Origin of the sequence: Acinetobacter sp. Marseille-Q1618 (assembly GCF_902809855.1) — a bacterium.
Lineage (GTDB): Bacteria > Pseudomonadota > Gammaproteobacteria > Pseudomonadales > Moraxellaceae > Acinetobacter.
Window position 1 is genome coordinate 1,268,774 of sequence record NZ_CADDWJ010000001.1, and the last position, 230,686, is coordinate 1,499,459.

Genomic DNA, 230,686 nt, shown 5'->3' on the forward strand with positions numbered 1-230,686 from the left:
TTTTTTGTATATGCTGTATTTGTTTCTGCTGCATTCTGCATTTGGGAATTAATCGACCATAAAACGCGTAAATCTGCAAAAGCCGCAGCATCAGCTGAATAGAAGATGGATGCACAGCATCCATCTTTAAAGGCAAAAGAATAATTCTAAATAAAATACAAACCTATAAATCAATAAAAATTAATCATCACACCTAAAACCAAAATACCAGTCGCAACAATCTCTCCAATCACTAAGAGTAACATCGCAACCGACATCATCCAACTTGGTAAATGCCATTTACCTAATTGATGAGGCTGTTTAAATTGATTGCTTGTGTCTTGTAACATCCCATGTAAAACATAACTTGCAATAGCAAAACTAAAAAAGACCAAATTGATTACAATACACATCAGATTTAAACTTTCTGACCATGCAGAAAAATAAGCCAATACCGCCAAAATCAAAGTAGCAGGCGCATAAAGCAAACTACTTCTGTGTGCTATATCTACATAATAATGCGCCCGTGAATGTGTCGAATTACGAATTTGTGCGTATTTCCAAACACCTGTTAGCATCCCCACCCACAAATATAAACCACTGAAAATAATTGCTATTTTTACTGAATCAAACAACTGTAAATTTTCCATATCCATTTTAATGTCCTTAAAGCACACTTGTAGTTTAGCTTTGTTTAATATTATTTCCTGACTTTGTAGTCATATTTTCAACAAGTTTCTTTTTGGAACTTGTGTATGGTATAAAACATATCAACAAAAACTCTTTGCTCACTATGTCAAATCCAGAAAAATTAAATATCACCTGTAAAGATGGCTACTCACTCAGTGCCACTTTTTATGACAGTTTACAGGCTAACTCAAACCTGCCTATTTTGATCAGCCCTGCCACAGGAATTACACAAGGATTTTATCGTGCCTTTGCAGAATGGTTAAGTGAACAAGGCTATCAAGTAATGGTGTTTGATTATCGTGGTATAGGGGCGTCATTACATGGACCATTAAAACAATCAAATGCCAGTATTCAGGATTGGGGACAGCTCGATATTCCAGCTGCGATCGATGCCCTTTTACTGAAAACAGGAAAAAAACAAGTGATATTGCTTGGACATAGTGCTGGTGGACAACTTCTCGGCATTACCCCAAATTATAAAAAAGTTGCGAAAGTCATCGCAGTTTCAGGCTCAACTGGTCATGTAAAAGGCTTAAAAGGTCGTACCAGACAACTTGCGCCCGTCATGTTTCATCTGGTTTTCCCAATCTCAAGCCTATTCAAAGGTTATGGTGCAACCAAAATGTTAGGTATGGGGGAAAATCTACCTAAAAATGTTGCAAAACAATGGGCACAATTTTGTAGTCACCCTGGTTATGTTGAAAATGCAATTGGTAAAACCATTTTTGAAGACTTCCATCATGAGATTAGCTCACCAATTACTGTGTTTTGGTCATCTGATGATGAGATTGCCACAGAAGCCAATGTAAAAGACTTAATTCGACTATATCCAAATGCAACCACAAAGATGCATGAACTTGTTCCACAAGATTTAGGACATAAGCACATTGGGCATATGTTAATGTTTAAAAAATCACATCAAAATATTTGGCCAATTATTGCCAAAGAGCTAGAAGTTTAAAATTAGAAAATATTTGAATATTTTTAAAGTTTATACACTTAGGGTCATAATCCGCTCTAAGTGTTTTTTTATATGGGTAGATTCAATAAAAATGCCTCAAATGTTGAGGCATTTTTTATTCTTAGATTTAAGCGGTTAGATCGATGAATAGGTAATTTTCACAGTTTTAATGCGATTCTCATCCATTTCTATCACTTCGAAATGTACGCCCTCTTCTTCAATTTGCGTTCCAACTTTGACATCGGATTGTGCTTTGTCAAAAATTAAACCTGCAACACTGAAATAACCAGAGTCTTCTTGTACCAAGTCAACAGTTTCTAATTCCAACTCAAGCTGATACAAATCAAGCATACCTGAAGCATTCCAAGTATTATCATCGATTTTCACCAGTTCAAGCTGTTCATCCGCATCTGGAAATTCACCAGCAATTGCTTCAAACACATCCAAAGGTGAGATTAAACCTTGAATATTACCAAACTCATTAGTAACTAAAACCAGCGAGCCTTTTGATGTACGCAATGTATGAATCGCATCAATGACTTTCATTTTTTCAAAAATAAAAATCGGGCGTTGACGTTTAATTAAGGCTTGTAATTGTTCAGGATCATCCAAAGCATCAATTAACTCTTTAGCACGAACAATTGTGACAACTTTATCTAATTGTCCTCGACATACAGGGAATAAACTATGTGGTACTGAAAGAATTTGCTCACGAATGCTCTCTGCATCATCATCCAAGTTGACCCAAGAAATTTGATTTCGAGGCGTCATGATCGAAGCAACACTACGCTCAGCCAAGGTTAAAACACCGCCCACCATGTAGCGCTCTTCATCCACAAAGGTTTTTTGCGCTTCTACACTTTCTGCAGACTCTAAGACATTGGCATCTAATTTACTGCCCATCAATTTTAAAATCGAGTCAGCAGTACGGTGACGTAATGGAATTTTAGCCTGATGTTTTTCTGCATTACGATTACTGAATTGGTTAAATGCTTCAATTAAGATCGCAACACCAATACCTGAATAAATATAACCTTTCGGAATATGGAAACCAAAACCTTCCGCAATTAAGCTAATACCGATTAATAATAAGAAGCTTAAACACAGAATTACGACCGTTGGATGTCGATTTACAAATGCGGTTAATGGCTTAGAAGCTAACAACATCACAGCCATCGCCACAATCATTGCAGCCATCATGACATAGATATTATCCACCATACCAATGGCTGTAATCACTGAGTCTAATGAAAATACTGCATCCAAAATTACGATTTGAAGAACAACAGCACTAAAACTTGCATATACAACATTACTAGTCACTTGAACTTCTGGCTTACCTTCCAGTTTTTCATGTAATTCTGTGACCGCCTTATACACAAGGAATAAACCACCGAATAACAAAATCAGGTCACGTCCAGAAAAGGTTTTCTCAAAAACGGTAATCAAAGGTTCGGTGAGTGTGACTAACCAAGAAATCGCAAACAACAGCCCCAAACGCATAATTAAGGCAAGAGAAAGACCTAAAACGCGTGCTTTATCTCGTTGTTCAGGAGGAAGTTTTTCTGCCAAAATAGCAATAAAGACAAGGTTATCAATACCAAGTACAATTTCTAATACAATAAGAGTAAGTAAACCTACCCAAATACCAGGGTCTAATAAAAATTCCATTATTAGATCTCCTGCTCATTTTTATAATAAACAACAGACAACTTAAACTTTAACAACCTACACGGCGACGGATCCATGAATAAGACCTTTTCAACTAAATTGCTTTTAATTATGCACAATTTGAATATTTTGTAATTATTTTTTTTAATATTTTACAAATAAATATAAAAATTGAGTGATTCATTCACCATACGTTTATAAGATTTTATAATTTATTCATTTTAAATAAATTATATTTAGTTCTATACTTTATTTACAATTAAGATTTTGTTTTTATTAAACTAAGCATTAAATTTATTTTAATTGAATTTTACATTATGACATTTTCGACATATTTTTTTCCTGACTGCGCCAAATCTAAAACATACAACAATTCATAAAATATTATGTAAATATGATTCATATTGAATTGGCTAAATACAATTGAGTAAAGTAAATTATCATCCAGTTGAATAGTTTAACTCACGGCACATCAGTATAACGATTGATATGCTACTAACTAAATTTTGTGGATGTTTAAAACAATGCGTTTTTATACAGGAAGGAATTATCCATTTTATCCTGTCGATACTGGATCATTTACTAAATCATAGTTAGATTCTGTGTCAAATAAGCTATTTTGCAATGAGCATCATTATCAGCATCTGATGAAATGTGTCATTACAAAAACAGTCCTTTTTCTTTATAAACAAGAAATGCGACTTCGTTTTGACGAAGTTAAGAGATAGAATTAAATTGTTAAGAAATTCTTCACAATTGCTTCTTTTTTAGCTCAATCTCTTTATTTTTATATTGATTTAGGCGCTGTATTTACAATACTATTACAATTGTTATTACATTTGGCTAATAATTAGAAAAAAACAAGGAATCTTTTGATGACCAAGAAATATTCAAAATTTTTACCAACAACCGATAATTTTAATCTGGAAGATTTTCCTTATTATTGGATTACGCAGGTTCATTCTCAATATGTACTGAATGTCGATCATGCTTTAAAAAAATATGGGGTAGATAATTCACGCCGCCGCTTATTGTTAGCGCTTGAGTCAAAACCAGATGCGAGTGTGTCAGACCTCTCTGATATGATTGTCTCAAAAATGTCCACCACCACCAAAATCGTCTATCGTTTAAAAGATGAAGGTTTAGTCGATACTTATTCTTGCAGTCAGGATGCACGTATTACACGTGTTAATTTATCTGATGCAGGCAAGCAAATGATCGTTAAAATTAATGACTTAATGAGTGTTGTTTTAGAGCAATCTTTTGAAGGCTTAACACCTCTTCAAATCGAAAAAATGATGGAAAGTTTGAAACATATTTTCAAAAATTTATCTCGCTGATTTACTCTTCATCAAACATACTTAACTGTAAAGAGTTTTTTGCTTGACGCTGCTGGGGACAGTAAAAGCACTCAAACTCTTCTACAGGAAAGCCTTGAATAAATTGAGAAATATCTGAATTTTTCCAACTCAACCATTGCATAATGTGTTGTTGTGGAATCACAATAATCGAACGTTTGACATTACCCGGCTCATGAAATTCTTTCATCATTGCATGATCTAGCGCATCCATAGTTAACATACAGGCTGAACGAACGACCTCTTCGTTGATCTTGGTAATCTCATACAATGCCGCAATAAAAAAAGCCTGTCCATCTTTACGCTTAACACCCCAACGCTGTGCCTGAGCATTGATGTATTTGGCTTCGTAAAACTCAGTCACGGGAATCAACCCAAACTTATGTTTTAATAGCGCATCTTTAAAACTGGCTTTTTCAATTAGCGTTTCATTTCTTGCATTATAAGTATGTTTAGCAATCTCTCGACTTTCTGCCCATTTGGGAATTAAACCAAAATTAACTAACCGCCATTCTAGCCCTTGATTTGACTGAAATAGTAAAGGGGTTTGAAAATTAGGATAAATTTCATCTTGATAGGCAAATGGAATCGCAGGCAAATTTAAATCGGCAATTTGCGCTACAGTTGCTGGCTTATAATTTGCACACATAATCTATATCAAAAACATGGTAGATAAGACTTCATTTCAACAGATTATATGTGCTTTGCACAGCGTGTTTTTATCGCTTTATTTAAACTAAGCACCACAACGTGAACATTCATTTACGTTATTTCATCCATCAATGATCCCTTGTTCACGGAATTTTTCTAGCTGTTCTTTAGAATAAAATTCTTGCAAAACCTGCGCTGTATGCTCACCCAATTGGGGTGGTGCATGATGATATTCGACAGGTGTGCCTGACATTTTGATCGGTGAAGCAATCATTTTGAAGTTTGGATTAAATGCATGCGGCAAATTGACCACCATTTCTCGATGTTGGATTTGGGGCTCTTGCAAAGCATCTTCGATGGAATTAATCACGCCCACTGGTACTTTAACTGCATGGATTGCATCCACCCAATATTTAGCATTTTCTGTTAAAAAATAATGAGATAATATTTCAATTAACTCGACCCGATGTTTAACTCGATCTTGATTACGAATGTAATTAGGATTTTCCAACAATTCAGGTTTACCAATCGCAATACACAGTTCTTTAAACTGTTTATCGTTTCCACAAGCAATAATAAATTCTTTATCTTTCGCTTTAAAAGTTTGATATGGGACAATATTTGGATGACTATTGCCCATTCTTACAGGTGAAACGCCTGTCGTTAAATAGTTCATGCCCTGATTGGCTAAGGCTGCAACTTGCACATCGAGTAATGACATATCGATGTGTTGCCCTAGACCTGTGTGCTGTCTTGCGATTAATGCAGCTTGAATGGCAATGGTTGAATATAAGCCAGTTTGAATATCCACCACTGCAACACCAACCTTTTGTGAACTTGCGCCTAATTCACCTTGTTTTTCACCCGTGATACTCATTAAGCCAGACATTCCTTGGATAATAAAATCATAACCTGGCTCTTCTGCACGTGGCCCGTCTTGTCCAAACCCTGTGATAGAGCAATAAACTAATTTGGGATTAATCGCCTTCAAACTTTCATAATCTAAACCATATTTTGCCAAAGAACCTGCTTTAAAGTTCTCAATGACCACATCGGCAGTTTTAGCAATCTCTTGGATAATTTGCTGACCTTCTACAGAGGCAATATCAACTGCAACAGAAAATTTATTACGATTGGCACATTGAAAATAGCCTGATTCTTTAGTGGCTTGCCCATCTTGATTCAGCATCCAAGGCGGCCCCCACATACGAGTGTCATCACCAACTTTTGGTCGCTCAATCTTAATGACTTCAGCACCTAAGTCTGCCAGAATCTGTCCACACCAAGGTCCTGCTAAAACGCGACTTAAATCTAAAACACGAATCCCTTGTAATGCACCCATTTGTATGTCCTCTTGAACAAGCGCCATGAACGACGCTTGTTTTTTATTTTTAAGATGTTGCTTGATTAGATTTTTTGTTTAGTGTTGCTGAATCTTTGCTGACGGTATCATTTTCTACAGTTTCTACAGTTTCTGCCTGTTCAGCAGTGACTAGACTGGATTGTTGTGGATCATATTGACGCTCACGAATAAACAAGCCCGGAATCACCCCAGCGATAAAATAAGCCGCACCCATAACAATAAATGCCATTGTGAATGAACCACCTGCAGCAATCATCCCAATCGTTGCAGGCGCAATTGCTGCCCCTAAACGTCCCATATTATAAGCACCACCAATCGCTGTACCCCGTACATCAGTTGAGAAAGATTCCGCCATATAGGTTGCGTTCACACCATACGGAATACCGTATAAGAATCCAAAAGTAACCAATAAATAGGCTATATTTTCTGGTGTATTAAAGAAAATAATCACAGGCAAAAATGCTGCTGTTGCCACCGTACCAAAGACAAATGTTACCTTACGCCCCAGTTTATCTGCTGCATAGCCTGCTAAAATCTTGCCTAAAATCATTGCGGTGTAAGCACCGACCATATAGCCTGTCAATGATTTGAAATTCATATTCAATTCAGTTTCAAGATAAGTTGGCATCCAGTTATTAACACCATAATAGCCAAACTGTAGAAATGCCGCTGTTGTCATCCAGAACAAAAACATTTTGCGATGTTGCATATTGCCAAAAATACGCTTGTAAATACTTTCACTTTTCACAGGTGTAGTTTTTACATGTACTGTATTTTCAGGTTGATGATGAATACCTTGTGCAAGTTTAATTTTGGCTTCTTGCCATGCTGCTGGTTCAGGTACAAAACGCATGAAAATCAGCGCAAAAGCAGCAGGAATAATGGTCACATAAAACAACATACGCCAACCATGCTCAGGAATGATTGCGCCTGCCATCAAGGTCGCCACGATATAACCGACAGTTTGCCCTGTTTGTAATGTTCCTAAAACTGTGGTGCGATACTTAGTTGGTACATATTCAGCCATTAAAGTATTACATGCCATATAGAGCGAACCTAAACCAAACGCCCCGATAAAACGTAATACCATGAATTGTTCATAGCTCTGTGTCATGCCTAAAATACAGGTCATAATCGAGAAGAACACCACAGACCATGCAATGGTGCGCACTCGACCAAACTTGTCACATGCCCAACCACCTGATATTCCACCTAAAGCCATACCTGCAAGTGAGGCACTCCCCAACATACCTGCTTGAAATGTCGTCAAACCAAACTCAGCTTTTAAACTGGTTAAGCTAAACGACAACAGCATGATATCCACACCATCGATTACCAAAGATACAAAGGCAAAAATAAATGCAAGCTTCCATGTGCCTTTATGGATTTTGTGGGTTGTGCCGACATTCGATGGCAATTTATAACTGAGTGTATTTGACCCAGTATTTACATCCTTATTCATTTGTTTACCTCATTTTCCCAAATGAGTCATCGCTATTCTGTTTCCTACATTCACCTAGATTCTTTTATTGTTATTTCATGCTTTTGAAATTAGGCTTAGCCATGTATAGCGTTGCAAGAATATTTCACGATGAATCCTTATTCCTGTTTGATATTGACCTTTTTTAGGCAAAACTGTCCTCAGGATGCTCAATAATGAACATCCTCAGAAATTTAAAAGATTGATTTAAATTGATTTAGTTACAAAATGCAGCTATGCCTGTTTGCGCACGTCCTAAAATCAAGGCATGTACATCATGTGTCCCTTCATAGGTATTTACCACTTCAAGGTTAACTAAATGGCGTGCTACACCAAACTCATCACTGATACCATTTCCGCCCATCATGTCACGTGCAACACGTGCAATATCAAGCGCTTTACCACAGTTATTACGTTTAATGAGTGAAGTCCCTTCAACTGAAGCAATGCCTTCGTCTTTCATTCGTCCAAAACGCAAAGCGATTTGTAGTCCGAGAGCGATTTCAGTTTGCATGTCTGCCAGTTTCTTTTGGATTAATTGATTGGCAGCCAGTGGACGACCAAACTGTTTACGATCCATCGTATATTGATGTGCCGTGTGCCAACAAAACTCAGCAGCTCCCATCGCCCCCCAAGCAATACCATAACGTGCGCTATTCAAACACGTGAATGGGCCACGTAAACCACGAATTTCAGGAAAAGCATTCTCTTCAGGTACAAAAACATTGTCCATCACAATTTCACCTGTGATCGAAGCACGCAAACCAACTTTACCGTGAATCGCAGGTGCTGAAAGCCCTTCCCAGCCTTTTTCTAAAATAAAACCACGAATATCACCGACATTCCCCTCTGGCGAAACTTCTTTTGCCCACACCACAAAAACATCTGCTATCGGACTGTTGGTAATCCACATTTTTGCGCCCGTTAAGCGATAACCACCTTCGACTTTTTTGGCACGGCTGATCATGCTACCAGGGTCAGAACCGTGATCAGGCTCAGTCAAACCGAAACAGCCAATGTATTCGCCAGAAGCGAGTTTTGGTAAGTATTTTTGTTTTTGCTCTTCTGAACCAAATTCATTGATCGGTACCATCACCAAAGAACTTTGCACACTTGCCATTGAACGATAGCCTGAATCTACACGTTCGATTTCACGTGCAATCAAACCATAGCTCACATAATTTAAGCCTGCACCGCCGTATTGTTCAGGAATCGTTGGCCCTAACAAACCTAACTCACCCATTTCACGGAAAATAGAAACATCCGTCGTTTCATGGCGAAATTGCTCAAGCACACGTGGCATTAATTTATCTTGTGAATAGGCATAAGCAGCATCACGAATCATGCGCTCTTCTTCAGTCAATTGTTGTTCGATTAGAAACGGATCTTGCCAGTTAAATCGAGCATGTGATTTTTTTGTTGAATTTACCATTTGATTCATTGCATCCTCTGCACATTATTTGTTTTGCTTGTGTTCGATGCTATGTCCAATCGTGATTTCTTTCAAACGATTAATTTGCACTCAGATATTCCATTTACGCATAACTTATGTTTTTATACTGTGAGAATAAAGGTTTATTTTGCTTAAATTTACGATGATTTTAAATCTATTGTACTTTTAAAATATCTTAAAATAATCAAAATAATATAATTTATTCAATAGGTTGCTATTCAACTAAGTCATACAAGGACAGGTTATGCGTAGAATGATTCCATCCCTCCAAGCATTATTATGTTTTGAATCAGCTGCAAAACATAATAGTTATACGCATGCTGCACAGGAGTTACATCTCACACAAAGTGCTGTTTCTAGACAAATTCAACATTTAGAAGATTTTTTAGGTTTACAACTGTTTAACCGAACTCGTCATGGCGTAGCCTTAACTTATGCAGGTGAGCAATATTATAAAAATATCAAATTACATTTATTGGGCATTGAGCAAAGTACACTTGATTTAATTTCACATAAAGGCTTAGGTGGAACGCTGAAACTTGGTGTAGTCCCCACTTTTGCAACTCGTTGGTTATTGCCACGTTTATATAAATTTAATGAAATTCATCCTGAAATTACCATTCATTTAGAAACCAGTACCAAACCTTTTTTATTTAGTGAACATATTTTCGATGCAGCCATTTATACAGGAACTGCGGAGCAAGTTGAAAATTGGCCTGATACCAAAGCACATTATTTAATGAAAGAAGAAGTTGTGCCTGTGTGTGCCCCAAGTTTAATTTATAAATATTTTCCTGAATATCAGACAAAAACAAAGCTATCAAATCTTTCTCTCAACGCTGAACAAATTGCACGTTTACCGCTACTACAACAAACCACACGCCCAAATATCTGGAAAGAATGGTTTGATGTGTCCGCTTATGATCATCCACATGCACGACATGGACAACGTCATGAATTATTTTCTATGTTGGCTGTGGCAGCGACACATGGTATGGGAGTCGCACTCATTCCCCAAACGCTTTTAGAAAAAGAGTTAAGTTCAGGTGAATTGATTATCGCCTCACAAATTAAGTTAAAGGGGATTCGTTCTTATTATTTTGTCTATTCAGAACGTCAGCAGAGTCCATTGATCGCAAAATTTGTAGAATGGTTAATACAAGAAGCAGCGCAATCACAATCTAAATAATATTTAGGTGAGAGTATGGAGAATATTTATCTTACAATTCAAATTAAGAACAATTAGCGAAAATTTATGATGAAGGAATTGGAGTTCCTAAAGACCCTGCAAAAGCAGAATATTGGAGAAATCTATTACATCTGAATCAAGAAATGAACCCAGAATAAATAGATTTTCTTTCACGATTTCATTTAACGTAGCATCATTCAATCGCAACAAAATATTTGATAGATCTTTTAAAAATCTAGCTATTTTGTTGCATATTTCAACTGATTTAAATGTTAAATCACAGCATTTGGGCTAAAGCCAATATAACGGTACAAGCCTTCCACCCCTAAATCCATTTTATACATTTGATATTCTTTAAAGGCTGCTTGAGAAATTTCATCAAAGATATGAATACCTTGCTCATCATTCGCATGGATTTCGTCAACGCTGCGTGGCATACTTTGCTCAAAAGCATCTGAAATAAATTCAAAGCCTAAATCCATTGCGATAAACAAAGTATGTTCACACGGTTGGATATATTGTTCTTGTGACCAATCTAAAACAGTGTGGTGACAATAAGGACATGTTACATTTTGCTCAGTATTGTTAATTTCAATCAGTTGAAAAGCCATCTTTTTAAGCACAAAATAAAAGCTTAGTTTAAACGAGTTCTTAGATTTATCGAATATCTCGTGAGTTGATTTTTTAGATTTTAAAACTTTAAACAAGGATTCTATGTCAACCATTGAAAAAGCCATCGCCTTAGCTGCTAAAAAACATGCAGGACAACTTGATAAAGCGAATCAGCCTTATATTTTCCATCCGTTGCGCTTGATGTTAAAAGTGAACACACCCGAGCAACAAATCGTTGCTGTTTTACATGACATTTTAGAAGATACCGATACCACCATTGTTGATCTTATCTCTTTAGGATTTAGTCAAACGATTGTAGATGCAATTGTGTCATTAACTAAAAAATCAGGAGAATCTCGCATCGATGCAGCCCATCGTGCTGTACAAAATCCGATTGCCCGTGTAGTAAAACTCGCTGATGTAGCTGACAATATGGATTTAACTCGGATTGTAAATCCAACACAGAAAGACTTACAACGCTTAGAAGAATATCAAAAGGTTCGTGATATATTACTGTCCTAAGTCTTGTAGTCAGTAACGTTTTGTTCAGCGATTTGTGAAATATAATGCTTGAATTTCACAAAAGACCTTATCGCACTGAACATTTTATTGATTGACAAGAATCAAGCCCATACTTTTAAAATATATAATTTTCGCAATTTTGGAATGCTAAATGCTCACTGATTTAGATGATTTTTACTGTTTTGCATTGGTGGTTGAACATGGTGGATTTAGTGCGGCAGAACGTGCAACAGATATTCCAAAATCAAAACTCAGTCGTCGAGTTTATAACTTAGAAGAAAATTTAGGTGTACGTTTAATCCAACGCAGTTCTAGACAATTTGCCGTTACTGAAATCGGCATGAATATTTATCGCTATGCGCAAGTCATGATGAACGCAGCACAATCTGCACATGATTTGGTCGATCATTTGAGTGAACAGCCACGAGGCTTGATTAAAGTAAGTGTTCCTGTTTCGATTGCACAAAATGAAATTGCGCGTATTTTACCGCAATTTTTAAAAGATTATCCTGAGATTAAAGTTCAACTGCTCGTCAGTAATCGTCGAGTTGACATTGTGAATGAAGGTATTGATCTGGCTTTACGTGTGCGTGACAACTTAGACGATGATCCAAATCTTGTATTACGCAAGTTTGAACAAATTCAACAACATCTATTTGCAAGCCAAGCTTATTTAAATGAATTTGGCACTTTAAAAAAACCTGAGGACTTATCTGAACATCGTATTTTAAGTATGGTAGATGAACACGTTGACCAGCAAATTATCTTGCATGATGAAGAGGGTCATCAAAAGAAAGTTAAAGTAAATCCTATTCTTATGGGTTCAGATTTGCTGATGCTTGCCAAACTCGCCAGCCAAAATTGTGGTGTGGTGCTTCTGCCTGATTCTGTGGTCGAAGACTATGTCGCAACTGGACAATTGGTTCGCGTGCTTCCGAACTGGAAAGTTCCTCAAGGTGTTTTCCATGCCGTTTACCCTTCTCGTCGTGGTTTATTACCTGCAGTACGGGTCTTTATCGATTATTTGGTTGAACATTTAACAAAAAGGTAGCTTTTCATAGCGACAAACTCAGTTAATTGCAGCTAATTTGACTAATCTTTGTTAACATTCTAGCTGCTTTAAACTTGTATCTTTGATATTCATATGACTTCAACTTATCAGCTTCAGCTCGATGCCAAAATTGAGCGTATTCACAATCAATTTAGTAAATTCAATCCACCAGAATTAGAGGTTTTTGCATCACCTGAACAAAACTTCCGTATGCGTGCAGAATTTCGAATTTGGCATACTGAAGATGATATGTTCTATGCCATGTTTGAACGTGATGCTGATCAGCAAAAAACTGTGGTACGCATTGATGAATTCCCGATTGCTGATCAAAGTATTAACACGTTAATGCCTATTTTATTGGCTGAGTTAAAAAGTCATGACATCCTGTCTAAGCGATTATTTGAGGTACATTTTCTAGCAACCTTAAAAGGTGAAATGCTAGTATCTTTGATTTATCGGGCACCGCTGAGCGAAGAATGGGAAACCTTAGCCAAACAACTTGCAGAAAAACTGAATATCAAAATTATCGGGCGTAGTCGTGGTCAAAAAATTGTCTTAAGTGATGAATTTGTGGTTGAAGAACTACAAGTTCTTGAGCGTAAATTTAAATACAAACAAATTGAAAGCAGCTTTACCCAACCCAATGCTCAAGTCTGTCAAAAAATGTTGCAGTGGGCATGTGATGCAGCAGAAAAGTCTGAAAAAGACTTGCTAGAACTTTACTGTGGAAATGGTAACTTTACACTACCGCTTTCTTTACATTTTCGCCGTGTACTTGCAACTGAGCTTGCCAAATCTTCTGTGTATGCAGCGCAATGGAATATTGAGCAAAATCAAATAGACAATATCCAAGTTGCACGTTTGTCTGCTGAGGAGTTTACCCAAGCCTATCAAGGTGAGCGTGAATTCCGCCGTTTACAAGAGGCAAATATTGATATCTCAAGTTATGATTTTGATACAGTTTTTGTTGACCCACCACGTGCGGGGATCGACATGGACACCTTAAAATTATTACAAGGTTTTCAGCGTATTCTTTATATTTCATGTAATCCAGACACATTATTTGAAAACTTAGAAGTATTAACTCAAACTCATAAAATTCAAAAACTTGCGTTATTTGATCAATTTCCATATACCCATCATGTAGAATCTGGCGTACTCTTGGAAAAGATTTAAACAATTTATTTCAAACATATTTAGGTTACTGAAAAGTAGCCTATTTTTTGAATAATGAAATTTAGATGGATTATCAATTGCTTATTGAAAGAAAAATATAAAGCTGTCATATTTCCGTTAAACTTATACTTTATAATCGTTAAAATTATGGTGATTTTCCGCTGACTAGACCTTCGCATAGCTTGTATTTTATTTAAAACACTCTATATTTCAAACTATGTTAGGTTGCATTAGAAGGCTCTATGAGTTTTTGGCAAAAGCTGTTTAATACAGATGCACAGCAAAATGAACATAAGAATCAGATTGCTTGCGTGGAAAATGATTGCTCTTGTAAATCCAATGATCAACTTCTCCTTGCTTTATCTAAAGCAAAAGATGAAGACACAATCCTTGGCATTAAGAAAGTTCTCATATCTCGAGGCTTTAGTCGTAAAGAGCTAAATGAACTTCAGCATTCACCGATTCAATAGGGATCGGTGGTACAAAAAGGCATTCAACTGAATGCCTTTTTTAATATCTTTTATTTAAATACTTTGATGAAATATGCAAAACATAAAAAAGCCCAATAACAACATTGAGCTTTTAAAATATTATTTAAATAATATTTCGAATTAAACTGCTGAACGCTCAGTAATCGGTACAACTTTACGCAGTTCAGGACCTGTATAATCCGCACTTGGACGAATAATACGGTTGTCTGCACGTTGTTCCATCACATGCGCTGCCCAGCCTGTAACACGACTCATGACAAAGATTGGTGTAAACAATTTGGTTGCAATACCCATGAAGTGATATGCAGATGCATGGAAGAAGTCTGCGTTACAGAACAATTTCTTCTCACGCCACATCACTTCTTCACAGCGTACTGATACTGGATAAAGTACCGTATCACCGACATCTTTCGCTAATTTCTCAGACCAGATTTTAATGATGCCATTACGTGGGTCATTGTCTTTGTAGATCGCATGACCAAAGCCCATGATCTTTTCTTTACGTTCAAGCTTACCCAACATTTCACGTTCAGCTTCTTCTGGCGATGTCCAGTTTTCAATCATTTCCATTGCCGCTTCATTTGCACCGCCATGGAGTGGACCACGAAGTGAACCAATTGCACCTGTAATACATGAATGCATGTCTGACAATGTCGATGCACATACACGCGCAGTGAACGTAGAGGCATTGAACTCATGCTCTGCATAAAGAATTAAGGAAACATTCATCACTTGTTCATGCAACTCATTTGGTTTTTCACCACGAAGAAGATGCAGGAATTGTGCACCAATTGAATCATCATCGGTATTTTCTTCGATACGTACGCCATCATGACTGAAACGGTACCAGTAGCAAATAATCGCAGGTAAAGTCGCCAAAATACGATCTGCAACATCTTGTTGTTCTGCGAATGATTTTTCTGTTTCAAGGTTACCGAGCATGGATACGCCTGTACGCATCACATCCATTGGGTGTGAGTCAGCAGGAATACGCTCAAGTACTTCTTTCAAAGCTTGGGGTAATTGGCGTAAAGATTTTAATTTTGCTTTATATGCAGCAAGTTGTTCAGTGGTTGGCAATTCACCGAAGAAGATCAAATAAGCCACTTCTTCAAATTGGCAATTTTCTGCCAAGTCTTGTACATCATAACCACGATAGGTTAAGCCTGCACCGCTTTTACCTACGGTTGATAATGCAGTTTTCCCTGCAACTTGTCCACGCAATCCTGCGCCAGTCAGTACTTTACCTTCAGCCATTTTTATTTTCCTTCAGTGAATAGTTTGTCTAATGTATTTTCAAAAGTATGATAATCAAGGAATTCGTAGAGTTCTTTGCGTTGTTGCATCGTGTCAAGTACATTCACTTGTGTGCCATTTTCACGAATTGAACGGAACACTTCCAGTGCCGCTTTTTGCATCGCACGTGTTGCTGACAATGGATAGAGCACCATTGAAATACCTTGCTCACCCAACTCTTGCGTTGTGTAATATGGGGTATCACCAAATTCAGTGATATTTGCCAACACTGGCACACCCACTGCATCGCAAACAGTTTTATACATAGTAATGTCTGTCATGGCTTCAGCGAAAATAGCATCAGCACCTGCTTCAACACAGGCACAAGCACGGTCGATCACGGCTTGCAAGCCTTCTTTTTGTAGTGCGTCAGTACGCGCCATCACTACAAAATTTGAATCGGTTTTGGCATCTACTGCGGCTTTAATCCGATCCACCATTTCTTGTTGCGACACGATTTCTTTGTTTGGACGGTGTCCACAACGTTTTTGTGCCACTTGGTCTTCGATATGCACTGCGGCTGCACCTGCGGCAATCATTTGTTTGATGGTACGCGCAATGTTAAATGCACCGCCCCAACCTGTATCAATGTCTACCAGTAACGGTGTATCTACACGTTCTGTAATACGACGCACATCTTCTAAAACGTTATCTAAGCTGGTCATACCCAAGTCAGGTAAACCATAAGAGTAGTTTGCAACACCTGCACCCGAAAGATAAATCGCTTTATAACCGACTTGTTTCGCCATCATCGCTGCATAAGCGTTGACTGTACCGATGATTTGTAATGGTTTTTCCACTTCCAGTGCTTGTCTAAATCTTAAGCCTGCAGACGTTTCTTGTGTCATATTCCTTTCCACAGTGGTCTATATATTTATCGAGATTTGAGTATAGCCATAAAAAGTGTCTTCGCCATGACTTTTTAGGCTAAAAGCTCTAAAACTTTAGTCAAATAAAAACTGAATTAACATTCATTATTTTAATTATAGTATTTCTTTTCAAAATAATACATTCATTTATCAACAGAAATTTCTTGACTTCTTTGTTATAATCCTTACAAAGGCTAGGTATTTTTGAATTATTGGTTTTATGCAAAAAAAAATCGCAGAAATTGAAACAGTAAGTTGCGGCGAGCAACCGCAAACGCGTCGTGGGCAAGAACGGCGTTTAGCACTGTTACTGAGTGCGAATGAATTATTTTTAGAACATGGTTATGATGCGGTGTCTTTAGATGATATTGTAAATCATGCAGGCGGCTCAAAAGCCTCTATTTATAAATACTTTGGCAATAAAGAAGGCTTATTTACGGCTATTTTTGATTATCGTCGCAGTTTATTTTTTAAAGATATTTGTTCTTGCTATAATCCTGAAAAAGACCATTTGCGTCATTATCTAAATCAAACCTTAACTAACTTTTATTTCCATCTCAAAGCCCCAGAGAATATTTCTTTTATTCGTTTAATTATTGAACAAACTCAAAAAAATCCTGAATTGGCTTTATATATTCATGAGAAAGGCGCTCATTTTATTCAAATTACCATCGCAAAAGCGTTAGAGTGTGCGCACCAACAAGGTTTATTAGACTGCCCTAATCCGCTTAGCTCTGCCATGATGTATTTCGGTATTTTAAGAGATTATGAATGGCGCATTATTATGGGGCTGGAAATCGCCCAACCTGAACAAGAAGTAATCAAACACATTGAATATTGTGTAGATCACTTTCTAAAAGGTCATCAAAAAGTCTAGTTTTTTTGCATTTGAACATTGTTATAGTATATTAGAAGATTCTTTTTCGTTTTTTTAATCAACCAACAATGAATTGTTGGTCAATCGCTATTTGTGTTTTGGCTAAGCAATTATTGTGGAGTAACCATGACTCTACGACATTTTCTAACATTACGTGACCTATCCACTGCTGAATTGAATCGCATTATTGACCGTGCGCAGGAATTGAAGCGAAAACAGCATAACAATGAAACTTTCCAACCTTTTGTTGGCAAGGTCATGGGCATGATTTTTGAAAAGTCGAGTACCCGTACTCGTGTTTCTTTTGAAGCAGGTATGAGCCAGTTTGGTGGTAGTGCAATTTTCTTATCTTCTCGTGACACACAATTAGGTCGTGGCGAGCCGATTGAAGATTCTGCACGTGTGATTTCAAGTATGTTAGATATCGTGATGATTCGTACTTTTGGTCATGATATTGTTGAACGTTTTGCTGAATATTCTAAAGTGCCTGTGATCAACGCATTGACAGATGATCATCATCCTTGCCAACTTTTAGCGGATATACAAACTTTTGTTGAACATCGTGGTTCTATCGAAGGTAAAACGGTTGCTTGGATTGGTGATGGCAACAATATGTGTAATTCCTATATTGAAGCTGCGCATATGTGGGGCTTTAAATTAAAAATTGCCTCTCCTAAAGGTTATGAACCAAAACCAGAATTTCTATCTGAATTTGGACACTGTGTTGATTTAGTTGATTCTGCTGAAGATGCTGCGGTGAATGCTGACCTGATCGTAACTGATGTTTGGGCAAGTATGGGGCAAGAAGAAGAGCAAAAAATCCGTGAAAAAGCCTTTGCTGATTATCAAGTGAATGAAAAATTAATGGATTTGGCACATCCTGATTGTTTATTTATGCATTGCTTACCTGCCCATCGTGGTGAGGAAATTTCTGAAAATATGCTTGACCATAAAAACGCTGTGGTTTGGGATGAAGCAGAAAACCGTTTACATGCGCAAAAAGCTTTGGTTGAATTTTTACTCAATGAAAATTTAAAGAAAGCATAAATATTTGAAATATTCAAAAAGGCTTTGTAGATCAAAGCCTTTTTTATTTTTAATACTGCCCATACTCAATTAAATTGTCTATTTAACATAGCATAAGACATAATTCGCCAATTTCTCAAAAATATGCTGTAGGCATCGTTCAGTTTATAATGCTGATACATGATAAAGCATGTAAAAAACCGAGCTAAGAGCTTAACTCGGTTTTAAATAAAACGAACATTCATACATTCTCGAAAGAAATAATGTTAAACCGTTTTTTGCGTACTTGCTTCCAACATTTTTTTGTCTAATTCTTCTGGGTGATTTAAAGCATGATGTAATTTATTTTCATCCAAATGCCCTACCCATTTTGCAACTACAATCGTTGCCAAAGAGTTGCCCACAAGGTTGGTTAAAGCACGTGCTTCAGACATAAACCGGTCAATACCTAGAATTAATGCCAAACCTGCAACAGGAATATGCCCGACTGCCGACAATGTTGCCGCCATAACAATGAAACCTGAACCCGTTACGCCGGCTGCACCTTTAGATGAAATTAATAACACTACCAATAAAGTAATTTGGTGTGATACATCTAACTGTGTATTGGTCGCTTGTGCGATGAAAATTGCCGCCATGGTCAAATAAATCGAAGTACCATCTAAGTTAAATGAATAACCTGTAGGAATCACCAAACCAACTACTGACTTTTCACAACCTGCGATTTCAAGCTTTTTCAACATTCTCGGTAATACAGACTCAGAAGAAGAAGTACCGAGGACAATCAACAACTCTTCACGAATCATACGAATAATTTTTAAAATGCTAAAACCACAAATACGACTGATGGTACCTAACACAATAAAAATAAATAATAAACACGTGATATAGAAACAAATAATCAATTGTGCAAGTTGCGCTAAACTGCCAATACCATATTTACCAATCGTAAATGCCATCGCACCAAATGCACCGATTGGCGCAAGTTTCATGATCATATTTACAATATTAAAGAAAACTTGTGCAACTTGATCAATCAACTTCAAGACAGGTTTTCCAACATCACCCAATTTGTGCAATGCAAAACCAAATAAAATCGCAAACAGTAAAACTTGTAAAATTTCACCTTCGGCAAAAGCACCGATGACTGTATTTGGGATAATATTCATCAAAAAGTCGATGGTCGACTGTGATGCCCCAGACTCAACATATTTAGAAATACCAGAGGTATCAAGCGATGCAGGATCAATATTCATTCCTACACCAGGTTTTGCAATATTGATGACCAATAAACCAATCAATAACGCAATGGTGGATACAATTTCAAAATAAAGTAAAGCAATACCACCTGTCTTACCGACAGATTTCATACTTTCCATACCTGCAATCCCACTGACCACAGTACAGAAAATAACAGGTGCAATAATCATCTTAATCAGACGAATAAATGCGTCACCTAGTGGTTTTAATTGTTCCCCAATACCAGGAATGTGCTTTTCAACACCATTGACCAATTGCGTAGTACTTGGGAAAAAATGTCCCACCAACACACCTGCAATAATGGCAACAATCACTTGAAAATAAAGTGATTTATACAGAGGTTTCTTAGCCATAATGATAACTTCTTTCGATATTTCCGATTACAGAAATATTTTATTTGTTGTGCCTCTTTTTACAGAAACACAGCCGAAAAATTCTCATACCACAGCAAAACACTAATTTTTAAATATAAAAATCCCCCAGAAAATGGCATTTTCCAGAAAAATTATTTCATTAAAAATTTTTATTGGTCTTGATTAAGACTTAAAAGCGATGAGAGATACACTTTTAAATCCCATGAGAATAGGAGATAAATAAATTAAACATGCTCATTCTAGTCAAAAAATTGCTCTGGGACTTGCCCAAAATGTAATTTCTGTTTAATTATTCTACAAAATCGCATTAGACCTTAGTCTTATACCAATATCTTTACAGCCTTTCTTGGATTTTTATGTCATAGTCTCATAAAGTAATTTTAATATTTCTTTTAGCCACTTATGATCACAAAACGCAATCAATATCAGGACTTTGAACACCCTTTTGCTCAATATATTCGTATTATAGGCAAAGGCAAAAATGGCGCACGCTCACTAACTTTTAATGAAGCCTACAATGCTTTTAGCATGATTTTAAAAAACGAAGTTTTAGATGTACAACTCGGTGCATTTTTAATGTTGCTGCGTGTGAAAGAAGAGTCAGTAGATGAATTAGTAGGCTTTGTCCAAGCGACCAAAGACCAATTGAACTTTAAACCTTTATACGTTGATTTGGACTGGTCATCTTATGCCGGTAAACGTAAACATTTTCCTTGGTTTTTATTGTCTGCTTTAACTTTGGCGCATCATGGCTATAAAGTTGTCATGCATGGTGCTGCTGGACATACCATCAATCGTGTCTATACAGAACAAGTTTTACAATACTTAGGCTATTCGATTTGCCAAAATGAAAATGATGTCGCTGAACAGTTAGAAAAACATAATTTTGCCTATTTACCATTACATGTGATTTCGCCAATTTTAAGTGATTTAATTGGTTTAAGAAATATTATGGGTTTACGCTCTCCAATCCATACTTTGGCACGCTTAATCAATCCTTTTAATGCCAAAGCAACCATGCAAGCAATTTTTCATCCTGCTTATCGTAGTTCACACCAACAGGCTGCATTTAAACTTGGTTATCAAAATAGTGCAGTGATCAAAGGTGAAGGTGGTGAATTTGAACGCAATCCTGATGCCAAGACCTTAATTTGTGGGATTAAAAATGGTGAATTGTATGAGCATGAATTACCAAAACTCACCGATAACCGTAGTCCTGCTGAAGAAGAATTGGATTTAGAAATTTTTAAAGCCGTGTGGTTAGGTCAGCGAAACCATGAATATGGTGAAATGGCTGTGATCGAAACTATGGGAATTGCACTTTATACTATGGGGGGAGTCAGTGATTTTACAGAAGCCATGTGCAAAGCCCAAGAATTATGGAAGAGTCGTTTTTAAGCAGTAATTTAACTTAAATAAAAAAGGACGAATACCTCGTCCTTCTTCTCATTTATACAAAACGAATCGGTTTAAACTCAGGCTCAGGCACATGAGAATCACACTCTTCCCCTTCTTCTTTATGCCCTTTGTCAATATAGCCAGAACGTTCTTTTTCATCTAAATTTTGATGTTCCCATGCAATCACAGCCTGCATACAAATTTCACGCTGCTCTTTGGTCAGAACAACACCATTGGGCCATTTGCCAATTTCAACGGCAGTTTTCAAACGTGCTACGACATCTGCGTCAAGCATAGAAAGCATTTGTTCAATATTCATGATTAATCCTGCTGTTGCAATGAATCAAAATCTTGGTTCCAACCGAGTTTAGTACGACAAGCCATATAAAAGTCATAACCCGGCGGATGTATAAGCGTTAATTTAAATGGATGTTTACGAATATGCAAACAATCACCCACATTTAATGAAACACTACTTTGTCCATCTGCGCTGACCATTGGCAAAACGCGATTTTCACGAATTTCTATTTTGATTTCACTTTGTCCACCCACCACGATTGGACGAGAAGATAAAGTATGCGGATGCATGGGAACAAGTGCGATCGCATCCATACTTGGATGTAAAATTGGACCACCACCTGACAGCGCATATGCGGTTGAACCTGTAGGCGTTGACACAATCAAACCATCACTGTGTTGGCGATAAACATATTGCCCATCAATTTTTAAATCAAAGTCGATCATATGGACAGATTTACCCGAATGCAAAACCACATCATTCAGCGCAATCGCCTCATAAATGATTTGTTTTTGACTGCGAATTTCCATTTCCAATAAAAAACGGCGGTCGATCTGGAACTCACCTTTTAAAACTTGATCTAATTTAAAAATGACTTCAGTAGGTTTAATATCCGTTAAAAAGCCTAGACGCCCACGGTTCACTCCAAGTACAGGCGTGCTGTATTTCACCAAAGCACGTGCAGCATGCAGCAGCGAACCATCACCACCGACCACAATCACCAAGTCCACCACTTCACCGAGCAAATGTCGGCTTACGGTTTGTGTATTGCGATAAGGCACGAGTTCGGCTGTTTCAGAGTCAAAAACTGGATGTAAACCTAAACCCAGCAAATGATCATGGATGAGACATAATGTGTCTACCACAGATGATTTATCTGGGCGACCAATCAGACCAATATTTCTAAATGCTTTTGACGAGATATGTGTTGGGTTCATCAATTTCCTTTTTGACAATCTGTTGAAAATACATTGACATAAAACAGCAGCGTATCTATGCCTAATTTTCTTTAGATCGTATTGTAATTCTAAACTACACAATGAATTATACATATTAAAGATCATGGCTTAAACTTTTATTGCAAGCACAGATTTATTTTTGATTTTTCGGCGAGTATTTTTATCTTGTGTTGTTTACTTTACTTCTATCAAATAAAACTTAATGACTTGATTCAATCCATTTTTCATTCATAAAAAGGCGATAAGCCCTGAAAATTTTGCTTAAATTGAGGGTTTTAGGTTTTATTGTCTTGTTTTATAGGTAAATTGCTTAATTTCACAGTTTAATTATTGCAAATTCCTGAAAAGCTTCGCATGATTAACAAAATTTCTCAGGTTTTTTGCATATTTTTATGAAGTCAGAACGTGGAATAGGCATCATTGCACTCATTTTCTGTGTGCTCATTATTGCTGCATTTTTAGCATTTAGTATTTATTTGGTGCGATTAGACACTATTATTCGAGATAAGTTTGAAGGAAACCGTTGGGATATTCCTGCAAAAGTTTTCGCACGCCCATTAGAACTTTATGCAAATGCACCTGTTGCTGCCAATGATTTTGAACAAGAATTAAAATTATTAGGTTATAGCAAAAAAGACAGCTATGACAAATCAGGCAGTTATGTGGTTCAAAATAATAGTTATTATGTCCATACACGTGGATTTGACTATGGTGATAGTGTAGACCCTGAGCAAATTTTACAAGTTTCATTTAATGAAAATACAGTTGCAGATATCAAAGCCACCAAGCCTTCAAGCACAGGAATCGCTCGTTTAGAGCCGATGTTGGTTGGTGGAATTTTCCCGCAACATAATGAAGACCGTGTACTGATCAAACTCAACAAAGTACCGAAGACTTTGATTGAAGCCTTAGTCGCAACTGAAGATCGTAATTTTTATCATCATCATGGGGTCTCATTTCGTGGTACAGCACGTGCGATCGTCAGTAATGTCACTGGAGGCAAACGTCAAGGTGGGTCTACGCTGACCCAACAATTGGTTAAAAACTTTTATCTTTCCCCTGAAAGAACGTTAAAACGTAAAGTGAATGAAGCCTTTATGTCCTTACTTCTTGAGTTTCATTATGACAAAGATGAGATTTTAGAGGCTTATTTAAATGAAGTGAACTTAGGTCAAAATGGCAATTATTCTATCAATGGTTACGGCTTAGCTTCACAGTTTTATTTTGGTTTACCTTTACGTGAACTCAATATTGCACAACAAGCTTATTTGGTCGGTTTGGTACAAGGTCCAACCTTATACAATCCGTGGAAAAATCCAGAAGGTGCGAAAAAACGTCGTAATATCGTCCTGAATAACATGCTGGTGATGGGTTATTTAACCCAAGAAGAATACGAGCGTGAGTCTGCTCGACCACTGAATGTAGTGAAAAAACCGACCACTGGACCTTCAAAATTTCCTGACTTTTTAGACATTGTGCGTCGTCAATTGAAAAAAGAATATCAAGAATCTGATTTAACCAATCAAGGTTTGCGTATTTTTACAACGCTTGATCCAATTTCACAAACCAAAGTACAAAATAGCTTCCGTGAAACAGTAAGTCGTTTGGCTCGCTCGAATCCTTCACGCTTAAAAGACTTACAAGGTGCTGTACTGATTACTCAACCTGAAAATGGTGAACTGATTGCAGCAGTAGGTTCAACACAAGACTTTACTGGCTTTAACCGTACCATTGATGCAAAACGTCAAGTCGGCTCTTTGCTAAAACCCGTTATTTATCTCAGTGCGCTTGAATCTGGTCGTTATACTTGGGCTAGCCAAATTGAAGATGGTCCAATCAGTATCCCCGTCGACGGCAATAAATCTTGGACACCAAAAAACTATAGTGGCGGTGGTCATGGTTATGTGCCAATGGTTCAGGCACTTGCAAATTCTTACAACTTATCAGCAGTACGCTTAGGACAAGAGTTTGGTTTATCCACATTTAAAAACCAACTGACCAAATTTGGTGTGGAGTCCAATATTCCTAACTATCCATCTATTTTCCTCGGTGCTGTTGATATGTCACCGATGGAAGTGATGAGCATCTATGGCAACTTTGCCACAGGTGGCTTTAAATACCCAGTCAAAGCCATTCGCTCTGTGGTGGATTCAAATGGACGCTTATTAGAACGTTATAATTTAAATGTACAGCAAACCATTGACCCTTCTGCTGCTTATATTTTGAATTATGGTTTACAGCAAGTCATGTCTTCTGGTACAGGTCGTTCAGCTTATGCTAGCCTTTCACCTGAACTGAAACTTGCAGGTAAATCTGGCACAACCAATGACACACGTGACTCATGGTTTGCTGGCTACTCAGGCAATCATTTGGCTGTGGTTTGGTTAGGATTAGATGATAATAAGATTACAGGCTTAACAGGATCATCAGGTGCATTGCCTGTGTGGACCAATGTTATGAAACAATTACGTCAGAAACCTGTCAATCTGCGTCAAACTGACAATGTACAATGGCAATGGATTGACAGTGACAGCGGTCAACTTTCAGCACAAGGTTGTGATCAGAGTTTCTACATTCCGTTACTGCGTAACTCGGTGCCACGCCAAGCAACTGCATGTGGCATGCCACATTATCAGGTTGAGCCGACTTACATTCCTGATACGGAAAATAACCCACCAACGGATAACTCCAACGATAGTATTGAAAACTATATTCGTGAAAGTGAAAGCAACATGGATCAAGATTTAAATAATCAAGGACGTGTGATTTCAAGTGGTAGTTATCAAAATTAAGAGTGGTTGTTATGCAAATAAAATATTTAGGTGTTGCTGTGCTTTTTGTGGGATTGGCAGCTTGTCAATCTTCTCCAGTACAAACAGGTTCAGGTAAAAAGCCTGAACCAGCGCCCACGCAAAAACCTAAAGTCGAAACACCTGATGGCGTAAAAATTATTCCTTATGAACGCCCTGAAATTAAACGTCAACCGATGCAAGTGATTGTGCCTGAGCAAAAAGTACAAGCTCAAAAGTTTGATGATGGACATGATATTCCTGCATTTAATCAGTTAATTAAAAAAACTGAAACTGCATTTCGTCAAAGCAAATGGAATGAAGCAGAAAATTATGCACTACAAGCACAACGTTTAGCTCCTCAATCTGCTGAAACTTATTTATGGTTAGCGCTGATTGCCAATCATAAAAATCAAGCAAAAAATGCGGAGTCTTTAGCAAGACGTGGTTTAAGTTTTGCACAAAATAATGCGATGCGTAAGCAATTATGGTCAGCGATTTTAAAGTCAGCTCAACAGCAACAAAATGCGAAAACCATTGCCGAAGCACAAGCAAAGATCAAGGCACTTTAAGCCTTGATCTTTGCTTTAAATTGATCTAATTTTTTAACTAGAACTATTATTTTAAGCTGCCTATACGGCAGTGAACAAGCTGTATTGACTGCTTTGATGACTGTGCAATTTCTAAGCTGCCTATACGGCAGTGAACTGGCTTTATTTAAAGAATTACACTACATTACTTTTCTAAGCTGCCTATACGGCAGTGAACTCTAATTTATCCTCAAATCATAGAAGAAGTTTTTTCTAAGCTGCCTATACGGCAGTGAACATTACGCTAAAAGTTATACTCTATTTTCATTCAATTTCTATATAGTTTTTCAATATTTTCATTTAAAAAAAAATCTGCTGTGATTTAAGGCTACATTTATTATCATTTATAAAAATCCAATTTAGCTCTTTGGCATAGCGGCATCCTTGCCACTACCGATGAGTTTTATAAATCATTTATCAAAATGCACTGATACCAGCTACACCATAAGCATGATGCTGTTGTGCTTTCGCTAAATCCTCTGGCTTTAAACCACCCAAAGCAAAGACTGGAATTGCTGATTGTTTCGCCAAATTTTCAAAAACATCCCAACCAAGCGTCTTTGTATCAGGATGAGTTTGTGTTGCTAAAACTGGGCTTAAAAACACGGCCTCAAATCCTAATTTCTGAGCTCTATCTAATGACACCAAATCATGACATGCAGCAATACAACGTACATTAATATTTAAATCCTGTGGCTGCGCTTGCATCACTTGTGATTGTTTGAAATGTACGGTGAAAATTTGACTTTGAAGTGACTGTGGTAATTTTTTCCAAATGTTAATATTCACAATTAAACGCTTTAACACTGCTTGATCTAATTGCATCAAATATTGGATATCATTATGCTCTACAGCATCAACTCGCCAATACATCAGACAATTTGTATTTAGCTCTTCGATCTTAGATAAATGCTCAGAAATTTTAATAAAATGTTGCCAAGATAGACGCTGTAGAATTGAATGATTGGCTTTTGGAAAATTCAGTTCAAGCAGTTGATCGCGTATATACCACGTCCAAGGTTTTTGAATCTCATCCAAATAGGCAGTTTCAACTTTTGCATGAAATAAATGTAGATTCACAAGAATATCTTCATATTCATGTGAGATTACATCAAAGACATGCCAGTCTTGGATACCGATTCCGACCTCTTCAAATACTTCTCTACGACATGCCTGCTCAGGCGTTTCGTCTTGTTCGACCTTACCACCAGGAAATTCATATTTATTGCCTTGATGTTTCTCAGCATTTCTCCAACCCACCAGTACTTTTGATTGATGAAATAACAAAGCAATTGCTACATTTACAACAGGTTTAGTCATGACTTTTCCAGCGTGTATTTTACAAAATGTAAGTGAATAGATTTTTTTTGCAAATAACAATAATTATCGTTGACAGCCTTATTCGATAATGATTATCATTTAAATCACTAAATGACGTCCCACACGGAGTAATAACAATGAACGCACCTTTTAGCTTATTTACACGTAATAACGAATCTACCCACACTTTACCTATGCTACATTCCAACAATCTTTTCGCTTTAGGACGTGAAATCCGCATCATGCATGCAGGCGAAGAATACCGTTTACGCTTAACGCGCAACAACCGTCTTATTTTAACCAAATAAGTATAAAAATAATTTTATAAAACAAGAATTGTGGGAATAAGCAGTATGAATCAGCGCATACTGCTTTTTAGTTAAAAATATATTCAAGATCGTCTGATGATTTTCAAGAATACATCAAATTTTATACTCATAGTGTTTTATCAAACAATATATAAATGCAGTAATCATTGTTCTCTAAAAGTTCACCATATCTCAAGGCAACTCTTCACTTAATTTTTCTTCAACATTTTTGCAATTTACCACACTATTAGAGCTAATATATTGCTTGCCAAGCCAAACCAAATGTTGGTCTTTTGCATGTGGATTGACATAACCATATTCAACGAGTACTGAGGTTAATACATTCCAAAGTTTTTGATGCTGCTGATATTCAAATGTTGACATGTTGATAGGTTTTGCACGATTCACATATTCAGTATATTTATTAGTTAACATACAATTACTTAAATTTTGTGCTACATCCTGCACCAGTAAAGAGGTCACGATATGGTCGGAATGATCTTTTGGATTAATATATGAATTATCCTCTGCAATATTAAAGGTAATTTCTTTTTTACCTGCTTCAAATTGAACAATAGCGGATAATGTATTTACCAACTCCTGTTTATTATAAGCATTTTTTCCATCTACACTGGTTATCTTATGAATCTTACCTTGATATAATTTTTCTAAACTTTGAAATTGTGTAGTAGAAAAACCATTTCCATTCATGTTTCCATCAGGTAATAAAAAATTATAGAACACTACATTGTCACCAAATTGCTTGCGTTGCAATGTATGTTGATTAATTTTAACCTGTGTTTCTACGATGTTGTTTTTATAATTATTCCAATAATGAATAGATTTTTCATGTGCTAAAAATCGCGCTTCCCAAAATGTTTTTTTCATAGGAGAACTATTTGGAAAACTTAATGCCTCTCCCCCATCTCCTGCCGTTGTTAGAATAAAGACATTTTTACTGTTATGTTGCACATAAAATTGTGCATTTTTCGCCATAAACAATTGAATATCATCAGGATGTGCTGCAATAAAAAATTGGACTGTTTTATTTGCTTTAGGCGCCACCTGAGGTTTTAGTGGAGGGGGATTATCATGCTCAGAAGATGAACCACCACCACAAGCAACTAATCCCAAACAGCTAGCAATGATTGAAAGTCGAATAAAATTGAGCATACGATAAGACTTATTGTTTAAACCGTGTCTGATCATACATTTTTTATCTTATGTGGTCTACCTCCAAACACTGACCTAAAACAAGTGAAAATTTGTATATTTCTTATATGGTTTCAATTAATTTACGTTTTAAAGTAACTTGCTATTCACCAACATTTTATGTTTTCGTATTATCAAAATCATAAAATTCTGATAAGAATAAAAATATTTATAAACTAATTCAACGGCACGACTCGCAACACCTCTTCCAAAGTTGTTACCCCTTGCAGCACTTTACGTGCTCCCGCAATACGAAGTGGATCAATACCCTCTTTCTTGGCCTGCTCACGCAACTCATCCAATGTTGCATTGGCTGAAATTTTTTGTTTGGTTTCAAGAGTGATTGGCATGAATTCATAAATACCCACACGTCCTTGATAACCTGTATGACGACATTCTTCACAACCTACAGCTTTAAACACAAAGTCAGGCATTTGTATTTGATAACCAAACGTTAAATGTTTCCATTCTTGGTCATTAATGAAAGTTTCTTGTTTACAATGTGGGCATAATTGTCGTACTAAACGTTGTGCCAAAACTCCCAAAATAGTGGCAGCCGTTAAAAATGGCTGTACACCTAAATCGTGTAAACGGGTTAAACTTGAAGGTGCATCATTGGTATGCAGTGTAGAAAGAACTAAATGCCCCGTGAGAGCCGCTTGGATTGCCATATTGGCAGTATCTGAATCTCGAATTTCCCCAACCATGATAATATCAGGGTCTTGACGCATCAATGCACGAATCCCATCGGCAAAGCCAAGCTCAATGCCATGGTTAACCTGCATTTGGTTAAAACTCGGTTCTAACATCTCAATTGGATCTTCAATAGTACAGACATTGACTTGCTCAGTTGCCAACTGTTTTAAAGAAGAATATAAAGTAGTGGTTTTACCCGAACCTGTTGGACCAGTCACCAAAATAATGCCATGACTATGTTGGGTAATGGCTTGCCAATCTTCCAATAATTTTCCATCAAAACCGAGTTGTTTAAAACTGCGCACCAATACTTCAGGATCAAATATACGCATCACCAGCTTTTCACCAAAGGCAGTTGGCAAAGTTGCTAAACGCAACTCCGTTTCCTGCCCTTTGGGTGTACGTGTCTTTAAACGCCCATCTTGTGGTTTACGTTTTTCCGCAACATTCATACGTCCTAAAATTTTAATGCGAGAAATCACCGCAGTTAAGGTGTTGGCAGGCATATTATAAATGGTATGCAATACCCCATCGATACGAAAACGAATTTTCCCATTCTCTTTACGTGGTTCGAGGTGAATATCACTGGCACGTTGTTCAAATGCAAATTGTAAAACCCAATCCACCAATTTAACAATATGTTGGTCATTTGCATCAGGATTTTGGGTATCACCTAATTGCAATAAAGCTTCCACACCTTTGTTTTCTTTTTGATGTGCGCCTGCTTTTTGGGATGAAATGACTGCACGGCTAACTTGATAATATTCCACCAGGTAGCGTTGTAATTGCTCAGGATTTAATAAAACTCTTTGAATTTTTTTAGGCTTTAAACTGCTTTCAAGATTGTGTACCCAATCCCGGATAAAAGGCTGATCTGTTCCAATTAATACTTGATCTTGTTGAATTTCGACTGCCAAAATCCGATTGCGTAATGCAAACTCTTGTGACATGACACCCGTCAAGCTAGAAACATCTGCTTTTAAGGGGTCAATGGTATATACCGCCAAATCTGTTTTATCTGCCAACCATTGGCATAAGACATTTAAAGTTAAGCGTTTTTGTGGCTCTCTTTGATCGGGCAGATTAAAGTTGGCAATCCATTGTAATGGATGCCATTTTAATTGATCCCGTTGGCGATGTGTGGTTTGTACCAACACTTTGTCCCGCTCTGTAATGCGTTGATCTTTTAATAGTTGCTCTAAACACCACGTGGTATCAATTTCAAAATTAAATTGCATTATTGTTTCCCCAATATTACAAACACTATAACAAATAATGCTTGGTGATGAGGTGTATCTATTTATTTTTTTAAGTGAATCCGCTTATTTATAAAATCTCCATATAGCATTTGCCTTTTAAACATTTTTATAGCCTGAAACTAAGCTCTTTTAATTCCCTACTTTTACCTATAACAAATATATCATTCTCAAACTGTATACTTGAAACTTAGATTCATTTTCAAAAAATCTGTCAGATGTTTTGAATATTTCATATATTCAAAGTTTTGTTTACAGTCAGAAAGAATATAGCTGTAATATTTATTCTGAATACCTATCAAACCTTATTCGATACGAAAGCCAAGGACTTGAGCTACCATTCATGCGCAAATTTACATACAATAAAATAAGATGCAGCTATGGAAGCCATAAAAATGTCTTTTAAAATTCATGTGATCGATGTTAAAAATCCACTACAAAACTATATTTGGCTACTCGAACATACACAAACTCATGATGTGGTTGCCATAGATCCAACTGAAGCGCATTTAGTTCTCGATTATTGTCAAGAAAATCAACTCAATCTCTATCAAATATGGCTGACACATTGGCATAAAGATCATGTAGAGGGTGTCCCAGCATTGATTGCTGAAAAGAATATTCCTGTTTATGGGCCTCGAGATGAATTAAGTCATTTGCCTTTTATCACTCACCCGCTACAGCATGACGATAACTTTGAATTCCATCACTTGAATATTGAAATTATTGCTGTGCCTGGGCATACTCTTGGACATATTGTTTATTTTATAGATGAATTAGATTGCGTTTTCTGTGGAGATACTTTATTTGCAATGGGCTGTGGTCGTATGTTTGAGGGAACACCTGAACAGTTTTATCACTCATTAAATCGCTTAGCAGCTTTGCCACCACGTACCGAAGTGTATTGCACGCATGAATATACCCTTTCAAATGCTGAATTTGCACTACACATTGAGCCTAATAATTTGGCTTTACAACAACGTGTTGAAAAAGTTCGTCAACTACGTGCTCAAGGCCAAATCACTTTACCAAGCACAATTGAACTAGAACTTGAAACAAACCCCTTTTTACGTGTCGATAGTGTTGAAGAGTTTGCTCGAATTCGTGCAATGAAGGATAACTTTTAATTTGCTACGAAATCTCACTTAAATCGATATAAGTTATTATTTAGAATGCTCAAAATTAAATGAGAAATATATATGACTAAAAACTTGTATTCTCCAATAGAGTAGTCTAGAAAAGCAGATGAACTTTAGGATCACACTGATTTTTTAAAAGTATCAAATTTTTTTCATCTGCAACTTTCAAAATTAAAAAATTATGTAATCTGATATATTTTCTTACAGATTCAACAAAAAATCCCTGAGAAAAAGAGTTTATCAAATTATTTCAATTTTGGATAAAATGATTACTCTTAAAATTTAACAACATTAAATATATCAATATCTTAAAAACATGATCAATAATTTTAAAAACAAAAAGTATTGCTCAAGCATAAAAATTTGACTTTAAAAATTGATCAAAAATTGCTATAAAAAATTTATTTCGTTTATTTCCCCTTTAAAAGTTTATAGCGCATCCCTATTAATTTTTATAGACAGGAATTAAGGAGAACCTTCCATGAAAAAGGTAGTTAAAGCTAAAAATCTTATCGCGTTTCGTATTTGGTTAGAAAAACTTGGATATTCAGTCAAGAATTTAGCTGATGGAAAAGGTTTCACTTTTAGTTTCAAAAAAGAATATGGCTTAGTCACCTGTGATCTTGCTGGAAATAATTTAGCATTTCAACTCGGCGAAGAATTTGAAGATCATTTAAAAGCTTAAAATTTAAAATATTTTTATCGCTTAAAATAAAAAGGCATCTCTTGGAGATGCCTAAAATTTTTGCATTTTTTATTTTACATGGACATAAAAAAAGCAAGGTCAATCTACCTTGCTCTTTTGAATATGGTGGGGACGGAGAGACTCGAACTCTCACACCTTGCGGCGCTGGAACCTAAATCCAGTGCGTCTACCAATTTCGCCACGTCCCCGTATTGATCACTCGTGATCTAATGAGTATAAAAAATTAAGTTTTAAAACTTAAACTTTCATCTCATAGCAAACTTTGTGAAACGAATTTTAGTCGCTATCAATAGCTTATGCAATGTATTTTTTAGATAATCTGCTTGGAATTTAAACGAATATCATAAAATATAGCATGAGTGTTTTAAAATTAAACAGCTCTAAATCAGATCACCATTTATTCACGCTAAACTTCGGTTAAAACATGTTAGATAAGTAATGCTGATCAGTTAAGAATTTTTTAATCCTCCCCTTGCGGAACATGCTCCTCACCTTTTCAAAGGAAGGATAAGTAGCACTGCTACGCAAGATTACTAAAAATTACTTTAATTACTTGAAGTTCCCATCTTTTTCAAAGAGGGGTTAGAGGAGATTTTTAGAAATCTATCCAATAAATTTGCTTAACTGACTGACATTATGATGTTAGATAAGGCTTTTTTATATGTCCTATTACAAACTTGAAACTCATCGTTTACGCTTAAGACAATGGCAAGGTTCAGATTTGATAGCATTTGCAGCACTCAATGCTGATCCTGAAGTAATGCAGTATTTTCCAAAATGTCTAAACAGTGATGAAAGTGAGCTATTGGCGACGCGCTTTCATCATTTGATTCACAAACATCAATGGGGATTTTGGGCTGTCGAATTAAAAGAGAATCAAAAATTTATTGGTTTTGTCGGTTTACATGCTCAGCCCGAACAATTCACATTTTCACCGTGTGTTGAAATTGGTTGGCGCTTAGCAAAACAGTATTGGCATTACGGCTATGCAACCGAAGCTGCTCAGGCTTGTTTAGCATTTGCTTTTGAAGTGTTAAAATTAGATGCTGTGGTTGCATTTACAGCTTATCCAAACCTTGCCTCTGCCAAAGTCATGCAACGTTTAGGCATGACTTATTTATATGATTTTAATCACCCTCGTTTAAGGCAAGATCACCTATTATCACGTCATGTCTTATATCAAATTAAGCACAGTGAATTTTTAGCACAAGCGCATACAAGACATTTTTACAGCTATTCATGCATTTCAGATGATTAGTTCAAAGGACTGCTTTGACTCTCAAGAAAATCACGATGAATATGGCTTAAATCAATAAGATCTTGTTTTTCAAGTTCTAGAATCTTCCAAATTTCAATAAAATCCTCTTTTAAATCGACATGACTTGAAGCCACTTTAGCCACTTGCCATTGTTGATCTGAAATCCACAAATATACTTGTTGAGTTTCAGTATTGATCGCTTGAACTTTACCCTCAGCATTGATGCCTAATACCTTGCCTTGTTTCGGTAAAGTTGCTTCAATTTTAGGAAGACTCAATTCAACAAAGTGTTTAACTTGACGCAATCCATAACCACGAAAAATTTCTTTTTGCGCTTCAGTCAATTGTTGATATTTTTGCTCAAGCTCAGGAATCATTTTATTACCCAGTACACGTTAAATATATTCATCAAAAATAATAAAATTAAAGTAATCCAATAAATTACTTTATTTCGTCTAAAACATATACAGTAGAGTGCTTTGAAAAACAATTATCCTTTTGGCTTTTTTTATGAAGAAAAGATACTAAGAATATTCAAAAATATCCTGAGTACCTCATTTTTATCATTATTTTAAATTACATTCACCCAGTGATAAATACTCTGAGCCGCTTGCCATTTCAACTGTACATTTGACTTGTACCATCTGTCCCTCTTTTAACTGACTAAATTTTGCAGCAGCACGATCAGCAGGAGTTGCTCGTGTTAAGGCAGTTTCAGGATCATTTGGACTAGCAAATTCAACCAAAACTCCACCTTCCATATTCTCATCAAGTGCAGCAACGACTGCTTTAAAATCAACTTCATTGTTATATTCAGGCAATTCCATTGAAGAATAATCCGCCTCAACATAGCGCTGATATAGTTCATCTAATTGTACAGTCTGTGCAAAACTAATACTGGATTGTAAAAGTAAGGCTGATAAAGCAATTTTTTTCATCATTTTTAGATATTCGCATTATTTAAGAATCATGAAATATAAAGTGCGATAATACTCTAAACAATGTCATTTTATGCTTTTGTTATTATATGCAAAGCTACTTTTTCACTGCGCGAGGATGAGCTTGATCATATACTTGTGCTAAACGATCAAAATCAATATGCGTATAAATTTGTGTCGTAGTTAAATTACTATGCCCAAGCATTTCTTGTACTGCTCGCAAATCACCACTGTTTGAAAGCATATGACTTGCAAAGCAATGTCTTAACAAATGCGGATGTAAGTCCACATTTACCCCTGCCCTTTGCGCTTGATATTTCACTCTATTTTCTATTTGACGGGGTGTAATTGCATTACCTTTTTGAGTAATAAAAACAGATGATTCAGGCTTAAATTCACCTTGCCAAATGCGATATATTTTCAACCAATTAATCAAACTCTGTTTGGCTTTACTCCCAAAAGGGACAATTCGGGTTTTATTCCCTTTACCTGTAATACGTAATAATTGCCGATTAAAATCAATATCTTGAATCCTTAATCCTTGCACTTCCGCTAGACGTAAACCACTCGAATATAACAGTTCTAAAATAGCTTTATCGCGTAACCATAGCTGTTTTTCTAAGGGTTTTTCTGGCGCAGCCTGATCCATAATTTGATTGACCGTTTCAATATCAATCATGCCAGGCAAAGGACGTGGTTGCCTTTTTAATTGCAAATCATCCGCAGGATTCATTTCCAGATAATGCCCTTGCTTTGCCCATTTCATGAACTGACGAATCGAGGTGAGATGACGTTGTAAACTACTTGAAGTTAATTGATCTTTTTCAACTTTATAAGCAAGATATTCTCTTAAATCTGAAGCTTCAATTTGCTTTAATTCTATTTGTCTTGTATAGCAAAAGTCGATAAAACCTGAAACATCACGAAAATAAGCATCTAAGGTGTGTTCAGATTGATTTTGGATTTGACGATCTTTTATCCACATAGAAAGCAGTTGCATTGCCCCATATTGCATAAATGATCTCACCAAATAAAAACTTAAACTAGTTTAGCAAAAATTCTTACTTTCATCAGACTATTTATTCACACCTTATTATTTATGATTTTAATACAGTATCTTAACTAATAATTGCTATAAGGTTAATTATACATGATCTGTTTTTGCAATGACTTCAAATCTACCTTGAGGCGTTTTAACCAAGACTATCCCCTCAGCACTGATATAAAACTCTTTTGGATAATCAAAGTCCAAAGCCAGTTCAGGATTGCGTAATGCCACAAACTGAGCTTGCTTATACCCTTCAACAGTTCGACCTATGTCTAAATAAGTGACTTCAGAAAAGTTAAGTTTGAAACCTTTCTCATGGTTCTTTGGATCAATCCAAGGAAAAAATCCTGTGTGCTTTTTACGTTGTGCCATCTCTTAATCATCAATTCTTTTATCTAAAACGATCATATATCTAAAACGATCATACAAAAAGACCCGCAAAAAGCGGGTCTTTTTCAGTGTAATTTTTCTAAGAATTACAAGCTGTAATACATATCAAATTCAACTGGGTGCGTTGTTGTATTTAAACGACGAACTTCTTCAGTTTTAAGCTCGATATACGCATCAAGCATATCTTTGGTGAATACGCCACCTTTTAATAAGTAGTCGTGATCCGCAGCAAGTGCCTCAAGTGCCATATCTAAGCTATGCGCAACAGTTGGGATTTTAGCTTCTTCTTCAGGAGGAAGATCATACAAGTTTTTATCAGCAGCATCACCTGGATGAATTTTGTTTTGAATACCATCAAGACCTGCCATCAACAATGCAGCAAAACCTAAGTATGGGTTCATCATTGGATCAGGGAAACGTGCTTCGATACGTTTACCTTTAGGGCTAGACACGTATGGAATACGGATAGACGCTGAACGGTTACGTGCTGAGTAAGCAAGCATAATCGGTGCTTCAAAATGTGGTACCAAACGTTTATACGAGTTCGTAGATGGGTTTGTAATCGCATTCAATGAACGTGCATGTTTGATGATACCGCCAATGAAATACAATGCCATTTCTGACAAACCTGCATACTCATCACCAGCGAACAAGTTTTTGCCATCTTTAGAGATAGACATATGTACGTGCATACCAGAACCATTATCACCAACCATTGGTTTAGGCATAAAAGTCGCAGTTTTAGCAAATTGGTGAGCAACGTTCCAAACCGCATATTTGAACTGTTGAACTTCATCTGCTTTACGCACTAAGGTATTGAAACTTACACCAATTTCTAATTGGCAAGATGCAACCTCATGGTGATGTACTTCTACACGACCTGGTCCCATGATGTCTTCAATACGTGCACACATTTCAGCGCGCATATCTTGTGAAGAGTCAACTGGTGGTACTGGGAAATAACCACCTTTCACACGTGGACGGTGACCTGAGTTACCCGCTTCGTAGTCTTTACCTGTAGACCAAGCAGCTTCTTCAGCGATCAAAGTATGACGAGCGCCAGACATATCAATGTCCCATTTCACTTCATCAAATACAAAGAATTCTGGTTCTGGGCCAAAGAATGCAGTATCACCAATGCCTGTAGATTTTAAATATTCTTCAGCACGACGAGCAATAGAGCGTGGGTCACGTTCATAACCTTGACCTGTAGATGGCTCAATCACATCACAAGTCACAACAACAGTCGCTTCAGCAAAGAATGGATCAATAAAAGCTGAATTAGCATCTGGGCGAAGAATCATATCTGATGCTTCAATGCCTTTCCAACCAGCAATAGAAGAACCATCAAACATTTTACCGTCTTCAAAAGTATCTTCATCAATACTGTCAGCAGGATATGTTACGTGTTGTTCTTTACCCTTGGTATCAGTAAAGCGAAAATCGACCCATTTTGCGCCACTTTCTTGGATGAGTTGTAGGACCTTGTTCGCCATGCTCATTTTGCTCCGATGATTTTTTGTTGCACATTTTATAGTGCGTGTTAGTAGTTGGTGTTTATGTAGCAATTACCGTACCAACTTCAAGAATATTTGCTAAAAGATTGAATTCCCTATTAGAAAATATACTTTAATTTGTTTAGACCCGCTCTATTATACAAGCCACATTTATAAATGCACCATCTTCATACACACTTCTTTGTTTTAAATATTTATTCAATCTATTGATTGCACTATTATTGTGCGATTATTTATAAATGTATTATCTTGGTGCTAATTTTGTTTTACTGCTAAACAATTCGATTTAAATTTTAACCATCTTGGATATTAATATTTTAGTTTAAATTAATTTTCCATATTGTTTTTATTGATAATTTATTGAATAAAAGTAAAACCTAACAGCGTGATTAAGTTTTACCTTCATGTCTTCAAAGTTTATGACATTTCTATTTCAGCACGCGCAATTAATGCTTCAACTACCAATAACACATCGTCTTTTTTACGTGCATCTACCACAAAAATAGGTAAATCATAGTTTTCCATGTCACTGAAATCTCGATATGTTTTTAAAAGACTTTCTGGATTTTCATCCACATGGGTAATACCAACAATAATATTATCCACATGTGCTTTAAATGATTCTAAATAAAATTTTAAATCGTCTAAGGCATTTTTACGAGAATGATCAATCAGTACAATCGCTCCAATTGCACCTTTACAGATCACTGACCAAATAAAGTCAAAGCGATCTTGCCCTGGTGTACCATACAAACCGACCACAACACCGTCTTCAAGTTTAATTTCACCATAGTCAATACCAACTGTTGTTAATGCTTTGGTATGTGCATCTTGATCTGTATTTAACGCTTCCGTTGAAAGTACTGAAACCTCAGAAAGTGATTTTATGGCTTCTGTCTTACCAGCCCCCATTGTGCCACCAAATACAATTTTGTATTTCTGTAAGATCAATTTTTTCTCCCTTGCCCATATGCATGGACGATAAACCACTTTTTATTTATTGAATTCAATTTTAAATCTTGAAGCAAAACTTAATTATCTATTTTACAAACCAAGTTTACGTCTTAATTTACCAAAGAAACCTTTAAGTACACTTTCAGTTTTTTCAGATTTTACAATTAATTTTGCATCTGCTTCATTAATTTCTTGTACGGCGTCCATTAAAACCGCCACTGAAATAAAATGCTGAATTACGGATTGCTTAATTTCTAGTTTCTTCTCAACCTGACTAATACTGGCACCCTTTTCAAAACAAGCAGCAATTTTAAAAACATTTTGTCGATCATAAGCAGATTGTGGCTGTGGCCAAAATTTTAACTTATAAAATGTATTGCTATTTTGTTCTTTCAATAATTGTGGCGAATACCAAAGTAAATTCCATAGCCAAATTTTAAGGTCTTGTCCTTGAATAGAATCCACACTTTGCACTTTTTGCATAGTTGCGTAAGTATAATTCAATGAGCTATCTGTACTATTTGCTCGACGCTCTGGATCAACCCACACTTGTTCCTTTCGAATATTGATTAAAGCAATATTCCCCTGTTGATCAAAAACCTGAATATTACTGTTTCTTGGATCGAATAATTCTTTTACAAGTTTATTTATATCGGTAGTTTGCGTCGACTTTGTAGTTTGAGCCTCATAATTTGATCGTTTAAGTGGCGTCCCCATATACCGTGCTTTAAACCAATTACGAATCTCATCGGTAGCAGAAAATGGCAAATACAATGCATCATTTTCAATAGAACCCGCTTTATCTTGTTTATTGACCAAACGTAAATAAGCAATTTTTTGATTACCTACCAAGTTTTGAATAGTAGGTGAACCAAAAAACATATCATTAACCAATAGAATATCTAATTGGGGATCTGCAATATTAACCCAATTAATTTGAATAGATGTATCGTATAGCGCCTGAATTTTTTGTTTTAGGCTTTCTAATACGTTTAAACTCAATCCAAAGATGGCTATTTTTACTTGTTCACTCACAAAATTCTCCCCCGAATATATGTGACAATTTTATCATTTTTAAAACAAAAGGCAAAACAATTAACAAATTTCAAACCCCCTAATATGCTAGTTTTTTTAAGATGAATATCAATAAATTAGCCTCATCCCTAAGTTTTTTAGACACAGTAGTCACAAAACTTGCATACTAAATACATATTTACATAATTTTAGACCACTGACTATCAAATTTTAGACTATTTTTAAACCAGTAAAATTTAAAAAAGATATTTAAAATTCATAAAATTATTATTTATAAATTTATACATTTGTATTTTAAACTTTAGTACTAATTAATTAGATTCCATATTGTTTTTTATTTAACACCATTAAATGCATTATTAAATTTAATTAAAAAATTATTATATTTCATTCGATTTATATCATTTTATAGCGAATATAAACAGATATATACATCAAATTAATTCTATTTAGTTTATTGATATATTTAATAAAAAAACTCACTTAGTAAGCTTAAAAATAGTTAAACAGTGAACAAACTTTTTTGCTATGATGAGCCTCTGCTTGTGAGTTGTAGCCATTATACGGGTGTTTTTAGGAAAATTACCGTTCCACGACTCAATAAGTGTTTTCGGACAATAAGCATATTTAATGCATAGATTTTAATAGGTTAAGCTTATGCTTCTGATGATCGACAATTATGACAGCTTTACTTACAACATCGTCCAATATTTTGGCGAGTTAAACCAAGAAGTGAAAGTCGTCCGTAACGATGCCGTGACATTAGAGGATATTGAGCGATGGCAACCAAAGTATTTAGTCATTGGGCCTGGACCTTGTTCTCCATCTGAAGCAGGTATTTCTATTGCTACCATTCAGCATTTTGCAGGGAAAATACCATTGCTTGGGGTGTGTTTAGGACATCAATCCATTGGTCAGGCATTTGGTGGGGATATTATTCGTGCTAAAACCGTAATGCATGGCCGTTTATCGGACATGTACCATAGTGATACGGGTATTTTTAGTCATCTTCCATCGCCTTTTTCAGCAACGCGCTATCATTCTTTAGTGATTGATCAAGCAACTTTGCCTGAATGCTTGGATGTGACCTGTTGGACCAATCAAGCGGATGGTTCAATTGAAGAGATTATGGGCGTGAAACATAAGACACTTGCTGTAGAAGGCGTGCAGTTCCACCCTGAATCGATCTTGAGTCAACATGGTCACCAAATCTTTAAAAACTTTTTAGAAATTTATGCGTAGTCAAAATGAATATTCAACAAGCTTTAAATAACATCACAAAAAATATCGAACTCACTCAACCGCAAATGGAACAAGTGATGCGTACCATCATGAATGGTGAAGCCACAGATGCCCAAATTGGTGCATTTATGATGGGGCTTCGCCTAAAAGGTGAAAGTATTGATGAAATCACGGCTGCTGCACGGGTGATGCGTGAGTTAGCCATTAAAATTGATGTCAGCGATTTACCTCATTTGGTCGATATTGTCGGTACCGGTGGTGATGGTCAAAATCTATTTAATGTCTCCACTGCTTCAAGTTTTGTGATTGCTGCTGCGGGTGCAACCATTGCTAAACATGGTGGTCGTGGCGTGTCATCTAAATCTGGTTCATCTGATCTGCTTGAACAGGCAGGCATTCACCTCGACTTAAACATGCAACAAACTGAACGTTGTATTCGAGAAATGGGCGTTGGTTTCCTATTTGCACCCAATCACCATAAAGCCATGAAATATGCTGCTGCGCCACGGAAAGAGTTAGGTTTCCGTAGTATTTTTAATTTACTTGGCCCGCTTACGAATCCGGCTGGAGTAAAACGTTTTGTGATTGGAGTATTTTCTACAGAATTATGTCGCCCGATGGCAGAAGTACTCAAACAACTCGGTGCTGAGCATGTCTTAGTGGTGCATTCTAAAGATGGCTTAGACGAAATCAGTCTTGCATCATCAACCTATGTTGCTGAACTCAAAGACGGTGAAATCACTGAATGGGAAATTCAACCTGAAGAAGTAGATATCGAATCACAAACTTTAACAGGTCTTTCTGTTGATAGTGCTGCTGAAAGTTTAGCTTTAATAAAAGATGCCTTAGGCAAAAATAAATCTGCCAAAGGTGAAAAAGCAGCAAGTATGATTGCACTCAATGCTGGTGCAGGGATCTATGTTTCTGGTTTAACCAAAACCTATAAACAAGGTGTGGCTTTGGCACATGACATTATCTATGGTGGTCAAGCTTTAGAAAAAATGGGTGTCTTATCCGAGTTTACCAAAACTTTGAAAGCATACGAAATATAAGAATGAGAGGAAATGAGCATGGTTGATATTGCCAACACCATTTTAGGTAAAATTGTTGATCATAAACACCAAGAATTTGCTACTCGTTTAAAGCAACGCAGTTTAAAAGATGTGGAAGAACTTGCACAGGCGGCAACACCTGTACGTGGTTTTGCGCAATCTTTGCAAAGTAAGCGCCCTGCTGTAATTGCTGAAATTAAAAAAGCATCTCCATCGAAAGGTGTGATTCGTGAAAACTTTAATCCTGCTGAAATCGCTGAACAATATGAACAAGCAGGTGCTGCATGTTTATCGGTTTTGACGGATATTGATTTTTTCCAAGGTGCAGATGAGAACATTCAGATTGCACGTCGTCATTGCAAGCTTCCTGCGCTACGTAAAGACTTTTTAATTGATCCATATGGCGTGATCGAAGCACGTGCTTTACATGCAGATTGTATTTTATTGATTGTGGCATGTTTGTCAGATCAGCAACTTGAAGAAATGTCAAAAACTGCTTTTGAGCAAAATTTAGATGTTTTGGTTGAGGTACATGATGAAGATGAGTTGGATCGTGCTTTAAAATTGTCTGATCGTTGTTTGTTAGGCGTAAATAATCGTAATTTAAAAACCTTTGATGTGGATTTAGATACTTCATTCCGTTTGAAAAAATTACTCGATCCATCACGTTTACTAATTACTGAAAGTGGTATTGCAACGCCGGATGATGTTCGCAAAATGCAAGAGCATGATATTCATGCCTTCTTGGTCGGTGAGAGCTTTATGAAACAACCTCGCCCTGATCATGCATTTACTGAATTGTTTGGTGTGCCTGAGCAAGTTTAATTTCATTTATGATACTTAAGCCCGATCTATGGATTGGGCTTGTTTAAAAAATGCATTCATATTGAGTTTACTTCACAACACATTTTTGGATGAAATATTAAAATAAGTACAAATTAGATGTGATCAGCATGAATGAAATTGAAAAAATTTTATTAAGATGTCAATTAACATTGGGTTTGAAAACTACTGATGATATTGAACAATGGGCTATTAACACCTTGTCAAAAGATGAATCTAACCAGCTTGCTTTAGACTTATGTTTTCTTGCTAATTCAGAACAAATATTACATTATTTTCATGTATTGCATAAAAACTACGATATAGACGAAAATCTTAAAAAAATTATTATTTATAATGAGCTAAATACATATACTACACAACTTATTCAACACAATCAGGCACAGCAATACACATGGGATGCAGCCCAAAAAATCTTTGATCTAGCGAACTTCATTGAAGATGATGACTTGTATGATTTTGTGAACCACTACGATGATGAGTTTCATCTTGCACAGCAAGGTATCTCATTATTAGCATCTGATGAAATATTTCCAATTTTTATTAAAGAACTCAAAAAATGGTTAGATGCTAAACTTTTAAATAATACTATTTAAAAGTATTTAATCTTAGTTCTCCGCCACATTTAAAAGCTTAAGAGATAGCATGAACCCAATTCAGTTCAATTTTCATTAATTTCAGACTATAATTATCAGCAAATCCCTTATTAATCCTGTTTTTTAGCAATTATGAGTAAATCTGATTCTTCATTTTCAAAATCTCAACTTGATTTATTAAAGCAGTTCAAAAAACAAATTTCTCAACATCAACCTACAAAAGCGGCAGCCCAACCTGAGCCTAAGAAAAACTCTAATCTCCCTTCAGAAGATTTAGATGATGTTGATTTATTTAAAAAAGCCTTACAAGGGGTTAAAAAGATCGACAATGGCAATATTGCCAAAATCGAGTCTAGCTCTATTCGCAAAAAGCCTGATGCGAAAACCTTAGCCAAACGTGCTGCCGCAGAAGGTGCTTTTAAAGTAGAAAACACTGAACTTTCAGATACCCAAGCGATACTTAACCCTGTAGCAAGTCAAGCCAAATTAAGCTATCGCATAGCGACATTACAACACAAAGTATTTGAAGAGTTAAAAGCAGGCAATCTACGTTGGTATGAAGCGGTAGATCTGCATGGTTGTACTGTAGAAGAAGCACGCACAGCAGTATTACAAATCATCCAAATTGCCAAAGATGAAAACCAAAATGTCATCAAAATCGTTCATGGTAAAGGTCCAGAAGCCATTTTAAAAACATACGTGAATAGTTGGCTACGTCAACATCGTGATGTTTTGGCTTTTGTCAGTGCGCCAGAAAGTCAAGGCGGTACTGGTGCGGTTTTAGTCCTCCTAAAACGTGCTGAGAAAAATCCCAAATTTTCAAAATAATTGGTTTATGTTGTAGTAGGAAATATTTGCTATTTTTCTGTTACAATGCCCACCTTGTTCAATCAGTGTAAGTGAACACGTTCTATGTCTATGCAGCAATCATACGCTAATATTTTAACCGCCGTTGGCGAGGACTTAAGTCGTCCTGGTCTTAAAGATACACCTATGCGTGCTGCTAAAGCCTTTTCGTATTTAACTTCTGGATATAGCAAAAGCTTAGCAGAAGTCACGAACAATGCAGTTTTCCCATCAGATAATGATGAAATGGTGTTAGTGAAAAATATCGAATTTTATTCACTTTGCGAACATCATTTATTGCCTTTTTATGGACGTGTGCATATTGCTTATCTTCCTTCAGGCAATGTCTTAGGTTTGTCGAAATTTGCCCGAATTACTGAAATGTTTGCACGCCGTTTGCAAATTCAAGAGCAACTGACCAAGCAAATTGCTGATGCAGTAGCTGAAGTCACCCAAGCTCGTGGTGTTGCAGTTGTCATTGATTCTGCACACATGTGTATGATGATGCGTGGTGTTAGTAAACAAGAGTCTACAACTCGTACAGTTTCTTTTGTGGGGGATTTTAAAACCGATAAAGAAGCACGCCGTGAGTTCTTATTAGCAGTCCCTGAAGCACATTAATTTTATCAGCCTCAATTCAATTGGGGCTTTTTTATAGACAGAGCTTACACGATCATGACATCTCTTTATATTGCAGGACAAGGCTTAGCACAGCGTGAAACAGAAGTAGATTACCCGAAGCCTGAACGCTTAGTAAAAGGTAATCCAAAACGTCTTACCCAAAGTTTGTATGAACATCCCAACATGAACTGTGGCATTTGGCAATGTGAAGTCGGGGCTTGGAATATTGTATTTGCGGACAATAAACAAGAATTTTTTAATATTATTGAAGGCGTTGTTCGCATTCATCATGCAGAAAACGATTCATTTATCGAAGTTAAAGCGGGTGAAGCTGGCGTGATTCCACCCTCCTTTAGAGGAACTTTTGAGGTGGTTGAAGCGGTTAAAAAATATTTTGTGGTGGTAGAAGTCTAATTTTTAATACTGAAATAGAAACTCTTTTATTTAATTGTCTTTATTTCAACGTATAAACTTTGAAATACCACTCTATTTCTGACTTAACTTAGGTCTAATCAAATAATCATTCTGAAATATTACTTCTTTAAAACACAAAAAATTGAGCCATATTTAGCATAAGGCTCAATTTAATTCAGTAAATCATTTAAAATTTAGATCAATTCAAAAATAAAAGTTTTAAATTTCAAACTCTAAACAACTAGCAATACCCATCTAAACGGGTCAAAGGCAATTTTTGCCCAATCGCCTTTTCGATTTCAGGTAAATAAAAGGCATCATCTTCTGACAAGAAACTAATACTCACACCTTGAGTACCTGCGCGCCCTGTACGACCAATACGATGTACATAATCATCCGACTGTTCAGGTAAGGTATAGTTAATCACATGCGATACACCATCCACATGGATGCCACGACCTGCAACATCGGTTGCAATCATAATGTTATGTTGACCATTTTTAAATTGATCTAACATTTTTAAACGTTTGTCTTGTGCGATTTCACCCGATAACATCACTACTTTATAATGATCACGTTTTAAATGATCATAGAGCTTACGCACCTGATCACGACGATTAGCAAAAATCATCACTTTCTCAATCGGCTCATCATTTAAAATTTCGCGTAATAATTTATATTTATCCCGATTTTCAACCACATAAACACGTTGTTCTACATCGGCATTAGTTTTCTTTTCTGGCTCAATTTCAACAGTTACAGGTTCATACAGCCATTGTTGAGCCAAATTCAACACATCATAACTAAAAGTTGCAGAGAACAATAAAGTCTGACGTTGCTCTTTACGTGGTGAATAACGCACAATACGTTTCACGGATGGAATAAAGCCCATGTCCAACAAGCGGTCTGCTTCGTCAATGACTAAAAATTCAATCTGGTCTAACCAAACTTCTTTTTGCTCAGTAAAATCAATCAAGCGACCAGGTGTTGCCACTAAAATATCGACGACATTTTGATCTAGTTGCTTTTTCTGTTTATCAAAATCCACACCACCGACTAAAGTTAAAACATTCAAACCTGAAAATTTAACCAATTCACGCGCATCATTTTCAATCTGAATCGCAAGTTCACGTGTTGGTGCTAAAATTAAAGCACGTGGTTCACCACGAAAACGCTTTTCTTTAATAGGATTATTGAGCAAGTCATTAATAATACTGACTAAAAATGCAGCAGTCTTGCCTGTGCCTGTTTGCGCACGCCCAATGGCATCATGTCCAGCCAACGTATATTTCAATACTTTTTGTTGAATTGGGGTCATTTCTTTAAACCCTAAAGCATCAATTGCTTGCTTCAGTTGCGGATGTAAATTTAGGGTTTCGAAACCTGATGACATATATACGTGCTCTAACTATTAACGACTAAAATACAGCTATTATAAACAAAGACGACAAATAAACAAAAACGCCCCAATTCATTAAAATTGGAGCGTCACTTAAGTCTATAAACTTAAGAATTAGTCTAAAGGCTGAACTTCTTCAGCTTGAAAACCTTTTTGACCTTGAACAACGCTGAATTCAACACGTTGACCGTCACGTAGTGAACGGTGACCGTCGCCTTGAATTGCACGGAAATGAACGAATACATCGTCACCACCAGCACGTTGGATAAAGCCAAAACCTTTAGTATCATTGAACCATTTAACAACGCCTTGTTCACGAGCTGTCATAAGTTAATCCTCAGTTATTTAGAAAAAAGGACCACCCGGTGTTGCAAACAGCAGAGCAAACAAAGTTTAAAATATTTTTTTATTTCAAAGTTTGTAATCATTCTGTAAGACTATTAACAAAATCCCGGTTACATCCACTTGTAATAAAGGAGATTTTGTAGTTTTCACTACCCCATCTCTTAAAGTACGCAACGAGCTTAACATGGGTGAATCACAATTAATAGAATTTTTTTAGATAATTATGAGATAATTATTTCCACTTTTTTAAGTTTGAATGATCAATCTAAGTCAAAAGTGTTTTTTATACGTCTAAATAAATTAAAGCTTTGGGCTTGATGGTTTTCTTTGTTAAACTTAATTATTGTTTCTATATGAATGTTATTACTGAAAAAATGTCTGAAAATTTTGATTCAAGTTTGATCTGTATTGATGCAATAGGCAAACCTTGTCCTATGCCGCTCTTATTGCTCAAAAAACAACTTAAAAAGTTACAAATTAATCAGGACATTTTGTTAAAAGCGTCAGATCCACATAGTGAGATTGATATTTTACGTTATTGTGAGTTGCATCAGTTGCACTGCGAAATGACTCAAATCTCAACACATGAGTTGCATTTTTTAATTAAAACTTAAGTTTCTTGATTTTTAATTCATAAAGATTCAGTATTTTGCGTTAATACTTGTATAATCGAATAAAAGTTTACATTTCTATACCCAATTTTCCTTAATTATAAATGCAAAAGCAATTAAGATGAAAGTCATGGTATTACCACTATTATCCTATAAGGAGAACTCATGAGTGACAGCAGCAATCAATTGATGCCCCTGTCCTTATCTGCGCCAGGTGTAAATCTGGGTGCTTATATCAGCACTGTTAACCAAATTCCTATTTTGACAGCTGAACAAGAAAAAGAGTTGGCTGAGCGTTATTTTTACGATCAAGATTTAGATGCAGCCAAAATGTTAGTGATGTCACACTTACGTTTTGTCGTTCATATTGCCCGTAGTTATGCAGGTTATGGCTTACCTCAAGGCGACCTTATTCAAGAAGGCAACTTGGGTTTAATGAAAGCTGTTAAACGTTTTGACCCAAATATGGGCGTGCGTTTAGTGTCTTTTGCAGTACATTGGATTAAAGCCGAAATTCATGAATACGTGATTCGTAACTGGCGTATTGTGAAAATCGCAACCACTAAAGCACAACGTAAACTATTTTTTAATTTACGTAGTTTAAAAAAATCAAGCAAAAAACTGACTTTAGAAGAAGCAAAATCGATTGCCAATGACTTAAATGTGACGCCTGAACAAGTCTTGGAAATGGAAGGTCGCTTGACGGCTTATGATGCTGCTTTTGAAGCACAAGGCGATGACGATGATGAAGGTTCAACGCATGTTGCACCTGCATTGTATCTTGAAGATAATCGTTATGATCCTGCTCGTTTGGTTGAAGAAGAAGATTACGAAGATCAAAGTACTTCAGCATTACATGATGCAATGGAACAACTGGATGATCGTTCTCGTAACATCTTACAACGCCGTTGGTTAGATGATGATAAATCTACCTTGCATGAGTTGGCTGCTGAATATAACGTGTCTGCGGAGCGTATTCGTCAGTTAGAGAAAAATGCGATGGAGAAAATTAAAGTCGCAATGTCATCAAATTAATTCTGTTTAAAATACAAAGGGCGATATGCCCTTTTATTTTGTTTAATTTTTATACTATTAGCAAACCATGAAGAGTATTTAAACCGCAATCCGATTTACAAATTATGTTAAGGTAATGTGCAAATTATTTGAGATGAGCTAGATTATGTGGATCGCAATCTCGGCACTGAATCTTGCTATTGCAGTCATGTTAGGAGCATTTGGCGCACATGGCTTAAAAGCACGTGCAAATGTAGAACAATTGGCTTGGTGGCAAACAGCAACTGACTATTTTTTCTATCATGCTTTAGGCTTACTTGCACTTGCGATACTCAGCAAAGTGATTCCTGCCCTACCGATAAAAACCAGTTTTATTCTTATTCAGATTGGGATTTTGTTCTTCTGTGGTTCACTCTATATCATGGCATTGGGCTTACCTCGAATCTTAGGTGCCATCACACCGATTGGTGGCGCACTGATGATCGCAGGTTGGTTAGTTTTGGCGTGGAATGCAGCCAAACATGCAAATTAAACACATCTCTTTGAAATAAAATAGATATGGATTTATCATGCAAATATTTTTAAATGGCGAAGCTCAGCATACTGCTTGTGAAAACCTATTGCAGCTAATTCAAGAACTTGAACTTGAAGGCAAACGTTTTGCGGTAGAAAAAAATGAAATGATTGTTTCCAAAAGTAAACTTGAGCAAACCCCGATCGCGGATCAAGATCGAATTGAAATTATTCAAGCTGTCGGTGGCGGCTAATTCGGAGCATACCCATGCAAGACTCTCCCCTTATTATCGGTTCTCGTACATTTAGTTCTCGCCTTTTGGTCGGAACAGGGAAATATAAAGATTTAAATGAAACAGATTTAGCTATTCAAGCCAGCGGCGCAGAAATCGTGACTGTGGCGATTCGCCGTGTCAATATCGGTCAAAATCCTGACCAACCCAATTTATTGTCAGTCATTCCACCTGAAAAATACACTATTTTGCCCAATACCGCAGGGTGTTTTGATGCCAATAGCGCTGTGCGTACCTGTATGTTGGCACGTGAGCTTCTAGATGGTCACAATTTAGTTAAACTCGAAGTTTTGGGTGATGAAAAGACACTTTATCCAAATGTCACTGCAACTTTAGATGCAGCAAGAACGCTCATTGACGATGGCTTTGAAGTGATGGTTTATACATCTGATGATCCAATCGTGGCGCAAGAACTTGAAAGTATGGGCTGCGTTGCTATTATGCCTTTAGGGAGTTTGATTGGTTCTGGTTTGGGAATTTTAAACCCGCACACAATTTCCATCATTAAAGAAAATGCTAAAGTTCCTGTATTGGTGGATGCAGGTGTAGGCACTGCCAGTGATGCAGCGATTGCAATGGAGTTGGGTTGTGATGGTGTACTGATGAATACTGCAATTGCCGCAGCACAACACCCTATTTTAATGGCATCTGCCATGAAAAAAGCTGTTGAAGCGGGTCGTGAAGCTTATCTTGCGGGTCGTATGCCACGTAAACGCATGGCAAATGCGAGTTCACCTGAAACAGGTTATTTCTTTAAGTGATGTGTTGATTTAATTTTGAAAAATGTATGAGGATTCTTCGGAATCCTTTTTTATGAGCTAAAATAATTAGATAAAAAATCAAGGTATAACAATATGAAAATCATTCCTTATTTTATTCTTATCTCATACTCCAGCTTGAGCTATGCAGATCAAGTCAATACACAATTACATAAAAATATTGCAGCTTTCATTCCACAACATTGGGAAATCATTTCTCAAGCACAAGGTGACTTAAACCAAGATGGTCAGACAGATACAGCAATCATCATTCAACCTAAAAACTTAAATAACCATGAACGAAAATTACTTATTTTCTTTAAATACAATAACTCATTGCAACAAAAAATAGTAAAGCCCATCCCTGATTGGTCATATCGAGATGAAGAAAACTGTATGGATGATGCGCTCTCAGGAGGTGGTGTTGAGATTAAACATGGCATTTTAGACCTTAGCTTTCATGATATGAACACTTGCTCTAACTGGTATGGACAAGCATGGACTTATCGTTTTAAATGGCAAAACTCCCAATTTAAACTCACAGGCTTTGAATATTGGTTTGTTAATAAAACAGATGGAAAAGCGACACGTCATAGTGGAAACTTTTTAACTCAAAAAATCAAAACCACGCTTTATAATGAATTTGATGATACCATTAAACCTAAAATTTCTTGGAAAAAATTAAGCCCAATTTCCCCGAATACTTTAGACAAAATTCAACTTGAACCAAGTGAAAACTTTTTAAAACAACTCATCAAATAAAAACAGCCTATGATTTATAGGCTGTTTATGTTCATACCATGATGTATTAAGGAATCAAACCTTCATCACGCATTGCAATTTGCACAGATTGACGCTCTGCAACCAAGTTGCGTAGCGCAACAATATTGGTAAATGGGGTTAAATCATGTCCAATCACATTTGACCAATTTGTTAATACAAATAAATAGGCGTCTGCAGGACCGAAACGATCATTCACAAGATAATCGTATTCCGACTCGCCCAAATAATCATCAATATATTGCAGCATCTTATCAATAGTTGCATAACCACGTTCTTTTTCTTCTTCAGAAACTTGTGGATTGAAAAATACAGCATATTCATCATGCAATTCAGAATTTAAATAGCCTAACCATTCCAAAACTTTTGCACGCCCTAAGCCCGATGGTGGGATTAAATCTTGTTTTGGATCGTGTTGAGCAATAAACGGAAGAACAGCAACGTTCTCAGTCAAAATTAAACCTGGATTAATCTCTAATGCTGGCACATAACCTTTAGGATTAATTTCATAATAATCTGCACCCTTTTCTGTTTGGTGCGTTTTTAAATCAACACGTTCTAAATCAAAATCTACATTAATTTCGTTCAATAAAATATGGGCTGCTAAAGAGCAAGCACCTGGAGAATAATACAACTTCATATCTAATCCTTGTTATATGGCTGTTTCAGTTTTAAAGGGCTTACCAAACAATTTCAAGTTTTAAAACGTGAAAATTGCAAATAAGCGTAAATTTTATAAATTCGGCTACACTTTGAATATTCAGTAAAATGAAGTTTTTTTCAAGTCAAAGTTTAGCGTATTCGACTAAACGCTGTTTTAACATACGTTTCTTTAAGCTTGATGAAATAGTTTAAATATGAATTATTAAAAAAGTTGAATGTTATTGTAAAACGCTAAATTAGCAAAGGCTCTAGACTAGAAAGTTTAGTCTCTATTTTATCCGATTTAATATTCTCAAAAATTAAATCCATTGAAAATCAATCACTTTTTTATTTTTATTACATAAAAAACGGCACTCAAAAGTACCGTTTTGGTTTTGCACATTTAAGTTAACATGGACATTTCTTTAAACCGCCTTTTGCCGATGGATAGCGAGCATCTACACAATAGCGATAAAAAGTTTTTGCATCCATTGCTTCTAAATCAGGATGATGTTTTTGCATATGTTCCAAATAATTTTGGTAATCAGGAACACCCACCATTAAACGAAAACTCTGCTGTAAACGCGTCCATAAAGTTGCGATTCGTGACCAATTCTTCGGATTAAAAATAATATCCTTTTGCGACATAATGGTCATCTTAATGATTTTATAAATCACCGTCTTACCACTTTTAGCAAATTTAAGATTCATGAGGCTCACCTCTCAAGCATTAATGTTTAGCGGAAGTGACCACTGTTTCTTCAGGGTCTGCATATACTGCAGGCGCTTCATTTACCGTTGGTGTAGGACTTGCCAATGCACGACGAATCACACCAATTGCAGCAAAAATCATAATCACAGCCACGATCATAAAGAACGCACAAAGTACCGCATTAATTTGATTGGATAATACAATTGTGTGCATTTCCTCAAGTGTTTTTGCAGGTTTTAAAATCTCACCTTTGGCAATCGCATCAGAGAATTTATTGGCTTGTGCCAAGAAACCAATTTTTGGATTTTCATGGAAGATTTTTTGCCAACCGGCTGTCATACAGGTAATGATCAAGAAAATAGTCGGGAGAATGGTCACCCACACATATTTTTCCTTCTTCATCTTAAAGAGAATCACTGTACCAAGGGTTAATGCCATTGCCGCAAGCATTTGGTTACCAATACCAAATAAAGGCCATAAACTATTAATCCCACCAAGCGGATCGACTACGCCTTGATAAACGAAGAAACCCCAACCTGCCACTGCAACTGCTGTTCCAAGCATATTCCCAACAAAATTATGTGAGTTTTTAAGTGCAGGTACCACAATACCGACCGTATCTTGCACCATAAAACGACATGCACGCGTACCTGCATCAACTGCGGTTAAAATGAATAATGCTTCAAATAAAATGGCAAAGTGATACCAAAATGCCATCATTGAACGGTTATTGAAAATTTCCGTGATGATATGCGCCATACCAATGGCAAAGGTTGGTGCACCACCAGTACGAGATAAAATTGTACTTTCACCGACCTCTTTAGCAAGTAAGCTTAAAGCTTCAGGAGTAACCACAAAACCTAAATTACGCACAGCCTCTGCTGCACTTTCAACCGTAGTACCAAGTATCGCAGCAGGTGCATTGATTGCAAAATACACACCCGGTTCTAGTACAGTTGCGCAGATCATTGCCATAATCGCAACAAAGGACTCCATCAACATCCCACCATAACCAATGACACGAATATTGACTTCGTTGTCGACTAGTTTTGGCGTAGTTCCTGAAGAAACCAATGCATGGAAACCTGAAATTGCACCACACGCAATGGTAATAAATAGAAATGGGAACATTGAACCTGCAAAGACTGGACCTGTTCCATCTACAAAATGAGTAACCGATGGCATTTTTAACATCGGCATAGCGACCATAATGCCGATTGCCAAGCCTGCAATAACACCAATTTTTAAGAAAGTTGATAAATAATCACGTGGTGCTAACAATAACCATACAGGTAAAACTGAAGCTACAAATCCATAAATGATCAATGCCCAAGTCAGTTGAGTCCCTGTTAATGTAAAAAATGGTCCCCAATATGGATGTGCAGCAACATCACCCCCATAAATAATTGCAGCCATCATCAGCACAAAACCGATAATAGAAACTTCTGCAATTTTCCCAGGGCGGATATAGCGCATATAAATGCCCATAAACAAGGCAATCGGGATCGTTGCCGCAATACTAAATACACCCCATGGGCTGTTAGTCAATGCTTTTACTACCACCAATGCCAACACGGCAAGGATGATAATCATCACCCCCAATGCACCGAGCATGACGATGACACCCGCAAATGAGCCGAGTTCTTGTTTTGCCATTTCACCCAATGATCGACCATCTCTTCGGGTTGAAATAAATAAAACCAAGAAATCTTGCACTGCACCTGCCAGCACAACACCCACCAAAAGCCAAATTGTTCCAGGTAAATAGCCCATTTGTGCTGCGAGAATCGGACCAACCAACGGTCCTGCACCTGCGATTGCAGCAAAATGATGTCCAAACAATACATATTTATTGGTCGGAACATAATCCAAACCATCAGCCAAACGATATGCTGGGGTTAAGCGTCTGGGATTAAGTTCAAAGACTTTATTGGCAATAAATAGACTATAAAATCGATAAGCAATGCTATACACACAGATGGCGGCTAAAACCAACCAAACTGCATTAACATGTTCTCCCCGACTGACAGCTAAAATTCCAAATGATATTGCGCCTATAATCGCAACGATGACCCAAATCAATTTTGATAAGGGGCTTGATTTTTTCTGAATATTTTCCATGCATACCTCACATCTTGATTACAAAAGCAATTCCCTTGTTTTTATTAACGTAATGCAGTTCCGTGTGATCCTTTTCTTTGGCTACCCTACTCCTTGAGTCCTTATTTTCATGTACGACTTTGGCATAAAATTGGTTGGAATATATCCATTTCGTATGACCAAGTTATGACGTATATTTTCGAGTGTACCGACTTGCGGATTTGCTGTGTAAATAATTTTTCCTCAATTTTGTTAAAATCTCATCTCCCTTTAAACTATGCAAATAAAAAAGGGATGATTTTCATCACCCCTTTTTGGTCATAATCTATGATTTAAAGATTATGCACGCTCTAAATAATCGCCAGTACGGGTATCTACACGAACGCTTTCATCTTGTTGTACGAATAATGGAACACGTACTACAGCACCTGTTTCAAGTTTCGCAGGTTTACCGCCACCACCAGAAGTATCACCACGTACACCTGGATCAGTTTCAACAACTTTTAATACCACAAAGTTTGGTGCGTTTACAGTTAGAGGCACACCATTAAACAACATGATGGTACATTTTTCATTTGAATCATCTTTTAACCATTTTGCAGCATCGCCCATTGCAGTTTTATCTGCTGCGATTTGCTCAAATGATACAGGATCCATGAAGTTCCACATTTCACCATCGTTGTATAGATAGTCCATTTCAACTTCAACAATATCAGCCGCTTCTAAAGAATCGCCAGATTTGAAAGTTTTTTCTAAAACTTTACCAGAACGAAGGTTACGCAATTTTACACGGTTAAACGCTTGACCTTTACCTGGTTTAACGTATTCATTTTCCATGATTGAACATGGGTTGCCATCAAGCATAACTTTTAAGCCTTGCTTAAAGTCATTTGTAGAATAATAGGCCATGAAAGGCTCACTCCAAACTTAAATCTTTAATCTATTAATGCAGTCTAGCCACACTAGAACACATACAACAACGAAAATAAGTGCCAAACAAAAGTTAACATTGTCATTTTAGAATATTCTAAATGAGCATGTACTGATGAAGCAATGTAAAATTCTTCAGCAATCCAGCAAAACTGACTGATCATCACGCATACAGACAAAACAAATGTAGTTTATCCTTGCGCTAGATCAAGGTAAGATCAGCAGTTATCCAATGTAAGATTTTCAATGACACTTTAAATCGTTAAGTTTTACATCATTTTCAGGGTCTAAATACAGTTTTAGCTTTTCAGCTGTGGTCAACCCTAAACTCTCTCAATTAGTACGTGGCATGATAAACTATTTATATCAAGAGCAAAACTGGCAAACTCAACTCAGTCAACTGATTACTGACCCACATGAGTTGCTTGATATTTTACAACTTTCACCTGAACAATTGTTATCTGGGGCAATTTTAGCCAGTGCAGAGTTTAAATTGCGTGTGCCACGTGCGTTTGTTGCAAAAATGCAAAAAGGTAATCCTTTTGATCCTTTGTTGTTACAGGTATTGCCTCATCATTTGGAACTTGAAGAGCATGCGGGCTTTGTGACTGATCCTTTAGGTGAAGAAGCTGCTAACCAACTTGCGGGTGTTTTACATAAATACAAATCACGTTTTTTACTGACCTTGACAGGCGCATGTGCGGTTCATTGTCGTTATTGTTTCCGCCGTCATTTCCCTTATCAAGACAATTTGCCAAAAAATGAAGATTGGCTCCCTATTAAAAACTATTTATTACAACACCCTGAAATCAATGAAGTGATTTTAAGTGGTGGTGATCCACTGACTTTGTCCAATCGTAAATTGGCAGTATGGATTGAACGGCTGGAATCGTTAAAGCAAATTAAAATTCTGAGAATTCATTCACGTGTTCCAATTGTTATCCCTGAAAGAATCGATGAAGAGCTGATTTATTTATTGAAAAACAGCCGGCTACGTGTCATTCTAGTGGTACATGCAAATCATGCTGCAGAGCTTGATGATTCAACCTGTACAAAGCTTTCAGCTCTAATTCAAGCGCAAATTTTAGTGTTAAACCAATCGGTTTTACTTAAAGGTGTGAATGATTCTGCTGAAATTTTGGTTGAGTTGAGTCAACGTTTGTTTGAAGCAGGGATAATGCCTTATTATTTGCATGTGTTAGATAAAGTTAAAGGGGCTCATCACTTTGATTTATCAGCAAATGTTATTGATCAAATTTATACAGATCTCCTTGCCAATCTTCCGGGCTATTTAGTCCCAAAGTTAGTTAGAGAGATTGCGGGAGAAAAAAATAAAACACCGCTGTATGGGGCTGTAACTTTTTAAAATTCTTTAAATGAGTTTAATATAAGTATGATAAATAAGAAAATTTCTAATATTTTCCACGCTTCGACGGTTTTAAATCGTGAACAGTTGAGTTTTTCTACTGCTTCGGTTGAGGCTTTACATCAATGGGTATCTAGCTTATCCATTATGAAGCTTGGGGATACCTCTGAAGCATTATTAAATGCGATGTATGAAATTGCAGCGTTAAATTGCAGTGAAACACTACGCTTTGATTTAATTCAGGTTTTACATCCAAGTATTGAAAACGTACTGATCGGTTTAGAAAAATATTTTCTAGATCAAGGCTTATCACACTCTGATCGCAACGAACATATTATTGAACTTACCACTTTGATGCGCGCATATTTTGCCAAAACTTATATAGACATTGCGCAACGTAGTTCTCAACAGTTGACTCAGCAAAAGTATGCAATTTTAAAATTTGCTCAGAATCGTAGCTTCAAAACTGCAAGAATTTTATCGAGTTATTATGCCTTACAACAGTTAGGTTTATTGTTAACCCAACAACAAATGCTGTATAGCCAAGCACTTCCCCACCAATGGCAAAATATTCACCGCTTATATGAGTTAGCTTCAAAAAACGATGAGTTATTGATTAATATTAATCAACTACAAGGAACGCATTTTGCTGTTCAAAATATTCAACAAGCCTATGCACAAGTTTTGTTATTGGATATTTTTAATACACATCAAATTCGCCCGAATGAAATTCAAGCACTATATCAATGTAGTTTAGATTGGGCAAAACTTGCACAAATCTTACCAAGAGAAAGCTCACTTTCTCGCTATATCGTAGATACCAGCAAAGATCACGCACCCATTTATAATCGTAAGCATCATGAAGATTTTAAGCCAAACGTGTTTGTCTCGACACAACAGTTGCTTGAACATATCAATGACACCATTCAAAATGAATCGGCTTATTTATCGAGTAATGAAAAAGATCATCTGTCTTCGGCTTTAAAATTTCATGTACAAAATGTGTTAGGAACTCATTCTGAACGTCAATATGAACGTTATGAATATTCAGCTCAAATACAAATTTGCTTTACCTTGCAAACAGCACATTTCTATTTATCACATGCCAAAAACTTTGAGGAAACTTTGCAAATCAATCAAAACTTTGGTTTTAGATCTGAAACAAATGTGCAAAGCAGCATCGCCAACAGTAGTCATGACGCAACTCAAACTCAAAAAATCAAACAAATTGATCGTGAAATAAAACAAATCTATCAAACACAAGTTTTAGATATTAGTATCAACGGTTATCGTATGGCCTGGTCAGGCGAAGCGCCGAAAAATCTACGCACAGGTGAACTGATTTTGGTCAGTGAAACTTTACAAAACAAATGGAAATGTGCGGTGATTCGTTGGATTAAACAGGCTGTTAATAAAAGCTATGAAGTCGGAATTGAAATTTTATCGCAAGATATTTATCCATGTGCAATCAAAGTGCCATCTGAGATCAGTAGTTTTAGTTATCAACCTTGTTTGTTGGTACAAACTGAACAAGATGAACAAAGTAAATTGTCTTTAATTTTACCTAATCTTCCAAACTTTAAAGAACAACAAGCGTTGTATTTACGCTTTAATAACCAAGAAATTAAGGTCTATTTGTTAAAATCGCTTTTTATTTCTCAAAGTTTTGTACAATTTGATTTTGAATTGCTTAATGATGAGGAACAATTGTTGATAGACCAATTCATTCAACAACAATTAAATGATTTAAATCATCATGACTTATGGGACACTTTAAAGTGAGAAATTTATTATTATCCAAGAAGTTAAAACTCTCTGAAACACGAGTATTGATTATTGATGATAATCAAATTCGATATAATACACTTATGGAGTTATTTCAAAGTAATGACCATTTAGCACAGGGTTTATTGCTTGATGATTTAAAAAGTTTTGAGAAACAATTAAATACTTCGTGGGATTTGATTATTTTTGGTCGTGCTTACGACTTAAAAATGGAACAAGCTGTCACTTTAATTCAGGCCTCCGAACAAGTAAATATTCCTGTCATTTTAATTCGCCCAACAGAATATAAACCTGAACAATATGAATATTTTATTCATAAAGGTATTTACGACATTATTGACTTAAAAGAGCCTGAGCGTTGTTATATCAGTTTGGTCCGTGCTTTGTCATATAGTCGTACGCTACAGTCAAAACAGCGTTTATTACAAGATTTAGAAAGTGCTAAAACTCAAGCACAAAGCTTAGTCGAAGAACAACATAAAGCCAGTGCATTTATTGAAGAAGGCATTCACACTCAAGCCAATCCTGAATATTTACAACTCTTTGGACTAAGTAGTGAAGACGATATTATTGGCTTGCCTGTTTTAGATATTTTACAGCCTGAAGACCTGAACGACTTTAAAAATCGTTTCAAGAAAATTTCACAAGGACAATTTGATTATGGTCGTTTTGACATTAAAACACGTAATCAAAATGCTCAAAGCAAAAATCCTTTAAGAATTGAATTCTTACCAGGCTTAGAAGAAGATTCTTTACATCTTACTATTGAAGTTGCTTCAACAAAGGCGAAAGTCATTAGTCATGATACATCAGTGTCAGGTTCAAGCCCTTCTACAACGTCTGTAGTCTTTGCACAAATTAACCGTGCCATGATTAACCAGCCAGCCAAAGCCAATGCTTTGATTGTATTTAGCTTAGCACAATGTCCAAATGAAGTTTTAGAGCTGTCATGGCAAGACCTTTTAAAATATTTTGAAGGTATTCAGTCATTTATCAAAGAACAGACCAATCAAAATGTATTGAACATTGATACGGGCGTATATGGAATTTTATTACAAGCAGGTTCTGAATCACTGCTAGACTCCCGTATTTCTAATTTAAATGTTTTACAAAAACCTCAATTACTTGAAATTAACCAAAAAACTTATAGTTTTCATTTAAAAATTGGATCTGCATCTATACAAACTGAGCGTTTTAATGAAGCCCATTTCTCAGAATTAGTGGTTCAAGCCTATAATTCTCGCTTGTCATCCCAGCAATCTGAATCAGATTTGCAAATGAGTGCATCATTACAAGAAACACAAATTGAATTAGCGCCGATTCAACTCGAAGACGAGGCAACGCCAATTGCACTGGAGCTAGATACTACACCAGAGCAATCAACGCCTACTGTCATTATCCCAAATGTTGAAGCACCTACGCCTGTACAAAACATACAATTAACTGATTCCCCAATTTTACGTCAAATTACTGAAAAATTAGAACAAGGGGAAATTCGGATTAAGTATCAGCAGCTTTATGATAAACAAGATACGAATCTCTACACTTATGAAGTGACCAGTGGTTTTATTTATGAAAATCAATGGAAGAAAATCAGTAACTTGGTTGAATTAGATGATGACATTGAACTATCAATCAAATTAGACCGTTGGATTTTGGTTGAAGCTTGTAAGCAACTGCATAATTTTATTCATCAATATCCTGCTGCAAAAATTATTGTTAACTTAAATCGTCATGTTTTATTCCATGACAAACAATTCCCTGAACTCATTTCTAAATTGATTACGATTGTGGGAAGCCGAGCGACACATCCAATTATTTTACAATTTGATGAAGAAGACATTGCCAAAAATATTGTTGAAGCACAAAAACATATTGCGATCTTACGTGAATATGGCGCTGATATTGCAATCCGTCGTTTTGGCTCAACCATTTCCAGCGAGGCGATCTTACAGCAAAGTGATATTACTCATCTGACTTTGGATGAAAAATATACGCAAATGTTAGCCAAAGATACCACTTTGCAAAGCTTACAAGAGATGATCCAAAAATATATGGAAATCAAACCTGTAGAGTTTTTATTAATCCAACTCGATGATATGAGTGCTTTTGCAAATGCATGGAATGTTGATGCACGTTTCTTACAAGGAGATTATTTCCAAAAGAAACTTGATCAATTAACAGATGTCCAAGATCAATAATTTGTAATAAAAGGCTGATTTAAATCAGCCTTTCATTTACTTTCACTTTTTATCTAAACATAAAAAAAACGGGCAAATGCCCGTTTTTTTGGTTTTGCTGTATTAACCACGTTTGATAGAACGTGACATACCTGCAAAACGTTGTTTGAACTTGTCGATACGACCGCCAGTATCTACATTTTTTTGCTTACCAGTGTAGAAAGGGTGGCAAGCTGAACATACGTCTAGATAAATTGTTTCTTTACCTAAAGCAGAACGTGTTTCGATCACGTTACCACATGAACAAGTCGCAACTAATTTTTCGTATTTTGGGTGAATATCGGCACGCATGGTCGATTCTCCTAAGTTAAGAAAGGTTTTGCTGTCATCGCAATTAACCACTCTCAGTTTTAAACGCTGAGGCAAGGTTGAGTTTTTAAAACTCAACAGGTTAACACCATAACAGACCATTTCTTTTGGCCCACCGAGACTATAAGTGTCAGAGCTAAGCACAACAAGTGGGCAATATTATACGGCAGTTTTTATAAATATGCGAATAAAATTACCAACCTGTTTCTTGTTCTGTGGAAGATGTATTTCGCTTAGACCAATAATTGGCAATGATTCCACAAACCATCAGTTGAATTTGATGAAAAATCATAATTGGTAAAACAATCATTCCAATAGGTTGTCCGATAAATAAAATCTGCGCCATCGGGACACCACTTGCCAGCGTTTTCTTAGAACCGCAGAAAAAAATCGCAATTTGGTCTGGCTTATTAAAACCCAACCACTTTGGAATATATAAGGCCAACAGCATAATAATGGTTAAAAACACCGAACACGCCAATGTTAAATAAAATAGTGTCATCCAACTGACCTGATGCCACAAGCCAGCCACCACTGCCCCACTAAATGCGCCATAAACCACCATCAAAATCGTACCTTGGTCAAATGTTTTGACAATACTGGGTACTTTTTTCATCCATGGAAACACATAAGGACGTAATAATTGCCCTGCAATAAATGGCACTAAAAGCAATAAGGTAATTTCAATAATTGAAGAAGTTGGATCATAGTCATGTTTAGATTGACCAAAAATAAACAAACTCACCAAAATCGGGGTAATAAACATTCCGATCAAATTAGAAAATGATGCACTACACACGGCTGCCGCGACATTTCCCTTAGCAACAGAAGTAAAAGCAATCGATGACTGTACTGTAGATGGCAAAAAGCACATAAACAAAAATCCCCAGTATAACTCTTGCCCAAGTACAGGGAGTAATACAGGCTTAGCCAAAAGCCCCAGAATAGGAAATACCGCAAAGGTAAATGCAAAAACTACGGCATGCAGTTTCCAGTGTAAAATTCCCTCAATTATCGCCTGCCGTGAAAGTTTCGCACCATGCAAGAAAAAAAGTATCGCAATCGCAATTGTGGTGATTTTCCCAAAAATATCGGCAGTGACACCATGCACAGGTAGCAAACTTGCCAAAACAACCATCACAATCAGTAAAATAGTGAAACGGTCTAAAGCCAATATTTTTAGTATATTCATCTGATACATCCTGTATTTTTAGTGAAATTTAAGCTGATAAAAAAGCTCAGCATGATAAATTTACTTAAAGGTAAATTTTGATCTTACTGAGCTTTTCCAATAAAACGAACATTTCCTTGAAAATGTTCACTATTTCATTTGGCTATACCATCAACAAAACTTAATTATTTCGTGCATTTGCGTCTTGTTGAATCAATTCAATTTTATAACCATCTGGGTCTTCCACAAAAGCAATCACAGTTACACCGCCTTTCATTGGGCCTGCTTCACGCACAACATTTCCACCACGAGCTTTGATTTCTTCACATGCTTTATAAGCATCGTCCACAGCAATCGCAATATGTCCATAAGCATTGCCCAATTCATAACTTGATGTATCCCAATTATGGGTAAGTTCTAATACGGTATGATTTGCTTCATCACCATAGCCCACAAAAGCCAAAGTGAAACGACCTTCTTCATAGTCACGTTTACGAAGTAAAGTCATTCCAAGTACTTCAGTATAGAATTTTAATGACTGTTCTAAATTGCCTACACGTAACATAGTATGCAGCATGCGCATATAATTCACCTTTTAGTTTTGAGAAGAATTTTGATGCTCTCGTAGCAATTTTGCGACCCAAACCACCAAAATCAAAATAGGAATACCAATAAATGTGGTCATCAAAAAGAATTTCGGATAACCAATATTGCTCACTATGGTACCTGAATATCCCCCTAAAATCTTAGGAGTAAGCGTCATCAAAGAACTAAAGATTGCATATTGAACAGCCGTAAAAGAGACACTGGTTAAACTTGATAAAAATGCAATAAATGCTGCACCTGCCAAACCTGAAGCCATATTATCGACAATGATCGCAAAATATAACCAAGCTGAACTATAGGGCTCAATCAACTTACCTTTAATTTCAACTGTAGCCTCTTGGTCATTTGCTTTAACCACTTGGATCGGTTCGACATCTACTGCTAAAGTATTTTTGCTGTCTGCTATTTGATAGTTTGTTTGCGCAATTAAAGTTTGACTGGCTTGCTTAAAGTTGACTGTTGCAGTGATATTTTTAGTCGCTGAGTCTTGCAATGCTTGCGCATCAATTGAGCCTGTAAATAACCCATCTTTGTCTAGTTTTGCAGGGAATTCTTTACCCTCTAATTTTAAACTAATCGGTTGCTCTGTTTTTAATTCAGCTTCATTGACACCGATCAGTTGTCCTTTTACCACCACATTTTGTTTTAACTCAGCTTTAGACAATGTGTTATCACTACTGATCGGTAACAGTTGAATTTGTGCTGTGCCATTATCTTGTAAATAAGGCATCGTCACATTAACACGTTCTGATTGGTCTTGATATTGTGAACTAATTTTTAAATCCTGAGCTGTTGCCAAAGCTTGGCTAGGCACTTGAACTTTCCAGTAACCCACTTCATCAGGCGTCGCTTGAAACTGTTGCTGACCAACTTGTACAGTCACTTGATCCATCGGTTTGCCTGATTTCACTAAACCAATAAAAATCAAATTGGTTGAGCTGGCTAAAACAGCACCAACAAACATCAACTTCATAATGTTCATGCGCTGTGCAAGTAAACCACCCAAAAAGCCACCGACTAGGCTAAAAATCACCCCATAAATTTTAACTGCTTCAGCAATTTGCTCTTTGGTAAAATTTAGGTCTTGGTAATAGACATTAGAAATAACACCCGCAATAATGTCAGAAATGCGATAAAAACCAATCAGTAGCAATAAAACCAGTGCAAGTTTAACGCCATAGCGTTTAAAGAAATCTGCGATTGGATTCACCCAAGTTTCATACGCCATTTGTTTATTGACAGCGCCCATTTGGATCAGTGTATAAGCAGCAAAAACCGCAACTGCACCCGACCCAATAAAACGGATTGCTTCCACACAAAATAATAAAAAGCTGTCTTTAATGGTGAATTGTTCAATTAAAGCAGATGTAAGCCAACCTGATAAAATGTAACTGGCTACAAAACTACTCACAGCAACAAAAAACACTGCAACCAAACGAAAATAGTCTGTACGCTGATAATGTTTATCTACACGATTAACCTGTGGCTCTCGAATGCTCAATGTGGTCACGATCCCGACACACATCACCGCAGCCATAGCTAAATAGGTATATTTCCATGCCTCATAAATATAATTGCCTTTGGCTGTACCGAGTTTAGCTGCTAAAAATAATGCCCCTGCCCCTGCAATGATCATCCCAATGCGATAACCCGCATTATAAGTAGATGCCAAAACTGTTTGCATTTCTGTTTCAGCCAACTCAATACGATAGGCATCAATCACAATATCTTGTGTTGCAGCAGAAAACCCTAGTAGGACTGCGCCTGCTGCCATTTGATATAAATAACTTTGCCCGAGTGCAGGATCTGAAAAAGCCATGATACAAATGGCACAGATGATCAAGATTTGTGCCATTAACAACCAAGCACGTCTACGCCCTAATTTTTTGGTCAGTACAGGCAGTGGAATCTCATCGATTAAAGGTGCCCAAACAAATTTAAATGAATAGCCAAGTGCTGCCCAACTAAAAAATGTCACCGCACTTTTATCAATGCCTGCTTCACCTAGCCACAAAGATAAGCTTGAAAAGATCAGTAGAATCGGAATCCCTGCTGAAAAACCAAGGAATAACATGATCAAAGCACGACGATCTAAAAATGCTTGGAAAGCAGATTTCCAGCCTGTTTTTTGCTCAGGCAATTGAGCTGAGTTTTGCGTAGACATTCGGTTGTTATTTTCTGCAAAATGAAATAACGCTATTCAACCGCTTAATGCAAATGGTTTCAATCACTTTTATGAAACCAAGCTGCAAATTTGTTGTTATTTACAGCATCAATGCTTGATCTTTTAGCTTAATCCTGTATACCTTAAAGCTTTCAACTTCTATTTAGTTTTGGATTTCACCTGTGACCCAAAGACACGACCAATTAAGTTCAACCATTGTTTCAACTGTAACCACAACAAATCATTCAAAACAAATCGAATCCACCTTAGCTTCAGTATTTGATCAGACGGAAATTCAAAATACCTTGACAAAAACAGCCTTAAAACCAGAACAACTCACACATGTTCCCAACAGTTCAAATATTCCATTTTCAACCAAGCGCATTAAACCGCTGAATAATTTTTTAGGGCAGGACCGTGCCCGTGCTTCAGTTGAAGCAGGTATTTCACTACCTTATTCAGGTTACAATATTTTTGCTGTGGGTACCGCAGGTTTAGGCAAGCGCACTATGATTAAGCGCTTACTACAACAACACGCCAAAACCATGCCTACCCCTGATGATTGGGTTTATGTCAATAATTTTAAAAATGCTCGCCAACCTTTGGCTTTACGCTTCCCTGCTGGACAAGGCAGTAAATTCCAGACTTTACTGCATCAAGCATGGCAAACCATTTTAAAACAACTTGAGCGTCGTTTTAGTGCTGAAACCTATCACAATCGCATTGAACAAATTCGCCAAATTACAGGCAATGAACAACAGCAAGCCTTAGTTGAACTGACCAAAGAAGGTGAAGTTTTAGATTTAAAACTGATTAATCGCCATGATGAGCATGTTTTTGTACCTGTGCATTATGTGAATGACAAAGCACAAGAAATGTCGCAAGAAGACATTAATGCTTTAACCAATAAAGAACGTGCAGAAATCAATGCCAATATCCGCTATATGGATAAAAAATTAGAACGTTTAGGTTTACAGTTAGGCGATCTTGAAGATGATGCCCGTGATCAAGTTTCTGAATTAAATCGAGAAATTGCCAAACAAGTGGTTATTCCACGTATGGAGCAGATTTTAAATAAATTTGATGTAGTTCAAGGCTTAGAACAGTATTTAAAATTATATGCACAAGATATTATTGAAAATGTTGAAACCGTAATCGACCAAGAAGGTGTTGAATTTTCACCTTCTTTGTTCAATCGTGTGCCTGCGCGCTACCAAGCCAATGTGGTGATTAGTAATAAAGCCAATACTGGCGCACCTGTCATTTTTGAGGATTTCCCAACCCATTACAACTTACTTGGGCATGTAGAACAACTCACGCAAAATGGCACCATTACTACAGATTTTACATTGATTCGTCCTGGAACACTACACCAAGCCAATGGTGGTTTTTTAATGCTCGAAGCAGAACATCTGCTAGAACAACCTTACGCATGGCAAGGCTTAAAGCGTGCTTTAAAATCAGGACAACTTAAACTGTCATCGCTTGAGCATATGCTGACTTTAACAGGAAGTATTTCAATTGAACCTGAATCTATTCCTTTGAATTTAAAAGTTGTTTTACTTGCAGAACCTGAAATTTATTATGAAATTTTAGAAGTTGAACCAGAGCTTGGCAGTGTATTTAAAATCCGCGCTGACTTTACAGATACATTACAACGTAATGACGAAAATGAACAAGCTTATATGCAATTGATTGCTGACTATGTACAGCAAGATAAATTATTGCCTTTTGACCGTTCTGCCCTATCTGCGCTACTGACAGATTCGAGCCGTCAAGCGGAAGACCAAAGTTCACTGTCACTGCATGCTTCAACTTTGGGTGATTTGATTCGAGAATCACATCATCATGCAGCACAACAACAAGAAAAAATGGTTACTGCGGAACATATCAATACTGCACTCAAACACCGCCAGTATCGCTTAGGCTATTTAAGGGAACTGTATTGGCAAGATCTTTCTCGTGGTACGCAACTGATCGAAACACGGGGGCATCGCTTAGGTCAGATTAATGCCCTTTCTGTCATTCAGTATGCCGATGTAGAGTTTGGATTGCCTTCTCGTTTAACCGCTTCGGTCTATCAAGGTGGTGGAGATATTTTAGATATTGAGCGCAGTGTAGAGCTTGGGGGCTCATTACACGCCAAAGGTGTGTTACTCATGTCGAGTTTCTTAAAAGCCCATTTTGGTCGTGAACAAATTCTCCACTTCTCTGCTGCATTGGCTTTTGAACAAAGTTATGGTCAGGTTGATGGTGACAGTGCAACCGTTGCTGAATTATCAGCTTTGATTTCTGCGATCAGTCAACTGCCAATTGATCAATCTTGGGCGATTACAGGTTCGATGAACCAACTCGGTCAAGTACAACCAATTGGTGGGGTGAATGCCAAAATCGAAGGTTTTTTTGATGCCTGTAAATTACAAGGTTTCACAGGCAAACAAGGTGTAATTATTCCTCGTCAAAATATGCAGCATTTAATGCTTCGACAAGATGTGATTGATGCTGTAAACAATGGTCAGTTCCATATTCACGCGATTGATACCATTGATCAAGCACTTGAAATTTTAATGGCTCGCCCTGTCGGGACATTAAATAAAAAAGGTCGCTACAGCAAAGGATCGATTTATGCTGTTGTGATGGAACAACTTGAGTATTGGCAAGCCATCGAAGATGGCGCAGAGCTTGAAGAAGAGCCGAAGAAAAAGAAAAAAAAGAAGAAAAAAGATAAAAATAAATCTGCAAAGAAAAAAGCAGTTGAGGAATCAGTCGAAAGCAGTAATGAAGTGACGGCTGAAGCAAGTGCTATAACACAAACGAAAGCTGAATAAAATTTTTATAGCACTTAATCCATAAACAAAGCCCCTGATTCATTCAGGGGCTTTGTTGTAGAAGCTTTCAAACAATTTTTTGGAAAATATTAACCAAAACGACCAGTAATATATGCTTCAGTAAGCTGATGGTCAGGTTGCGTAAATACTTTTTCAGTTGAGTTGACTTCGATCAAATCACCCAAATGGAAATATGCAGTACGATCCGAAACACGAGCCGCTTGTTGCATTGAGTGAGTTACGATCGCAATGGTGTATTGATTAGAAAGTTCCGAAATTAATTCTTCCACTTTAGCTGTCGCGATCGGATCCAGTGCTGAACATGGCTCATCCATCAAAATCACTTCAGGGCTGACTGCAATGGTACGAGCAATACATAACCGTTGCTGCTGCCCACCAGATAAACCTGTACCTGGTTGGTTCAAACGATCTTTTACTTCGTCCCATAAACCTGCTTTACGCAAGCTATTTTCAACAATTTCTTCCATGTCATATTTATCACGCGCCAAACCATGTAGTTTTGGACCATAAGCGACATTATCAAAAATTGATTTTGGAAATGGGTTTGGTTTTTGGAAAACCATCCCAACTTGCGCACGAAGTAACACCACATCTAGACTTGGATCATAAATATCCTGATTATCCAAAGTGACTTTACCTGTAACACGACACCCATCAATGGTGTCATTCATACGGTTCAGCGTACGCAAAAATGTTGATTTACCACAACCTGATGGTCCAATAAATGCAATTACTTCATTTTCGTAAATTTGTAAGTCAATGCCCTTGATTGCTTCAAAATCACCATAATAAACATGCGCATCTTCAGCACTGATTTTTACAGTTGTTGCTGGATCTTTTTTAGGTGCGCTATTTGAATCAAATTGAGAAACAAATGAAGTCGCAGGACGTTTTTGCTCAGTTTCTTGAGACGTAAATTGTGTGTGATCTTGATTCACTGATTGATCCTTTTCTAAGGAATTTTTAATGTCTAGAGTACTCATAGTTTGTCCTCAATTACCAGCGTACTTCAAATTTCTTACGCAACCAAATTGCGAAGCTATTGAGTAGAATCATTAAGCCAAGCAATACAATAATGGCTGCTGCGGTACGCCCTTCAAAGAAGTTACGCAATTCATTGCCTTGCCATAAGAAGATTTGTACAGGTAAAGCAGTAGATTGGTCTAAAGGCGTTGAAGGAATATTGGCAACAAATGCGCTCATACCGATCAAGAGTAATGGTGCTGTTTCACCTAAAGCTTGCGCTACACCAATAATCGCACCTGTTAAAATACCCGGCAAAGCCAATGGTAAAACATGATGGAAAATCGTTTGTACACGTGATGCACCCAAACCTAAAGCAGCTTGACGAATCGAAGGTGGAACAGCTTTGAGTGAAGCACGCGTGGTAATAATCACTGTTGGTAAAGTCATTAAACTTAAAACCAAACCACCCACTAGTGGTGCAGAGATCGGCATATGCATCCATCCGACAAAGATCGAAGCGCCCAATAAACCAAATACAATCGAAGGAACAGCAGCTAAGTTATTGATATTTACTTCAATAATGTCAGTAAGCCAGTTTTGTTTTGCAAACTCTTCAAGGTAAATCGCTGATGCCACACCGATTGGAATCGAGATAAAAATCACGATCAACATCATGAACAACGAACCCATGAATGCACCTGCAAGACCTGCGGTTGCTGGTGAACTTCGAGAGTCTGGATTGCTAAATAATTGCATGTTGAACGTGCGATCCATATCACCAGAAGCAACCATGGTATCTGCTAATTTACGCACTTCAGGGCTTAATTGTTGTTGCTCATCTGGTAAAGTACGATCAATATTTCCAGCCAGCCATACATCAATATTTGCATCTGCTAAAACTTTAACATCTTTCTTTTGACCAATTAAGGCTGGATCTTTCATTACCATATCACGTAAGCGATAAGCTTCTGAACTGGTATAAATACTACCTAAATCATCACGATATGCTTCAAGTTTTGGATCTTTCGCAATCATGCCATTGACCAACAATGCATCCCAATCCACCATACCCATTTTGGTTTGCCAATCGACAAAACGCTCTTGGAACTGTGCAGGTGATTCATTTTGAGATTGGGTTGGCTGTGGACCTGCATCAATGATTTTTGGATCAAAATAGACAGGAACATTCACACTGGCTTGCCAAAATGCAGGTAGACCTTTGACTAAAATACTACCAAACAGTAACGCCACAAATGCAAGGCCAATGATGACGGAAGCCAAACCAAAGAAACGGAATGATTTTTCAGTACGATGACGTGATGCCAAGGATTTTTCAATTTTTGCTTTACGCTTTTGGCGTAACTCTTCTGCCAAACGAGGATCAAATACATTTTGATCCACTGGAGATGTATTTGATGTACTCATTCGTATTGCTCACGGTATTTACGCACAATATAAAGTGCAACAATATTTAGACCTAATGTAATTACAAATAGAGTCAAGCCTAAGGCAAATGCCACCAATGCTTGTGGGCTTGCAAAGTCTGTATCACCTGTTAATTGGTTCACAATGGTCACAGTTACGGTTGAAACAGCTTCAAGCGGATTCACATGTAATAATGGACTATTACCTGCTGCCAATACCACGATCATGGTTTCACCAATCGCACGCGATGCTGCCAGTAAGAATGCACCAATGATACCGGGTAATGCAGCAGGCATAACAACTCGACGAATCGTTTCTGATTTGGTTGCACCTAAGCCCAATGAACCATCACGTAAAGCACGTGGAACTTGAGTAATAATGTCATCTGACAATGAAGATACAAATGGGATAATCATAATTCCCATTACGAAACCAGCAGTTAATGCACTGGTTGCATTAATATTCAGTCCAACCGCATCCCCAGCCATTTTGAAAAATGGACCAATGATCATCAAAGCAAATACACCATAAACGATGGTTGGAATACCTGCCAAAATCTCAATCGCTGGTTTTGCCCATGAACGCAATCTTGGCGAAGCATATTCCGCTAAATAAATTGCAATCATTAAGCCTATCGGTACAGCAACCACAAGTGCCACGATACTGACCATGAGCGTACCCCAAAGCAGTGGTAATAGACCATAACTTCCTTCTGCACTGCCCGATGTACTAAACCCTGGATTCCACTCTGTGCCTAAGAAAAAATCCAAAGGACTTACAAATTGGAAGAAACGCATTGCCTCACTAAACATCGACATCACGATGCCGACAGTAGTTAAAATCGCAACAACCGAACACAATGCCAATGCCACATTGATGGTCTTTTCAACTTGATTACGTGCTCTATATTGTTTTTCGACACGTTTTTTCGCCCAAACCAAACCCAGTAAAGCTGCGCAAATTACGACAGCAAACTTGGCAAATGCACCAATAGTCTGAACTTTCTTTAATTCTGCTGCCGCTGCAACCTCATAGGCTGCTGGCGTATCACTAACTCCAAAACCAGATGCAATGGCTTTCACACGTTCAACGAGAACTTGAATACTGGCATGATCTGAGGATGCAACAACTGATGCAGGCACATGATTTAAAATTATTTGTTTTAATAAATTTGGTTCAACCAGATTCCATACGATTAAAATCAAAAATGCTGGAATACCACACCACAAAGCCACCAATGCCCCATAGTAGCCTGGACGTGAATGTAAGGATGCTGAGTTTTTCCCCTTACCTGCAATATTTCGACTTTTACTTAATCCGATTTGATACGCGATTGCCACAAGAGCCAATAACACGCCAATAAGTAGCAGATTCATGCATTCTCCACAGTTTTCTCAATGTCTAGTCTGAAAAAACACTGCTTAGCAAAAAACGCTAATGGCAGTCACCCACCATTAGCTTTTTTATTTTCAAAAATTATTTAACGCCTTTACCTGCTTTGAATGCTGCAAGAATTTTTGCACGCTCAGCATCAGACATTGAAATTAGACCAGCACGCTCAAGCTTAGAACCTTTACCTGAAACTTTTTTGCTCAAGAAGAACTCAGCAAATTGCGGTAAGCCTTTGATTGATTTCAAATGCTCGCCTTTCACGTAGAAGAACAATGGACGAGAAACAGGATATGAACCATTCAAAATTGTTTGTTCAGATGGTGCAACATTGTTTACAGTCGCTACACGTAGCTTGTCACGGTTTTGGTCATAGAAGCCTAAACCAAACACGCCTACAGCACTTGGAGAAGTTTTTAAACGTGCCAATGTTTCAGTATAGTCACCTGCAATTTCAATGACTTTACCGTCTTTACGGAAGGTAGAACATGCTTTTTTCATTGCATCTTTATCTAACTTCTTGATTGCTTCATATGCTTCACAACCAGCATCAACCATTTTCTCTTGGAACACTTCACGTGTACCGTGATTCGATGCAGGAATCACCAAAGTAATTGGCTCATTCGGAAGTGCTTTGTCGATTTGATTCCAACGTGTATATGGGTTAGGAACCATTTTACCGTTTGAAGGTAACTCAGCTGCTAATGCTGCAAATACATGTTGTGGACGTAATTTATATGCTGCTTTATTTGAGTTTGAAGCAAATACGATACCGTCATAACCAATTTTTACTTCTAAGATTTGGTTTACACCTGCTTTTTTACAAGCAGCAATTTCAGTATCTTTAATTTTACGAGAAGCGTTTGCGATATCGATTGTGTTGTCGCCCACACCAGAACAAAATTGTTTTAAGCCAGCAGATGAACCGCCAGAACCTACAACAGGCGCTTTAAACTGTGGGAATGTATTACCAAACTCTTCAGCCACGATACTTGCATATGGAAGTACAGTTGAAGAACCAGCGATTTGGATCGTATCACGAGCTGCATTTGCTGTAGTTGCTACGGCTGCCCCTGAAACTGCTAAAGCAATTGCGATATGGTTTAAGCGCATTATTTTCTCTCTTTGTAAATAGCAATTTTAAGTACTTAACTTCCACAATGGAGTACCTTTTCGATAACTGCATTTTGATTTTAAAATATGACAAATAAGTTACAGCTTTGTGACGCTTTTATGATAATTCTGGATTTGTTTTTGATTTAATTAAAATTCTTTAATTTTCAATATGTAAAGACATTTTTCTAAATATTTATTTTTCTATTGTTTTAAAATCGAATTGTAATAATTCATGAGAATGTCACACTGTTGTAAGTTTTTTATTCTCATGTAGCTTTATTTAAAATAATTTTCTAGGGTTTATTTTCTTTTGACTACTTTTTTTAAGCTTTATGAAGGATCATCAATTTCAATCACTTAGATTCTTTTATATTTTCAAACATTCACCATAAAAAAAGCCAATCACTCGAAAGTGACTGGCTTCTCTCTTTTTACGACCTAAACTGGTAGATGTTTTGTTCAATTAACTTAATTTAAGTTTACTAAAATTTAATTGACCATCTTCCGCACCGACTAAAATCGTATCTCCAGCAGTAAAATCAGCTGCTAAGATTTTTTGAGCCAATGGATTTTCAAGCTGTTGCTGGATTGCACGTTTCAATGGACGCGCACCATAAACAGGATCAAAACCAGCATCAATCAAGATATCAAAAGCGTGATCATCTACTTTTAATCCGATATCACGTTCCGCCAAACGCGTACGCAAACGATCCAACTGAATATCGGCAATGCCACGAATTTGTGATTTCTTCAATGAATGGAATACCACCAACTCATCAATACGGTTAATAAACTCTGGACGGAAATGTTGCGATACTGCATTCATTACCGTTGCACGTACCTCTTCATCGGTTGCATTTTCACCGAGTTCACGTACATCACTTGAACCTAAGTTTGACGTCATCACAATCACAGTATTTTTAAAGTCGATCAAACGACCTTGCGAATCCGTTAAACGACCATCATCCAACACTTGTAAAAGAATGTTGAATACATCTGGATGTGCTTTTTCAACTTCATCAAATAAAACAATACTGTATGGTTTACGACGTACCGCTTCAGTTAAAACACCACCTTCTTCATAGCCCACATAGCCCGGAGGCGCACCCACCAAACGACTAACCGAGTGTTTTTCCATAAATTCAGACATATCGATACGAATAATCGCATCATCACTGTCGAATAAGAAATTACCGAGTGCTTTGGTTAATTCAGTTTTACCCACACCTGTTGGCCCAAGGAACAAGAATGAACCACTTGGACGGTTCGGGTCAGATAATCCTGCACGTGAACGACGTACTGCGTTAGAAACTGCAACCACAGCCTCATCCTGACCGACTACACGATTATGTAAGAACTCTTCCATGTGAAGAAGTTTCTCACGTTCACCTTGTAGCATTTTCGATACAGGAATTCCTGTTGCTGCACTCACCACTTCCGCAATTTCATTTTCAGTAACTTTGGTACGAATCAGTTTCGGCTCTTCATTTACTTCCGCTACTTCTTCTTCATTCAAGCGTTTTTGCAACTCAGGAATAACGCCGTATTGCAGACGGCTTGCTTCTGCCAAATCACCTTCACGTTGCGCTTTTTCAAAGGCTGTACGTGCTTTGTCTAATTCAACTTGTGCTTGATTCGTACCATCCACAAGGCGTTTTTCTGCAATCCAAACCTCTTCAAGATCACTGTACTCTTTTTGAACGTCTTCGATTTGTTTTTCGAGATGTTCAACTTCAGCTTTAGACACCGAATCAGCATCTTTCTTCACTGCTTCCAACTGCATTTTGAGTTGGATTAAACGGCGATCTAAACGGTCTAATGGCTCAGGTTTTGAGTCGATTTCCATTTTGATCCGAGAAGCCGCTTCATCAATCAAGTCAATTGCTTTATCAGGTAATTGACGATCTGTGATGTAACGATGCGACATTTTCGCAGCAGCAATAATCGCTGAGTCAAGAATCTGTACACCATGATGCGTTGCATACTTGTCTTTTAAACCACGTAAAATCGCAATGGTATCTTCTACACTCGGTTCATCCACTAACACTTTTTGGAAACGACGTTCAAGCGCAGCATCTTTTTCAATAAATTGACGATATTCATCCAAAGTGGTTGCGCCAACACAACGTAATTCACCACGCGCCAATGCAGGTTTAAGCATATTTCCTGCATCCATTGCGCCATCGCCTTTACCCGCGCCAACCAGTGTGTGCAACTCATCAATAAACAGGATGATTTCACCATCATATTTTGCTAAGTCTTTTAGAACGGCTTTTAGACGCTCTTCGAACTCACCACGGTATTTTGCACCTGCAAGCAATGAACCTAAGTCCAATGATAAAACACGTTTACCTTTTAGGCTTTCTGGTACTTCACCATTCACAATACGTTGCGCCAAACCTTCAACGATTGCTGTTTTACCCACACCTGGCTCGCCAATCAACACAGGGTTATTTTTGGTACGGCGTGATAAAACTTGAATGGTACGACGAATTTCTTCGTCACGCCCAATTACAGGGTCAAGTTTGCCTGACAGCGCACGTTCAGTGAGGTCAATGGTGTATTTATTGAGTGAATCACGTTGATCTTCATGATTATTTGCCATGACTTGTTCGCCACCTCGAATATTTTCAATTGCTTTGCGTAGCTTGTCTTCAGTTACACCTACGCTACTTAATAATGTTTTGGTTGTTCCTGTTTCAGCGAGCGCTAAAATGACCCAATCGGTTGATAAAAACTCATCGCCTGCTTTTTGAGCGAAACTGTCTGCCAAATTTAAGGCACGTACCGCCTCAGGATTAAGGTTAATATCCCCTGTTGGATTACTTAGGGTTGCAGCATCATTTAATGCTTGTTTTAGTTTATTTTTAAGTTCAGGAAGATTTGCGCCTGCTTGTTGCAACAAACTAAGATTAGATGGTTCTTCTAATAGTGCCGAGAGTATATGAATTCCTTCAATAGCAGTATGATCTTTACCCATCGCTAAAGATTGAGCATCTGATAAAGCTTGCTGTAGGCGGTTCGTAAATTTTTCAAAACGCATTCTTGTTATTCCTCACAACAAATTTTGTACTTGAATCATAAATGGGAACACTTTGTGAATTTTCAACTCTTTTTAAAAATTATTTTTATATTTTTCAAAAACTTAATTCTTTAATCAAGATATACTTTAGTTGTAATATGCGTCCTAATTTCATCTTTTTCAAGGCAAGTACTCTGAAAAATATAACTTTAATTTAGTCCTTTGTCTTTCTAGAGATATTCATTAGATTAGGCTAGCTTTACAAAATTGAGAATAAAAATAATGTTGGGTTTCAGTAATAAACAACTCGATATTTACAATATAAATTTTAATTTTTTAAACTTGATCTCAAAAAAATGAATTGAGCATCTCATTCATTTACGGTCAATGATAAATAGTAATGTGAGTACTGACCAAGACATCAGTACTCAAAAATATCAAACCTGTGACTTAGTCACTGAACTTTGCAACACCGCACTGTTGGCTGGCACGCTTTGGGTAATCCACACATTTCCACCAATCACAGCACCCTCACCAATAGTAATACGTCCAAGAATAGTTGCACCTGCATAAATCACGACATTATCTTCAACAATAGGATGTCGTGCATATTCTTTTTGCAAACGACCTGTGTCATCAACTTCAAAACGTTTCGCACCTAAAGTCACTGCTTGATAAATCCTTACATTTTTTCCAATGACACAAGTTTCACCAATCACAACCCCTGTACCATGATCAATAAAAAAACCTTGATCAATTTGTGCACCGGGATGTATATCAATTCCAGTTTTAGAATGTGCCAATTCAGCAATCAAACGTGCCAATAAAGGTAAATCTTTTTTATAAAACTCATGTGCAATACGATGATAAGTAATGGCAAGAATCCCCGGATAACACAATAGTACCTCATCGACACTACGTGCAGCAGGGTCACCCTCATAAGCTGCAATCACATCAGTATCTAAAATACGACGTAGTGTTGGTAATTTTTCTGCAAACTCACTGACTACACGCTGTGCCAAATCCTCAATCATCTCTTTGCTTTGATGATGTTTTTTATATTTATCGTCATAGGTTAAATTCAGCTTCACTTGTTCTAGTAATGCATGCAGTGTTTTTTCAAGTGTATGTGCAATATAAAAATTTTCACTTTGTTGACGCAAATCATGTGGTCCAAGTCGCATCGGAAATAAAATACCGCAAAGATCATTCATAATTTTGCTGATTTCTTCTTTCGATGGTAACTCTCTCCCCCCAAAATCTTTTAGGCTTTTTTGCTTTGTACGCCATTCATTACGTGCTTGCTGTAATTCACTGACAATATTTTGAATATTCCACTGGGTCATTCGGATGCCTACATTTTTGCGTTGTTATACACTGAATAATCAAACTGGATTTTGCAGCATTATTCAATTCTTTCAATAAATATTATTTTATGAGAACAATTTTAGATAAACATTTATTCATATATCTATATCTGAAAATTGCATTATTAACGCTTTAAATTTGTTTTAAATCAAATCTTAGAATTTATGCAAGATTGAATCTTAACAACTATTTTAAATTTAATGATAACTAATTCAATTTTTATTCATTTTAGGAATATAAAAAACCTTTATATTAAATCACAGATCATTCACCGTCTATTTTCAATATAAAAAAGCATTTTCATTGAATGCTTTCTAAAAATTTGCTTGAGGAAAATCATGAACAGCTTAACTCAGATTAATTTTTTCCCCTTAGATGAGGGAAAAATTAAACAAATTTTAGATGATGCTAAGCAACGTGTTGAAGATCATTATCTTGAATTTACAGGGACGATTTTACCACATGAAGCATGGGCTTTATTTCAAGCAGGTCTTGCTGTCATTGTTGATGTGCGTACAACTGAGGAGCGTAAATTTGTCGGTTATGTAGAAAACACCGTTCATATTCCTTGGGCGATTGGAACAGCTTTAGATCGAAATCCATCTTTTACCCAACAGCTTGAAAACTTGGTCGGCAAAGATACATTGATTCTCTTACTATGCCGTAGTGGTAAACGCTCCGCAGCAGCAGCAAATGTCGCTTTAAATGCTGGATTTGAGCGAGTTTATAATATTGAACAAGGTTTTGAAGGTGATCTAAATGAGAACTTACAACGTGGCACATTCAATGGTTGGCGTTTTCATCAACTTCCTTGGCGGCAAGAGTAACTCTCCCCTTTATATATTATTTTAAAAATACTAAAAGTATTCAAATAACATAGATATGCACAAATCGATATACACAATTCACACACCAAGGATGGAGGCTTTATACCACTGAGTAGACTTTTTGCATTAAGTTAGCATTCATCTACTATGAAATTCACCTATCTTCAAATATAGTGAATTGCAATTACAGCTTAGGCTATTTAATTCATACATCATTAACAATCTGCTTCTTGAGAATATCCTTGAAAAAGCCGCATAATTTATAAAAATTAACTGTTGTATTGAATTGTGTGCTCAATTAAAAAAATACTCATCTTATGTGGAATATTTACCACAACTCAAATCTTTGCACTACCTCAGGACTCTCGTCGTGCAGGTGGAATTGCGGTTATTCCATTGGCGCAAAATGTTACTGAAGTAAAATACAACGGGCAACCTGTTTTGCTTACACAACCGAATTCTCAGCGTTATGCGATTTTTGGCATTCCTCTATCAACCCCTGTGGGAACATTACTGTTACAAACCAATGCTCAGCCTATTCAAATCGAGATTCAACCTTATAAATACGCACAACAACGGTTAACTGTCAAAAATCAAGATTATGTTAATCCCCAACAAGAACAACTTGATCGTTATGCACGTGAAGCCAAAGAACAAAATGATATTTACGCATCATTTACCGCAGCACAATCGGCTGATTTTCCACATTTCATCCGCCCCACCGCTGGGAAATTCAGTAATTCTTTTGGACGCAAACGTTTTTTCAATGGTGAAGAACGTGCACCACATTCAGGCTTAGACATTCCAGCACCCGTCGGACAAAAAGTTGTTGCACCTGCAACTGGCGTAGTGGTCGGTATTGGCGACTATTTCTTTAATGGAAAAACTGTTTTAGTCGATCACGGACAAGGGCTAATCAGCATGTTTTGCCATTTGAGCAAAATTAATGTGGAAAAAGGTCAACGATTGCAACAAGGTGAAGTGTTAGGCTTAGTGGGTAAAACAGGACGAGTAACTGGCCCACATTTGCATTGGGGCATGAGCTTAAATAATGCGCGTATTGATCCACAGCTATTCTTGACGCGTTAAAACGGTTGAATAATATACAAAAATTAAAAACAAAGAGAGTTTGTAATATTTTGTAACAATTTGATTTCTATTATTTTTGTTTTGGATAATTTACGTGATTTTTATCAATTTTTAGCACTTTGAATGTCGACCATTCTACTCAGATTAAAGCTAAAATAGAATATAATTCAAGTAAAAAAAGCCAAAATCAATTTTGGCTTTTTTGATTTTATAATTATTAAGCAGCGACAATTTCAAAGTCGTGTGTGATCTCAACCCCACCATCTGACAGCATTTTGCTGGCAGAACAGTATTTTTCAGCAGAAAGTTCGACAGCTTTGGCAACTTGTTTTTCTTTCACATCATGTCCAGTCACGACAAAATGTAAATGGATTTTTGTGAATACTGCTGGGATTGTGTCAGCACGTTCTGCCTTAAGCTGACATACAACATCTGTCACATCTTGGCGAGATTTCTTCAATATAGTCACAATATCGAAAGAAGCACAACCACCAAGTCCCATTAATATCAGCTCCATGGGACGTGGGCCACGGTTTTCACCACCATATTCGGCTGATCCATCCATCACGACTTGATGACCACTTTCCGATTTTGCTTCAAAAGCAACATTCTCTAACCAATGTACGCTAGTTTGCATTGCAACTACCTAAAAAAAGCTATAAATTTACAGGGTACCTGTACACTAGCATAAAATGAGTTGATAAGGAATTTCATCTCTTGCGCTTTTACGTGACGAGTTCAATTTAGATCAATCGGTCTAGTTATTATCCAATTTGGAATTTTTTAGCATGTCTTCTAATTTAGCACAACTTAGTACAGATGCTTTGTCGCCAGGACAACTTCCTGAATCAGTCAAAGCATTACTCAAGCGTGCTCACATCAATCGTTTTCCGAAACGTACGACTATTGTTGATGCGGGTTCTGAGTCAAAATCGCTGTATTTAATTTTAAAAGGATCGGTATCAATCATTTTACGTGAAGACGATGATCGTGAAATTGTGGTTGCATATCTCAATCCAGGTGATTTCTTCGGAGAAATGGGGTTATTTGAACAAAACCCACAACGTACCGCTGAAGTAAGAACCCGCGATGTTTGCGAAATTGCCGAAATTTCTTATGAGAATTTTCATGAAGTCAGCAAACAATATCCTGACTTAAGTTATGCTGTATTTGCACAGTTGGTCAGACGTTTAAAAAATACCACACGTAAAGTAACCGATCTTGCCTTTATTGATGTATCAGGTCGTATTGCACGTTGTTTGATTGATCTGTCTGCTCAACCTGAAGCAATGATTTTACCTAATGGTCGCCAAATCCGTATCACTCGCCAAGAGATTGGGCGTATTGTGGGATGTTCTCGCGAAATGGTTGGTCGTGTTCTGAAAACGCTTGAAGAACAAGGTATGATTGAAACCGATGGTAAAGCAATTCTAATTTTTGATGCGTCTTTAGAAGAATCTTCATATTCAGACGATGAGCATGATGATGAATAACTCATGATAATTGTCTAAATAAAAGCAAATCTTCGGATTTGCTTTTTTTATTTTTAGAATTTCTTATACAGAATTAAGCAATCAAAATCATTTCATCACGTTATGATGTTGCAAGTAAAATCATTTGAAAATAATACTTCAGGACAAACGCAATGAAATTTAATCCACTTGGTCAATCAGGCATCCAAGTTCCAGAAATCTGTTTAGGTACGATGACTTTTGGTGAACAAAATAACCAAACTGAAGCATTTGAACAACTGAGTTATGCATTGGATCAAGGTTTATATTTTTGGGATACTGCTGAAATGTATCCTGTACCACCAAAGCCTGAAACCCAAGGTGCGACTGAACAAATCATTGGCAACTGGATTGCACAAAATGGGCAACGTGATAAATTATTCATTGCTTCAAAAATTGCAGGCCCCCAACAAGGTGGAAGCCATATTCGAGACGGACATACCCAATTTATTGAAAGTGAAATTGCGGCTGCACTCGATGGCTCGCTAAAGCGTTTACAGACCGATTATATTGACTTATATCAATTACACTGGCCACAACGCCCAACCAACTTCTTTGGTAAACTCGGCTACAGTAATAGCGATGCACATAGTCAACAACACATTACTCCTTTGGAAGAGACTTTAACGGCATTATCTAAAGAAGTTCAAAAAGGTCGAATTCGCCATATTGGTTTGTCCAACGAAACCCCTTGGGGAACTTTGAAATTTTTACATTTGGCTGAAAAATTAGGTCTAGAAAAAATTGTCAGTGTGCAAAACCCTTATAACTTACTGAATCGTAGCTATGAAATCGGAATGGCAGAAATTGCGCATTATGAAAACGTTGGATTATTGGCGTATTCACCACTCGCATTTGGCTATTTAACAGGAAAATTTCGTCATGGCGCACGTCCAGCCAATGCCCGTGTAACGCGTTTTAGCCGTTTTAGTCGCTATAGCAATCCAGAAAGTGAATGGGCAACTGAACACTATGCGCAACTGGCAGAAAAACATGGTTTAAGCTTAACGCAATTGGCTTTGGCTTATATTAAACAGCAATTTTTTGTGACCAGTACCATTATTGGGGCGACTCATTTATCTCAGCTTAAAGAAAATATTGCTGCTTTTGATTTGACATTGTCAGATGAAATTTTACAAGGTGTTGAAGATATCCACCGTCAACAACCAAATCCTGCACCTTAATCTTAAAATCAACTCCCCTTCATCAATAAGATTCGGGGGAGTTGATTCAATAACTTAAAAATACTTAAACACGTGTGACTTCACGTGCGATCAATAAGCGTTGAATATCTGAAGCACCTTCATAAATTTGGCTGACACGCACATCTCGATAAATGCGCTCTACTGGAAAATCTGAAACATAGCCATAACCACCATGAATCTGAATCGCATCGGAACACACTTTTTCAGCGATTTCAGAAGCAAATAGCTTTGCCATAGATGCTTCTTTTAAACAAGGTAGCCCTGCATCTTTTAAAGTTGCTGCATGTAAAATCAATTGCCTTGCAGCTTCAATTTGTGTTGCCATATCTGCTAAACGAAATGCAACGGCTTGATGCTGTACCAACTCCACACCAAAAGCCTTACGATCATTGGCATATTCAACTGCGGCATCCAAAGCAGCACGAGCCATGCCGACACATTGGGATGCAATCCCAATACGCCCTGATTCGAGATTGGACAAGGCGATTTTATAGCCCTCACCTGCCTGACCTAATAAGTTTTCAGCAGGCACTCGGCAGTTTTCAAAAACGATGGTGGCTGTATCTGAACAATGTTGCCCCATTTTATCTTCGATACGAGAAACAATATAACCTTCCGTGTCAGTGGGCACCAAGAAGCAAGAAATGCCACGCTTGCCCGCCTCTTTGTCAGTTACTGCAAATACCAACGCAATCTGAGCATTTTTACCTGTAGTAATAAACTGTTTCGTACCATTAATTACCCATTCACCCCCTTCACGCACTGCCTTACATTGTAAAGCGCCTGCATCAGAACCAGCTTGTGGTTCCGTCAAGCAGAAACAACCAAGCCATTCCCCAGTAGCCAGTTTAGTTAAATATTTTTGTTTTTGTGCTTCAGTGCCATAACGTTGCAGAATACCGCAGGGTAAAGAGTTTTGTACACTGACAATGGTTGAAATTGCACCATCACCAGCAGCAATTTCCTCAAGTGCCAAAACCAAAGAAACATAATCAAGCCCTGCACCACCATATTGTTCAGCAACCGTCATGCCTAAAGCACCCAATTCACCAAGCGCTTTAAGTTCTTGAGCTGGAAAATGAGAAGTTTGATCACGTTCAGCTGCCGTAGGTTTCAGTTTATTTTGCGAATAATCACGCATCATGTCCTGAATCATTTTGTGTTCTTCATTTAAAATCATAGCAGCATCCTGTCTTTACAATAGTTTTGGCAAAAATATCCCGACTTCGTACATTTAAAAGCACAAAGAAAATAAAAGGGATATGAATTTCTTGAGGAAAATTCACATGCTACCTCGTTGAAACAAAGAAGCATGTGACAAAGCTGAGTGCTTTAAATTTCTATGTCATCTTAGATATTTGATTATTTTGGTTGCATACGAATTGCGCCATCAAGACGAATCGTTTCACCATTCAAATAACCATTTTCACAAATTTGCCCCACCAAAGACGCAAATTCTTCAGGTTTTGCCAAACGTGGTGGAAATGGCACCATTTGACCTAAAGCATCCTGTACATTTTGCGGTAATGCTTTGAGCATCGGCGTTTCCATGATCCCTGGCGCAATGGTCATGACACGAATTGCATGTTGTGCAAGCTCACGTGCTAAAGGTAATGTCATTGCAACAACTGCACCTTTTGAAGCCGAATAAGCTGTCTGTCCAATTTGACCATCAAATGCTGCAACTGAAGCGGTATTGATAATCACACCACGATCTTCTTCACCTGCTTGCAACTCATATTTTGCGATCAAATTGGCTGCAAAACGCAGCATATTAAATGTACCCGATACATTGATATTTAGAACACGTTGAAAATCAGCCAGTGCATGAATGCCTTTTTTACCTAAGACTTTGGCAGAAGGTCCGATCCCTGCACAATTCACCAAGCCATTGAGCTGACCATACTCTTGTTCAACCTCATTAAAAAATTGTTCAACTGTGGTTTCATCAGTCACATCAAGTTGCACAAACTTGGCATTTGCACCCAATTGCTGTTGTGTTTGCTGACCCAGCTCATTGTTCATATCGACAATGATGACTTTGGCATCACGTTCAACCAAAAATGCTGCGGTTGCTGCACCTAAACCAGATGCACCACCTGTCACAACAAAAACTTTTCCTGCAATTTTCATATTATTTTCCTATTCATTTTTTGAATGAGCACTCGACTTAAGCAGCAGAGTAAACACAGAAACACTTGAGTACAATTTCCAAAAGTTGCATTTTAATTGATGCATTTGGACAATGACGTCGTGCTACAAAATAATGGAATTGGCTATGCATAATCAACCGCCAAAATACAGCAAAGGAACAATTTCTATTGCATTGGTACAAGAAGCCTTGGCAACTGCGCAAAATAAAAACTTAGACCTAGATCGTTTAATGCAAAAAGCTGGAATCTCACCTGAGCTAATCCAATCCGAAAAAAGCAGAATTTCAGTCCGTGCTTTTGCTCACCTTTGGACAGAAATCGCCAATCAAATGAATGATGAGTTTTTTGGTATGGACAGTCATGCCATGCGTCGAGGTAGCTTCCAACTCTTATCCAAAATGCTGATGCAAGCTGAAACCGTCAAAATTGCACTCAACCAAATCTTGCAGTTTTTAAATGCAATTTTAGATGATTTTGAAAGTACCCTATTTGTTGAGGAAAATTATGCATATATCGTAATTTATGATCGTCAATCGCCTAAAGCCATGTTTGCATACGCCACCTACCTGATGTTGATTCATGGTTTAATTTGTTGGCTGAGTGGACAACGCTTAATCATCAATAAAATTCAGCTCAAATGTGCAGCACCTTTAGATGACCATGACTATAAGGTACGATTTTGTGAGAATATTCAATATCATGCAGATGAAAATTATATCCAGTTTGATGCCAGTTATTTAAAAATAACCATTAAACAAGATAAAAAATCTTGGTATGAATTCATTCGGAATACCCCTGAAAACCTATTAGTCCGTTTTAAGAATCCCCACGCACTCAGTTCCATCATTCGTAAATCACTCATGCAACATCCACCAGTAGAATGGCTAGAATTAAATAGTTTGGCACAACAACTGAATATGTCCGAAGCCACCATTCAACGGCGACTAAAAACTGAAGGTACCAGCTACCAACAACTTAAAAATGAAATACGTCGAGATACAGCGATTGAACTCTTAACCACAACCACTAAAACCTTACAAGAAATTAGTGATGAATTACATTTCCAAGATCCAAGTGCGTTTCATCGTGCTTTTAAAAAATGGACGGGCGTGAGTCCTGGTTCTTATCGTGAATAACAATCAATATTTTTAACTATTAGTAAAAAATAAAATATAATCAATTGAATAATTTAATTTTAACAAAAATTCATTTTTAAATTTTAAAATATACTTATTGTTCATTCGTCTGAATAAAGTTGCTTTAAAATTACAAATGGATTATTTTTTAATCAAGTTAATGTGATTTTCACTTAATTTTATCTCTCCCAAAATTTTGTTGTTTAAAGTTGTTTTTAGCTACAGGTTCTCCCATGAATAAAATCTCTGATGTACTTGAACATTCACTTGTGCAAAAATTTGTTCATTCTTTATCTGCCCAAACAGAACAACTCGATGAGTTAATTAATGGTCTGTTAAGTGCGCCTCAACCTGATTTAAATCAAGCGATTGCTCATTTTATTGCCAATCAAGAAACACATAATTTCGCATATGCTTTGGATATTCAAAAAGAAAATCTCAATGCCATTCAAAATGGGCTGGCTTTAAAAAAGGAAAATTTAGCAGATACTGCCAAAATTGTAGCATTGTGCCTAGCAATGGAAGCAGATACGTTATCACAACTCGAAGTTGCTGAATCTTTGCAAGATTTTCCAATGTAAAACTGAATACGCCCAAATAAAAAGAGGTGATTTAAATCACCTCTTTTTATTATATGGCTTTTTTCTTAAATAATTTTCATTTGAAATCGTTAAAACTTAAGCTAACCACTGCGCTAAAGTCACACGGTCATTTCCACCATAATCTTTGACCGTACGGATTTCTTTAAAACCATACTTTTGGAAAATGGCTTGTACCGCATTTGCTTGGTCATAACCATGTTCTAAAGCAATCCAACCTTGATGCGTCAACCAGTTTTTACCTTGCTTAATAATCAGCTCAATATCTGCTAAACCTTGATTTTCAGCAACCAATGCACGTTGTGGCTCAGAAGCCAAATCACGCATATGCTCATCATCTGCATCAATATAAGGTGGATTAGATACAATCAAATCAAAATATTGACGATTGAGTGCCTCAAACCAGCTTCCCAAATAAAACTTTACTTGATTTAAATCATGCTTTTTGGCATTTGATAAAGCAACTTCTAAAGTCGGTTCATAAATATCTGTTGCCGTCACTTCCCAGTTTGGACGCTCACTTGCTAAAGACAAAGCAATCGCACCCGTTCCTGTGCCCAAGTCTACAATACGCGCATCTTCAGGCAAGTCCAAATGCAAAACCGTTTCCACTAATACTTCAGTGTCTGGACGAGGGACTAAAGTATCTTGTGTAACGTTTAAATCTAAAGTCCAAAATGGTTGTGAACCTGTGACATAAGCTAATGGCTCTCCCGCTTGAATACGTGCTAGACCATCTCTATAGGCTTGTTCTTGATCACTACTCAGTTGTTGATCTTTTTTCATGACCAAATCAACAGCATCAATTTGGGTAATATGTTCAAGCAACCATGCATTTTCTTGGCGTTCGTAACTTTCAGGTTCACCACGTAAAGCTAAAGCCTGTGCAATATTCACTTAGCCACCATTTTGCTGTGCAAGAAGCGCTAACTGATCTGCTTGATATTCACGATGTAAACTGTCAAGCAACTCAGTCAAATCCCCTTCCATCACCGCATCTAGCTTATATAAAGTTAAGTTAATACGGTGATCCGTCATACGACCTTGTGGATAGTTATATGTACGAATACGTTCAGAACGGTCACCGGAACCCACCAAGTCACGACGCATTTCTGACGTTGCAGCATCCGCAGCAGCACGTTTGGCATTTTCTAAACGTGACACCAAAAGCGCCATCGCTTTGGCTTTATTTTTATGCTGAGAACGTTCATCCTGACATTCCACCACTGTTCCTGTCGGAATATGGGTAATACGAACTGCCGAATCAGTTTTGTTAATGTGCTGACCACCTGCACCCGATGCACGATAAGTATCAATACGCAAATCCGCAGGATTAATATCTACATTGGTATCGACATCAACTTCTGGCAAAATCGCAACCGTACATGCTGATGTATGCACACGACCTTGAGACTCCGTTGCTGGCACACGTTGTACACGATGTGCGCCACTTTCAAATTTTAGGCGACCATATACGCCTTCACCGTTGATCAGGCAAATAACTTCTTTATAACCGCCATGCTCGCCTTCATTTTCAGACAAAACTTCAATACGCCAACCTTGCGTTTCAGCATACTTACTATACATACGGAATAAATCGCCTGAGAAGATTGCAGCTTCATCACCACCTGTTCCAGCACGAATCTCTAAATACGCTGAATTGGCATCATTTGGATCTTTTGGAATCATCAAAATATTCAATTCAGATTCTAAAGCTTCAATTAATGCTTTATTTTCCTTAATTTCTTCAATCGCCATCTCTTTAAAATCAGGGTCAGAAGTCATTTCTTCAGCAGTAACGATATCTTCTTCAGCTTGTTTGTATTTCTTCCAAACATCCGTAATTTCAGTTAAATCATTATGTTCACGTGACAAATTACGGAAACGTTTATTGTCTGAAATAACTTCTACATCGGCAAGTAGTGCCTCTAACTCTTCGTGTCGATCACACAATTGGTCTAATCGTAAACGTAACGATTCTTTCATTTAAATAAAATCTCAAGCTTAAGCCTACCCAAATTCATTTATCAGGACACTTATCAGGATAAACACGGTAAGACATTTTAAAAATTGTGCCTAGTTTAACGATTCTCGCTTTTAAATAACACAGCTAACTGAATTTCTCTTTATTTTTCATAGGATCAGTTTTTCTATTCTCAAGAAAAAATACTCAAACATAGACAATAACTTTAGAAGTTCTAAAACCTAAACAGTATATATAAACACATTTAAAAATCAGCATTTTAGAATATAAGCTAAGCATTTAAATCAATGCCTAATCCACCTCATTTAAAAAATTGGCTGAAAATTCGGCATTTAAATTCATAGTTTCTACATTATTTTTAAATGCCTGCTGCTTTAAAGCACAATATTAATAGAAAACCAACATTCAGAAACTAAACACCCTAATAAACGGAAATCTTCTCCACATTTTCCATGTCGCCTTTTGTTACATTTACCTCATCGAATAGAGATAGAGCTGTCCATATCAGGACATGGAGCAAGACATGAAATTAAATGCATTATTATTAAGTTCTGCTTTAGCAGTAACGTCAGTTTTTACAGTAAATGCCCATGCTGACAACTCAACTCGTATTGCAGCAACTTCAGCGTTAGGAAGTGTTGCAGGAACTGCAATTGGTAAACAAATGGGTGGTAACACAGGTGCCATGATTGGTTCAGCGCTTGGTGGTGCTGGTGGTGCTGCGGTTGCAACCAATAAACGTGACCGTACTGCTGCTGCAATCGGTGGTGGTTTAGGCGGTGTAGGTGGTTACTCAGTGGGTAAAAACGTAGGCGGTTCTACAGGTGGCTATATTGGTTCTGCATTAGGTGCTGCAGGCGGCTCGGTACTTGGTAAAAAAGTATCTGAAGATCGTCACTATGATAATCGTAAGTACAATAAAAAATATCGTAAACATCGTCGTTAATTCATCGACATATAAAAAGCACTCAGTTTTGAGTGCTTTTTTATTTATAAATTAAAAAATATTGACTAAACGATGCTTAATTTATACTTAGGCTATTTAAAAACATGTAACTTATACCTTTTTATTTTAGGTATAAACTTTTAATTTAAGCAATTTATTCTCTTAAAAATTTAGATCTACTTTTAATGTTCCAATGTCAGAACGAACTATGAATAAATAAAAGACAAAAGTTACAAAATGTTTACGTATCACGATAATTTCAATACAACAGAGTCCACAATCAAACCGCAGTTGTTCGCTAAATTAAGTCTAAGTTAAGAAATTGAAGAAGCTTCGAGAAGGAGTTTGAACATGAAAATACAAGCAATGATTGGTGCGACTGTACTTGCAGCAACGATGATCACAAGTGCACATGCAGATAATGGCTCTCGTGTTGCCCTTTCTTCAGGTCTAGGCAGTGTCGTTGGTGCTGCGATTGGTAATCAAATGGGTGGCAGCACAGGTGCAATGATTGGTTCTGCAATTGGTGGCGCAGGTGGCGCAGCAGCATCAAGTAATCGCCGTGACCGTACAGGTGCTGCAATTGGTGGTGCATTAGGTGGTGCGGGTGGTTATACCGTAGGACGAAATGTAGCAGGTTCTACAGGTGGTTATGTTGGTGCAGGTTTAGGTGCTGCTGGTGGTTCAACTTTAGGACGTAAAGTCAGTGAAGATCGTCGTTACGATGACCGTTATGATGGTCGATACAACGACCGATACGACCGCCGCTATGATGGTGGCTACCGTGGCAGTAACTACCGTTATAATGACCGTAACTATCGCCATGATAATGGACGTCATTTAGGTCATTATAAAAATAAACATCGCCGTTAATAGATTTTAAATACTCAGATAGAAAGTTTAAATTTTTAAAAGTTCTTTAAGTTTTCTCCTAGAAAGTTGGATCGCAAGCTGACTTTCTAGGTTTTTTTATGCTAAAAATTTAATTCAGATTTAAATTTTAATGTTTGTAAGTATTTTTTAATATCGAAATTTTTCGATATACAGCGTTTTATTTATATCGTACTATTTCGATATATCCTATTTTTGAGTATAGCTATGCGATCTTTACAAAATACCCAGTTTTCGATTTTAGAATTAGCACCTGTACGTGAAGACCAAGATGTTGCATTTTCTTTAAAACACGTACTTGAACTCGCTCAGCATGCTGAAAAGTTGGGATACGATCGTTTGTGGCTTGCAGAACATCACAATATGGATGGTATCGCCAGTTCTGCTACCGCTGTCTTATTAGGTTATATTCTTGCCAATACACAGACGCTGAAAGTCGGTTCAGGTGGCATTATGCTCCCCAATCATGCACCTTTAGTGGTTGCTGAACAGTTTGGAACATTAGCAACACTTTATCCAAATCGAATAGAATTAGGTTTAGGTCGTGCGCCAGGCACTGACCAAGTAACCATGCGTGCTTTAAGACGGGGGCGTCAAGAAACTGAAGATCAATTTCCAAATGATGTTGTTGAAATTTTACAATATTTTGATGATGCGCAACCAAACCAAAGAATTACAGCAACACCAGGACAAGGGACGCATGTACCTGTTTGGTTATTAGGTTCAAGTTTATTTAGTGCACAACTTGCTGCACGTTTGGGACTTCCCTACTCTTTTGCTTCTCATTTTGCACCGCGTATGTTGGGACAAGCGATTGAGTTGTACCGTGATAATTTCCAAGCATCGCAATATTTAGACAAACCTTATGTTTCAATGGGCGTGCCAACAGTTGTAGCACAAACAGATGCTGAAGCAGAATATCTTGCAAGCAGTGTATATCAACGTATTCAAAGCCTTTTAACGGGACGCAGCATGAAATTAAAAGCACCCGTAGCAACGATGGAAGGACGTTGGACAGCTGCTGAAAAAATGGCAGTACAAAATTTCTTAGCGATGGCGCAAATTGGCTCGCCAACTACTGTTAAACAAGGTTTAGATAATCTTTTGGCAAAATATGATGTAGATGAGTTTATTTTCACTTGTGATATTTATGATACTGAAAAACGCTTGGAAAACTTTAGCTTATTAATGGATATTAAAAAATCATCATAAGATACAAAAACTTGAGTATTAAGTAGCCATGACGTTTTGGCTATTTAATACCAATAATACTCTAAGACATTATTTTTAAACAATGATATAAAAATTTTAAATTTCTCATCATAACAAATTATTTTTATAACAATTTGGATAATCCACACCAACAATCCTGTTAAAAAACGACATTTATTTCAAAAGCAAATGCATATGTACACATGAATAGGTATTTATCAAATCTGAGGATGCTCTTTTATTTGAAAATATTTGCCATACTTTTTGCTTTAGGCATAATGGAAGATATAAAACAGTAAGATTATAAGGAAAATAACAATGAATCAATTCATCAATAAACCTACGCCTGCCTTTATTGCTGCGAGTTGGGTTGCATTATTGGCAGGTGCGGCTGCCTATGCTGTAGGTTTATTCAATGCAGATATGTTATTGAATGAAAAAGGTTATTATTTAATTTTAATTTTATATGGGCTTTTTTCAGCCGTATCATTACAAAAAATTATTCGGGATCGGCTTGAGGGTGTACACGTCACGCCAATTTATTTTGGCTTATGTTGGGCATCGGTCATTATTTGCATTGCACTTTTAGCTGTTGGTTTATGGAATGCAAATTTACTGTTAAGTGAAAAAGGCTTTTATATCATGGCTTTTTTACTAAGTTTATTTGGTGCTGTTGCAGTACAAAAAAATATTCGGGATTTAGAATACATTCGCAATAAATCAGCACCAGAACTCACAACAAAAATTTTGGATGAAAATCATAAAGCAATTGAGTTGCAAAAAGATATTTATAAGGATGAATGAAAAAGAGGTGGATAAACCACCTCTTTTTCATAAGTATCAATATATATATTAAGCTTTTTTAAGCTCATAATTATATAAAACACCTTCATCATCATAATGAAGCACAATATTTTTAGATTTTTGAATTTTTAAGAGTTCCTCAGTACTAATTAAAAAATCCTCAGCTAAAGTTGAGTGTGTGACATTCAATACTTTTGGATTTTTTGCTGTTCGATATCGTAACCAATTATAGCTTGCCCAAACAAGCAATGAAGCACAACACACGACAACGATTAAGGCTAACCAAGCAAAATTATAAATTTGCACACTAAAATGCTCTGCAAAAATATAACTTTGAATCAATTTACCCTGAAAAATCCAAAGTAACACAGTGAGTAAAGGCAAAAGTAAAACTGTCCACAAAGTCCAACCTATGGCCTGCAAAGTATAATGGGCTCCTTTATTTTTAACATATTGAGGTTGATCAATATATGCAGGAATATCAAGCTTAGACTCATCTGTTACAACATCTGAATGGAAACTATTCATACATCTTCTCCTCTGAAACCTCGATCTGGGCTTACCCATCTCGCTCTTTTTTTACGTGCAAACAATGCCTTTGGAACTGCAACAATTGTAGTCGCTGCACCCAAAAGCCAGAAAAATAGTGGATACCAAATCACCCAAAAATAATTTCTAAAAAAACGTTGATCGTCATAACGTTTATCTATACATAGACTGATAAAAAACTGAATTAGACAGGTAATAGCAAGAATGACGCCATACCATTGTGGAAATAAAGATTTTATGTACCACTCAGCAGGCAAGGGTACAAATAACCCTACAAAAAATAGGACAATAATCAATAAAATTACATAAGCCCAAATCATACTGATCATGGACTCCAATGCCACAGGCCACATTTTTAAGGCACTTAATTTAAATAGCTTTGGAATGTAAGTACGTAAAACCTCAACTCCACCTTGCGCCCAACGTAATCGTTGTTTCCATAGACCAGACAAAGTTTCAGGCATATAGATATAACAAAGTGCATTAGGCACATAATGGATATCCCATTTTGCCAATTGAATTTTCCATGAAATATCAATATCTTCTGTAATTTTATCATCAGACCAAAAGCCAACTTGCTCTAAAGCTGTTTTACGAAAACCTGCGATCACACCCGAAACGGTAAAAATACGCCCATAAGTTCTTTGGGCACGTTTAATCAACCCGATAATAGATGAAAATTCACCGACCTGTAGTTTCCCTAAGATACTTGAACGATTAATAATGCGTGGATTTCCAGTCACCGCACCAACACGATTAAAATTGGTTAAATGATGCATCATCCAAATTGCGGCATGAGGATGTAATAAAGCATCGCCATCTATACAAATTAAATATTCATATTGACTCACCATCATGCCAGAACGCAAAGCAAATGCTTTCCCTTGATTTTCAGCCAGATGCACAACCCTTAAACTTGGATACTGTTTTGCTAATTCATCTAGAATTTCTGCGGTACGATCCGAACTTCCATCATTGACTGCTATTACTTCAAATTTTGGATATTGTGTCTGTAAAGCATAACGAATAGTTTCTCTAACCTGTGCTTCTTCGTTAAAGCATGGAATGATAATACTGCACCCTTGCTGAGAAATTTCAGGTAATTGATTTTGCTTATATTCTCTCTTAAAGAAAAACCATACTCCACCGATCATCCATGTCCATGCCATAACCAATGGATATAAAAAAGCAAAAAGGAACAAAAGCTCGACTGTGGTCATGGCGATTTCCCCTCTGTTTTAGAAATAAAGGGATTTCGATACGTTAAAGGACTTTGATTTAAGCTTAATGGTGTGTATAAAAACTCTTGAACCAATTCCGCATTAACAGTGTTATATCGGTTGATTGCCAATTTTTGTACGCCCAAACGTTGTAGTGCTAAAAAATTAGCTTGAATACGTTTCCAGTCTTGCGCAGTTCGCGCAGAATCTACAGAGAGCGTGACCCAAATTTGTGCTTTTTGCTCAGTACTGAATGATTCGATTTGCTTTAAAAAGTCCTTAAATTGCTGTTCTTGTTGCAGGCTATCTATTTCAAAATTGAATAATTTTACTTGATCCTTAAATTGATTAAAAAATGCGAACAATGTGCCTTTTTCTATCGCAGCAAGCTGGACTTGCAAAGACAATTTAAAGGGATTACTGATATTTGAATATCGTTTTGAACTGTTATTGATCTCTTGCAAAGTGTGTTTAACCTGCTGTTGCTGATCTATACACTTTTGTTCTTGTACTGTTTGAAAAGCACATTGCAAATATGAATCTGTTTTTAAAACGATTCCATCTAAACTAGTATTATTTTTAAATAACTGCTGCGATAAGTTTGCGACAAGTTGGGGTTGTTGCTGCTCTAATGAATATGGTAACTGCACATAAATTTGGTTAAAAATACGAGTCTTTGCTTGCCATAAAGTCCGATTTAACACATCAGATTTCACAGGCAAATATGTATTTGGAAAATACGTATGATCATAGATGCCATCTTTATCTTGATCACTTACTGCATTCAAAACCAACACATTACTTTTTAGGGCACTGGTCAAATCTAACACTTGACCAAGTTGCTGGTCTGCTTGACGATAATCTTGTGAAAACTCTCCCAAATCAAAAGTTAAACCACGCATAGGCGCATAACGAACAAAGTTTTGATAATGGATAGAATCTGTCATTTGCTCATACAAGTCTTCAGAACTAGGATTATTCACAGCTAAACCACGCTGAAAAGTACCATCATGAATACGATTTACCGCATCTGTCCCCAGACTAAAAGACAAAGGAAAACTTGCTTTTTGTGCTAATTTTTCTGCTTCTACATTGACAGCGCCGTAGGGCCAAATGATGGCAACTGGAGAAATACCAACCTCTTTACGCAAGATTTCATGAGATTGCTTTAAATCTTGGACTATACGTTGTTCATATTCTTGTTGTGTTTCATAACGTTTTAATGTTGCAGAATATAGTCGTGTAATTGCTGCTGGTTGTTGATTATTTTGAGGATTGGCTAAAATTCCTTGATGTAAATCATGTGAATGACTTGCAAACTCTACCCAGCCAGAGCGCTGCATTTCTCGAACTTGCGCCCAAGTCATTTCATTACCTTGTCCATAAGCTTCATAAATGGCTTTGGTATTTCCATTCATCCAACTCGTCACCAAAGCAAAAACTACTGGAATTTGATATTCTTTTGCTAAAGGAAAAACCCGACTATAATGACTGAGTGCACCATCATCGAAACTAATCAAAACCGCATTTCGAGGTAAAGCTGTACCTTTCTGTCGAGCCTCTGTAATTTGTTTTAAACTTACAGGATTCCAATCTGAACGTTTTAGCCATTCAAAAAACTGTACTAGGTTTTGTGTGCTAATTGCATAAGGATCACGATCACCTGCTTTAAGTACATCATCACGCACATCATGAAAAGTTAAGCTAACAAAACGTTGCTGATCAAATAAAACTTTTTTCTCAGGTTCAAGTGCCAAATCTTTGACTGTCGTTTCTGCCAAAGCATGTGTAGAAACAATAACCAAGCCACTGATGAATATAGATTTTGAAAGTTGATTTATATATTTCATTAGAAGCGTCCCTCAAAACCTAAATTGCCGTACATTTGATTTTCATATTCTCCATCGTAAACATGCATGCCATAGCCAATGCCATAACGTAGTAACCATGTTCTCGATAACTTCCATAAATGTTGATATTGCAGATCAGCGATTGGCTTGGTATCGAAGTTTTGTTGTTGATAAAATCCAACACCTAGACCAAAACGTTGGGTAAAGGAACGTTCATACTCACGCCAAGTTAGCCACTCATGGGTTAGACTTAAACCAAAACTTGAACTTTGCTTTGGACTAAAATAAGACACATTATTTAAGCTATTTTTCCCGTAATAAGCATTGATTCCTGCAGTTGTTGTCTGATGTGGACTTAAAAAAATACGCTGCGAATAATCTGCTGAAAATTCTTGTCTTAAGTTTCCATCATCGATATCCGTCACGGTGTATCCAAAACCTGCTTGACGTGACTCATTTTCTTTCCAGCGAATACCACCACCCAAAGCATAGCCTTCATGACCAAGCTCAATTGCTTGTAAAGGTATATCGGCTTGGCTATTGGCATTTAAATAATATTGCCAATGATCATTGAGCTGATGTGTCCACTCTGCTTCTAAACCTTGGCGATCAGCATCATCGTTTTGTGAAGCAGTCAGTGTTAAAGATTTTCTTTGGTCTTGCCATTGCAAGCCAACACCATAACGTTGTTGCTCTAAGTTACCTTGACGAAACTTCCCCCAAATATCTCGATGCTCAACAAATGCCCGATAGTTATCTGAAAACCAAGGAGAATATAAAGTTGTTGTTAGCTCACGATCTTTAGAACCTTTTAAACCTTCAGAAATATTATTTTGGTCTGAGCGGCTACGAGAAAAACGACTACTATGTTGAATCGTTGCTCGATCTCTATCCGCTAATTCTTTGCGACTTTTAACAATACTGGTATCTTCTGGATAATCCTGTGCCAATTGATCAGTTTGCGCTCTCCAAGCTTGGATATCACCTAGTGCTTGTGCATTTTGCATCAGATTAATTTTGGTAGTTTTAGAAACAGGCATCAAACCATTTAATCTTGCTAAAGTTTGTTGTGCTTGTTCAGGCTTATCACGCCAACGCTGAATACGAGCAAGCTGATTTAAACCATCATCTGTATTTGAAGTTTTATTTACCAAACCTTCAAAATACGGCTCAGCAATGTCTAAACGATTACTGTACGCCCAATTCAAACCACGCAAACCAATATATTGAGACCGATCCGTATGAACAGACTTATCAACCCCTTTGGCTTGACTGTATTGGAATGTCGGCAATAAATGATCAATCTCATGAATTAGCTGATTGGCTTGATCATATTTTTCCTGCTCTAAAAGTGAATAATAAAATGCACTATAAACAGACATATCAGAATAATTTTTTTCAGTAACTAAGGTTCGATATAATTGCTCTGCTTCTTTCGCTTGACGTTCTGCAAGATAAGCATCAGCTATAGCTTGTCGCACATACGCTGGCATGGATGTCACTGTGGGTAATTGCACTTGCGCTAAAATATCTAATACTTGCTTTGATTTTCCTCTATAACTCAAAGCATATAGATAGTCATAATAAAAGCGATTAAAGAATGGTTGAACCAGTTGATTTCGGGCAGCTATTTGATCAGCTTCCACCAATACTCGATCTAACTTTTGATAGCTCACTGCATCATGTTCACCACGTCCTGATAAATATTGATGTCGTTTTATTGCCGCACCAATTTCTTGTGCTAAATATCCTAATTCAATCTGTTGGTTTAAAGTCGACTCCCATTTGGTTTGAGGATGGTTTTGGATAATTTTTTCAGCACGTTGAAAGCTTCCTAATGCCAGCAAACTATTCACGTATTCTTTTTGGATATTTTCATCTAATGGGTTTTTCTCATATGCGTATTGAATCGCATGTACAGCCTCTGCAGGATGTTGCAGGATGCGATAACTATATGAGACTTGCATCACCTGATCTGCCGTTAAAGCTTTTAAATCAATCTTTTTTAGAACTTCAAGCGCCTGCTTTTCTTGTTTATTCTCACTAAATAAAAGTGCTTTTAAAAGATTTACTTGTAGTTGATTTTGTTTTTGATACGGTTCAAATTGCTCTAAAAGATATATTGCCTGTGAAAATTGCTTTTGATCACGTAATAACTTCACCACAGCAAAGTGTGCATATTCAGGAAATTGTTTAGCTTGGATACGTTGAACCAAATTAAGCAGTGTTGCTGCATCTGAAGAGCGAATTGGAACAACCAACAATAGATAATCTGCCAATATTCTTTGATTGTTTGGATATTTTTTTAATAATTGCTCAAACTCTACTACACCTTGTTGAGTTTGCCCATTTTTAATATGTGATACAGCTCGCTCTCTTAAAGTATCAGATATATTTACAGCCTGTACCGCTCCCCCACGTCCATCTTGCTTTTGTTGCTTTAGCATTGATCCCCACTTTGTTTGAGGATGGTTTTGAACAATTTTTTCAGCACGTTCAAAACTTCCTAACGCCAGCAAACTATTCACATATTCCTTTTGAATATTTTCATCTAATGGCTTTTTCTTATATGCGTATTGAATCGCATGTACAGCCTCTGCAGGATGTTGCAGGATACGATAACTATAAGCAACTTGCATCAACTGATCTGCCGTTAAAGCTTTTAGATCAATCTTCTTTAAAACTTTAAGTACTTGCTTTTCTTGCTTATTCTCACTAAATAAAAGTGCTTTTAAAAGATTTACTTGTAGTTGATTTTGTTTTTGATATGGTTCAAATTGCTCTAAAAGATATATTGCCTGTGAAAATTGCTTTTGATCACGTAATAACTTCACCACAGCAAAGTGAGCATATTCAGGAAATTGTTTAGCTTGGATACGTTGAGTCAAACTCAATAATTTTGTTGCATTAGGATGGTGAATAGGAACAACCAACAATAAATAATCTGCTAATATCTTTTGATTATTTGGGTATTTTTTTACTAATTGTTCAAGTGTAATCGCACCCTGTTGGATCTGCCCATTTTTAATTTGGGATACTGCTCGCTCTCTTAAAGTGTCAGATACTTGGGTAGCATATGAAAAATTTGTATTAGAATACAGGAAAACACTTACAAATAATAAATAATAGGGATTGCGCATAATGATTCTTATCTAAATTAAAATGTGACTTATTTCTCATTTTTGAATACTAATTAATAAACACTCACAACTTTGTAAACTTGTGTTTTAAGAAATTTTAAATACATTTTTAAAAAAATATTGATTTTCAACCACTCACTTTGATGTCTTTTTTATTTGTAATTTTACACTTAACTTTAATGTAAAAATCATAAATACATTTGTATAAAATACGTGCAATTAAGTAGATACATAGAATTTTATTTATTTCATGATTGGTTTCAACTAGCTAAAAATTATTTTTATAAAACAAACAAATATTATTATTAAATTTTTAATAAAAGATATATTTCATAAAAAACAACACTTTTTCAGTATATTATTAATGTGTTTTTTCACTACATAAAATACAGTTTTAATACACAGATTAAATAAAATAACACTGAAATCCCAATTAGGATTAGTCGTCAAAATATGTGAGAAGAAGAATACGATACTCATTAACTAGAAGTTATTTTTAATATTTATCTAAAAAATAAACACTTTTTTACTGCATTCGCATTAGATTAAAGACATAAATATTGTATGGGATTTGCATATCTATTCCAAATTTTAAAAGGTAAACTCTAATATAAAATCCTATAAAGCAAATGTATAAAAAGAACAACGCCTAGGAAATACAGAAAAATATCTGTGAGTTTTATATGCTGTTTTGTTTTAGACATTTTTTGAATGCTACAACTTAATTTTTAAAAGATCATATAAACTCAAAGAGATTTAGGCAATTTTTAAATGAATTTGGATTGGAACAAAATCATTTTCCAAGTACAATACGCCACAGTCGAGGGATGCTGCGACTTTCTTACAGACTGATTTTCAAGAACAAGAAACAGTAATGTAAGATCGCTAGGCTCGACCATCGGTATTCTTCTCAGAATCACCAACAACGGCATCCGCGAACATAATGATCAATTGTTTTTTATAAGGAGATCGTGATGAACGCGGTTAATGCTTCATTTACAGATTACAAAGTTGCCGATATTTCCCTAGCTGACTACGGTCGTAAAGAAATCAAACTTGCTGAAGCAGAAATGCCAGCTCTAATGGGTTTGCGTAAACGTTATTCTGCTGCAAAACCATTGGCTGGTGCTAAAATTTTGGGTTGTATTCACATGACAATCCAAACTGCTGTTTTAATTGAAACATTGGTTGAGTTAGGCGCAGAAGTTCGTTGGACATCTTGTAACATCTTCTCTACTCAAGATCACGCTGCTGCTGCAATTGCTGCTGCGGGTATTCCAGTATTTGCGTGGAAAGGCGAAACTGAAGAAGAATATGTTTGGTGTTTAGAACAACAAATTAATGTCAATGGTACGCCTTGGGATGCCAACATGATTCTGGACGATGGTGGTGACTTGACTGCACTTGTTCATGAAAAATATCCAGCAGTGATTGCAAAAATCCACGGTATTACTGAAGAAACAACGACAGGCGTTCAGCGTCTGTATGAAATGCACCGTGATGGTACTTTAAAAGTTCCTGCAATCAACGTAAATGACTCAGTAACTAAATCTAAAAACGACAATAAATACGGTTGCCGTCACTCATTAAATGATGCGATCAAACGTGGTACAGATATGTTGTTATCTGGTCGTCGTGCGCTTGTGATCGGTTACGGTGACGTCGGTAAAGGTTCTGCGCAATCACTTCGTCAAGAAGGTATGATCGTACGTGTCACTGAAGTTGATCCAATCTGTGCAATGCAAGCCTGCATGGACGGTTATGAAGTAGTTGCACCATACAAAAATGGTGTTCAAACAGGTAAAAAAGAAGACATTAATCTTGACCTTCTTCAAAATACTGATTTGATCGTAACCACAACAGGTAACTATCACGTTTGTGATGCCGCAATGTTAGATACATTAAAAGCGGGCGCAGTTGTTTGTAATATTGGTCACTTCGATACTGAAATCGACACAAATTATTTACGCAGTTACAAATGGGTTGAGGTAAAACCTCAAGTTCACCAAGTCTATCGCTCTGAAAATGAAAACGATTATTTAATCCTTTTATCTGAAGGTCGTTTAGTCAACCTTGGTAATGCAACTGGTCACCCTTCACGTATTATGGATGGTTCTTTTGCTAACCAAGTTTTAGGTCAAATGCACTTATTTGCTGAAAAATTTGCTGATCTTCCTGAAGATCAAAAACAAGCTGCAATCCGTGTAGAACTTATTCCTAAGAAATTAGACGAAGAAGTTGCTGCTGCTATGGTTGCTGGTTTTGGTGGTGTGTTGACAACTTTAACTCAAGAACAGGCTGACTACTTGGGTGTTGCTGTTGAAGGTCCGTTTAAAGCTGAAGCTTATAAATACTAAGCTTTTCACCTCTCCTAACCCTCTCTTGCGCTGAACTTTAAAGCAGTGCTTAAAGCACGCTCAGGAGAGAGATTTTTCATTACAGTTCTTAATAATGTAATGAATTTCCCTTCTCCCTTAGGGAGAAGGTTGGGATGAGGGAAAGAATAAGCAACAGTATTTATAAAAAAGGATTTGAACATGTCTAAAAAAATTCCTATTTCTTTTGAGTTTTTCCCAACTAAAACTGACGCTGGTGCGGAAAAACTTAAAGTTGTACACCAAGAACTTCAATTATTAAATCCAGAGTTTTTCTCTGTAACTTATGGTGCAGGTGGTTCTACCCGTGAACGCACTCTATCCACCTTGAATGATTTTAATGGTAAAGGCACACCTGTTGCTCCTCACCTTTCTTGTATTGGTGATAACAAACAACGTATTGCTGAGCTTTTAGATTTATACAAATCACAAGGCATTGATCGCATTGTTGCGCTACGTGGTGATTTACCTTCAGGTCAAGTGGGTTTGGGCGAATTACCCTATGCTCAAGATTTAGTTCGCTTTATCCGTGAACATTCAGGAGATCATTTCCAAATCGAAGTGGCTGCTTATCCTGAAATGCATCCGCAAGCGGAAAGCTTCGACAAAGACATTCAACGTTTTTGTGAAAAAGCACGTGCAGGCGCAAATGCAGCATTGACTCAATTCTTCTTTAATCCAGATGCGTATTTTTACTTTGTAGATCGTATTCAAAAAGAAGGCGTTGATATTCCTGTTGCCCCAGGCATTATGCCTATTACCAATGCCAGCAATTTAATTCGTTTTGCTGATGGTACAGGTGCTGAGATTCCTCGTTGGATTCGTAAGCAATTGGCAACTTATGGTGACGACACTGCGAGTATTAAAGCTTTTGGTCATGAAGTTGTAGTAAAACTTTGTGAACGTTTGATTGCAGGTGGCGCACCAAGTTTGCATTTCTATACCATGAACCATACTGAACCAAACCGCCAACTTGTGCTTGACCTCGGTTTAGCATAATTGCAACAGCTTCTTTCGTATCTTTGAATAATCTCCAAAAATATGAAAGAAGCCGATATTTCACTGACTTAAGAGTAAAACCTGAATGCCCCGCTTTTATATTGAAACTGATTTAGCCATTGAAACCACGGTTGAGCTGACTGAAACAGTTTTTCATCATTGGGTAAAAGTTTTACGTGCACAAGTTGGTGAAAAATCCACTTTGTTTAATGGGCAAGGTGGTGAATATGATGTGACCTTAACAGAAGTTGCAAAAAAATCAGCTTCTGTTTATGTCGACGCATTTCATCCCGATAATCGTACACCTGCATTCACCACTTTACTTGGTCAAGTCATGAGTAAAGGGGATCGTATGGATTACGCCATTCAAAAAGCAGTTGAATTAGGGGTTACACAAATTCAACTGTTAACCTCTGAACGCTGTGAAATGCGTCTAAAATATGACCGCGATCAAAAAAAATTAGAGCATTGGCAAGGAGTTGCGATAGCAGCTTGTGAGCAATGCGGTATGAATATTGTTCCACAAATTTTAGCACCATTAAGCTTAGAAAAATGGCTGATTTCTGAATTACCTACAACCAAACTTGTACTTGCACCAAACAAAGCGCAATCCGATGTACTTGCAAATGCAACTACAGAAATCGCATTATTGATTGGGCCTGAGGGTGGATTAAGTGAATCCGAAATAGAGCAAGCGAACCAAGTAGGATTTAACAATTGGTGTATTGGTGATCGTGTGCTTAGAACTGAAACTGCACCTGTGGTCGCCCTGTCTATTTTAAACTATAAGTTTCCATAATTTTTTATACAATTTTGTGACACAATTCTTAAAAATATATTGATTTTGCCAAAAAATATAAGTAATTTACATGTTTTAAAGTTATATATTTAAGTCATATTTTAAATGTCATATATAAAGCTAAAGTTAAAAAAATACCCTCAATAAGGCAAAGGCATTAGGAATGGTCATAGATGTTCAAGATGAACTTTTATACGCTTCACAAATAAAAAGTGCGGCTGTCCTTTTGCAGCGTTTTTTAATTTGGTTATTTGTCATTATCTTATATGATATTTTTATCTACTATATTTATTTTAAAAGCTTCTCATTCTCATTCAGCTTGTGGTTTGCTGCTGTTAGCATTATCTGTACCATTTCTTGGTTATTAATTAAATCCATTTTAGTTTCACCTTATCACAATATTTTTAACCTAGATGCGTTATGTCAATTTATTTGTTTAGTGATTGGATGCTGTTTAGGTTTCGGAATTTTTACTTTACAGCATTATGTGATTATTGATACACCGAATATTACAGCAACACATTTACTGATATTATCAAGCATTTTAATTTGCTTAGGTTCAATTTCAGCAATTATTTACTTAACCAGCCGTTTCAGATATTTTTTATTCTTATTTATTCCAGCAACTATTCCCTGCTTGCTTTATAAGTTTCTCAGTTTTAGTCCTTTAAGCCATTATTATCAATTTAATTTTAATCTTATTTTGTTATTTATTTTACTCGCAGGATATATTACCCATAAACTACACCATAAATTAGATCTTGTTACTTTTGAACGAAGCAAACTTCTACTTCAATCTAAACAACAAACTTTTGATACCAACCAACTTCAAAACAAATTAAAACATGAGATTGATAAATCAGTTCAAATTAAAAATGAACTATTATTAAATAATCAATTACTAGAACAAAAAGTAAAAGAGCGAACTTATGATATTAAACAGATTAATGATCGTTTAGAAAACCATCAAGCCAATTTAGCTTTCGCCCATGAAACAGCAGGCATTAATTCATGGCTTTGGAATATCGAAAAACGTACGATTGAAATATTTGATACAAAAAATAAAATTTTATTTGATCAGATTGATGAATATCACATTCAAATTGACTCTTTAATTCATCCTGATGATTTGGAAAATTATCAACATTTAATGCGGCAACACTTACGCGGTAGAACTGAGCGTTTTGAAGCCAAATATCGAATCAAAAGAAATGATCAATGGTGCTGGATCCAAGATACAGGGAAAGTCATTGCTCGGCATCCTATTTCATTCAAACCTATACGTATGGTAGGGATTCATCGTGATATTCAAAAAGAAAAAACTGATCAAGAACAGTTAAAACTGGCAGCAAATGTTTTTGAACAAGTGGCTCAAGGCGTTTTTGTCCTCGATAATAATTTATGTTATTTAGAAGTAAATCCTTATTTTGAAAAGCTGATTGGTTATCAGCAAAACGATTTATTAGGTAAACATTTATTTGATATTACAGTCAACAATAAAAAAGAAATTATAGAACAACATTTTGATATTACTAAAAAACTGGTCGCAGAGGGAGAATATGATGCTGAGTTGCAAATTGAATTTCTAACAGGGAAACATTTAACTTTATGGTTACATATTAATGCGATTACAGATGAAAAAAATAAAATCATTAACTATGTCGGTATTATTACTGATTTAACCGAAAGAAGAAAACAAGAACAACGTGTCTCTTATTTAGAGAATTATGATTTATTAACTGATTTGCCTAACCGTTTTTATTTTAATTTGCAATTACATCATTATTTAACAGATCCTAATAATGTACTTCAAAATCTTGCAGTCATCCGCATTAATATAGATCGTTTTAGATCTTTTAATGAGTTTGCAAGTACTCAAGCGGGAGATATTTTATTACAAAAAATCGCACAACGTTTAAGACAGTCTTGCCCTGATGCTTTATTGGTATCGTATTTAAATAATGATGACTATGCGATGATTTATAATTATGGTCAAAATAAAAAAACGGTACATCAAACCGCCAAAAGTATTTTAAAAGCTTTTGAAAGTCCATTTATTATTCATAATAATGAGCATTTTATTTCTGTCTCAATTGGAATTGCACTTTATCCTGAACATGGTCGTCAAGTTGATACATTAAATAGCCATGCAGAACAAGCATTGGCTGAAGCCAAAAGTTTAGGTGGAAATACAGCCTATCTTTACAATAATAAAAATGCTCGACTTATCCAGCAAAATATTAATTTAGAAGGTGACTTAAGACTAGCGCTTAAAAACAAAGAACTGCTTGTTTACTATCAACCAAAAATTTGTACACAGACTGAAAAAATTTATGGTTTTGAGGCATTGATTCGCTGGCAACATCCGAAACTTGGCTTAATTACCCCTGATTTATTTTTACCAATCGCTGAAGAGTCCAGTTTAATTACTGAAATTGGACGATTTGTACTATTTGAAACCTGTAAACAAATCCGAATTTGGCAGGATCTAAATTTTGACTATCTGCGTGTTTCCGTCAATATTGTTGCACAACAAATCCATCGGGGTGAGTTGATCCAAGATATCGACCAAGCACTGAATATGTATAAAATTTCAGGAGATATGCTTGAACTTGAAATTACAGAGTCATCATTAATCGCAAAATCTGACAACGTACTCAACTTATTACAACAAGTTAAACAACGCCATATTTCGATTTCTTTAGATGATTTTGGTACAGGTTATTCTTCTTTGGCTTATTTAACCAACTACCCAATTGACACTTTAAAAATCGACAAAATATTTATTTCTAAGATCGAACAAGAAAAAGACCAAGCCATTGTCAGCGCAATTATTGCAATGGGTAAAGCTATGGGAATGAGTGTTATCGCAGAAGGTGTTGAAACAATTGAACAAATAAATTTCCTAAAAAAACACGGCTGTCATATTTTACAGGGATATTATTATTCAAAACCTTTGACTGCACAGGAATGTCTTGATTATCTTACCAAATTCAAACTTGCGTCAGTTTATGGTGTTTAAAATGTCTTGATCTGTATTTCTTGTTGAAAAAGGTATCTTTTCGACTGTCCGTAGCGCTCAACAAATGATATATTCAAGAAAATTTAGCCAAAACTACCAGCCAAGCTGGCATATTGTAACAATCGAGATTTAAATGGACGATCAATCACTAAAACAGCAAGCCCTTTATTATCATGAATTTCCAAATCCAGGAAAAATCAGTGTTACTCCAAGTAAGCAACTGGTCAACCAACATGATTTAGCATTGGCTTATTCTCCAGGTGTTGCAGCTCCTTGCTTAGAAATTGAAAAGGATCCATCAAAAGCAGCACTCTATACTGCACGTGGAAACTTAGTTGCTGTGGTGAGTAATGGTACTGCGGTTTTAGGTTTAGGAAATATTGGACCATTAGCGTCTAAACCTGTTATGGAAGGTAAAGGCGTATTATTTAAAAAATTCGCTGGTGTAGACGTATTCGATATTGAAATTGCAGAGAATGACCCAGACAAAATCGTAGATATCGTTGCTGCTTTAGAACCGACATTTGGTGGTATCAACCTTGAAGATATTAAAGCGCCAGAATGTTTCTATATTGAGCAAAAATTACGTGAACGCATGAATATTCCTGTGTTCCATGATGACCAACATGGTACATCTATCATTGTCGGTTCTGCATTATTAAATGCTTTAAAAATCAATGGTAAAAAAATTGAAGACATCAAAATCGTAGCTTCAGGTGCAGGTGCTGCTGCCCTCTCTTGCTTAGATTTACTTTGTGCTATTGGTGCGAAGAAAGAAAATATTATCGTTGCTGACTCTCGTGGTTTATTGACCAACAAACGTGAAGGCTTGGATGAGTCTAAAAAACGTTATGTACAAGATATTGAAGGTTCACAAATTGCGGATGTAATTGCTGGCGCAGATATGTTCTTAGGACTTTCTGCAGCAGGTATTTTAACCAAAGCAATGGTTAAGGAAATGGCTGCCGACCCAATTATCTTTGCATTGGCGAACCCAGATCCTGAAATTTTACCTGAACATGCACATGAAGTACGTCCTGATGTGATCATGGCGACTGGGCGTTCAGACTATCCAAACCAAGTAAATAATGCCCTTTGTTTCCCATATATCTTCCGTGGTGCACTTGATGTTGGTGCAACAACCATTAATGAAGAAATGAAAATTGCATGTGTACATGCAATTGCACGCATGGCACATGTTGAAGCAGATGCTGCAACTTATGGTGAAAAATCTGCATCATTTGGTCGTGACTATTTAATTCCTCGCCCACTTGATCAACGTTTAATTTTAGAGATTGCCCCTGCTGTTGCGCAAGCAGCGATGGATTCAGGTGTTGCAACGCGTCCAATCGAAGATTTTTCTGTATATCGTCAACGCCTGTCTGAGTTTGTATATAACTCTGCATTCATGATGAAACCGATCTTTGCTCAAGCAAAAACAGATCCTAAACGCATTGCTTATGCTGAAGGCGAAGATTTACGTGTACTACGTGCCGTTCAAATTGCTGTAGACGAAAGTTTAGCCAAACCAATTCTTGTAGGTCGTACTGCAGTCATTGAAGCAAATATCAAAAAGTTAGGTTTACGTCTTGAGAATGGTGTAAATATCACTATTGTTGATCAAGAAAAAAATCCGCATTATGAACAATTTGCTGATGACTATTATGAGATCATGAAACGTAAAGGCGTAACCCCTGAATATGCTCAACGTGAATCTCGTCGTCGTTCTACACTGATTGCTGCAATGTTGGTCAAACATGGCATTGCCGATGGTATGTTGTGTGGTACTTATGCAAGTTATGATATTCATTTAGACTTTGTGCGTAATATCATTGGTCAAAAAGAAGGAATGAACAACTTCTTTACACTGAATGCGCTAATGCTTGAAGATCGTAATTTATTTATTGCTGATACCTATGTAAATACCAATCCAACAGCAGAACAACTGGCTGAAATGACGATTTTAGCTGCTGAAGAAGTTCGCCGTTTTGGGATCACACCACGTGTTGCGCTACTTTCTCACTCGAGTTTTGGTTCAGACCCACATGATCCTAGCGCACAAAAAATGCGTAAAGTATTTGAAATCTTGACTGAAATTGCGCCTGAACTTGAAGTTGAAGGTGAAATGCATGGTGATGCAGCACTTGATGAGAATATTCGTCATTTTGCATTCCCAAATTCACGCTTTAAAGGTTCTGCAAACTTATTAATCATGCCAAACCTTGATGCTGCAAACATTTCATTTAACTTATTGAAATCAACATCAGGAAATAACGTCACGATTGGTCCAATTTTGCTTGGTGCAGCGAAACCTGTGCATATTTTAACACCGACTGCAACAACACGTCGTTTAGTGAATATGACTGCATTGACTGTTGCTGAAATCCAACAATTTCGTGGTTAATTGAAAATTATATAAAAATAGGAAAACTTTAGCATATTGCTCAGTTTTCCGACTTGAGAAAACCTCTATTCTGTTGCATGATTGCCTGAAGAATAGAGGTTTTTTCATGCAAGTTTATTTAGTAGGCGGTGCCGTCAGAGATCATTTACTCGGTCATCCCTATCACGAAAAAGATTATGTTGTTGTCGGTGCAACACCAGAGCAACTGCTCGCTCAAGGTTATCAACCTGTGGGTAAGGATTTTCCTGTGTTTTTGCATCCTGAATCAAAAGAAGAATATGCTCTTGCACGCACTGAAAGAAAAGCAGGACATGGATATCATGGTTTTGAGTTTTATACAGACCCTTCTGTAACTTTAGAAGATGACTTAATTCGTCGTGATTTAACCATTAACGCCATTGCTATGGATGATACTGGTAAAGTTTACGATCCCTATCATGGGGTTGAAGATTTAAATCAAAAGATTTTACGGCACGTTTCACATGCTTTTGTAGAAGACCCATTGCGTGTATTAAGAGTGGCTCGTTTTGCTGCACGTTATTATGAATATGGCTTTACAGTTGCAGATGAAACACTGAAATTAATGCGAGAATTAGCACACTCAGGCGAGCTAGATGCACTTACACCTGAACGCGTTTGGAAAGAAACCTCTCGTGCTTTGATGGAAACTCGTGCTGATATATTTTTCGATGTATTACGTCAATGTGATGCTTTAAAAGTTTTGTTTCCTGAAATAGATGCACTTTTTGGGATTCCACAACGACCTGAATATCATCCTGAAATTGACTGTGGTATTCATACACTGATGTCACTACAACAAGCCTGTAAAGCCAATTATTGTTTGGATGTGCGTTTTGCCGTACTTGTGCATGATTTGGGCAAAGCGCTTACGCCAAAAGCAGAATTACCTCGTCATATTCAGCATGAAGAGCGCGGGATCGTTCCTGTAACAGAAGTTTGTGACCGTTTAAAAGTACCGACTCAAACGAAACAGTTAGCACTTGCGGTATGTAAAGAACATTTGAAATGTCATCAAGCATTTACTTTAAAAGCAGGAACTTTATGGCGTTTGTTACAACGCTTGGATGTATTACGTCGTCCTGAGCGTGTAGAAGCGTTTTTACAAGCTTGTGAGTGTGATGCTAAAGGTCGTTTAGGTATGCAAGATCGTGACTATCCGCAGGCTGAGTTTTTATTGAAAATAATGCAACGGGTTCGCACTATTAAAGCTTCTGATCTACCGCCTGAAATAAAAGGTGCTGATATTGGTGAGATGTTAATCCAGAAACGGATTGAAGCGATTGCAGAACTAAAACACGAGTTAGGGCATCATACCCATACTGCTTAAAGAAAACTCCTCTCAGCAATGGGAGGTTCAACCATTCTTCTAATTTGCGTGAAACAATGAATTTTCAAGTAAAAAGCCCAACTTGAGTTAGTCTTGCTGTTTTATGAATTTCAAGCAATTGAAATAAAATAAATAACTGAAGCTATTTCGCATAAGGTGTATTATGTTAATTTTAGAAAATTTAATTATTTAGCCTTTGGGGCAGCTTACTTCGCCTGCTTTTAATTTTTTTACGGTTAGCTCGTTATTTATCTTTTTTAAACATAAATTTGAGGAGTATGTTGGTTTTATATCTAATACAATTGTGTATACAATATTTTGTTCAAAGCTAGTCAAAGGTATTGATAAGCAATTACCTTCATCAATAGGTAAGGGAAAGTTTTTATAATTTTTCTCGAAAGTTGAAGTAACTTCTTCTTTACGTTCAGCTCTATTCATATAAATGAATAAATCTTTATTTGAATCATAGTAATTAGATTTTTTATCATTTGTAAAAAAACATAAATTATCTTTTTTTAAAACAACGTCTAAATCTTTGCTACCACTACTACAACCTATCATGTTTATTGAAACTAAACATACGAATAAATGAAAGTGCTTAATCATAATCATGGACTCGGTAGTAATGTAGGATCACTTGGATTCTTCAAAAAATTACTTAATATAATTTGAATACTTGGTAATAATTGAAGACTTTTTTGATGGTGCTGTCGAGATGGATTAACATTTTTTAAATGCATTGCATCAAACCAGAATTCAATGAGTCGTCCTTGTTGTTCAAAATTAAAATCACTAAATTTTTTATTTTTATCTCTACCTAAAATATCAGTATCATAACCTTTTAATTCACCGATACCAGAATCAACTGAGTTAACAGTTGAAGTATATCCTCCAGTACAAAGAATTTTTGCTCCAGCAAAACCATTAGAATGTCCTAATTGAGACTGCCAAATATGTGTCATTTCATGAATAAACCAATGTCTATTCTGCCCCAAAGGGGAGGTGCTAAAATCAGGATTCTTTTTATATTCATCAATAGGAAACCAAGTTTCCCCATCAAGTGTTACAGCATTTCCTGTTTTTGAAATTATCCCTCCTGCTGTTAGCCCCCCTGCATGTAAATAAACTTTTGAATAATCAATAGAATTTTTAAATACAAGCTGACACATCTTAACTTCTCCAGAAGTTAATTTTCTTTTTGTATCAACAAATACATCGTGTGTAAAATCTGAAACATCTTGTCCCATTTTTTGTAGTTTTACTTTCACTGAATGATATATATGATTATTCGCCATGATTTGATTCCTCTACTAAAATTTTAATTTCTACTTCTTCTTCAAATTTACTTGTAATTAATTCTGTATAACCAAATTCGTCAGTATGCCCATGAACTACTCCTTGTTGTGTAATGACTTCATAGCATATTGAAGCTAATGGTTCTTTTGTAAGTTCATCTCTTAATAAAAACCTTTGACCATATTTATGCTCTGGGTTTGCTAAAAAATTACTTATATTTATCTGATTAATCTGAGAAGTATTAGTATTATTTTCTACAAAACTTTGTGATTGCATAGCTTCTAATGTTGCGCCACATGTAAATTTATCACCAACAAGTGCCACATATTTACCATGCACATTTACAAAAGAATTACTTTGAATAAGAACAGACCAAGTATTACATTTTGGGCATGTAAAACCATCTCCTGCTCTTAACCACGCTTTCCCATTAGTTCCAGATGTTGATTGTGTAGCACTTACAACACCACCATGCGAAGTTGTTGAACCATCTATACCAATAGGTTTCATTATTATTCTCTTTAATTTAATTACTTAAGAAATCAGCAGGTTTAAACTCATCATGATAAATTCGGATTTTTATAGATAAATCGGGGCTATCAATAATTTCATCACCATTTTCCAAATGGCTTCCAACTAATGCAACAGGAAGGTTATCTATTGTGAATAAAACTCCAGCACCTGAAAAAATTTTACTTATTGTTCCGTCGGGATAAATAGCTTCATCGCCAACACATGCTATTGAAAACTCACCTATTCTAAGACGTTGAAAACTAACATGTATCAGTGCTCCTTTTTCGTTTTAGAACCATTCACAGCTATATAATATGAGGTATATGGTTTATTTTCCCAATAAAGCTGTTCAGCTTTTATAATTTTTTGAATATCATCATGAGAAAGTTTTTTTAACTGCTCTTCTGGCAATTCATGCAAAAAAGTTGGACTCGTCATATTCGACCCAATTATTGTTAATATATGTAGAATAACAAAAAGTTCAATTAAGCAAAATTTCTGAATGTAACCTTGATAGATTTATAATAACATCCATTTAACATAATGGGCATTATGCGAAATATTTTTATTTAAAATCAATAATTTTAAATTATTAAAATACCTACTCATTACCTAAAAAGCCGACCTCAAACAAATCGGCTTCTTTTGAGCTATTTTGAAACATTTTACAACTCAAAAAACCAATTATTTTATCGATTCGTTTTTTATCATCACGACACATCCGCTGTAAAACTGAGCACTTTTTCCAACTTCATTTGATTTTGAACCACCATTAACAAACGATCAATCCCCAAAGCAATCCCTGAACATTCAGGCATATTCGGTAAAGCAGCAAGCAAATATTCATCTATCGGCATAACATGCAAGCCTAGCTTTTCACGTTCCGCATTGTCCGCTTCAAAACGACTGCGCAACACATCCGCATCGATCAATTCATCGTAGGCATTGGCAAGTTCCAAACCTTCTATATACAACTCAAAACGCGCAGCAACTAATTCTCCATCCTCATCAATCCGAGTTTTAGCAAGTGATGCCATCTCAGGTGGAAAATCAGTTAGAAATACTGGTGTGTCAAAACCCAAACTTGGCTCAACCATATGTGAAAATAACAAATCCATATAAGCCAAACGATCATCACCTAAGTCAATATTTAATCCGACACGATGTGCCGCATCTTTTAACTCGTTCAAAGTCGCTTGCAAAGGATTTAAATCCAAACGATCCATAAATGCATGTTTATAACTATAAATCGTTGGACGCACTTCGCCAAAACGTTCAGCCAAAACCACATTAAGTAAATCGGTCACTTCAAGCATCAAATCTTTTAGAGAAAATGCAGGGCGATACCATTCCAACATGGTAAATTCACTATTATGTTTACGCCCATGTTCATCATCACGAAATACTTTACAGATTTGGTAAATCGCCCCGCTGCCACTTGCAAGCAAACGCTTCATGGCAAATTCAGGCGAAGTCTGTAAGTAATGCGTTTGTTTTTTACCTTGAACATGACGCTGTGCTTGTACAGAAGCCAAATGCACATCGGTCACACCTGCTTGCGAAAGTATAGGTGTTTCAACCTCTAACACATCACGTTCCGCAAAAAACTGACGAAGCTGTGCATACATTTTTGCACGAGCTTTAAGAGCCTGAACATCACAGGTGGGTTGATAATTCACAGTATTTTGAATAGGCTTCATGCCTTAGGCCCTCCATGTGCTGCCCATTCACGGCGTAGAGGATAGGTTTTTCTTAAATGATCAAAGGCTTTTTGATCTACTTTTCCATCTTTCACACATGCACGTAAATTTTGATCATCACGTGAAATATCATAAATATCTGTTAAATGTTCTTTAAGCGTTTGTTTAATATTATTGCCATAAAAATACTGTTCACATGCAGGCAATTGCGACTCGAATTTTTTATGCGCTGGATAATCAAAAATACGACAAAATGCTTCATAAATCATTTGCGTACCACGTGCTTTGCCTTCCAAACTATAGCCTGCAACATGTGGTGTTACAATTGAAACTAAATTGAGCAAATGTTCAGAAATTTCAGGCTCATGCTCAAAAACATCGAGTACCACTTGTCTTTGATTGTTTTCAATATCAGCAATTAAAGCACTTTCTGCAACGACTGCGCCTCGGGCAGAATTAATTAAAATTGCAGTAGATTTCATCAGCTTTAAAGCATTTTCGTCAATCAAATGATAGGTTTTATGTTCACCTATTTTAGTTAATGGCACATGTGTACTTATCGCATCGGCAGATTTTAAAAGTTCTTCCAATCCAACTTGTTTAATATCGTTATGTTGTACAAATGGATCATGTCCGATCACGTTCCAACCTAAAAGTTTCGCCATATATGCGAGCCGTGAACCCACATTTCCCAAACCGATAATGCCTAAGGTAAAAGCGCTATTTTGATCAATCAAAGTTGGATTTAATTTTAACAGTGCAGTAATGACGTATTCTGCAACAGCTTGAGCATTACAGCCTGCTGCATTTGACCATGCGATTTGATGTTTTTCTAGCGCAGCGATATCTAAATGGTCAGTGCCAATGGTTGCACTGCCCACAAATTTAAGTGCAGTATTTTGAATCAAACTCTCATTTACTTGAGTTACAGAACGTACCAACAACGCTTCAGCATCACAGACATCTTTTTGAGTCAGTGTACGCCCTGCTGCTTGTTGAATTTCCCCAAATTCTGAAAAAAAATACTCAGTAAATGCTAGATTCTCATCTGCAACAATTTTCATAATTTATTCCAATACAATAGTATCTCTATGATAACGCTTTGTATCGCTGATCTCCATGTACTTCAGATAACTTCTTTAGTAAAATTAAAACGCTAAGTTACTGCTGAATGGATAAAACTGTATTTATCTCTTTATTTGCTTAATTTATTTTTTTAAATTTCGATATGACATATAAAAAGCTCCCGAAGGAGCTTTAAATCATTCATCAATTACAAAGAATTAAGGTTTTACCACAACCAAAACTTGAATCGCTTCTGGTGTCACTGCCAAACCTTCAAGTAAATCCAATCCTTCTTTTTGCAATTTTTGCAAACGACTAATCTCATCTTCACGAATACTTGGATTGAACTGTTTTAAATAGGTTAAACGGTCAATTTCATACTGCCATTTACTACCATAGATTTCTTTGGCCTGTTGTTTCAACTCTGGCAAAGCAGTTTTGGCAATCTCTAAAGCTTGTGCATACCGTTGCTCAACCACTTCACGACGTGCTTTCACGACTTGACGGCAGCTATTGCTATCTAAATGATGCAGATAAGGCTTAATAATTTCAGGATTCAGTTTCGCTGATAAATCTTGACCATTTTCAGTCAATAACACACGGATGAGTTGCGTTGGTAAGCTTGCAGGAAGATTTAATGCTTTTGGTGCAACCACATCTACTTTGAACCAAACTTCAAGCAATACTGAACCTTGTTTCAATGCATTGGTTTTTAACAAGGCTACATTGGTACTACCGAAAGATTGTGTACGGATCATTTCCATCACACTTTCAGTAAATGGATGCTCTAAAGTAATGTAGTGTGCATCTTCACGAATTTGTGCTTGATCACGATAGAAGGTCACAGTCATGCCTTCTTCATCAATATCTAAACCTTGTACTTGCATTTGATCGGTCGGTTTGATGATGACTGTTCCATTACTTTGCTCATCAAAGTCAATGTTTGTCGACGCCATAAAACGCTTCATAAACATTGGCAATAACGTATTGTCATCATAATCCTCAAGTGCGTTAACAATCTCTTGTGCCACGATCGGACGACAAGAGTTGTACTCAAGCAAACGGTCACGACCTTGTTGCAGCTCATCTTCAAGCGCTTGACGTTGTACATTGACCGCTTCAAGCAGATCTTCAAATACTTGACCTTTGTCTGCCAATAAACAATCTTTCAAATCAACAATAAAGTTTTCTTGCAAAGTTTGCGCAGTAGGCGAAATATTACTAAAAATATTCAATGCTTCGTTATACCAACGGAACATGCGCTCTTGCGCTGTACCAAGTAAATAAGGCACATGGATTTGAATACGGTTTTCTTGTCCGATACGGTCTAAGCGACCAATACGTTGTTCAAGTACATCAGGGTTTGCTGGTAAATCAAACAGCACTAAATCTGAAGCAAACTGGAAATTACGCCCTTCTGAACCGATTTCAGAACACAGTAAAATTTGTGCGCCATAGGATTCTTCTGCGAAATAAGCTGCTGCTTGGTCACGTTCAAGTAAACTCATACCTTCATGGAACATTGCAGTACGGATACCCGCATGGATACGCAAAGCATTTTCTAATGCTTCGACTACTGGACCACTGCGTGCAATCAGTAAAACTTTCTTATGTTTTAAATCGCTACGTAAACGTTCCATTAACCACATCACACGAGGATCAGTTTCCATCCAAGCACCATCAAGTTGTGCTTCTTCAGGCCACATTTGCTCACGTAATTTCCCATCTTTTGACCAAGTTTCTGGCGCAGGAAGCGGCGCAGGTTGACAGTCACGTCCAGGGAAACCTTGAATCGCTTCACGCGTATTACGGAATAAAATACGCCCTGTCCCATGACGATCTAACAGTTCGTGAATAGCACGAAAACGTTGTTCAGGCTCATCTTCGATTTTATGACCTAACAAAGTTTCAACTGCATCTAAATGCGCTTGCTCAAGCGGCAAATCAGACATCAACGCTTCAGCAATCTTCGCAGTATGATGATATTGCTCTTCTTCATCTAAGAAACGATCCAATGAGCTAAAACGTTGTGGATCAAGTAAGCGTAAACGTGCAAAATGACTTTCTACCCCAAGTTGCTCAGGTGTCGCTGTGAGCAATAAAACGCCCGCAGTTTTTTCGGCAAACTCTTCAACAAGGTCATAGCGATCATTACCACCTTCTTCTTCACTCCACATCAAATGATGTGCTTCATCCACCACTAACAGATCAAAACCTGCTTCAATCGCTTGTTCACGCAAGTCATCATGGTCGATCATCAAGTCAACTGATGCAATGATGCATTGTTCAGTTAAGAATGGATTCAGTTCAGGATCATGTTCTTTGATCGATGCTGTACGAGTTAAATCAAACAATGAGAAATTTAAATTGAAACGACGACGCATTTCAATCATCCACTGATATTGCAGTGAATCAGGCACCAAGATCAAAATACGTTCAGAACGACCCGTTTTTAGTTGTTGGTGAATGATCAAGCCTGCTTCAATGGTTTTACCCAAACCAACTTCATCGGCAAGCAACACACGTGGTGCAAAACGTTTACCGACTTCATGCGCAATATAAAGCTGATGTGGAATCAAACCCACACGTGCGCCAATCAAACCACGCAAAGGCGAATTTTGCATATTGGCTTGCATTTGCATTGCTTCAATACGCAGGTCATACCATTCTTTATAATCAATTTGACTTGCAAGTAAACGATCAAGTGGTTTTGAAAGCTGAATCGAAGCACCGATACGTGTTTCATTCAAAGATTTACGTTCTTGTGTACCATCGGCTAGGGTACGAATCACATCATAACGCAACACACCATGACGATCTTCAACTGACTCAACTGTCCAAGTCACACCTTCTTGATCTTGCAACTCGTCATTTGTATTGAAAACAATACGAGATAAAGGAGCGTTGTTACGTGCATAAACACGTGTTTCATCACTTTTTGGAAAGAGGATGCTAATTGAACGTTCATCCACATCAATTAAAACACCTAAACCAAGTTCTGTTTCTGTATCAGATAACCAACGTTGACCTATAGCAAATTGTTGCAATTTTTCCACCTTTATCTCATGTTAGGACTGAAAACAGTTGCTCAAATCAGGAGAATATTTGAACAAAGTTTTACCCTATTACGCAATACTTTTTGACACAAAGCCCATAAAAATAACGAGCATTTTCAATCTTTGTTAATAAAACCGATCTAAAACGGAACAGGACAATGAAATTGTACATTCTCCTCTGTTTTAGGATGATGAAAGCACAGCTGTTCTGCGTGTAGGCACAGACGTGGCATAAGCGCTTGTTGCTCAACTGGTGCATATAAAGTGTCACCAATAATCGGATGACCTAAAAACTGCATATGCACACGTAATTGATGAGAACGTCCTGTAATCGGTGTTAATTTGACACGGGTTACAACTTGTCCTTGAATTTCAAAATTTTCGATCGCCTGCCATTCGGTCAGTGCAGGTTTATTATGTTCAGGCTCTGCGATATGCAATGGTGGACGGCTTGGATCATAGACTACAGGCACATCTATTATTCCTTGACCTTGTAAATGCCCAGCAACCACAGCTTGATAAGTTTTTGAAGTTTGGCGTTCTTGAAACTGGCGAGAAATACTTTTTTGCCCCCATTTAGATAAACCAAATACTAAAATACCTGAAGTATCGCGGTCTAAACGGTGGATGAGTAGCGTTTTAGGTTCTATTTTTAATAAACGATTAATCACACAATCTTGTAGGTCTTCTGTTTTTCCGGGAACTGTGAGTATACCTGCGGGTTTTGCGATCACCATAAAATCTTGATCACGATGTATCAGGTGTTCGGTAAGAAAATTACTCAAGGTTCAATTCCGCTGATCGTGCAAACAAGCAGGCAATGATAAGAATCTTAGCCTGAAAATACAATGAATATTTTCGTTTTTTCGATTGATTGCGCCAATTTTCATGATCTAAAAAGTAGAATGTACTTTTTAAATCTTTATTCGATTTTAATCGCTATCATCACAATAAAAAATAGCTTTAAAATATCGTCAGATTTACTACGATGAAAATAAAAATGCATATAGGAACGACATCAATTACGGGCGATTATGACTACATGGAAAAACTATTTTCCGTTAATCATCAATTTAAAGATACCTATATAAAAACACGACACCATAAACACTCTAGTGCCACTATTACTGGTGTGATCATCGTACCTATCAGTGTCTATGAAGAAGAAGGCGAAGATCAAAAAAATTATAAGAAAATGTATTTAGAAAGACATAAAAACTGGGATGGAGAATGGGAATCTTCTATTATTTTTAGATTATATATTAACCCACTACTCGTTCAGTGCTTAACAATAAATGAATTACATCAACACTATTGTGATTTAATTATTGCACAACTCAACGATCCTAATTTTAAACTTCCTAAAAATTTTGATGCCAAAATATTTAAAAAAGATTTTCATGAAATCGTTAATGATTTTAGAACAAAAGAAATGCCTTTTACTTTTAAAAAATAAGCATTATCAATCTAAAATTTCAATCATGACCTTTAATTTAATGTTTAAAGCTTCCATCTCAAATAGTACCTTTTGCCAAGAAATTCATTGAAAATCCATAGAAATGCATTTTTTGTAGCAAATTTTGGCATCTTTCAAACTTAACCAACCAGCAATCAACTGCTATAACTAATTTTAAAATAAACTGTTGAGTATAATAAATGTCGAAGTTATTAAAAAATTCCCTTCTTGCCCTCACTTTAGGCACCACGACCATTTTAACTGGCTGTGCCACAGCAACCCTACTTGACAAAGATGATGGCGTCCGTACTCGTACTGTCAAAAATGTATTAATTAATGACTATGTCATCGCTTTTGGTAAACCTGCACAAGTAATTTCAAATCTTCCACAAGACAGTATCGTGATCGTGGGGCAACAATATAGTTATGTACTCACAAATGGTGGTGCAAGATTTGCAAAAATTATATCCTCACTTGACCCAAAAAATATTCAAGTGACTCGCTCACTCGACTTTTATTCTGCAAAAAATGATGGAAATTTTTCAGGCTCACTGAATCTTTCTTATATTAAACTTACTGAAGATGTCACCAAAGCCGACAGAGAGTTTTTCATTGAAAATGGTGCTGAAGAATGTACCAACTCGAGTGACAGACGCTTAAATGCGCAACGTTTTTGTTTCGATATAAAACTTTCTGGTGTGGTTTACCCTGCCGCAACCAATCGAGATTCATTCAAAGCCATGAGCAAGCCCTATCGTGTCAGTATTTATACCCAACAAGAGCAAAAAGACTATTCAAAAGCAGGCAGCAATGCAGCGAATAAACTGATGTTATTCCCTTTTGCGGTTGCCTTTGATGTTGTGACCTTGCCTTTCCAAGCGATTCATAAAATCTTTGATTAATTATTTATTTGATTACTAAGACTGATGCAGGATATTTTTATATATTCTGCCTCATTCAATTTTATCTATGTCTTTTTATTTATGATGCTTTCTCATAGAAAATTTTGATAGCTTGTTTTTTATTGATTCAAAATTGAAATTTATAGAAAAAACTGTACGAAAATCTAGACTTTTAATTTGTAGAATAAAAATTACAATTCAACTCATATTCTAATCACACAAATCCATCATTTCAGTTGAACAAAGCAATATAAAATTTTGGAAAATAAACATTCAGCTTGGGTGGTGTTCTAAATTGTATGCTAGTTAAATCTGTCAATAGAAAAATTGAAAATGCATAAATTAAATTCATTGTATTTTCAAAGTATCACGACATTTACATGGCGAGCAAAATATAGTCAGCATACTTTTTGAAACACCTCCTCAGCTTGAATTCACAAATTGAATGCTTATCGAGTTAACTTATATTTTTATTTTAAGACAAAGTTTGTGAGTCTGAATAAAAGGTATTTGACTGTCCTTTGGCAACAAATCTATTATGATCTGCTTGCTGTAACACCTCTTGACTCTTAGCATTTTGCTGAGAAACAGATACACCATAACTCAACACTGGTACAATTAGATTTCCTTTAAACTTCACTGGATGAGCTTGTATCATCGTCAATAAACGCTCTGCAATTTGAGTCACTTGCTCTAAATTAACGTCATTAAGCACCAAAATAAACTCCGAATCACTGAGTCGTCCAACCAAATCCGTTTCACGAATATTATGTGTTAATCGTGCAGCAATAGAGATTAATACCTCATTCATAGCTTTTACATGATACTGCGCATTGATTTGTTTAAGATTATCAATATTAAATAAAATAATACCGTAATTAATATTTTCTCGTGGATGCAATTCTTTTAAAAACTGATTAATAGCAAATGTATTATATACACCTGTTAAAGTATCAATTTCCATATTTTGATGCTTTTGATTTTTATGGATTAGTTTTGAAATGAAAGAGGTTTTCAAAACTTGATTTACTAATCTATAAACTTTACGGTGCTTTTCTGAATAAATTTTATTTCTCATTGCATACTCCCATATTTACATCTTTTTATTTTTCATATTATTAATGTAGCAATTTATTTAAAGATATCCAAATTTAATTTAGCCAAAATTATTGACAAAAGTTACCATAATAAATTAATTTGTGACAAATTACACATAAATTTTTATTTAATAAATAAAATTAAGCATTATTTTTATAAAAAAATATTTTATTAATCCCATAATAAAACTAGGGATATTTTCCATTTTAAATAAATCTTAAATTAATATTTGTTCTATTTATCTATATATCAATAAAATTGCACACATTTTAAATTGAAGTTTTAATTCATTATATAACTTATACTTAGAACCAAATGAAAACTTTAGGCTAAATTTCAGATTAATATAAACCCTTGAAAATAATGCACTTAAATAAAATTAAAATATAGTTATAGAAAATGATTTAGCGATATCAGTTTGAATTTAAAAAAATACAATGCGTAATAAATTTCTCAATCGTATATTGGGAGGTGTTTCAAAAAGTATGCTGACTATATTTTGCTCGCCATGTAAATGTCGTGATACTTTGAAAATACAATGAATTTAATTTATGCATTTTCAATTTTTCTATTGACAGATTTAACTAGCATACAATTTAGAACACCACCGTATATTGTACTATTTCAGCATCTTGGAATGATTTAACACCAGATACACCCACTGCACCTACCAACTGCCCTTCATAGATAATCGGTTGACCGCCTTCTAACATCCCGGAAAAAGATGCCATCGTTAAAAAACCCATTTGACCATTTTTAATCAGATCTTCAAATAGTTTGGAGGGCTTTTGACTGATCGCAGAACATTTTGCTTTTTCTAAAGCTAAGTTTGCCGTCATCGGTGAAGCACCATCCATTCGCTTCATGGTGAGTAAACTGCCAGTTTCATCCACGATACAAATACTGACATTAAAGTCATGCTCTACTGCATATTGATGGGCGTGATCAAGTAAAAACTCTGCATCAGACAATGTTAAATAATGTTTGGTTTTCATCCATTAAATACTTCGATCAGAAACACCCTCTCCTGATAGGAGAGGGTTAGAGAGATTGAATTAGCTTAGAAGTGATTTTTTAGAATAAACGAATGCTTCAATTATCCTTTCATTTCCGCAAAAACTTCTTTTGCCATTTCAATGGTAAATTGAATATCTTCATCACTATGTGCCGCAGAAATAAAGCCTGCTTCAAATGCTGACGGTGCAAGGTTTACACCACGTTGCAGCATACCGTGGAAGAATTTACGGAACGCCTCAATATCACATTTTAAGATATGATCAAAACTGGTAATCTCAGTTTGGTCTGTGAAATAAATGCCAAACAATCCACCTGCTTGTTGCGTAAAGAATGGAATACCAGCTTCATCTGCTGCTGCTTTTAGACCTTTTAATAAGCCATCTAGTTTTGCAGATAAATCTGTATAGAAGTTTGGCTGACGTAAGGTTTCAAACATTTTGATCCCTGCACGCATTGCCAGTGGGTTACCAGACAAAGTCCCTGCTTGATAAACACCGCCTAACGGTGCAATGCACTCCATGATTTCACGCTTACCACCAAAAGCGCCGACAGGCAGCCCAGCACCAATGATTTTACCTAAAGTGGTTAAATCTGGTTTTACATTGTAATACGCTTGCGCACCACCCAGTGCTACACGGAAACCTGTCATCACTTCATCAATGATAAATACAGATTTATATTGATCACATTGCTCACGAATGGTTTCTAAGAAACCTTTGACTGGCTTAACAAGATTCATATTACCGGCAACAGGTTCAACGATCACGCCTGCAATTTCATTGCCAAATTTAGCAAAACATGCTTTTACTGCTTCAATATCGTTATAGGGTAAAGTAACGGTGTGCTTTGCAAAATCCGCAGGAACGCCTTTAGATGTTGGCTCTCCCATGGTCAACATGCCTGAACCTGCCTTGACCAAAAGCGAATCTGAGTGACCGTGATAGCAGCCTTCAAATTTTACAATCATGTCACGACCTGTGTAACCACGTGCTAGACGAATCGCTGTCATGGTTGCTTCAGTTCCTGAGTTGGTCATACGCACCAACTCAATCGAAGGCATAATTTCACAGATAATATCCGCTAATGTTGTTTCATGGACAGTTGGCGCACCAAAACTTAAACCGTCCACGGCAGCCTCTTGCACTGCTTTGATAATCTCAGGGTGAGCATGACCTAAGATCATTGGCCCCCATGAGCCGACATAATCGACATAACGCTTACCATCAACGTCATATAAATAAGCACCTTTGGCTTTTTCAATAAATACAGGCGTACCACCAACACCATTAAAGGCACGCACAGGAGAATTCACGCCACCTGGAATATGTTTACTGGCTTGTTTAAATAATTGTTCTTGCTTGGCAGATAAAGTCATGAAAAATGCTCAACTTAAAAATATAAAGACATTTAAAAAAGCTTATGCTTTTGATGCAAATAAATCAGCCCATTCATGGGTGCGTACAGAAACGCCTGATAGAGATCGTCCTAATATATCACTAATTACCGCACAAAGGTCGGCCCCTGCTTCGATCACAACATCTGAATTTTCAACAGTTAAACCACCTATTGCACAGATCGGTACATTCAATGTCGCCTTGGCTTGTTTCAATGTTTCAATTCCAATATTACCGGCTTCAGGTTTAGTATCGGTCGCATAAATTGCACCAAACGCCACGTAATTTGCCCCATCAGCAATGGCTTGCTGTGCAAGCTCAATCGAGTTATTGCAACTACGACCAATTAAGACATTTTTAGGTAAACGTTCAACGGCTTCTATAATCGAGCCATCTCCTTGTCCAAGATGCACGCCAACACCATATTTTATAGCAGCGTCTAAATCATCATTAATCACAAAAGGCACTTTATATTGTGCACACATCGATTTCATGTATTCAATTTCATAAGCTTGATCTTCTTTTGCGACTTTTTTACGGCGATATTGCAAAACAGCAACTTCATAGGTTGCCATCGCACCTTCAAGCTTGGCCAATAAAAGTTCAATCGGATCATCATTGGTGATGAGGTATAAGCCACGCATCTAAAATTCCTTACAACATATTCTTTTTAATTATATCGTTATGTGTATGGAAAGTCTGAAACTGCAACAAAAAAGCCCAAACAACGATTGTTTAGGCTTTTTTATATTTATAGCATAACTAAAATTAGAAACGATAACCTACACCAACATAAGTAATTAACGGATCTAAATCAACTTTAGTTTTGGCATGGATTAATTCCTTACCTGTATTTTGATCCGTTACGGTAATTGTCGCTGTATTATTAAAATTTGGCATATACGTTACGGATGCTGTTGTAAACCAACGATCAGTGACATCATATGAAAAGCCTGCTGTCACAACTGGTGCAAATGCATCATCAGTATCGACATCGACAATAGGATTTGCACTAGATGAACCTGTATTTTGTAATGCTACACCTGCTTGATTATCAAGAACGTTTTGCACCATATGTCCAGCATTAATCAGGTCTTGATTAACACCATCATCAAGTTTTAATTTATTGAAATGTCCATAAACAATTCCACCACCCACAAATGGACGGAATTTATTTACCCCTGATTGACCAAAATAATATTTTGCAGTGAGTGCAGGTGTCCAAGCAGTTACCTCAGCAACTTTGCCATGTGCACCCAAATCTGTAATTAAAATATCTTTTGTAATATCTAATCCATTGATATTTGAAGGTAATGCTGCGGTGGAGTTGGCAATAGAGTGTGCGGAGGCAACGATTTGACCTTTACCTTGAATATCAACTTTAGGTGGAATACCACCAATCAATTCAATTGAAACATTATCATTAGCAAAATAACTTAATGTCAAACCTAAGGTATCTACATCGTCAGCTTCTAAACCTGCCTGATTTGACCAGTTTGAAATACCGTAGACATCTGCAAATGCACCATTGGTATATAAACTTGGAACAACAAACTCTGGGTCTTTTTCTGTACCTTTTTCAATTCGATCTACAGCTAACTTTGAAACGAAACTCTTATTTCTAATTTCCTCTAAATTATTGGCTGAAAGAAAATCCTTTCCTTTCAATGAACCGACACCATAATTTCCGCCTTCAGTAACAGCAGTGTTGATCTGTGTAGAGTTTGCCTTACCCTGAGGCATCACATGTAACCAACCTGCAGAAACTGCCCAACGTTTAAAATTATTGCTATCTGCATAAGCAAAACTTGTAGAAAGAAGCATTGCCACAGGCAATACTGTATTAACCAGTTTATTCATGATTTTTCCCTGTAAAAACATCTGATTATTTTTATGATTTCAGCGGATCCTTACCGAAATCTCATTTAATTATTAGAATAATTACTCTACAAATCAACTAAAAAACAAAAATAAAAATAACATTTTAAAAAATTATTTTTTAATTTTTGGTATAAATTGCTAATTTTAAATCAAATTCATTAGAATTTAGGACTTTTAATTATAAAACCAAATGTCTATTTTTTATACTAAAAAATAAACTAATTCAGCTTTAACTTGCTTGTTTTTGAGAAAAATAAGAATCAAATTCAAGATTATTAACTTTTTAATCATTGATATTTTGCAGCAAAAAATGTCTATTTTTAGTAATTTTGTAAATATCTCACAAAAAAATGCTGTGCATAAAACACAGCATTTTTGTCGTTAAAATTGAAAAAATATTATCCATTATTCATCTAAAATTTGAGTCCAAGTTTTCACTTCATCAAATAAGACTTTGCCATTTACAACAGCTTTATGTTGTGCTTTATCCGCATTAATCGCAGTAATCGTTACCACATTTGTAGTTTTGTTAAGATCATAAATCGTCATAGTACCAGCATAAAATGATCCAACAACTTCTTCCTCTGAATTTATCTTTAAGTAGAACGGTGTATTATCATTACTAAAGGCAACTTTAAAATCACCATGTTCCCCACCTTTCGACTCTAATTTTCCATTGAGTTGAATTTTAGCATTATTTGCATCTTGCTTTTTCAAAATCAGTTTGTAATTAGACAACGTATAATTAACATCTATGAGTTTTTTGTTTGCATTTAACTCTTTTGCTGCAATCAAAAGCTGGTTGGTGAAAATGGATTCATCAGAATCATTAAATTCTAACAATCCGCTTACAACGTGTTGGCGACCATCAGGAAATTTGATGGTAAAATTTTTAAAATCATACCCTTTACTAATATCAACACTACCAGAAACGGTACCGCCCTCATCAGAAGCAAAAATACCTGCACAATTGTTAAAGGTAATCGTTGTTTTAGTAACTTGATATGCCCCAGATGTACATTTAGCTGACTCTAACGTTTCATCCATTCCATTGACTAAGGTATCGACCATACCATCTAAGAGAGCTTCACGCATTACAATTCCACTAACAGTATTGACCAATGCTTTCGACTCTAAAACATTTGAGTTTGAGTTTGAGTTTGAGTTTGAGTTTGAGTTTGAGTTTGAGTTTGAGTTTGAGTTTGAGTTTGAGTTTGAGTTTGAGTTTGAGTTTGAGGAGTCTGAATCATCACTTCCTCCGCATGCAACCAACAAGGCACTGGTCATTAATATGAGTAATTTAGCTTTCATTGATATTCCCCTTTCACTTCAGCAATATCAATAATCTTGTAGCCATTCTTTACTAAAATCTATTCCTCAAATGAGATATAGATTTATTGATTAAATTATTTAAAAATTAATATTTTATGCAAACAATGAATAAGATATTTTTGAATAGAGATCAATGCTATACTCTCTACAAATACATCTGACTTACAATAAAAATAGTTAACAAATGCCAACCCTCTATACCCATGATCGAAATATACGCCTTAAAAAATACCTGTCTAAAATTTATCGCGAGGCATTTTTATTTGGATTTTTAGGCTTATTAATTTTAATTTTTACTGGATCTTTTTTATATCTATATTTGGATATTTAGGCTTATATTATACTTACAAATCCTTTAAATCACATGATAAAAAAAGCATTGGAACATTAAATTCAATAAAATATAAAAAACTTAAAAATAGTTTTTTATTTAGATTAAAACTTTTTATCATTCCTATCTTACCTATTATTTTATTTACCTATTTAGACTACTTTAATGTATTTAAATTTTTATTTATTGGCTACATTGCTATAATTATTTATACAATCTTTTATTATTTACCTATTTTATTATGCCATTTAATTATTCTAAAAATAAAATTATCATTTAAAACTGTGCAAGCATCCATAGAATCTATTGAAAACACATTAGAATACACCCAGCAGCCGATAGAAGAAAAACCACAACCTCTCCCAACACCTCGAGTACAAAAGAAAAGAATACCTGCAGCAAAACAATCTACAAAATTTGCGTTTAATCCACAAGACTCTTTATTGAAAAAAATGTTTGAACTCAAACAATATTTCCAATCTGAGCTAGGTTTAAGACATAGAAGACAACTCAATGAATTACATCAAATTTTTCAAGATATAGATACTAAAATTACAGCTTCATACATATTAATCACACAGCGTAATCAGCTTAAACAAGCACAAAAAATATGTTTAGAACATGTTTTAAAATCAATTACATTCTTCTTGAATTTTTCAAAAGGACAACGTTTACGTTTTAATCAGGATTTAAATAGTGTACCTGATCTTTGGTTTACTAAAGAATTAAACCAAGCTATAGCATGTTTATTAAAAGAAATTGAACCTCTGTATACACATGATTTACAATCTCTACTTGATCATCAAAATTTTTTACAGCACAGTTTAAAGTATGAAAATGATTTTAAAATAGAAAGTAGTCTATACAAATTAAACATGTAATAAATTTCCTATAATTCATACAAAATAGGCAATACAAAGCTTTTATTACATGTTTACTTAAAGTGTATTACTTAAAAGCTAAAAAGTTATAATAAAAAAGCCACTCTAAAGTGGCTTAATTATATTTAAAATTATTTTTTAAATGGAAAAGCATATTTTACAATACGTCCAAGCACTTGACCATACTGTTTAAATAAACTGGCATTGTTATAATTTAAACCATATTTTTCACATACTGCCTGTACTTTTGGTGCCATTTTACGATAGCGACGTGCAGGAATTTCTGGATATAAATGATGTTCAATCTGATGACTTAAATGCCCTGTCAAAATATGAAATGCTTCTGAACCTGTTAAATTCGAAGAACCACGAATCTGGCGCATATACCAATGTCCGCGACTTTCATTTTGGAGTACAGTTTTTGGAAAAACCTCAACATCTTTGGTGAAATGTCCACAAAAAATGATGCTAAATGTCCAAACATTGCGGATACCATTTGCCACTAAATTCCCAGTAAATACAGGTAAAGCAGCAGGCCCAGCGATCAATGGAAAGAAAAAATAGTCTTTAAAAAACTGTTTACCAATTTTTTTCTGTGTTGGTTTCCATTCTTCTTTAAACTGTGCCCAAGTTTTGCGTTTATAAATCAACCTACCAATTTCAAGATTTTGAATTGCTACACCCCATTGGAACAACAAACAAAATGGAACACTGTATAAAGGCTGAAATAAATAACCTGGCTTCCAACGCTGCTCAGGGAAAAGACGCAACAAACCATAACCAATATCATCATCCATACCTTTGATATTGGTATATGTGTGGTGTTTATAGTTATGGGTTTGTCGCCAGTTATCAGATGTTCCGACGATATCCCATTCATAACTTGAGCCATTAAATTTAGGGTCATTCATCCAATCATACTGACCATGCATCACGTTATGACCAAGCTCCATATTTTCCATAATTTTTGCAAAGCTCAACAACCCTGTACCTAACAACCATGCAGGAGGAAACCAACCTGCAAATAAACATGCTCGCCCTAATATGCTGCTATAACGGATAGCGGCATAAACTTTTTTGATGTATTTGGCATCTTTTTCACCCAAATCATCCAGAACTTCTTGTTTAATCGCATCAAGCTCACGTGCAAGTTCATCTAACTCAGACTGCGTTAACTCACGATTTTTAGCATTTTTAAAGTATTCAATTTTCACTGGCATATTCATGTTTTTATACTCGCTTAAATATCAATAATTAAATCGGTTTGCGCTGAATTCACACAGATTCGTAATGAATTCCCTGGTTCGGTATTTTCTAAACCATTGACTAGGTTTTTGGTTGCACCTTGAACTTTATTACATGAACATTTATTGCAAATGCCCATACGGCAACCATGTTGCGGTTGAATATTTTGTTGTTCTAAGCCCACCAAAATCGATTGCCCTTTTGGAATTGCAATGGTTTTATTGCTCTTGGTCAAAGTCACATTAATAAAACCACTTTCATCAGAAATGATTGGCGTTAAACTAAATGCTTCACTTTTAAAGTTTTTAGCCGATGTAAAGAGTTGTTCAGCAGTATTTACAAAACCTGAAGGCCCACAAGCATAAACTGTACTGTTTGCTAAATCTTGAATGAGAGCAAGATGCTGTTGATTGAGTCGAGCATCGCATGGTGCTTCTTGAGTATGAAAAATATGCACTTTAAAATTGGCATGTTTTTGCGCTAAACTTTCAAAATAATTTGCAAATGCTGCATCTGCATGCTGCTTTACCCAATACATTAAAGTGATCGCTTGAGTAGCGACTTGATTTGAATATTCAAGTGCTTTGATCAAACTATACATCGGCGTAATACCACTACCTGCTGCAAGCAAAATGAGTGCTGACTGCTCAGGTGTAACCGTCATATCACCATAAGGCTCGCCAAACTGTAGTACATCACCAACTTTTGCTGTATTACATAACCACTGACTCACCACACCTTGTGCAATTCGTTTTACAGTTAATAAAACATGATGTTGATCAAGTTGCGTCAAACTATAAGTACGTTCATAACGGCGACCAGCAATTTCGACAATAACAGGATGATGTTGCCCTGCTTTCCCCATTTGAAAATGACGATTAACTTTAATTTTTAAACTCACTGTATCAGTCGCAGCAAACTGAATTTCAATGATTTTTCCAAGTGGCTGACTTACTGACCACAATGGGTTGATTTTTTGTAGCCAGAAATTTGCTGCATGTGCATCAAGCACTGACTCAGCAAGTAATTGCACAGGAGATTTTTGCTTTTCAATAGCGTGCATTTTTCGCTCACCATTCATGTGGTTTTTAATTATTATACACATGTATATATATTTGTATATACATATGTATTGTATCTATTCATTTCACTTCTGTAGCTGCATCGGTATAATAGAAATGTATTTTTATTTCTTTGATATTTATGAACTCAAGCGCCGCAATGACTGATCAAACTACTTCTAAGCAAGATACTGAAAATAATCTTGACAAAGTCACTGTGCGCTCAGTAGGTAGAAAAGCCACCATTACCAAAGAAGAGTTATTCCAAGCAGCTTTAAACTTAATTGGTCCACAAAAAAGTATTTCAGCTTTGAGTCTTAGGGAAGTTGCACGAGAAGCAGGTATTGCGCCAAATAGTTTTTATCGACATTTTAAAGACATCGATGAACTTGCTATTGAGTTGATTGATCGCTCAGGTTTAGTGTTACGTCAAATTTTGCATGAAGCACGTTTAAAAGCGGTCAAAAAAGGCAGCATTATCCGCAGTTCTGTTGAGGTTTTTATTGAACAATTAGATGCGGATGAAGGTAATTTAAGTCTTTTATTACGTGAAGGTTATACAGGTTCAATTCAATATAAACGTGCTGTAGACAAGCAACTGGCATTTTTTCAGCAAGAATTACAAGAAGATTTAATCCGCCTTGAAAAATTAAATCGCCACAGACTGATTCACCCTGAGTTAGTGGCAAAAGCCATTACCCAATTGGTCTTTAATATGGGTGCAAAAGTGATCGACCTTCCGACCAATGAACGTAAAGAAGTGGCTGAACAAACCATGATCATGATTCGTATGATTCTTGAAGGTGCAAGACATATGAACGATACTGCTATTCCTTAATATTTTGTTTTGTATATTATTTAAATCTAAGTATGGCTTGTTGAATTATTTTAATAAGCCACAGTTTTGTGCCACATTAATGGCTTTGGTTCGTGAATTTACTTCTAATTTCTGATAAATATTTTTGATATGTACATCCACTGTATATTTAGCAATCGCCAATTGTAGACTGATCTCTTTGCTACTTAAACCCGAAGCAATTAATTTTAAAATCTCAGTTTCTCGATTGGACAATGCCGTTTTATTTTTTAATGGGTTTGGATGTGTTTCTACACCCACAAACTTGTTTAAAATCTCTTTAGCAATGCTCGGGTCAATAATTGCTCCACCTGTTAAAATACTGCGCAATGCGAACATGATCTCCAAATCGTCTCGTTCTTTTAAAACATACCCTGTTGCCCCTGCGCTCAATGCCTGATAAATCATTTCAGTAGTGTTCCATGCCGAAATCACCATTACAGGAATATTGGTTTTGTGTTGTTCTAAACGTAAATAATTTATAAATTCAATGCCATTTCCATCTGGTAGACCTAAATCAACCAGTGCCAATTGCACATTATGTTGTTGAGAATATTGCTTTGCAGTAATCACACTTTGCGCAAATAAAATATCTTTCTTTAGATAACCAAAGGCATATAATAATTTTTCAATTCTTATTTGCACATTCGGATCATCCTCTAAAACCAACACAGGTTTAGCTAAAGGGCAGCTAAGATTAAACATATTTATACCCAAGGTTTTTATTTATTTTATGCAGATCATTTTTAAATAAACATCCCTGAGATTGGGTATTTTTGCTTAATTTTTGACTGTTTTTTTAAGGAAAAGAATACACAATTATTGTGTTAATTAGATGAAATAATCCTCATGATAAAAATTGGAAATAATATTTTGCGATTATTTCCAATTCAGATTTAAGCAAAGCTGTTTTATTGCCAAACGACTTTTTGATTTCTATTCGCCCAGCTTTCGAGTGAATTTTCATATAAAGCTTCAATTTTATTGCGCTTGATTTTCATAGTCGGTGTTAACAAATCATTTTCCATCGTCCATAGATTTTTGATCACTACAATAAAAGCCAACTTTTCATGTGGTTCTAATTGTTGATTCGTTTCAGTGAGAAGATTTGCCAAAGTTTCTTCAATCGGTGCTTTTTGCTGTTTTCCTTCAGCCAAATGTTGACGCATATCTTCGGCTAACATCACGAATGCAACAGGTTGTGGCAAACTCGCACCACCAACACATACAGATTCTATATATTCGTGATTGCCAAGTTTTTGCTCAATTGGAACAGGCATGACATATTTACCTTTTGAAGTTTTAAAAATATCCTTCACTCTTCCGGTAATTTTCAAACGCCCTGTCGCATCAATCTCGCCCATATCCCCTGTACGTAAAAATCCATCAGCTGTTAAATCTTCCGCTGTTTTCTCAGGATTTTTAAAATATCCAAGCATTGTTCCTGGGCTTTTAACTAAAATTTCACCATTTTCAGCAATTTTACAACTCACCCCTATTTGTTCATGCCCAACATAACCTTCTGCGTATTGTCCTGTACGTGTTACATGAGAATAACCGCAATTTTCCGTCATACCATAAACTTCAAGTAGTTCAAGCCCTAAGTTTCGATACCATTTGATAATATCAATCGGTAGCGGTGCTGAACCCGTTAAAGCAAAACGAATATGATTCATACCAAGTTTGGCTAATAATTTCTTCTTTACAAGCTTACCGATCACAGGCAATTTAAATAAAATATTCTGGGTAGACAGTGGAATTTTCTCATTAATTCCCAAATAAAACTTTGTCCATAAACGTGGCACAGAGAAGAAAATCGTAGGTTTGGCTCGATTTAAATCATCTACAAATGTATCTAAATTATTGGCAAAATAAACAGTAAAACCTGCAGCGAGTGAACAGGACTCAATGAACATACGTTCAGCGACATGCGCAAGCGGCAAATAAGACAATGTCCGCTCATTGGAGGTAACCCCAAACGTGTTTGACAATGAATGCGTTGGTCGAGTTAAGGTTGCAAAACTTTGCATCACACCTTTCGGTAAGCCTGTACTTCCTGAAGTATAAATAATCGTAGCTAAATCATTAGCTTGTGGTGGAACTAAAGTTTCAGAAATTTGTGTCTTGGTAACAATCTCATCCCATGTTGGCGCAGAATAATCAGGCGTTAAAGGTAAACGAATACATGGCATATTTTCAGGAATGATATTTTTGACACTATTCCAACTGTCCGCTTTACCATCCAATTTTCCTATAAATAAAAGCTTTGCTTCACTATGTTCTAAAACATAAGTTGCCCCTTCAGCATTCAAGGTTGAATACAGGGGAACAGAAACATGCCCAGCCAGCCAAATAGCCAAGTCTGCAATAATCCAATGCGCACTATTTTTGCCATAAATCGCAATACTGCTATGTGGCGCAAGATTTAAAGACTGTAAATAACTCGCCATCAAGCGAACTTGATGGGCAACTTGCTGCCATGTGTATTCCACTGTTGAACCATCATTTAATGGCTGAACGAGATAGGTTTTATTTGATTGATGTTTCTCCCAATGAAATAAATAATCTATTTGGGTTGCCAACTTTTCCATTTATTTTTCTCTCCATGTTGTTTTTATCTGCTTCAAATCATTTATAAAAAGCAATAAATTGAAGAAAATGATTCTTCAAAGCATCTGGGTATCATCCGCTTATCCTAAGCATTTGATTATAAAAATACCCTTTCATGATTATTATTTATACTATCACGCCTCTTAGAAATATAGTATTTTTTATAAATAAGCTGGATTTTTAATTTTAAAATCTGACACATAAAGCAAAATAAAACACTATAATTTATAAAAACATGCACAGTAACTCACAATTCTCTTTATAAATATCTCCGTATTTTCTTGTTCTAAAATACGATTTGCATTTCATGTTAATTCTACCGATGAACTGTCATTTCACGCCAATGTTGTTTAATATTTAATCACTTATAACAATAATTAAAGCACCGATAAATTGTAAATAAAGATCAATACAATACAGGCAATACAAGGATCGCCAAATTACTCATAGTTCTAACGGTTTTACTGCACGCAGCAAAATAAGGATATCATCATGAATTATCAAAATATTAAGCTGGAATACCATGAACAAATCGCAATATTAACTTTTAATCGCCCACTTTTGATGAATAGTTTGACCGTGGAAATGGCACAAGAGGTTTTAGATGCTTTTGAGCAGATTCGACAAAATGCCGAAATTCATGCATTTATTATTACGGCGCAAGGTAAAGCTTTTTGTTCAGGTGCTGAGATAAACCCTTCATCATTTCAAAATAAAAATCAAACACCTGCTGAATATTTAAACTACCATATGCAACATCATTTTAATGCTTGGATTGAACAGCTTGAAAACTTTCCAATCCCTGTCGTGGTCGCTATGAATGGCATTGCAGCAGGTGCAGGTGTGGGGATTGCTTTGGCAGGTGATATTACCATTGCCGCAGATGAAGCATATTTTATTTTAACTTTTGCACCCAAATTAGGTCTCGTTCCTGATATGGGAACCTCATGGTTTTTGCCCCATTTGATTGGCACAGCCCGTAGTAAAGCGATTACATTATTAGGTGAAAAAGTCAGTGCTCAACAAGCAGAACAATGGGGATTAATTTGGAAATCTGTACCCAAGCTTGAGCTCCTAGATGAAGCTCTTAATATCGCCAAAAAATTAGCGAAATTACCGCCTAAAATCGCACAACATGTGCGCAAAACTTATGCTTATGCAAATGAAAATAACTTACTTGAACAGCTTAACTTCGAAAAAGATTTACAATGCCAACTGATTCAAACGCCAGCCTTTTTTGAAGGTGTCATCGCTTTTGCTGAGCGGCGTGAACCAATTTTTAAAGGCTAAAACTAAAAACTGCATTTTCTAATGATAATGCAGTCGAGTCTTTTAATATTTTCAAAAATCAATCGAAAAGTAATTTAAAAGCAATACTCCACATAATCAACGCAATAATAACGTCCAAAATTTTCCATGCTTTTGCTTGCTGGAAAATAGGTTGCAATAAACGTGCACCAAAACCCAAACTAAAGAAAAATACAAATGACGCTGTCATTGCACCAAAAGCGAAATACATTTTTGCAGCTGCATATTGGGTAGAAATTGAACCCAGTAAGATAACAGTATCTAAATACACATGTGGATTTAGCCACGTTAATGCTAAACATATGCTCAATATTTTCCATATATTTTGTTGTTTTGCTTCACCTGCGAACAATGTTTGTGACTGGGTCAAAGCCGTATAAAAATGTTGTGCACCATATACCAATAAAAAGGTTGCACCAAAGTATTTGGCAATATTCAAGATTTGTGGATAGTTTTGAATAACATGCGCAAAACCAGTTACACCCAATAAAATTAAAATTGCATCAGATGTAGCACAAAGCAAACAGACCCAAAATACAAATTGCTTTTTTAAGCCTTGTTTCAGGACAAAGGCGTTTTGTGCGCCAATCGCTACAATTAAGCTCATCCCGATAGCAAATCCAGAAATAAATGCCTGCATTTTTCATCTTCAATATCGAAAAAGCTATTATCTAAATTTATAAATTAAAATAAATTATTCTTAAAAAATATTAGTTAAACTTAGTTTTTCTTAGTTTAAGTCTATCATTGGTATGGCACTACACAGTAAACAAAGTGAAGCTTTCTTAGCTGTCGCTGAAACAGGGAGTTTTGAATTAGCCGCAGAAAGGTTAAATATTACTGCCTCTGCCGTGACGCTTCGAGTACAAACTTTAGAAAAACAATTGGGACAAGTACTGATTTTAAGAGAACGTCCTTGTCGTGTGACGCAAATCGGAAAAGAACTTTTACAACACCTACAACATACCCACTTCATGGAGCAAAACTTATTACAAAATTTTCAAGGCAGAGCAACAACATCGCTATTTTATAAATTAAAAATTGCCACCAATGCCGATTCATTGGCAACGTGGTTATTGCCGACTTTACAAAAATCAGTGCTACAACAACATATTTTATTGGAATTAAAAATTGACGATCAAACACAAACCCATCACTTGCTTGAAGCTGGTTTAGTGAATGCATGTATTTCTACAGAAAAGAATGCCATGAAAGCTTGTGTTGCTCAGACATTGGGAAAAATGACATATCGCATGGTTGCAAGTCAGGCATTTTATCAACAATATTTTAAAGAAGGTATTTCACGTGAAATTTTAAAGCATGTGCCTGCTGTAATTTTTAATGAAAAAGATCAACTGCATCATACGATTTTAACGCAACACTTTGGATTAACTGAGGGGATGTTTCCATATCACAGTGTCCCCTCTTCTACAGCATTTATGGATTCGATTTTATTGGGCTTTGGTTATGGCATGTTGCCTGAATTTCAAATCGAAAATCGTATAAAGAATGGTGAATTAGTTGAAATCATGCCATTTGCAGAAACTGCAATAGCACTGTACTGGCATCATTGGAAGCAACAGTCGCCACAACTTGAAGATTTAACCCAGCATCTGATTAAACACACACAACATGCACTGAATACAAGCCCATGATATTATTAAATAATCTTGTCAAACTTAAGATTTAAAGCTCAATATTTGATGTGTCCTGATTTTTAAATTTATCTTGGAGTTTTCGATAATAGTCTGTTTGTTGGAATTTTTCTAAGAAATCAATCGTTGCTAAAGGAAATTCAGCCTTTTTGATCTCTCCACGAAAATAAGCTTCTCGTAATGGAGTTGCAGAAATTGAGCCATTTAAACTTTCTAATTCCAACATTTCCCATTCAGGAAAAAGTTGTAAATAATACGAAGATTCATCTTTAAAATGTCCAATTAGCCCCACTTTATCTTGTGCTGTAACCACTTCAGCCACCAAAGATTTGACCAATTTTACCCATTTCACATCATTATAAACATCAATCACATGCACAAAATGAATACGTTTTTGTTTTTCTTCTGAAAAGTTAGCAAGAATCATTTGCTCACGTTCTGCTGCACTAAATGGATTTTTGATATTACGTTCATTTTGGGCAGAGCCTAATGCTAAGATGATATGCTGACTGTGTTGTAACGCAATGTTTATCGTTTGCATATGCGCCAAGTGAAAAGGCTGAAAACGACCAATATAAACGAGATAATCAAAACGATATTGCATCTTAGTTCCAACTTTTTATGAACTGACCAGTTGCGTCTACATCTAAAATATGCGACATAATGGCGTTATAAAAATCCAATTAATTTTAAAGCAAGGATAGTACGATGACCCTCAGTTGTATTCAACAGCCTCATCCACATTTAAATGCAAATTTAGACAATGGGATTCTAACTTTAGCGATTAATCGTCCTGAAGCAAAAAATGCATTATATGGTGAGCTGTATTTGTGGATTGCTCAGGCATTAGATGAAGCAGACAAAGAAGATGCTGTACGTAATGTAATTTTACGTGGTGAAGCTGGTGATTTTACTGCAGGCAACGACATGCAGGACTTTTTAGAAAGTGCTCAGAAACCTTTAGATCGTAAAGCAGGCATGAACCCTCCTTTTGTTTTGCTCAAATCTGCAGCACGTTTTTCTAAACCGCTGATTGTTGCTGTGCGTGGTGTTGCCATTGGTATTGGTGTTACCATTTTATTGCATGCTGACCTTGTCTATAGTGACAATACTGCGCTGTTCCAAATGCCATTTGTTAGCTTAGGTTTATCTCCTGAAGGCGCTGCGACACAGCTTTTAGTACAGCAAGCGGGTTATCATAAAGCAGCGGAGTTGATCTTCACTGCACAAAAATTTAATGCAGAAAAAGCACTTTCTACAGGCTTAATTAATGAAATTGTGGAAGATAGTTATGCACATGCTGAAGCTCAAGCTCGCCATTTGGCAACATTACCACTGGCATCACTTAAACAAAGTAAAGCATTAATGAAGCATAATTTAGAACAAATTATTGAATGTGTAGACCATGAAGCTGAAGTATTTATGTCGCGCGTAAAATCACCTGAAATGGCTGAAGCTGTTGCTGCATTTATGCAAAAACGCAAACCTGACTTTTCTCAATTTCATTAATTAATCTCTATTTAGGTCAGCCACTGAGTAATCACTATTCGGTGGTTTTTTATTTTATATTTTCTTAAATTTTATTTTGAGGCTGGTTGTGATGTCACAAGAAACTACAAAGAAACGTTATTATGAGCCTGCACCACAGGATATCGATGTCGATAACTTTAAAAAGGTTATTCAAAGTCGTCGTTCTGTGCGTAAATTTACCGAAACACAAATTCCTGCTGAAATTTTAGATGAATGTTTAGACTTAGCTTTACTTGCCCCAAACTCTTCCAACCTACAACCGTGGACATTTTATGTCGTTCAATCTGCACCACAGAAAAAGCAACTGGTAAAAGCCTGTTTAAGTCAATTGGCTGCAAAAACAGCGGCTGAGCTGATCGTGTGTGTTGCACGTACTGATCGTGTGGATGAAATGTCGAAACGCAATATCAGTGAATTTCCTTTGCCAGAAGTACCATCCATTGTGCAAAAATATTATAAATACATTCCTTATAACTATAAAACAGGCTACTTCAATGCCCTAGGTAATTTTAAGAAAGTTGCTTTCAAAGTTGCCCGTACACTGAATAAACAATTGCCTGTTACTGCATTCACGCCAGCAGATGCACAATTATGGGCAAGTAAAACTACAGCATTGGCATGTGAAAATCTCGTGTTAGCTTTACGTGCTTATGGTTTTGATAGTTGTATGATGGAAGGTTTTGATGAACCAATGGTTCGTAAGATTTTGAATTTAAATGATCAACAATATCCAATTATGGTGATTGGTGCTGGTGAACGTGCCAAAGATGGCGTGTTTTTACCGCAGTATCGCTTTGATCGTGATTTATTTATTCAAAAAGTTTAAAACCAATTCAGTACTTTCTCCCTTTGAGGGAGAGAGTACTTTTTAATCAATCTCAAAAATCTGAATAAACTCAAAAGCAGGCTCTTCATAAGGATGGCTTGCTTTTAAAGCCTGTGCGACCTGAACCGCTTTTTCCTTATGGACAATGGTTTCCACACGCCATTCGAGTATTTGTTCCAAATTATCCAATTCACCGATGAATGGATTTGCACCTTTCACGGGTTTAAATTGACCTGTACCCAAAACCTGCCAAGCACAATGTTCATAATTTCCGATACCGCCTGCGCCTGCTGCAAATATTGCGTTTTTTGTAGTTTCTAAATGTGATTCTGGAACGTAATAAATCAGTTTGAGCATGACATTTCTCACCGAAAAATAAATTTTATGATTAATGATCTTATACAGGATTTAATACTTAGGCTATTTTAAATAGTCTGAAAATTAATAACACGACTTAGTGTCATTAATACATCAAGTTGATCGAAAGGCAAATATATCCAAGAACTTAATCTTAAAATAACAAAATAAAAAAGAGCGCCTAAGCACTCTTTTTCAAATCTCAAAAATTACTCATCAGCATCATTATCCATAGAATCAGTATCACCTTCATCCATGATTGTTTCATCACCAACAAGTTTTTCATTATCCACTAATGCTTCACCATCAACAGTAACTTCAACTGAATCAATGATTTCCTCATCTTCTTCAACCGCGTCAATCGCTTCAACACCGACTAATGTCTCATCATCACCCAAACGGATCAAACGAACACCTTGCGCATTTCGACCTGTTTGTGCAATTTCAGAAGCACGAGTACGTACCAAAGTACCGCCATCAGAAATTAACATCACTTCTTTGGTCACATCGATTGCAACTGCACCGACCAACTCTCCGTTACGTTCAGATGTTTTGATCGCAATCACACCTTTACCGCCACGTTTCTTAGTTGGGAAGTCATCGACTGGGGTACGTTTACCATAACCATTTGCAGAAGCGCACAGCACTTCTCCAGTTTCAGGTACAACAACCAATGATACGATACGACTAATAAATGCTGAATCTGTAGACTCATCATCATCCGAATCTACATCAGTTTCATCTTCTTCCGCTTGTGCCACTGCAAGTGTTACACGCATACCACGGACACCTTTTGCGGTACGTCCCATCACACGTGCATCAGTTTCAGAGAATCGAATTGCTTTACCTTCATTTGAGAACAACATGATTTGCTGTTCGCCATCAGTAATTGCAACACCGATCAAAGTATCTTCTTCTTTCAGTTCAATCGCACGTAAGCCATTTGCACGAACATTACCAAATTGTTCGAGTTCAACACGCTTCACTGTACCTGACGCAGTTGCCATAAACACATAGAAGTTTTTGCGAACACTTTCAACACGTTCTGCAAACTCAGCGATTAAATCATCTTGCACATCAGTTGTAGAAAGTTCTAATCCAATTTCTTTCAGTTGCTTACGAAGAGCATCAGATAAATCATCTGGATTTTCACCTAATTCAGCGAATGCAACTTTCAATGCTTCATAATGTGCTTCAATGATGGCATTTTCACGCAGTTTTTCTACGTTTGAACGCACAAAATTTCTGAACTCAGCTAAACGTTCTGTAAATTTCTTCGGTGCATCAATCACAGGTAAAATCGCTGTAATCGTTTCATCTGCTTCTAATGGTAATAAATTCACCATTGGACGACCTTTGGCACCACGAGAAGCTTGCGGCACTTCAAACACTTTCAAGCGATAAACTTTACCGACATTGGTAAAACACAATACTGTTGCGTGGTTTGATGTCACAATAAGATGTTGAATATAATCATCTTCTTTCATCGAAGTCGCAGATTTACCACGACCACCACGACGTTGTGCAGCATAGTCGGATAATGGTTGAGTTTTTGCATAACCTGTTTTAGAAACAGTAAGTACAACTTGCTCTTCTGGAATTAAATCTTCACGTGAAAAATCAATACGTGATTCAACAATTTCTGTGCGACGTGCATCGCCATATTGTTGCAAAATCAACGCCAACTCTTCTTTAATCACACCCATCAACAAATTAAAGTCATTTAAAATCGCTGTAAGTTCAGCAATTTGACCTAGAATTTCTGAATATTCTGCTTGTAACTTATCTTGTTCAAGCCCCGTTAAACGATGCAAACGTAATTCTAAAATCGCACCCACTTGTGCAGGTGATAAACGGTAAATTTCACCCTCTAAACCAAATGGACGATTTGGATCTTCACCCTCAATCTCATCTGGACGTACTGAAATCGCACCCGCTTTTTCAAGCAATGCCACCACATTTCCACCTGCCCATTCACCCGCAAGTAAGCGTTCACGCGCTTCTTGTGGATTCGCAGATGTCTTAATGGTCTCGATAATGTCATCGATATTGGCTAAAGCAACCGTCAAACCTTCTAAGATATGACCACGTTCACGTGCTTTACGCAATTCAAACATCGTACGGCGTGTCACAACTTCTTGACGGTGACGAATAAACGCCGCAATGATGTCTTTCAAATTCATTAACTTAGGCTGACCATTATCCAGACAGACCATGTTAATGCTAAAAGAGTTTTCAAGCTGCGTATTTAAGAATAGATTATTAACAATAACTTCTGCATTTTCGCCACGTTTTAAGTCGATGGCAATTCGCATACCTTCTTTATCTGACTCATCACGTAACTCAGAAATCCCTTCCAGTTTTTTCTCTTTCACCAACTCAGCAATACGTTCGATAGTTTTTGCTTTATTGACTTGATATGGAATTTCCGTAAATACAATCGTAGTACGACCAGTTTTTTGATCTTCTTCAAAATGGTATTTACCACGAATATGTAAACGACCTTTACCGGTACGATAGGCATCTACAATGCCTGATTTACCATAAATAATACCGCCCGTAGGGAAATCTGGACCTGAAATATATTCCATCAATCCTTCGATACTAATATTTGGATTATCAGCATAGGCTAAACACGCATTCACAACTTCGGTCATGTTATGCGGTGCCATATTGGTTGCCATACCAACGGCAATCCCTGCTGCACCATTGATCAGAAGGTTTGGAATACGAGTCGGCATCACTTGGGGAATACGTTCAGAACCGTCGTAGTTATCTTCCCAATCGACTGTATCTTTTTCTAAATCAGCTAAAATCTCATGCGTGAGTTTGCGCATACGGACTTCGGTATAACGCATTGCCGCAGCGCTATCACCATCCACTGAACCGAAGTTACCTTGACCATCCACCAACTGATAACGCAAACTAAAATCTTGCGCCATACGAACAATGGTTTCATAAACAGCTGAGTCGCCATGTGGGTGGTATTTACCGATCACATCACCAACTACACGGGCAGATTTTTTATACGCTTTGTTATAGTCGTTACCCAGCTCGTGCATAGCGAAAAGCACACGACGATGAACAGGCTTTAGACCATCGCGTACATCTGGTAATGCACGTGAGACAATAACGCTCATCGCATAGTCTAGATATGAGTGCTTGAGTTCATCCTCAATGGCAATCGGTCTAGTTTCCGATACGCTCATGCATACTCCTTATTTCAAGCAACCAAGTTACTCGATTTATATCGTCAATCTTGCAAAAAATTTGACCTAAAAATATAAGTCAAAATCTAAAATTCAGCCGAAAATTATAGCACAAAAACTTCCATTTTTGTGGCTTAAAATACAGCTAAATCTTGTTAAATTTATAGATATAAGCGTCTATTTATTCACCGATTTCAACTTTATAGACAACATACGAAGAACAAAGTAAAAAGACAGCGAAAATTATTTGAAAATTCATGTTTTAATTTTTTCTTTATCATTATTTTTAGATCTAATATTTTCTTTATAAAATGCACTTAATTGTTTTATTGTATTTTTATGCTTAGAAAAATCTGATTAACCTTCCAAATTATAAAAATAATTTAGAAGGTCTTTAAGATGCTGAGATGCAATTATGGTTTGTTTATTTCAGTTTTTAGATCATTCACTTTCACCCAAACTTGAGTGCGTCCTAACATAGAAACCCCAACAAATCCTCTTAAACGAAAACGTCGCCCCTCTGCAATTAACTGTCCTTTTCCTTCAAATATTTTTCCACTTTTTGCTTCTAAAACTTTACCATGAATAAAATTATTTGGCTTTTTAGGATCTTCAACAAAACCAGATAAAATCTGCATACCGACAAGTGGCTTATTTTTATATGGTTCAGGACATTTAACACAATGTGTCAGCGTTGCACCATTTGGTGTTGCAAAACGATGAACAATAAAACCACCATAAGTTCCATCCTCCATTTTTTTAATCTCAATAATCGACAATGCTTCCCCTGTACGATCATCCACACTTTTCCAATACCCTGCTAATGAACTTGCATAAGCCTGTGTTAAAGCCCCGATTCCCAACAAAGCAATTAACCCGATTTTTTTTAAAATATTCTGTTTCATCTTATATCCTATAAGAATTATGTACCCTTCCTCACTGGAAGTAAGATTCATATTACGTGTACCTTAATAAAATACAATTGTTATTTTTAAAATAATCTACTGATAAGGCTTAATATTTTTAAATAATAAAATAATATTCATCTAATTTTTATCTAAATTTAGCTTCAAGTTTTAATATTAATTTTCACTAACAATTAAATGATAAAAATAAATTCATGCGCAAAAGAGCATACAAGAATCAATATGAATGTTCCAAATAGTCGATATTTATGGATGAGAATTACCCATAATATCAATTATCGATACCACAAAAATGATCATTGCCCATAAAATAAAAAATAATACTTTTTTATTTCTCAAGGGCGATTCAACATTTCTATCTTGTGCTTTTAACGTTTTTTCTTGTACTGAGATCAGTAATTTTCTTAGATTATTTTTATTTTTGGTTTTGTTCTCTTTATTATTCGGAAGATTTTCATTCGTTAATTGATGCTGATTTGAATTTGAACCTTGGTTTAGTTTTATATTTGAATCTTGTTTAAAGCTATGTGGTTTTTGAGTTTCACGTCGAATTGAAGATTGGACGTATTGACTACCCGTAAAATCATCAAAAGATTTCTGATGCTTTAAGCGTACACCACAGATGCCACATCTAACCGCCTCATTGATATTTTCAGCATAACACTTGTGACATTTCATTGTATTTATCCTCTTTTGATGTTCACAGAAGTTTTCAATCCAATTTTCTTAAAATATTTTCTCTATCAAAAATCAATCGATACAAGAAAGTGAGAATCAAAGCGACCAGTCCAAAAAGTACATAAACAACAATTAAAGAGTATTCCTAATAAATCCACACCACCATCCAATGACTCTAATGTAGACAATATTTTAGACCGATCTTTTCTAAAAGTATCTCCCAGTAAAAGGCATGCTATCTGCTATCTGCTATACAACCAAATATTATACTCAGTATTGAATGAACAATCATACCGAAGCGGTCATCCACCATATTCATTCTCATGGTATAGACCATTCCGAGCATAATCGCACTCATAAGCAAGGCTGACTGAAAACGATGATTCTTTTAAAAATATGGTCTTGTGTGAATTTTAAATTCATTTTCATTTTTATCATTTATTTTTAATAAATCAATATACATAAAAAATGCCCCTAATTTCTTAGGAGCGTCTTTTTTGAAACTTAAATTTCAGAATTAAAGTTTAGAAACCAATTCTGGAACTACAGTATTCAAATCACCAACTAACCAGTAGTCAGCAACAGCATTGATTGGCGCTTCTTCATCTTTGTTAATCGCAACGATCACTTTAGAATCTTTCATACCTGCCAAATGCTGAATTGCCCCAGAAATACCTACAGCGATATATAGATCAGGTGCAACGATTTTACCTGTTTGACCAACTTGCATATCGTTTGGAACGAAACCAGCATCAACCGCAGCACGTGAAGCACCTTGTGCAGCACCAAGCTTGTCAGCAAGTGGATCAAGTACTTTATGGTAGTTTTCACCAGAACCTACACCACGACCACCAGAAACAACGATACGTGCAGCAGTTAATTCTGGACGTTCAGATTTCACGATTTCTTCGTTAATAAACTTAGAAATACCCGCATCACCTGTAGATGTTGTTGCTTCAACCGCAGCAGAACCACCTTCAGCAGCAACAGCATCAAATGCAGTACCACGAACAGTTGCAACAACAACTGGCTCAGAAGATTCTACAGTTGCAATTGCGTTACCAGCATAGATTGGACGTTTAAAAGTTTTAGCACCTTCAACAGCGATGATGTCAGTAATCATACTTACATCTAATAGTGCAGCAGCACGTGGAAGAATGTTCTTACCTGTAGTTGTAGAAGCAGCAAGGATATGGCTATAACCTTTTCCTAATTCTGCAACAAGTTTTGCTACATTTTCAGCCAATTGGTTTGCATAAGCTGGATCGTCAGCAAGCAATACTTTGCTTACACCTGAAACTTTAGCAGCTTGATCAGCAACAGCTTGTGCACCTGAACCTGCAACTAGTACAGTGATATCACCACCGATTTTTTGAGCCGCAGCAACAACGTTTAATGTTGCACCGTTAAGTGCTTTATTGTCGTGCTCAGCGATAACTAAAATACTCATGATTTTATCCTTCTGTATTAGATCACTTTCGCTTCATTTTTTAATTTTTCTACAAGCTCATCAACAGATTTCACTTGTACGCCAGCTTTACGTTCTGCAGGTGCCTCAACTTTAACTGTTTTAAGTTGAGTTGCTGGAGAAACGCCATAATCAGCAGGAGACTTAGTATCAAGCGGTTTCTTACGTGCTTTCATGATGTTTGGAAGCGCAGCATAACGTGGCTCATTCAAACGTAAGTCAGTTGTGATGATCGCAGGAAGACCAAGCTCAACAGTTTGTAAACCACCGTCAATTTCACGAGTCACTTGAACTTTGTCGCCTTCAACTTTCACTTCTGATGCGAAAGTACCTTGACCAGCATTTAACAATGCACCAAGCATCTGACCCACTTGGTTAGAGTCGTCATCGATTGCTTGTTTACCCAAAAGGATGAGTTGTGGTTGTTCTTGTTCAACAACACCTTTTAAGATTTTAGCAACTTCTAAAGCACCTAGTTGGCTTTCATCAGCTTCAACTAAGATACCACGGTCTGCACCCAATGCCATCGCAGAACGGATTTGTTCTTGTGATTCTTTAGCACCAATCGAAACCACTACGATTTCAGAAACAGTTCCTTTTTCTTTTAAGCGAACCGCTTCTTCCACTGCGATTTCATCGAATGGGTTAATTGACATTTTAACGTTAGTAAGGTCTACCCCACTATTGTCCGGTTTAACGCGAACTTTAACGTTGGCATCAACCACACGTTTTACAGCAACAAGAGCCTTCATGTAATCCTCGGCTGTTTTAGCAAAAGTAAATGTTAAGAAGAGTTATAATAACCCTTCATTTAAAATTATTTAGGTGTCCTATTTGGCATTTCGGTCAAGTCACAATTCACCAAAGTGATGTAAAAAAGCGTAAAAATAGTTGAACGCACAGTTCAAAATATTTTTTACAAATGCTTCTATTTATTAAAATTATTATTTAACATTTATTAATATATTGATTTTATTAAATAAAATTATAAAATAATTCTCAAGGAGTTTTTAAAGATTTAACAGCCATAAATTAAAATCTATTTTTTTTCGCTAAAATTTATTGATGCCATATATCAAGAAATGTCATTTAAGATATAAGACCAAAAATAATTACTTTTTTTTACGTTTATTCACAATTTTAGTTTTAGATTAAGATTAATTCCAAGATAAATAAACCAATAAATTTTAAAATTTGAATGAGAAGATAAGTATTTCTGCGCTTATAAAATACAGACCACTCAACAACTCAAATGTGAATATAACTTTTCAAAGGGTAATAAATCTACTCAAACCGTATTTTAAAATACTATCCATAAAAAACAGGCGATTGCCTGTCTTTTAACGCTTTAACGCTTACCCATCGAACGACGTGTACCACGAGGTGGCATCCATGTCCGATCTGCATATTGTTGTGGTTTTGGGCGCATGCCCTCCACATCTTCATCAGCAGGCTTCGCATCATTGGCTTGTTTCACTGGGAAAGGTAACTTTGCCACAGCTTTTTTCTTGGGCGTATTTTGGGTGCTCATCAGATTCACTCAATTTTAACTGCACATATTGTACGAAAATTTATGCCTTGATGCGAGTTCTCACGCTATTTATATAGCCTGTTTGTATTTTATTGATACATTAATTTTTGATTTTCGTGATTTTTTGGTGAATTTGCTTAGATTTTACGCGACCAACTCGGAATTTTTAAGCTATTATGGTGTGCTTTTTTATTTTTAATCCCCATAAGAAGGAATACTGCCGTGGACGTACGTCTCTCTGATCGTGTAAATGCCATCAAACCGTCCCCTACTCTTGCTGTAACCAATAAAGCTGCTGAATTAAAAGCTGCTGGCAAGAATGTTATTGGCTTGGGCGCTGGTGAACCTGATTTCGACACCCCACAACACATCAAAGATGCAGCAATTGCAGCAATTAATAACGGTTTTACCAAATACACTGCTGTTGACGGTACGCCTGGGCTTAAAAAAGCAATCATTGCGAAATTAAAACGTGATAACAACTTAGAATACGCTGCAAACCAAATCTTGGTGTCTTGTGGTGGTAAACAATCATTCTTTAACTTGGCGCTTGCTTTGTTAAACAAAGGTGATGAAGTAATCATTCCTGCACCTTATTGGGTAAGTTATCCAGATATGGTGATCATCGCTGAAGGTGTTCCAGTAATTGTTAAATGTGGCGAAGAACAACGCTTCAAAATCACCCCTGAACAACTCGAAGCTGCAATCACAGACAAAACACGTTTAGTAGTTTTAAATAGCCCATCTAACCCGACAGGTATGATTTATACCAAAGCTGAACTTGAAGCTTTGGCTGAAGTACTTCGTAAATATCCAGAAGTTCTAGTTGCTTCTGATGATATGTACGAACCAATCCGTTGGGATGACGAATTCTATAACATCGCAACTGTTGCACCTGATCTTTATGACCGTGTAATTGTTTTAAATGGTGTATCGAAAGCTTATGCAATGACTGGCTGGCGTATCGGCTATGCAGCAGGTCCTGCAAAACTCATCGGTGCGATGAAAAAAATCCAATCTCAATCAACTTCAAACCCAACTTCTATTTCACAAGTTGCTGCTGAAGCTGCATTGAATGGTCCTCAAGACGTACTTCAACCAATGATTGAAGCATTCAAACGTCGTCATGACTTGGTTGTAAATGGTTTGAATGACATCAAGGGCATCACTTGCCTTCCTGCTGATGGTGCATTTTATGCTTATGCGAATATCCGTCCATTGATTCGTGCTAAAGGTTTAAAATCTTGCACAGAATTTTCTGCATGGTTATTGGAAGAAACTGGTGTTGCAGTTGTTCCCGGTGATGCATTTGGTTTAGGTGGTTATATGCGTATTTCTTATGCGACTGCTGACGAAGTGTTGGTTGATGCACTTGCACGTATCAAAAAAGCGGCTGATTCAATCAAAGGCGTGGATGCTGCGATTGCATCTATCGAAGCTGAGAAATAATCTACACTAAAAAATAGATATGAAAAGCCTACAAATTATTGTGGGCTTTTTTATAATTTAAATATCATATAACCCCCAGTAAACCTCTGTATTAGGAGTACAGAAAAAACCTTCAAAGGGATAAATCTCTAAAATTTTTTCAATAATTTCTTTAGAAGAACATAAAAATGTACATTGGCTATCCCAATGAGTAGCAAATAAAATCTTGTGATCTTCTGTATAATTACAGTGATGAGTTTGTTGAGAAGCTAATAATTCTTCTAAATTATAAAGGGTTGCTGGATGATAAGAAAACTCATCTACTTGCCAAAGTTTAGTATAATTCAATTTATGCAAACACTTGAGAATTGCATCCGAAAGAAAAGGTGAAATTATTCCTGTTGCATCAGGATAAAGAATCCTATTATCTATAAATAAGCGCTCTAATTCCAAAGCATAATTTTCATTAGCAACATCTTTATTTAAAGCACCAAATAATGTCCTTAATCCAATATCTATTTGAGAAAAATTCTGAAATTTAGTTAATTTTATGACTTCTCGCCATGAAACAGACTCACAACCTTCACGTAGCTCTTGATCAGTTGGCCAATTATCATTATTTATTGACTCCAAATCCATACTGATTCCTCGGTAGAATGGATGAAGCATAATATAAACAGCCTCAAAATATCCTTTATAATATTCTAGAATCTTTCCATCCTGAGGGTTAGAGGCGTAAATTTCAGGGATTAATACGCTATTTCTATTCATTCTCTATCTTCTTCTTATTATTGCTTGATGCTGAAAAAATCACCAAAAGAATACCACATAAAACTAGCACAGATGAAAATATGATTCTCCAGCCAATCATTTCCCCAATAAAAAGTGAGCCACCCATAATAGATAAACACGGTACACTCAGCTGAACAGTACTTGCAGTAATCCGATCAATATACTTTAAAATCGAATACCACAACACATAAGCTCCACTTGATGCCAGCCCACCTGAAATAATTGCTAAAATAATTCCTTGTGAACTCACGTGTATATTTTCAATAAAAAATAAACTAAAGATCAAAACTAAAGGTAAAGCGATGATAAAATTACTATAAGTACTGACTAAAGGATTAGCTGCCCCCTTACCTGAAATACTATATGCTGCCCATGCCAGACCAGAGATCAGCATAATCACGGAATACATCAAGTTTGGTGCGCTTGCCCCAGGTAACAATAAAACAATGATGCCGATAATTGCTAACAATAAACCGCTACCACTTTTTAAATTCAGCCGCTCACCATGTAACAATCCATAAATAACCATCGTGAGTTGAACTGTACCGAAAAGGATTAATGCACCTACCCCTGCATTAATTTTGACATATGCCAATGAAAAAGCAGCAACATAAACTGCTAAGAAAAAACCATGCTTTATATTCCAATTTAGTTTTAACTTTTGCTTAAGACGATAATTTGTAATAGCAAATAAAATACTTAGCACAATCACGCCACTTAATACGCGTACCACACTAAAACTCATTGGGTCGATTTGATTTTGTGCCAAAGCTAACCGACACAAAACAGAATTTGCAGCGAAAGCAAGCATCGCCAATGCAATCTTATAGTTCATCCTTAAACATTCTCATGCAAATTTTATTTTAAATATCACATGATTCGTTTTAACTTGCTCTGAAAAAATACGCAAATATTCTTTTATCTCATATCTTATATAAGGTCTTAAATAGTTTTAGTTATTCAATTTTCTTTCAGTTGTTTATACATCGCACTACATGATCAACTGAATAATGTCCCCATTCTGAAAGTGCTTCAATAAATAGATTGAGTTCGGATATTTCAAAATGGCTGATCAACATATAACAAGCAGAGCCAGAAACTTTATAACTTTTTTCAACTTGTAGATATGTTTTTAAAAACTCTTCAAAAGCTGAGAATTGGTTATTTTCCATCATGATGCGAATAAATTGTGTTGCGGAGTAATTGATTTTTATTGTGTATTTTTCAATTACATTTAGATCAATTAATCGTTGAATTCTTTGACCAACAGCTTGTCCTGTTCGATGTACTTGTGTACCTATATCCTTATGACTTAGTCTAGAATCTAACTGAAGAATATTTAAAATTTTTAGATCAATTGCATCTAATTCTAACATTTTTATCCTCAAAACTTTCAAATTGAAAGTTGTATTTTATAAAGTCTTTCATTACTGACTGTGCAATGAATCTAGCATTGTTTAAGGTTATAACAACTTAAATTAATGAGAATCTAAAATGAATCAGACAGCATTACTAATAATCGATGTACAAAATGATTATTTTACAGATGGAAGAATGGCACTGTTTCAGCCTGAAAAAGCGCTTACCAACATTTCTATTTTGGAAAAGGAATTTCAATTAAGCAATGCACCTATCATTTATATCCAACATATTTTTGCTGAAATTCCTGCGCCATTTTTTGAAAAAAATACTGAAGGTGTAAAGTTACACCCAAATTTAGCTGTTCAAGATCATTCGTTTATTGTTGAAAAAGCATTCCCAAATAGCTTCTTTCAAACAAACTTACAAGCCATACTCAGCCATTTAGGTATTCAAAAACTTGTTATTACAGGCATGATGACACATATGTGTGTAGATGCTACTACACGCGCCGCAGCAGAATTAGGTTATCAGTCCATCGTGATTTCGGATGCAACTGCTACGCGAAATTTAAGTTATGCAGATCGAACTGTTCAAGCTCTTGATGTGCAAACATCCTTTCTTTCTGCATTTCAAATGTTTGCTCAAGTTCACAGCACTGCATCTTATTTATCAACATTGATATCATCAGAAAAGCAATAAGCTTGCGAAAACTTAAAAATCTCAGTGCATGAAGAAATTGAACGTGCTAAAATAAGAGAAATCGGGTGTGCTCCCGATTTTTTTATGCGGATTACTTCCGCGCTGACAGGATTTAGGTTTACAACATGCCCATTTCAGAGACATGGTTATTACCTGATGGTGTAGCTGATGTATTACCAGAGCAAGCGCAAGTAATTGAAACCTTGCGCCGTAACGCTTTAGATTTCCTCGCTTCTCGAGGTTATCAATTGGTGTACACACCGTTTATCGAATACATCGAATCTCTCTCTTCTCTTTCAGAATCGAATCAAGATTTAGACTTAGCCACTTTTAAAGTCATCGACCAATTGACAGGTCGTTTACTTGGTGTGCGTGCCGATATGACACCGCAAGTGGCTCGTATTGATGCGCATGTACATCCAGTAGAAGGTGTAGCTCGTTACTGCTATGCAGGAACAGTACTTCATACAAAACCACAAGGTTTTAATACCACACGTGCGCCTTTGCAACTTGGCGCAGAATTGTTTGGTTCAGACAGCATTGACGCTGACGTTGAAATGATCGACGTAATGCTGAGTTTGATCGAAACAGCAAACTTAGTTGAGGGTGTCCATTTAGATTTAGGACATGTCGGTTTGTTCCGTAGCTTGGTTAAACATGCTGACTTGAATAAAACCACCGAACGTCGACTTTCAGATTTATATCAACGTAAAGCTTTACCAGAACTGGCTGAATTTACCAAAGAATTAAAATTTGGTTCGGACTTCTATGCTTTGGGTCGTTATGCAAGTGATTTAACTGCATTACAAAGCAATTTAAGTGCTGAAATTCTACAAGACCAAGCATTTAAGCAAGCCTTCAACGCACTCGCAACCACACAAGTAGAAATTCAAGCACGTTGGCCAAATCTTCACATCGGCATCGATGTCGTAGAACTTCGCTCATATCATTATCACACAGGTTTAATGTATGCAGTCTACGCACCAAATCGTGCTGCACCGTTGGCTCAAGGTGGTCGTTATGATGGTATTGGTGAACATTTCGGTCGTGCGCGCCCTGCAACAGGTTTCTCATGTGACTTATATGCTTTGTGTGCAGGTCAATTTCAAGCGATTGAGCAAATTGTTGCGCCCAAAGGTACAGATGCAGCATTGTTGGCTGCAATTGCACAAGTACGTCGCAATGGTCTGAGCGTAATCCAGTTATTAGGTGAAGATGATTTAACTTCAATTCCCAATGCAACGCATCAATTATTGAATGTTGCAGGTGAATGGAAAGTCGAAAAAATTTAATCGCTTTATGCCAGTGTTCATGTCATTGGTATGAGGTTTTCAATTTTAACAGCATGATGTAATGAGGCTATTATGGGCAAAAGTGTTGTGGTACTCGGTACCCAATGGGGCGACGAAGGTAAAGGTAAAATCGTTGACCTGCTCACAGATCAAGCAGCTGCGGTAGTTCGCTATCAAGGTGGACATAACGCAGGTCATACACTTGTCGTGGGTGGTAAGAAAACAGTTCTTCACCTCATTCCATCTGGTATTTTACGTGAAAACGTACTGTGCTTAATTGGAAATGGTGTAGTACTTTCACCAGAAGCGTTGATCAAAGAAATGGACATTCTTGAAAAAGAAGGTGTTCCAGTTCGTGAACGTTTACGTATTTCACCAAACTGCCCATTGATTCTTCCGCACCACATTGCATTAGACCAAGCACGTGAGAAAAAACGTGGTAATGCGAAAATTGGTACAACAGGTCGTGGTATCGGTCCAGCCTATGAGGATAAAGTTGCACGTCGTGCAATTCGTGTGGCTGACTTGGTTCGTGGTGGCGAACATCTTAAAGCACAACTTGAAGAGTTACTTGAGTACCATAACTTCCAGTTAACTCAATTCTTTGGTGTTGAAGCGGTTAAAGTTGAAGACGTACTTGCACTTTGTGACCAATGGCGTGAAGTGGTTAAACCTTTAGTTCTTGATGTGATTACGACATTGCACGACTATCGTAAAGATGGTGCTAATATCATGTTTGAAGGTGCGCAAGGTTCATTACTTGACGTTGACCATGGTACATATCCGTATGTGACTTCATCTAACACGACTGCAGGTGGCGTAAGCTCTGGTTCAGGTTTAGGTCCATTACATCTTGATTATGTACTAGGGATCACTAAAGCCTATACCACACGTGTCGGTGCTGGCCCATTCCCAACTGAGTTGGTCTATGACGCAGCAAATGATGTCGGTGATGCGATTGGTAAGCATTTAGGTACTGTGGGTGCTGAATTTGGTGCTTCTACAGGTCGTCAACGTCGTTGTGGTTGGTTCGATGCTGAAATTTTACGTCGTTCAGTTGATGTAAACTCACTTTCAGGAATTTGCTTAACTAAACTAGATGTATTAGATGGTTTAGAAGAAGTAAAAATCTGTGTGGGTTATGAAGCTGCAGATTGTGGTTGTGAAGGCTCTACAGATGCGCTTGCATTTGAAACTTTAAAACCGATCTACGAAACTATGCCAGGTTGGTCAGAGTCTACTTTTGGTGCAAAATCATTAGAGCAATTACCACAAAATGCAATCAACTATGTAAAACGTTTAGAACAATTGATCGAGTGTCCTATCGACATTATTTCAACTGGCCCTGACCGTGATGAAACGATTATTTTACGTCATCCTTTTGATGCTTAATAAATAATTAACTTCTAAAAAGAGTCTCATTATGAGGCTCTTTTTTGTTTTTAAAATGGGTTTAAAAACTCACGACTAAAGTTAGCTTTAACAAGACTTATATCCCATCCATAGGCTTGTTACAATAAATCTTTAAACTCAACCTTCCCTAGTAAAATTTTGAGAAAATGGAATGCAAAAAAATATTTCAGGCGCGATTTTTTATTCATCGTTATTCGCTATTGGCGGTGCACCAACACTTGCGATGTTAATCATTCAAGCTCAAACCAATAACCCTGAAATTATTCAAAATGCTTTGTTGGGTTTAACCATTGCTCTAGCCTGCGTACTTATCCCTATTATTCTGATTCAAAATACTCTTATTTTTTTTAATCGTAACAAATCCAATCTAAACGAGAAAATCAAACCTCTTTGTACTTTCTATTTAGTGCTTGATGCGATGTGTTTATTATATTGGTTAGCGATTCAATTCCTATAAATGATGAAATTACATAATTACTATGATTATGAAGCAATTTCATATACATGCTATGTTTTAATTTAAATATAATTGCGCTTATTACTTTATATTTGTTGGAGCACATGATAATGAATAATAAATTTATGTTGGGTGTTTGTGCAGCAAGCTTAATTTCTCTTTCTGGCTGTACAACAATGGCAGATATGGCGGGTGCAGATAGTGCAACTTTAAATGTCGCAGCAACCCAAGGGTTTAATAAAACAGTGCAAGAAGCACGTAGCAATAAAACGCTAGATACTTCATCTTCTACCTATAGTCGTATTAACAATGTATTTAAACGCTTAAAACCTTATGCAGATCAAATGAATCAAACAGGCACAAAGTTTGACTGGCAACTTGCCGTATTAAAATCTGATCAAGTCAATGCCTATGTTGCCCCAGGCGGTAAGGTGGTGTTTTATACAGGGATTGTCAATAAACTCAACTTAACTGATGCTGAAATTGCAGCAGTGATGGGTCATGAAATGATCCATGCTTTAGAAGAACATGCAAAAAATAAAATTGGTGCGCAAGCATTGACTGATTTAGCATTACAAATTGGTTTAAGTGCTGCGGGTGATCGTGTCGGTCAACTCGGTACAGCAGCAGCCCAACTTGGTTCACAAGTAGGTGTAGGCTTACCTTACTCTCGTAGCTTAGAAAGTCGTGCTGACCAAGGTGGTTTAATGCTTATGGCAAAAGCAGGCTACAATCCACAAGCTGCTATTTCTCTTTGGGAAAAAATGAATAAACTTGAAGGTGCAGGTGGCGCTTCATTCTTATCCACTCACCCTTCTAATTCACAACGTATTGAAGCAATGCGTAAAAATTTACCAGCAGCACAAGCCGTTTATAATAATCGTTAAAAGTTTTTATTCATTCTGAAAATAAAAACCTTTACTTAAAAACCGAACTTATTTGAGTTCGGTTTTTTATGGTTTCAAGCTTTACAATAATCAAATTTTTAGTAAAACCAAATTTATATTTTTTAAAATGATCAAATCACACGCTATTGTATATTTATTCATTCGTAGCGATATAAAAATTAAAATATCCACTCAACCAAATAAATTTTTATTGCACTTTTTCAAGTTTTTTCCTATTCGACTTTCAATAATTAATAGAATATTCATATGATAAACACTTATTTTTTTATTACTCAATGAGAAAAATTATTTGTTTTTATATTCTCATTGAGTATAAATTTGACTCTCCAAATTAGATTAATTTTCACTTATTTTTATCGCAATATATAAAATTCAAACTAACCAATACGGCGTTTTAAACCTGTCATTTGCAATACACGTGTTGAAATTTCTTCAATGGACATTTCAGAAACATTTAAATATTTAATTCCTTCAGAAATGTAAATACCTTCAACTGCTCGCAATTCCATTTGGCATTGAGAAAAGCTTGCATAACGGCTATTTGCTTTACGTTCTGAACGAATTGCAACCAAACGATCAGCATCAATCATTAAACCAAATAATTTATGTTTATGTTCTTTTAACACCGCAGGTAGACGATTATCATCTAAATCTTCTTCTGTAAGTGGATAATTTGCAACACGAATTCCAAATTGTAATGACAAATAAATAGAGGTTGGTGTCTTACCTGAACGAGAAACCCCGATTAAAATTAAATCAGCCTTATCATAATGGCGTGTACGCGCACCATCATCATTGTCCAAAGCAAAATGTACGGCATCAATACGGGCTTTGTATGACTCCGAATCGGTCACTGCATGGGTTTGTCCGACTAAAGTTGTAGGCTGAGTCCCTAAAACGTCTGACAATTTACTAATAAGACCTTCAAAAACATCAAGATTTACTGCATTTGCAGTATTAATAATGTCACGCACATAAGGATCAACCAATGTGTCAAAAACTAAGGGTTGTTGCCCATCTTTTTCAGCACGAAGGTTGATCTCTTCCACCACATTCATCGCTGCTTCTTCTGAGGTGATATAAGGAATGATATGTATATCAAACTTTACGTGTGGAAATTGCGCTAATAGAGAGTGTCCGAGGGTTTCAGCCGTAATCGCAGTACCATCAGAAATGAAAAATACGCTTCGCTTTATTTGGTTACTTTCTGACATTAAAAATCTCCTCAAACATTTGTCTTAGCGATGTATAATCTTTATAGTAATGCCCATCTTACATGACTATCGCTTAGTTGAATCAAAAAGCTAAGTTTTTTGTTATAATTTCAAGCCAAGATAGTGATTAATACTGCAAAAGTGGAGTAACAACTTTGGAAGCACGCGTAATCGGTCTGGAAAAACTAGGGAAACACGACGTTGAGATCGTGGGTGGTAAAAACTCTTCACTTGGAGAAATGATCAGCCATTTAGCAAATGCTGGCGTATCTGTACCAGGTGGATTTGCAACGACTGCTGAAGCATATCGCGAATTCCTTGAGCAAAGCGGCCTAAATGCTAAAATCAATGCAGAGCTTGCATCATTAAATGTTGATGATGTAAACGCACTTGCTGAAACTGGTGCAAAAATCCGTCAATGGATTGTAGACACTCCACTTACGCCAGGACTTGAGCAAGAAGTTCGTGAAGCTTTCACTGCCCTTTCAAACGGCAACCCAGACATTGCTGTTGCTGTTCGTTCATCTGCAACTGCAGAAGATTTACCAGATGCGTCATTTGCAGGACAACAAGAAACTTTCCTCAATATCCGTGGGATCGACAACGTTCTTATTGCGATTAAAGAAGTTTTTGCTTCACTTTATAATGACCGTGCAATCGCTTACCGTGTTCACCAAAACTTTGCCCATGACATCGTTGCCCTTTCTGCAGGCGTGCAACGCATGGTGCGCTCTGAAACTGGTGCTGCTGGTGTAATGTTTACATTGGATACAGAGTCTGGTTTTCGTGATGCAGTATTTATTACCGCTTCTTACGGTTTGGGTGAAATGGTGGTTCAAGGTGCTGTCAACCCTGACGAATTTTATATTTCTAAACCGCTTTTACGTGCAGGTAAACATGCGGTGATCCGTCGTAACCTTGGCTCTAAACATCAAAAAATGATTTATGGCGAAGAAGGTGCGGCAGGTAAATCTGTAGTGGTTGTCGATGTTGAAAAAGCTGAACGTCAACAATTTGCTTTAAATGATTTAGAACTTCAAGAATTAGCAAAACAAGCATTGATCATTGAAGAACATTACCAAGCGCCAATGGATATCGAATGGGCGAAAGATGGTGATGACGGTCAAATTTATATCGTTCAAGCACGTCCTGAAACAGTAAAAAGCCGTGAAAATGTCGGCACCATGGAACGCTACCTGCTTAAACAAAAAGGTACTGTGCTGTGTGAAGGTCGTTCAATCGGTCAACGTATTGGTTCTGGTAAAGTTCGCATTGTTACGTCTATCAAAGAAATGGACAAAGTACAACCAGGTGACGTACTAGTATCTGACATGACTGACCCAGATTGGGAACCAGTAATGAAACGTGCTGCTGCAATCGTGACCAACCGTGGTGGTCGTACGTGTCATGCTGCAATTATTGCACGTGAGTTAGGTGTCCCTGCAATCGTAGGTTGTGGTAATGCAACTGAAGTATTGACTGATGGTCAAGAAGTGACTGTTTCTTGTGCTGAAGGTGATACAGGCTTTATTTACGAAGGTGCTTTGGATTTTGAAATTCAACGTAACTCTATCGAATCTATGCCTAAACTTCCGTTCAAAATCATGATGAACGTGGGTAACCCTGATCGTGCATTTGACTTTGCTCAAATTCCAAATGAAGGTGTCGGTCTTGCACGTTTAGAATTTATCATCAACCGTATGATCGGTGTACATCCTAAAGCATTACTGAACATTGACAGTTTACCACGTGAAACTCGTGCAGCTGTAATGGCACGTACTGCGGGTTATTCTTCACCAATCGAATTCTACGTTGAAAAATTAGTAGAAGGTATTTCTACACTTGCTTCTGCATTTGCTGATAAACCAGTGATCGTGCGTATGTCTGACTTTAAGTCTAACGAATATGCAAACTTGATCGGTGGTAAGTTATACGAACCAGAAGAAGAAAACCCAATGCTTGGTTTCCGTGGTGCGAGCCGTTATGTGTCGGATAACTTCCGTGATTGCTTCGAGTTAGAATGCCGCGCATTGAAAAAAGCACGTGATGAAATGGGTTTAACCAACATCCAAATCATGATTCCATTCGTTCGTACTGTCAATGAAGCGAAACGTGTCATTGAATTATTGGCTGCGAATGGTTTAAAACGTGGTGAAAATGGTCTTAAAGTGATCATGATGTGTGAATTGCCAACCAATGCATTATTGGCTGAACAATTCCTTGAGCACTTCGATGGCTTCTCTATCGGTTCAAACGACTTAACTCAGTTAACACTGGGTCTAGACCGTGACTCTGGTATCGTTTCACACTTATTTGATGAACGTGATGCAGCAGTTAAAACATTATTAGCAATGGCAATCCATGCATGCCGTAAAGCAGGTAAATATGTGGGTATCTGTGGTCAAGGACCTTCTGACCATCCAGATCTTGCAAAATGGTTGATGGAACAAGGCATTGAATCTGTTTCTCTTAACCCAGACTCAGTATTAGATACTTGGTTCTTCCTTGCTGAAGAACAAGCACAACAAGCTTAATCTTCATTAGAGATTAAAAGACCCATTCGTGGGTCTTTTTTATGCTTAAACAAATTAAATAAAAGACCAAGCTAAGATCAAATCATAATTCAGTATCACTTTTGACTTCAAGGAAAGTCTGTACACATGCTCCTTCCGCATCACAAATATAGACACTTGTCGGCAATGCAATTGAGTATTTCCATATATAGGAATAAAAGCCCTCACTCAATATTTCAAAATTACATTGCTCATCTGCTTCTATATACATTTCAGTGAATAGCACATAATCATCAGCACCACACCGATTAATCTCATTGATATTATTCATAATAAAATCCAAATAAGCTCTTTCATAAGTTGAACGGATATTATTTTCTCGATAATCAACAAATTCCTCTGGATGAACCCAAGATAAATTATTTGGATATTTGGCATCATATTTCGTATTTAACTCATTAGAATATAAACGTTGGATACATTCTTGAGCTTTAAAATTATCCCCACTTGTCCGAAACGTTAAACGCATTTTCATATTGTTTTTCCCTCAAGCAAGATCTTCATATTTTAAAGTTTTATGTAACATTAATTTTAATCTGCATCAAATTCTTATATACATTATTTTTTAAAAATAGATGTTTGTAGTTTATGTTATATTATTCTCCATCTATAAATTTTAGCTTTACTTTGAGAATTGAGTTTTATGCAGATTTACTTGGCGAGAAATAATCAACAAGCTGGACCATATACACTGGAACAAGTCAATCAAATGCTCGCAGACCAACAAATCTTACTGACAGATTTGGCTTGGCATCAAGGCATGACTGAATGGAAAGCTTTGGGCGAACTCACACAAGGTAAACTTGTTTATCAACCTACAGGCTACGTTGCTCCAGTTTCACTCAATAAAACTGAACCATTTTCTACCCCTTCTACTGCTTCACCATCAAATCAAGCCAAGCAAAATGTAGAGCTTGCACCACTTAGCTCTCGCTTTTTTGCAAAAATCATTGACTTATCTTTTTGGTTGCCTGCTTCTATTATTTTAGGATTATTCTTAAATAATGATCAGATTCAAAAACTTTCAAGTCTACAAGAACAAATGTTGGCAAAAGCACAAAGCAATGATGTCAATCAAGTTTTAGAAATACAAACTCAAATGCTAGCACTTTTTCCAGACCAAGCTTGGATTGCGATGTTTAGCTATATTTTCATTATGTTGGCTGTTCAAGCCTATTTTCTCTCCAAATCTGGACAAAGTATTGGTAAAAAAGCATTAAAAATTAAAATCGTAGATGAAGAAAGCAATGAAAAAGTCAGTTTTTTACGAGTATTCGTTCTACGCTCAGTGCTTTTTATTGTAATTTATCGCTTTTTAGGTCTATTTGCGATCGTTGATCTGCTCTTTGCTTTCAGTAAAAAACGACAAACATTACATGATAAGTTGGTTAAAACGAAAGTCATCAAATAATAATTTTTTTGTATTTTTCTAAAGGATGTGAAAACATCCTTTTTTTATTGATATAACATTGATTTAGTTAAGTATATTTTAAATTTAAATTACAAATCTGAGTAAAAAAATTGGTTTTTGTTACAGTTATTTAAAGCCTTTTTACATATAGCTAAGTTTGTCGATATAAGGCATAATGCCCTACAACGTCTGGGTGTCATATCATTGAGAATGTTTGCTATTTGTGATTAATAGTCATTTTCAATCATGCGACACTTTAATCGCTATCCCATATTTAATAGGGAATGGGACTCTTCACCGAGGTTGTAAAATGAGACAAACGATTTTAGCTGTATTGTCTTTATCTACGCTAGCTGCACTCTTAACTGGGTGTGGTGGTGATATAGTACTTCTAAACTCTAAAGGTCCAGTTGCAGAAGGTCAAAGTAACCTAATGATGACTGCGATTTACTTAATGCTTTTGGTCGTAATTCCTTCGATCATTATGGCGTTAGTGTTTGGTTGGAAATATCGTGCGTCAAATAAAGATGCAGACTATAAACCTACTTGGGCACACTCAACTGCAATTGAAATTGTTGTTTGGGGTATTCCTGTAATTATTATTGGTATTCTTGCGTATTTAACATGGTGGGGCTCACATAAATATGACCCATACCGTCCGCTTGAATCAGAAAAAGCACCTGTAACTATTCAAGTTATTGCTGAACAGTTCAAATGGATATTTGTATATCCTGAGCAACAAATTGCAACTGTTAATGAAATTCGTTTCCCTGAGAAAACGCCAATTAACTTTAAAGTCACTTCTAACTTTACAATGAACTCTTTCTTCATTCCTAAGTTAGCAGGTCAGATTTATGCAATGGCAGGCATGCAAACTCAATTACATGTTTTAGCAGATGAAACTGGTGTATATCGTGGTTTCTCTTCTAACTATAGTGGTTATGGTTTCACACAAATGCGCTTCTTAGCTCATTCTGTAACTGAACCAGAATTCAATAGCTGGGTAGAAGCAATTAAAGCAGGTCAAGGGACTTCAATTAATCCTGAAGCTCAACAAAAAACTGTTTTAGATGCAGCAGAATTTGCAGCACTTAAAGATGGTGACCGTTCTAAACACCAAATTGAGAACATGGTCAAAAATGCACATACCCCAGAAGAAAAAGCACTTGCAGAAGAAGCTGAACGTAAAGGTCCATTCCCTACTAAGCCTCATCCTGTAACTTACTATTCTTCAGTTGAGCCTAATTTGTTCGAAAGCATTATCAACAAATACATGAGCAACTATCACGGTGCTGATCACTCTTCGCGTGCTGAACATGCAACTGCTTCAGTAGAGGAATAAGACATGTCGGTATTATTCGGTAAACTCAACTGGGACTCGATCCCTTATCAAGAGCCAATTGTACTAGTAACCATGATTATCATGGCTATTGGTGCTGCAGCACTTCTTGGTGGTATCACCTATTTCAAAAAATGGGGATACTTATGGAATACTTGGTTCACCTCTGTAGACCATAAAAAAATTGGTATCATGTATATCATCGTATCTGTAGTCATGTTAGTACGTGGTTTCGCAGATGCAATTATGATGCGTCTTCAACTGTTCCTTGCAAAAGGTGGCGGTGAAGGTTATTTACACCCTGACCACTATGACCAGATTTTCACCGCACACGGTGTAATCATGATTTTCTTCGTAGCAATGGGTCTTGTTGTAGGTATGATGAACATCGCTGTACCACTTCAAATTGGTGCACGTGACGTTGCATTCCCATTATTAAATTCATTGAGCTTCTGGTTATTTGCTGGTGCAGCAGGTTTAATGATGGCTTCACTTGTATTAGGTGAATTTGCTGCAACAGGTTGGATGGCTTATCCTCCTCTTTCTGGCATTCAGTATTCTCCTGGTGTCGGTGTGGACTACTATATCTGGGCGCTTCAGGTTTCAGGTTTAGGTACGCTTTTAACAGGTGTTAACTTCTTTGTAACCATCATCAAAATGCGTGCACCTGGCATGGGACTTATGGACATGCCGATCTTTACTTGGACTGCACTTTGTACAGCAGTATTGATCATTGCATCTTTCCCTGTGTTAACTGCAACCATTGCAATGTTAACGCTTGACCGTTACTTCGATTTCCATTTCTTCACCAATGAGCTTGGCGGTAGCCCAATGCTATATGTGAACTTAATTTGGACTTGGGGCCATCCAGAAGTATATATTCTGATCTTACCTGCTTTTGGTTTGTATTCAGAAATCGTTTCAACTTTCTCTCGCAAAACATTGTTTGGTTATAAATCAATGGTATATGCGACAATTGCGATCACAGTTCTTGCGTTCGTAGTATGGTTACACCACTTCTTTACTATGGGTGCTGGTCCAAACGTTAACGCGTTCTTCGGTATTATGACCATGATCATTGCGATCCCAACGGGTGTAAAAATCTTCTCTTGGTTATTCACCATGTATAAGGGTCGTATTACATTTACATCACCTATGTACTGGACACTTGGTTTCCTTGTGACTTTCGGTATCGGTGGTTTAACTGGTGTACTCATGGCTGTTCCACCAGCTGACTTCTTAGTACACAACTCTTTATTCCTTATTGCTCACTTCCATAACGTAATTATCGGGGGTGTAGTATTCGGGATGTTCGCAGGAATCACTTTCTACTGGCCAAAAATGTTTGGTTGGAAGTTAAATGAAACTTGGGGTAAAGCATCTTTCTGGTTCTGGTTCTTCGGTTTCTATTTCGCATTCATGCCACTTTATATTCTTGGTTTCATGGGCATGACACGTCGTTTGAATACTTATGATAACCCTGAATGGGATCCATACATTACAATTGCTTTCTTCGGTTCAATCCTTGTTGCAATTGGTATCTTCTGTTTCATTATGCAAGTAGTTGTAGGTTTCTTACAACGTGAACAAAATATGGACCATACAGGTGATCCATGGGATGGTCGTGTACTTGAATGGTCAACATCATCTCCTGCACCATTTTATAACTTTGCTCAACTTCCTAAGATCAATGGTATTGATACTTTCTGGAATGACAAAGAAAATGGTGTAGCGTATGCACGTCCTAATAAATATGAAGATATTCATATGCCAACTGACCGTGCTGCTGGTTTTGTTATTGCAATGTTCCTTACAGTAATGGGCTTAGCTTTGGTATGGCATATTTGGTGGCTTGTTATTGCAACGTTCTTAGGTGCTGTGATCAGTTTCATCGTAAGTTCATTTACGAAAAAAGTGGATTACTATGTACCTGCTGCTGAAGTAGAACGTATCGAAAATGAGCGTTATGCTTTACTTGAAAAACACTTGAAGAAGGACTAAAGATATGGCTGAAGTACTTCATCACGACAACCATCAACATGATGAGCATCATCATCACGATGATACTGACATCACCGTTTTTGGTTTTTGGACATATTTGATGAGTGACTTGATTTTATTCGGTACACTCTTCATCGCGTTCGCTGTATTAAGCAGTCATATTCCACCTGGAACACCAAGTGCAAAAGAACTTTTTGGTGAGTCTTTAGGTTTTGTTTTAACTGAAACTTTTGCTCTCTTAATTTCTTCTGTTACTTTTGGTTTTGCAGTACTTGCTTCTTACAAGAAAAATGTTGGCCAAGTATTACTTTGGTTAGCTGTTACTTGGGTATTTGGTGCAGCGTTCATTGGCATGGAACTTTATGAGTTTAATCATTTAGTTCATGCTGGTCATGGTCCAAGTACAAGTGCGTTCTTATCTGCGTTCTTTACCTTAGTCGGTACGCATGGTATTCACGTAACTTCTGGTTTAGTCTGGATGATCGTGTTAATGGTTCAAATCAAAAAATATGGTTTGACTTTACCAAACACGCGTCGTCTTGCTTGCCTAAGCTTGTTCTGGCACTTCCTTGACATCGTTTGGATCTGTGTATTCAGCGTGGTTTACTTAATGGGAGTAATCTAATGAGTCATGATCATAATGCGTCAGGTGCTTCACATGGTAATGTGAAACAATATACGATTGGTTTTATTGTTTCTGTATTGCTTACTATCGTTCCATTTTATATGGCAATGCACCCTGCTGATTTTAGCCGTGGCACTATTATTGCAACGATTGCAATTACAGCTGTGGCACAGATTTTAGTGCAATTGGTTTTCTTCTTGCATATGAACTCATCATCAGAACAACGCTGGAACGTTATTGCGTTCGTTTACACTATTTTGTGTATTGCTGTGCTTCTTATCGGTTCTGTATGGATTATGAACTACTTACATTCAAACATGATGCTCTAGGGTGTCATGTTGAAGAAATATTTATTCCTGACTAAGCCAGGAATTCTCTTCGGTAACTTCGTTACCACTTTGGGCGGCTTTTTCCTAGCCGCTCAAGGTTCTGTAGATTTCCTCTTACTTCTCATCACATTACTAGGCACTACACTCGTGGTTGCTTCAGGTTGTGTTGTGAATAATGTCATTGACCAAGACATTGACCAAAAAATGCAACGTACGATGAATCGTGCATTAGTCAAAAAAACCATTCGTCCTAATGTCGCACTAATTTTTTCAGTGATCTTGGGATTATTGGGCTTTGGCTTGTTGTGGTTTTTTGTCAACGCCTATGCATTTGGCTTTGCTGTAATTGGCTTTGTCGTTTATGTAGTATTTTATAGTCTATGGGCAAAGCGAACGACCATTCACCAAACAGTGATCGGAAGTATCTCTGGAGCGAGTCCTCCTGTAATTGGTTATACTGCTGTGACCAATGAGTTTGATGTTGCTGCGTTATTGATTTTCTTAGCGTATGCATTTTGGCAAATGCCACACTCATGGGGAATCGCAATTTATCGCTTTGATGATTATAAAAATGCTAATATTCCGATTTTGCCTGTAGCACGTTCAATTCGTCGTACCAAAGTTGAAAGCTTACTTTATGTCATCTTGTTTGCGGCTGTGTTGAATGGTCTGTATTGCTTTGGTTATACAAACATTTTCTTTTTAATTACTTTTAATGCGCTCTGTGCGTATTGGGTATATTTATCAATTATCGGCTTTAAAGCAGAAAATGACCAAATCTGGGCTAAACGCTACTTTTTATATTCTGTAATTTTAATTACAGCACTTAGTTTTAGTTTTAGCTTTAGTTATGTGTCGCCTGCGCCGCATCTTCCAATTTTTTAAAAAGATAGAGTTTGCTCTATCTTTTTTATAACTGTTCTTATCTCTTACTCAATACAATTCACCCCATATCGCATGGTATAAAGTCAATAAAGAATTATTCGCTTTAAAACAACTATTCAAACAATCTTAAATCCTTTATTTTAGAATTAGCACATAAAAAGATCACAATAAGGCTTTGAGGATTTATAAATGTCAAATACCCAAATCAAAGTTATTGCTTTCGATGTTTTTGGCACACTCGCTAGAATTAAAAAGAAAATATCGCCCTATAAAAAATTTATTCAATGGTTACATAGACAAGGACATACTCCACAAACTAATGATGCGATGATGGTTATGTCTATTGATGGTAACTTTCAAGACATCGCGACACATTTGAGTTATCACATACCACAAGCTTTTCTTGACGAACTCAATAGCGAACTTCAAGCTGAATTAGCACAAATTGAACTTTTTACAGATAGCCTGCCTACTTTAAAACGCCTTAAAGAAAATGGATATAAAATCGCACTATGTTCTAATTCAGCAACACCTTATGGTAATTACATCAGCAAATTGATGAGAGACATTGACCTATATGCGTGGAGTTATGAAGTTCATGCCTGTAAACCTGAACCTAAAATCTATCAATATATTATTGACCAATTAAGTTGTCAGCCTGATGAGGTTTTATTTGTCGGTGATACACCCCTTGCTGATGTTCAAGGTCCTACGAGTTTTGGTATGTCTGCGAAATTAATTGATCGTAAAAATGGGCAAATGCTACATGATGTTTTAATGGATTTTCTATAAATTTTTTCAACGCTAAGTATAGGCTAATTGAGAATTATTTTTAGCAGAAAAATTAGACGCTTAAAATAAAAAATGAAATATCGAATGATTTATTTGTTTTTATTAAAATATTTACCTATAATAAGCCCTCGCAAATTTGCGACACAATCTGTCTGTTTACAGTTCAGTTGTGACTCCTTGCTTCATTCATATTTGAATGGGGCTGCATAAACCGTAAGGAGCTGACAATGCGTCACTACGAAATCGTAATTCTGGTACACCCAGACCAAAGCGATCAAGTGGTAGGTATGGTAGAACGCTATATCTCTCACATTAAAGATGCTGAAGGTCAAATTCACCGTCTTGAAGATTGGGGCCGTCGCCAATTGGCTTACCCAATTAACAAAATTCACAAAGCGCACTACATTTTAATGAACGTTGAATGTAATCAAACTACGCTTAATGAATTGGAAGAATTATTCCGTTACAATGATGCTATTCTTCGTAACGTTATTATTCGTCGTGAAAACGCTATCACTGAAGAGTCTTTATTGGCTAAGAGTGCTGAAGAAAAACGTGCGCGTAAAGCTCAACGTGAAGAAGCACAACAAGCTCAAGACTCTGCTGAAGCATAAGGAGAACACACATGGCACGTTTTTACCGTCGTCGCAAGTTCTGCCGCTTTACAGCTGAGAACGTTACGTACATCGACTACAAAGATATCGACACTTTAAAACAGTACATCACTGAAAACGGCAAGATTGTTCCTAGCCGTATTACAGGTACTAAAGCTCGTTACCAACGTCAATTGGCGCTTGCGATTAAACAAGCTCGCTACTTAGCGTTGATTCCTTACACTGACAATCATAAGTGAGGTTGAGCTGTGGATATTATCTTATTACAACGTATTAAAAACCTTGGTAAATTAGGCGATAAAGTATCAGTTAAAGCTGGTTACGGTCGTAACTTCCTTATCCCTCAAGGTAAAGCTGTTGCTGCGACTGAAGCAAATACTGCTGCTTTTGAAGCACGCCGTGCTGAACTTGAGAAACAAGAAGCTGAAGTATTGGCTGCTGCTCAAGCACGTGCTGACCAATTGAACGAAGTAAATATCGTAATCACTGCGAAAGCGGGTGATGAAGGTAAATTATTCGGTTCTATTGGTACACGTGACATCGCTGACGCATTAACCAATGCTGGTCTTGAAGTTGACCGTGCAGAAGTTCGTTTACCAAACGGTGCGCTTCGTAACACTGGTGAATTCAACATCGCAATCCAATTGCATCATGATGTTGTTGCAGAAGTTCTCGTTACTATCGTATCTGAGTAATTTCGTACCAAGAAAAAGAGCATACTTTTGTATGCTCTTTTTTTATCTTTAAAATATTGGAAAGCTACATTCCCCTGCTAATTTAGGTTATCCTCTTAATCTCTTGTTAAATAAATAAGTCGACACTGATTTATTTTTATTCATGTAAAAGTCAAGGTTTTTTATGTCACAGGCAACTGCCAAAGCTTCCGTAAATACTTTTAGCAAAGATGTAAAATCTACAGATACATCACAACAGTTAAAAGAATTTCGTACGCCACCGCACAATTTGGCGATTGAACAAGCGGTACTTGCTGCACTCATGACCGTTGCTGAGTCGTTCGAACAAGTCAGTGATGTGCTACATGAAAATGACTTTTATGCCTCACGCCATAAATATATTTTCCGTGCCATTGAACAACTGAACAAAGACGGCTCACCCTATGATGCAGTTTTGGTCAATGACTGGTTGATTAAACAAAACTTATTGGATGCGATCGGTGGTGAAGAATATCTGGTTCAATTGATGGCAGACTCGCCTGCTAGCTTCTATAATTTAGAAACCTATGCCAATAAAATTCGTGAATTTGCCACTTTAAGAAATATGATCAAAGTGGGCAATGAAATTTTGCAAAATGCTTACGATACCAAAGGTCGTGAGGTAAGCGAAATTTTAGATTTAGCAGAAACCAATATTTTCTCGATTGCTGAACAACATAATAATAATGCTAAAGCTCAAGGGCCAAAACCAATTACCTCTGTGGTCGCTGACGTTTTTGATAAGTTAAATGAACTTTCGCAAATGGAAGGTAATATCACAGGTTTAACCACAGGCTTTGTCGAACTTGATAATAAAACCTCAGGTATGCAAGCAGGTGATATGATCATTGTTGCAGCACGTCCATCGATGGGTAAAACTACATTCGCTATGAACCTTGTGGAAAGCGTGTTATTTAACTGTGATTTGCCAGCATTGGTTTTTTCTATGGAAATGCCAGCTGACTCGATTGCCATGCGTTTAATTTCCTCTTACGGTAAAGTCCATCAAGGGCATTTACGTGCGGGTAAACTGGATGGTGACGAATGGTCTAAAGTCACAGGGACGATTTTACAACTTCAAGAAAAACATCTATACATAGACGATTCCTCTGCCTTACCCCCTACAGAAATGCGTGCCCGAGCAAGACGCATCGCCAAACAACATGGCGGGAAACTCGGCTGCATCATGGTCGATTATCTTCAATTGATGAAAGTTCCAGGCATGGGCGATAACCGTGTGGGTGAGATTGGTGAAATTTCACGATCTTTAAAAGCATTGGCTAAAGAAATGCAATGTCCAGTCATTGCACTATCACAGTTAAACCGATCTTTGGAGAACCGACCAAATAAACGTCCTGTCATGTCCGACTTACGTGAATCTGGTGCGATCGAACAGGATGCCGATTTGATTATGTTTATCTATCGTGATGAAGTGTATAACAAAGAGTCCAAAGAAGCAGGCACTGCCGAAATTATCATTGGTAAACAGCGTAATGGCCCTATTGGTACGGTACGCCTTGCATTCGAGGGGCAATATACCCGTTTTAGTAATTTGTCACCTGAATACTATGCTCAATATGATGATGAAGAGTAATGCCAAAGTTGCTCTTTTTATTGATGCTTATTTTTAATCATCATAATCTTATAATGATGATCTAAAATAATTGAGTAACTTTTCCCACCATGATTTAAACGTTGAAAATAAATCATTATTGTGCTGAATATCATGGATACCCATTGTCGGAAATGCTGCATTTAACTGCTGACATGTTGGGTATTTCTGCTGCAATTTCACCAAATAATAGCGTTGATCATGTTTTAAAAAACCATCTAAAATTCCGACTGATTTCCTATTTCCTACTGCACAATTGGAGGTTTGTTTATTCCATGCTAAAAATGGCACAATAGGTTCAGCAATACTCAAACGATCATTTTCACAGCTCAATGCCGCAAACGATACAATTTCATATTGTTCAGGTTTATCACCATTTGGTGAATAAGCTAAACCAATGATTAAGCTATTTTTTACAATACTGTCAGGTGAAAAGCTACTGTACCACTGGGTTGGACGTGCATATCGAAATTCATCAAATAGTGAGCGGAAAATAAATTGATCTGAATTCAGCTGTATCTTGAACTGAGAGTTTTGTCCTTGCACTGCATGGGCTGCTTGATAACGTGCAATAAATACGTCATCGGGCGAATGCGGCATACATGCAATACTTTGTTCTATAGAAAATATTCCACAGCTTAAAACATAAATTAAAACACGGTATTGCATGGAAAACCTTAAAATTAAGTTAGTTTTTATAAGTAAATAAATATCACAAAATGTCTAATAACAACTCTTTGCTGTATAAAATAAATATTCCACACATAAAAAAGCCCTGAAAATTCAAGGCTTTTAAGGTTTAAAAAATTAACGTCTTGGTAGTGGAATATATTGCGAATCACTTTGCTCGATTTGACGCTCACCCACTTTGACATTCAAGTCTAGTGTGTCTTTTCCTCGAATCACTTCAACTTTAATTTCAGAGTTTGGTGCTTGCAAAGCCACATAATTAATCAAATGCGAAGTTGAGGTAATTTCTTCATCATTGACTTTAACAATACGATCACCAATTCGTAAACCTGCATCCGCAGCAGGACCACGTTTCAACACATCTGCAACGACAACACCTTTTTGACGAGGTGCTAACACATCTGCTTGTGTTGGAGGGATTAAGCTAATGCCTAACCAACCACGAATGACACGACCATCTTTTAAAATTGAATTCATGACTTGTTGACATACTTTTGCAGGAATGGCAAAACCAATCCCCAAAGAACCACCTGACTGTGAGAAAATAGCAGTATTAACACCGATTAGATTCCCAGCGACATCAATCAATGCTCCGCCTGAGTTTCCAGGGTTAATCGCTGCATCAGTCTGGATAAAATCTTCATACGTATTGATGCCTAAGTCAGAACGCCCTGTCGCAGAAATAATGCCTTGTGTTACCGTTTGTCCAACCCCAAATGGATTTCCAATTGCAAGTACAACATCACCGACTTCATTACCACTGAGTTTGAATGGCAATACTGGTAAATTATCCAATTCAATTTTAATGACAGCCAAGTCGGTATCTGGATCAGTCCCAATCACTTTTGCTTCAGCACGACGACCATCTTGCAAAGCAACTACAATTTGTTCGGCTTGTTCAATCACATGATTATTGGTTAAGATATAACCATCAGGACGTACAATCACACCCGAGCCTAAGCTATTTTCATTTTGTCCTTGGTTTTGATCTGGAATTTGATTACCAAAAAACTCGCGAAATGCAGGATCATTTAATAAAGGATGATTCTGTTTGACTTTTTGAGTAGTGAAAATATTTACCACCGCAGGCGCTGCAACTTTTACTGCTGCACTATACGACACCACGCCGCCCGTGCGTGATGTATCGACCAATGGCTCAACCTTTTCAGCTGGCATTTTTACCCCATCTGCTGCGATGGGTGCTTTGGGTTGTTGTAATTTTTGCCATACAGCAAAACTGATAATAACTAGGATGAGTAACACCCAAGGTAGCCATGTAAAGGTACGGCGCACTTTTTCGTTCCTCTTAAGAATTTTTTAATTGATTGATGTAAAAGTATTTTCAATATTGTAATCTAATTCAACAAATAAACCTAAAAAACACAAGGAGTTTTGTTCAGCTTTAGTTACAATTAAATAGATAACGTGTTCTCACAATTTATTTGCTGTCTGTTGATATTTCATGGCATAAGTATGCTTATCACTTACACAAATAGATGCTTACATCCTCATTGAATTGTGTTGTAGTAGAACATTTTTATGACGTGATTAAAGGATTTTTCACATTTCAATCCATTATTTTCATTTTGAAAATGTTTCAACAAACTTTTTCTTATTGCACATTGATTAGAGCATTATGGCAAAATTATCTGAAATCATTCAGTGGTGTGATCGCACATTAAAAGCTGCTGAATTTAAAGACTACGCACCGAACGGTCTACAGATCGAAGGTAAAACTGAAGTTAATAAAATTTTATGTGCTGTCACCGCTTCTCAAGCTGCAATTGATGCAGCGATCGAACAAAATGCTGACTTGCTCTTAGTTCACCATGGTTATTTTTGGAAAGGTGAACCTTATCCGATTACAGGTATGCGTGGTAAACGTATCAAAACCTTGATTCAACATGATATTTCGTTGGTAGGCTATCATTTACCTTTGGATGCACATCCTACACTTGGAAATAATGCAGCAATTGCTGAAATTTTAGCTTTAGAAAATATCGAAGCACTTGATCCTAGCGAGCGTAATCCAATTGGCAACATTGGTTATCTAAAACACCCCATATCACCTGAAGCTTTTAAGGCTTTATTAACTGAAAAATTAGGCTTCGATACGATTCATCTGCCTGCATCAACAACACAGGTACAAAAAATTGGTTTTTGTACTGGTGGCGCACAAGATTATATTGAGAAAGCAGCAGAACAAGCCTGTGATGCTTATATTTCTGGTGAAGTGAGTGAGCGAACTTTTTATCAGGCACAAGAATTGAATGTTCATTATTTTGCATGTGGACATCATGCTACTGAACGTTATGGTGTACAACGACTCGCTCAGGCTATTTCAGAACAGTTTAATATTGAGTATAGTTATTTTGAATTAAACAATCCTATTTAATGGCGACAGAGAAAACTTGATATTTGTGTACACATTTACACTTAAATGCAAGACTTTTTTGTCAATCAGAATAGCTGATTTTTAACATTTTCTTTATACGTATTAAATCGAAATAATTTGTGTATTGTTATTTAACAACTTGCACAATTGTTCGTAGAATCTATTACAATAAAGCCACTTAATGTTAAAACCCAGCAAAATGCAAGGAATTTAGAACATGTCAACGATTACTTTACCTGCACTTCCTTATGGTTATGATGACCTCGCTCCACACATCAGTAAAGAAACTTTAGAATATCACCACGACAAACATCACAATACGTATGTTGTAAACTTAAACAAAGCGATTGAAGGCACTGACTTAGCTTCTAAAACATTAGAAGAAATCATCGTTGCTACAGCAGGCGATGCTGCTAAAGCAGGTGTTTTCAATAACGCTGCACAAGTTTGGAACCACACATTCTACTGGAACTGTATGGCTAAAAATGGTGGCGGTAAAGCAACTGGTGCTTTAGCTACTAAGATTGATGAAGCTTTCGGTTCTTATGAAAAATTTGCAGAAGAATTTGCCAATGCTGCAACAACTCAATTTGGTTCAGGTTGGGCTTGGTTAGTTGCTGACAAAGTAAATGGCGAACTTTCTATCCTTAAAACTTCAAATGCGGATACGCCACTTGCTCATGGTAAAGTTGCAGTATTAACAATTGACGTTTGGGAACACGCTTACTACATCGACTACCGTAATGCACGTCCTAAATATATCTCTACTTTCTTAGAAAGCTTAGTGAACTGGGATTATGCAAATGCAAAATATGCTGGTCAAGAAGCTGGTGTAGAAAAATAATTAATTAACAATTAATTATCTAAAAAGCCAGTCAAGATTTTCTTGACTGGCTTTTTTATTTAGCACAAATTACAACAGGCAAATTTAAGATGCTTTTGTCTGTGCAGTAGCATCTGCTAACTTATAAATTAAATCCTGCATTGCTAACATCTGATCACGATTAGCATGATCCCACGGATGAAAATTTGGTCGAAAATAATCAATATAATTTCCTAATTGCTTTCTTAAAGCACCAACTTCACCAAAAGTGTATTTATATGCTTTACGCCAACTTGAAAAATCAGTGAGTTTTTTCTCATCCATAACAATCTTTGTAAAGACAGGAAGCACCAGCCCCCAAAACACCACCGTAGCCAATACTAAACCTAAACTACGAATCGCATAAGCATAAGGTCCATGCCCCATTGCAGTATTCCAAACATCAAAAGCAACTGCTTTATGTTCGGTTTCTTCAAAAGCATGCCAACGCCAAATGTTGGCATAATTTTCTTCTGCACCTTCAAACAATTCAGGAATTTGTAATACTGAATCTGCAAGTAAAGCAGTAAAATGCTCAAGCGCTATGGTACCGCTCAACCAAAAATAAGCAGGTGTATGTTGTTTGATTAAACCGAAAATATCTAAAACGAGTTTTTCAAACTTTGGAGCGATAGGATTACGTGCAAATAAAGCACTGTTATAGTCTTCATGCTCACGCCCATGCATGGCTTCTTGACCAATAAAAGCAGTAACCGCCTTTTGTAACTCAGGATCTTGTACGAGATCACGATGTGCACGCACCGCATCAATAAAGAAGCGCTCACCAATCGGCAAAACAATGGAAAATGTATTTAACAATGCTGTAAAAATCGGGCCTGCGGCAGTATGCCAATCTGCAATACGATCAGCAGGTAAATCAAAGCGAATATCACGGCGAATCGGCAATGGCTCATGATATGTAGTCGATTTAATAAATTTTTGTAAAATACCCATTTTCAGAATCCATCCTGTTCTTAAGTTTATTGTCTATCCTAAAGAAAATTGTACCCTTTTGGGTACAATTCACTATGTCATTTCAACCCATTTCCATGTCATTGCATCCCTTTTTAAGACATTTAGGTCAAATAAATCACATTAATCTCGTCGGTATAGCGTTACCACACATGCACCGCCCAAACCTAAGTTGTGTTGTAATGCCACACGGGCATTTTCAACTTGACGATTGCCTGCTGTACCCCTTAATTGCCAAACCAGCTCAGTGCACTGTGCTAAACCTGTTGCGCCTAAAGGATGCCCTTTAGACAGTAAGCCACCTGATGGATTGGTGACATATTTTCCACCATAGGTATTATCTGCATCCCAAATAAATTTCTCTGCTTCACCTTCAGGACATAATCCTAAAGCTTCATAGGTCAACAATTCATTGGCAGTAAAACAATCATGTAGCTCAATTACATCAACGTCTTCTGCACCTATGCCTGCTGCTTCATAAACTTGATTTGCTGCTTGTTGTGTCATGTCGTAGCCGACCATTTTAATCATGCTTTTTTCATGAAAACTAGAAGCATAATCAGTCGTCATTGACTGTGCTGCGATATAAACGGGGTTACTAATACCATGCTTTTTCGCAAACTCATCTGAACACAAAATTGCTGCACCTGCCCCACAAGTTGGAGGACAGCACTGGAAACGCGTTAAAGGATCAAAAACCTCATCTGAAGCCATGATTTCATCCAGTGAAAGCACTTGTCCAAATAAAGCATAAGGGTTTTGGCTGGCATGTTTACGTGCTTTTACTGCAATCTGCCCAAAGGTTTCTTTTTTTGTGCCATATAACCAACGGTATTCACGCCCTGCACCACCAAACATTTGTGCCGCAGGAGGTGCAGAGTTGAAACCCTGAACATCTAACATCACTTGCGCATGCTGTCCCATTGGTGGTTCACGGTCATTGAATTTTGCACCCAATGCACCTTTTTCCATTTTTTCAAAACCTAGTGCCAGCACACATTCTGCCAAACCACCTTCAATCGCTTGACGTGCTAAAAATAAAGCACTTGAGCCCGTTGAACAGTTGTTATTGACATTTACAATCGGCACACCTGTTAAGCCTAACTCATAAGCTGCACGTTGCCCACAGGTCGAGTCGCCATACACATAACCTGCAAAAACTTGTTCAATGTCGCTATATTGAATGCCTGCATCTTTAAGTGCATTTTGCCCAGCTTCTTTTGCCATTTCGTAGTATTCAGCACTTGCTCCCGGCTTGGCAAACTTAGTCATTCCCACGCCGATCACATTGACACGTCTTTTCATTTTTATACTCCAAAATATAGCATCTCGTTCAAAATATGAATGGATTCAAAAGACGCTATATTTTTATATCTTGTTAAAATTATTTATTAATTGAGCAAGCCTTGTAAAAACTGCATGTGATGAAGCAAACGAATATCTCCATCGACTTTAAGCTCACCATGTTGATATAAATCACGAATATCACGCTGATTCGCCACCAACGCTGCCAAATGCTGATCAGATAAAGTTAAGCTTACATCTGCATTTGGGTCATTGGCTTGCTCAACAGTGCCATTAGCTAAACTCACAGTCCACGACGCATCTGGTTCTGTGATATTGAACTGATACGAATGACTTGCATTGGTTTCGCCTTGTAAACGATTTCTGAGCGCAGTGAAAATCTCAGGTGCTTTTGCAACTTTGGTTGTTGTCATCGTTGCCGATGTTGTCGGGGTGGTATCACCCAATGCAACACGTGCATCACGTGCTTGATCAATGAGCTTTTTATCCATGTCCTGTAATACGATCAATTTATTGGATGCCATGACATTGCCCGCAATTTTTAATTGACCACCAAAGAACAGCTTTTGCACATCAGCCAATGTGCCATTAAACACGGTAGACACATGCTCTTCATTCATTTCAAGCGTAACATCAGGGTTGGCAATCTCACCTGCGCCTGCGCTGCCTGCCCCATTTTTCAAATCAATAAACCATAATGACTCAGGGTTTTTCAATTTAAATTGAAATGAGGTTTTGGTTTTATCGACCAGATCAGCTTTGCTTTGAAGATGTTGATTGACTGCTGTAAATACATCGGCAAGGGTAATTTCCGTATTTACTGTAGAGGCTGATTCTGTTGTCGTTGTAGCTGATGAATCGCCAGTTGCATTGGCTAAACGCTGATTTTTTGCTTCATTAAATAACTTAGAATCAATTTCTTGCAAGACAATCAACTTATTAGAAGCCATCACATTGCCCGCAATTTTCAGTTGACCACCAAAGAATAATTTCTGCACATCTGCAAGTGAACTGGTCACCACAGTTTCAAGATGTTCTTCATCCATTTCCAAAGTGACGTCGGGATTGGCAATCTCGCCTTGTGTACATAAACCCGCAGCATTTTTTAAATCAAGCGCCCAAACAGAGTCCGGATTTTTTAATTTAAATAAGAATGAAGTCTTGGTTTTATCCACTAACTCAGGATGTTGTGCCACATATTCTGCGATAACTTTAAAGACATCTTTAGCAATCAAACGATCTGGTTCATTGGATGTTTGAACCGCAGCCTGAGTGCTATCTGGTGCTGCTGTTGGTTTGGCTTTTGCAGTTGGAATTTCCGTATACAACTCAATAGCAGCATTTTTAATGACTATTTCATTGCGTTCTTTTACCCATGTTTCGAAAATGATCTTGGTGTCAGACTCTTTCCACATTTTGGTCACTAAAGTGTCACCCGGATAAACACTCTTCGCAAAGCGCACCTTGATACTCTTGAAATAACGCCCATCATTATTGCTAAATGCTTTGATCACATGACGTCCACTAAAACCAAAAGTACATAAGCCATGTAAAATGGGACGATCAAAACCAAAAGCTTTGGCAAAGGCTGGGTCTGCATGTAATGGATTCCAATCACCTGACAAACGATATAAAAGTGTTTGATTAACATCAGTTTTTTCTTCAACCACTGCATCAGGTTCACGATTAGGTGCAACATTAATTTCTACTGAATCACCACGCTCACCGCCCCAACCTCCTGCGCCACGAACAAATGCAGTCATTTCATTGTAAATTAGCTCTTCACCACTTTCATCTTTGGATGAAATCGCAAAAGTAACAACCGCATTAGGGTCTTTGTCATAAGCACTTTTTAAGGTGAAAGTATGCTGCAACTTGGCATGTGGTGGTAAAGGTCGTTTAATTTCAGTGTATTGCTCACCATGTAAGACCCGATCAAAACCATAATTCATACCCGGCAATGTAACACCCTGTTTTGCCATTTCTAGCATGGCATTCATTTGTGGCATCACACCATAGGTCGGAAAAGCTTGGAATTCACTGCCTAATTCATATACATAAGCCAACTCTGAACTGTCTAATGGGTTTTGCGCTGCACCAATACCCAGTGCATAAAGCGACAAATCACGTTCATCATAAGAGGATTCAATTTCAAGCTTAGCTTTGGAAGCAACATCTAGATCAATAAATTCATTTCCACCCAAGTTCGGATGATTGATACCATCTAAAATTGGTGTAAATGATTCAGTAGTTGAAGTTGGATGGGTCGACGCTGTGAAGTCCGTTATTTTTTCCCAGTTTCTTGCCACATCATCAATATTGAACTGACGTGTATTTGGGAAAATATAACCTTCACTACGCTCCCAACGTAATTTCGCAATAAAGCCTGCTCCAATTTCAAATAAGCCTTTATTTTCCTGACAATCTTCATGTGCCAGCCACGCCACTAAAGGACTCACTGCTTCGGGTTTTAGCAAAGCCAATAAATCAGGTGGCATCACCGTTTCAGTCAAACGAGAAGCCGCTAAAGGCGCAATGGTATTTACAAAAATGTTTTTACTGCGCCCTTCTTCTGCCAAACAGTTGGCTAAACCCAAAATGCCGAGTTTTGCCGCACAATAGTTGGCTTGACCAAAGTTGCCATAAATCCCTGCCGCAGAAGTCGTCATAATAATACGACCGTAGCCCTTTTCACGCATGATCGGCCAAGCAGCATGTGAAACACTTTTTGAACCGTTTAAATGCACACGCATGATCAGATCCCAGTCTTGCTCCGTCATTTTGGCAAAACTAACATCGCGTAAAATCCCTGCATTGTTAATGACAATATCAACAGTACCAAAATGATCTAAAGCGGTTTGTACAATTGCTTCGCCATTTTCCACTGAGTCATAATTGGCAACAGCCTCACCGCCTGCAGCACGAATTTCTTCTACAACTTTATCCGCTGCTGAGGATGACTGCCCTGAGCCATGCGCCCCGCCACCTAAATCATTGACCACAACTTTGCAGCCACGTGCAGCTAAAGTAAGCGCATGTTGACGACCTAAGCCACCACCTGCACCTGTGACAATGGCAACACGCCCATCAAATCTTAATTCTGACATTTTTAATCCTTATCTCTAAATCTTGTGTTTTATTCGAGTTTTAAACAGTACTAATCCTGAAATTAGCTCAAAGTAAAACTAGGCATTCTCTTTCATTAGATTTAACGAAGTGGTGCTATCGCAGGGCGACATGGATGTCGCCGTTGGGTCGGGGTTCAGGATGTACCCCTGACCCAACAAAGGATTTTTTGTCACCTTGCGGAAAATATTCCTCATCCGTCAAAAGTGAGGCATCACCTACGCAAATCAATTTAAATTCTTACTGCAAGGCAAGGTTGTACAAGCCTTTTATCTATATTCATTAACGGACTAGTTAATGAATATAAGCTCCACTATCAAATCGTACGTGAAATCAACTCTTTCATGATTTCATTGGTACCGCCATAAATACGATTTGGGCGCATATCTAAATATGCACGAGCAATTGGATATTCCAACATATAGCCATAACCACCATGCAATTGCACACATTCATCCACGACTTTACACGCTAAGTCCGACACCCAATATTTTGCTGTACATGCTGCTTCGATGGAGAGTTCGTTTTTTAATACTTGCTGCATGCATTGATCTACAAAAGTACGTGCGATCTGCACTTCGGCACGCATTTCAGCCAATTTAAAACGTGTATTTTGGAAGCTTGCAACGGATTTACCAAAAGCTTTACGTTGTTTGGTATATTCCACCGTACATGCTAAAGCGCTTTCAGCACCAGCCGCACAGATAATGCCGATCATCATGCGTTCCCAAGCTAACTCTTTCATCAGCATAATAAAACCCATGCCTTCCATACCGAGCAAATTGCTTTTTGGCACACGCACATTGTCAAAAAATAGTTCACAAGTATCTTGTCCGTGCATACCTACTTTTTTCAGGGGTTTTCCTTTAGTAAAACCCGCACGATCAGCTTCAATGATCAGCAATGAAACATTTTGTGCGGCATTTTCACTTTTGCCAGTTTTTACAGCAACCACAGCGATATCACATAAATAACCATTGGTAATGAAAATCTTTGAACCATTCACAATATAGTCATCACCCTCTTCAACCGCTGTGGTACGAATTGCTTGTAAGTCTGAACCTGTGCCTGGCTCAGTCATCGCAATCGCACCCACTGCTTCACCAGTTGCCATTTTGGGTAACCATGTTATTTTTTGTTGTTCATTACCAAAATTATTCAGGTAATTGGCAACAATATCTGAATGTAAAGAAAATCCTGAAGATGAATCGCCAACGCGTGCTTGCTCCTCCATCAAAATCATTGAATACAAACGATCTACACCTGAACCCCCGTATTCTTCAGGCATAGTGCAGCACAATAAGCCTAATTCACCTGCTTTATTCCAAAGTTGACGATCAATATGTTGCTGTTCTTCCCATTTTTCACGATATGGAGCAATTTCTGTTTCAAAAAAACGGCGAGCTGTTTGGCGAAATTGTTCATGTTCCTCATTAAATAAAGTACGTGGCAGCATGGATGGAATCGGTTTTGGAATATTTAAAGTAGACATGATTTGTACCTTTGCTTGGTTTTATTTTTCTGGATATAGAAGTTATCAATGAATCAGATATCGATATAACTTCGGCTTCTATTTTTAGAGTGTGGATATTTTTTCGTCAATTGTAATAAAGGTTGTGAAGCAAATAAAAATGGTGCTTTTTGCCAAGTAACACCTAATAAAAAATATAAGACATTGAATTTAAAATACTCATTTAGAATAGTTTGCTCTATTTCTTTGTTAACAATCATCCTTCACGTATATCTAAGCTGAATAAAAGCTAAATCGTTTTATATGTGGAAATACGCTGTGACTTAAAATTAAAAATAATTTTTTAACTCAAATTCTTATTTTGCTACACAGATAAATTGTATTTTTAGTCAATTTAAAATATTGTTGTGCTATGAAAATCATTCAATATTGGCTGTATTTACGCATAAAATAATACGCTTAGCCATCACAAAAAATATTTTAAATATATAAATTAGTATGCAACAAGTTGCAAAGCCAAATTTAAAAAGGATTCATCATGACAGCTCGCTATGCAAATATTCTAAAACCACTTCATTTGGGATATACCACCATCAAAAATCGTGTGGTGATGGGGTCTATGCATACAGGTTTGGAAGATCGTTTTTATAATTATCCAAAACTTGCGGCATATTTTGGCGAACGTGCCAAAGGTGGCGTAGGCTTAATTATCACAGGGGGAATTTCACCTAACCGCCAAGGTTGGTTATTACCAGCAGGTGGAACGATGAATACTTTGGGTGATATTGCGCCACATCGTTTGGTGACACATGCAGTGCATAAGCATGGTGCAAAAATTCTTATGCAAATTTTGCACTCAGGACGCTATGGTTATCAACCTTTTGTCGTTTCAGCAAGTCCGATCAAATCCCCGATTTCCATGTTTAAACCCCGTGAAATGAGTGACAGACTTATTTTACAAACCATTCAAGATTATGCTGATACTGCCAGTCTTGCGAAAAAAGCAGGTTATGATGGCGTAGAAATTATGGGCTCAGAAGGTTATTTACTGAATCAATTTTTGAGTCGTCATGTCAATCAACGTACAGACCGTTGGGGTGGTCCAGTCGAAAATCGTATGCGTTTTGCTATAGAAATCGTCAAAGCCATTCGTGAGAAAATTGGTGAAAAATTTATTATTTGCTTTCGTTTGTCTATGCTTGACTTGGTGCACGATGGCAACACCATGGATGAAGTCATCACCATTGCACAGGCTTTAGAAAAAGCTGGCGTGACCCTGTTAAATACCGGAATTGGCTGGCATGAAGCGCGTATCCCAACCATCGTTACCTCTGTGCCACGTGCTGCTTTTGTTGACTATACTGCAGAAGTAAAAAAACACGTTTCTGTACCTGTAATTGCATCGAACCGAATCAATATGCCTGATACCGCTGAACAAATTTTGGCAGCAGGAAAAGCAGACATGGTGCAAATGGCACGTCCATTATTAGCAGATGCTTTTTGGGTCAATAAAACGGCAACCAACCGTGTTGATGAAATCAATACCTGTATTGCTTGTAACCAAGCTTGTTTAGACCACTCATTTCAAAATAAACGCGCGACTTGTTTGGTGAATCCTCGTGCTGCCTATGAAACAGAACTGGTTTATTTAAAAACAAAAAAACCGAAAAAAATTGCGGTCGTGGGTGGCGGCGTTGCAGGTATGTCCGCAGCGACCGTTGCAGCAAGTCGTGGACATCAGGTTACGTTATTTGAAGCATCGCATGAAGTTGGTGGACAATTTAACTTAGCTAAAGTTGTGCCTGGTAAAGAGGAGTTTCACGAAACGATTCGTTATTTTAAAGTTCAGATCGAAAAAACAGGCGTAGAGTTACGTTTAAATACCAAAGTAAATCGTGAACAATTAGAGCGTGAAGGCTTTGATGAAGTGGTTGTGGCAACAGGTGTCATCCCTCGTGCCTTAAAGATTGAAGGAAGTGATGCGCCACAAGTATTATCTTATGCAGAGGTATTACGTGGTGCACCAGTCGGACATCGTGTTGCGGTCATCGGTGCAGGCGGTATCGGTTTTGATGTTTCTGAATATTTATTAAAACCTGAACATCAACCGCAGCCTCAACCACTTGCTGATTGGCAACGTGAATGGGGCGTAGATCCTCATCCAAATTATATGACCGAAGGTGGTTTTGTTCCCCCACAGGTTGAACAACCTATTCGTGAAATTTATTTGATGCAACGTAAATCAACACCGTTGGGCATTGGTTTAGGAAAAACATCGGGTTGGGTTCACCGAGCGCAATTAAAAAAACATGCGGTGAAAATGTTACGTGGCGTGCAATACAAAACTGTAAGCAATGAAGGTTTATGGATTGAAAATCATGGGCATGATCAATTGTTGCGTGTAGATACTATTGTGGTCTGTGCTGGACAAGAATCTGTGAAAGACTTGATGCCTTTAGATGGTGAAAAAACCTTAGCCAATTATCATATTATTGGTGGTGCAAAACTGGCTGCAGAACTTGATGCAAAACGTGCGATTCGTGAAGGTGCTGAGTTAGCAGCGAAACTTTAAAGTAAAACACTTATTTTGACGAAACAATACACACTTGATTGCTTTGGTTGTATTTTTTACTTGTCATAATTGCAAAAGCTTCGTATTATGGCGCACATGGAAGCGTGGCAGAGCGGTTTAATGCACCGGTCTTGAAAACCGACGAGGGCGCGAGTCCTCCGTGAGTTCGAATCTCACCGCTTCCGCCAGATATCAACGACTTAGCCCTGACATTGTCAGGGCTTTGTTGTTTCTGTGCATTGGTTAGCGTAAGCACATAATAAGTAAAATATGCTTTTTTAATTGATATAAATTGAGTGGAAATAAACCTATAGGTACTTTATGATTGGGCTCTAAGTAATTAAATACAGAAGCATTTTGAGAGTAAGTGATGGCTAATCATTTTGTTATTAAGGGTGGTATAGGCACAATTGATGCTGAACGAGATATCTTTTTAGACGATTATTTTCTCGAAACACAAGTTTTTAATGATTTGACATGCTTTGATGAAGATGAGTTTTCATTTATGAAAAGAGTTATTGTAGGGCGAACAGGTTCAGGTAAAACAGCTCTATTAAAAAAAATCAATGCTCTTACCAATATGAAATCAAGCTCTGTTGAAGCCGAATCCATGATTTTTGAGCATATAAAAAATAATGTTTTTATAAATGAATTAATTGCAAACGGTATTGATATTAGAGTTTTTTATAAATCACTTTGGTTACATGTGTTGTTAATTAAAATTATAGAGTTGTTGTATCCTAAAGATGATTTACTAGCTACATTGAAAGGTTTTTTTCAGATAAACACAAGTTAGCAAGGGAGTATATTGATGCATTCGAAGCTAATTTTTTTAATGACAATATTATTTCAGAAATAACTAAAAAAATGCAGTCTGAATTACAATCTACAGTTGGTAATGATATTGCAAGTTTGAAGGCAAATGCTGGGGTTAAAGAAAATAAGGAATTTACGGAAAAAATTCAGTCGCAGACTAGTAAATATGTCAGTTCTGAACTATTGGCAAGACAAAAACAAATTATAAAAATTTTGATTGAAAATTACAGAGATAAAAAAAGAAAATTCATTATTAGCATCGATGACTTAGATAGATCTTGGTTAAATGAAAATATTATTCGCTACGATTTTATCAATGCTTTATTGGATGCATTTAGAGAACTAATTGATATTAAAAATGTAAAAGTTCTGATTTCAATTCGTACTGACATCTTAAAAGGAGTATACAATAAAAAATTAAGGCAAGAAGAAAAGGACAGCTCATTGATTGCCTTTGTGGAATGGAAAAAAGAAGAAATCTTGAATTTATTAGATAAACGTGTTGAATTTTTAGTAAAAAGGGCTTACACGAGTGAAGGTGTCAAATTTGGTAATTTATTTGATTTCAATATTTCAGGGATACCTGCAACTGATTATATTTTAGAACGTACTATGATGCGTCCTAGAGATGCAATTGAATTTGTAAATACATTCTTAAGAAATGTGTCTGGTGACTCGGCAAATTTAAATGAAGACTTTGTGTTGGAAGCCGAAGAGTCGTTTTATGCAGAAAGAAAAGTTGCTTTATGTTCTGAATGGTATAGCTTGTATCCCAATTTAAGACAATTTTTAGATGCACTTTCTGTATTTTTACAGCCAAATATAAATTTGCAACATTTAGTGGAAAAGAAAGAAAGTATATGTGAAATATTATTACAAGCAGATGATTTAGAAGATGAAATTATTAAAAAATGTATAAATGGTGATTTAAATGACTTATTAAATGTATGGTTTATTTGTGGTGTAATTGGTAGAAAAAAATCTGAAACTTTAACAATTTTTTCTAACCACAAAAAACCAGAGCTTGATATAACTGATTATAATAAAGAGTTTAGAATTCATCCTTTATTTTTTAGGAATTGATTATGCCTAGTTTCCTCAACTAATTGTTGTTGAATATAGCTATTGCTTCTACAGTTAAATTCTAATTTATATCCATAAGGGACTTTCGAGTCCCTTACTTTTTCATTAACTTTATTTTATTTCCAATATCTTAACTTACTGGTTTGACCGATCCCAACATTAAAACTATTGGTTGGATCTAGCTTTTGATAATGATTTTTCAAAGCAGGCTTGGCAACATATAAATGCCCAACATTATGCTCAGCAGGATATTCTGCCCCACGCGCATCCAGTAAATGCCACATTGCATGTTCCATTGCCAAAGGGTCTACCCCTTTTTTAACAATATAATCTTGATGAAACACATGACACAAAAAATGTCCATAATAGAGTTTATGAATGATTTGCTCATCCATCTCTTTTGGCAGAGTTTCCACCCATTCACGGTCATTACGACGTAATGCAATATCTAAAGCGACAATATCTTCCACTTCCGAACGATGTGTATCACGATAACGAATCGCAGCACCTGCCACAGCAAAACGATGTAAAAATGCCTTACGCCCTTCTTCTTCTGTACAATGAAAATAATTGCCTGAATTTTTATCCGAAAAATAACCTTTTAGAAAGTTTGCAACCTGATCTACATCCTGATTTTCAATGCGAATCACCAAATGATGTTCATATAAATCACGAAACTCATTCATGCGTTTTGGCAAATGATTTGGCATAAATTTGGTCACGAGTTGCAAAAACTTATCTGATAAATTTCTTAATCCGATTTTTTCCAAATACCCATCGACTTTATCTTTCATGGCAAAGGCAGCAGGTACTTTTGCCGTACCGAACTTTTCGATAAACATAAAAGTATCTTTGCCATATTCTGCACCAATATCATAAGCAACACGGTGAATGTACTCGCCCGCAATCGGTAAACGTGGCAAATCTTTCAGCAAAAAACGACGAATTTCAGTCAAATCATCCTGTGAATTTGTCCCCACATAAAACACCTGACTCGGTATTTTTTCAAACGTATCTAAACGTACGGCAAAGACACATACCTTACCTGCTGAACCAGATGCTTCAAACAAGCGGCTTGGGTCAGCATTAAAACGTGCTGGGGTATTTTCATCCACTTGTTTTACATCATGTGAATAACGCTGATCAGATGCACAGCAGTTTGAGTTATAAATAATGTCATTACTTTGATAGTTTTTATTTTCAAGATTATTCAAAATTTCTTCAGGTGTATCACCCAAATGAACACCGAGATGATTCACCAATTCTAATGTGCCTGCATCATTTACTCGTGCATAAAGTGCGAGCTCTGTATAAGCTGGTCCACGACGCACCAAAGCACCGCCTGAATTATTACACACACCACCCAAAACCGATGCACCAATACACGATGAACCAATCACTGAATGCGGTTCACGGTTAAATGGTGCTAAATCTTTTTCGAGTTTGTCGAGGGTTGCACCCGGCAAACAAATTACTTGTTTAGCATCATTGATCACCTGAATGCCAAGCAAACGGCGAGTACTCATCAAAATCACTGGACGATCGTAATCATCACCGAAAGGCGTTGAACCACCTGTTAGCCCTGTGTTGGCAGCTTGCATAATCACAATACAATCAGCTTCAATAGCTATTTTCAAGACTTGCCATTGTTCCAGTAAAGTTCCCGGCACCACCACAGCCAAAACTTGTCCTGAGCCATAACGACGACCTTGGCGGTAGAGTCGTGTATCATTATCACTCGTTAAAACGTGTTGTTTTCCGACAATGTTGATGAGGTTTTGAATGGTGTTTGAAGCTGATTGGGTTTGCATGGTCGTATATCTTCCATTTTTATAAATATGCTCTCTCTCCTTTCAGGAGATGAACAGTACTACTATATATACAAAGATGAAGTGCTTTTTAACCCCCTCTCCTGAGCGTGTTTTAAAGTACTACTTTAAAATTCAGCGCAAGTGAGGGTCAGGGAGAGGTGCTTTTCAATTATGAAGGAATAAACCCCTCCCCTCATCCTAACCTTCTCCCTGAGGGAGAAGGGACTTCAATACTTTTTAAATGCCGTGTTTAATCAGCCAACTCTTTGTCTAACTTCACCAAACAATCTTCAGTAATATCCGCAATGGTTTTAGCACCCGTTAAAGTCATTGCTACACGCATTTCTTTATCAATCAAATCAAGTAAATTGGAAACACCTGCACCACCTGCCGCACCCAAGGCATAAACAAAGGCACGACCTAGCATACAAGTATCCGCACCTAAAGCCAGCATCCGTACCACATCCAAACCATTACGAATACCTGAATCGGCTAAGATTTTGATATCACCTTTGACTGCATCCGCAATTGGTGGCAAAGCACGTGCTGAAGATAACACCCCATCCAACTGACGACCACCGTGATTGGATACCACAATACCATCTGCACCAAAACGTACTGCATCTTTGGCATCTTCAGGATCAAGAATACCTTTGATAACCATTGGACCATCCCAAAACTCACGAATCCATTCAAGGTCTTTCCATGAAATGGATGGATCAAAGTTATTGCCCAACCAGCCAATATAATCCTCTAAGCCTGTCGGTTTACCGAGATATTTTGAAATATTGCCCAAATCATGTGGACGACCTAATAAACCAACATTCCACGCCCAATGTGGATGGAAACATGACTGCATATAACGACGCATCGCTGCATTTGGACCACTCATACCCGAGTGCGCATCACGATAACGTGCACCAGGAACAGGCATATCTACCGTGAAAACCAAAGTTGAACACCCTGCTGCCTTAGCACGTTCCAAAGCATTTTTCATAAAACCACGGTCACGTAGCACATATAATTGAAACCACATTGGGCGATTAATCGCAGGTACAACTTCTTCGATTGGACAAACTGAAACAGTCGATAAGGTAAATGGAATGCCTTTTTTGTCGGCTGCAACTGCGGCTTGAACTTCACCACGACGTGCATACATGCCTGTTAAACCGACAGGTGACAATGCCACTGGCATTGATAAATTTTCATCAAATAGTTTAGTTTCAAGGCTCAACTGTGACATGTCATTTAAAACACGCTGCCTTAACGCAATTTTTGATAAATCCTCTACATTTCGCTTAAGTGTATATTCTGCATACGCTCCTCCATCAATATAATGAAATAAAAATGGTGGTAAACGACGTCGTGCAGCTTCACGATAGTCATTTGCAGAAGAAATAATCATGCTCTAGATCCTATTTAATCGGCTTGCACGATGTCGACGAGCTTCTTCTTCATCAATCATTCGCACTTGCTGAACTACAAATTCTATATGTCCACAGACTGCTTTTCGTGCAGCATCAGGGTCTTTTCGCTCAATTGCATCCATCACTTGAAAGTGTTGTTCATACAATTGATCATAACGTTTGGCTTCGGTATACACTTTACGCCGTCCCAAAACCACGTTGTATTGCAACAAATCAAACAGCCCACGCATCATTTGAATCAACACCAAATTATGTGAGGCTTCAGCAATCGCCAGATGAAATTTTGCATCAGCAATGGCAGCTTGATCATCATCACCCAAAGATTGGAAATGACTAATCTGATCAAAGCATTGACGAATATTCTCCAAATCCTCCGCCGTTGCGCGTTGTGCTGCATACCATGCAGTTCCACCTTCAAGAATCATTCGTGCTTCTTGCACATCAAAACGGTAGGCAGGGTCTTCATCAATCAGATTACTTAAAGGCTCAACAATTTGATATGTTGACCAATTACTAGGTAATTGTTGCAAAAACGTTCCCGCTCCAACTTTGCTGACCAGCATGCCCGTACTGCTCAGTTGTGAAATGGCCTCTCTCAAAGAAGAGCGGGAAACTCCGAGTTGTTCACACAACTTTCGTTCAGCAGGTAAACGATCTCCAACTTGCATGTGATTTTCTTCAATCAAGATTCGCAGGCTTTGTACTACTTTGTCGGAGATTTTCATCTGCTATCCTCTGTTATCACATCAGTGCATGTGCTATGGAATCATCCATGGGAACACATAAGCTTGTAGAGTGATGATAATACCAATCATCACGGTAAAGGTAATACTGTGTTTGACCGTAAAACGGAACAAATCTGATTCTTTACCAACCAAGCCGACTGCCGCACATGCGATTGCAATCGACTGAGGAGAAATCATTTTTCCTGTTACCCCACCACTGGTATTGGCAGCAACAAGCAATACTTCTGGCACACCTATTTGCTGTGCAGTAGTTGCTTGTAACGCTGAAAATAATGCATTTGCAGAGGTATCTGAACCTGTTAAAAACACACCAATCCATCCTAAAAATGGGGAGAAGAATGTAAATGCCTGACCTGTATGAGCAAGTGCCAATGCAAGCGTTGCTGACATACCTGAATAGTTGGCAATAAAAGCGAAAGCCAACACCATACCAATCGAATAAATTGGAATTTTCAGCTCATTGACAGTTTCAACAAAAGTCGCAACTGCTTGCTTTGGTTTCATTTTCAAATAAATAATGGTAATAATTGCTGCGATAAAAATCGCTGTTCCCGTTGCAGATAACCAGTCAAATTTATAAATCGCTTCATAATCTTTTACCTCTGCAACCACAGGTGGCATTTTCTGAACCAATTCATGCAAATATGGCACTTTGATCGAAATCACCCAATCTGCCAATGCTCCATCTTTTGCAAATAAAGCTTTAAAGGGTTTAACACTCCAAATCGTTACCATGACCGTTAAGATCGCAAAAGGTAACCATGCTTTGGCAATTTGACCAATCGTATATTTTTGCTGTCTTTGTGCAGCTAAGTTTTCATCGATACTACTGTCTTGATCTGCAAAACGGAAAATGTGTTTAGGCTGCCAATATTTTAATAAAATGGTGAGCGACACCAATGATGCAATTGCAGCAGTAATATCAGGCAGTTCAGGCCCTACAAAGTTAGACGTTAAGTATTGTGCCAATGCAAAAGAACCACCACCTACTAAAACCGCTGGCCATGTTTCTTTCATACCACGCCAACCATCCATGATCGCCATGATCCAAAATAAAACGATGATCACCATAAATGGTAGCTGACGACCCACCATCTGACTGATTTCCATGGTGTCTACACCAGAAACCTGCCCTGCAACAATGATTGGAATCCCCATTGCCCCAAAGGCTACAGGTGCTGTATTTACAATCAAACACAAACCAGCAGCATATAAAGGTTTAAAACCTAGCCCCACCAAAAGTGCCGCAGTAATTGCGACAGGCGCACCAAAACCTGCTGCACCTTCAAGGAAAGTACCAAATGCAAAACCGACCAAAAGCATTTGTAAACGTTGGTCTTCAGTAATTGACAAAATCGAAGAACGAATAATATCGAATTGCCCTGTTTTTACTGAGATTTTATAGAGAAATACCGCACCGATAATGATCCAAGCAATCGGCCATAAACCATACAGGAAACCATATGCCATCGAAGCAAATGCCATCATGCTTGGCATTTGATAGGCAAATAAAGACACCAAAAGTGCCAGTACAACCGTTATTGTCCCTGCAACACTGCCCTTCATACGAAATACAGCGAGAGCAAGGAAGAAAAATATAATTGGAATTAGGGCAATTAAACTGGAAATCCAGATATTGCCCATTGGATCATAAATCTGTTGCCATTGTTGAAGCATTGTCCTCTCCTTGAAATGCTTTCAGGGATCACTTTCTCATATCAGCCAATTCTTAAATTGGTCATACCAATAATACAAGAAATTAAAAAATTTATCTCTAAGCGCAACAATATTAAATTTCAGGATATAAATTAGCAATAATTAATTTAAAACCAGACATATTGGTCATACCAATTTAAGTTTATTTTTGAGTATTTACTGTCATTTTTACTAAGCAAAATTTTTATATAAATTTTTTAAATAGTTGATTTTTCTTGTATTGAAAAGTCTAAGTCAAACATTTATTAGACTTTGGTCTTAATTTAATCTTGAAAAGTTATTTCCACATAATTTTTAAATCTTTTAAAGTGTGATGAATTATATTTGTCACAAAGAAAAGCCAAGTGTTAAAGTAGACATATTCTTTTTTTAACATTTGGAAGAGGTTATGCAAGCCATTATTCTCGATACAGAAACCCATACTTTAAATGGTTTACCCATTGAGATTGCGTATGCGCCTATCCAAATCGAACAGGGTAAATTAAGCCTAGAACGTGAACAAATTTTTGATCAACTTTATAGTATCGGTGATGAAAAAATTTCCTATGCCTCTATGGCAGTTCATCATATTCTAGAGTCTGATTTGGTTGGGCAACCTGATTTTTCAACATTTAGTTTGCCTGCTGAAACCACCTATATTATTGGTCATAACATTGATTATGACATTCAAGCCATCCAAAAATGTGGTGTAGATACAACAAACATCAAAGCCATTTGTACACTTGCATTGGCACGCTTAGTTTGGCCAAATGCCGAAGCACATAATATTTCTGCACTGATTTATCAAATCAGCAAAGGCAGTGAAAAAGCCCGAAACATGCTCAAAGGTGCGCATCGTGCGGATGCTGATATTATTTTAACTGCTAATATTTTGATACATATCATTCACCAGTTAAATATTCAAAGTATTGAAGAACTTTTTGTAGCTTCTGAAGACGCACGTATTCCACGTAGTATTAATTTTGGCAAACATCGTGGCACAGCGATTTCAGAGCTGCCTGCTGACTATGTAAAGTGGTTATTAAAGCAAGATGATCTAGACCCATATCTAAGAAAAGCATTAGAAAATAGCGCGATTATTACCTTATAAATAATGCTATTTGTCATCAAAATGACACCAAAATGTCATTTTGATGCTCTATCCTAATTTTGCTTTTTGGGGGGATAGCGCAAATGAATCATTATATAAAAACTGAACTTGGGACGCAGGCTTTACAACAACGCTCATTTGATTTGAGCCCAAAACTAAGACGTTTGTTACTTTTGATTGGAACACCTGACTTCCATAAACTTACTACACAATTACAGAAAAATATTGCCACACCAGAAATGTTGCGGCACTTAGAAAGCTTAGGTTTGATCAAAAATCTTCAAACAAAACCACAAAAAGTCACTGAGGTTTCCCACGCTCAGTTTACACAAGAAAAAGTTGAAAAAATTATTGTTAAAAAAGTCGCAGAGCATACATCTCTTCACAATCAATCAGACATAGCTCCTGCCCCACAAGTTGATCTTGCACGCGACAATGAAATTATTTTACAAAAATTAAATTTCAATGAAACCAAAAACTTAATGATTCAATTATTGCGTCAGAACTGTGGTCTGATGGCAAAGATGTTAATTCAAAAAATCGAAAATGCTGAACATTCTCAAGCGTTGAAGCTATGTCAAATGCAATGGCTAACAGCTTTGCAAGAAACGCGTATTTCACCAATTGAATTAAATAAAAATTTACAAATGATCAATTATTCTATGCAGCACTTTGAACAGAATAGTTATTGATATTACGTCTAAATTCAGAGTTTATAGCTCTAGTAGATAAATAATATTCACTTATAAAACAGAATCTTACTTATTAAATATGTTTTTAGTATGAATATATTTGTTGAACTCGCCACTTAAGCCTTATCTACAATTCAGCCATGTGCTTTTATAAGCTTGGTAGAGAGGGATAATTGCTATGAATTCTACACATTTTTTTCGCTTTTCAGCCTATGACGATCCAACACAACTGAGTAAAGTGGGCAACTGGGTCATTACTTTTCTTGATTCCACAGAAAACACGCCAATTCGTCTAGCAATTACTAATGTCATTCCACGTCAAATATCCAATGATTTGCAATTACGTAGCTTATATATTCAACGCACTGAGCATAAACATGAGTGGCAAATACTAAAATTAGAATATTTTGATAGTAGTACTCAGCAAATGCTTGAAGCGGACTTGGATACAACCTTAGCACAAAAGTTTATTCAGCAATTGATCAGTGAGTTTGCACGTTATGACGTTGAGCTGAGTTATGTATAAGATTTTAATTTATAAATGTATTTACTAGAATGAAAAAAGCTCGCATTTCTGCGAGCTTTTTATGTTGGAAAGCTAGTGCTTATTTCTTATCTGAACTTAAAAGTTGCAAACTCAATAAGCCGTCATTGATCTGTCCAACTTCTTCGTAGCATCTATATGATCTACTGTAGTTTTAATATAAATCTACAGGTTAAAATACGCAAGACTGCTTAACATTTCAGCACAAAGGCGATATCAAAATCCAATTGAAGATTTAGTATTTCAGTCTTAAAATAATGCCAGTTTAAAATTATGGCTTAATCTAAAAATAACAACGATAAAGTAACGTTAAAAAGGTCTATTTAATTTAAAAGCTCTTATCATTTAAAAAAACTTATATTTTTATATACCGTAATAACTACCGTAAAATAAATTCGCTAATAACACATCATGCAACAATCTTTGCGATTGAAATATTTTTTCAATGGGTGTGGTTGTTTATGATTTAACTCTAATCTAAATCGTGTTCCTTCAAAGTGATCACTAAGTACAATCTCACTCGACCCAAATTTTAGATTGAATAAAGTATCTGTAACAATGTTATGATTTTCATAAATTAAGTGGAGAAAAATAATGATAGATAAAACAGAAATCAACAAAACTTTAGAAATAAAAAGCAGTTCCTTTAATAGAGTTGCTTTTGATTTAATGGAAAAAATAGGTATGGTTGAATCTAATCATGGTGAATTTACACCTGAACAGAAAAAACGTGACTATTGGCTAAAGCTTTATCATCAATGTTACAAAGTGGTCAGCTCACGTGGAACTGATATTCAAGATATTTTAAAAGAATAAATATAAAAATTTGGTCTATAAATAAACTCGCCATGCGCGAGTTCATTTATTCAATAACATCATACACAAGATGGTATTAGTGCTTTTGATACAAATTAAAATAAGAAAATATTAAAATGGTACGCCCAGCGGGACTCGAACCCACTCCACAGGCTTCGGAAACCTGTACTCTATCCAGTTAAGCTATGGGCGCTTAATAGAAGTGCGCACATCATAACAAAAAAATAACGTAGGTAAAGCATATATCTATCATTCTCCTACTTTGCTGTCTAAGCTTTATACAACGTTCCATATCCGCAACGCACAATTCCATGTAATACACTTGGTTTATTTGACAAGTTCGCTCACAATATACCCTCCCCAATCCATGTGAGAGTTTCATGACTGATGCATTGACGTTAAGAGATTTATCTAAAACTTATCGAAACGGCTTTCAAGCACTCAAAGGAATTAATTTAACTGTGCCTGAAGGTGAGTTTTATGCACTTTTAGGACCAAATGGTGCAGGAAAATCAACCACGATCAGTATCATCAGCTCTCTTACACGTAAAACTTCAGGTACGGTTGAAATTTTTGGGCATGATTTAGATACGCATCCCTCAAAAGCCAAACAATGTCTAGGTGTCGTTCCACAAGAATTTAACTTTGGGCATTTTGAAAAAACCTTTGATATTTTGGTTACGCAAGCAGGTTATTACGGTATTCCTAAAAAATTGGCACAACAACGAGCTGAGGAATATTTAGAAAAATTAGGACTTTGGGATAAACGTGCTGTACAAGCGCGTATGCTTTCGGGTGGTATGAAACGCCGTTTAATGATTGCACGTGCCATGATGCATGAGCCTAAGTTACTAATTTTAGATGAACCTACTGCGGGGGTAGATATTGAGTTACGCCGTTCAATGTGGGACTTTCTCACAGAAATGAACAATAAAGGCACAGCCATTATTTTAACAACGCATTACTTAGAAGAAGCAGAAATGTTGTGCCGTCAAATTGCCATCATTGACCGTGGGGTTATCAAAGAAGATACCTCGATGAAGGCATTTTTGAATCAGCTCAATGAAGAATCTTTTATTTTTGACTTAGAACATGCCATTGAACCTATCAATATTGAAATTATTGGGGTGAAATTTAACTTGATTGATCCTGTGACTTTAGAAGTTACTATGGATAAAGCGCATTCTCTGAATGATTTATTCCAACTTTTACAATCACAAGGTATTCGAGTACGCAGTATGCGTAACAAATCCAACCGTTTAGAAGAACTTTTTGTGAAAATGGTGGAAAAAAATCTTGAAGGAGCTGCGCAATGAATTTTAATGAACTCAAAATTGCGCTATTTACGCTCGTTCATAAAGAAATCCGTCGTTTTATGCGAATTTGGCCGCAAACCCTGCTACCGCCAGCGATTACCATGAGTCTGTACTTTGTCATTTTCGGGAATTTAGTCGGCTCTCGTATCGGGCAAATGGGCGGTTTTAGCTATATGCAATTCATCGTGCCTGGTCTGGTGATGATGGCAGTCATTACTAATAGTTATGCCAACGTATCTTCTAGTTTTTTCAGTGCGAAATTTCAAAAAAGCATTGAAGAATTGATTATGAGTCCAGTTCCTCTACATTTGGTACTGTTAGGTTATGTGATTGGTGGTGTTTGCCGAGGTATTTTGGTCGGTACTATCGTGACCATCATGAGTCTATTTTTCACTGACTTAGCGATTCATAATATTTTTGTCACGATTTATACCGTGATTATTACCTCACTCCTGTTTTCTTTGGGAGGATTTATTAATGCGGTTTATGCTAAATCTTTTGATGATATTTCGATTATTCCGACCTTTGTTTTAACACCACTGACCTATTTAGGTGGTGTATTCTACTCGATTAGTGCTTTAAGCCCATTTTGGCAAAATCTCTCTTTAGTTAACCCGATTGTCTATATGGTAAATGCGTTCCGTTACGGCATCTTAGGTCATAGTGATGTCAATGTATCTTTATCATTAATCATTGTGACATTATTCTGTGTTGTACTGTACGGTGTCGCTTACTATTTACTTTCTCGTGGTTCAGGAATGCGTGAATAATGACTGTTGAACAATCTCTTTTGGGTAAAGAAACCAATTATCCAACCCATTATCAGCCTGATATTTTATTCCCGATTTCACGTGTTCAAGCACGTGAAAACTACAAACATGTAGAGGGAATCTATCAAGGCAAAGATTGGTGGCATATTTTTGAAATTTCTTGGTTAAATGATCACGGCATTCCACAAGTTGCAATTGGTCGTATGACATTGCCTGCATCTTCTGAGTTTTTAATCGAATCAAAATCTTTAAAGTTATATTTTAATAGTCTGAACTTTACTCAATTTGCATCGAAACAAGCATTTATTGATACCGTAGAAAAAGATTTATCTGATGCAGCACAAGCGCCTGTCAGTTTAAGCTTATTTCAAGTTGATGAGTTAGAGATTGCCAAGCCACAAGGGATTTGCATTGATGATCAACAACCTGACTGTTTAGTCAATCATCCTGATGCATCGTTATTAGCTTTTGATCCTGAACATGAAAATTCTGATAAAAGTGTTGAAATTCAATTGTATTCACACCTTTTAAGAAGTAATTGCCCTGTCACTGGTCAACCTGATTGGGGCACTGTTTTTATTCGCTATCAAGGTAAAAAGCCTTGTTATCGCAGTATTTTAGCTTATATTATCTCCTACCGTCAGCATAATGGTTTCCATGAACAATGCGTGGAGCAAATCTTTGCCGATCTTTGGCAAAATTTACAACCTGAAAAACTGATGGTTTATGCAACATATACACGTCGTGGTGGTTTAGATATTAACCCTTGTCGTGTATCGGATGAATCATGGATGCCAAGCCCGATTCGATTGGCGAGACAATAAAATAAAACATTGAGGTTTTAACATGTCCTTTTTTGGTTTTGTACCTACTGATGAACTTTTAAAAAACATTCAGACAGGTATTGAGAAAAAAAATTCTAATGAACCACTGTACCCTTTACGTGATCAAACTGCGCTATTAATCAATGATGAGATTATAGATGCGTTGTTGGTAAAACTTGTTCAACACTTCCCTGCAAGTGATAAGCGAGATACAGCTGAGAAATTAGCAGGTTATGTAAAATCGACTGTTTCTGTGCTCTTGAAGCAACTTTTAAGTAAAGCAGACAATAATGTCGTGCGTCAGTCTGTTGAGTTTTCAGAGCGTAGTTTGTTTAAAGACCCAACAGGTACTAGCCGAGTAGGCACAGCACTTGATGCAAGTCTTGTGACCAACTTAAAGCATTATTTTGCGGAAATTAAAGCAGGCAATAAAATCGATAAAGAAGCATTGGCAGAACTCTATAAACAGTTTGCTGATGCAACCATTCGTCACTTTATGATTGAGTTTAATAAAACCTTAGACTTAGGCATGATTAAGCGTAAAGCATCTGATATTGGTGCTGCCGCAGTCACCAAAGCAGTACATATTGCGATTAACAAGCTTATTCCAAATTTAAGCCGTGACGAACTCAAAGCTGTTGCTGAATATCACGATACTTTATTCTTCAAGTAAGTTCGATGCTTGCTAAGCTAAGTTGTTTTAAGATAAATTATTGTTCAAAATGCTCTTTTATCTAAGGGCATTTTTTATGCTCTAAATTTTTAGGTTCACTCAATAAATCAAAAAATATTCACTATAGCCAATGTTTTACATCACAATCATGGCATATTAAAAATAATAGGATGGATGTAAACACATTTACAGCTCAAAAAATTAGAATGATATAGGTGAACAAATGTTAAAAAATCTCTCTAATCAATCCAAAAATTTTCAACAACGCCTACAATCTGCTATCCATATCCGTAAAACCCGATTTAATGCAGCATCGGTACAGCGTCACTATACAGATGCTACGTTGATCTCGCATTTCCTTACTTCTTTATCCGTTACATTTCCTCAAGGTGAACGTTTCTTTGTGGAAACAGTGCGCAATGTCCGAGAACAAATTAAAGATCCGCAGCTTCAAGCAGATATTGCAGGTTTTATCGGGCAAGAAGCACATCATGCGCAAGCACATGAACAATTTAACCATGCTGTTCAGTCAGCACAGTACAATCTAAAAAAATATGATGCTGCTTTTGAAAAAGAAATGTTGCGTTTAAGAACCTTGACCCAACGTCGTCAACTTGCCGCGACAGTTGCTTTAGAGCACTTTACAGCACTTATGGCAGGTTATATGTTGAAGTATCCTGAATTTATGTTTAAAGGTTTATCTGCAAACATGAAACAACTTTGGCTTTGGCATGCTGTAGAAGAAATTGAACATAAACATGTCGCTTTTGATGTGTATCAAAAGATTTTTAATAATTTAGCACAACGTCGTAGAAGCATGCGCACCATCACTGTAGGCTTTATAAGCAGCACAACACTGATGACTGCCGATTTACTCTGGCAAGATCGTAAAATAAGTTTATATCAACCTAAACAATTACTTAAAAATATTAAAGCTTTGTATGGTTTAGGCTTAATGATGGTGCGTTTATTTCCAGAATATATCGCATTTTATGATGAAGATTTTCATCCGAAACAACTTGATCAGCAAGATTTACTTGATATGGGACGTCAGTTACTTAATCCGAATTGATACTTCATTTTCTACAACTGATTCAACAAAATACTTTTTGAAATATCGATATTTTAATTGAAAATTCATGTTCCTGATCGGCTAATCTCTCATTTTTATCTAGTTGACTTCTATGCTCGCATAAGAAGTCAACACTGGCTATTATTAAAAAACGACTATAACTACCTTCCCCACCCTACTTTCACTCTACACTAACGCTATAAATGTAATTTCATCTGATGACTACAAACCCTTGCTTAAATTTTGCAAATGCAAACAGTTTATGAATTTTCAACATTACATTTTTAATGCATAGCATATACAGAGAATTTTGTATCAATTGTTCGGTTTTTGAATGCTAACATTAGATTGCAAAATTATTCAGTTAAATAAATCCATTTTTCATTTATTTTTCATCATTTTAGGTTTTAAATAGTAGCCTATCCATAATTGCTCAAATGTGAGAGTCGATACATTAGCTTTGTCATATTTTGTTTATGTATTTGTAAAATTGAGCGAAGGCAATGCTATTTTAATAAAAGTTATTCAGTGATGTACTTTTTTGCATGCTGCTACCAGCCTAAGCATTACATTACACACAAGTTTTGGTATGGTTATGTCCATTCGTATTCCCCACTTATATACCCATAGAAAATTAGGAAATTATATTTCATGTTAAATTTTGGGCTTTTTCAGAAAGTAAGAAACATCAGCTTCTGTGCGGCTGCCTTATCCATTACCAGTTTTTGTCAGGCGAATGATTTTGCCAATGATCCCAACTATAACAATTTTAAATTAAAAACAATGCAAACTTATGGCTTAAGCAGTGAACAAGTTGATTGGGCAATGAATGGTTCACGAAATTTACCAAATATTATCAATATCATGAATAGACCGGGGGAAAGTAAACCTTGGTATCAATACAAAACTAATTTTTTAGCAGAAGGTACAATTCAACGTGGTGTTCGTTTTAAAAATCAGTATGCAGATACCCTAAATCGTGCTGAACAACAATATGGCGTTCCTCAAGCGATTATTCTGGGTATTTTAGGTGTGGAAACAGGTTATGGTGCAAATAAAGGCTCGTTTATCACACGTGATGCACTTGCAACCTTAGGTTTTGGTTATGAGCGTCGTGCCCAATATTTCCAAGATGAACTTTCTGCCTTAATTGCTTGGTCATATAAAGATGGTGTACCGACCAATTCGATTGTAGGTTCTTATGCAGGTGCAGTTGGTTACCCACAATTTATGCCAAGTAATATCCCTCTTTATGGCGTGGATTATGATGGCAATGGTCATGTTGATCTGCGTAACTCAGCTGTCGATGCGATTGGCTCTATTGCAAATTATTTGGCACAAAAAGGTTGGCAGCGAAACCAACCGATTGCATTCCCAGCACGCTATACAGGAAATAATCCAGATGCCATCATTGCCAAAGATTTAACTCAGCCCACACCTTATGGTGCACTGAAAAACCAAGGCATCACCCCGATGAATCCCATCGTGAAAATTGACGATTTGGATATGGTGAATGTGATTCAATTACAGGAAAGTTATGGACCTGCATATTATATTACTTACCCTAATTTTCAGGTGATTACCACGTATAACAAGAGCCGTATGTATGCTACTGCGCTCTGGTTATTAGGTACTGAAATAGTAAGTCGCTAAGACTTACTTTTCTTTCAGACCCAATAAGTCAAGAATTATTTTAAGTAAATTGACTACTATTTAAACTTTTTAAATATTTTGTTACAATTATGGTTATTTTTTATGCTTATTTCGTAAGTTTTTGTCCTTTTTGTAACTGATCATCAAATATTAGTAGACACATTCGTTACTGCATGAATATTATCCCCTACCGTTAAATGTGGTTGCAAAAGTAAATTTACAGACTTCAGTGCTTATTTTTTGTGTTTAAAAAATAGTTTTTGAAGTTCCCAGGAGTTAAACAATGCATGCTTCACTGAAATATATGATCGCCCTGACCATGGGTTTAGGTATGACGCAAGTCAACTCAGAAATGGTTCAGTCATCATATTTAAACAACGATTCAGATAGTTCTAGCCTTGCTTCACGTGTGGTGAATAAAGATTCAACTAATTTTAATTCACACTTTTCAAACTTAAACAGTTTGTCAATTACTGAACGTTCTGGCGATAAAATCCGTCGTGATACACTCGCTGCAAAAGTTCAAGTGCAAGAAGATGAGCCTTCAGTCATTGATAAATTAAATGCTGTTGCATCAAATACTGTTCGTAAATTCTCACAAACAGGTGTTGCATCTTGGTATGGTCGTCAATTCCACGGGCGTAAAACTGCAAGTGGTGACACTTTTGATATGAACCAATTAACCGCAGCACACCGTAGCTTGCCTTTAAACTGTTACATTCGTGTGACCAATAAAGACAACGGCAAAAGTGTTGTGGTTAAAGTAAATGACCGTGGTCCTTTCCATGGTAACCGTGTACTAGATTTATCTTATGGTGCAGCTAAACGTTTAGGTATCACTAATTCTGGTACAGGCCGTGTTAGTATCGAACGTGTGGATGGTCCAAACTCTTAAGTTTACCCTTCCCATTTAACGGAAAAAGCCACATTTTTGTGGCTTTTTTAATTAAATGGATTTTGCGCTCCATTTCTTATCTTGCGCATCTGATTTACTTCAATAAAATCTTCACTTCATAAAACCAGCTCTTTTACTCATGTTTTAATCGCATAACCTCTCATGAGTTTATTGAGTTTGATCATGATTATTTGTGTTTTTAAGCTGTTAAATCCAATTATAAGAATACATTGACTTAAAATACTTAAAACTTTGTAGATTCGCCTTTGACCATTGTCAGTTTCTCGTTTATATTTTCTAAAGTGGCTAAAAATAAATGAAATAAATCTGGCGCATGGAGTTAAATATGAAATCTATAACCGAGTGGTTCGATGAGTATAGCGAAAGCCATCAAAACAAAACCAATAAAATGATTCATTGGGTTTGTGTACCTACTATTTTATTTTCAATTATTGGAATTCTGGCACATTTTAGTGCCCTGTTAACAGCTTTAATTATTGTTTTAACCTTAGTTTTTTATGCGCGTCTTGATCTGGTTTTAGCGGTAGCTATGGTTGCACTAGTTGCTGTGATGGCGTGGGTAATTTATCTGCTTCCTGTTGGGGTAGGATTCTATATTGGGGTGTTTATTTTAGCTTGGATTGGTCAGTTTTATGGGCATAAAGTCGAGGGTAAAAAACCTTCTTTCTTCAAAGACCTCCAATTCCTTCTGATTGGCCCTGTATGGTGTATGGATGCTTATCTAACTAAAGTACTACCTAAATGGAAAACACGCCAAAAACTGGCTTTTTAACGCAAATGAGCATGGGTTAAATTTTATGATGGAATTTAACCCATTTTTTCAATTCAAAAAGTAATATAAAACATAAAAACAAACTAAACTCAGCGCTAAATTAATTAGTATTTTTTTAGAAATTAAAGCCAATATGACGCATATCATTGCTGCTAAAAAATAAGCATCCAAAGGTAAATTTCTCAGCGTATTTCCATTAAAAAATACTATTGGGGCACAAATCGCAGTCAATAAACATGGCGCAGAATACTGCAACATATGCCCAATCAGCCTAGGTAATTTAAAATCAACTTTTGGTTCTAAGAAAAAATAGCGATTTATAAAAACAATCAATGCCAAACTGAGTAATAATGTCCAAGTCATGACTGGTTTTCCTTTGCTTGTGGGGGGTGTCGCTTTGCTACGGTCATCGCTGCAAACATACCTAAAATTCCAGACAGCACCAATCCACCTTCAAATTGTAAGTATTTAAAAATACATGCAAAAATCAATGTCACCAGCACACCAACTAGGGTTGCCAAGTTTTTAATCATCGGTACAATAATTAAAATAAACACTGCTACTATAGAAAAATCGAGATGTAAGTCATCTAAACTTGGAATAGATTTTGCGAGTAAAATCCCCAATAAACTAAACAAGCACCAAAATAAATAAAAACACAAGCCTGCACCGAATAAATAGGCAAAGGTTCGCTGTTTATTTTCACCGATACCTACTGCAAACAATTCATCTGTTAATAAAAAGCCAATCATCAAACGTTGATGAATAGGTAACTTCACAATGTCTTGCCGAAAATTTAAGGCATAAATAAGATGCTGACTGGTTAAGCAAAAAATCGTAATCAAAATTGTAAATACAGAGGCATTTGACATGACCAAACCCAAACTGACCAACTGTGCAGCACCTGCAAAAAATACGGCTGACATTGCAAATGCTTGAGCAAAATTCAGCCCTGCATTGATCGCCATAGAGCCTGCAAGAATTCCCCAAGGCAGCACCGCAATCGACAAAGGTAAAATATCCACAACACCCTTTAAAAATGCTGTCCTATGTTCTAGGTGTGGAGAGTTTGCTCTCTTTATCATATTTTTAGATGAATGACGCATATTAATATCCAAACTAAAGGATATACACAGTATCTAAAGAATCACTGTTTCATGCTTGGATAAAATTGCGCTATGCACTTACAAAGTATTTAAATATTGTGAAGGTGTCACACCCATCGCTTTTTTAAAATGACGATTAAAATGACTTTGATCTGAAAATCCACAAAGCTGTGCTGTATTGGCAATTGTCATTCCTTGTTTTAATAATTGTCGAGATTTTTGCAAGCGTGCTTGCACCAACCAACTATGCGGAGGTAAGCCTGTATATTTTTTAAATTCTCTTAAAAAATGCCAAGGGCTGATGCCAACATAACCTGCCAAATCTGTTAAGGAATAATCTTGTTCTGGAAAACTATTCAATAAATCTTTGATCATTTCTATTTTTTGTTGTGCTTCAGGTAATTGAGCTGGTGTTAATTTCGCTCGACCATATCGACTAATCAAACGAGCCAAAGTCGATAGATACATACTTTCTTTAAGCAAAGCATTATATTTTTGTTCTAATAAATCAAAGAGTAATGATAATTGTTGTGCCAGCCCAATATCATGCACAACAGCATTTGGAAACCACGGCACACTATTTTTTACTGTGAAGAAATCCTGTCCTGCATCCAATAACATTTCGGGTGTTGGATAAATTGCACGATATTTCCATCCAGATTCTACTGCAGATGACCCAGTATGAATCTCATCTGCATTGACTAAAATAATATCGCCCTTCGGTGCAATATGTAGTTGCCCTGTCCGATAAAAACTTTGCGCACCTTCTTCAATGACACCAATGCAGTAACCTTCATGCACGTGTTTTGAAAATTGTTTCTGATGATATTGTGCTTTTAGTAATTCTAAGCCCCCTAATTCTTTTAGGTGAATATAGCTCGCTTTCTCCTGCATTTTTTCTATTCAAAGTGCTAAAGTCTTTTAAACATAACATGCGTATTCAAAATGTATAGAACAAAATTGCTATGTGAATTAAAAAATTTTGCAGCTATGCGATTCAAAATTGCCTTAACTATAGGACTTTCCCTGATGCTTTAACCAACCACTTATATGATGACCTTGTGGATCATGATGTGTCCAATGAATCACTCCACCTTGCTCGCTATATTCATATTCACCAAAAAACTCAACGGTATCGCCTTTTTGGAGTTGCTCGATTCTTGGTGCTAAATCAATATTATGCGCAACCAATACAGTTAAACCATTGTCCAATAACAAAATAAATTTCTGATGACGAGAGCCTTCATTATCATCTCTCAATATTGCTTTAACTTTACCTGAAGATTGTACTTGCACATTACTGAGTTTCCGCTCAAAAGACTTTTGAATAACCTCTAAACCCTGTTGATTTTGGCTATTTTGCGTATTATCTACATGAGTATTATGTGAGTTTATTTGTGCTTGCTGTGCCGAAGCTTGATCGTCTTTTGACTCCGACTGTGTATTTTCTGAGTGAACGATCGCTGTTGTATTTTTATCTTGGTTTAAATCAATACCTAAATATGCAGCAATGATAACAATAATCGCTGCGCCGATACTCAGATTGGTCTTATTTGCCATCTATAATCATTCTATGCTAAAAATAATGCCCAAATTATATAAACTTCCATAACAATGAGAAAGCCAAATGAATGAACAAGAACAATTAACGACAGCATTTATAGAACTTTTTCCTACACTTAGCCCTACTGATTTTCCCAAAATAAATGCTCAATCTAGTAACAGTACATGGTTAATGGATTGGCAATCCAATTACGAAGCGTCAAAACAGGTGATTGCAGCATGTGAGTTTTCAAATTTTGGTGGGTTATTAGAAGAAAAATTTAAAACTTTAAATGTTGTAACGTCATCACACTATGATGTTTCATATATTTTAAAAGACATTTTTAATTATATTGAAAAATTTGAAGATAATTCTGAGCATGAATTGGTTGACTTAAGTGAGTCAGAATATGATGCTTCATTCTATGACGATGATGAACTGAGTTTTGAAGAACAATATGCCATTGCGATGGATAATATTACATTTGATATTCTCCAGCATGATGTAAGTGTAATTGTTATCGAACACGGAGAAAGTTCTGCTTTTATTTTAAGTCAGGCTGCTTTTGAAGCTTTATCAAAATTAGAAAAATTATTAAAAACAACATATACCAACAGTGATGTAACACTTTATCATCATGAGTATAAACAAGATTATCAGTTTAGCTATCTACTCACCGACTTAGAATAAACATATAAAAAACCCCTCAAAATCGAGGGGTTTTTATAACTTTACTAAATAAGTAAAATTATTGTGCCGCAGCAGCAGCTTGAGCAGCAGCAACTTCGTCAGCGAAGCTCATTTCTGCTTTTTTCTCAATACCTTCACCAACTTCGAAACGAACGAATTCAGTTACAGTTGTGCCTGTTGCTTTTAATACGTCAGCAACTTTCTTATCGTTGTCGATTACGTACATTTGACGATCAAGTGCAACTTCGTTCAAGTATTTCTCAACAGAACCCGTTACCATTTTTTCAACGATGTTTGCTGGTTTACCAGATTCGATCGCTTTCGCTTCTGCAATTTCTTTCTCTTTTGCGATAAGATCAGCAGACACACCTTCAGCATTTACAGCAACTGGGTTGAACGCAGCAACGTGCATTGCCAAACCTTTACCAGTTTCAGCATCACCTGTGTAAGATACAACAACACCGATTTTTAAACCGTGTTTGTAAACTGCAAGGTTTTCACCTTCAATAATTGTTGCACGACGAACTTGGATGTTTTCACCGATTTTTTGAACAAGCGCAATACGTGCTTCTTCAACAGTTGCACCATCTTCAAGTTTTAATTCAGCAATTTTAGCAGCATCAGTTTCGTTCGCAGCTAAAGCAGCAGCAGCAACTTTTGCAGAGAAACCAGCAAAGTTTTCGTCTTTTGCAACGAAGTCAGTTTGACAGTTTACTTCTAAAAGAATCGCTTTGTTACCTTCTTGAACGATTGTGATCGCGCCATCAGCAGCAATGTTACCTGCTTTTTTAGCAGCTTTTGCTTGACCTGATTTACGAAGATTATCAATCGCTAATTCGATGTCACCGTTTGCTTCTGTTAATGCTTTTTTGCATTCCATCATCGCAAGACCAGTACGGTCACGTAATTCTTTTACCATGCTCGCAGTAACTGCAGTCATGTTGTTCTCCTAAATTCGGTAGAGATATGAATTCTTTTAACAAAAACGGCCCAAACATTGAATCTGGGCCGTTTTGCTTTCTCGACGCTTAATTTGCCACCATTACATGTCGCAAAAATGACAAGCATGCGTCAATAAACGCATTAAGCCTCAGGAGCTTCTTTCGCTTCTTCGCCTTTTGCTTGTGCATTCGCTTGAGTTTGAGCGTATTCTTTACCAGCAATAATCGCATCAGCCATTGCAGAAGCATAAAGAGTTACAGCACGGATCGCATCATCATTACCAGGAATAACGAAATCAACGTTATCTGGGTTAGAATTTGTATCAACGATACCGATTACAGGAATACCAAGGTTCTTAGCTTCTTTGATTGCAATCGCTTCGTGATCAACGTCAATGATGAACAATGCGTCAGGTAAACCACCCATGTTCTTAACACCGCCAAGACCACGTTCAAGTTTTTCCATTTCACGAGTACGTTCTAAAGCTTCACGTTTAGTCAGCTTAGCAAAAGTACCGTCAGTAGATTGAGTTTGAAGATCTTTTAAACGGTTGATTGACTGACGAAGAGTTTTCCAGTTAGTCAACATACCACCCAACCAACGGTGATCTACATAAGGTTGACCAGCGCGTTGAGCTTGTTCACGGATGATGTTAGAAGCAGCACGTTTAGTACCAACGAATAATACTTTGTTCTTTTTGCTTGCTAAGTTGTTAACGAAGTTCAAAGCATCGTTTAACGCAGGAACAGTATGCTCAAGGTTGATGATGTGAATTTTGTTACGCGCACCAAAAATGTATTGACGCATTTTTGGATTCCAGAAGCGAGTTTGGTGACCAAAGTGTGCGCCAGCTTGTAAAAGGTCGCGCATGCTTACGTTGTAATCTGCCATTTTCTTTACCTTAAAGTTTGGGTTAGGCCTCCATATGTCCGCATTCTCCACCCTAACGGGCACCCAGAGTAATGTGTCGACATATGTGCGGATTTTTAAATTACCCTAATTAATTTTCTCGTTTGGCTTTCAATAAGAAAGTAACGAAAAGCATTTGATAATTTGGGCGGCTATTTATACCATAGTCACACACAAATTTCCAAAAGTTTTTAAAGATCATGAACAGTACTTACGAAGCTCCCCGTCGATTAATCAAAACTCAAGATGAAATTGAGAAAATGCGTGTGGCGGGAAGACTGGCGGCAGAAGGTTTGGATATGATCAAACCGCATATTAAACCAGGGGTTTCTACACTTGAGTTAGATACGATTTGTCACGATTATATTGTCAATAAACAAGATGCGATTCCTGCTTGCTTAGGCTATGGTGCAGCACCTGGTCGCCCTGCGTTTCAACATGTGATTTGTACTTCTGTGAATCATGTGGTGTGTCACGGTATTCCTTCAGAAGCAAAGATTTTGAAAAAAGGCGATATTTTAAATATTGACGTAACCGTGATTAAAGATGGTTATCATGGCGACACCAACATGATGTATATCGTGGGCGGTGAAACCTCTATTTTGGCTGATCGCTTATGTAAAGTGGCACAAGAAGCCATGTATAAAGGGATGGAAACTGTCAAACCTGGTTCAACGATTGGTGATATCGGTCATGCGATTCAAAAATATGTTGAGTCTGAACGTTTTGGTGTAGTCCGTGAATATTGTGGTCATGGCATTGGTACGGTTTTTCATGATGAACCACAAGTTTTACATTATGGTCAAGCCAACTCAGGCATGGTTTTAGAAGAAGGCATGACCTTTACCATTGAACCAATGGTTAATGCGGGCGACTGGAAAACCAAACTACTCGGTGATAAATGGACGGTTGTGACCAAAGATCACAGCTTATCTGCACAGTATGAACATACGATTTTAGTCACAAAAACTGGAATTGAAGTTTTAACAGCGCGCCCTGAAGAAGATTTATCTCGTTTTAATGCATAATTTCAGTACAAAAATTGTCATTGACTGATTTTTTGAGTGTAATAGTAGAAAAGGTCACTTTTGAGTGACCTTTTTTATTGCTTAGATTTTTTGATGCTATTTAATAATCTATTTTTCAAAATATTAGAAAAATAATCATGTGATTTTTACAATGTAATTTAACTGTAACATACTTACATTGTCATTAAATAAACCAAGCGATACATAAATAAAATATTAAAACTAAAACATTCATTAAATAAAGTCCTTGTGAAATGCAACATTCTTCTGGCTCAAAAAAACCAAATAATGAAGCCGAATAAAAATGAGCAACACAGCGGACATGGAGTCCATTTTATGAAAAAAGCGCTTTTATGTTTGATTAGCAGCATTCCTCTTATCTCAACATGGTCTTATGCAGAATCTCCATATTTTAGTTTCAAAGATGGTGATGGTTTTAAACGTTTTTCGATTTCAGTGGGTGCTTTACATGTTATGCCACAAGGCAAAGCCCAGCCCATTGCTGTAAATACAGCTATCAAAGAAGGTGAAAAATCTAAAGTTGGTGATATTTCGATTGATTCTGTCAAAAAGAATATGGATCCTAATATGGATCCGAACCTGTCATCGACCTTTGTGAATTTTTTAGATGGTTTAGGCGTAGATACTTTATCAGGAGCGCTCAGTGGTACGGCTGAAATCAATGGTCTAAGCCAATGGGAGAATGCAGGTACAGGTTTAGAAGCGGATGACATTACCACTTTAGGTTTAATGACCAATTATTTTTTCACTGATCATATTTCCCTCGAAGTCAAAGCAGGTATTCCGCCAAAAGTTGATATTCAAGGTAAAGGGAAAATTTATGCACCTTTTGAAGCATCAGCTACACCTGAGGTGATTGGCATTCCCCTTCCACAAATTGATATGAAAAATAATTTACTCATCACTGACTTGGAAAAGCATGGTGGCGCTGTTGCTGAAGCACGTGCTTGGACGCCAGCTGCGGAACTGCAATATCACTTTGGTAAAACAGGTGTAAATAAATTCCGCCCATATGTCGGTGTAGGTTTGATGTATGCCTATTTTAATGAGTTAGAGATGAACCCAAGCCTAGAAAAAGACTTGGTCAATGCAGGTCATATGATCGCCAATATCAAACAAGGTCAAGCAGGTGCCGCGCTTGATGGTAAAGTAAGTGCTGCAAAACCCGAAGTAAGTTTAGATGCAGATGATGTGATTGCACCTGTAGCTACTGTTGGTTTTACTTATGATTTTAATGATCGTTGGTTTGCGGTAGGCTCTGTCAGCTATGCACAACTCACGGGTGAAGCAAATATTACCGTCAAAGATCAGAAGTTAGGTGAACTTATCAATGCCAAAACCGATATCGAAATTAATCCTATTTTGGGTTATGCAGGTGTAGGCTATCGTTTCTAAATGATAAGTAACTGTTTTATATTTTTTTACCTATATTTAGAGCATAAAATATAGGTAATTTCCCTATCCAATTTTTCTTCCCAATATTGTATTAAACCTAGCAAAAATTATAGAGATCATCTCATTTTGCATCTGACCAAATAACTTTATTTTATTGATTGATAAATTTTAATTCTATCGTCTTCATCAAGTGAATCCTATACAATTTCCACAGCAAAAGACAATGGATGTTGTATGACGAACTCACTTGATGAAACCAGATTTTCCAAACCTTTAATTTACATGCTCATTGGGAGTGCCTTTATTTTGGCGCTTTCATTGGGTGTACGCCATGGATTTGGGTTGTATTTAGTCCCGATGAGCCACGAATTTAACTGGAATCATCAAGTTTTTAGCCTTGCGATTGCCATGCAAAATTTACTGTGGGGCGCAGTACAACCCTTTACGGGCGCTTTGGCTGATAAATACGGCAGTAAAATTGTGGTTGCTGTCGGTGGCGTTTTATATACCATTGGTCTGTTGCTGATGTCAGTAAGTTCCGAAGCATGGTTGCTAGATTTAAGTGCTGGATTGATTATTGGTATGGCACTGTCAGCCACTTCTTTTTCAGTATTACTGTCTGCTGTCGGTCGTGCAGCACATCCGAGTAAACGTGGTATGGCTATGGGTATCGCCAGTGCTGCGGGGTCATTTGGGCAATTCATCATGCTACCGACCACATTGTTATTGATTAAAAATATGGGTTGGTCATCTGCGTTGGTGATTAGTGCGATTCTGATTGCCTTAATTGTCCCTTTGGCATGGATGCTCAAAGCACCGATGTATTCTGTGCCTGCTGCAATTTCAAAAATCACTCAGCCTACTTTGAGTTTTAAACAAATTTTAAAAATTGCGTTTTCACATAAACCTTTTCTATTTTTAGCTTTAGGCTTTTTTGTTTGTGGTTTCCAAGTTGTATTTTTAGGGATTCATTTACCCGGTTATCTTGTTGATCATGGTTTTGATGCCTCAAATGGCACAGTTTTCTTGGCTTTAGTGGGACTATTTAATATCGTAGGAACCTATACAGCGGGTATTCTTGGCGATAAATTTTCTAAACCCCACTTACTGATGTGGCTCTATGGCTTACGTGGTATCGCCATTGTGGCATTTTTAATGTTGCCTTTAAGTGTTTGGACTATTTATAGCTTCGGAATCGTGATGGGGTTATTATGGTTATCAACTGTCCCATTGACCAATGGTATTGTCGCAAATATGTTTGGAGTAAAATACCTCACCATGCTCAGTGGAATCGTATTCTTTACTCATCAGGTTGGCTCATTTTTTGGGGGTTGGTTAGGCGGATTAAATCATGATCTAACAGGTAATTATAATCTGATTTGGGCATGTTCAATTGCACTTAGTCTGTTTGGTGTACTTGTCCATTTCTTTGTCAATGAGGAAACAATTGTTGATGACTAACTCATTTTCATGGTTAAAATTGAGCATTATGTTGGGGCTTATTTTTTTATTTGCCCTTTCCGCCTTGCTATGGTTAAGCACACCTGAACTGTTTGAATATTTTAATATGGCATTTTGTGCGCATTAAAAATAGTTAATACACAAAGTAAGTAAACTGCAGTCTGGCATGCTTTAGCTACAATGAATCTGCTGAACGCATTAACTATCTATTTTTAATGCCTTAAATGAACTTAATAAATGTTCTAAAACCTCTCTCACCGCAGGTAACATTCCTTGACGAGAAGTATAAGCAATATAAATCACCCCCTTAGGTAAATGCCATTCAGGTAATAATTCGATCAAAGCACCTTGCTTTAACTCTTCATGTACAAACACACGTGGCAGTGATGCAATACCAATGCCTTTTAAAACGGCTGCTTTCATGGCAGTAAAATTATCTGTTTTTAATCTTGGTTGAAATTCAATGTCATGAAAAATATTAGGTTCATCACACTTTTGAAATGTCCACATCGCTTTTGGAGAATGAAAACCGATACTTGGCAATGCCTCTAATTGTTCTAATGTGGTGGGGATCGCAGCATGATCAAACAAACGAGGATGTCCAACCAAAACATGTTCCCATGCGTCTAATTCACGCATGATCAAATCACTATCATCCAAACGTGTATTGCGTACTCGAATCGCAAGATCAATCCCCTCTTCGATCAAATCTACACGGCGATTGGTTGCGAGCAAATCTATTCGGACATTGGCATATTTTTGCATAAAATCTACAATCATTTGTCCTACAGGCATTTCAACTAGAGCCACTGGACAGGAAATACGTATCAAACCTGTCGGTTCATCTGAAAGCGTACTTTGGATAAAGTTTTCAGCACTATTTACGTCTTCTAAAATTTTTAGACAATATTCATAAAACTGCTGCCCAACCTCAGTGACCGTAAATTTTCGGGTATTGCGTTGGATCAAACGAACATTTAAACGTGTTTCTAATTCTGAAATACGTCTGGATAATTTTGATTTTGTAATCCCCAATGTTTCACTTGCTTTGGTAAATCCTTGATATTTAACCACTTGAACAAAATAATAATAGTCATTGAGATTGTGCATTATTGTTCCATAAATAGAAAAATCTGTTGTTTTTTCCGCACTGTAATCCTGCTCTTGCACCTCAATAATCATGATTAAGCGAAATAAACAATTTAAGGATTTTACAGTGAAAAGTATTGAAAAAGTATACACCAGTAACCGCAGTAATTGGGTGGGAGATGGTTTTCCAACAAACTCTATGTTACCTATGCATGAAATTGGCAATGCGACCAGTCCATTGATCGTCATGGGCTATACTGAAAGCTATCCCTTTACGCCGACAGAACATCAGCGTGGTGTCGGTATGCATCCGCATCGTGGTTTTGAAACAGTGACGATTGTTTATGAGGGTGAACTCGAACATCATGATTCAAAAGGCAATCACGGTAAAATTGGCAAAAATGAAGTGCAGTGGATGACGGCTGGTCGAGGCATCATGCATGAAGAACATCATTCCAAAGCATTTGCTCGTTCAGGTGGTCATTTGGACATGATTCAACTTTGGGTCAACTTGCCAAGCCATGCCAAAATGACTGAGCCACGTTATCAGGAATTAACCGAAGCCAATATTCCAGAAGTTGAGTTAGATCAACAGCAAGGTATTGTCCGAGTGATTTCGGGACACTATGTACAAGGTCAACGTACAGTAAAAGGTCCAGCCCAAACCTTTAGCCCGATAAACTTATTGGATATTCGTTTAAATCAAGATGCGAAACTCAATTTTGAGCTAAATCCAACATGGAATAACATCATCTTTGTATTAAGTGGAGAGGTAAAAATAGATGGTCAGATTTTCCATAATCTACAAACGGTTTATCTGAGTCATGCTATTGATCAGATTGAAATTGAATGTTTGCAAGATGCTAAATTATTAATGATGAATGGTGAACCTTTGAATGAGCCGATCGTGGCACATGGTCCATTTGTGATGAATACTGAGGCGGAAATTCAACAAGCATTTATTGATTTTCAAAATGGTCAATTTGCATAAGCAGTTAACATCTGATGTTATACCATAACATCGGGTAACATCATCGAAACATACAAGATGTTTATGATTTAACCCGTATGGGCTTTAAAACTCATGCGGGTTAAGTTCAAGTCTAAACGTTTGGGGATTTAAATATTTTGCTTAAGATTCAACTTGTTTTTGAGACTGATTTAAATCTTGTTGTGCCTTTTGTTGTTGTTTTTGACGTTCAAATTTTTCAGCTTGTTCTTGGCGAATACGATCATATTCACGTTGATTTTTAGCATCACTCTTCACTGCTAAAAATGCAATAGCAATCAACAATACAGGAATTAGCAGCCCTAAACTAAGAAGAATAAAAAGTTTTTTATTACTTTTTTTCGCTGTAGGTACTGTTGAACTCATTCGTGAAATTTCCTCTATTGCATAGGCGTATAAATCAGCACCGCACTATAACAAAAATTCATCTACAGGTGGATGATAAACTCAGCACATAACATTATTTTTAAATACACACACTCTCTAAAACCACATAAGTAACTGATTAATAGATTTTTAGTTAAGAATTAATTTATCGGAAAGCCAGCACCATAGTATAATTAAAATAATTATATTTTTCATTTGATAATGATTATCAATTATATATACTGTGTTAAAAATTACAGCCTTCTGTTTATACATCATGAAAATTCTTGGAATTTGCCTGCTCTTGTTTGGTGCTTTTAGTCTCTATGCGAGCCACCAAAATCAAAATTTATTTTCAAAACAGTTACCTACGTTATTTAAATATTTAGGTTACTTGGCATTGCTTATCAGTCTGCTGTGTTTACTGATCAGCTTACCCAAAGTTGTAGCGTGTTTTATTTGGGTAATGTTCCTGATCGCAGTGTGGTCTTTTGCACCATTTTTACATTTATTTAAACGTAGATTCGTGTCATGAAAAGCAAAATCAATTCGCCAATACAACCTGATTGGTGGACAAAAACCCTTGTCGGCGTAGTTTTAGGGTTAAGTTTATCGATTGCTTTGTCCAGTTTAGTTCTCATTATAGGCTTAAATTTTTTAGCACAAGGTACGATTGCCCAGATTGCAATGTGGTGTATCGCATGGTTTTGGTTGCCTTTATTTTTTCTCAGTTATTTATGTAAATCTGGTCAACATGCATTAGTTTTTTTCAGTGTTGCCAACATCATGGCTTTTGCTGTGCTGTTTTGGTTAAGAGGTTAATATGAAAATTCGTTCTGATCTCATGAAAATTGCCAAAAATTTGCATACATGGGTTGGTGTAAGTGCTGGAATTTTACTATTTATCTGCTTTTTTGCAGGTGGTTTAAGCATGTTTCAGCACCAAATTAGCCAATGGGCAACACCAGAAAAACAAAAACTCCCTCAGATTCAGATTGAACAATATGCAGCTCTAATACAGCAAGTCCAAAAAAAATATCCTGCAACTGAAAAAAGTTTTACTTTAAATTTTAATTCTAATGAGTTTCATTTTGCACCGTTGTCTTGGACGGAACATGGTCGTGGCGAAGGTTTTAATACTGCACAAACTGCATGGCTTGCAAGCTTAGATGAAAATGGACAATTAATTGTTCAACAAGAAAACCTATCCAAAGCAGGTTGGCTGATTGAACAACTGCATGAAACAGGTGGTATTCCAGGCATGCTCGGACATCATGGTTTTGGTGTCTATGTGATGGGAATTGTTGCTGTTTTATATTTCTTAGCCCTGATGTCAGGACTGATTATTTTACTTCCTACATTGATTAAAGATTATTTTGTAATTCGCCCGGGAAAAAATAAAAAGCGTTTTTGGTTGGATACGCATAATGTGGTCGGAATTACCAGTTTACCTTTTCATATTTTAATCAGTGTTTCGGTGATTGTTTTTGCCTTCCATGATCTTTTTTATGATGCTTTGGGAGAGTTAGCCTTAAAAGGAAAGCCTGTTTTTACACCACCTGCCAAAGAAGTGATTCATGTCAGCTCAACTGAAAATGATATTCATCAAATTTTAAATAAAATTCATCAAGTTGCACCTGAATATCGGGTTGATTATATTCAAATGGCTAATTTAGATGATCCGCAAAAAGCCTCTGCACGCATTGCCCTGTATAGTGACGATCAAATGCTACGCGGTGCATCGCAAGATTTTATGCGTATGAATCCTTATGCCGTGGATAAATTTGATGTCAGTTTTATTAACACACAAAATACTGCCAGTGACAAACTGGTAAATGCCATGTTTAGTTTACATTTTGGCAGTTTTGGTGGATTTACTATACGTTGGGTTTATCTCATTCTCGGCATTGGCGGCGCATTTTTATTTTACTCAGGTAATATTTTATGGGTCGAAACTCGGGCACGTAAACAAAAACGAGCACAAGACCCAATTCCAACACAGCGTAAAGATGTCGTATTTTTAGCGAACTTGACCATCGGCACCTGTTTAGGTTGTATCTTGGGGATCGTTGCGACTTTGGTGCTGAGTCGTATTATTTTTCAATACTTACCATTCAACAGTATCAATCATTTCTTTATGTATGGCTATTATGCAATCTTTTTAGCGTGTAGTGCTTTTGCATTTATTATCGGCTATGCCAAAGCCCTGCCAAAATTGCTGATGATGATTGCTATAGCTTTGATACTCATGCCATTAACCAGTTTGATTGGAATATTTATTCCTAGTAGCGGGATCTCTGTCTATGGCGGTGCAACAATTTGGGTTGATGTAGTTGCATTGGTTTCGGCTCTGGCATTTTTACGTTTCTATCAACAAGCACGAGACCGTCAAAAAAATGCTGAGCAAGGTTCTTTATGGGCGGTAACAAGCAAATCCTAACTTTCTTGTTCAGCTTAGTATTGGAAAATTAAAGTTCAGCCAATCATTTAGTCATAAGTGATTGGCTTTTTTGTTTAAATATCATTCTCAATATAAAACACAGAGATGGCATCCATTTTGCTTATCAGTATTACGTTTAATAAAAATCGTAATATTGGGGCGACACATTATGGCTTATGTTGCTAGTGAACTCGGTGCAAGACAAAAACTTTTGCTCGGTTTTGGTTCTTTTTTAATTCCTATTTTAATTTGGTGTGCTGTTAGTTATTTGCCTTTTATTTGGCATCCACAAGTACAAATTACACAGTCAGGCAATGTGCCATTTTTTCAAATTGATAGTCGTGTAGATAAAGCTGTTTTTTATGCTGAAGCACAAAATGCAGTCAATCAGGATGCTACACCACCCCAAGGAAAATTAGTTAATCCGATTTATTTACCTGCACCACATGAAGTCGCAATTGCATTGGTCACGGCATTTACCACACCACCAGCACAAGCAGATGCACCGTGGTTTCATCAAAGCTTATGGCACAGTATTAAAATTGTTTTTACTGCATTTTTTCTGTCCTCGCTGATTGGTATTCCGCTGGGAATTTTATGTGGATTTTCTAAAACCATCTCCCAACTCACTGAGCCATTTGTAGAGTTTTTCCGTTACTTGCCTGCACCTGCCTTTGGTGCATTAGCAGTGGCGATTTTGGGAATTAATGATGCACCGAAAATTGCCATTATCGTGATTGGTACGCTATTTCAACAAATTTTGATCATCGCCAATACCACGCGTATGGTAGATAAGGGCTTGATTGAAGCAGGTTTTACACTGGGTACCAATAAATTTAAAAGCTTATTTTATGTGGTCATTCCTGCTGCACTACCTGATATTTATCGTGATTTACGGGTGTTACTCGGTTGGGCATGGACCTATTTAATCGTGTCTGAACTGATCGGTACAACCTCTGGCATTACTTGGTTTATTACCCAACAAGCACGCTATCAAAACTTTGACAATGTCTATGCGGCGATTCTCATTATTGGTGTGATTGGTTTGCTCTGTGATGTTGTACTCATGAAACTTGGGCAACGTCTGTTTAAATGGAAAGTAGGAGTAAAATAATGAATCTTCATCCTGAACAACATATTGATTTTGATACAAAAGCCTATTTTGATGCGATTTATCAACGCCCTGTGATTTTGGAAGCCAAACAGCTCACACAAATTTTTAAACATGATCAAGTTGAACGTACCATTTTAAAGCAATTAGACTTAAAAATTCATAAACGAGAATTTATTTGTGTGATCGGTCCTTCAGGTTGCGGAAAATCTACCTTTAGCCGTGTCGTAGCAGGCTTAGACCCTTATAGTCAGGGTGAACTTTTGATCGATGGTCAGAATATTCATGGCCCTAGTCCTGAGCGCGGCATGGTTTTTCAAGGCTATACCCTATTTCCGTGGAAAACCGTAAAAGAAAATGTCATGTTTGGACCGCTGATGAAAGGTGCAAGTCATCCTGTCGCAGAAGCCGCTGCACGAGAATGGATCAATATCATTGGTTTAGAAAAATATGAAAACCAATATCCACATCAACTTTCAGGCGGAATGAAACAACGGGTTGCCATTGCACGTGCTTTGGTGAATGAACCCAAAATTTTATTGATGGATGAACCTTTTGGTGCACTTGATCCACATACTCGCCAAAAAATGCAAAAGCACCTAATGGACTTATGGCAAAATATTGATATTACAATTATTTTTGTGACACATGATATGGATGAAGCGATTTTATTGGCAGATCGAATCGTGGCACTCAAAGCCAATCCTGGAGAAATTAAAGAAATTATTGAGGTGCACCTTCCTCGTCCACGCCATCCTGAGTTAATGACTACACCAGAATTTAAACATTTACGTAAGCGTGTTGATTTTCTTGTTCATGCACAGGAAGATGAACTCGACCCTGCATTAGAAGATTTACCTAAAATTCCTCGTATGACCCAAGTCAGTACACATAAGTAGTTTCTTGGATTATCACAGCGAAATGATGCAGGTCAATTTTGCCTGCATTTCATAAAAAACCAATCTAAAACATTGAAATATATTAAAATTTAATGCATTCAAGTGCTGCATTTCTCGTTAACATTTTTCAGTATAAATAAAGTGCATCTAAAAATATTTTTTATATCTGAGTACTCTTAGATGTCGCTTGTGCTTAAGCGTGATTAAATATACTTAGTACAATTACATAGTCATAACGATAAAATGAAATTTAAAATAATTTTCGCTTTTATTTGCTTACTCAGTACAACCACTTTGAGCTATGCAAAAATCAGTATATTTCAACCTAAATTTCCTCAATTTTCTGATCCTGTTCAAACACGTAAAATGCATAATCAGCAGTATTTTCTCGGCAACGCCACTTTTCAAAATCGTGTCAGCGTACCCTATTATGGTGTAACAGTACTTAGTCCTGTGGATGAAGGGCTGATTGAAAAAGTTCTGAAATGCCATGCACAATCATGTCATTTTGATTTTAAATTAGAGGAAAAGTACGCCAAACAATTAAAACTACTTTATTTACCTGAAATAGGCGTGCTTTTGGTTCCTCGACATTGGCAAGATATTCAAACCAATGCTGGCGCAAACGGCACAGGTTCAAGTTTACTCATGAGTCCAAATCATCAAGAAGCCATTACTTTGTATGATTCTTCATTATGTTCGGGCTGTGGTTATCCTGCAGCGAGTTTGTATTTTCCACATTTGCTCAAACAAAGTCTTGAATATGAATATGGCGGTATTCAAGACCGTAATAAAAAATTAACTTTGGTTTATCCAAATAAAACTACGGCATTTTTTAGTTATCAAATTCCAAAAATTAGCTATAAAACACATGGTGTTGCCAAATATACCGATGATGGAGATTTTAACTTTCGTGAAATTCATGTGACATTTAATCAAAACAATCAAAGTTTAGTCCGTACGATTTTAAACTTTTATCATGCCACACATTAAAACCATTCACACCACAGGCATTTAATAAAAAAGAGAACATTTGGATATGTTCTCTTTCACAGTTGTTAAAATTCTAAAAATTATTTTTCATCTAAAACCGATTCAAAGGCTTTTAGACGCTTATGAATAGATAAAAGCTCGATGATAGTTTTCCATGAGCTGATAAGATATTGAAAAGACTCTCGTACCTTATCAAATACATTACCAATTTGATTTAATAAACCTAAAGTCATCGTTCCTGCTGCAATCGATGGAAATAGCACAACTAAACTAAATAAAATATCAAGCTGCGCATACCATGTACTGACCATATTAAAATAAGCATAATGAAAATATAAACGGAAATAGTTTTTACGTACATTTTGGAATAATTGCTTCAATGTTGCAGGCTGTGCACGGTCTGCATAATCTTCACCATAGACTAACTCTTTTCGATAAGCTGCTTCAACTTTTTGATTATTAAACTCTAATCCAGGGAGTTTAATTCCTACCACCATCAATAGGAATGTACCAAAAATTGCCCAACCAATTGCTGCCCACACTAATGAATATTTGATTTCACCAATCACAGGCAGTACAGGAACATGCTTAGAAAGTTCAATTAATACAGGTAAAAATGCAATTAAAATCATAATCGCCTTAATAAAACTTACACCTAGTGATTCTAAAGTTGTAGCAAAACGCATGGTATCTTCTTGTACACGTTGTGATGCACCTTCCACGTGACGTAATTTATCCCAATGTGCCGTGTAATATTCATTCATCGCTGTACGCCAACGGAAAATATAATGACTGACAAAAAATGAATTAATTACAGCAATAGTCACAGCCACCATTGCTATCATTAAAAATGTTAATGTTCCCATATATAAGTCTTGAATATTGCCGCCACCACTGCTAAGCATTTTTTGAATTAAATCCCAAAATGGACCATACCACGCATTAATCGCAACAGAAACTTGCACGCCAAACCAAACATTAAATAAAATAAATGCCGATCCCCACACTGACCATGCTTGCCATTTATTATCAGATCGCCATTTCCAAAATCCTGCAAATATTGCAGTCGCAGCAAAGAACCATAAATAAAACCACAAAAACTGCGCTGACCAAAAACGACTCACATTAATCGGCAATTCAGCACTGGCATAACCTTGCGGAAAACCGATAAATTCGCCCCATGCTTTTCCTCCGCTATACCATAAGACTAGATTGATCACGAACCACATCAACAGAGACCCAAAAAACCATTTTGGATTTGGAAAAAAAGACTTAAACATTGAGTATTGCTATCCTTAATCATTTTTTAAATTTACGGTTTGCAATACTATGCCCAAAAACTTAAAGAAAAATATGGCTCTGCCTTAATTTTTTTATATTTTAGTAACTTGTCATATGACTTACATACAAAAAAGCTGTATTTTCAAACTTATGTTTATATCCATTGGTCTGATTAAATCGTTCATATCAATCTGCTATGGTCGATCTATATAAAATCAAGCAAGTTAAAAGAGGGAAAATCTCATGGCTAAACAAATTTTGATGTTGGTGGGTGACTATGTTGAAGATTATGAAACAATGGTGCCATACCAGTTTTTAACAGGCTTAGGCTATACGGTACATGCTGTCTGTCCGGATAAAAAAGCAGGTGATACCGTTGCTACCGCTATTCATGACTTTGAAGGTGAGCAGACCTATAGTGAAAAGCGTGGTCACAATTTTGCTATTAATTATGATTTTGCAGCAGTGAATAGTGCTGATTATGTAGGTCTTGTCATTCCTGGTGGACGCGCACCTGAATATCTTCGCATGTATGCACGTGTGATTGAAATTGTACGTGAGTTTGATGCAGCCAAAAAACCAATTGCAGCAGTTTGTCATGGTGCACAACTTTTAGCAGCAGCAGATGTTCTTCAAGGTCGTGTATGTTCAGCTTATCCTGCTTGTGCTGTTGAAGTGAAACTTGCTGGTGGTCAATATGCAGACATTGCCGTGACTGAAGCTGTCACTGATGGACATTTGGTTACCGCTCCTGCTTGGCCTGCTCATCCTGCATGGTTGGCACAATTTATTAAGGTTTTAGGGGCGACAGTACAACTTTAATAAAATAAATACTGGTGGCGTGAGATGTTTTGCAAATCAAATATCATTTTCATATAAGTTTTGATCAATATCTCACAAAACCATAGATTTAGCTTGTAATCAAATCAATACAATTGCTTGTATGGTTTAAGTTTCAATTCAATAAAATAATCATTTAGACATGTCATAATTCCCTTCACAACTTTATTTTTAAACCAGTATTTAGGATTTGTTTATGGATATCATCGAATTATTGCAACCGATGACCTTAAAAAAAGGTGACTTAGAACCAATTACCATTGCGGCTGGTACTTTATTAAAAGTTAAAATGGAAAATCCTTCGTCATATTTGGTTGAGGATGAGTCTGGAATTTCCTTTTTAGTTAATTTTAAAGATGAAGATACGGTTTGGAAAAAGATTTAATTTCTCATTGAATCTATGAGATTAAGTTTTATGCCTCTCAAAATCACTCAAAGTGCATTTTTCCCAGATGATTTTGAAAGAAAAATTTGATAAAACTTAATCTCTAATAAACATATTCATCTTTAATTACCTTAGGTACACGATACTGCTGTCCATCAAATTAGAATAAATTTCTGTTGTAATGCCTGAGCTTTAAGCTTTTTACAATTTTTTTCAGTACCATACATTTCATATTTTTCAATTTTACCGTTGAGTTCTATATCAAAAAAATGATTAGTTTGTGTTTTTTGCATGATTAAGGTTGATCTACGCTCTTCAATATCAGCATTACAACGTGTATCTGTTTCTGCTCGGTATTGATTTACAATCAAACTATTCAATATCTTACGTTTATTGTTTAGATCATATAAATCTAATAATTGCATCGAAAATGGGTTTGGTTGTGAATATCCACGATAATTTAAGCGCAAACCCACTGCTCTTAAACTTGAGTTGAGTTGATAGGTAGCGGTATCGAGTTGAATACTTTCCAAAGCGATTGCATCTGAAACTAAGGGTTCTTTGACATGATAAACATCATTGGCTTTATGCTGCCGTTGATCCCAAGAAATCAGTGATAAAATATAATCTCCCACTTCAGGTTCATGGGGTTCTGATCGCCATTCAGCATAGGCGATCAACTGAGTATTTGGTTGATTGGGTAATATTTTACAGTCCACCAAATCACTTGTGGAATAGCTGATTTTGGCTTGTTTTAAAATGGCTGAAAGTTGAGATTCGTCTGTGCAATCTATAGCAACTGCCATTGTATTCATTGCAATATAAGAGAAAAATCCACACGCTAACTTTAATTTTATTTTCATGTAAATTTCTCTTATATTTTTAAGCAAGCGTTTATTTCACTTTCATTTTACGAATCATTTTATATAGAAATTGTGGTGAAATTCTTGAAACTGCGACACCTAGTTTTTCTTTACGCCCACCAATAACAATATACTCTTCACCTTTGCTTAAGGCTTGTATGGCTTGTTGTGCAAAAACATCAGCATCCAAACCATTTTCAATCGCTTCATCCTGATGTCCTTGCGGTTTACCTTCACCATTTAAAGCATTAAATGACACATTGGTTTTGACAAAACCAGGGAAGATGACTGAAACATTTACTCCATCTTTAGCAACTTCAGCACGTAAACTGTTCGCCCACATATGAATCGCAGCTTTTGCAGCCGAATAAGATGCGCGATATTGCGTTCCCAGTAAGCCTGCAATACTTGAAACATAAGCAATACGTGCAGATTTTTGCGCTAAAAAAGTCGGTAAAACAGTTTTGGTTAAAAATACTTGTGAAAAGTAATCAATTTCCATAATGGCACGTTCAGTTTGCATGGTGGTATCGGCAATCAAGGCACGCTGACTCAAACCTGCGTTATTGATCAACCAATCAATCCGCCCTTTTTCTTGTAAAACTTGCTCATAAGCATGGCGAACTTCGGATTCATTGGTGATATCCATCGCTACAGAAATATGTCGATCTGGATGTAACAAACTGACACGTACATTTTCCAGCTCATCCAAACGGCGTGCACTAAGTACCACTTGCGCACCTTGTAAAGCACACTCTTTGGCTAATGCTTTGCCTAAACCCGATGAAGCTCCAGTAATCCAAACAACCTTATTTTCTATACCTTCCATGAAATCTATTCCTCACCTATTTATTGTAAATATGCCATAAAAATAATTTCATGCAAACCATTGATCAATAGCTAAAAACTATGCACGTACCAAGAAATGGTTAAAATGTTTTGCATAATGTTGTGCTTTTTCAGCATCACTGGCTTTGTATTCATCCCCTACTTTTTCAAGTCGTTTATAGCCTGTACTGGTGATCATATTAATCACGCCATTTAAGGTTTTATCCACTACAAAATTAAACTTTAATAACGTTTTTGGATCACGAATAAACTCAGAAATTCCAAGATCAATAATTTTTACCAAATTTTTCAAGGTTGCAGGCAAAGCTTGAATATTTCCCGCTAAAACTTGTTCAATATTACGACTTGCTTCTTCCCCTAAACTTCGGTCTAGCACATAGTACATATAGATTTGTTCAGGATTTGAATGATCAAATTTTTGTAAAATATGATTTGCAACGGGTTTTAAACGGTCATTGCCAAAAAATGAAATCGACCAAGGCATATATTTTCTAAGCGCACTTTCAATTTGTTCAAATATTTGTTCAGCTTCTTTTAGACTTTTTTGTCCTGCTGTATCCAAGGTTTTGCCTCGTTTTTCTTCAATTAATCGTCCAAAAACTTGCTCTAAAACCTGACACGACATTTCGGTAAATATACTGCCCAATTGTTTAGATAAACTTTCCTTGTCACCTTGATTCAAACGTTCAGTCACATTTTTTAACGCTTGATACGTTTCGGTATTGATTGCTAAGTTAATTTTGTAAGTCATGCAAATCAGCCTTTTGTTAATATTATTGGTCAACGGTGTTGAGATATTAGCAAAGCATAATTACTTATGCATTGTCTTTTTATCCTAGTTTTTTGATTTTCACTGGCGATTAAGCCACTCTTTTTCATACTATTTTATAGCTTTTATTGTAATTTTGACTAATTTAGTAGGGTATTTAGCTGTTTTCATTTTTGTTTTTAATATTTTTTTGGACAATATTTAAATGCTAAAGATCGTATATTTTGAAAGACCAAATTTAAAAATTATTTTTAAGCTGTAAATGAGCTGAATCAGAATCAACAAAGCCAATAAATATTTTGCTACAATGGATGCAATTTTTTATCTACTTTTGATCTGTTTAGACTATGACTGATTCAGCGCAAAACATTGCTACGACTTACGATCCTACCGAGATCGAGAAAAAATGGTACAAGACTTGGGAAGAAAATGGTTATTTTCAACCTTCGGGTAAAGGCGATTCATTTTGTATCATGATTCCGCCACCAAACGTCACAGGTAGCTTGCACATGGGTCATGGTTTTAACAATGCCATCATGGATGCTTTGACGCGCTATAACCGTATGTCTGGCAAAAATACTTTATGGCAACCAGGTACAGACCATGCAGGTATTGCAACCCAGATGGTGGTTGAACGTCAATTGGCTGCCCAAGACATTAGCCGCCATGATCTGGGTCGTGAAAAATTCATCGACAAAATCTGGGAATGGAAAGAACAATCTGGCGGCACGATTACTCGTCAAATCCGTCGTTTAGGTTCTTCTGTAGACTGGTCACGTGAACGCTTCACCATGGATGAAGGTCTATCCAATGCAGTAAAAGAAGTGTTTGTAAAACTGCATGAAGATGGTTTGATCTATCGTGGTAAACGTTTGGTTAACTGGGATCCAAAATTACAAACTGCCCTGTCTGACCTTGAAGTTGAGTCAGATAAAGAAGAACAAGGTTCACTTTGGCACTTTAAATATTTCTTTGAAGATAAATCACTGCGTACCCACGATGGTAAAGATTACATCGTAGTTGCAACCACTCGTCCTGAAACATTGCTCGGTGATACTGCGGTTGCGGTTGCACCTGATGATGAGCGTTATGCACATCTTGTCGGTCAAAACATTATCCTGCCAATTACAGGTCGTGCTGTTGCGATTGTCAAAGATGAATATGTAGATAAAGAATTCGGTACAGGCTGTGTAAAAATCACGCCTGCACATGACTTCAATGACTACGAAGTAGGCAAACGTTGTGAATTGCCAATTATCAATATTTTCAACAAAAATGCTGAAATCCTAGCTGAGTTTGAATACATCGCAAAAGCGGGTGAACAAATTTCTAAAACCATTGCTGCCCCTGCGGACTACATTGGTTTAGAGCGTTTTGCTGCACGTAAAAAATTAGTAGAACAAGCGGAAAGCGAAGGCTGGTTAGATCAAATCCAACCGTACACACTTAAACCACCTCGCGGTGATCGTTCAGGCGTGATTGTAGAGCCGCTACTCACAGATCAATGGTATGTGAAAATTGCACCGCTTGCTGAACCTGCGATCAAAGCAGTAAAAGATGGCGATATCAAATTTGTTCCTGAACAATACAGCAACATGTATATGGCTTGGATGAATAACATTCAAGACTGGTGTATTTCTCGTCAATTGTGGTGGGGTCACCGTATCCCTGCTTGGTACGACGCTGAAGGCAATATTTATGTGGGTCGTAACGAAGAGGAAGTTCGTGCGAAAAACAACATTGCTGCTGAAGTTGAACTTAAACAAGATGAAGACGTTTTAGATACTTGGTTCTCGTCTGCACTATGGACATTCTCAACGTTGGGTTGGACAGGTGATGAAGCGAAAGATAAAGAAAACTATTTCTTAAATACTTTCCACCCAACTGATGTGCTTGTAACTGGTTTTGACATCATTTTCTTCTGGGTTGCCCGTATGATTATGATGACACTTCATTTCATGAAAAATGAAGATGGTACGTCACAAGTTCCATTCAAAACTGTGTATGTTCACGGTTTAGTACGTGATGGCGAAGGTCAGAAAATGTCTAAATCTAAAGGGAATGTACTTGACCCATTAGATTTGATTGACGGTGTTGATCTTGAAACATTGGTACAAAAACGTACCACAGGTTTGATGAACCCGAAACAAGCATCGAAGATTGAAAAATCAACCCGTAAAGAATTTCCAGAAGGCATTCAAGCGTATGGCACAGATGCGGTTCGCTTCACATTCTGTGCATTGGCAAATACAGGTCGTGACATTAAATTCGACATGAAACGTGTTGAAGGTTACCGTAACTTTGCCAATAAAATCTGGAACGCAACCCGTTTCGTGATGATGAATTGTGAACAACAGCCGATTGGTCAAGAAGTTCGTCAAGACCTTTGGGAATTGCCTGAACAGTGGATCATCAGCCGTTTGCAAAAAGCCGAAGCTGCGGTTCAGCAAGCATTTGCAACCTATCGTTTGGACTTGGCTGCGCAAGCAATTTATGAGTTCATTTGGAATGAATACTGTGACTGGTATGTGGAGCTGACTAAACCCGTTCTAAACGATGAAAATATTTCAACTGAACGTAAAGCGGAAGTTCGTCGTGTACTGCTTGCAGTAATGGAAGCATCTTTACGTCTTGCGCATCCATTAATGCCATTTTTAACAGAAGAAATTTGGCAAACACTTGCACCAATGATCGGTATCCAAGGTGAAACGATTATGTTGGCGCAATATCCTGTTGCGGATGAAGCGAAGATCAACGAACAAGCAGAAGCGGATATGCAATGGCTGCAAGGTTTGATTGGTGCGGTACGTAACATTCGTGGTGAAATGGGTCTAGGTAATGCACGTTTGTTGCCTGTTCTTCTGCAAAATACCACTGAAGCTGAAAAAGCGCAGATCTCACGTATTGAACCGTTGTTTAAAGCATTGGCAAAAGTTGAAAGCATTACGTTCTTGGCTGATGGCGAACAACCGCCATTGTCTTCATCTTCTGTAGTCGGTCACGTATCTGTATTCGTTCCTATGAAGGGATTAATTGACCCTAAAGCGGAATTGGGTCGTTTGCAAAAAGACCTAGACAAGGTTCAAAAGCAGCATGACCAAATTGCGACTAAGCTTGGTAATGAAGGTTTTGTGGCAAAAGCGCCTGCTGCGGTAGTTGAAGGCGAGAAAGTTAAACTTGCTGAGTTTGCTGATCAGTTAGCTAAGATTAAAGCGAATATGGAGCAGATTGCAGCGCTTTAAGGTATTGTTAGTTTGATCTAGAATCCCCTCAACTGAGGGGATTTTTTATTTCCACTTTTGGCAAATTTCTTCAAATTCAACAGATTTCCACTCTTCTTTCCATAAACTCCAATAAGGAATATCACTCGAAGATGGCTCAGGATCACAACGGTCTATTGTTACAATTGATGGAAGAACTATAGAATCACCAACTAGCAAGGCATCACCTTGATGCAAACTTGGTAAAATATCAATAATTCCACCTAAGGAGTCTGGTAAAAGCTTTCTGACATAATTTTGATCTAAAGGATTTGTAAGACGCATAGAAATAAAGTTATTACATTGAGAGAAAATTGTTTCTGAAATTTCTGACGGTCTTTGACTAGAAAGCATCAAAGTAATGCCATATTTTCTCCCCTCCTTAGCGATGCGCTCAATAGCAATTTTTGAAGCCCTATATTTTGTTAATTCACTATTAGGTACATATTTATGTGCCTCTTCATAAACCATTAAAATTGGTACATCGTTGTTTATAGTTTCTGAAGGATTTTTATCAAAACGATGGCGTTTATAAAAATATCCATAATCAAAAATCAACCTTGAAATTACAGAAACTGTAATCGTGAGAACTTCAAATGGAACATCACTTAAATCAAAAACTGTAATGTTTGAACTACACTCAGAGTCATAACCTAGTATTTGCTTTATAACATTAACAAACTCAATATCTTTTAAATCATTATTAAAGATAAAATTTAAACGATCTTGCCTTATTTTCTCGCTTAAACGATTATAAAACTTATCTAGTGTCCCATCAGCATACATACCTTTATTAATATGAGAGTTTTTGGTAGGTAAAAACTTTAGCTGTTTATCAAAAAAGTAATTAATTTTTACATCATCACTCTCAAAAAATTGACCAATTTCCTTATCAATAGTTGGATCATCAATCATACAATAATCTGGATTTTTAGAACTTTTTGTTTCATTCTTTAAATTATAAATTGCATTGACGACTTCATTTAAATCAAACTTTATAGGCGTATCATAGAAAATATTCTGTACAGTTGGATTATGTTTTACTTTATTTAAAGTAACTATTTTTCTGAAAATAGAAGACTGGTTATAATTATCTCGCTCTCCTATATCCAATAGTATTTCTTCTAACTCATCACTATTTAATAACCAAAATGGTAACTCTAAAGTATTAATATCCAAAAAATTTGCTTTAGGAAAAGCACTTTTATATTCAGAATGAATATCAAATACAATAATATGAGAATTATTTAAACTAAAATTTCCATCTTTAGAAGAAATCGCAGTCTGTAAAATCTTGGACAAGGTATGAGATTTACCAGAACCTGTTGAACCCAAAATAGCGATATGTTTATTAAAAAATTTATTCCCATCCACAGGAACTTCTATATTTTTATTAGTACTTAATGAACAAAATTTTAACCTTTTAACTTCATCAATAGCATTATATATTGCTTTAATATCATCAATAGTTGCAGGTTCCACTTTCTTTGGAGGTATAGCTATTGTATCTCCACCTCGAGTAAAACTGTCATCCTCTAAAACACCTAATGGTAAAGCCTCGATTAAATATACTTGTTCATTATCTTTATCAAAACCAATAGAAAAATTTTCAATAATTGCTATAAGCTTTGCATCGTCATTGTTAGTTACTTTAATATACGAACCAACTTTTAAATGCTCTTCCGGAAGTTTGAAACTTTCAAGATTAGTAACTTGTACCAAAATCTTATTTGGTTTCACTGATATAACTTCAGCTAAATAGATGTCATCTTTCACTAACTATCCCCTTTAAGCATTCCAAACTTTTAAAATAAATATCATAAGACTCATCTATTCTTAAGAATGGTTCCTTTACATAAAATTGATAAACATATTTATTAGGAATATGTTTATTTTTTAGAAGTTTAAAATCATCCAACTCATTAATAATTTTAAGATGAGTTCTATATGGACTTTCATGCTCAACAACTTCTCTTAAAAATAATTCAGCATCAAAACTACTACCTTTGTAATAATGACCATCTTCTATAAAAAAACCATCTTCTATTAACGCTTTTTTTAAATTCATCAAATCTCACTATTAATATTATGTAAATATACAAATGGACAAAAACGTTTAACTTGCCTAACGCCTGTGAGATTTGACCATTTATGACTAATTTTTTTTAGCAAATCCTTTAAATCAAAAAAACCTATACTTGCGGTATCAATCAAAAAAAATCTATTATATTTAGATTGAGTATCATTAAAATATTTTTTTCTAATTGATTTACAGTATTTATCTAAGGTCACTTTTTCTAAATACCAACAATCAAAAATCATTCTTTTAGAGTTTTTAAGGTCATCAATGAATTTACTTTTTGTAATTTTTCTTTCAACTTCCAATTGGTTTTTAGCCAGATTTCGTATGATATAAATGCTTTTTGCATAAAAAAAATCAGCATCATTACTACTACATATATTTAGTTCAGTTAGCTTTTTCTGGATGCATGTATGCTGTTGATCTAAAGTTAAACCATCAATATCAAGAGTCAACTTACTTAAAAATAGTTCTAAATCTTTATCATTTAAATTTAAGTCTTCATAAATTTTAGTGATTACACTCGGCCTATCTTCTTTTTCTTGTGTCTTACTTGTTAAAAGACTATCTTTCAGATAGGTAATATCAATAGGGTATTGGATTTTATCTTGTCCACTTTTGTAATGTCCAAATAATTTATATTGTATTAAGCTTTGACTTTCTTGCACTCTTTTTGAAAAGTCTCTCACCATCCAAACTATAGCTTCTTTAATTTTTGATGGTGTGAAATCGCTTTTCTCATAATACTTACACTGTATTGCAACTGTTTCACTACCTAGCTGCTCAATATCAATGTCCTCAATACCTTCTACTGTAAAAGTAGCATGCTCATGTTCATGATTAAGTATTTGCAGAATCGTATAATCAAATTGATACAAATATCCTCTAATTGTATCTATCGCCTGTCTATTTGGCTCAGACATAATCCCCCCAAGAATTAAACACATTCATTACTTATAATACATAAATATATTAATTTTCAAAAACTTATTTCAATCATATTAGTAATTAATTTAACACAATAATATTTACACTAAATTTTCTATAGAGGTAAAATTATTATGATATATAGATTTATCAAATTCTAATAATTTTGATCTATTTTCATTTTGTTCTTTTATACTCCCTCCTACAAGGAGAGGAATCTTCCTTTGTGGATTTTCTTTCCATTTAATACACAATGATGTTCCCTCTCCTTGTAGGAGAAGGTTAGGGAGAGGTGCTTTTGAGTTTCTTTCATTATTAACCAACCCTCATCCCCCGCCTTCTCCCAATGGGAGAAGGAGCTTTCATTACTAATTCGCTTTCAACCCAGAACACACATTCCATAAATCCTCCAACACCATATCCGTCCGCCCCAAAACATCATGATTCCAATACCGTACCATTGTTAAACCCAAAGCCTCTAAAAACTTAGTCCGTTCCGTATCATATTCTTTCCCACCATCCGTTGCATGCTGACCACCATCTAGCTCAATGACCAAACCAATTTCGTGACAATAAAAATCCACAATATATGGCTCAATCACATGCTGACGTCTAAACTTTAAATCCATAAATCGTCTAGCACGTAAAATCTGCCACATCAAATGTTCTGCATCTGTGGCATTGGTACGCATATTTTTAGCAAATTGTAATAATTGTGAATTTATTTTCATTTTTATTATCTTTCATATACTTTTCAAAAACAGATTAAAGATCAATATTCAACAAACAACGTAAAACTCCCTCACCCAAATAAAAAACGCCCAATGCAAAGCATCAGACGTTTCTTTAAAACACGCTAAAATCAACTTCCAAACATATTCAGGCTATTGACGCATTAATATATCCACATCACTCACCAAAGCAGGAATATTATCTGATACAGCCGTAC

The 230,686-nt window shown here is 36.7% G+C and carries 212 protein-coding genes, 3 tRNA genes, 2 pseudogenes and 1 CRISPR repeat array (2 of these 218 cut by a window edge); of the genes and pseudogenes, 108 read left to right on the forward strand and 109 right to left on the reverse strand.

Annotated elements, in window-relative coordinates; translation table 11 throughout:
• Positions 1-102, forward strand: partial view of a hypothetical protein gene (locus HUS24_RS06025; protein WP_173911168.1) — the 3' portion only. Its footprint begins 144 nt before the window's first position; the window shows 102 of its 246 coding nt (coding positions 145-246); the start codon falls outside the window, past its left edge; the stop codon is at positions 100-102.
• 68 nt (positions 103-170) lie between these two features.
• On the opposite strand, the gene HUS24_RS06030 is transcribed toward HUS24_RS06025, so the two are convergent.
• Positions 171-635 (reverse strand): hypothetical protein, encoded by a 465-nt coding sequence (locus HUS24_RS06030; RefSeq protein ID WP_254433807.1) that lies wholly within the window; start codon positions 633-635, stop codon positions 171-173.
• 137 nt (positions 636-772) lie between these two features.
• On the opposite strand from HUS24_RS06030, the gene HUS24_RS06035 reads away from it, so the two are divergent.
• Positions 773-1,630, forward strand: coding sequence for an alpha/beta fold hydrolase (locus HUS24_RS06035; protein WP_173911169.1), 858 nt, complete (start codon positions 773-775; stop codon positions 1,628-1,630).
• A gap of 135 nt (positions 1,631-1,765) precedes the next feature.
• On the opposite strand, the gene HUS24_RS06040 is transcribed toward HUS24_RS06035, so the two are convergent.
• Positions 1,766-3,301 carry a TerC family protein gene (locus HUS24_RS06040; protein ID WP_173911170.1) on the reverse strand — a complete coding sequence of 512 codons (1,536 nt, stop codon included), beginning with the start codon at positions 3,299-3,301 and terminating at the stop codon, positions 1,766-1,768.
• A gap of 875 nt (positions 3,302-4,176) precedes the next feature.
• On the opposite strand from HUS24_RS06040, the gene HUS24_RS06045 reads away from it, so the two are divergent.
• Positions 4,177-4,641: a MarR family winged helix-turn-helix transcriptional regulator gene (locus tag HUS24_RS06045; RefSeq protein WP_173911171.1), complete on the forward strand. Its 465-nt coding sequence runs from the start codon at positions 4,177-4,179 to the stop codon at positions 4,639-4,641.
• 1 nt (position 4,642) lies between these two features.
• Here HUS24_RS06045 and HUS24_RS06050 read toward each other — a convergent pair whose 3' ends face one another.
• The 4 genes and pseudogenes from HUS24_RS06050 to HUS24_RS06065 all read right to left on the reverse strand — a co-directional run bounded on the left by HUS24_RS06050 (position 4,643) and on the right by HUS24_RS06065 (position 9,594).
• Positions 4,643-5,308 carry an SOS response-associated peptidase family protein gene (locus tag HUS24_RS06050; RefSeq protein ID WP_173911172.1) on the reverse strand — a complete coding sequence of 222 codons (666 nt, stop codon included), beginning with the start codon at positions 5,306-5,308 and terminating at the stop codon, positions 4,643-4,645.
• 123 nt (positions 5,309-5,431) lie between these two features.
• On the reverse strand, positions 5,432-6,652 hold the full coding sequence (locus HUS24_RS06055; protein WP_173911410.1) for a CaiB/BaiF CoA-transferase family protein: 1,221 nt from the start codon (positions 6,650-6,652) through the stop codon (positions 5,432-5,434).
• A gap of 154 nt (positions 6,653-6,806) precedes the next feature.
• Positions 6,807-8,135, reverse strand: a pseudogene (locus tag HUS24_RS06060) (MFS transporter); the annotation flags it as partial.
• A 235-nt stretch (positions 8,136-8,370) separates the two neighbouring features.
• A complete protein-coding gene (locus HUS24_RS06065; protein ID WP_081406063.1) occupies positions 8,371-9,594 on the reverse strand; it encodes an acyl-CoA dehydrogenase in 1,224 nt (407 codons plus the stop codon).
• Between the two features lie 256 nt (positions 9,595-9,850).
• Here HUS24_RS06065 and HUS24_RS06070 point away from each other — a divergent pair, with 256 nt between their 5' ends.
• On the forward strand, positions 9,851-10,795 hold the full coding sequence (locus tag HUS24_RS06070; RefSeq protein ID WP_173911174.1) for a LysR substrate-binding domain-containing protein: 945 nt from the start codon (positions 9,851-9,853) through the stop codon (positions 10,793-10,795).
• A gap of 272 nt (positions 10,796-11,067) precedes the next feature.
• On the opposite strand, the gene HUS24_RS06075 is transcribed toward HUS24_RS06070, so the two are convergent.
• Positions 11,068-11,406 carry a hypothetical protein gene (locus tag HUS24_RS06075; protein WP_173911175.1) on the reverse strand — a complete coding sequence of 113 codons (339 nt, stop codon included), beginning with the start codon at positions 11,404-11,406 and terminating at the stop codon, positions 11,068-11,070.
• 103 nt (positions 11,407-11,509) lie between these two features.
• Here HUS24_RS06075 and HUS24_RS06080 point away from each other — a divergent pair, with 103 nt between their 5' ends.
• From HUS24_RS06080 to HUS24_RS06095, 4 genes are all read left to right on the forward strand, one after another.
• Positions 11,510-11,929: a guanosine-3',5'-bis(diphosphate) 3'-pyrophosphohydrolase gene (locus HUS24_RS06080; protein WP_173911176.1), complete on the forward strand. Its 420-nt coding sequence runs from the start codon at positions 11,510-11,512 to the stop codon at positions 11,927-11,929.
• 151 nt (positions 11,930-12,080) lie between these two features.
• Positions 12,081-12,980 (forward strand): LysR family transcriptional regulator, encoded by a 900-nt coding sequence (locus HUS24_RS06085; protein ID WP_173911177.1) that lies wholly within the window; start codon positions 12,081-12,083, stop codon positions 12,978-12,980.
• Between the two features lie 93 nt (positions 12,981-13,073).
• The gene (gene trmA, locus HUS24_RS06090; RefSeq protein ID WP_173911178.1) at positions 13,074-14,156 is read left to right on the forward strand and encodes a tRNA (uridine(54)-C5)-methyltransferase TrmA; all 1,083 of its coding nucleotides are present in this window, start codon (positions 13,074-13,076) and stop codon (positions 14,154-14,156) included.
• Positions 14,157-14,398: 242 nt separating this feature from the next.
• Positions 14,399-14,626 (forward strand): hypothetical protein, encoded by a 228-nt coding sequence (locus HUS24_RS06095; RefSeq protein WP_173911179.1) that lies wholly within the window; start codon positions 14,399-14,401, stop codon positions 14,624-14,626.
• A gap of 141 nt (positions 14,627-14,767) precedes the next feature.
• On the opposite strand, the gene prpC is transcribed toward HUS24_RS06095, so the two are convergent.
• Positions 14,768-15,904: a 2-methylcitrate synthase gene (gene prpC, locus HUS24_RS06100; RefSeq protein WP_173911180.1), complete on the reverse strand. Its 1,137-nt coding sequence runs from the start codon at positions 15,902-15,904 to the stop codon at positions 14,768-14,770.
• A gap of 2 nt (positions 15,905-15,906) precedes the next feature.
• Positions 15,907-16,791 (reverse strand): methylisocitrate lyase, encoded by an 885-nt coding sequence (gene prpB, locus HUS24_RS06105; protein ID WP_065991994.1) that lies wholly within the window; start codon positions 16,789-16,791, stop codon positions 15,907-15,909.
• A 241-nt stretch (positions 16,792-17,032) separates the two neighbouring features.
• Between prpB and HUS24_RS06110 the strand changes: the two genes are divergently transcribed.
• Positions 17,033-17,689: a TetR/AcrR family transcriptional regulator gene (locus HUS24_RS06110; protein ID WP_173911181.1), complete on the forward strand. Its 657-nt coding sequence runs from the start codon at positions 17,033-17,035 to the stop codon at positions 17,687-17,689.
• Between the two features lie 126 nt (positions 17,690-17,815).
• A complete protein-coding gene (gene argF, locus HUS24_RS06115) occupies positions 17,816-18,736 on the forward strand; it encodes an ornithine carbamoyltransferase (RefSeq protein WP_065991991.1) in 921 nt (306 codons plus the stop codon).
• 245 nt (positions 18,737-18,981) lie between these two features.
• Here the strand turns inward: argF and HUS24_RS06120 are convergent, their stop codons facing one another.
• Positions 18,982-20,328 carry a dicarboxylate/amino acid:cation symporter gene (locus HUS24_RS06120; protein WP_173911182.1) on the reverse strand — a complete coding sequence of 449 codons (1,347 nt, stop codon included), beginning with the start codon at positions 20,326-20,328 and terminating at the stop codon, positions 18,982-18,984.
• A gap of 423 nt (positions 20,329-20,751) precedes the next feature.
• On the opposite strand from HUS24_RS06120, the gene HUS24_RS06125 reads away from it, so the two are divergent.
• Complete coding sequence (locus tag HUS24_RS06125; protein WP_173911183.1) at positions 20,752-21,747, forward strand: glycosyl transferase family protein; 996 nt, start codon at positions 20,752-20,754, stop codon at positions 21,745-21,747.
• 52 nt (positions 21,748-21,799) lie between these two features.
• On the opposite strand, the gene HUS24_RS06130 is transcribed toward HUS24_RS06125, so the two are convergent.
• Positions 21,800-22,066: a YeaC family protein gene (locus HUS24_RS06130; RefSeq protein WP_065991988.1), complete on the reverse strand. Its 267-nt coding sequence runs from the start codon at positions 22,064-22,066 to the stop codon at positions 21,800-21,802.
• A gap of 2 nt (positions 22,067-22,068) precedes the next feature.
• Positions 22,069-22,983, reverse strand: coding sequence for an NAD(+) kinase (locus HUS24_RS06135; protein ID WP_173911184.1), 915 nt, complete (start codon positions 22,981-22,983; stop codon positions 22,069-22,071).
• A gap of 413 nt (positions 22,984-23,396) precedes the next feature.
• On the opposite strand from HUS24_RS06135, the gene mrcB reads away from it, so the two are divergent.
• Positions 23,397-25,796, forward strand: a complete 2,400-nt coding sequence (mrcB, locus tag HUS24_RS06140; RefSeq protein WP_173911185.1) for a penicillin-binding protein 1B — start codon at positions 23,397-23,399, stop codon at positions 25,794-25,796.
• Positions 25,797-25,798: 2 nt separating this feature from the next.
• Positions 25,799-26,365 carry a lipopolysaccharide assembly protein LapB gene (locus tag HUS24_RS06145; protein ID WP_254433808.1) on the forward strand — a complete coding sequence of 189 codons (567 nt, stop codon included), beginning with the start codon at positions 25,799-25,801 and terminating at the stop codon, positions 26,363-26,365.
• A gap of 47 nt (positions 26,366-26,412) precedes the next feature.
• Positions 26,413-26,621: a CRISPR direct-repeat array (repeat unit 28 nt; unit sequence TTTCTAAGCTGCCTATACGGCAGTGAAC).
• A gap of 179 nt (positions 26,622-26,800) precedes the next feature.
• Here the strand turns inward: HUS24_RS06145 and HUS24_RS06150 are convergent.
• Positions 26,801-27,703, reverse strand: a complete 903-nt coding sequence (locus HUS24_RS06150; protein WP_173911187.1) for an NUDIX domain-containing protein — start codon at positions 27,701-27,703, stop codon at positions 26,801-26,803.
• Between the two features lie 137 nt (positions 27,704-27,840).
• Between HUS24_RS06150 and hemP the strand changes: the two genes are divergently transcribed.
• On the forward strand, positions 27,841-28,011 hold the full coding sequence (gene hemP / locus HUS24_RS06155) for a hemin uptake protein HemP (RefSeq protein ID WP_173911188.1): 171 nt from the start codon (positions 27,841-27,843) through the stop codon (positions 28,009-28,011).
• A 192-nt stretch (positions 28,012-28,203) separates the two neighbouring features.
• On the opposite strand, the gene HUS24_RS06160 is transcribed toward hemP, so the two are convergent.
• A complete protein-coding gene (locus HUS24_RS06160) occupies positions 28,204-29,220 on the reverse strand; it encodes a PIG-L family deacetylase (RefSeq protein WP_173911189.1) in 1,017 nt (338 codons plus the stop codon).
• Positions 29,221-29,399: 179 nt separating this feature from the next.
• Positions 29,400-31,157 carry a GspE/PulE family protein gene (locus HUS24_RS06165; RefSeq protein WP_173911190.1) on the reverse strand — a complete coding sequence of 586 codons (1,758 nt, stop codon included), beginning with the start codon at positions 31,155-31,157 and terminating at the stop codon, positions 29,400-29,402.
• A 413-nt stretch (positions 31,158-31,570) separates the two neighbouring features.
• Here HUS24_RS06165 and gloB point away from each other — a divergent pair, with 413 nt between their 5' ends.
• Both gloB and HUS24_RS06175 read left to right on the forward strand, forming a co-directional pair.
• A complete protein-coding gene (gene gloB, locus HUS24_RS06170) occupies positions 31,571-32,302 on the forward strand; it encodes a hydroxyacylglutathione hydrolase (RefSeq protein WP_173911191.1) in 732 nt (243 codons plus the stop codon).
• Positions 32,303-32,795: 493 nt separating this feature from the next.
• Complete coding sequence (locus HUS24_RS06175; RefSeq protein WP_065991968.1) at positions 32,796-32,999, forward strand: hypothetical protein; 204 nt, start codon at positions 32,796-32,798, stop codon at positions 32,997-32,999.
• 124 nt (positions 33,000-33,123) lie between these two features.
• On the opposite strand, the gene HUS24_RS06180 is transcribed toward HUS24_RS06175, so the two are convergent.
• Positions 33,124-33,208, reverse strand: a tRNA-Leu gene (locus HUS24_RS06180).
• 473 nt (positions 33,209-33,681) lie between these two features.
• Here HUS24_RS06180 and HUS24_RS06185 point away from each other — a divergent pair.
• A complete protein-coding gene (locus tag HUS24_RS06185) occupies positions 33,682-34,278 on the forward strand; it encodes a GNAT family N-acetyltransferase (protein ID WP_173911192.1) in 597 nt (198 codons plus the stop codon).
• Here the strand turns inward: HUS24_RS06185 and HUS24_RS06190 are convergent.
• The 7 genes from HUS24_RS06190 to HUS24_RS06220 all read right to left on the reverse strand — a co-directional run bounded on the left by HUS24_RS06190 (position 34,275) and on the right by HUS24_RS06220 (position 40,160).
• Positions 34,275-34,655 carry a hypothetical protein gene (locus tag HUS24_RS06190; RefSeq protein WP_173911193.1) on the reverse strand — a complete coding sequence of 127 codons (381 nt, stop codon included), beginning with the start codon at positions 34,653-34,655 and terminating at the stop codon, positions 34,275-34,277. The genes HUS24_RS06185 and HUS24_RS06190 overlap by 4 nt on opposite strands.
• 189 nt (positions 34,656-34,844) lie before the next feature.
• Positions 34,845-35,219, reverse strand: coding sequence for a hypothetical protein (locus HUS24_RS06195; protein ID WP_173911194.1), 375 nt, complete (start codon positions 35,217-35,219; stop codon positions 34,845-34,847).
• A gap of 94 nt (positions 35,220-35,313) precedes the next feature.
• A complete protein-coding gene (gene xerA, locus HUS24_RS06200; protein ID WP_173911411.1) occupies positions 35,314-36,201 on the reverse strand; it encodes a site-specific tyrosine recombinase/integron integrase in 888 nt (295 codons plus the stop codon).
• A gap of 159 nt (positions 36,202-36,360) precedes the next feature.
• Positions 36,361-36,636, reverse strand: a complete 276-nt coding sequence (locus HUS24_RS06205; RefSeq protein WP_173911195.1) for a hypothetical protein — start codon at positions 36,634-36,636, stop codon at positions 36,361-36,363.
• A 104-nt stretch (positions 36,637-36,740) separates the two neighbouring features.
• Entirely contained in the window at positions 36,741-38,156 is a 1,416-nt protein-coding gene (gene glnA, locus HUS24_RS06210) for a type I glutamate--ammonia ligase (RefSeq protein WP_173911196.1), read from the reverse strand.
• Positions 38,157-38,588: 432 nt separating this feature from the next.
• Positions 38,589-39,122 (reverse strand): ATP/GTP-binding protein, encoded by a 534-nt coding sequence (locus HUS24_RS06215; RefSeq protein ID WP_173911197.1) that lies wholly within the window; start codon positions 39,120-39,122, stop codon positions 38,589-38,591.
• Between the two features lie 93 nt (positions 39,123-39,215).
• Positions 39,216-40,160 carry a hypothetical protein gene (locus HUS24_RS06220; protein WP_173911198.1) on the reverse strand — a complete coding sequence of 315 codons (945 nt, stop codon included), beginning with the start codon at positions 40,158-40,160 and terminating at the stop codon, positions 39,216-39,218.
• Positions 40,161-40,817: 657 nt separating this feature from the next.
• On the opposite strand from HUS24_RS06220, the gene HUS24_RS06225 reads away from it, so the two are divergent.
• The 7 genes from HUS24_RS06225 to HUS24_RS06255 all read left to right on the forward strand — a co-directional run bounded on the left by HUS24_RS06225 (position 40,818) and on the right by HUS24_RS06255 (position 45,774).
• The gene (locus HUS24_RS06225; RefSeq protein ID WP_217424339.1) at positions 40,818-41,402 is read left to right on the forward strand and encodes an aminodeoxychorismate/anthranilate synthase component II; all 585 of its coding nucleotides are present in this window, start codon (positions 40,818-40,820) and stop codon (positions 41,400-41,402) included.
• A gap of 5 nt (positions 41,403-41,407) precedes the next feature.
• Positions 41,408-42,454, forward strand: coding sequence for an anthranilate phosphoribosyltransferase (gene trpD / locus HUS24_RS06230; protein WP_173911199.1), 1,047 nt, complete (start codon positions 41,408-41,410; stop codon positions 42,452-42,454).
• A gap of 18 nt (positions 42,455-42,472) precedes the next feature.
• Positions 42,473-43,279, forward strand: coding sequence for an indole-3-glycerol phosphate synthase TrpC (gene trpC, locus HUS24_RS06235; protein WP_173911413.1), 807 nt, complete (start codon positions 42,473-42,475; stop codon positions 43,277-43,279).
• 128 nt (positions 43,280-43,407) lie between these two features.
• Complete coding sequence (locus HUS24_RS06240; protein ID WP_173911200.1) at positions 43,408-43,893, forward strand: hypothetical protein; 486 nt, start codon at positions 43,408-43,410, stop codon at positions 43,891-43,893.
• Between the two features lie 132 nt (positions 43,894-44,025).
• Complete coding sequence (locus tag HUS24_RS06245) at positions 44,026-44,721, forward strand: Smr/MutS family protein (RefSeq protein WP_173911201.1); 696 nt, start codon at positions 44,026-44,028, stop codon at positions 44,719-44,721.
• Between the two features lie 90 nt (positions 44,722-44,811).
• The gene (folE, locus tag HUS24_RS06250) at positions 44,812-45,360 is read left to right on the forward strand and encodes a GTP cyclohydrolase I FolE (RefSeq protein WP_173911414.1); all 549 of its coding nucleotides are present in this window, start codon (positions 44,812-44,814) and stop codon (positions 45,358-45,360) included.
• Positions 45,361-45,414: 54 nt separating this feature from the next.
• Positions 45,415-45,774, forward strand: a complete 360-nt coding sequence (locus tag HUS24_RS06255) for a cupin domain-containing protein (protein WP_173911202.1) — start codon at positions 45,415-45,417, stop codon at positions 45,772-45,774.
• Positions 45,775-46,015: 241 nt separating this feature from the next.
• Here the strand turns inward: HUS24_RS06255 and rhlB are convergent, their stop codons facing one another.
• Positions 46,016-47,167, reverse strand: a complete 1,152-nt coding sequence (rhlB, locus tag HUS24_RS06260) for an ATP-dependent RNA helicase RhlB (protein ID WP_173911203.1) — start codon at positions 47,165-47,167, stop codon at positions 46,016-46,018.
• 120 nt (positions 47,168-47,287) lie between these two features.
• Positions 47,288-47,500: a cold-shock protein gene (locus HUS24_RS06265; protein ID WP_004822370.1), complete on the reverse strand. Its 213-nt coding sequence runs from the start codon at positions 47,498-47,500 to the stop codon at positions 47,288-47,290.
• Between the two features lie 392 nt (positions 47,501-47,892).
• Here HUS24_RS06265 and HUS24_RS06270 point away from each other — a divergent pair, with 392 nt between their 5' ends.
• From HUS24_RS06270 to HUS24_RS06295, 6 genes are all read left to right on the forward strand, one after another.
• On the forward strand, positions 47,893-48,132 hold the full coding sequence (locus HUS24_RS06270; RefSeq protein ID WP_173911415.1) for a sulfurtransferase TusA family protein: 240 nt from the start codon (positions 47,893-47,895) through the stop codon (positions 48,130-48,132).
• A gap of 162 nt (positions 48,133-48,294) precedes the next feature.
• Entirely contained in the window at positions 48,295-49,164 is an 870-nt protein-coding gene (rpoH, locus tag HUS24_RS06275) for an RNA polymerase sigma factor RpoH (protein ID WP_173911204.1), read from the forward strand.
• 145 nt (positions 49,165-49,309) lie between these two features.
• The gene (locus HUS24_RS06280; protein WP_173911205.1) at positions 49,310-49,675 is read left to right on the forward strand and encodes a DUF423 domain-containing protein; all 366 of its coding nucleotides are present in this window, start codon (positions 49,310-49,312) and stop codon (positions 49,673-49,675) included.
• 37 nt (positions 49,676-49,712) lie between these two features.
• Entirely contained in the window at positions 49,713-49,910 is a 198-nt protein-coding gene (gene thiS / locus HUS24_RS06285) for a sulfur carrier protein ThiS (RefSeq protein WP_173911206.1), read from the forward strand.
• A gap of 14 nt (positions 49,911-49,924) precedes the next feature.
• Positions 49,925-50,710, forward strand: a complete 786-nt coding sequence (locus tag HUS24_RS06290; protein ID WP_173911207.1) for a thiazole synthase — start codon at positions 49,925-49,927, stop codon at positions 50,708-50,710.
• Between the two features lie 93 nt (positions 50,711-50,803).
• Positions 50,804-51,469 (forward strand): hypothetical protein, encoded by a 666-nt coding sequence (locus HUS24_RS06295; RefSeq protein WP_173911208.1) that lies wholly within the window; start codon positions 50,804-50,806, stop codon positions 51,467-51,469.
• Between the two features lie 46 nt (positions 51,470-51,515).
• Here HUS24_RS06295 and HUS24_RS06300 read toward each other — a convergent pair whose 3' ends face one another.
• From HUS24_RS06300 to efp, 4 genes are all read right to left on the reverse strand, one after another.
• Complete coding sequence (locus HUS24_RS06300) at positions 51,516-52,127, reverse strand: glutathione binding-like protein (protein WP_173911209.1); 612 nt, start codon at positions 52,125-52,127, stop codon at positions 51,516-51,518.
• 410 nt (positions 52,128-52,537) lie between these two features.
• Positions 52,538-52,840 (reverse strand): YbdD/YjiX family protein, encoded by a 303-nt coding sequence (locus HUS24_RS06305; RefSeq protein ID WP_173911210.1) that lies wholly within the window; start codon positions 52,838-52,840, stop codon positions 52,538-52,540.
• 19 nt (positions 52,841-52,859) lie between these two features.
• Positions 52,860-54,962 (reverse strand): carbon starvation CstA family protein, encoded by a 2,103-nt coding sequence (locus HUS24_RS06310; protein WP_173911211.1) that lies wholly within the window; start codon positions 54,960-54,962, stop codon positions 52,860-52,862.
• A gap of 318 nt (positions 54,963-55,280) precedes the next feature.
• Positions 55,281-55,850 (reverse strand): elongation factor P, encoded by a 570-nt coding sequence (gene efp, locus HUS24_RS06315; RefSeq protein WP_173911212.1) that lies wholly within the window; start codon positions 55,848-55,850, stop codon positions 55,281-55,283.
• Between the two features lie 370 nt (positions 55,851-56,220).
• Between efp and epmB the strand changes: the two genes are divergently transcribed.
• The 3 genes from epmB to HUS24_RS06330 are packed head-to-tail and all read left to right on the forward strand — an operon-like array spanning position 56,221 to position 61,223.
• The gene (epmB, locus tag HUS24_RS06320; protein ID WP_173911213.1) at positions 56,221-57,237 is read left to right on the forward strand and encodes an EF-P beta-lysylation protein EpmB; all 1,017 of its coding nucleotides are present in this window, start codon (positions 56,221-56,223) and stop codon (positions 57,235-57,237) included.
• A gap of 27 nt (positions 57,238-57,264) precedes the next feature.
• A complete protein-coding gene (locus tag HUS24_RS06325) occupies positions 57,265-59,019 on the forward strand; it encodes a GTPase (RefSeq protein WP_173911214.1) in 1,755 nt (584 codons plus the stop codon).
• A complete protein-coding gene (locus HUS24_RS06330) occupies positions 59,001-61,223 on the forward strand; it encodes an EAL domain-containing protein (RefSeq protein ID WP_173911215.1) in 2,223 nt (740 codons plus the stop codon). Before HUS24_RS06325 ends, HUS24_RS06330 begins: the two co-directional genes overlap by 19 nt.
• A 102-nt stretch (positions 61,224-61,325) precedes the next feature.
• Here HUS24_RS06330 and rpmE read toward each other — a convergent pair whose 3' ends face one another.
• From rpmE to HUS24_RS06350, 4 genes are all read right to left on the reverse strand, one after another.
• On the reverse strand, positions 61,326-61,553 hold the full coding sequence (gene rpmE, locus HUS24_RS06335) for a 50S ribosomal protein L31 (protein WP_130073236.1): 228 nt from the start codon (positions 61,551-61,553) through the stop codon (positions 61,326-61,328).
• A gap of 211 nt (positions 61,554-61,764) precedes the next feature.
• On the reverse strand, positions 61,765-62,763 hold the full coding sequence (locus tag HUS24_RS06340) for a bile acid:sodium symporter family protein (RefSeq protein WP_173911216.1): 999 nt from the start codon (positions 62,761-62,763) through the stop codon (positions 61,765-61,767).
• A 160-nt stretch (positions 62,764-62,923) separates the two neighbouring features.
• On the reverse strand, positions 62,924-63,325 hold the full coding sequence (gene gloA, locus HUS24_RS06345; RefSeq protein ID WP_173911217.1) for a lactoylglutathione lyase: 402 nt from the start codon (positions 63,323-63,325) through the stop codon (positions 62,924-62,926).
• A 12-nt stretch (positions 63,326-63,337) separates the two neighbouring features.
• Entirely contained in the window at positions 63,338-65,488 is a 2,151-nt protein-coding gene (locus tag HUS24_RS06350) for an MFS transporter (RefSeq protein ID WP_173911416.1), read from the reverse strand.
• 206 nt (positions 65,489-65,694) lie between these two features.
• On the opposite strand from HUS24_RS06350, the gene HUS24_RS06355 reads away from it, so the two are divergent.
• Entirely contained in the window at positions 65,695-68,340 is a 2,646-nt protein-coding gene (locus HUS24_RS06355) for an ATP-binding protein (protein ID WP_173911218.1), read from the forward strand.
• A gap of 89 nt (positions 68,341-68,429) precedes the next feature.
• On the opposite strand, the gene pstB is transcribed toward HUS24_RS06355, so the two are convergent.
• The 6 genes from pstB to epsC form a co-directional block, all read right to left on the reverse strand.
• Positions 68,430-69,344, reverse strand: coding sequence for a phosphate ABC transporter ATP-binding protein PstB (gene pstB / locus HUS24_RS06360; protein ID WP_217424341.1), 915 nt, complete (start codon positions 69,342-69,344; stop codon positions 68,430-68,432).
• A gap of 13 nt (positions 69,345-69,357) precedes the next feature.
• Complete coding sequence (pstA, locus tag HUS24_RS06365) at positions 69,358-70,752, reverse strand: phosphate ABC transporter permease PstA (protein ID WP_173911219.1); 1,395 nt, start codon at positions 70,750-70,752, stop codon at positions 69,358-69,360.
• Positions 70,749-72,128: a phosphate ABC transporter permease subunit PstC gene (gene pstC, locus HUS24_RS06370; protein WP_173911220.1), complete on the reverse strand. Its 1,380-nt coding sequence runs from the start codon at positions 72,126-72,128 to the stop codon at positions 70,749-70,751. Before pstC ends, pstA begins: the two co-directional genes overlap by 4 nt.
• 100 nt (positions 72,129-72,228) lie before the next feature.
• Positions 72,229-73,254, reverse strand: a complete 1,026-nt coding sequence (locus HUS24_RS06375) for a substrate-binding domain-containing protein (protein WP_173911221.1) — start codon at positions 73,252-73,254, stop codon at positions 72,229-72,231.
• Between the two features lie 466 nt (positions 73,255-73,720).
• Positions 73,721-76,300 (reverse strand): ATP-dependent chaperone ClpB, encoded by a 2,580-nt coding sequence (gene clpB, locus HUS24_RS06380; protein ID WP_173911222.1) that lies wholly within the window; start codon positions 76,298-76,300, stop codon positions 73,721-73,723.
• 416 nt (positions 76,301-76,716) lie between these two features.
• The gene (epsC, locus tag HUS24_RS06385; RefSeq protein ID WP_173911223.1) at positions 76,717-77,625 is read right to left on the reverse strand and encodes a serine O-acetyltransferase EpsC; all 909 of its coding nucleotides are present in this window, start codon (positions 77,623-77,625) and stop codon (positions 76,717-76,719) included.
• A 360-nt stretch (positions 77,626-77,985) separates the two neighbouring features.
• Here epsC and HUS24_RS06390 point away from each other — a divergent pair, with 360 nt between their 5' ends.
• Positions 77,986-78,474: a rhodanese-like domain-containing protein gene (locus tag HUS24_RS06390; protein ID WP_173911224.1), complete on the forward strand. Its 489-nt coding sequence runs from the start codon at positions 77,986-77,988 to the stop codon at positions 78,472-78,474.
• A gap of 297 nt (positions 78,475-78,771) precedes the next feature.
• Positions 78,772-79,563 carry a peptidoglycan DD-metalloendopeptidase family protein gene (locus HUS24_RS06395; protein ID WP_254433828.1) on the forward strand — a complete coding sequence of 264 codons (792 nt, stop codon included), beginning with the start codon at positions 78,772-78,774 and terminating at the stop codon, positions 79,561-79,563.
• A gap of 217 nt (positions 79,564-79,780) precedes the next feature.
• Here the strand turns inward: HUS24_RS06395 and HUS24_RS06400 are convergent, their stop codons facing one another.
• On the reverse strand, positions 79,781-80,200 hold the full coding sequence (locus HUS24_RS06400; protein WP_171530675.1) for an OsmC family protein: 420 nt from the start codon (positions 80,198-80,200) through the stop codon (positions 79,781-79,783).
• Positions 80,201-80,351: 151 nt separating this feature from the next.
• Between HUS24_RS06400 and crp the strand changes: the two genes are divergently transcribed.
• Both crp and HUS24_RS06410 read left to right on the forward strand, forming a co-directional pair.
• The gene (gene crp, locus HUS24_RS06405; RefSeq protein WP_173911226.1) at positions 80,352-81,056 is read left to right on the forward strand and encodes a cAMP-activated global transcriptional regulator CRP; all 705 of its coding nucleotides are present in this window, start codon (positions 80,352-80,354) and stop codon (positions 81,054-81,056) included.
• Between the two features lie 152 nt (positions 81,057-81,208).
• Positions 81,209-82,258, forward strand: a complete 1,050-nt coding sequence (locus tag HUS24_RS06410) for an NADP(H)-dependent aldo-keto reductase (protein WP_173911227.1) — start codon at positions 81,209-81,211, stop codon at positions 82,256-82,258.
• 64 nt (positions 82,259-82,322) lie between these two features.
• Here the strand turns inward: HUS24_RS06410 and HUS24_RS06415 are convergent, their stop codons facing one another.
• The gene (locus HUS24_RS06415; protein ID WP_173911228.1) at positions 82,323-83,459 is read right to left on the reverse strand and encodes an acyl-CoA dehydrogenase family protein; all 1,137 of its coding nucleotides are present in this window, start codon (positions 83,457-83,459) and stop codon (positions 82,323-82,325) included.
• 182 nt (positions 83,460-83,641) lie between these two features.
• Positions 83,642-84,412 (reverse strand): SDR family NAD(P)-dependent oxidoreductase, encoded by a 771-nt coding sequence (locus tag HUS24_RS06420; RefSeq protein ID WP_173911229.1) that lies wholly within the window; start codon positions 84,410-84,412, stop codon positions 83,642-83,644.
• Positions 84,413-84,557: 145 nt separating this feature from the next.
• On the opposite strand from HUS24_RS06420, the gene HUS24_RS06425 reads away from it, so the two are divergent.
• Positions 84,558-85,568, forward strand: coding sequence for an AraC family transcriptional regulator (locus HUS24_RS06425; protein ID WP_173911230.1), 1,011 nt, complete (start codon positions 84,558-84,560; stop codon positions 85,566-85,568).
• Positions 85,569-85,801: 233 nt separating this feature from the next.
• Complete coding sequence (locus HUS24_RS06430) at positions 85,802-86,149, forward strand: hypothetical protein (RefSeq protein ID WP_173911231.1); 348 nt, start codon at positions 85,802-85,804, stop codon at positions 86,147-86,149.
• Positions 86,150-86,245: 96 nt separating this feature from the next.
• Here the strand turns inward: HUS24_RS06430 and prmC are convergent, their stop codons facing one another.
• On the reverse strand, positions 86,246-87,064 hold the full coding sequence (gene prmC / locus HUS24_RS06435) for a peptide chain release factor N(5)-glutamine methyltransferase (RefSeq protein ID WP_173911232.1): 819 nt from the start codon (positions 87,062-87,064) through the stop codon (positions 86,246-86,248).
• Positions 87,065-88,153 (reverse strand): peptide chain release factor 1, encoded by a 1,089-nt coding sequence (prfA, locus tag HUS24_RS06440; RefSeq protein ID WP_171530681.1) that lies wholly within the window; start codon positions 88,151-88,153, stop codon positions 87,065-87,067.
• 521 nt (positions 88,154-88,674) lie between these two features.
• Between prfA and HUS24_RS06445 the strand changes: the two genes are divergently transcribed.
• The 4 genes from HUS24_RS06445 to yiaA all read left to right on the forward strand — a co-directional run bounded on the left by HUS24_RS06445 (position 88,675) and on the right by yiaA (position 92,004).
• Positions 88,675-89,097: a hypothetical protein gene (locus HUS24_RS06445; RefSeq protein WP_173911233.1), complete on the forward strand. Its 423-nt coding sequence runs from the start codon at positions 88,675-88,677 to the stop codon at positions 89,095-89,097.
• Between the two features lie 351 nt (positions 89,098-89,448).
• Complete coding sequence (locus tag HUS24_RS06450; protein ID WP_173911234.1) at positions 89,449-89,970, forward strand: hypothetical protein; 522 nt, start codon at positions 89,449-89,451, stop codon at positions 89,968-89,970.
• Positions 89,971-90,195: 225 nt separating this feature from the next.
• Positions 90,196-91,200, forward strand: coding sequence for an LLM class flavin-dependent oxidoreductase (locus tag HUS24_RS06455; RefSeq protein ID WP_173911235.1), 1,005 nt, complete (start codon positions 90,196-90,198; stop codon positions 91,198-91,200).
• A gap of 318 nt (positions 91,201-91,518) precedes the next feature.
• On the forward strand, positions 91,519-92,004 hold the full coding sequence (gene yiaA / locus HUS24_RS06460) for an inner membrane protein YiaA (RefSeq protein WP_173911236.1): 486 nt from the start codon (positions 91,519-91,521) through the stop codon (positions 92,002-92,004).
• A 48-nt stretch (positions 92,005-92,052) separates the two neighbouring features.
• Here yiaA and pgaD read toward each other — a convergent pair whose 3' ends face one another.
• Genes pgaD through pgaA form a run of 4 tightly spaced genes read right to left on the reverse strand, consistent with a single transcriptional unit; the run spans position 92,053 to position 98,763 of the window.
• Positions 92,053-92,532 carry a poly-beta-1,6-N-acetyl-D-glucosamine biosynthesis protein PgaD gene (gene pgaD, locus HUS24_RS06465; protein ID WP_173911237.1) on the reverse strand — a complete coding sequence of 160 codons (480 nt, stop codon included), beginning with the start codon at positions 92,530-92,532 and terminating at the stop codon, positions 92,053-92,055.
• Entirely contained in the window at positions 92,529-93,773 is a 1,245-nt protein-coding gene (gene pgaC, locus HUS24_RS06470; RefSeq protein WP_173911238.1) for a poly-beta-1,6-N-acetyl-D-glucosamine synthase, read from the reverse strand. Before pgaC ends, pgaD begins: the two co-directional genes overlap by 4 nt.
• Entirely contained in the window at positions 93,770-95,623 is a 1,854-nt protein-coding gene (gene pgaB / locus HUS24_RS06475) for a poly-beta-1,6-N-acetyl-D-glucosamine N-deacetylase PgaB (protein WP_173911239.1), read from the reverse strand. The genes pgaC and pgaB overlap by 4 nt, the downstream gene beginning before the upstream one ends.
• Entirely contained in the window at positions 95,623-98,763 is a 3,141-nt protein-coding gene (pgaA, locus tag HUS24_RS06480; protein WP_173911240.1) for a poly-beta-1,6 N-acetyl-D-glucosamine export porin PgaA, read from the reverse strand. Before pgaA ends, pgaB begins: the two co-directional genes overlap by 1 nt.
• A gap of 974 nt (positions 98,764-99,737) precedes the next feature.
• On the opposite strand from pgaA, the gene ahcY reads away from it, so the two are divergent.
• From ahcY to HUS24_RS06510, 6 genes are all read left to right on the forward strand, one after another.
• On the forward strand, positions 99,738-101,120 hold the full coding sequence (gene ahcY / locus HUS24_RS06485; RefSeq protein WP_173911241.1) for an adenosylhomocysteinase: 1,383 nt from the start codon (positions 99,738-99,740) through the stop codon (positions 101,118-101,120).
• A gap of 180 nt (positions 101,121-101,300) precedes the next feature.
• Positions 101,301-102,137 (forward strand): methylenetetrahydrofolate reductase [NAD(P)H], encoded by an 837-nt coding sequence (gene metF / locus HUS24_RS06490; RefSeq protein WP_173911242.1) that lies wholly within the window; start codon positions 101,301-101,303, stop codon positions 102,135-102,137.
• 85 nt (positions 102,138-102,222) lie between these two features.
• A complete protein-coding gene (locus tag HUS24_RS06495) occupies positions 102,223-102,936 on the forward strand; it encodes a 16S rRNA (uracil(1498)-N(3))-methyltransferase (RefSeq protein ID WP_173911243.1) in 714 nt (237 codons plus the stop codon).
• Between the two features lie 163 nt (positions 102,937-103,099).
• Positions 103,100-105,958: a bifunctional diguanylate cyclase/phosphodiesterase gene (locus HUS24_RS06500; RefSeq protein ID WP_173911244.1), complete on the forward strand. Its 2,859-nt coding sequence runs from the start codon at positions 103,100-103,102 to the stop codon at positions 105,956-105,958.
• A 133-nt stretch (positions 105,959-106,091) separates the two neighbouring features.
• Positions 106,092-108,362: an NADP-dependent malic enzyme gene (locus tag HUS24_RS06505; RefSeq protein WP_173911245.1), complete on the forward strand. Its 2,271-nt coding sequence runs from the start codon at positions 106,092-106,094 to the stop codon at positions 108,360-108,362.
• A gap of 106 nt (positions 108,363-108,468) precedes the next feature.
• Positions 108,469-109,710 carry a multifunctional CCA addition/repair protein gene (locus HUS24_RS06510; RefSeq protein ID WP_173911246.1) on the forward strand — a complete coding sequence of 414 codons (1,242 nt, stop codon included), beginning with the start codon at positions 108,469-108,471 and terminating at the stop codon, positions 109,708-109,710.
• Positions 109,711-109,899: 189 nt separating this feature from the next.
• Here HUS24_RS06510 and HUS24_RS06515 read toward each other — a convergent pair whose 3' ends face one another.
• The 8 genes and pseudogenes from HUS24_RS06515 to HUS24_RS06550 form a co-directional block, all read right to left on the reverse strand.
• Entirely contained in the window at positions 109,900-110,322 is a 423-nt protein-coding gene (locus HUS24_RS06515; protein WP_368033773.1) for an NF045616 family extracytoplasmic (lipo)protein, read from the reverse strand.
• Positions 110,319-110,957: a zinc protease gene (locus HUS24_RS06520; RefSeq protein ID WP_254433829.1), complete on the reverse strand. Its 639-nt coding sequence runs from the start codon at positions 110,955-110,957 to the stop codon at positions 110,319-110,321. The genes HUS24_RS06515 and HUS24_RS06520 overlap by 4 nt, the downstream gene beginning before the upstream one ends.
• Before the next feature lie 37 nt (positions 110,958-110,994).
• The gene (locus HUS24_RS06525) at positions 110,995-111,516 is read right to left on the reverse strand and encodes a PAAR domain-containing protein (protein ID WP_254433809.1); all 522 of its coding nucleotides are present in this window, start codon (positions 111,514-111,516) and stop codon (positions 110,995-110,997) included.
• Between the two features lie 16 nt (positions 111,517-111,532).
• Positions 111,533-111,957: pseudogene (locus HUS24_RS06530) on the reverse strand (PAAR domain-containing protein).
• A 272-nt stretch (positions 111,958-112,229) separates the two neighbouring features.
• Positions 112,230-113,219 (reverse strand): EF-P lysine aminoacylase EpmA, encoded by a 990-nt coding sequence (epmA, locus tag HUS24_RS06535; protein ID WP_173911249.1) that lies wholly within the window; start codon positions 113,217-113,219, stop codon positions 112,230-112,232.
• Entirely contained in the window at positions 113,216-114,283 is a 1,068-nt protein-coding gene (locus HUS24_RS06540) for a 4-phosphoerythronate dehydrogenase (protein ID WP_173911250.1), read from the reverse strand. Before HUS24_RS06540 ends, epmA begins: the two co-directional genes overlap by 4 nt.
• A 219-nt stretch (positions 114,284-114,502) precedes the next feature.
• Positions 114,503-117,340, reverse strand: coding sequence for an RNA polymerase-associated protein RapA (gene rapA, locus HUS24_RS06545; RefSeq protein WP_173911251.1), 2,838 nt, complete (start codon positions 117,338-117,340; stop codon positions 114,503-114,505).
• A gap of 140 nt (positions 117,341-117,480) precedes the next feature.
• Positions 117,481-118,077, reverse strand: coding sequence for an RluA family pseudouridine synthase (locus HUS24_RS06550; RefSeq protein ID WP_302476101.1), 597 nt, complete (start codon positions 118,075-118,077; stop codon positions 117,481-117,483).
• Between the two features lie 263 nt (positions 118,078-118,340).
• Between HUS24_RS06550 and HUS24_RS06555 the strand changes: the two genes are divergently transcribed.
• Positions 118,341-118,796, forward strand: a complete 456-nt coding sequence (locus HUS24_RS06555; protein WP_173911253.1) for a hypothetical protein — start codon at positions 118,341-118,343, stop codon at positions 118,794-118,796.
• A 200-nt stretch (positions 118,797-118,996) separates the two neighbouring features.
• Complete coding sequence (locus tag HUS24_RS06560; RefSeq protein WP_173911254.1) at positions 118,997-119,698, forward strand: hypothetical protein; 702 nt, start codon at positions 118,997-118,999, stop codon at positions 119,696-119,698.
• A 475-nt stretch (positions 119,699-120,173) separates the two neighbouring features.
• Here HUS24_RS06560 and HUS24_RS06565 read toward each other — a convergent pair whose 3' ends face one another.
• The 6 genes from HUS24_RS06565 to HUS24_RS06590 all read right to left on the reverse strand — a co-directional run bounded on the left by HUS24_RS06565 (position 120,174) and on the right by HUS24_RS06590 (position 126,183).
• A complete protein-coding gene (locus tag HUS24_RS06565; RefSeq protein WP_173911255.1) occupies positions 120,174-120,776 on the reverse strand; it encodes a GGDEF domain-containing protein in 603 nt (200 codons plus the stop codon).
• Between the two features lie 616 nt (positions 120,777-121,392).
• The gene (locus tag HUS24_RS06570; protein WP_173911256.1) at positions 121,393-121,791 is read right to left on the reverse strand and encodes a heme-binding protein; all 399 of its coding nucleotides are present in this window, start codon (positions 121,789-121,791) and stop codon (positions 121,393-121,395) included.
• A gap of 101 nt (positions 121,792-121,892) precedes the next feature.
• The gene (gene hemL / locus HUS24_RS06575) at positions 121,893-123,188 is read right to left on the reverse strand and encodes a glutamate-1-semialdehyde 2,1-aminomutase (protein ID WP_173911257.1); all 1,296 of its coding nucleotides are present in this window, start codon (positions 123,186-123,188) and stop codon (positions 121,893-121,895) included.
• Positions 123,189-123,230: 42 nt separating this feature from the next.
• Positions 123,231-123,851, reverse strand: a complete 621-nt coding sequence (gene thiE / locus HUS24_RS06580) for a thiamine phosphate synthase (protein ID WP_173911258.1) — start codon at positions 123,849-123,851, stop codon at positions 123,231-123,233.
• Between the two features lie 124 nt (positions 123,852-123,975).
• Positions 123,976-125,067, reverse strand: coding sequence for an OmpW family protein (locus HUS24_RS06585; protein WP_173911259.1), 1,092 nt, complete (start codon positions 125,065-125,067; stop codon positions 123,976-123,978).
• A gap of 426 nt (positions 125,068-125,493) precedes the next feature.
• Positions 125,494-126,183 carry a hypothetical protein gene (locus HUS24_RS06590; protein WP_173911260.1) on the reverse strand — a complete coding sequence of 230 codons (690 nt, stop codon included), beginning with the start codon at positions 126,181-126,183 and terminating at the stop codon, positions 125,494-125,496.
• A gap of 19 nt (positions 126,184-126,202) precedes the next feature.
• Between HUS24_RS06590 and HUS24_RS06595 the strand changes: the two genes are divergently transcribed.
• Both HUS24_RS06595 and HUS24_RS06600 read left to right on the forward strand, forming a co-directional pair.
• On the forward strand, positions 126,203-126,433 hold the full coding sequence (locus tag HUS24_RS06595; RefSeq protein ID WP_173911261.1) for a hypothetical protein: 231 nt from the start codon (positions 126,203-126,205) through the stop codon (positions 126,431-126,433).
• Positions 126,434-127,035: 602 nt separating this feature from the next.
• Entirely contained in the window at positions 127,036-127,632 is a 597-nt protein-coding gene (locus tag HUS24_RS06600; RefSeq protein ID WP_173911262.1) for a hypothetical protein, read from the forward strand.
• Between the two features lie 131 nt (positions 127,633-127,763).
• Here HUS24_RS06600 and HUS24_RS06605 read toward each other — a convergent pair whose 3' ends face one another.
• Positions 127,764-128,858 carry an acyl-CoA desaturase gene (locus tag HUS24_RS06605; protein WP_173911263.1) on the reverse strand — a complete coding sequence of 365 codons (1,095 nt, stop codon included), beginning with the start codon at positions 128,856-128,858 and terminating at the stop codon, positions 127,764-127,766.
• 14 nt (positions 128,859-128,872) lie between these two features.
• A complete protein-coding gene (locus HUS24_RS06610; protein WP_173911264.1) occupies positions 128,873-129,940 on the reverse strand; it encodes a ferredoxin reductase in 1,068 nt (355 codons plus the stop codon).
• Positions 129,941-130,098: 158 nt separating this feature from the next.
• Here HUS24_RS06610 and fabR point away from each other — a divergent pair, with 158 nt between their 5' ends.
• Positions 130,099-130,776 (forward strand): HTH-type transcriptional repressor FabR, encoded by a 678-nt coding sequence (gene fabR, locus HUS24_RS06615; RefSeq protein WP_254433810.1) that lies wholly within the window; start codon positions 130,099-130,101, stop codon positions 130,774-130,776.
• Positions 130,777-130,821: 45 nt separating this feature from the next.
• Here fabR and HUS24_RS06620 read toward each other — a convergent pair whose 3' ends face one another.
• Positions 130,822-131,499 carry a response regulator transcription factor gene (locus HUS24_RS06620; RefSeq protein ID WP_173911266.1) on the reverse strand — a complete coding sequence of 226 codons (678 nt, stop codon included), beginning with the start codon at positions 131,497-131,499 and terminating at the stop codon, positions 130,822-130,824.
• Positions 131,500-131,705: 206 nt separating this feature from the next.
• Positions 131,706-133,385, reverse strand: coding sequence for an AMP-binding protein (locus tag HUS24_RS06625; RefSeq protein WP_173911267.1), 1,680 nt, complete (start codon positions 133,383-133,385; stop codon positions 131,706-131,708).
• Positions 133,386-133,896: 511 nt separating this feature from the next.
• Here HUS24_RS06625 and HUS24_RS06630 point away from each other — a divergent pair.
• Positions 133,897-134,694 (forward strand): enoyl-CoA hydratase-related protein, encoded by a 798-nt coding sequence (locus HUS24_RS06630; protein ID WP_173911268.1) that lies wholly within the window; start codon positions 133,897-133,899, stop codon positions 134,692-134,694.
• A 58-nt stretch (positions 134,695-134,752) separates the two neighbouring features.
• Here the strand turns inward: HUS24_RS06630 and HUS24_RS06635 are convergent, their stop codons facing one another.
• Positions 134,753-135,352 carry a LysE/ArgO family amino acid transporter gene (locus tag HUS24_RS06635; RefSeq protein ID WP_173911269.1) on the reverse strand — a complete coding sequence of 200 codons (600 nt, stop codon included), beginning with the start codon at positions 135,350-135,352 and terminating at the stop codon, positions 134,753-134,755.
• A gap of 112 nt (positions 135,353-135,464) precedes the next feature.
• On the opposite strand from HUS24_RS06635, the gene HUS24_RS06640 reads away from it, so the two are divergent.
• A complete protein-coding gene (locus HUS24_RS06640; protein ID WP_173911270.1) occupies positions 135,465-136,367 on the forward strand; it encodes a LysR family transcriptional regulator ArgP in 903 nt (300 codons plus the stop codon).
• Positions 136,368-136,398: 31 nt separating this feature from the next.
• On the opposite strand, the gene HUS24_RS06645 is transcribed toward HUS24_RS06640, so the two are convergent.
• Positions 136,399-136,971: a nicotinate-nicotinamide nucleotide adenylyltransferase gene (locus HUS24_RS06645; protein ID WP_173911271.1), complete on the reverse strand. Its 573-nt coding sequence runs from the start codon at positions 136,969-136,971 to the stop codon at positions 136,399-136,401.
• Between the two features lie 104 nt (positions 136,972-137,075).
• Here HUS24_RS06645 and HUS24_RS06650 point away from each other — a divergent pair, with 104 nt between their 5' ends.
• A complete protein-coding gene (locus HUS24_RS06650) occupies positions 137,076-137,876 on the forward strand; it encodes an enoyl-CoA hydratase-related protein (RefSeq protein ID WP_173911272.1) in 801 nt (266 codons plus the stop codon).
• Positions 137,877-137,967: 91 nt separating this feature from the next.
• A complete protein-coding gene (locus HUS24_RS06655; protein WP_173911273.1) occupies positions 137,968-138,723 on the forward strand; it encodes a nitroreductase family protein in 756 nt (251 codons plus the stop codon).
• Between the two features lie 42 nt (positions 138,724-138,765).
• On the opposite strand, the gene HUS24_RS06660 is transcribed toward HUS24_RS06655, so the two are convergent.
• The 7 genes from HUS24_RS06660 to HUS24_RS06690 all read right to left on the reverse strand — a co-directional run bounded on the left by HUS24_RS06660 (position 138,766) and on the right by HUS24_RS06690 (position 146,892).
• Complete coding sequence (locus tag HUS24_RS06660) at positions 138,766-139,080, reverse strand: NGG1p interacting factor NIF3 (RefSeq protein WP_173911274.1); 315 nt, start codon at positions 139,078-139,080, stop codon at positions 138,766-138,768.
• A 209-nt stretch (positions 139,081-139,289) separates the two neighbouring features.
• On the reverse strand, positions 139,290-142,289 hold the full coding sequence (gyrA, locus tag HUS24_RS06665; protein ID WP_173911275.1) for a DNA gyrase subunit A: 3,000 nt from the start codon (positions 142,287-142,289) through the stop codon (positions 139,290-139,292).
• Between the two features lie 413 nt (positions 142,290-142,702).
• Positions 142,703-143,194 carry a DUF2147 domain-containing protein gene (locus HUS24_RS06670; RefSeq protein ID WP_173911276.1) on the reverse strand — a complete coding sequence of 164 codons (492 nt, stop codon included), beginning with the start codon at positions 143,192-143,194 and terminating at the stop codon, positions 142,703-142,705.
• Positions 143,195-143,461: 267 nt separating this feature from the next.
• The gene (locus tag HUS24_RS06675) at positions 143,462-143,893 is read right to left on the reverse strand and encodes a hypothetical protein (protein ID WP_173911277.1); all 432 of its coding nucleotides are present in this window, start codon (positions 143,891-143,893) and stop codon (positions 143,462-143,464) included.
• A 517-nt stretch (positions 143,894-144,410) separates the two neighbouring features.
• Positions 144,411-145,343, reverse strand: coding sequence for an FAD-binding protein (locus HUS24_RS06680; protein ID WP_173911278.1), 933 nt, complete (start codon positions 145,341-145,343; stop codon positions 144,411-144,413).
• Between the two features lie 17 nt (positions 145,344-145,360).
• Positions 145,361-146,113, reverse strand: coding sequence for an electron transfer flavoprotein subunit beta/FixA family protein (locus tag HUS24_RS06685; protein ID WP_065994844.1), 753 nt, complete (start codon positions 146,111-146,113; stop codon positions 145,361-145,363).
• Between the two features lie 596 nt (positions 146,114-146,709).
• Positions 146,710-146,892, reverse strand: coding sequence for a hypothetical protein (locus HUS24_RS06690; protein ID WP_173911279.1), 183 nt, complete (start codon positions 146,890-146,892; stop codon positions 146,710-146,712).
• Between the two features lie 222 nt (positions 146,893-147,114).
• Between HUS24_RS06690 and HUS24_RS06695 the strand changes: the two genes are divergently transcribed.
• On the forward strand, positions 147,115-148,341 hold the full coding sequence (locus tag HUS24_RS06695) for a pyridoxal phosphate-dependent aminotransferase (protein ID WP_173911280.1): 1,227 nt from the start codon (positions 147,115-147,117) through the stop codon (positions 148,339-148,341).
• Between the two features lie 57 nt (positions 148,342-148,398).
• Here HUS24_RS06695 and HUS24_RS06700 read toward each other — a convergent pair whose 3' ends face one another.
• From HUS24_RS06700 to HUS24_RS06710, 3 genes are all read right to left on the reverse strand, one after another.
• Positions 148,399-149,091: a DUF2711 family protein gene (locus tag HUS24_RS06700; protein WP_173911281.1), complete on the reverse strand. Its 693-nt coding sequence runs from the start codon at positions 149,089-149,091 to the stop codon at positions 148,399-148,401.
• The gene (locus tag HUS24_RS06705) at positions 149,084-149,947 is read right to left on the reverse strand and encodes a DMT family transporter (protein WP_173911282.1); all 864 of its coding nucleotides are present in this window, start codon (positions 149,945-149,947) and stop codon (positions 149,084-149,086) included. The genes HUS24_RS06700 and HUS24_RS06705 overlap by 8 nt, the downstream gene beginning before the upstream one ends.
• Positions 149,948-150,083: 136 nt before the next feature.
• Positions 150,084-150,488, reverse strand: a complete 405-nt coding sequence (locus HUS24_RS06710; protein ID WP_173911283.1) for an AsnC family transcriptional regulator — start codon at positions 150,486-150,488, stop codon at positions 150,084-150,086.
• A gap of 118 nt (positions 150,489-150,606) precedes the next feature.
• Between HUS24_RS06710 and HUS24_RS06715 the strand changes: the two genes are divergently transcribed.
• From HUS24_RS06715 to HUS24_RS06735, 5 genes are all read left to right on the forward strand, one after another.
• Complete coding sequence (locus HUS24_RS06715) at positions 150,607-151,173, forward strand: cysteine hydrolase family protein (protein ID WP_173911284.1); 567 nt, start codon at positions 150,607-150,609, stop codon at positions 151,171-151,173.
• 125 nt (positions 151,174-151,298) lie between these two features.
• Positions 151,299-152,465: an ATP phosphoribosyltransferase regulatory subunit gene (locus HUS24_RS06720; protein WP_173911285.1), complete on the forward strand. Its 1,167-nt coding sequence runs from the start codon at positions 151,299-151,301 to the stop codon at positions 152,463-152,465.
• A 72-nt stretch (positions 152,466-152,537) separates the two neighbouring features.
• Positions 152,538-153,857: an adenylosuccinate synthase gene (locus HUS24_RS06725; RefSeq protein ID WP_173911286.1), complete on the forward strand. Its 1,320-nt coding sequence runs from the start codon at positions 152,538-152,540 to the stop codon at positions 153,855-153,857.
• A 172-nt stretch (positions 153,858-154,029) separates the two neighbouring features.
• A complete protein-coding gene (locus HUS24_RS06730; RefSeq protein ID WP_173911287.1) occupies positions 154,030-154,335 on the forward strand; it encodes a hypothetical protein in 306 nt (101 codons plus the stop codon).
• A 110-nt stretch (positions 154,336-154,445) separates the two neighbouring features.
• Positions 154,446-155,222, forward strand: a complete 777-nt coding sequence (locus HUS24_RS06735; protein ID WP_173911288.1) for a M48 family metallopeptidase — start codon at positions 154,446-154,448, stop codon at positions 155,220-155,222.
• A 398-nt stretch (positions 155,223-155,620) separates the two neighbouring features.
• On the opposite strand, the gene HUS24_RS06740 is transcribed toward HUS24_RS06735, so the two are convergent.
• Complete coding sequence (locus HUS24_RS06740) at positions 155,621-156,457, reverse strand: pyruvate, water dikinase regulatory protein (protein WP_173911289.1); 837 nt, start codon at positions 156,455-156,457, stop codon at positions 155,621-155,623.
• 155 nt (positions 156,458-156,612) lie between these two features.
• On the opposite strand from HUS24_RS06740, the gene ppsA reads away from it, so the two are divergent.
• Positions 156,613-158,991 (forward strand): phosphoenolpyruvate synthase, encoded by a 2,379-nt coding sequence (gene ppsA, locus HUS24_RS06745; RefSeq protein ID WP_173911290.1) that lies wholly within the window; start codon positions 156,613-156,615, stop codon positions 158,989-158,991.
• Positions 158,992-159,073: 82 nt separating this feature from the next.
• Here the strand turns inward: ppsA and HUS24_RS06750 are convergent, their stop codons facing one another.
• Entirely contained in the window at positions 159,074-159,505 is a 432-nt protein-coding gene (locus tag HUS24_RS06750; protein ID WP_173911291.1) for a hypothetical protein, read from the reverse strand.
• 168 nt (positions 159,506-159,673) lie between these two features.
• On the opposite strand from HUS24_RS06750, the gene HUS24_RS06755 reads away from it, so the two are divergent.
• The 11 genes from HUS24_RS06755 to dnaB all read left to right on the forward strand — a co-directional run bounded on the left by HUS24_RS06755 (position 159,674) and on the right by dnaB (position 169,333).
• A complete protein-coding gene (locus tag HUS24_RS06755) occupies positions 159,674-160,441 on the forward strand; it encodes an RDD family protein (RefSeq protein ID WP_173911292.1) in 768 nt (255 codons plus the stop codon).
• Positions 160,442-160,751: 310 nt separating this feature from the next.
• Entirely contained in the window at positions 160,752-161,783 is a 1,032-nt protein-coding gene (gene cyoA / locus HUS24_RS06760) for a ubiquinol oxidase subunit II (RefSeq protein WP_173911293.1), read from the forward strand.
• A 3-nt stretch (positions 161,784-161,786) separates the two neighbouring features.
• Entirely contained in the window at positions 161,787-163,781 is a 1,995-nt protein-coding gene (gene cyoB / locus HUS24_RS06765) for a cytochrome o ubiquinol oxidase subunit I (RefSeq protein WP_173911294.1), read from the forward strand.
• Between the two features lie 4 nt (positions 163,782-163,785).
• Positions 163,786-164,406 (forward strand): cytochrome o ubiquinol oxidase subunit III, encoded by a 621-nt coding sequence (gene cyoC / locus HUS24_RS06770; RefSeq protein WP_173911295.1) that lies wholly within the window; start codon positions 163,786-163,788, stop codon positions 164,404-164,406.
• Positions 164,406-164,735 carry a cytochrome o ubiquinol oxidase subunit IV gene (cyoD, locus tag HUS24_RS06775; protein ID WP_173911296.1) on the forward strand — a complete coding sequence of 110 codons (330 nt, stop codon included), beginning with the start codon at positions 164,406-164,408 and terminating at the stop codon, positions 164,733-164,735. The genes cyoC and cyoD overlap by 1 nt, the downstream gene beginning before the upstream one ends.
• A gap of 6 nt (positions 164,736-164,741) precedes the next feature.
• On the forward strand, positions 164,742-165,620 hold the full coding sequence (cyoE, locus tag HUS24_RS06780) for a heme o synthase (RefSeq protein WP_173911297.1): 879 nt from the start codon (positions 164,742-164,744) through the stop codon (positions 165,618-165,620).
• A 189-nt stretch (positions 165,621-165,809) separates the two neighbouring features.
• Entirely contained in the window at positions 165,810-166,412 is a 603-nt protein-coding gene (locus HUS24_RS06785) for an HAD family hydrolase (protein ID WP_173911298.1), read from the forward strand.
• A 227-nt stretch (positions 166,413-166,639) separates the two neighbouring features.
• On the forward strand, positions 166,640-167,026 hold the full coding sequence (gene rpsF / locus HUS24_RS06790) for a 30S ribosomal protein S6 (RefSeq protein WP_035267614.1): 387 nt from the start codon (positions 166,640-166,642) through the stop codon (positions 167,024-167,026).
• An 11-nt stretch (positions 167,027-167,037) separates the two neighbouring features.
• Positions 167,038-167,265 carry a 30S ribosomal protein S18 gene (rpsR, locus tag HUS24_RS06795; RefSeq protein ID WP_004719336.1) on the forward strand — a complete coding sequence of 76 codons (228 nt, stop codon included), beginning with the start codon at positions 167,038-167,040 and terminating at the stop codon, positions 167,263-167,265.
• Positions 167,266-167,274: 9 nt separating this feature from the next.
• Positions 167,275-167,721, forward strand: a complete 447-nt coding sequence (rplI, locus tag HUS24_RS06800; RefSeq protein ID WP_171530162.1) for a 50S ribosomal protein L9 — start codon at positions 167,275-167,277, stop codon at positions 167,719-167,721.
• Between the two features lie 163 nt (positions 167,722-167,884).
• A complete protein-coding gene (gene dnaB / locus HUS24_RS06805) occupies positions 167,885-169,333 on the forward strand; it encodes a replicative DNA helicase (protein WP_173911299.1) in 1,449 nt (482 codons plus the stop codon).
• Positions 169,334-169,381: 48 nt separating this feature from the next.
• Here the strand turns inward: dnaB and HUS24_RS06810 are convergent, their stop codons facing one another.
• A complete protein-coding gene (locus HUS24_RS06810; protein WP_368033780.1) occupies positions 169,382-170,020 on the reverse strand; it encodes a hypothetical protein in 639 nt (212 codons plus the stop codon).
• 138 nt (positions 170,021-170,158) lie between these two features.
• The gene (locus HUS24_RS06815) at positions 170,159-171,334 is read right to left on the reverse strand and encodes a S1C family serine protease (protein WP_173911300.1); all 1,176 of its coding nucleotides are present in this window, start codon (positions 171,332-171,334) and stop codon (positions 170,159-170,161) included.
• A gap of 343 nt (positions 171,335-171,677) precedes the next feature.
• Here HUS24_RS06815 and HUS24_RS06820 point away from each other — a divergent pair, with 343 nt between their 5' ends.
• Both HUS24_RS06820 and HUS24_RS06825 read left to right on the forward strand, forming a co-directional pair.
• Positions 171,678-172,436: a Nif3-like dinuclear metal center hexameric protein gene (locus tag HUS24_RS06820; protein WP_173911301.1), complete on the forward strand. Its 759-nt coding sequence runs from the start codon at positions 171,678-171,680 to the stop codon at positions 172,434-172,436.
• Positions 172,437-172,653: 217 nt separating this feature from the next.
• Positions 172,654-173,280: a superoxide dismutase gene (locus tag HUS24_RS06825; protein WP_173911302.1), complete on the forward strand. Its 627-nt coding sequence runs from the start codon at positions 172,654-172,656 to the stop codon at positions 173,278-173,280.
• 84 nt (positions 173,281-173,364) lie between these two features.
• Here the strand turns inward: HUS24_RS06825 and HUS24_RS06830 are convergent, their stop codons facing one another.
• The 4 genes from HUS24_RS06830 to HUS24_RS06845 form a co-directional block, all read right to left on the reverse strand.
• A complete protein-coding gene (locus tag HUS24_RS06830; RefSeq protein ID WP_173911303.1) occupies positions 173,365-174,252 on the reverse strand; it encodes a metal-dependent hydrolase in 888 nt (295 codons plus the stop codon).
• A 141-nt stretch (positions 174,253-174,393) separates the two neighbouring features.
• On the reverse strand, positions 174,394-175,575 hold the full coding sequence (locus HUS24_RS06835; protein ID WP_173911304.1) for a lipid-transfer protein: 1,182 nt from the start codon (positions 175,573-175,575) through the stop codon (positions 174,394-174,396).
• An 86-nt stretch (positions 175,576-175,661) separates the two neighbouring features.
• On the reverse strand, positions 175,662-178,682 hold the full coding sequence (locus tag HUS24_RS06840) for a peroxisomal multifunctional enzyme type 2 (RefSeq protein WP_173911305.1): 3,021 nt from the start codon (positions 178,680-178,682) through the stop codon (positions 175,662-175,664).
• Between the two features lie 335 nt (positions 178,683-179,017).
• The gene (locus tag HUS24_RS06845; protein ID WP_173911306.1) at positions 179,018-180,193 is read right to left on the reverse strand and encodes an acyl-CoA dehydrogenase family protein; all 1,176 of its coding nucleotides are present in this window, start codon (positions 180,191-180,193) and stop codon (positions 179,018-179,020) included.
• Positions 180,194-180,710: 517 nt separating this feature from the next.
• Here HUS24_RS06845 and HUS24_RS06850 point away from each other — a divergent pair.
• From HUS24_RS06850 to HUS24_RS06860, 4 genes are all read left to right on the forward strand, one after another.
• Positions 180,711-182,744, forward strand: coding sequence for an NADPH-dependent 2,4-dienoyl-CoA reductase (locus tag HUS24_RS06850; RefSeq protein WP_173911307.1), 2,034 nt, complete (start codon positions 180,711-180,713; stop codon positions 182,742-182,744).
• A gap of 98 nt (positions 182,745-182,842) precedes the next feature.
• Positions 182,843-182,932: transfer RNA gene (locus HUS24_RS06855), tRNA-Ser, on the forward strand.
• A 182-nt stretch (positions 182,933-183,114) separates the two neighbouring features.
• The gene (locus HUS24_RS17020; RefSeq protein ID WP_254433811.1) at positions 183,115-183,540 is read left to right on the forward strand and encodes a hypothetical protein; all 426 of its coding nucleotides are present in this window, start codon (positions 183,115-183,117) and stop codon (positions 183,538-183,540) included.
• Between the two features lie 50 nt (positions 183,541-183,590).
• Positions 183,591-184,643 (forward strand): P-loop NTPase fold protein, encoded by a 1,053-nt coding sequence (locus HUS24_RS06860; protein ID WP_368033789.1) that lies wholly within the window; start codon positions 183,591-183,593, stop codon positions 184,641-184,643.
• A gap of 116 nt (positions 184,644-184,759) precedes the next feature.
• Here the strand turns inward: HUS24_RS06860 and dld are convergent, their stop codons facing one another.
• The 4 genes from dld to lldP form a co-directional block, all read right to left on the reverse strand.
• Entirely contained in the window at positions 184,760-186,454 is a 1,695-nt protein-coding gene (gene dld / locus HUS24_RS06865) for a D-lactate dehydrogenase (protein ID WP_173911308.1), read from the reverse strand.
• Positions 186,455-186,704: 250 nt separating this feature from the next.
• Entirely contained in the window at positions 186,705-187,859 is a 1,155-nt protein-coding gene (gene lldD, locus HUS24_RS06870) for an FMN-dependent L-lactate dehydrogenase LldD (protein WP_173911309.1), read from the reverse strand.
• 3 nt (positions 187,860-187,862) lie between these two features.
• Positions 187,863-188,606 carry a transcriptional regulator LldR gene (gene lldR, locus HUS24_RS06875; RefSeq protein ID WP_173911310.1) on the reverse strand — a complete coding sequence of 248 codons (744 nt, stop codon included), beginning with the start codon at positions 188,604-188,606 and terminating at the stop codon, positions 187,863-187,865.
• Between the two features lie 33 nt (positions 188,607-188,639).
• Positions 188,640-190,304, reverse strand: coding sequence for an L-lactate permease (gene lldP / locus HUS24_RS06880; RefSeq protein ID WP_173911311.1), 1,665 nt, complete (start codon positions 190,302-190,304; stop codon positions 188,640-188,642).
• 427 nt (positions 190,305-190,731) lie between these two features.
• On the opposite strand from lldP, the gene HUS24_RS06885 reads away from it, so the two are divergent.
• The 4 genes from HUS24_RS06885 to HUS24_RS06900 all read left to right on the forward strand — a co-directional run bounded on the left by HUS24_RS06885 (position 190,732) and on the right by HUS24_RS06900 (position 193,485).
• Positions 190,732-191,433 (forward strand): PolC-type DNA polymerase III, encoded by a 702-nt coding sequence (locus HUS24_RS06885; RefSeq protein WP_173911312.1) that lies wholly within the window; start codon positions 190,732-190,734, stop codon positions 191,431-191,433.
• An 83-nt stretch (positions 191,434-191,516) separates the two neighbouring features.
• Complete coding sequence (locus HUS24_RS06890) at positions 191,517-192,125, forward strand: hypothetical protein (protein ID WP_173911313.1); 609 nt, start codon at positions 191,517-191,519, stop codon at positions 192,123-192,125.
• A gap of 178 nt (positions 192,126-192,303) precedes the next feature.
• Positions 192,304-192,651: a hypothetical protein gene (locus tag HUS24_RS06895; protein WP_173911314.1), complete on the forward strand. Its 348-nt coding sequence runs from the start codon at positions 192,304-192,306 to the stop codon at positions 192,649-192,651.
• Between the two features lie 612 nt (positions 192,652-193,263).
• Entirely contained in the window at positions 193,264-193,485 is a 222-nt protein-coding gene (locus HUS24_RS06900; RefSeq protein WP_173911315.1) for a hypothetical protein, read from the forward strand.
• Positions 193,486-193,602: 117 nt separating this feature from the next.
• Here HUS24_RS06900 and HUS24_RS06905 read toward each other — a convergent pair.
• Positions 193,603-193,678: transfer RNA gene (locus HUS24_RS06905), tRNA-Arg, on the reverse strand.
• A gap of 187 nt (positions 193,679-193,865) precedes the next feature.
• On the opposite strand from HUS24_RS06905, the gene HUS24_RS06910 reads away from it, so the two are divergent.
• The 8 genes from HUS24_RS06910 (at position 193,866) to HUS24_RS06945 (ending at position 201,481) form a co-directional block, all read left to right on the forward strand.
• On the forward strand, positions 193,866-194,801 hold the full coding sequence (locus HUS24_RS06910) for an ABC transporter ATP-binding protein (RefSeq protein ID WP_173911316.1): 936 nt from the start codon (positions 193,866-193,868) through the stop codon (positions 194,799-194,801).
• The gene (locus HUS24_RS06915; RefSeq protein WP_173911317.1) at positions 194,798-195,571 is read left to right on the forward strand and encodes an ABC transporter permease; all 774 of its coding nucleotides are present in this window, start codon (positions 194,798-194,800) and stop codon (positions 195,569-195,571) included. Before HUS24_RS06910 ends, HUS24_RS06915 begins: the two co-directional genes overlap by 4 nt.
• Positions 195,571-196,395 (forward strand): NADPH-dependent 7-cyano-7-deazaguanine reductase QueF, encoded by an 825-nt coding sequence (queF, locus tag HUS24_RS06920; RefSeq protein WP_173911318.1) that lies wholly within the window; start codon positions 195,571-195,573, stop codon positions 196,393-196,395. The genes HUS24_RS06915 and queF overlap by 1 nt, the downstream gene beginning before the upstream one ends.
• Before the next feature lie 22 nt (positions 196,396-196,417).
• The gene (locus HUS24_RS06925) at positions 196,418-197,068 is read left to right on the forward strand and encodes a hypothetical protein (RefSeq protein WP_173911319.1); all 651 of its coding nucleotides are present in this window, start codon (positions 196,418-196,420) and stop codon (positions 197,066-197,068) included.
• Between the two features lie 223 nt (positions 197,069-197,291).
• Positions 197,292-198,140 (forward strand): metal-dependent hydrolase, encoded by an 849-nt coding sequence (locus HUS24_RS06930; protein ID WP_173911320.1) that lies wholly within the window; start codon positions 197,292-197,294, stop codon positions 198,138-198,140.
• A gap of 651 nt (positions 198,141-198,791) precedes the next feature.
• Positions 198,792-199,793, forward strand: coding sequence for a lytic murein transglycosylase B (gene mltB, locus HUS24_RS06935; protein WP_065994626.1), 1,002 nt, complete (start codon positions 198,792-198,794; stop codon positions 199,791-199,793).
• A 283-nt stretch (positions 199,794-200,076) separates the two neighbouring features.
• Positions 200,077-200,688, forward strand: coding sequence for a septal ring lytic transglycosylase RlpA family protein (locus HUS24_RS06940; RefSeq protein ID WP_065994627.1), 612 nt, complete (start codon positions 200,077-200,079; stop codon positions 200,686-200,688).
• 346 nt (positions 200,689-201,034) lie between these two features.
• Positions 201,035-201,481, forward strand: coding sequence for a DUF962 domain-containing protein (locus HUS24_RS06945; RefSeq protein ID WP_173911321.1), 447 nt, complete (start codon positions 201,035-201,037; stop codon positions 201,479-201,481).
• 48 nt (positions 201,482-201,529) lie between these two features.
• On the opposite strand, the gene HUS24_RS06950 is transcribed toward HUS24_RS06945, so the two are convergent.
• The 4 genes from HUS24_RS06950 to HUS24_RS06965 form a co-directional block, all read right to left on the reverse strand.
• Positions 201,530-201,844 carry an AzlD domain-containing protein gene (locus HUS24_RS06950; protein ID WP_173911322.1) on the reverse strand — a complete coding sequence of 105 codons (315 nt, stop codon included), beginning with the start codon at positions 201,842-201,844 and terminating at the stop codon, positions 201,530-201,532.
• Positions 201,841-202,566 (reverse strand): AzlC family ABC transporter permease, encoded by a 726-nt coding sequence (locus HUS24_RS06955; RefSeq protein ID WP_173911420.1) that lies wholly within the window; start codon positions 202,564-202,566, stop codon positions 201,841-201,843. Before HUS24_RS06955 ends, HUS24_RS06950 begins: the two co-directional genes overlap by 4 nt.
• 99 nt (positions 202,567-202,665) lie before the next feature.
• On the reverse strand, positions 202,666-203,481 hold the full coding sequence (locus HUS24_RS06960) for an AraC family transcriptional regulator (RefSeq protein WP_173911323.1): 816 nt from the start codon (positions 203,479-203,481) through the stop codon (positions 202,666-202,668).
• 114 nt (positions 203,482-203,595) lie between these two features.
• Positions 203,596-204,147 carry a DUF3465 domain-containing protein gene (locus HUS24_RS06965; protein ID WP_173911324.1) on the reverse strand — a complete coding sequence of 184 codons (552 nt, stop codon included), beginning with the start codon at positions 204,145-204,147 and terminating at the stop codon, positions 203,596-203,598.
• A gap of 67 nt (positions 204,148-204,214) precedes the next feature.
• On the opposite strand from HUS24_RS06965, the gene HUS24_RS06970 reads away from it, so the two are divergent.
• The gene (locus tag HUS24_RS06970) at positions 204,215-204,820 is read left to right on the forward strand and encodes a hypothetical protein (RefSeq protein WP_173911325.1); all 606 of its coding nucleotides are present in this window, start codon (positions 204,215-204,217) and stop codon (positions 204,818-204,820) included.
• 58 nt (positions 204,821-204,878) lie between these two features.
• Here the strand turns inward: HUS24_RS06970 and tsf are convergent, their stop codons facing one another.
• Complete coding sequence (gene tsf / locus HUS24_RS06975; RefSeq protein WP_173911326.1) at positions 204,879-205,760, reverse strand: translation elongation factor Ts; 882 nt, start codon at positions 205,758-205,760, stop codon at positions 204,879-204,881.
• A 143-nt stretch (positions 205,761-205,903) separates the two neighbouring features.
• Complete coding sequence (gene rpsB / locus HUS24_RS06980; RefSeq protein ID WP_065994632.1) at positions 205,904-206,653, reverse strand: 30S ribosomal protein S2; 750 nt, start codon at positions 206,651-206,653, stop codon at positions 205,904-205,906.
• A 218-nt stretch (positions 206,654-206,871) separates the two neighbouring features.
• On the opposite strand from rpsB, the gene map reads away from it, so the two are divergent.
• The 3 genes from map to HUS24_RS06995 all read left to right on the forward strand — a co-directional run bounded on the left by map (position 206,872) and on the right by HUS24_RS06995 (position 210,576).
• A complete protein-coding gene (gene map, locus HUS24_RS06985; RefSeq protein ID WP_173911327.1) occupies positions 206,872-207,699 on the forward strand; it encodes a type I methionyl aminopeptidase in 828 nt (275 codons plus the stop codon).
• Between the two features lie 336 nt (positions 207,700-208,035).
• Positions 208,036-209,115 (forward strand): OmpW family protein, encoded by a 1,080-nt coding sequence (locus tag HUS24_RS06990; protein ID WP_173911328.1) that lies wholly within the window; start codon positions 208,036-208,038, stop codon positions 209,113-209,115.
• Between the two features lie 234 nt (positions 209,116-209,349).
• Positions 209,350-210,576, forward strand: coding sequence for an MFS transporter (locus HUS24_RS06995; protein ID WP_173911329.1), 1,227 nt, complete (start codon positions 209,350-209,352; stop codon positions 210,574-210,576).
• A 198-nt stretch (positions 210,577-210,774) separates the two neighbouring features.
• Here the strand turns inward: HUS24_RS06995 and HUS24_RS07000 are convergent, their stop codons facing one another.
• Positions 210,775-211,686, reverse strand: coding sequence for a LysR substrate-binding domain-containing protein (locus HUS24_RS07000; RefSeq protein ID WP_173911330.1), 912 nt, complete (start codon positions 211,684-211,686; stop codon positions 210,775-210,777).
• A 106-nt stretch (positions 211,687-211,792) separates the two neighbouring features.
• Here HUS24_RS07000 and HUS24_RS07005 point away from each other — a divergent pair, with 106 nt between their 5' ends.
• Positions 211,793-212,656 carry a pirin family protein gene (locus tag HUS24_RS07005; protein ID WP_173911331.1) on the forward strand — a complete coding sequence of 288 codons (864 nt, stop codon included), beginning with the start codon at positions 211,793-211,795 and terminating at the stop codon, positions 212,654-212,656.
• A 141-nt stretch (positions 212,657-212,797) separates the two neighbouring features.
• On the opposite strand, the gene HUS24_RS07010 is transcribed toward HUS24_RS07005, so the two are convergent.
• Entirely contained in the window at positions 212,798-213,040 is a 243-nt protein-coding gene (locus HUS24_RS07010) for a hypothetical protein (protein WP_173911332.1), read from the reverse strand.
• Positions 213,041-213,571: 531 nt separating this feature from the next.
• Here HUS24_RS07010 and HUS24_RS07015 point away from each other — a divergent pair.
• The 5 genes from HUS24_RS07015 to HUS24_RS07035 all read left to right on the forward strand — a co-directional run bounded on the left by HUS24_RS07015 (position 213,572) and on the right by HUS24_RS07035 (position 218,483).
• The gene (locus tag HUS24_RS07015) at positions 213,572-213,862 is read left to right on the forward strand and encodes a hypothetical protein (RefSeq protein WP_173911333.1); all 291 of its coding nucleotides are present in this window, start codon (positions 213,572-213,574) and stop codon (positions 213,860-213,862) included.
• A 1-nt stretch (position 213,863) separates the two neighbouring features.
• Complete coding sequence (locus tag HUS24_RS07020; RefSeq protein ID WP_173911334.1) at positions 213,864-215,480, forward strand: PepSY domain-containing protein; 1,617 nt, start codon at positions 213,864-213,866, stop codon at positions 215,478-215,480.
• Between the two features lie 169 nt (positions 215,481-215,649).
• Positions 215,650-216,594, forward strand: coding sequence for an ABC transporter permease (locus tag HUS24_RS07025; protein WP_173911335.1), 945 nt, complete (start codon positions 215,650-215,652; stop codon positions 216,592-216,594).
• Positions 216,594-217,490, forward strand: a complete 897-nt coding sequence (locus tag HUS24_RS07030) for an ABC transporter ATP-binding protein (protein WP_173911336.1) — start codon at positions 216,594-216,596, stop codon at positions 217,488-217,490. Before HUS24_RS07025 ends, HUS24_RS07030 begins: the two co-directional genes overlap by 1 nt.
• Before the next feature lie 243 nt (positions 217,491-217,733).
• Complete coding sequence (locus HUS24_RS07035; protein WP_173911337.1) at positions 217,734-218,483, forward strand: DUF4850 domain-containing protein; 750 nt, start codon at positions 217,734-217,736, stop codon at positions 218,481-218,483.
• Between the two features lie 80 nt (positions 218,484-218,563).
• On the opposite strand, the gene sbmA is transcribed toward HUS24_RS07035, so the two are convergent.
• Entirely contained in the window at positions 218,564-219,763 is a 1,200-nt protein-coding gene (gene sbmA / locus HUS24_RS07040; RefSeq protein WP_173911338.1) for a peptide antibiotic transporter SbmA, read from the reverse strand.
• Between the two features lie 244 nt (positions 219,764-220,007).
• Here sbmA and HUS24_RS07045 point away from each other — a divergent pair, with 244 nt between their 5' ends.
• Both HUS24_RS07045 and HUS24_RS07050 read left to right on the forward strand, forming a co-directional pair.
• On the forward strand, positions 220,008-220,586 hold the full coding sequence (locus tag HUS24_RS07045) for a DJ-1/PfpI family protein (RefSeq protein ID WP_173911339.1): 579 nt from the start codon (positions 220,008-220,010) through the stop codon (positions 220,584-220,586).
• A gap of 214 nt (positions 220,587-220,800) precedes the next feature.
• Positions 220,801-220,989, forward strand: a complete 189-nt coding sequence (locus HUS24_RS07050; RefSeq protein WP_171531379.1) for a hypothetical protein — start codon at positions 220,801-220,803, stop codon at positions 220,987-220,989.
• 155 nt (positions 220,990-221,144) lie between these two features.
• Here HUS24_RS07050 and HUS24_RS07055 read toward each other — a convergent pair whose 3' ends face one another.
• The 3 genes from HUS24_RS07055 to HUS24_RS07065 form a co-directional block, all read right to left on the reverse strand.
• On the reverse strand, positions 221,145-221,852 hold the full coding sequence (locus HUS24_RS07055) for a hypothetical protein (protein WP_173911340.1): 708 nt from the start codon (positions 221,850-221,852) through the stop codon (positions 221,145-221,147).
• A 31-nt stretch (positions 221,853-221,883) separates the two neighbouring features.
• On the reverse strand, positions 221,884-222,690 hold the full coding sequence (locus tag HUS24_RS07060; protein WP_173911421.1) for an SDR family NAD(P)-dependent oxidoreductase: 807 nt from the start codon (positions 222,688-222,690) through the stop codon (positions 221,884-221,886).
• Between the two features lie 69 nt (positions 222,691-222,759).
• A complete protein-coding gene (locus tag HUS24_RS07065; RefSeq protein ID WP_173911341.1) occupies positions 222,760-223,452 on the reverse strand; it encodes a hypothetical protein in 693 nt (230 codons plus the stop codon).
• Between the two features lie 365 nt (positions 223,453-223,817).
• Here HUS24_RS07065 and HUS24_RS07070 point away from each other — a divergent pair, with 365 nt between their 5' ends.
• Positions 223,818-226,712, forward strand: a complete 2,895-nt coding sequence (locus tag HUS24_RS07070; protein WP_173911342.1) for a valine--tRNA ligase — start codon at positions 223,818-223,820, stop codon at positions 226,710-226,712.
• 45 nt (positions 226,713-226,757) lie between these two features.
• Here the strand turns inward: HUS24_RS07070 and herA are convergent, their stop codons facing one another.
• The 6 genes from herA to HUS24_RS07095 all read right to left on the reverse strand — a co-directional run.
• On the reverse strand, positions 226,758-228,506 hold the full coding sequence (gene herA, locus HUS24_RS07075; RefSeq protein WP_217424343.1) for an anti-phage-associated helicase HerA: 1,749 nt from the start codon (positions 228,504-228,506) through the stop codon (positions 226,758-226,760).
• Positions 228,496-228,798 carry a hypothetical protein gene (locus tag HUS24_RS17025; protein ID WP_254433813.1) on the reverse strand — a complete coding sequence of 101 codons (303 nt, stop codon included), beginning with the start codon at positions 228,796-228,798 and terminating at the stop codon, positions 228,496-228,498. Before HUS24_RS17025 ends, herA begins: the two co-directional genes overlap by 11 nt.
• Positions 228,798-229,733 (reverse strand): DUF4297 family anti-phage-associated protein, encoded by a 936-nt coding sequence (locus HUS24_RS07080; protein ID WP_254433814.1) that lies wholly within the window; start codon positions 229,731-229,733, stop codon positions 228,798-228,800. The genes HUS24_RS17025 and HUS24_RS07080 overlap by 1 nt, the downstream gene beginning before the upstream one ends.
• Before the next feature lie 105 nt (positions 229,734-229,838).
• Complete coding sequence (locus HUS24_RS07085; protein WP_173911343.1) at positions 229,839-230,060, reverse strand: hypothetical protein; 222 nt, start codon at positions 230,058-230,060, stop codon at positions 229,839-229,841.
• Between the two features lie 45 nt (positions 230,061-230,105).
• A complete protein-coding gene (locus tag HUS24_RS07090; protein ID WP_173911344.1) occupies positions 230,106-230,468 on the reverse strand; it encodes an endonuclease domain-containing protein in 363 nt (120 codons plus the stop codon).
• A 153-nt stretch (positions 230,469-230,621) separates the two neighbouring features.
• A protein-coding gene (locus tag HUS24_RS07095; RefSeq protein WP_173911345.1) for a S9 family peptidase crosses the window boundary here: on the reverse strand, positions 230,622-230,686 show its final stretch. The gene runs 1,135 nt beyond the window's last position; 65 of the gene's 1,200 nt are visible here — the last part of the coding sequence; its start codon lies beyond the right edge, outside the window; the stop codon is at positions 230,622-230,624.

Excerpts from the sequence above, each read along its gene's own strand:
- HUS24_RS06030 (WP_254433807.1), bottom strand. The coding sequence starts at position 635 with ATGGATATGGAAAATTTACAGTTGTTTGATTCAGTAAAAATAGCAATT.
- HUS24_RS06035 (WP_173911169.1), top strand. The coding sequence starts at position 773 with ATGTCAAATCCAGAAAAATTAAATATCACCTGTAAAGATGGCTACTCA.
- HUS24_RS06040 (WP_173911170.1), bottom strand. The coding sequence starts at position 3,301 with ATGGAATTTTTATTAGACCCTGGTATTTGGGTAGGTTTACTTACTCTT.
- HUS24_RS06045 (WP_173911171.1), top strand. The coding sequence starts at position 4,177 with ATGACCAAGAAATATTCAAAATTTTTACCAACAACCGATAATTTTAAT.
- HUS24_RS06050 (WP_173911172.1), bottom strand. The coding sequence starts at position 5,308 with ATGTGTGCAAATTATAAGCCAGCAACTGTAGCGCAAATTGCCGATTTA.
- HUS24_RS06055 (WP_173911410.1), bottom strand. The coding sequence starts at position 6,652 with ATGGGTGCATTACAAGGGATTCGTGTTTTAGATTTAAGTCGCGTTTTA.
- HUS24_RS06065 (WP_081406063.1), bottom strand. The coding sequence starts at position 9,594 with ATGAATCAAATGGTAAATTCAACAAAAAAATCACATGCTCGATTTAAC.
- HUS24_RS06070 (WP_173911174.1), top strand. The coding sequence starts at position 9,851 with ATGCGTAGAATGATTCCATCCCTCCAAGCATTATTATGTTTTGAATCA.
- HUS24_RS06075 (WP_173911175.1), bottom strand. The coding sequence starts at position 11,406 with ATGGCTTTTCAACTGATTGAAATTAACAATACTGAGCAAAATGTAACA.
- HUS24_RS06080 (WP_173911176.1), top strand. The coding sequence starts at position 11,510 with ATGTCAACCATTGAAAAAGCCATCGCCTTAGCTGCTAAAAAACATGCA.
- HUS24_RS06085 (WP_173911177.1), top strand. The coding sequence starts at position 12,081 with ATGCTCACTGATTTAGATGATTTTTACTGTTTTGCATTGGTGGTTGAA.
- trmA (WP_173911178.1), top strand. The coding sequence starts at position 13,074 with ATGACTTCAACTTATCAGCTTCAGCTCGATGCCAAAATTGAGCGTATT.
- HUS24_RS06095 (WP_173911179.1), top strand. The coding sequence starts at position 14,399 with ATGAGTTTTTGGCAAAAGCTGTTTAATACAGATGCACAGCAAAATGAA.
- prpC (WP_173911180.1), bottom strand. The coding sequence starts at position 15,904 with ATGGCTGAAGGTAAAGTACTGACTGGCGCAGGATTGCGTGGACAAGTT.
- prpB (WP_065991994.1), bottom strand. The coding sequence starts at position 16,791 with ATGACACAAGAAACGTCTGCAGGCTTAAGATTTAGACAAGCACTGGAA.
- HUS24_RS06110 (WP_173911181.1), top strand. The coding sequence starts at position 17,033 with ATGCAAAAAAAAATCGCAGAAATTGAAACAGTAAGTTGCGGCGAGCAA.
- argF (WP_065991991.1), top strand. The coding sequence starts at position 17,816 with ATGACTCTACGACATTTTCTAACATTACGTGACCTATCCACTGCTGAA.
- HUS24_RS06120 (WP_173911182.1), bottom strand. The coding sequence starts at position 20,328 with ATGGCTAAGAAACCTCTGTATAAATCACTTTATTTTCAAGTGATTGTT.
- HUS24_RS06125 (WP_173911183.1), top strand. The coding sequence starts at position 20,752 with ATGATCACAAAACGCAATCAATATCAGGACTTTGAACACCCTTTTGCT.
- HUS24_RS06130 (WP_065991988.1), bottom strand. The coding sequence starts at position 22,066 with ATGAATATTGAACAAATGCTTTCTATGCTTGACGCAGATGTCGTAGCA.
- HUS24_RS06135 (WP_173911184.1), bottom strand. The coding sequence starts at position 22,983 with ATGAACCCAACACATATCTCGTCAAAAGCATTTAGAAATATTGGTCTG.
- mrcB (WP_173911185.1), top strand. The coding sequence starts at position 23,397 with ATGAAGTCAGAACGTGGAATAGGCATCATTGCACTCATTTTCTGTGTG.
- HUS24_RS06150 (WP_173911187.1), bottom strand. The coding sequence starts at position 27,703 with ATGACTAAACCTGTTGTAAATGTAGCAATTGCTTTGTTATTTCATCAA.
- hemP (WP_173911188.1), top strand. The coding sequence starts at position 27,841 with ATGAACGCACCTTTTAGCTTATTTACACGTAATAACGAATCTACCCAC.
- HUS24_RS06160 (WP_173911189.1), bottom strand. The coding sequence starts at position 29,220 with ATGATCAGACACGGTTTAAACAATAAGTCTTATCGTATGCTCAATTTT.
- HUS24_RS06165 (WP_173911190.1), bottom strand. The coding sequence starts at position 31,157 with ATGCAATTTAATTTTGAAATTGATACCACGTGGTGTTTAGAGCAACTA.
- gloB (WP_173911191.1), top strand. The coding sequence starts at position 31,571 with ATGTCTTTTAAAATTCATGTGATCGATGTTAAAAATCCACTACAAAAC.
- HUS24_RS06175 (WP_065991968.1), top strand. The coding sequence starts at position 32,796 with ATGAAAAAGGTAGTTAAAGCTAAAAATCTTATCGCGTTTCGTATTTGG.
- HUS24_RS06185 (WP_173911192.1), top strand. The coding sequence starts at position 33,682 with ATGTCCTATTACAAACTTGAAACTCATCGTTTACGCTTAAGACAATGG.
- HUS24_RS06190 (WP_173911193.1), bottom strand. The coding sequence starts at position 34,655 with ATGATTCCTGAGCTTGAGCAAAAATATCAACAATTGACTGAAGCGCAA.
- HUS24_RS06195 (WP_173911194.1), bottom strand. The coding sequence starts at position 35,219 with ATGATGAAAAAAATTGCTTTATCAGCCTTACTTTTACAATCCAGTATT.
- xerA (WP_173911411.1), bottom strand. The coding sequence starts at position 36,201 with ATGTGGATAAAAGATCGTCAAATCCAAAATCAATCTGAACACACCTTA.
- HUS24_RS06205 (WP_173911195.1), bottom strand. The coding sequence starts at position 36,636 with ATGGCACAACGTAAAAAGCACACAGGATTTTTTCCTTGGATTGATCCA.
- glnA (WP_173911196.1), bottom strand. The coding sequence starts at position 38,156 with ATGAGCATGGCGAACAAGGTCCTACAACTCATCCAAGAAAGTGGCGCA.
- HUS24_RS06225 (WP_217424339.1), top strand. The coding sequence starts at position 40,818 with ATGCTTCTGATGATCGACAATTATGACAGCTTTACTTACAACATCGTC.
- trpD (WP_173911199.1), top strand. The coding sequence starts at position 41,408 with ATGAATATTCAACAAGCTTTAAATAACATCACAAAAAATATCGAACTC.
- trpC (WP_173911413.1), top strand. The coding sequence starts at position 42,473 with ATGGTTGATATTGCCAACACCATTTTAGGTAAAATTGTTGATCATAAA.
- HUS24_RS06240 (WP_173911200.1), top strand. The coding sequence starts at position 43,408 with ATGAATGAAATTGAAAAAATTTTATTAAGATGTCAATTAACATTGGGT.
- HUS24_RS06245 (WP_173911201.1), top strand. The coding sequence starts at position 44,026 with ATGAGTAAATCTGATTCTTCATTTTCAAAATCTCAACTTGATTTATTA.
- folE (WP_173911414.1), top strand. The coding sequence starts at position 44,812 with ATGCAGCAATCATACGCTAATATTTTAACCGCCGTTGGCGAGGACTTA.
- HUS24_RS06255 (WP_173911202.1), top strand. The coding sequence starts at position 45,415 with ATGACATCTCTTTATATTGCAGGACAAGGCTTAGCACAGCGTGAAACA.
- rhlB (WP_173911203.1), bottom strand. The coding sequence starts at position 47,167 with ATGTCATCAGGTTTCGAAACCCTAAATTTACATCCGCAACTGAAGCAA.
- HUS24_RS06265 (WP_004822370.1), bottom strand. The coding sequence starts at position 47,500 with ATGACAGCTCGTGAACAAGGCGTTGTTAAATGGTTCAATGATACTAAA.
- HUS24_RS06270 (WP_173911415.1), top strand. The coding sequence starts at position 47,893 with ATGTCTGAAAATTTTGATTCAAGTTTGATCTGTATTGATGCAATAGGC.
- rpoH (WP_173911204.1), top strand. The coding sequence starts at position 48,295 with ATGAGTGACAGCAGCAATCAATTGATGCCCCTGTCCTTATCTGCGCCA.
- HUS24_RS06280 (WP_173911205.1), top strand. The coding sequence starts at position 49,310 with ATGTGGATCGCAATCTCGGCACTGAATCTTGCTATTGCAGTCATGTTA.
- thiS (WP_173911206.1), top strand. The coding sequence starts at position 49,713 with ATGCAAATATTTTTAAATGGCGAAGCTCAGCATACTGCTTGTGAAAAC.
- HUS24_RS06290 (WP_173911207.1), top strand. The coding sequence starts at position 49,925 with ATGCAAGACTCTCCCCTTATTATCGGTTCTCGTACATTTAGTTCTCGC.
- HUS24_RS06295 (WP_173911208.1), top strand. The coding sequence starts at position 50,804 with ATGAAAATCATTCCTTATTTTATTCTTATCTCATACTCCAGCTTGAGC.
- HUS24_RS06300 (WP_173911209.1), bottom strand. The coding sequence starts at position 52,127 with ATGAAGTTGTATTATTCTCCAGGTGCTTGCTCTTTAGCAGCCCATATT.
- HUS24_RS06305 (WP_173911210.1), bottom strand. The coding sequence starts at position 52,840 with ATGAATCTTAAATTTGCTAAAAGTGGTAAGACGGTGATTTATAAAATC.
- HUS24_RS06310 (WP_173911211.1), bottom strand. The coding sequence starts at position 54,962 with ATGGAAAATATTCAGAAAAAATCAAGCCCCTTATCAAAATTGATTTGG.
- efp (WP_173911212.1), bottom strand. The coding sequence starts at position 55,850 with ATGGCCTATTATTCTACAAATGACTTTAAGCAAGGCTTAAAAGTTATG.
- epmB (WP_173911213.1), top strand. The coding sequence starts at position 56,221 with ATGATAAACTATTTATATCAAGAGCAAAACTGGCAAACTCAACTCAGT.
- HUS24_RS06325 (WP_173911214.1), top strand. The coding sequence starts at position 57,265 with ATGATAAATAAGAAAATTTCTAATATTTTCCACGCTTCGACGGTTTTA.
- HUS24_RS06330 (WP_173911215.1), top strand. The coding sequence starts at position 59,001 with ATGGGACACTTTAAAGTGAGAAATTTATTATTATCCAAGAAGTTAAAA.
- rpmE (WP_130073236.1), bottom strand. The coding sequence starts at position 61,553 with ATGCGTGCCGATATTCACCCAAAATACGAAAAATTAGTTGCGACTTGT.
- HUS24_RS06340 (WP_173911216.1), bottom strand. The coding sequence starts at position 62,763 with ATGAATATACTAAAAATATTGGCTTTAGACCGTTTCACTATTTTACTG.
- gloA (WP_173911217.1), bottom strand. The coding sequence starts at position 63,325 with ATGCGCATGCTGCATACTATGTTACGTGTAGGCAATTTAGAACAGTCA.
- pstB (WP_217424341.1), bottom strand. The coding sequence starts at position 69,344 with ATGAGTACTCTAGACATTAAAAATTCCTTAGAAAAGGATCAATCAGTG.
- pstA (WP_173911219.1), bottom strand. The coding sequence starts at position 70,752 with ATGAGTACATCAAATACATCTCCAGTGGATCAAAATGTATTTGATCCT.
- pstC (WP_173911220.1), bottom strand. The coding sequence starts at position 72,128 with ATGAATCTGCTACTTATTGGCGTGTTATTGGCTCTTGTGGCAATCGCG.
- HUS24_RS06375 (WP_173911221.1), bottom strand. The coding sequence starts at position 73,254 with ATGCGCTTAAACCATATCGCAATTGCTTTAGCAGTTTCAGGGGCAGCC.
- clpB (WP_173911222.1), bottom strand. The coding sequence starts at position 76,300 with ATGCGTTTTGAAAAATTTACGAACCGCCTACAGCAAGCTTTATCAGAT.
- epsC (WP_173911223.1), bottom strand. The coding sequence starts at position 77,625 with ATGACCCAGTGGAATATTCAAAATATTGTCAGTGAATTACAGCAAGCA.
- HUS24_RS06390 (WP_173911224.1), top strand. The coding sequence starts at position 77,986 with ATGAACAGCTTAACTCAGATTAATTTTTTCCCCTTAGATGAGGGAAAA.
- HUS24_RS06400 (WP_171530675.1), bottom strand. The coding sequence starts at position 80,200 with ATGCAAACTAGCGTACATTGGTTAGAGAATGTTGCTTTTGAAGCAAAA.
- crp (WP_173911226.1), top strand. The coding sequence starts at position 80,352 with ATGTCTTCTAATTTAGCACAACTTAGTACAGATGCTTTGTCGCCAGGA.
- HUS24_RS06410 (WP_173911227.1), top strand. The coding sequence starts at position 81,209 with ATGAAATTTAATCCACTTGGTCAATCAGGCATCCAAGTTCCAGAAATC.
- HUS24_RS06415 (WP_173911228.1), bottom strand. The coding sequence starts at position 83,459 with ATGATTTTAAATGAAGAACACAAAATGATTCAGGACATGATGCGTGAT.
- HUS24_RS06420 (WP_173911229.1), bottom strand. The coding sequence starts at position 84,412 with ATGAAAATTGCAGGAAAAGTTTTTGTTGTGACAGGTGGTGCATCTGGT.
- HUS24_RS06425 (WP_173911230.1), top strand. The coding sequence starts at position 84,558 with ATGCATAATCAACCGCCAAAATACAGCAAAGGAACAATTTCTATTGCA.
- HUS24_RS06430 (WP_173911231.1), top strand. The coding sequence starts at position 85,802 with ATGAATAAAATCTCTGATGTACTTGAACATTCACTTGTGCAAAAATTT.
- prfA (WP_171530681.1), bottom strand. The coding sequence starts at position 88,153 with ATGAAAGAATCGTTACGTTTACGATTAGACCAATTGTGTGATCGACAC.
- HUS24_RS06445 (WP_173911233.1), top strand. The coding sequence starts at position 88,675 with ATGAAATTAAATGCATTATTATTAAGTTCTGCTTTAGCAGTAACGTCA.
- HUS24_RS06450 (WP_173911234.1), top strand. The coding sequence starts at position 89,449 with ATGAAAATACAAGCAATGATTGGTGCGACTGTACTTGCAGCAACGATG.
- HUS24_RS06455 (WP_173911235.1), top strand. The coding sequence starts at position 90,196 with ATGCGATCTTTACAAAATACCCAGTTTTCGATTTTAGAATTAGCACCT.
- yiaA (WP_173911236.1), top strand. The coding sequence starts at position 91,519 with ATGAATCAATTCATCAATAAACCTACGCCTGCCTTTATTGCTGCGAGT.
- pgaD (WP_173911237.1), bottom strand. The coding sequence starts at position 92,532 with ATGAATAGTTTCCATTCAGATGTTGTAACAGATGAGTCTAAGCTTGAT.
- pgaC (WP_173911238.1), bottom strand. The coding sequence starts at position 93,773 with ATGACCACAGTCGAGCTTTTGTTCCTTTTTGCTTTTTTATATCCATTG.
- pgaB (WP_173911239.1), bottom strand. The coding sequence starts at position 95,623 with ATGAAATATATAAATCAACTTTCAAAATCTATATTCATCAGTGGCTTG.
- pgaA (WP_173911240.1), bottom strand. The coding sequence starts at position 98,763 with ATGCGCAATCCCTATTATTTATTATTTGTAAGTGTTTTCCTGTATTCT.
- ahcY (WP_173911241.1), top strand. The coding sequence starts at position 99,738 with ATGAACGCGGTTAATGCTTCATTTACAGATTACAAAGTTGCCGATATT.
- metF (WP_173911242.1), top strand. The coding sequence starts at position 101,301 with ATGTCTAAAAAAATTCCTATTTCTTTTGAGTTTTTCCCAACTAAAACT.
- HUS24_RS06495 (WP_173911243.1), top strand. The coding sequence starts at position 102,223 with ATGCCCCGCTTTTATATTGAAACTGATTTAGCCATTGAAACCACGGTT.
- HUS24_RS06500 (WP_173911244.1), top strand. The coding sequence starts at position 103,100 with ATGGTCATAGATGTTCAAGATGAACTTTTATACGCTTCACAAATAAAA.
- HUS24_RS06505 (WP_173911245.1), top strand. The coding sequence starts at position 106,092 with ATGGACGATCAATCACTAAAACAGCAAGCCCTTTATTATCATGAATTT.
- HUS24_RS06510 (WP_173911246.1), top strand. The coding sequence starts at position 108,469 with ATGCAAGTTTATTTAGTAGGCGGTGCCGTCAGAGATCATTTACTCGGT.
- HUS24_RS06515 (WP_368033773.1), bottom strand. The coding sequence starts at position 110,322 with ATGATTATGATTAAGCACTTTCATTTATTCGTATGTTTAGTTTCAATA.
- HUS24_RS06520 (WP_254433829.1), bottom strand. The coding sequence starts at position 110,957 with ATGGGACAAGATGTTTCAGATTTTACACACGATGTATTTGTTGATACA.
- HUS24_RS06525 (WP_254433809.1), bottom strand. The coding sequence starts at position 111,516 with ATGAAACCTATTGGTATAGATGGTTCAACAACTTCGCATGGTGGTGTT.
- epmA (WP_173911249.1), bottom strand. The coding sequence starts at position 113,219 with ATGAAGCCTATTCAAAATACTGTGAATTATCAACCCACCTGTGATGTT.
- HUS24_RS06540 (WP_173911250.1), bottom strand. The coding sequence starts at position 114,283 with ATGAAAATTGTTGCAGATGAGAATCTAGCATTTACTGAGTATTTTTTT.
- HUS24_RS06550 (WP_302476101.1), bottom strand. The coding sequence starts at position 118,077 with ATGGTGATCGCAAAACCCGCAGGTATACTCACAGTTCCCGGAAAAACA.
- HUS24_RS06555 (WP_173911253.1), top strand. The coding sequence starts at position 118,341 with ATGCATATAGGAACGACATCAATTACGGGCGATTATGACTACATGGAA.
- HUS24_RS06560 (WP_173911254.1), top strand. The coding sequence starts at position 118,997 with ATGTCGAAGTTATTAAAAAATTCCCTTCTTGCCCTCACTTTAGGCACC.
- HUS24_RS06565 (WP_173911255.1), bottom strand. The coding sequence starts at position 120,776 with ATGAGAAATAAAATTTATTCAGAAAAGCACCGTAAAGTTTATAGATTA.
- HUS24_RS06570 (WP_173911256.1), bottom strand. The coding sequence starts at position 121,791 with ATGAAAACCAAACATTATTTAACATTGTCTGATGCAGAGTTTTTACTT.
- hemL (WP_173911257.1), bottom strand. The coding sequence starts at position 123,188 with ATGACTTTATCTGCCAAGCAAGAACAATTATTTAAACAAGCCAGTAAA.
- thiE (WP_173911258.1), bottom strand. The coding sequence starts at position 123,851 with ATGCGTGGCTTATACCTCATCACCAATGATGATCCGATTGAACTTTTA.
- HUS24_RS06585 (WP_173911259.1), bottom strand. The coding sequence starts at position 125,067 with ATGAATAAACTGGTTAATACAGTATTGCCTGTGGCAATGCTTCTTTCT.
- HUS24_RS06590 (WP_173911260.1), bottom strand. The coding sequence starts at position 126,183 with ATGCGTGAAGCTCTCTTAGATGGTATGGTCGATACCTTAGTCAATGGA.
- HUS24_RS06605 (WP_173911263.1), bottom strand. The coding sequence starts at position 128,858 with ATGAATATGCCAGTGAAAATTGAATACTTTAAAAATGCTAAAAATCGT.
- HUS24_RS06610 (WP_173911264.1), bottom strand. The coding sequence starts at position 129,940 with ATGCACGCTATTGAAAAGCAAAAATCTCCTGTGCAATTACTTGCTGAG.
- fabR (WP_254433810.1), top strand. The coding sequence starts at position 130,099 with ATGACTGATCAAACTACTTCTAAGCAAGATACTGAAAATAATCTTGAC.
- HUS24_RS06620 (WP_173911266.1), bottom strand. The coding sequence starts at position 131,499 with ATGTTTAATCTTAGCTGCCCTTTAGCTAAACCTGTGTTGGTTTTAGAG.
- HUS24_RS06625 (WP_173911267.1), bottom strand. The coding sequence starts at position 133,385 with ATGGAAAAGTTGGCAACCCAAATAGATTATTTATTTCATTGGGAGAAA.
- HUS24_RS06630 (WP_173911268.1), top strand. The coding sequence starts at position 133,897 with ATGAATTATCAAAATATTAAGCTGGAATACCATGAACAAATCGCAATA.
- HUS24_RS06635 (WP_173911269.1), bottom strand. The coding sequence starts at position 135,352 with ATGCAGGCATTTATTTCTGGATTTGCTATCGGGATGAGCTTAATTGTA.
- HUS24_RS06640 (WP_173911270.1), top strand. The coding sequence starts at position 135,465 with ATGGCACTACACAGTAAACAAAGTGAAGCTTTCTTAGCTGTCGCTGAA.
- HUS24_RS06645 (WP_173911271.1), bottom strand. The coding sequence starts at position 136,971 with ATGCAATATCGTTTTGATTATCTCGTTTATATTGGTCGTTTTCAGCCT.
- HUS24_RS06650 (WP_173911272.1), top strand. The coding sequence starts at position 137,076 with ATGACCCTCAGTTGTATTCAACAGCCTCATCCACATTTAAATGCAAAT.
- HUS24_RS06655 (WP_173911273.1), top strand. The coding sequence starts at position 137,968 with ATGTCACAAGAAACTACAAAGAAACGTTATTATGAGCCTGCACCACAG.
- HUS24_RS06660 (WP_173911274.1), bottom strand. The coding sequence starts at position 139,080 with ATGCTCAAACTGATTTATTACGTTCCAGAATCACATTTAGAAACTACA.
- gyrA (WP_173911275.1), bottom strand. The coding sequence starts at position 142,289 with ATGAGCGTATCGGAAACTAGACCGATTGCCATTGAGGATGAACTCAAG.
- HUS24_RS06670 (WP_173911276.1), bottom strand. The coding sequence starts at position 143,194 with ATGAAACAGAATATTTTAAAAAAAATCGGGTTAATTGCTTTGTTGGGA.
- HUS24_RS06675 (WP_173911277.1), bottom strand. The coding sequence starts at position 143,893 with ATGAAATGTCACAAGTGTTATGCTGAAAATATCAATGAGGCGGTTAGA.
- HUS24_RS06680 (WP_173911278.1), bottom strand. The coding sequence starts at position 145,343 with ATGAGTATTTTAGTTATCGCTGAGCACGACAATAAAGCACTTAACGGT.
- HUS24_RS06685 (WP_065994844.1), bottom strand. The coding sequence starts at position 146,113 with ATGAAGGCTCTTGTTGCTGTAAAACGTGTGGTTGATGCCAACGTTAAA.
- HUS24_RS06690 (WP_173911279.1), bottom strand. The coding sequence starts at position 146,892 with ATGAGCACCCAAAATACGCCCAAGAAAAAAGCTGTGGCAAAGTTACCT.
- HUS24_RS06700 (WP_173911281.1), bottom strand. The coding sequence starts at position 149,091 with ATGAATAGAAATAGCGTATTAATCCCTGAAATTTACGCCTCTAACCCT.
- HUS24_RS06705 (WP_173911282.1), bottom strand. The coding sequence starts at position 149,947 with ATGAACTATAAGATTGCATTGGCGATGCTTGCTTTCGCTGCAAATTCT.
- HUS24_RS06710 (WP_173911283.1), bottom strand. The coding sequence starts at position 150,488 with ATGTTAGAATTAGATGCAATTGATCTAAAAATTTTAAATATTCTTCAG.
- HUS24_RS06715 (WP_173911284.1), top strand. The coding sequence starts at position 150,607 with ATGAATCAGACAGCATTACTAATAATCGATGTACAAAATGATTATTTT.
- HUS24_RS06720 (WP_173911285.1), top strand. The coding sequence starts at position 151,299 with ATGCCCATTTCAGAGACATGGTTATTACCTGATGGTGTAGCTGATGTA.
- HUS24_RS06725 (WP_173911286.1), top strand. The coding sequence starts at position 152,538 with ATGGGCAAAAGTGTTGTGGTACTCGGTACCCAATGGGGCGACGAAGGT.
- HUS24_RS06730 (WP_173911287.1), top strand. The coding sequence starts at position 154,030 with ATGCAAAAAAATATTTCAGGCGCGATTTTTTATTCATCGTTATTCGCT.
- HUS24_RS06735 (WP_173911288.1), top strand. The coding sequence starts at position 154,446 with ATGAATAATAAATTTATGTTGGGTGTTTGTGCAGCAAGCTTAATTTCT.
- HUS24_RS06740 (WP_173911289.1), bottom strand. The coding sequence starts at position 156,457 with ATGTCAGAAAGTAACCAAATAAAGCGAAGCGTATTTTTCATTTCTGAT.
- HUS24_RS06750 (WP_173911291.1), bottom strand. The coding sequence starts at position 159,505 with ATGAAAATGCGTTTAACGTTTCGGACAAGTGGGGATAATTTTAAAGCT.
- HUS24_RS06755 (WP_173911292.1), top strand. The coding sequence starts at position 159,674 with ATGCAGATTTACTTGGCGAGAAATAATCAACAAGCTGGACCATATACA.
- cyoA (WP_173911293.1), top strand. The coding sequence starts at position 160,752 with ATGAGACAAACGATTTTAGCTGTATTGTCTTTATCTACGCTAGCTGCA.
- cyoB (WP_173911294.1), top strand. The coding sequence starts at position 161,787 with ATGTCGGTATTATTCGGTAAACTCAACTGGGACTCGATCCCTTATCAA.
- cyoC (WP_173911295.1), top strand. The coding sequence starts at position 163,786 with ATGGCTGAAGTACTTCATCACGACAACCATCAACATGATGAGCATCAT.
- cyoD (WP_173911296.1), top strand. The coding sequence starts at position 164,406 with ATGAGTCATGATCATAATGCGTCAGGTGCTTCACATGGTAATGTGAAA.
- cyoE (WP_173911297.1), top strand. The coding sequence starts at position 164,742 with ATGTTGAAGAAATATTTATTCCTGACTAAGCCAGGAATTCTCTTCGGT.
- HUS24_RS06785 (WP_173911298.1), top strand. The coding sequence starts at position 165,810 with ATGTCAAATACCCAAATCAAAGTTATTGCTTTCGATGTTTTTGGCACA.
- rpsF (WP_035267614.1), top strand. The coding sequence starts at position 166,640 with ATGCGTCACTACGAAATCGTAATTCTGGTACACCCAGACCAAAGCGAT.
- rpsR (WP_004719336.1), top strand. The coding sequence starts at position 167,038 with ATGGCACGTTTTTACCGTCGTCGCAAGTTCTGCCGCTTTACAGCTGAG.
- dnaB (WP_173911299.1), top strand. The coding sequence starts at position 167,885 with ATGTCACAGGCAACTGCCAAAGCTTCCGTAAATACTTTTAGCAAAGAT.
- HUS24_RS06810 (WP_368033780.1), bottom strand. The coding sequence starts at position 170,020 with ATGCAATACCGTGTTTTAATTTATGTTTTAAGCTGTGGAATATTTTCT.
- HUS24_RS06820 (WP_173911301.1), top strand. The coding sequence starts at position 171,678 with ATGGCAAAATTATCTGAAATCATTCAGTGGTGTGATCGCACATTAAAA.
- HUS24_RS06825 (WP_173911302.1), top strand. The coding sequence starts at position 172,654 with ATGTCAACGATTACTTTACCTGCACTTCCTTATGGTTATGATGACCTC.
- HUS24_RS06830 (WP_173911303.1), bottom strand. The coding sequence starts at position 174,252 with ATGGGTATTTTACAAAAATTTATTAAATCGACTACATATCATGAGCCA.
- HUS24_RS06835 (WP_173911304.1), bottom strand. The coding sequence starts at position 175,575 with ATGAAAAGACGTGTCAATGTGATCGGCGTGGGAATGACTAAGTTTGCC.
- HUS24_RS06840 (WP_173911305.1), bottom strand. The coding sequence starts at position 178,682 with ATGTCAGAATTAAGATTTGATGGGCGTGTTGCCATTGTCACAGGTGCA.
- HUS24_RS06845 (WP_173911306.1), bottom strand. The coding sequence starts at position 180,193 with ATGTCTACTTTAAATATTCCAAAACCGATTCCATCCATGCTGCCACGT.
- HUS24_RS06850 (WP_173911307.1), top strand. The coding sequence starts at position 180,711 with ATGACAGCTCGCTATGCAAATATTCTAAAACCACTTCATTTGGGATAT.
- HUS24_RS17020 (WP_254433811.1), top strand. The coding sequence starts at position 183,115 with ATGGCTAATCATTTTGTTATTAAGGGTGGTATAGGCACAATTGATGCT.
- dld (WP_173911308.1), bottom strand. The coding sequence starts at position 186,454 with ATGCAAACCCAATCAGCTTCAAACACCATTCAAAACCTCATCAACATT.
- lldD (WP_173911309.1), bottom strand. The coding sequence starts at position 187,859 with ATGATTATTTCTTCTGCAAATGACTATCGTGAAGCTGCACGACGTCGT.
- lldR (WP_173911310.1), bottom strand. The coding sequence starts at position 188,606 with ATGAAAATCTCCGACAAAGTAGTACAAAGCCTGCGAATCTTGATTGAA.
- lldP (WP_173911311.1), bottom strand. The coding sequence starts at position 190,304 with ATGCTTCAACAATGGCAACAGATTTATGATCCAATGGGCAATATCTGG.
- HUS24_RS06885 (WP_173911312.1), top strand. The coding sequence starts at position 190,732 with ATGCAAGCCATTATTCTCGATACAGAAACCCATACTTTAAATGGTTTA.
- HUS24_RS06890 (WP_173911313.1), top strand. The coding sequence starts at position 191,517 with ATGAATCATTATATAAAAACTGAACTTGGGACGCAGGCTTTACAACAA.
- HUS24_RS06895 (WP_173911314.1), top strand. The coding sequence starts at position 192,304 with ATGAATTCTACACATTTTTTTCGCTTTTCAGCCTATGACGATCCAACA.
- HUS24_RS06900 (WP_173911315.1), top strand. The coding sequence starts at position 193,264 with ATGATAGATAAAACAGAAATCAACAAAACTTTAGAAATAAAAAGCAGT.
- HUS24_RS06910 (WP_173911316.1), top strand. The coding sequence starts at position 193,866 with ATGACTGATGCATTGACGTTAAGAGATTTATCTAAAACTTATCGAAAC.
- HUS24_RS06915 (WP_173911317.1), top strand. The coding sequence starts at position 194,798 with ATGAATTTTAATGAACTCAAAATTGCGCTATTTACGCTCGTTCATAAA.
- queF (WP_173911318.1), top strand. The coding sequence starts at position 195,571 with ATGACTGTTGAACAATCTCTTTTGGGTAAAGAAACCAATTATCCAACC.
- HUS24_RS06925 (WP_173911319.1), top strand. The coding sequence starts at position 196,418 with ATGTCCTTTTTTGGTTTTGTACCTACTGATGAACTTTTAAAAAACATT.
- HUS24_RS06930 (WP_173911320.1), top strand. The coding sequence starts at position 197,292 with ATGTTAAAAAATCTCTCTAATCAATCCAAAAATTTTCAACAACGCCTA.
- mltB (WP_065994626.1), top strand. The coding sequence starts at position 198,792 with ATGTTAAATTTTGGGCTTTTTCAGAAAGTAAGAAACATCAGCTTCTGT.
- HUS24_RS06940 (WP_065994627.1), top strand. The coding sequence starts at position 200,077 with ATGCATGCTTCACTGAAATATATGATCGCCCTGACCATGGGTTTAGGT.
- HUS24_RS06945 (WP_173911321.1), top strand. The coding sequence starts at position 201,035 with ATGAAATCTATAACCGAGTGGTTCGATGAGTATAGCGAAAGCCATCAA.
- HUS24_RS06950 (WP_173911322.1), bottom strand. The coding sequence starts at position 201,844 with ATGACTTGGACATTATTACTCAGTTTGGCATTGATTGTTTTTATAAAT.
- HUS24_RS06955 (WP_173911420.1), bottom strand. The coding sequence starts at position 202,566 with ATGATAAAGAGAGCAAACTCTCCACACCTAGAACATAGGACAGCATTT.
- HUS24_RS06960 (WP_173911323.1), bottom strand. The coding sequence starts at position 203,481 with ATGCAGGAGAAAGCGAGCTATATTCACCTAAAAGAATTAGGGGGCTTA.
- HUS24_RS06965 (WP_173911324.1), bottom strand. The coding sequence starts at position 204,147 with ATGGCAAATAAGACCAATCTGAGTATCGGCGCAGCGATTATTGTTATC.
- HUS24_RS06970 (WP_173911325.1), top strand. The coding sequence starts at position 204,215 with ATGAATGAACAAGAACAATTAACGACAGCATTTATAGAACTTTTTCCT.
- tsf (WP_173911326.1), bottom strand. The coding sequence starts at position 205,760 with ATGACTGCAGTTACTGCGAGCATGGTAAAAGAATTACGTGACCGTACT.
- rpsB (WP_065994632.1), bottom strand. The coding sequence starts at position 206,653 with ATGGCAGATTACAACGTAAGCATGCGCGACCTTTTACAAGCTGGCGCA.
- map (WP_173911327.1), top strand. The coding sequence starts at position 206,872 with ATGAACAGTACTTACGAAGCTCCCCGTCGATTAATCAAAACTCAAGAT.
- HUS24_RS06990 (WP_173911328.1), top strand. The coding sequence starts at position 208,036 with ATGAAAAAAGCGCTTTTATGTTTGATTAGCAGCATTCCTCTTATCTCA.
- HUS24_RS06995 (WP_173911329.1), top strand. The coding sequence starts at position 209,350 with ATGACGAACTCACTTGATGAAACCAGATTTTCCAAACCTTTAATTTAC.
- HUS24_RS07000 (WP_173911330.1), bottom strand. The coding sequence starts at position 211,686 with ATGCACAATCTCAATGACTATTATTATTTTGTTCAAGTGGTTAAATAT.
- HUS24_RS07010 (WP_173911332.1), bottom strand. The coding sequence starts at position 213,040 with ATGAGTTCAACAGTACCTACAGCGAAAAAAAGTAATAAAAAACTTTTT.
- HUS24_RS07015 (WP_173911333.1), top strand. The coding sequence starts at position 213,572 with ATGAAAAGCAAAATCAATTCGCCAATACAACCTGATTGGTGGACAAAA.
- HUS24_RS07020 (WP_173911334.1), top strand. The coding sequence starts at position 213,864 with ATGAAAATTCGTTCTGATCTCATGAAAATTGCCAAAAATTTGCATACA.
- HUS24_RS07025 (WP_173911335.1), top strand. The coding sequence starts at position 215,650 with ATGGCTTATGTTGCTAGTGAACTCGGTGCAAGACAAAAACTTTTGCTC.
- HUS24_RS07030 (WP_173911336.1), top strand. The coding sequence starts at position 216,594 with ATGAATCTTCATCCTGAACAACATATTGATTTTGATACAAAAGCCTAT.
- HUS24_RS07035 (WP_173911337.1), top strand. The coding sequence starts at position 217,734 with ATGAAATTTAAAATAATTTTCGCTTTTATTTGCTTACTCAGTACAACC.
- sbmA (WP_173911338.1), bottom strand. The coding sequence starts at position 219,763 with ATGTTTAAGTCTTTTTTTCCAAATCCAAAATGGTTTTTTGGGTCTCTG.
- HUS24_RS07045 (WP_173911339.1), top strand. The coding sequence starts at position 220,008 with ATGGCTAAACAAATTTTGATGTTGGTGGGTGACTATGTTGAAGATTAT.
- HUS24_RS07050 (WP_171531379.1), top strand. The coding sequence starts at position 220,801 with ATGGATATCATCGAATTATTGCAACCGATGACCTTAAAAAAAGGTGAC.
- HUS24_RS07055 (WP_173911340.1), bottom strand. The coding sequence starts at position 221,852 with ATGAAAATAAAATTAAAGTTAGCGTGTGGATTTTTCTCTTATATTGCA.
- HUS24_RS07065 (WP_173911341.1), bottom strand. The coding sequence starts at position 223,452 with ATGACTTACAAAATTAACTTAGCAATCAATACCGAAACGTATCAAGCG.
- HUS24_RS07070 (WP_173911342.1), top strand. The coding sequence starts at position 223,818 with ATGACTGATTCAGCGCAAAACATTGCTACGACTTACGATCCTACCGAG.
- HUS24_RS17025 (WP_254433813.1), bottom strand. The coding sequence starts at position 228,798 with ATGAATTTAAAAAAAGCGTTAATAGAAGATGGTTTTTTTATAGAAGAT.
- HUS24_RS07080 (WP_254433814.1), bottom strand. The coding sequence starts at position 229,733 with ATGTCTGAGCCAAATAGACAGGCGATAGATACAATTAGAGGATATTTG.
- HUS24_RS07090 (WP_173911344.1), bottom strand. The coding sequence starts at position 230,468 with ATGAAAATAAATTCACAATTATTACAATTTGCTAAAAATATGCGTACC.